This window comes from Bacteroidota bacterium (assembly GCA_016720935.1).
Lineage (GTDB): Bacteria > Bacteroidota > Bacteroidia > AKYH767-A > 2013-40CM-41-45 > JADKJP01.
The window spans coordinates 288,358-456,487 of the sequence record JADKJP010000005.1 but is presented as its reverse complement, the minus strand read 5'-3'; the positions used below and the strand labels follow the sequence as shown (position 1 = coordinate 456,487).

The following is a 168,130-nucleotide window of genomic DNA, read 5'->3' as shown; positions in this document are numbered from 1 at the left end:
TGAAACCAGGCATAATAACGATTACCGTTCTTTGACTACTGTACTTTAATCACCTTCATTAGTTGCTTTTATATCAGAAAATTTGACGTAGATATTTGAGTATAAGAATTAGCTTTGTGCTCTGATAATTCTAACGGTTAATGTTGCATTATCTGGTAATGATTGATATTTCTTGAGCGTTTCTTTGTAGGTGTTAGTGTATAGGTACAATTATCTATCCATTTTACTATGAAAGTTGTACTATCCTTTTTCCCCTTCTGTAATTTCACATTGCCTTGCTCCTTTCGTTCTATAAAAGAAGTTCTGTTTCGGCTATCAATTATTTTAAATGACCCGTTTTTAAATCTATTACACTCTAAATTTTGTCCATACAAATATGAACTTAAAGTCATAATGATAAACAAGAAAAACAATTTAATTTCATTTAAAATATTAATTATGAACTACTCTATACTTTGTTGCGCTATTTTAATATTGGCACCATACTTACTTATTAAATATAAAACTTTACGCCTTAACAATAAGATTAACATTCGTTACAATGTCTCAACTACTAATTATGGGAATTGTGGCTATTCTAGCCATTAATAAGTAGCATTTATCGTTATCTTCTTTTCTGTTTTTACTGAGATTACTACTTCTGTTTTTGTTTCCAATTAACATTATTATTATACTTGGGTTGTGGCTTTACAAAACTTGTAATAACCTTTATTTGCACTCTTCATTGCTTTCCGTACAACTACCAGACTGTAAATCTTCTTACAACCTTTTTCCATCACCCGCTTTTGCATCTTGAATAAATATTTCTTTTTCACTGTTTTACTTTTTGAACATCACCATTTATGAAAGATTGAACATTGTTTAACACTCGCTTCCATTGGGCGGTTTGAGCAGTTCTACCAAAACCGATAATATCAGCCCCTACATTATTTGTAGTTATATTGTGAATAGCAAAAATCAATTACCCTGTTTCAGGATTAAATGTTCCTGAAAATTCAATTGGCCTACCAGCATCCGTGACCATATAAAGTTGCTACTTTAATTGTAAAACTATTTTCAGTTACTTGAACATCTGTAAATCTCACATAATCTTTAAATACTCTCCAAGAATATCAATATCCATATGGTCGCCAACCGCTAATTGATTATTCCATCATTAGGATTTTCCATAGGCTATAATTTGCCCAGGAATTATTCGGATTATGTATTATGCTGCGGGTCTGTAGTGTAAGCAGTTTTTTAGATTATTAAATGCCTCCTTATTACTTTTTGTTTGAAGATTATATGTAGCATCAACAATAGGACCTGAACCATGAAGTAGAAAATTACATTTAGGGCTGTTACACCTTTGCTTTCTACAATTTTTTCTCATCATGTATTGCTCATTCTTTACCTTCTATATCTATACCATCAACAGGTCTATTTCCTGCAAAAGAATAAGGAGTCCAAAAAGGATATTTACTTGTTAGTGGGTCAACGCTTAAAAATCTTCCAAACGTGGGTCATATATTCTAAATTTAAATTCTAAACTATTTCCACTACCTTTTAATTCATCATCCTTTTCTTGCCCGTTAAAGCCGAATCTACGGCCTTTTCCTGCAAGATATGACCTATTATCCATCCCCATCCCAAAGGGATAGTAATCCATACCACCCAAGATCCAGGAATTCAAATGCTTGGCTTGTTTTTTCAATATGTGAATTTAGCATAATTTGCTAAAATTATTGCTTTTCGTACAAGCTATTTTCCAATTTCCGGTAAATTTTCCTGGCTTCATCGTCAAGTTGGCTTTGTGATATTTCTACGTAGCGATAAAACTCTCTGCTACCGGGAGCGTGTCCGGAAATTTTTCTCACCAGGTGTTCGGGCATTCCCAATCTCAGGAAAGTAGAGATTGCCGTCCTTCGCATCATGTGTGAAGTGATGAGATCGCAGAACCGAAACGGAGTTCTTGTTTTTGAATTTCTGAACAACATGATCACTTTACCCTGCCGTTCCCGGGAAACGAGCCGGGGTTCTGTCCAACCGGCCAGCTCACCGAGCAATTTTATTTTCTTGTTCAAACAGGAGTTTGAAATGGGTGGCAATAACTTTGATCCCGAAACCCTATTTCGATTGATGATGTTAATCGCATAGTCTGGAATTAAAATTCGTGTATAGGTATGTGTTTTGCGACTGTTGACACTGATGTATATTGCCTTTCCTTCCGGTTCTATGTTGGCCTTTGTAAGGCCGAGCAGGTCTGATACCCTTAGACCAAGGGTACAACCCAGCACAAAAATGTCTTTTATCATTTTCATTTGGTTTGATAAACTTTCCTCAAACTGTTTGTCGTGAATGAGGAATTGCAATCGCTCCGGACTCAACACCAGAACAGGGAGTTTTTCTTTTCGTACATAAAACGATTTGTGGAATTGACCGATTTGCATTCCACGATCTGTGAGTAAATAGCTGAAAAAAGTGCGGATGTTTTTAAAATGAAAACCGGCGTAATTGTCAAAGGCGGATTTTTGGGAGTAAAGAAATTCCGAGAAGCGCTGATAGAATCTTTTCCAGTACAGTTGTTCCGATTCAATTTCACGGTTGCTCGATTTCCTCACATCCCGTATCCTTAAACCAAATTGAAATTTTTCATTGAATTGCTGAAGGCATTTCAAGGTCATCCTGTAATTCATCACACTTTCGGGCTTTAACCGCAGTCCGTTTTTTTGGTGTCTTCTGCCAGAAGCTGAATCGGAAATGAATTTTTCAAAGAGCGGCAGAAACGGGAACTCTTTTATTTTTTTACTTGCCTTTTTTCTCATCGTCATAGTTTTAATTGTTATCAATTAAGACCACTATGAAAACAAGAAAAGCGATATAATTCTTGACGGAGGTTATGTTTATTTTAAACAGAAGGAATAATGTATCCGAAAACAGTCGTGAATTTTAAAATGAAAAAGAAAACATATATGAAGAAGCAAGCAAAGTTCTGCTCACCATTTTCACGAAAAGAAGCTCAGCCGTACCATAACTCACTTTTTAATTAATTGTGCTGAACCAGTATTTTCTTGCTAACCAATTTTTCTTTGCATTCAACCTGTAGTACGTAGATACCATTATTCAGATCAGAAGTTGGAATAGTTAGTTTTTGCATTTCCTGTAAATTGGAAAAACTCCTAGGGCTCGAAACTTCGCGTCCCATCAGATCCTTTAAATAAATAGTTCCAGCTCCAGAATAGGTTCCCTGAAAATATACGTTGAGACTTGAGTTGACCGGATTTGGAAATGTTGTTATACCATAAAAGGTATCGAAATTGGATACGCCAACAGCATTGTCCATTTTAACAGCCCAAATATCTCCATGTCCCAAGAGTCCTATGACATCCCCATCGACACTGATTGTGCTTCCGGCTACGATTAATCCACCATCTGTCGTAGCAGCGATGCTTTGTGGAAAGTCATTGGAACTACCCCCAAGATTCATCTGCCAGTCGACATGGTTACCGGAAGGATCAAGGACAACAACCCAATAATCTGACAAGCCATAATTCCAGACAACATCACCATTGTTAGAATAGGATTTAACGGCAACCAAATAACCTCCAAACGTTGCTTCGCACACAGACAATGCAATGTCATCACTGGTTCCGCCTAAACAACGTTGCCATTGAAGATTGCCGAGAGCATCAATTTTTATGACCCAGGCATCTTGCATTCCATGATATCCACTCACATCTCCGTCGTTAGATTGTGTAGTGCCCGCAATAATATAACCGCCATCTGATGTACTATTCATACAATAGGCTCCGTCGGCACTCGTGCCGCCATAACATTTTTGCCATTGAATGGTTCCGGAAGAGTCCAATTGCACAACCCAGAGGTCGCTCAAGCCTCCATGATTCCCTGTCACATTTCCATCGGTGGAAGCAGTGCCTCCGGTAATTATACAGCCGCCACCCGGTGTTTCCCTGACAGCATAACCCCAATCTTCATAAGAGCCCCCAAGACATTTTTGCCAGATGATATTTCCGACAGAGTTCAGTTTTACCACCCAGATGTCATGAAACCCAAGTGAACCGGTTACATCTCCATCTGTCGACTGAACAATTCCGACAATGAAATATCCTCCATCCGTTGATTCTCTGACAGAATATCCATCATCCCAGCGTGAACCACCCAAACATTTCTGCCATTGCAGAACTCCGTTCTGGTCGGTTTTCACGAACCAGAGATCAGCGTCCAGTCCATGGTAGCCGGTTACATCACCATCATTTGAAAAAGTTGACCCCCCGAGGATAAAGCCTCCGTCAGAAGTTTGTTGGGATGATTTGCAGACATCCAGGTTTGTTCCGCCATAATGTGCTGACCATAGAGCGTAACCGTTTGCATCAACTTTCATCAAAGCCATGTCATAGTTACCATGATAATTACCGGTTAATCCATTTAGCAGTTGAGAACCTGTACTTGCAGAAATGATATAGCCTCCGTCTGACGTTTGCGAACATGTTGCATCGTCTTCATTCTCTATTCCACCATAACAATACATCCATTGTATTTGTGCATCAGAGTTTATCCAGGAGAAAAAGAAAATGATTAGTAAGAGTTTTTGCATAAGGATGGGTTTATTTAGTAACCTTAAAAACTACATGTAATATAATAATCGAATATAAAAAGAATCGGATATTTGATCAAGCAGGTGGCAAATCATGCCATTTTTAAACCATCATTTAATAACAAGAACGAGTAGAACAGTATTAATTACTTCGCTGAGCAGATTCACCATTGTTTCACCAAAGGAGTCCCACGACAGCCATAACTTATTGATATACAAGAAACAAGATGATTTTTCACACAATCCCACCCTCTCCGCGTTACAGAGTCAGTGTTAGTTTCAGAGCGTGTTTTCAGAAAATTCTGATCATTCGTACGGGAACTGAAACTGACTCTTTTTTTTGTGCAGGTTGGGATGATATGGTCAGATTCGTTTGTTATTGAAAACAATTTACCGGTCTTGAAATTACTCACACCACGATGAATAATAGATTACCGATTTCAGTAGAGTAAAATAAGATTTAGAAACAGCAATTTTTTTTTGTTTACACAGAATTAATTCGGAACCTTCAAATACACCAGATTTTCTTTATTGAAAAAGTAAGAGTTATTCATATTCCCTGCGATGAATTTTTTTAGAGCCGCACTGTTGGAGAATTGTTCATCAATATTATCCGTAATTTCTGAGAGCATGACGCTGTCGGCCCTAACAAGAACTTTATAGAGCATATATTTTTGTTCGCCCTCGGCGGAATCTTTTCTTTGGATGTTCAGAAAATGAAATCCGTTCACAATGGATTCAAAAGCCTGGTAGTGCTCCGTTCCGTTTTCGGATTTTCCAATTTTTTCAATTGCATAATGGGTTTTGTCCAAAGCGGTCACAACAATGGATTCGTCTTCAGTATTCTCTTTTTTCCAGGTGCCGAGAAGTTGCGGATCGGTATTCACATTGGCTTCGTCAATAGGAACTGTTGATTCATAAGGACAGGCAAAAAAAAGAACAGAGCAAAATAGCAATGCGATAGTTCGAAAGATCGATTTGGTTTTCATTTTCAGAATGGATTTCAACGGGTTTGTATTCGAATAGTTTTTTTACACAGGGTGAGTACCCTTCAATTTTTCAGAAAGCTTGCATTGAGAATTGAGTTCTTCAGATATAAACGAAGAGCATACACACCACTCGACAGGAAAGAAATGTCCAATGAATGATTGATTTCATTCGCATACCGGGTGAACACTTTTCTTCCATAACGATCGTAACATTCGAGATACAGGATTTCTTTTGGATTCACTTTAGCTTGAATGTTAAGCAAATTGTTTGCAGGGTTTGGAAATACACAAAATCCACTAATGGACTCATTAAATAAATCCGAAGAAACGGATGCGATCACATTTGGTATTTCAACCGAATTGGAACAGCCGTTGCTATCGGTGATTAGAACAGAATAGTTTCCGCTTTGAGAGGCAATGTAAAAATACTCATTGGCCCCACTAATGATGTTAGTGTTATAATACCATTGGTATCCCACATATCCAGGTGCCGCAAACAAACTATCTCCATGCTGAATAATTGTAATTGCCGGGAAATCCGGAAATACATGGATGTAATCTACAAGCATTGTTGTATTGAACGAAGGGCCATCTCTTGCCAGCAAAGAAACAGAGTAGGTACCGGGCGATGCATAACAAATTCCGGTCGGATTGTTCTCTACACTCGTGGCAGGAGAGCCTCCGGGAAAGGACCATTCATAATAAGTTGCATTCAAAGATTGATTTGTAAAATCAATACAGGTTCCCGGACAAATATCCTGTGAAGCGGTAAGAAAATCGGCAGTCACTTGCCCGAATTCGGTTTTCAAAACCCAATAACGGGCAGGACCAGTTGGAGGAAAATTTTGTGATACATCCCCTCCAACGCCATAAGATTCTCCTGCCAGAATAAATTGCCCGTTTGCAAGCGGCGTAATGTATTGACCGAATTCTCCATAATGGCTTCCTAAGCATTTGCTCCCGAGCAGCGTTCCATCATAGGCAATTCTGCATAACCACATATCCGGGTTGGCAGATGTCAGAGAGTCGTGAAAGCCGTGTACCTGGCCATCGCTTGAACTAACTGATCCGATCACCAGAAAAGTACTATCAGGGAACTCAACAAACTCTTCAAAGAAGTCCATGTCACTACCACCATAACATTTTTGCCAAACCAGATTGCCAATGGAATCTGTCCTGATAAGATAGGCATCATAGTATCCTCCATGATAATCCGGTAAAGCATCAGAAGAAGTTGCACCGGAAGCAAGGATATCTCCATTCGCACAAACTTTTACAAAGCCGAGATTTTCATATGCTGTATCACCATAACATTTGGACCACAATAAATTTCCGTTGATGTCTGTTTTCAGCATCCAGAAATCAGATGCCCCATGATTTCCACTAATATCATAGTCATTGGAATTAGTTGAGCCCACAGAAACGTATCCATTGTTCGTTGTAATTATTTCATAAAGCACATCAGCATTACTTCCACCAAGACATTTCTGCCACTGAATTGTTCCGGACGAGTCTGTTTTGACAATCCAGCCATCATAATTTCCATTGAAGTAGGTGGTGTCGTGATGACCGGTAACATCGTCATCGTTGGAGCTTGTATAACCTGAGAAAATATAACCTCCATCTGTAGTTGTGTCGCAGCTGAGAAAGGTATCGTATTTTTTTCCACCATATGTTTTGGCCCATTGCAGCACAAAGTTGGAGTCAAACTTTAATACCCATGCATCTGTTGAGTTAATCCAGGCGGCTTGTGTGGAATCATAATACATGTGTTGACCGATAACATCACCATCATTTGAAACAGTAAACCCTGCAACAATAAATCCACCCTCCCTGGTTTTTGTTCCGCAGGCAGCTACATCTGCCCGGGAGCCTCCATAACAATGCTGACTTATAAAAGCCCCGGAACTGTCTGTTTTGATCACCCAGAAATCTTCTTCACCGTGATTTCCGAAAACCTGGTTTGCATCCGGACCGTTGGTTGTACCCGGAATTGCATAGCCGAAATCATTCATTTCAATAATTGCATCCAGTCCGTCTCCCAATCCTGAGCCACCATAGCAATGTTCCCAATTAATATTTGGAATCTGGCAAAATGAAACCCGAACAACAAAAAAGAAAAAGAGAAGAAGAAACCGTTTCATGGTAATGAAATTAGAACTCTTCAAAAACAGATATAACAGTATTTAGAATACAGCTGTTACGGCAAAGGTTTAATCAAAATCTCAAAGCAATCCAATCAATTAATATGGACAATGAGAATAATTATTCGACTTTAATTAGTTTTTTCGTCACCGACTTATCTCCGAGATCAACCGAAACAAAATAAACTCCTGCAGGAAGAGAAGAAAGATCAATCGGGCTGAAAGATGAAACAGGACTGGAAAATTTTTGTATGAATTTTATTTCACCTGACAAATCCCTTACGCGAACAGAATACATCGACTTTCCGTTCGGAATAATATTTACCAACTGCTTGCATGGGTTTGGATATACACTCACCGGATCGTATTCCAGAACAGGAGGAAGTCCAAGCCATTGACTTTCGTCAAAACGCACGACACCATGTGTTTCTGTACCACACCAGATAATGCCGCTGTTTTCGATGGCAACCGTGAATACAATGTCATCGGGCATGTTGCTGTTAGTTGTGTTCCAATGGTAATAATAAAATCCCTCTTTTTTCACCAGGCCTTTATCATAAGAGCCCATGTAGAAATTTTGCTGAGAACTTTGCGCGAGGGAATTCAGACTATTCGTTGGAATATTTGAACTGCCGGTATTGTAAGCGATCCAGGTTCCATTGAAGAAAGCAACCAAAGCACCGGCAGGACAGGTCATCCATTTTATTCCACCCGAATCAACCAGCAGTCCGAGGATGGTGTTGTCGGGAAATCCGTTGGCGTAAACACTCCAGTTTGTAAAAGCGGTATCGACCATTCGAACTAAGCCACCATTGATTGTGCCCAACCAGCGGGTTGAATCATTTTCTTCAACAAGCACAGACATGTTGTTAACCGGCAAGCTGGAATTCAGAATGTCAAATATTGTCCAATTGTTTCCATCAAACAGACACAAGCCATTGTCTGTACAAATCCATTTACGGTTTTGGCTATCGATAGTAATACTGCGAATATAATTCGACGCGATTCCTGAATTGCCTGTATTGTAAACCGTCCAGTTGCTTCCGTCAAAAACATTCACACCGCCGTTTTGTGTAGAGATCCATGCATTTCCTTGTTGATCAAAAGCGACATGTTTTACGGAATTGTCTGAAATATTTGAATTGGTCGTAAGATAAACTGACCATGTTGTATCATTGTAAATGGCAAGACCGTATTCTGTACAAAACCATTTTCTGTTTTGTGAATCAATTCCGATATATCGACATTGATTTTCCGGAAGAGGAGAATTGAAACGATCAAAAATTGTGAATCCGCCTTGCGCCGACACTTGTCCTGCAAGCGTTGAAAAAAAGATTACAGCCAGGAGTAGAATTCGTTTCATGTTGATCGGATTTATGACAAATTTAATTATCGACCTTGATTCTGCCATGACCGAAATCAGGGCGATGCAATACACAAGTACAAATGAAAAAGGGAAGATCTCAATGCTTCCCTTTTTCATTTTAATAAATCGTTTTATTGAATAACAACTTTCGAGTCGAATCGATCTGTCGGACTTTCTACATGGAAATGATACAATCCGGTGGAAAGATCAGATGTATTCAGTTCAAAAAGATTTTCTCCTGTGAGAATATCAATATCCATTTGTCGTATTACCCGGCCCATCATATCTGTAATACGGATGTACCCGTTTTCTGAATTGATCGCATTGAATCGTAAGGATACTTTTTCATCCGCTGGATTTGGGAATAGCTCGAAAGCTGTCAACTCGTGTGGTCCTGCAGTACGAATGAGACCTGTTGTAAACACCGATGAAGCGGAATAAACCGATGTGGTTACACCCGTACAGATAGAACGAACCTGCCATTGGTAAGCGGTATTCGCCAGCAGACCTGTGATTTGGGTGGAATGCACACCACCTTGCCCGGAGAATTGTTTCCAGACATAATTTGTCGTACCGTTTTTCGAATAACGAACCATGAAGCTGTCGGCAGTAACCATGCTGGTCCAGTTTAATACTGCACTTGCATTTGTGATGTTGGTAGTGGTCAATCCGTACGGTGTCGCGCAGGCAACAGCTGTGTTCGTCGTTGTGAATGTTGCAGCTGTGCTGTAACCTGTACTTACGCCAAGACAAATTGAACTTACCTGAAATTGATAAGTTGTATTTGCAACAAGGTTTGTCAGAGAAGTTGAGTTACCAAGAGTACCATTCACATTTTTATAGAAATAATTAGTTGTTCCATTGATGGAATAACGGATGCGGAATGTATCAGCGGATACATATTGTGTCCAGCTTACTGTCGCGGAAGTATTTGCAAGGTTGCTTGAGCCTAAACCATAAGGTCTGATGCAAGGCACAGGAGCGGATGTTGTGGTGAATGTGGCCGATGTAGAATATCCGCTGCTTACCCCACTACAAATTGAACTCACCTGGAACTGATAGGTGGTGTTAGGTGACAAACCTGTAAGCGGAGCCGTGTTGCCAAGAGTACCATTTCGATCTTTGTAAATAAAATTCGTTGTGCCATTCACAGAGTAACGGATCCTGAACGTGTCCGCGGCTACATAAGGTGTCCAGCCTACTGTCGCTGAAATATTGGCGATGGCGGAGGATGTAAGTGAGTAAGGTTTGATACAACGAACCGGAGTGGTCAGTGTAGTAAAGGTTGCCGGGTTGCTGTAGCCGCTGCTGACTCCTCTGCAAATCGAGCTGACCTGGTATTGATACTGCGTGCCCGGACTGAGATTGAGTAGTGATGCACTGTGTACACCACCAGATCCGTTTACATCTTTGTATAAATATGCTGTTGATCCAAAAACAGAATAACGGATTCTGAAAGTATCGGCAGTTACGCTCACATCCCAGTTTGCCTGTGCTGAAATATTAGCGATGTTGGTCGTAGTAAGATTGAAAGGTTTGAGGCAATTGTTGGTTCCGGAAGTAACGGTCACTTGTTGCGAGCTCGTTCCGGTACAACCATTGGCTGCTGTATAAGAATAAGTAATGGTATAAGGACCACCCACACCGGCGGTTGCCGGAGTAAATGTTGTTCCACTGATTCCCGAACCACTAAATGTTCCGCCTGTTGGCGAACCGGTGAGAGTAACAGGAGATGCATTTGATGCATACGTGGAATTGAGACCACTGAAAGAAACCGTAGGAACAGTGTTGATGGTTGCAGTCACAGGCAGACGGCTGCTGCGTGAAACAAGATCCGGTAATTTGATCTGCCAGTCATAGCAGCAATAAAACGCGGTATGTCCACCGGAAGAGTTTGTAATAGAAATCACACCGGGGATTGAAAATGGATAACCAATATTTGTGGTCTTGGTGTTGGAATAAAGATTTGCTCCATTGTCCACCTGCAAACGATAGTTATCATCCGGATCAATCGTCCAGTTTAAGGTAACACGGCTGCTTCCTGAAGGAACCGAAGCGCTTACTTGTCGTAATGTATTGGTGTTTTTGTCCAGTAGCTTGAAGGTTTTTGTGCCGGCTAAATTGGAATACACAAGTACGGATTGTAATGTAAGTCGTGTGTACACCGTGAATACTTCGTACTGCAGAGTAATTGCGGTGTTGTAACTTCCTGTTGTAGAAACAGCATTGCTGGCAGGTGTTGAATTTACGGTTGCGCCTGTTGTGGTTACTTCATTTTCCACATAATAAGTTGTTGTGGCGGCAAGATTTGGAATGGTATAAGATGTGCCTGTATTCACCGCGTTTCCGCCGGATGGGACAGTATACCATTTTTGTGATCCTGCTCCGGTTGCAGACATCGTAACTGAACCTGCCCCACATCGGCTCGCACCTGTAACGGTTGGGTTTGCGGGATTGCTTATTACTGAAACAACAAAAGGAGCTGAAGTCGCTGTTCCGCAGGGCGTCGTAACGGTAACAGTATAGGAGCCCGCTAAAGAAGTGGTAATCGTTTGTGTCGTTGCTCCTGTTGACCAGAGGTAAGCTGAGCCTGCAGTAGCGGTAAGCGTAACGACGTCGCCCTGTACAATGGTACCCGGACGATTTGCATAGATATTCGCGACACCGGTACCGGCGGCGTTTTGACGGGTAAGGGTAACCGGAACCGCTGCTACATTATTCCATTCCTTGGTTTCACGAAAATTGTTGTTGGGATCAATTTCAACAACAATCCAATAAGTTCCATTGCAGACATCCGGAGGGATATTGATCCACATACCATCCAGTGTTTTGGAATAAATATCTACATAACCTGCAGAGATACCCTGCAGAGCATTTGAACAACCATAACCTCCTCCACCCAATCCATAATTTGGAAGGTTGCTTGAATTCAACACATTGTTGAGAGAATCCCGGCAATAGTTATTTGCTGCATTGCAATTACTAAGATCGAGTAAGCAGAATGCGAGCTTCGTCCCGGTTCCTACAATTGACCAATGCAACGGGTTGGGGTCATTTGGATTTTCAATTCTAAGAGTGTAAGTACCCCAGGAATCTACGTGCTGGTGACCATGAGAAGGGTGATAAGTCATTGTTCCTGCTTCCCGGTCAGTGGAAGTCATTGTATTTCCGTTTTTGTGATAGGTACGTTGTACGACAACTTGTTTGGGATCCGAACCATCGGAACAAAATCCGGTTCCGGGATAAGTGGTGAAAGTGTCGGTACCGCAAACCCATTTGCTGATCCCGCGTACTTCAATCGGACCATAACCGATATTTGGAGTAGCTCCGGTGAGACGCAGACGGCCATCATCAGAACCCTGATTGGACTGACTTGTTCCGGCGTTTACCTGGGGATATTCGGTGTAACCACCATTGCTGATCGCGTCTTTGGAAAGAGTGATATCCGGAAGCAGATCACAGTTTGTACCTCCACCCGGAGGGCAGGTGCAAGTTGTAGCGTTCGTAGTGGTGCATTGGGATTTGCCTGTGTAAGGCAATACCAGAATACTTCCAATAAGGAGCAGTAGAAATTTCTTCATGTTTTGCAGGAAATGTTAGATAAGTACTAAACTATAAAATATCACTGAATCCTGCAAGTGGTGCGGATTCCGGAAGTGATTTAAAAAAGGGCTTGAAAGGTGGAACTTAATTGAAAAGCTTTGCAAACCGGAAATTGACCGCGTCGAATAAGCCAAGATCGCTCATTTTAAACTCCGGAATCACCAATAAGGCCATAAACGAGAGTGTCATATATGGTGCTCGTAGGGAAGACCCCAATGATTTCACTTTTTTGTCCAATAAGCTATATTGTTTGGAAACACTGATTCCATCTTCAGGAGAAATCAATCCTGCAATCGGGAGGGGAAGCACCAATTCTTCCATATCATCCACCACACACAAGCCACCGCGATTACGGATCAATAAATTTACCGCCCTACACAAATCTTCATCGCTTACTCCCACTGCAATAATGTTGTGCGAATCGTGTGCAACGGAAGAAGCCATTGCTCCTTTTTGCAGACCAAAATTTTTAATCATACCGATTGCCGGCGGTTTATCGGAATAACGATTGATCACGGCGATCTTTAAAATATCATGATCCGGATCAGAGATCAGGAAACCATCATTGGATAGAAAGGGAGACTGAATATGCAAAGTGATAAGTTGACCGTCGAGCGCTTCGATAACATTCACGCTTTTTCCTTCGGTTTTTATTTTAAAATCAGAAACACTTTTTTCGGAGCAAGAAAAGTGATTGATAACCCGGTGTTGATCTTTTTCCAAAACACATTTTCCTTTTTCGGAGACAAGTATACCGTTGATGACTGTTTGCAGTACATTGAAGTCTTTCAAATTGTCTACAACAATAAAGTCCGCCGGATCACCGGCCTGCAAGCAAGCCTACTTCAAGACCATAGTGTTTTACCGGGTTGACTGTCGCTGAGCGGAGCACAGACATGGTATCATAACCGGCTTGTATGGCTCTGCTCACGAGCAGATTGATATGTCCAAGTTCAAGATCATCGGGGTGTTTATCATCGCTGCAGAACATGAGTTCATCCGGGTATTCATCCATCAGTGGAATCAGGGCATTGAAATTTTTAGCGGCCGATCCTTCACGGATCAGAATTTTCATTCCGTGTTGAAGCTTGTCCATTGCTTCCGGTAAGGTGAAACATTCATGATCTGTAGAAATGCCGGCAGCGATATAGCGTGCGGCATCATCACTGCGCAATCCGGGAGCATGTCCGTCGACTTTTCGCTTGTATTTCTGTGCTACTGCGATTTTGTCCATGACGAGAGGATCGCGATGCAAAACACCAGGGTAATTCATCATTTCGGCCAGGTATTTCAAACCATGATCACGAAACAGAACTTCAATATTTTCGGCGGTGATGGTTGCTCCGGCAGTTTCAAACGTTGTGGCGGGAACACAGGAAGGAGCTCCGAAGTAAAATTTCAGGGGAGACTTTTTTGCATTGTCCAGCATGTAAAGTATCCCTTCCATGCCCAACACGTTCGCAATTTCATGCGGATCACTTACGGTCGCGACGGTTCCGTGAGGCAGGGCCATTCTGGAAAATTCATAAGGAGTGAGCATCGAGCTTTCGATATGAATGTGCGAATCGACAAATCCGGGTAAAATGAATATTGATTCATTATTACTTTCTTCCGTGATTTTTTCGATTTTTCCTTCGTGCAGATGTACTGTTCCATGGAAAATACGTTTGCCGACAACGTCAACAATCTGGCCGCTGATTTTTTGGATGGGTTGGGTGGTCATGGTATGCTGCAAGATAAGCATACTCGTTCACTTTGAAAAACCGTAGAGGATTGCCACGAATGCACGAATATCATTCACGAATTCGTGCATTCGTGGCAATGAATATTACACTGAAATAAGTCTAATACACGATTCTTTTGTAATTCAGGTTCAGCTCTCCAAAATTTACAACCAGGGCTAATTTTTTTTGAGAGACTTTGAGGTAATTGATTGCCTGCGCGATAAATTCCTCCGCAATACCTGAAACACCTTTCACTTCCAGGATAATATTATCATAGACGACGAAGTCTGCATAAAATTTGTGAGGAAGAATGAATCCTTTGTAATTGACTTCAAACATTTTTTCACGTCTGAAAGGAATTCCGGCCATCCGAAACTCCAGTTCCAGAGCGTCCTTGTACACGATTTCCAGAAATCCGGAACCGAGATTGTTGTGTACTTCCATACATTTCCCGATGATAGTATAACACTCTTCTTTGTACAATAAATTTTCCATACATTTTTGTTTCCACGAATGCACGAATTTCTTAAAAATATAATTCATGTTTTCGTGGTAACACTAATTCACTAAAATAATCACCTGATTAAAATAGAAAAAAAACAAATGTTGGTTCGTTGCTCAAAAATCCTCTGGTTGAGAAGGTTGAGATGAGGGATTTTAGGCGGAGATTTTTAGTGCCACGAATGCACGAATTTTTTGAAAATATAATTCGTGCATTCGTGGCAAACCTAATTCATTAAAATAGAAAAATGCAGATGTTGGTTCGTTGCTCAAAAATCCTATGGTTGAGAAGCTGAGATGAGGGATTTTAAGAGGAGATTTTTATTGCCACGAATGCACGAATTTTTTGAAATTTAATTCGTGCATTCGTGGCAATCCTGATTCACTAAAATATGCACCAGATAAAAATAGAAATTAACAAATGTTAGTTCTGCACGCTATAATCATCGTGTTCAGGAGCTGGGATTTTAAGAGGAGGTTTTTATTGCCACGAATACACGAATTTTTTGAAAATTTAATTCGTGCATTCGTGGCAACTCTAATTCATTAAAATGGAAAAAAGCAGATGTTGGTTCGTTGCTCAAAAATCCTCTGGTTGAGAGGCTGAGATGAGGGATTTTAGGCGGAGATTTTTAGTGCCACGAATGCACGAATTTTTTGAAATTTAATTCGTGCATTCGTGGCAACTCTGATTCACTAAAATATGCACCAGATAAAAATAGAAATTAACAAATGTTAGTTCTGCACGCTATAATTATCGTGTTCAGGAGCTGGGATTTTAAGCGGAGGTTTTTATTGCCACGAATGCACGAATTTTTTGAAATTTAATTCGTGCATTCGTGGCAAACCTAATTCATTAAAATGGAAAAAAGCAGATGTTGGTTCGTTGCTCAAAAATCCTCTGGTTGAGAGGCTGAAAAGAGGGATTTTAAGAGGAGATTTTTATTGCCACGAATACACGAATTTTTTGAAAATATAATTCGTGCATTCGTGGCAACCCTAATTCATTAAAATAGAAAAATGCAGATGTTGGTTCGTTGCTCAAAAATCCTATGGTTGAGAAGCTGAGATGAGGGATTTTAAGAGGAGGTTTTTATTGCCACGAATGCACGAATTTTTTGAAATTTAATTCGTGCATTCGTGGCAACTCTACAGTCACTCAAAAAAGCGCCGGATAGAATAAAATGAAGCCCTGTTCGTTTTTAGTAGATAAACTTGTTCCGGGCCTTGTCGAATGGTGATAAACGTTGGGTAATTTTGTAATTATGATAAAAAAATCATTTTGTCTGTTTTTATTTATTCTGATTTCCGGTACAGGCAATGCTCAGGAAATGTGGGGTATCAGCAATAGCAATTACAGTGGGAACATGGGAATCTTTCTGAATCCCGCCACCATAGTTGGCGCTCCTTACAAGTATGAATTCAACATCATCGCGGGTGATTTTTTTGCCGAAAATACATACATCTATTTCCCACCCTCCAGTAAAATCATTACTCGGTCATTACTCGGCACCGTTCCTGCTGGAAAAAATTATTTTGATGATTATACCGGCAATCCCGTAAGTGGCTTTGCGCACGCCCTCATCATTGGACCATCCTATATTAAAAATAATGGTTCGGATGCGTGGGGAATCCATACCGCGTTGAGAAATGAACTAAGTGTGCTGAAAGCCCCTGCAGGTTTGAGTAAATTCGTTTACGAGAAGTACAAATATCCTGCGGGCTTTGGACAACGTATCAGCAGCACTCCGTTTTCATTTGCATGGATGAACTGGGCTGAGGCCGGATTTACCTATGGAAAAGTCTATATGGAAACCACGAAGGATTACCTGAAATGGGCCATCACAGGTAATATACTTGTTGGTTTCGACGGTCTTTATCTGGATGCAAGAAATCTCGATTACACTTTTTATGATTCCACACATGCCGTCGTTCATAGCATGGATGCGACACTTGGTCACGCGGTGAATGCCGATGGAAATTCAAGTTTGTTTGCGCTTCGAGGATTGGGCCTGAGTACAACAATGGGTGCAGTGTACATGCACAAAAGAAATCCAGGCGCATTCGATTGCAACAAAACATCTGATCAGTTTAAAAAATACGATTACCGGATCGGACTTTCCTTTCTGGATATTGGCATGATAGATTATTTCCGACAATCGCAAACCCTGACTGTGCAGACAAGCAACAACAGAACCTGGAACGGGATAGATTCGATATCCTTTTCAACCATGTCAGGATTTGATTCTTTAATCAGCAATAAAGTCAATGGAACCGTGAATTCGACAGTATCGGAATCATTTGGAATGTGGCTCCCCTCCGCGGTTAGTTTGCAATTTGATTATTGTATTGTTCCGAAAGTTTACGCGAATGCAAGCTGGGTAAACCGATTGCATTTTGGCCCCAAACAAGTTGCGAGAGGCAACCAGGTGGATCTTTCCATTCGTTATGAACGAAGAAAATTCGAAGCTGCTGCGGATTTTACCATGTTCGAATACAAACAACCCTCCGCTGGAATTGGGCTCCGGTATTCATTTTTCGTGATCGGGACTGATCGCTTATTGCAATGGCTCAGTCTGACCGATGTAAAGAGTTTTGATTTCTTTTTTGGTTTTAAATTCAACACCTGCAACTGGCCTTTTAAAAAGAATGGACCGGATTGTCCGGCCTTCGGACCAATGTAGATTTGAGTCCCTTTTTGCAGTTGTTTTGGATCCATGCCGGTTGATTCCCCGCCTGATTTTATAGAGAAAAAGCGCTTTTTCAGCTGAATTGAATGGTAATCCGAACTGGAAAATTCGATTGACGGATTTTCAATCCAGAATCCTTTGCGATTTTTTATTCAAAAGCCACCATCTTGTGGAAAAACAGTTCCTCGCCCCATTCTTCGGACAGAATGAACTCGCCTGATTTTTAGAGGTTTTAACTTTGACTCTTCACTTAGAATTTATAACTTTGGAAGGCGTATACCCGTATGAAAACTACTGCGGGTTAATTTTCCTAATCATTCATTATCGGCTAAAATCTACACACATCATGTCACAAAGAAAGTATTTGGTTTCTGTCTTTGCGGTCCTCCTATTTGTTTTCGCAAGCAGGCAATCAACTGCACAAATTGATGTCCGCACCATTGACATGAATCAGGTCAATAAGGATAAATCAGATGGTAAGCTCAACGGAACTGAACATTATATAAATTATCAGTCACAACCGCTTCCTCAGTTTTCTTCAACGCCCACAGCAGCAAACAGAAATTCCTCAGGTAATTCCGGGAATCAACAAACCAGTTCTTTAACTTGTGATTGTTGGGCCACAAGAGATGCCAGCTGGCAAATTGCACAGTTTGATGGAAGTGGAGGAAGTGGAGGCCCGGGAGTTGCTCCGGATTACAGGAATGATGACTGGTCTACTGATACTATTTTTCTTCCTTTTCAATTTTGTCTTTATGGTCGTCAGTCTGATACCGCATTCATTAACAACAACGGGAATGTTTCTTTTGGCGAGGCATATTCCACATATAGTCCAACAGGATTTCCTGCAGCAGGATATCCAATGGTTGCGCCCTTTTGGGCCGATGTTGATACAAGAGGTGCGGCCAGTGGCTTGGTGTATTATACGATTACACCAACTCATATGATTGTTCAGTGGGAGAACGTCGGTTATTTTGGTTCTCATACTGATAAATTAAATTCATTTCAATTGATCATCACCAATGGTTCGGATCCTATTTTATCAGCAGGAACCAATGTTAGCTTTTGCTACAAAAACATGGAATGGACAACCGGAGATGCATCCGGTGGAGTCAATGGATACGGCGGGTTTCCGGCCTCTGTTGGAATTAACAAAGGAGATGGTATTGCATACATTCAATATGGACGATTTGATACCGCAGGTACTGTGTTCAATCCACCACCTGACACCAGTGGAATCGGGTCACTCGCAAACCAGTCATTTGCTTTGGATGGTTGTAATATTGGAACAAACATTCCTCCTTTGGCATTTTCTCCAACCCCATTGTGTGACACATTTAAAATTTGTGTCGGAGATACAGCCCAGGTAACAATGTTGTTTTTATCACCTGAAAGCGGACAGATTACTACTCCGACTGTCTCGGGTTTAATGACCGGCTTATCAACCGTCCTGGCAATTCCCGGTAATACTGCCACCATCGTTGCCCAGCTGATAGGATTACCTTCAAATGTTGGAATGAATGTTATTGACATTCGGGGAACAGATAATGGGGTCCCTTCACGGTTTACTATCAAGCACCTGGTGATTCAGGTAGTTCCGGACCCAACAGCAAGTTATACTTATTCACCAGCAAGTCCGGTCACTGCAGGAACAGCAATATCTTTCACGAACACCAGTACCGGTGCTACTACCTACTCCTGGGATTTCGGAGATGGTAGTCCTGTTTCGAATGCCACCAGTCCATTGCATACTTATACTGCCGGAGGTACTTACAATTGTGTACTGACAGTTACAAATGCTGGTGGTTGTACAGAAACATATACTCAACAAATTGTCGTGACTCAATGCGGTACAGCCAGTCTTACAACAACGAATGTTTGTCAGGGCACCGCTGCAACGATCACCTATACTGGTACAGCTGCTCCAGCGAATGCATTCACCTGGAATTTCCATGGAGGAACCGTGGTTTCCGGAACAGGAGCCGGCCCGTATTCTGTGGTTTGGAATACTTCAGGAACTTTTAACGTTGATGTTTCTGTAACACAATCGGGCTGCAGTGCTGCGAATGCCTCACAACCCATCACAATTTTTGCAACACCCAATGCTTCTATTTCCGGTACAGCTGCAGTTTGTACAGGACAGAATAATACGATCAATTTTAACGGAACTGCCGGTGCCGGTGCCGGATATGCCTGGAATTTTTCCGGAGGAACAGGAAGTGGAACCGGATCGGGGCCATATTCGGTTCAGTGGGCGACCGCAGGAAATTACAATGTTCAATTGGTGGTAACTGAAAATGGTTGCCGGGATACAGCAACATTTGCAGTTGCTGTAAATGCAATTCCAACATCACCATTCACTGCTACACCTTCTGTTTGCGCAGGCTCTCCTGTAACTGTTACCTACACAGGCAATGCTCCCGCAACTGCTAATTATACCTGGGGCTTTGATGGCGGTACAGTTGTGTCCGGAAGCGGACAAGGTCCTTATACTTTGGTTTGGAATGCCGCAGGCAGTCATCAACTCTCATTGACAGTGGCTCAAAATGGTTGCACATCACCATCCTCGACAGCTCAGGTTACCATCAATCCAATTCCGAATGCTTCGATCTCTGCTACTTCAGCTGTTTGTATTGGTCAGGCAAACACGATAAACTTCAGCGGGACAGCAGGAGCTACTGCAGCTTATGCATGGAGTTTCGGTACCGGTACTGTTGCATCCGGTTCGGGATCCGGTCCTTATTCTGTGTCATGGAACTCAGCAGGACCTCAGCAATTACAAGTTGTTGTTACTGAAAATGGATGTCGCGATACAGCAACCTATGCTGTACAAGTCAATGCCATTCCTACTTCACCATTTACAATTACACCTGCCGTTTGTGCCGGCTCCCCGGTGAGTGTGAATTACACCGGTAATGCATCAGCTGGTTCTGGTTATGCATGGAATTTTAACGGGGCAACAGTTGCATCGGGTAGCGGTCAAGGACCTTACAGTCTTGTCTGGAATACATCCGGGAACTATTCTGTTTCTTTGACTGTCACACAAAATGGTTGTGTTTCTGCACCCAGCAGTATGCCTGTTACCGTGAATGCAATTCCTGACGCGGCAATAACTGCGACACCTTCTGTTTGTATCGGACAAGCCAACACAATTAATTTTAGTGGAACCGCGCTTCCGGGAGCAGCATATACCTGGAGTTTTGGTAGCGGCACCGTGAATTCAGGAACAGGAGCGGGGCCATATTCTGTGCAATGGGGAACTGCTGGTGTCGAGCAACTAAAAGTTACGGTTTCACAAAATGGATGTAAAGACAGCGCGCAATACAACGTCACTGTATTTGCAATACCAACCTCTTCATTCACACTTCCTGCGAATGCATGTATTGGCGCACCATTTACTGTTTCTTATTCCGGAACAGCATCAGCGGTTTCAAGTTATACCTGGGATTTTGGTAATGCAATTGTGATTTCAGGTGCAGGACAAGGTCCATATACACTCTTGTCAACTCAGGCAGGTAATGCAGCGGTCACACTTACTGTTACACAAAACGGTTGTGTCTCTCCTCCAACAGCCCATGCAATCAATATTGTTGGTTTACCTGTAGCCAAAGCAGGATTAGACAAATCGGCTTGTTCGGGTTCTTCTGTTTCACTGGGAGATACTCCTGCAGCAGGATATTCTTATCAATGGACACCGTCAACAGGACTAACAGATCCAACTGCTGCTAACCCATCCTGTGTTGCAGAAAATATTGGCACCGGCACCAATTCTGCCGCTTATATCGTTTCTGTCACCAATAGCTACGGCTGTGTGAATTCTGATACTGTAGTTGTGCATGCATACGCAATACCTGCTCCGGTTTTCGATCATCAGTCTCCACAGTGTTTGGAAAACAACAGCTTTATTTTCAAAGCGAACGGAAATATTTTTCCCGGTGTGACATATGACTGGAATTTTGGTTCTGCTTCTAATCCGGGTTCAAGTACTCTGCAAAATCCTGACGCGGTAAGCTATTCAACTGTTGGGACTCATGCGATCACATTGAAATCGGAATACAGCGGATGTCCGGGTCCGATTTACAGAGATACAGTTGAGGTGTTGGCAATGCCTGTTGCTGATTTTGTTCCGGAAGTATTGAATGGATGTGAACCACTTGAGGTTCCTTTTATCAATGCGAGCAGCCCTAACAGCGTAGCTTATTCATGGAATTATTTTGACGGACAAACAGACACAGTTCAGACACCGCTGCACACATTTGAACATGCCGGAGTTTATTCTGTATCTCTGATTTCCACCACAGCTGAAGGATGTCGTGCAGACACCGTGTTACCCGATCTTATCACTGTTTATCCTACACCAATTGCTTCTTTCATTCCTGAACCCGGAGTGACAACAATCTGGCAACCGGTAATTTATTTTGATAATAAAACGCTCAATGGTACTCAGTATTCATGGACTTTCGGTGACAGTACTACTTCTGAACTTGTAAACCCATCACATACATATACGGAAGTCGGGGCGTACGAAGTTGTTCTTATGACAGCTACCCAATACGGTTGTCGGGATACTGTTCGAGGAATTGTCAGGATAGAATATGGGTTCAATTTTTATGTACCCACAGCTTTCACACCAAACAACGATGGTGTGAATGATAACTTCCAGGGTTATGGAACCTACATCAAAAATTACGAGATGGGAATTTATAACCGCTGGGGTATATTGGTTTATCATACTACAGATTATTCAAAACCCTGGGATGGTAAGATCAACCAGGAGGTACAATCGGATGTGTATGTATATAAAATCCGTGTGGTTGACCAGAACGACGAACTTCATAATTACATCGGCAAGGTCACTGTCGTGAGGTAATTATATTTATTAATAGCATTAAAAGAGAGGGAGGGTGTTCTACATCCTCCCTCTCTTTTTTATGTCCCCGATGGAAATTTAGAACTGGTTTGTGGAAATTCTTTTTGCAGAGCATCAGCCCTGTAACAACACGAATGTGTTGAGATCAATTTCCTTCAGATTATTTATTCTAAAATTCAATCGTATGAAAAAGAACAGCCTTTTTGCCCTGGCATTTCTTCCAGGTATTGCCGTTGGAGCAGTGATTGTGATGGCGCTAAATGAAACTCCGGATACTAGTTCGCCCCCGGAAAGATCAACGGAAATTGTTCAAAAACCTCAACCGGCAGCAAAACCCCTGTCCCCGGAAACGGTGAATGAAACCCCTGTCCCCAAGGGAAAAGGAGATGATAAGGGATGTGTGTTTAAAACAGTTTTCGGCGAAGAACCTTCAGACAGTAATTTCATTTACAAAACGCCTTTGAAAGTAAAACACTCCATCGAAGATGCACTGAGCTGGATAGCACAAGCGCAATCAGAAAGCGGAGGATGGGGAGCCGGAACCCATGCGAACCAAGGTATCATGGATCCGCATGCTGTTCATTCAGATCCCGCAACAACCTCCATGGTCGCCATGGCTATTCTGCGCAGCGGTAGTTCTCTTTCCGGAGGACCTTATTCATCTCAGCTTCGAAAAGCACTCAACTATCTTCTTAAGCAGGTTGAGGAATCATCGCCGAATTCCCTGAACATTACCTCTGAAACAGGAACACAACCCCAAATTAAATTGGGACAAAATATAGATGTAGTACTTACTTCCCAGTTTCTCACGAATATTTTGGATGAGCTGGACAATGATAAAAACTTGCAAAGCAGGGTCGTTCGTTGTAACCAGGTTTGTATTTCGAAGATCCAAAAAGGTCAAACTGCAAAAGGGAGCTTACAAGGTGCTGGCTGGGCCGGGGTGTTACAAAGCTCATTCGCAACAAATGCATTGGAAACCGCGAAAGACAAAGGACTTGAAGTTGATGAAGCAAAACTTGTAAAAGCAAAAGAGTACCAGAAAAGTAATTTTGATGTCAAGACAAATAATGTAACAACTGAAGATGCCGCAGGAGTAGTATTGTATTCTGTTTCAGGAACAGGTCGCGCGAGCGCTAAAGAGGCCAGAAGAGCTAAGGATATCATTGATAAAGCAAAAAGAGAAAATAAGATCGAGTCCTCTGCACCGGTTTCAACAGAGAATTTGAAAAAAGCGGGAATGAGTGAATCGGAAGCGCTGCGATACGGTGCGGCTTATCAGATTAATGTCGCTGCCAACGAACAAGCGCAACAGGATAACGTGATGAACGGGTTTGGTAGTAATGGTGGCGAAGAATTTCTCAGTTATCTTCAAACCGGAGAAGGCCTGATCATGTCTAAGGATCAGGGATGGAAAAACTGGTACGATAACATCAGCGGGCGTCTGGTAAGGATTCAAAATAATGATGGCAGCTGGAACGGGCATCATTGCATCACAAGCCCGGTATTTTGTACTGCAACGAGCCTGCTTATTCTTGCCGTCAATAATGATGTCGATAAATTGGTAGCTCTTGGGGGTAAATGAAAAGGAGTCATTGGAATTGATGTTAAAAAGGGCACTAATATTTAGTGCCCTTTTCTATTTAAAATCGATTATTGCTTTATTAATTAATTCCATCGGCAATATGGAGATAACAAGGAAGCGATAATCCTGTAGTATTTAAGTGTTTCTCATTGATCCAGCTGGGATTACACGTTAGAAATCACTACCTTCGCGACCTTCTAAATTACAGCCAATGATCTCAGTTTCCAATCTTTCCCTGCGCTATGGAAAGCGTGTTTTATTTGAAGAAGTGAATATTAAGTTCACTCCGGGAAACTGTTACGGCATTATAGGTGCAAATGGAGCAGGAAAATCCACTTTTTTGAAAATTTTGTCTGGAGAAATTGATCCAAGCACAGGACAAGTTCACATGACACCCGGTGAGCGTATGAGTGTGCTTCGTCAAAATCACTTTGAATTCGATGCATACCCTGTTTTGCAGACTGTTATGATGGGGAATAAAACCTTGTGGACAGTAATGCATGAAAAAGATGCCATTTACGCGAAACCTGATTTTAACGACGATGATGGTCACCGTGCAGCGGAACTCGAACATCAGTTTGCCGAGATGAATGGATGGGACGCCGAGAGTGATGCAGCCAGCTTGTTGAGCAGTCTGGGTGTAAAAGAGGAATTTCATCAGGTTCTGATGGGAGACCTCAACGGTAAAGATAAAGTACGAGTTCTCCTTGCTCAGGCCTTGTTTGGAAATCCGGATATTCTCTTGCTTGATGAGCCGACGAATGACCTGGACGTAGATACAATCACCTGGCTTGAAAATTTTCTGGCGGATTTTCAGAATACAGTGATTGTTGTTTCCCACGACAGGCACTTTCTTGACGCGGTGTGTACGCACGTTTCAGATATTGATTTTGGAAAAATTACGACGTACACCGGAAACTACTCTTTCTGGTATGAATCGAGCCAATTGGCTCTTCGTCAGCGTTCCGATCAAAACAAAAAAATTGAAGATAAACGCAAGGAGTTACAGGAGTTTGTCGAACGATTTAGTGCAAATGCTTCTAAGTCGAGACAGGCCACGAGCCGGAAAAAACTTTTGGAAAAACTGGTTGTTGATGATATTCAACCGTCGAACAGGAAATACCCCGGAATTATTTTTCGTGCGGAACGTGATTGCGGCGACCAGATTCTTGCAGTGGAGCATCTTTCGAAACAATCTCCCGAAGGAAACACCTATTTCAGCGACATCACTTTCACTCTTACGAAAGGTGATAAAGTAGCTGTCCTTTCACGGGACCATTCCGCGATTTCGATGTTTTTTGAAATCCTGATGGGTGAAGAAAAACCTGATCAGGGAACTTTTTCCTGGGGAAGCACGATTACACGGGCTTATTTACCTAATGACAATGCAAAATATTTTGGTGACGATTTAAATCTGATCGACTGGTTGCGTCAGTTTTCAAAAGACAAAGACGAAACCTATATCCGCGGATTTTTAGGAAAGATGTTGTTTTCCGGTGAAGAAACATTGAAGAAATCGAATGTTCTTTCAGGAGGAGAAAAGGTACGTTGTATGATTTCAAGAATGATGCAGGTGAATGCGAATTGCCTGATCCTTGATGAACCGACGAACCACCTTGATCTCGAATCAATCACCGCGTTCAACAACGCGCTTAAAGACTGGAAACATATCGCTTTGTTCACCACACATGACCACACTTTCGCGGAATCCGTAGCGAACCGTATTATAGAACTTACACCTTCGGGGATCATTGACAAACGGATGAGTTTTGACGAATACATTTCGGATGAATCTATCCGTGCATTGCGCGAAAAAATGTATCCTGAAACCGTTCCGGTAGGGTGATAATGAGTTCCGGTATTTAAACAATTTTTGAAAAGAGTCCATGCATCCGGACTATATCAGGAAAATAGAACAGGCGAGGCTTCAGCGGAAAGAAAACAAATTGTTTTTCGAAAGGTTGAAGAAGCGAAAACCATCCGATCTGGATCAGGTTACGAATGAATTACACGACAAAGCTTTTGAGCAGATTGATTGTCTGAAGTGCGCAAATTGTTGTCGGACCACAGGTCCCTTGTTAAGAAGCAAAGATATCGATCAGCTTGCCGCCCATTTTAAGATTCGACCAGCCATTTTCACTGAAAAATATTTACGGATCGATGAAGACGGGGATTATGTGTTTAAAGCCATGCCCTGTCCATTTCTTGGAAATGATAATTATTGTTCAGTCTATCATTACCGGCCCGGAGCTTGCAGGGATTATCCGCACACCCAACAAAGGGATATTCGTCAAAAACTAAACATTACACTGGAGAACACCATGATTTGTCCTGCTGTAGCGGAGGTTGTGGAAGGACTTGCGCGGCATTATGAACCGAAATAAGGCCATTCAAATTTTGTCTTTGTATTTCTCCTGATTTTCAATCTGGTTTGTTAAGGAACAAGTGTTGGCCTAAATTTCATTTTTCTTTAAATTTCGCATTCATTATCCGTACAAAAGATTTATTTTTACTCTGTTCTATGAGCCATACAAACCATATCAGCATTCAACCCATTTCAACAGCTATAAAAAATCACATGATCAGATATATTTTGTTTTTCGCTTTTTTATTTACCTGTGTTGATCTGTTCGGAGCAAATGAACCAAATGTTCCGCCAACATTTCTGACCGCAAGCGGAGCGAATTGTAATGAAATAGATTTGTCATGGGTTTCAGGAGACGGTACCAGAAGACTGGTCGTTGCATCTGCTGACAGCCCTGTGAGTGTGTTTCCTACGGATGGTCAATCCTACGGTGCCGCTACGAATTTTGGTTCAGGCTCAAATCTGGGAGGAAACAATTATGTGGTCTACAATAGCAATGGAACAAATGTGACTGTGTCCGGTTTGAATGGAGGAGTTCATTATTATTTTGCTGTATTTGAATTCAACGGCACGGGTGTTGGGACAAATTATCTTACCAGTATTTATGCAAATGCCGATACTTTCGCTACGGGAATCTCTTTGTCTGTGATTATTTCCGATTCCAGTTTTTGTGTGGGTGAATCCGCGAACCTTGAAGCACATGGGGCTCCTCAATACTCATGGTCACCCGGAACAGGACTTTCAAGCACGACTGATTCAGTAATTACAGCAACACCAACACTTACTACTCAATATACAGTTCAGGCATCTGATTTAAGTGGTTGTCAGATTTCCGCACGGTTTACACTCACGGTAAACTCTAACCCAACAGTCAATCTTGGAAATTTCTCGGATGTATGTGTGAATGCATCCCCATTGAATCTAAGCGGAGGTACGCCTTCGGGAGGAACTTACGGTGGTCCGGGTGTAAGTAGTGGGGTCTTTGATCCATTGGTTGCAGGAAGTGGTATACATACGATCACATATTCTTATACAAATGCTCAGGGATGTTCTTCCGCGGATAGTTCTACAATTCGTGTGAATGGTTTACCTGTCGTAAATTTATCTTCCTTTCTCAGTACCTGTGTAAATTCATCACCATTCACTCTGACCGGAGGAACTCCCGGTGGAGGTTTTTACAGTGGCAACGGCGTTTCGGCAGGAACATTTAACCCTTCAACAGCAGGTGTTGGCACACACGCTATAATTTATTCTTATACGAATGTTCAGGGCTGTACGAATTCAGATACATCTTCTATCACAGTAAACGCATTGCCGGTTGTTTCTCTTTCATCCTTTGCATCGGTGTGTATTGATGCGTCTCCATTTGCATTAACCGGAGGCAATCCTACCGGAGGAATTTATAGTGGCGCCGGCGTGTCATCGGGAATATTTAATCCATCAACGGCCGGAGCGGGCAACCAATTGATTACATATTCATACACGGATGGAAATGGTTGTTCGGCATCCGCCTTATCCTCCATTTTTATAAACAGCTTGCCTGTGGTAGACGTGGGACCTTTTGCAGGCGTTTGTATCAATAGTGCAAGTTTTACACTGAGTAGCGGATCACCTTCCGGAGGAGTCTATTCGGGTAGCGGAGTAAGCAATGATACTGTATTTACTGCTGCAGTCGCGGACACAGGTGCTCACGTGATTTCCTATACATATACCGATGGCAATGGTTGTGTGAATATGGATTCTGCACAGATCCGGGTGAATTCATTGCCGATAGTAACTCAGTCAAGTCTTCCAACTGTTTGTGCGAATACAGGCCCGGTTGCATTGAGCGGAGGCAGTCCTTCAGGTGGACATTACAGTGGAACTGCAGTGAGTGGTACAACATTTTATACAGGCATTGCAGGTGCCGGAACGCATACCATTACATATACTTACACGGACGCGAATTCTTGTTCCAATTCAGCGAATGCTTCTATACAGGTTAATCCGATTCCGCAACCCAATCTTGGTCCTGATACCATCGCTTGTGCAGAATCAAATATTGTGCTCACTGCAGGAACAGGTTTTTCAACCTATGTCTGGTCCACAGGGCAAAATACATCTTCGATCAGCATTGACTCAACAAGTCATGGTTTGAATACTTTTCCGGTGATTTTGATAGTTACCAATTCCTTCGCTTGTGCTAACAGGGACACTATCCGTGTAACGTTCACTCCATGTGCCGGAGTTGGGGAAGTACCAGGCTTGGCTTCTGAAATTAGTGTTTACCCAAATCCGTCTGCTTCTTTCTTTAAAATGGAAAGCACGGATATTTTTGAATATCAGATATTAGACGCAAGAGGAAGGTTGATTGAAAGTAATAAATCTTCAGGTTCGCCGGTTTTCTTCGGGCAATCTTATTCAAGCGGAGTCTATTTTGTGAAACTGTTTTTGAAGGACGAAGTTCGAACGATCCGGGTTGTCAAGGAATGAAATAAACTTGCTGAGAGGCAATTCATTCTTTTGAATACAAGGGTTTTCTTTTTTAACAGCAAAGACTTCACTTTTCAGTTAAGAAGTCTGATGTCCTCCTGCTTCAAATTAAGAGGTTTTCCTGTTGGGAAGATTTACTTTCTGAAGTTTCCCAAATTCGCAATAAGATAAAATTGCGCCGTCATACATGATTCTTCTCATACTTTTAAAAAAATGAAATCCTGTTCTTTATGTGAATTCCGGATAAGCGCCATTCAGGTTTTGTCCGGGTTTGGCATTTAAAACACCAGAAGTACTATCCGGGTCAATCATTATTTATCATTAATTTTGGATCACAATTGAAATATAAGATGAGTGTTCGTATAGAGTGTCAGAATTGCCCGAATAAAAAATGTTTTGTTCAGAGTCATTGTACATCAGAGTGGGTTCAGATCATCAATCGTTCCAAGGAGCAATCGGTTTATCAAAAAGGCCAGCAATTGTTCAGGGAAGGAGACAGGGTTTCCGGTGTTTTTTTTATACAGCACGGGAAAGTGAAAGTAGTTACAAATGGCCTGAATGGAAAAGAACAAATCGTAAGACTGGCTTCTGACGCCTATATCATTGGACATTGTGCCGTAGAAGGAGAACGATATCCCATTGGAGCAATTGCATTGGAAGAAAGTACAGTTTGTTTTCTTTCCAATGAACTTCTGAAAAGTGCATATCTGGAAAATCCGGAATTCACATTGGCATTCATGTATTATTATTCCGCTGAGTTGCGCAAGATGGAATCCAGGTTAAAGTATGTTGCGCAAATGAGTATACGTGAAAAGGTGGCGGAGGCTTTGCTTTATATATATGATATTTTTGGTGCAGACGAAACAGATCATACTCTCAATGTAACGATGAGTCGTCAGGAGTTGGCCGATTTGGTAGGTACAAATGCAGAGCAGGTAACCCGACAGCTTTCGCTTTTTCAAAATGAAAATATTATTTCGAAACAAGGAAAGGGTTTGCAAATGTTAAGAGTCGATCTTTTGAGGAAGATGGTTGATTCCTACAAACAAACGGATTGAGACCAATTTCGATGGTTTTTGTTGAAATTCCATTTTTTTAAAAGAATTAACATATTTCCCGATAATAACATTTTGATTTTTTTCGGGTGCTTTAACATTATCTACCCTGTTTTAAGTATAAATTGAGCTAAAAAGCAAGTTGTTAGGAGTTTTTCCTGCGAAAACGCAGGAGTTAGAATGACGATGCACCATATTTTGAGTGATTGCAATCATGTTCAGCATTACATAAAAGCAGGACATTTAAATCGTTTTTAGTTATACATATATATCACACCAATTAAAACACAAATGCGACGATTATGAAATCAAGACGAATTTATTTGTTGCTGGCCGTTTTCGCGCTGTTCTATTCCTGCGAAAAGGATAATTATTTTTTACCGAAGGAAACACCGGTCAATCCGAATGTTCCGATTAGTCTTTCTCAGGATATCCAGCCGATCTTCGATGCAAGCTGTGCGACATCCGGATGCCATGATGGTCAAAATGATGATCCGAATTTGACCAGTGGTAATGCTTATGCCGGATTATTTTCAACAGGAGACATTGATACTGTTAACGCGGAAAACAGCAAGCTCTATAAACGGGTTGCCGGAGTTTCCGGAGCGCTGATGCCACCGGTTTCCAGCGGCGGTCCTTTGTCAAATAATCAGGTAAGCCTGATTCTGAATTGGATTAAACAAGGTGCCAAAGACAACTAAAAAAACTATCTATGAAATCGTATTTGAAAATAATTAAAAAAATTGTTTGCGCCGGGATTGCATTGTTCCCGTTCACCCTTGCAGCTCAGGATGCTGCGTCAACCGAAACTGCGGCGCCTGCTAAGGAGTTGGTAAAATCTACATTTGAAAACGCGGTGCTGATTAATAATCAGACGGTGGAAAATCCCGGAAGGAAATCGCTTGACTTTATGATCCAGCACCGGTTCGGTTTGATCAAAGATGAAAAAGATATTTATGGATTTTTCGCTCCCGCAAATATTCGACTGGGTTTAACTTATGGAATCACCAAACGAATCGCTATTGGTATTGGCGCGACAAAATTGAAAAGATATTATGATCTTCAATGGAAGGCGATATTACTTCAACAAGCGAAAAGCGGAGGTAGTCCGGTGACTATTTCATACTATGGTGATCTTGCACGCAGCGCGAATGACAAGTCAAAATTTTTGAATCAGGACAGTACCTACAAGGGAAGTAACAGGATCAACTATTTTCACGAAATTATGATTGCACGCAAGTTCAATAGCAAACTGTCAATGCAGGTTGCCGCAACGTACACTCATTACAATATTTCAGAAGCAATATACGTAGTTGAAAACGGACAGAGCGTTACCAAAACTTCTCCGAATGATCACCTGGGACTCACGTTTCTTGGAAGATATAAATTCAGCCCACAATCTTCATTTGTTGTTGACTTCGATTACTCACTTACAAAAGACGATGTAATTGATCCGAAACCAAATCTGGGCCTTGGTTTCGAAGTGTCCACCGGAAATCACCAATTCCAGATTTTTGTTTCCACAGCGGATCAGATTTTGACACAGGAAGTGCGTGTGTATAATCAGAATGGTTTCCCCAATGATATTTTATTCGGGTTCAATATTACCCGTCAGTGGGGTTTCTGATTTCTTTCCCCATCCAATTAATTCTCTGGTTCAAAATTACAGATTATGAAAAACGAACAAGAAGATTCCACCCGTAGAAAATTTCTAAAATTCGGATTGCTTGCCGGAGGAGCGACTCTGGCAGGGCTTGGACTTCAACAAAAATTAGCGGGGGATGCGCCTCCGCCAACTGGAAAAAAAGTAAAAGTACTTACAGCAGATGGCAAGCTGGTTGAAGTGGACAGCTCATTGGTTACTCATCATGCCGCTGACACTAATTTATCAGAGAGCCAGATTCGCGAAGGGATTGCCGGAAGAAAATTTGTAATGGTAATTGATCTGGCACGTTGCGCGAATGAAAGAAAATGTGTGGAGGGTTGTCAGAAGATGCACAACACGCTGCCTCCAATTGAATACCTGAAAGTGAAACGTATGCAGGATGCTGATCTCACAGCTCCTTATTGGTTTCCACAGATGTGTTACCACTGCGACAATCCGCCATGTACAAAAGTGTGCCCAGTAGACGCAACATTTAAGCGTTCAGACGGGATTGTTGCTGTTGATAGTGATCGTTGCATTGGCTGTAAGTTTTGTATGGCAGCCTGCCCTTATTCCGCACGATCATTTAATTTCGGAAGACCAGAGCAGGTTGAGTACAATGAAAAGCATCCTTGTAATGAAGGCGAAAGTTGTTGTTCAACAAAATCCTCAACCGTGGGGACTGTTTCCAAATGTGATTTTTGTCCCAGCCATGCTGCCAAAGGAGAATTGCCGGCCTGTGTTTCTGAATGCCCGAATGGTACAATCTTCTTCGGTGATGAACTCGAAGATACTGTGACAAATGGTGAAGAAACATTCCGCCTGAAAGAATTGTTGCGCAGCAGAGCCGGTTACAGGCAGTTCGAAGAACTCGGAACAAAGCCACGAGTATATTATTTACCACCGGTAAAAAGACAGTTCCCATTTGAAGAAGCGAAAGAAAAACACAACACTGAAGAGTAAACATTTATAAACTGATCGTTATGAGTGACCATAATATAAAAGCCGAATCAACCACCTACGAAACCTTTACGCAGGAAGAGTACATGATCATGAAGGACGAATTATTGCGTCCGGTACAGCGTATAGGGAAGTGGGGAAAAATCTGGATTGCTTTTTTAGTAGTAATATGCATGTGTGGATTGTATGCTTATTACATTCAGGAAACAAAAAGTAAATATGTTACAGTCTCCCTTCGTGATTATACCATGTGGGGTGTGTACATTTCAAATTTTGTTTTCTTCGTTGCCTTGAGTTTGATTGGTGTACTTATGTCAGCGGTATTAAAACTGACAAATTTTGAATGGTACAGGCCTTTATCAAGGATCGCAGAAGTGATTGCGGTTGCAGCTATCATGCTTGCAGGTGTCAGTATTGTTGCCGCTATGGGAAAACCGGAGCGCTTACATTATTTATTTTTACACGGTCGCATTCAGTCTCCGATTGTCTGGGACATCATTGTGATCATCACCTACATCGCAACCAGCACGGTGCTTCTGTTTATTCCTTTGATTCCATCCCTGTCTACATGCAAGAATCATTTGCATAACAAACCGAAATGGCAGATGAAGATGTATGAGTGGATGTCTTTTGGTTGGGAAGGAACTGCGGAACAATGGAAAATCCTAAAAAAGAGTATTCGCATTCTGACTATTATAGTAATTCCTTTGGGTGTTTCCATTCATACGGTCACAGCCTGGTTGTTTGCCACAACTCTACGGGCAGAGTGGGACAGTACCAATTTTGGTGCATACTTTGTATCCGGCGCATTCTTGCTTGGTGTTGCGGGAATGATTGTCGCGGTGTTTGCAATACGCAAAGCATATAAGCTGGAGAGTTATCTTACTCCTATGCATTTTGATAAACTGGGGCAGGCATTGGTGTTGATGTCTTTCATTTACATTTATTTTAATATCAATGAATACCTGGTACCGGCTTATAAAATGTCAGGACTGCATGCGAATCACCTACTGGATTTATTTACCGGGGAAGACTCCTCATTGTATTGGACGGTGGTGTTTTTTGGAATGCTGATGCCAGCCATACTTCCATTGTTTAAACGAATGCGCAAACCTTTGCCATTGACCATCATTGCAGTGCTTGTTGTTATAGCAGCCTGGTTCAAACGTTATCTTATTGTTATTCCAGGCCTGGCGCATCCGTATTTGCCAATACAGGATGTGCCTGATTCCTGGAGACATTATACGCCGAGTTTGGTTGAAATGACCATTGTAGCAGCAACATTCGCTGCAATGATGTTAATTGTAACATTATTTTCAAGATTCTTCCCGATCATTTCTGTGTGGGAAGTAGCAGAGGGAAAACTCGAAGGAAAAGATGAAATTATTAACTATAAATAACAAGAGCCATGAACAGAAACCTATTTTATAAAAGCCTGTTGTTTTTCGGTCTGTTGCTTCCGGGATTGTTATTTGCCCAGGAAAAAGAAGCGAAGATAACCCTGAGTTTCGAAAAACCGGATTCAGTAAATATTTGCAAGGCACTTGTTACATCCAACGATACTCCCGTAAAAGAAGTTGAGGTAAAACTATATGTTCAACGGCTTTTCGGGTTGTTGCCAATAGGGGATGCAGTCGCCACAGATGAATCCGGGATTGCGAGCTTCGAATTCCCCAACGATATTCCTGCAGATTTGAACGGAAAACTGACAATAATCGCTAAAATCGAAGATGATGAAAATTATGGCAGCCTGGAAGCAAAAGGGGAGTCGAATTGGGGATCGCCAAGAGCTGAAACCGGAATTATGGAACGATCTTTGTCTGGATCAAGATCAAATGCGCCCTGGATCTTTATCATTGTCTCTAACGTCATCATTATCGGAATTTGGGGTACTTTACTCTACGTAATTTCACAATTATTCAAAATAAGAAAATTAAGCAAGCATTTAGCTAAAAAGTAAAATACGAACACTAACAATTAAACAAATTAGTCATGAATTCAATCACAAAAAGTTTTAAAAGCGTTATGGCAGTACTTGCATTGTCCACAATGCTCGTATCAATTTCCACCCAATCATTCGCTCAGGGAAAACCGAAGGGAAAACCATGGCCTTCACCTGAGAGTGCAGTAAAAATGAAAAATCCGGTTAAATCGGATGAAGCCTCGCTCAAAGAAGGAAAAGATTTGTATGCACAGCATTGCAAATCCTGTCATGGTGCGAAAGGATTGGGTGATGGAACAAAAGCCGAGAAAATCGACATCTCCTGTGGTGATTTTAGCAGCGAAGAAACAGCAAAGGCTACAGATGGTGAATTGTACTGGAAAACCACAGAAGGCCGCAAGCCTATGCCATCATTCAAAGAAAAATTGAGCGATAATGAGCGTTGGGCGATCGTGAATTACATGCGTACATTCACAAAAAAATAAGAATAATTCATTAAGGGAATTATTCCCGTCACGCTTGCTTTTGAAAATACCCGGAACATTCACCCTGAATCTGTTCCGGGTATTTTCTTTGCATCGGGTGGATCTCTTTTTATCATTTGTACTACTTTTGAACTCCCCGCAAAGCAACCACACGGGAAATTATAAAAATGGTAGTTTTTAGCGCCCTTCTATATTATCTTGTTTTAATCCCGATCTCCCTCTTGCCGTTTCCTCTCCTTTATGGATTATCGGATTTTGTGTTTATTATTCTTTATTACATTTTTCCTTACCGGAAAAAGGTCGTGATGCAAAATCTCAGAAATTCTTTTCCTGAAAAAGACGAAAAGGAACTTTTGAGAATCCAAAAGGAATTTTACCATCATTTTTGTGATCTCATTTTCGAGAGCCTTAAAATATTTACTGCGAGCAACGAAGCAATTTTAAATCGCGTCGAACTTGTCAATGCGGATTTATTGGAAGAATATTACAGGAATAAAAAAAGTCTCATCCTTGTGACCGGACATTATGCAAATTGGGAATGGCCTGCTGTGACCTTGCCTTTTCACAGTTCGCATACAGGAACAGGAATCTATAAAAAATTATCCAGCGCCTTTTTTGATCAGCGATTAAGGAATACAAGAGCACGATTTGGCACTAAGCTAATGTCCACCAAGGAGGTTGCAACATTTTTTGAAGAGCACAGGGAGCAACTTTGCACATATGGTTTTATAAATGATCAGAGTCCATCCGATCCCAAAAAAGGTCACTGGATGAAATTTCTGAACCAGGATACATGCATGCTCACAGGTGTTGAGCGATACGCAGTAAAGTATAATTACCCGGTCCTTTATGGAGTCATCACAAAGAAAAAGAGAGGGTATTACCGGATGGAATACAAATTGATCTGCGATGATCCGTCGGGTACAAAGCCTAATGAAATCACCGAAAAATGTTCCTTCCTCAATGAAGAAATTATTCGCAAGGCTCCTGCTTACTGGTTGTGGACACACCGCAGATGGAAGCATAAACGTCCGGAAGGAATGTAATCATCATCTGTACGTAGTTTGAAAATGTTATCTTAGAACTAAAATTGCATTCATGAACAAATTAATCCCGTACCCGGCAATACTTTTTTTGCTTTTTGGTCTACAATTTGATTCGGGTGCTCAATATCAAAATATATTGATCAGCCAGTTTGCGTCGGAGACAACGATTGCAATAGACCCGCAAAACACCAATCATCAGGTTGCCGGAGCGAATCTTACGAATTACTATTACTCGATGGATGGAGGACAAAATTGGTCACAAGGATCTTTGACTTCTACCTGGGGAAATTACGGGGATCCGAATGTAGTCTGTGACGGCGCGGGAAATTTTTATTACTTCCATTTGGCTGATCAACTTGACAGAATAATTTGTCAGAAATCAAATGCATTTCCTCCATCCTGGAATAGCGGTACCTACGCGGGTCAAAACAACCCGCCTTTTTTACAGGATCATGAGTGGGCATACGCGGATTGGTCCAATCATTTTATATATACAACCTGGTCGCAGTACGATAATTACCCTCCGCAATCTTCCGCTGATTCGAGCCATATTCTTTTCTCAGCCTCGTATGATCAGGGCGCAACATGGTCGCCGGCAATCCGTCTCGACGAAAGAGGAGGCGATGAGGAGTATCTTGATGTAATAGAACCCAGACCCGCAACAGATGAACAAGGCAATGTGTATGTCAGCTGGGCGAGTTCACAAGGATTGCTTTTAGATAAATCGACGGATTTTGGTGCATCGTGGAGAACTGCGGATCAAATTATTACTCCGGTCCCCGGAGGAGTGTATTACAGTATTCCGGGTATTAACAGAATTCGTTCAACTCCTTTTATAAGCATAGACAAAAGCAATGGCCCGAATAACGGAACAATCTACGTGAGCTGGTGTGATCAGCGAAACGGATTAAACAATACAGATGTTTGGTTGATTAAATCAACTGACGGCGGAAATACCTGGGGGCCGGAAGTAAGAGTGAATGACGACATCACCTTATCACATCAGTTTTTGAATGCCATGACAGTGGATCAGGTAACCGGCAATATTTACGTTTGTTTCTATGACAGGAGAAACTACACTTCAGACACAACAGATTTCTATCTTGCCTGGTCGAATGATGGAGGAGCGACATTTACCAATGAAAAAATTAATCAGCAATCTTTTGTGGTTGATGCATCTTCTTTCTTTGGTGATTATATTGGAATCGCCGCACATAACAATGTTGTAAGACCTTGCTGGTCGGCATTCGATTTGTTTGGAACCTCCTATGTTTACACAGCGCTTGTTGACGCGACATTGCTCGGTCTTTCAGCTGCTGAGCATCCTTTGAATTCCAACAACATGTCCATTTCACCGTCGATAATAAATTCAGGTGCGGTATTGAGTTTTAATCTAATTCGTGATGCCAATACAAGGGTTTCTATCTATACAATGGAAGGATCGCTGGTGAAAACAATATTTGATGGTAAGGCAATGAAAGGGGAGCATACCTTAGATCAAAATTTCCAGGACATTCCGAATGGAGTCTACATTTGCGAAATGACTACAGGTTCACAACGTGTGACTCAGAAGTTTTTCGTCATGAGGAATTGAAATTCGTAATTCCCTGTCAGATTTATTTTTTCCTTGGGTCCCGAATATTGAATAATTTATCTTTTTCAATAATAGAATTTAACTCCGGGAGACGAACGTTGAGGATTTCATCCATTTTTTTCAATTGCCTGTCTATTTTTTCGGAAAGATCATCATACACCATGAAGTATGAGTTTGTGGGTCTTGCGTCCGCCGAAGCGACAATATCATGTAAGCCGGCTAGTTTATCATTCAGTTTGTTCGGGTAATTAAAGAGATCATAATCAGTTACCGCTTTGGGTTGGGTGAGTTCTTCTTCAATTTTCTTAAGTGAATCAAGCATTGGCCCGGACACCAACTTTAATTTTGAGATCACAGCAGTGTCTTTTGTCGAAGCACTTTGGTCATTCACTTCTTTGACAATCGATCGAATAGTATTAATTGCAGAATTTAATTCAGTTTGTTTGTCACGAATTTTTTTCAGCAAATCAAATTGCAGGTTAAAATCTTCGTCGGTAGTAGAAATTCTTGGATCTTTTAAAATTGTGAACTCAGTGCTGGCAAGCAGGGAATCTTTTTGATACAAACGTGCGGTATATTTTCCCGGTTTTGCAACAGGACCAATGAGAGAACCTGAAAGCAAAGCGTTATTTCCTATTTCAATATTTTTGGCGTCCGGATATCGAAGATCCCATACAAATACGTTCATTCCTTTTTGAGCCGGAAGTAAGCCCGGTCGTTTCATGAGGGAATCCTGATAGAACTCTTTTTGAATCTTGACAGGTTCTCCTTTTTTATCTTTGGTACTCGAGTAAGCAATGATCGTGTCTCCTTTTGAATCAAAAAAGCGAATCACAATTTCGCTATCCGGTTTTTGTTTAAAATAATAACGGAGCAATAATCCATTGGGTGCATTTTCGCCAACCTGCATGGAGGGAGAAAAATAGGAACCTCCTGGTTTACGGTAGCTGTTTCTTGGGCTGAACAGGAACGCGTTTTTATTTTTGGCATCTGCAAGCTGATACAATGGAGTGATGTCATCAAGAATCCAGAACGCCCTTCCGTGAGTAGCGATGACAAGATCTTTTTCCCTTTTCTGAATACGGATATCATGAACAGGAGTCAGTGGTAAGTTTAATTGAAGAGACTGCCAACTTGCTCCTTCATTGAAGGAAATATATAGACCACGTTCTGTTCCTGCATACAGGATTCCTTTTTTATTCGGGTCTTCGCGGATGACTCTGCAATAATCATTCACAGGAATACCGGTTGTAATGAGTGTCCAGGTAGCACCGTAATCCGTCGTTTTAAAAAGATACGGTTTGGTATCGGCTTGTTTGTACTTATTCGCCGCGATATAACATGTCGCGGCATCGAATGACGAGGCTTCGATAATGCTGATTAAAGCGTAGTCATTAAGGATTTTCGGAGTGACGTTTTTCCATGTTTTTCCCTCGTCAACAGATACATTTACGAACCCATCATCACTTCCTGTCCAGAAAACACCTTTCTTAACAGGAGATTCCGCAAACGAAAAAATATTCGCATACGCTTCGGCTCCTGTATTGTCTTTTGTGATTGGACCTCCGCTGGCGTTCATCGTTTCGGGCTTATGTCGGGTGAGATCGGGACTGATGGTTTCCCAGGACATTCCGGCATCTTTTGTACGATGCACAAATTGAGACGTGATGTAAATGGTTTTGTCATCGTGAGGCGAAACGACAATCGGGAAAGTCCAGTTGAACCGGTATTTTCTTTCGTTGGAACCATGTCCATGACTCGGTTCCGGCCATACTGAAATTAATTTATACTGATTATTCTTTTTGTTGTAGGTACTGAAATTTCCATCGTATTCGCCGCCATAGGTAATGTCAGGATTGGTTGGATCAGGAACAATATAACCGGCTTCCCCACCTGCTACCGGATACCAGTCATTGCTGCCGATTGAAAATCCATCCGTTGCGCTTGCAATACGGATGGAGCTGTTGTCTTGTTGAGCCCCATAAACATTGTATGGAAAATCATTATCAAGATTTACATGATAGAATTGACAGGTCGGAATATCCACATCACTATAATGCTGGCCGCCATCAGTGCTCACGTAACCGCCTCCATCATCGCCGATAATCATGTACCTTGGATCTTTGGGATTGATCCAGATATCGTGATGGTCACCATGCATTGACGGCATCTGATTAAATTTCATTCCGCCATCCGTACTTTTCCAAAGTTGAACATTCAAACACCAAAGCGCGTCTGCATTTTTGGGATCCGCGGCAATGGTGCTGAAATACCAGGGGCGTTTTCTTAAATTTCTGTCATCTGTTGTGCGTGTCCAATGCGCGCCGTTATCATCACTTCTAAAAATTCCACCATTTTCATTTTCTATGCTTGCATATACTCTTTCAGATTTCGCCGGCGTTGTACAAATAAAGATTTTACCAAGGAGCCCAACAGGCAATCCTGGAGCGTTACTAATGTTTTTCCAGGAATTCCCTCCGTCATCACTTTTGTATATACCGCTGCCCTTACCACCACTGCTCAATGACCATGGATTTCGACAGGCTTGCCATAAGGAAGCGTAGATTGTTCTCGGATTGGATGGATCAAATGCGAGGCTGATACAACCGGTGCTATCGTTTTTATATAAAATCTTTTCCCATGATTTTCCACCGTCACTACTACGAAAAACACCGCGTTCGGGATTTGTTCCAAATACATTTCCCATGCATGCAGCATAAACCAGATCCGGATTTGTAGGATGTACGAGGATGGAAGCAATTGCAAATGACTTTTCCAGTCCGATGTGTTTCCAGGTACGTCCCGCGTCAATGCTTTTATAAATGCCATCTCCAAAACTGATATTGCCACGCATTTCGGGTTCTCCCATTCCTACATATAGAATATTGGGATCTCCTGGAGCTACACTAATTGCTCCTACAGAGGAGCTGTGGAATGTGGAATCAGAAATGCAGTTCCAGCTTTGTCCGTAATCATCCGATTTCCAAACTCCGCCACCAACAGCTCCAAAATAATACACATTGGGCTGGTCAATGACACCTGATACTGCCAATGAACGTCCGCCTCTCCATGGGCCAATATTTCTCCAATGAAGTCCATTGAAAAGCAGACTGTCAACCTGAGGAGTAGAAGAAGAATTCCCGGATTTGAGTTGTGAAAATGCCGGCCCCCAAAAAGTAGCCAGAAGAAGGAAGAATAAAAAGAATGTCTTTTTCATTTGCCCGATTTTAGTTCAAGGGATCAAATGAAAGAAAATTCCGCTGACGAATTTAGTTATGATGAAGTTAAAATTGCCAGTGCAGAAGGCAATTGGCCCGATAAAAGCCGGGTAAGCAATTAAGCGAGCACCCTGGTTTCGTTTTGCCCAAGTGACTTCATGAATCTGAAGTGGGAATTGATCGCTGAACCCATCGTTGGATAGTCGACGTGTCGTAAACCATGCTCATCACAAACATCTTTTACGATCGCGCGAATAGCCGGGTAATGCACATGGCTGATTTTCGGGAAAAGGTGGTGTTCAATTTGAAAATTCAAACCACCAAGAAGCCAGGAAATAAGTTTGTTATCAGTAGCAAAATCAGCCGTTGTACGAATTTGATGTACTGCCCATTCTTCGTCAATTTTGACGGCAGGCGCATGTGCATCGACGAAAGAAACATCTTCAACTACGTGAGCAAGCTGAAAAACGATAGCCAGTGCAAGTCCCATTGTTCCGTGCATCACGAAGAAGCCGGTTAACCATGGAAGCCAGCCCACCATATAAATCGGCAGGGCGATGTAAAATGCGATGTATAATATTTTACTTACCCAGAAAATAATATGTTCGCGAACGGGAATTTTATGAATTGGAGTAGTGTAAACTTTCTTCGAAAAATACTTCATGTAATCCATGAGCATGATCCAGAGAAAAGAAGACAGGGCATAAATACCCAGGCTGTACCAATGCTGATACCGATGAGCGGGCATCCATTTTTGTGAACTACATTGTCTGATCAAAGGCATTTTAGCAATGTCATCATCCACACCATCCACATTGGTGTATGTATGGTGAATCACGTTATGTTTGATTTTCCAGATAAAAGCATTTCCACCCAGAAAATTCAGGGAGAGCCCCATAATTTCATTGACCCATTTCCGGGAAGAATAACTTCCATGACAGGCATCGTGCATCACATTAAAGCCAATACTGGCAAGTGTTAGTCCCAACACTCCACACAAAAGGAGTGAAGGAATTACGGAAGGTTGTATAAAAAGCAGTGTGTAATAAATTACTACTGCCAGTGGTACCAGAACTAATGTTTTTATGAAAAGATGAATATTACCTGTACGTGCTATATTTTTTGTTTTGAAGTAGGCATCGACCTTGGTTTTGAGAGAATCATAGAAGACGCTGTTTTTGTTGTTGAATGTTACCTTGGCCATTTAGAGATTATATGACCGTAAGATACAAATATTATTTTGCCCTCAAATGAAGATTGAGAAGAATCCGCATTTGAAAATTAATTTCAGGAAATATGTTTGAAAAAAGTAAAATAAACGACCTTTGAAAGATAGATTATTCTGCAATTAATTTGTCAATGAACCGAATAAATGATTCTTTGAACCGAGTATAATCATTGCCGGTTGCAGGTCCGGAAAATCCGGTGTGAATTTTTCTAACATTTCCTTTTTTATCAATAAAAATTGTAGTTGGATAGCCTAGAATGTGATTTAGCATTGGCAGGCTTTTGGCTGCGGATGTTCTGTCATTTGTGCCGGCAAACAAAACCGGATATTCAACTCCCATTTGTTTTTTTAATTTATCAATACTGCGTTTTACCGATGCGGAATCGAGGACTCTTTCAAAATCGAGTGCTATAATTTCAACGCTTTTTGATCTGTATTGTGAATAAAAATCAACCAGAAATTTCGTCTCATCCATACAGTTTGGACACCAGGTTCCAGTGAGTGTTACAATTACAACTTTGTTTTGAAATCGTGAATCACTTATTGAGATAGAGTCGCCATTCTCATCAGGAAATTTAAAATTCAACTTATCATATCCCGGTTTTATAAACGTGAGTGATTCTGCATCGGGAAGTTCCGCACTATCATTACGGAAAGCGCTCCAGGTTTCATGAAAATGGGATCCCGAATAAAAATCGCCGCGCAAGGTTCCATTCTCAAGGATCGTAGCATAAAAGAGAAAAGCATGAGAGCCATCAAAGGCTGACAATGATAGTTTATTTCCAGATACTTCCCCTTCGAGATAACGATAGTCGCCCGTTGTTGTCAGAAAAGTACCGGTAAGAGAATTTTCGTGTTGCTGAAAAATGCCTACAGCCATTTTTGACCCAGGATCTTCATCGTCGAATATAACTTCCCAGCGACCACTAAGATTGGAACGAGGTGGAACAGGGTGCTCAGTGAAACGGTAAGATAAATTTTGTGTGGCATTAAATGACAGGATGTTGTTAGTTTTTCGTGTGTAATTGAAAAAATATCCCCGGAGAGTTTTGTCTGTCATTTTACATCGAAACTCAGAATTGAAAACCGGAAGTTGAATTAAAACGGAGTCGTTGACTACGGTGATGTCTTTGACATGAATTCGTTCTTCACCATTCATAATGTCCAGATTCCGACTGAATGCCTGAAAATTAAAAGGTAAAACTGTAGAGTCGTTTAGCTCAATTTCCCCTCTCCACATTCCGGATAGGATTTGTCCTTTGGTAAATTGACTGCAGAACAATAAAACAATGAGAAGGTATTTATTCATGAAAACAAATTTAAGAAAATAGGGCTGCTGAATTTATTTTTTGAAAATCATAGTTAGAAATTTCCGTTCAATTATCACACGTCCCAATAATACCGGTTAAACTCTTTGTCAAGTGTAAAGCCGGTTCCGGGGTACAAGTTGTTTCCAATTGCATTATCAATCGCAGTTTCAAGAATTAAACCGCAAGCTCCTGTTTCGAGACAAAAGGATTTGCATTTTTCTATCAATTGCACAGAATAACCTAAACCCCGGTGTTCGGAAGAAACGAACAAGTCGTTCAGAAGCCAAAGTCTTTTCATTCGTGTGGAGGAAAAAAGAGGATACAATTGAACGAATCCGATAATTTGGATTGTATCAACTGCAATAAAAATTACAGATTCCTTTTTATTAAATCGATCAGATATAAATTTTTTTGCCCCTTCCGGATCGGAAGTCTTTTTGTAAAAAATACGATATTGATCGAAGAGAAACGCGATTTGATCAATGTCATGAATTGTTGCTTCTCTGATTTCTATCATTGACTCATGGTGATTTGAGTTAAAACTCAAAGATGTGCTAAAATAAGCTATTTCCGGATTCGGGTCGATCGGCAAAAAACAGCATTTCAAACATAATTTTCTACGTTTCGAGCAAATTCCAGAACAGGTTGGGGGGATACATTTCATTTTTGTGGCCATAAAACCACCCCACACAATGAAAACAATTAAGACTGCAATTTTATTCTTTACAATTCTCGCATTTTCCTCTTGCAAAAAGGAATTGAACGGGTCAGGCAATTTTACAACTGTGCAAAGAGAGCTACCTGCTTTTACAAAAGTAGAGCTTGATGAAAATTTCAGAGTGAATCTGGTCCAGGATGGAAATAGTTTTATTGAAATGTATGGCGAGGATAATATTCTTCCGGAAATCGAAACAGAAGTACTGGCTGGCCGCCTGTCTATTCGTTTCAGTGATTACAGACAGCGTTATGATCATAATGGGGTAACGGTTACTGTACATTCGCCACTTTACAATACTGTTGAATTGAGGAGTTCCGGTACAATTGTGAGCAGAGGAACTCTTAATGGAAGTGTGATGAATGTGAGTCTGAGCGGTTCAGGAAAAGTAGATCTTGCTCTGGATACCATGGATGTTCGTACCACAGTTTCCGGTTCCGGAAATATTTTATTGAGTGGTGCTTCAGTTTACGCTGAGCATACCATTTCCGGTTCAGGAGATGTGCGCAGTTATAATTTAAAAAGTAAAAACACAAAAGTGACAGTGTCCGGTTCCGGAGATTGTGAGGTAAGCGCTTTTGATAATCTTGATGTGACAATCAGTGGAAGCGGCAATGTATACTTTACCGGCTCGCCCGGGTTAGTCACACACATCGTCGGCTCAGGTAATGTGATTCATCAATAATTTTTATTTGTGATTCGGGTTTTCATTTTATTCGATTTAGTACACCCATTCAGCCTTTTTTATTCGGCTGAATGGGTTTTTTAACAAAGCTTCTGTTTTTTCATCTTAGTGTTCGTGTTAAATAGTGTGAATTAATAATAGCAACGCTGTTTTTTACTTTTCTTAGTGCGAAGTATAAAACGTTATGAGCCCATTCATCAATTCTTCCGTATTCAAAACTCTTTTGGTTGTCACTTTATTGATACAATTTAATCGAACGAGTGCTCAATTATCAAGCATAACAAAAAACTTTGGAGGTGGAAACAATGATTATGCATACAACAGCACAGTTACAAAAGACGGAGATGTAATCATTGTAGGGTCTACAGAAAGCTTTGGTTCGGGAACCCTAGACACATCGGATAATTATATACTAAAATTGGATCGCAGTGGAAATGTACTGTGGAGCAAGACTGTTGGCTCTGCAAGTCTGGAAGAACTTTATTGGGTTGAGTCAACCGAAGATAGCGCATTTGTGGTTTGTGGGACGATCAGAAAATTGCCCAACTTTCCCAATGAACTCGAAGTTTTCAAGATTGACGATTCCGGAAATGTATTATGGAAAAAAAGATATACCATCACGGGATCTGAAGTCGCGCATTGTATTCGTTCGGTTCCCGGAGGCTTCCTTTTAATTTGTGAAACAGATAACGGGACCGACTATGATTTCGCGGTTATCCGTCTTGATCTTAACGGGGATGTATTATGGAACCATACTTATGGTACCAATGAATTCGACATACCGATACATGCGGAACGAACATCGGATGGGGGTTATCTGATAGGAGGAAATTCACGCGTGGGAAATTATTACAGTTCAGTATATCTTGTAAAAATTGACAGCATTGGAAATTTCTTGTGGTCAAAAAAATACAATACATCTCCTGCGTTTTCGAAATGTTCTTTGAGTCGTGTATTGGAAACTCAGGATCATGGGTTCATAATTGCCGGAGCAACCAATGCTGATAATCTCGTCATCAATGACGCGCTTTTAATTCGTACAGATAGTGTAGGTAACATGAGATGGATTTATACTTATGGTGAGCAAGGGGACGATCACGCTTTTGATATGAAAATTTTGCAAGACGGAACATATTTGTTTTGTGGTAGCACTTCCTCGGTTGACATCACCGGACTCAATGACATGATGCTGATGCAGGTGGACACATCCGGTAATTTAATTGGAAATTGGGCATGGGGAAATGCCGGACAGGAGGAGGATGCCTATTCTTTTGAATTGCTTGAAAATTCCGTGGTAATGCTAAGTGGAATTACGGATTATTCAGTTACCGGTTGGTTTGATATCGCTGTTGAAATATCATCACTGGACCCGGGTGGCAATTGTAATCAACTGAATCCGGTTTTCAGAAGACTGCCAAGCACCATTAATATAATTTCAGGACCAACCGTTGCTGACACTCTGATTATAAATGTTTCATCATTGCCTCTGCCGGAAAACCACGGAAGCGCTGACACCACAATTTGTTCTACACTCATGAATGTTAATGATCTTGATTTTTCTTTGACCGGCAGCGTCTATCCGAATCCGGTTACAAACGCATTGTATTATAATTTTGATAATTCATTTACAAATAATCCTGCACAATTTATCCTGACAGATGTGCATGGGGAGATTGTGCTGGTTCATGATATTACCGGAGTGCCCAATGGGAAAATTCAGCTTAAAGGATTATCTGATGGAATTTATTATGGCAGAATCAACTGTGGCGCTTTATCGTGGCAGGGCAAAATAATAATAATGGATTAAGATCGGGATAAATAAGTTGGGTATATAAATAAAAAAAGATGCCAGTGATTACTGGCATCTTTTTTTTTAAGCAGAAATTAATTTTATTCTCCTGTATCAAATTTAATTCCCTGAGCAAGCGGAAGTTCAGTGCTAAAGTTGATCGTATTCGTTTGTCGGCGCATATATACTTTCCAGGAGTCGGAACCTGATTCACGACCACCACCAGTTTCTTTTTCACCACCGAAAGCGCCACCGATTTCAGCACCGGATGTTCCGATGTTCACATTAGCGATACCGCAGTCGCTACCTTCGTGAGAAAGGAAGCGTTCGGTTTCAAGCATATTTCTTGAGAAGATAGCTGATGATAATCCTTGTGGTACGCCGTTGTGTAATTCAATTGCTTCATCCATGTTTTTGTATTTCATCAAATACAGCAATGGAGCGAATGTTTCGTGGCAAACGATGTCCAGGTTGCCGTTTACTTCAGCGATACAAGGGTTCACGTAGCATCCGCTTTCATAACCGTCACCGGTTACCACGCTTCCGCCAAGGAGAATTTTTCCACCTTGTTTTTTTACATTTTCAATTGCATTCAGGAAATCCTGAACCGCACCTTTGTCGATGAGCGGACCAACCAGTGTTTTTGAATCCAGCGGATGGCCGATCGGAATATGCCCGTAGGCTTTTACCAGTTTTGATTTGAAGGTTTCATAAACAGATTCATGAATGATCAAACGACGTGTTGAAGTACAGCGTTGACCGGCAGTTCCTACTGAGCCAAAAAGAACGGCACGCAAGGCCATGTCAAGATCTGCATTTTCAGTAATGATAATCGCGTTGTTTCCTCCCAGTTCAAGCAAGCTACGACCAAGACGTTCGCCAACGATTGCACCAACTCGCTTTCCTACTCGTGTGGAACCGGTAGCGGAAATAAGTGGCACGCGTTTGTCAGCAAGGAAATTATCTCCCACATATTTTGATCCGCCGGCAACGAGATTGACAACACCTTCAGGAACATTATTCTTTTTTAGAACATCGACAATAATGTTGTGAACCGCGATAGCACAAAGCATTACTTTAGAACTTGGCTTCCATACAACCACATCACCGCAAACCATTGCCAGCATCGCATTCCAGGACCAGACAGCAACAGGGAAGTTGAAGGCTGAAATCACACCGACAATACCAAGCGGATGGTATTGTTCGTACATTCTGTGTTTCGGACGTTCGCTATGCATCGTGAATCCATGGAGCTGTCGGGATAAACCCACAGCAAAATCACAGATGTCAATCATCTCCTGAACTTCTCCTAATCCTTCCTGGTAAATTTTACCCATTTCATAGGAAACGAGCTTACCAAGAGGTTCTTTGTATTGACGCAATTGATCACCGATTTGTCGGACAATTTCACCTCTTTTTGGAGCAGGCATCATCCTCCAGGTTTTGAAAGCGGCTTCAGCAGTTTTGATGATTTTTTCATAATCATCAGCAGTTGCTTGTTTGATTTTACCAATCAAGGCGCCATCAGCAGGTGAATAGGATTCAATAATCTCACCTTTTGTATCAAACCATTGGGTTCCTGTACAGGCACCGGCATTGGTTTCTTTAATCCCCAGAGTTTTCAGGACGTCGGCAATTCCGTATTCATTGGCGACGATAGTATCGGTTTTCATAGATTGAAATTTAGCGGTGCAAAGGTAGCGAAAAGCCTTGAAATTTTATACTTTGCACATCAAGCCCGACCTTGTAAAAGGCAATTAAGTACCCGAATCAGGTGCCAAATCCGAGGAAAACACTCATTTCTTTATTGTTTTTATACTTCCTGGGGAGTGTGCTTTGCATGTGTTTTACAATTTGGTACGTCAATAATCCCGATTCCTATCAATACCTGTCTATCGCAAAGAAATACGCGACACTGAACTGGTCATTAGCTCCCAATGCATATTGGAGTCCGCTATTCAGTTGGTTGCTCGCATTACCCATAAGCATTGGCTTAAATGGAATCATTGCGTTGAAAATTACACAACTTATTATCGGAGGTTTTGCCCTGTATGGATGGTTTTTACTCACACGAAAAACCGGACTGAAAGGAATTCTTCTGCTGTTGGTACAGGCAGGAATAATTCCTTTTGTAATTTCATACGCACAATTAAATCCTACTGCCGACTTACTGTTCCTTACAGTTTTTATTTTTTTAATACTGAATTTGTCTGAAGGCTCGTGGCTTGTAGGTTACGGATCAGCACTTGTCTCCGGTGTTTTCGGAGCCTTCTTGTATTATTCCAAAGCATTTGGCTTTCCATTGTTTATTGCCTTAATGCTGATTTCAGGAATCATCCGTTACTGGTCGACAAAGGATCACATCATCTGGAAAAAGGCCGGCTTGTCTCTAATGATTTTTGCTCTTATCTCCGCACCCTGGATAGTATTGCTCAGTGTGAAATACAACACACTCACCTTAAGTAAATCAACTGCGTTTAATTTTACAAAAGAGGTTGCGCCAATGCCCGGAGAGCAAGTGCAATTGCCGGTATTGACAGGTGGACTGATCGCTCCGCCTGATTCACTTTCCGCGAGCGCATGGGAGGCGCCCGGGGATGTTGTTTCATTGCATCAACTGCATCCATTCGGCAATAAGGAAGATCTGAAGCTGTGGTTTCGTGTATTGAAGAGGAATATTCTCTCCATTTATTACTTTGATTTTCGAAGACAAGCCGGAATTTTCTTTTTAATAATTTTCATCATTTATTTTTTTAAAAAGGGATATAAAAATATTTTAAATAACCGGTTGATACTTTTTCTGTTTCTTTCCATGCTTTGCATTTATGGTGGTTACAGTCTTATTCTAGTTCATACACGTTATATATGGGTGTGTACCTGGATCATGATGTTGATGAGCGCATGGATGGTACAGGAGATGTCAGAAAAAGGTACTCGAAGAATAATTTTTCCGGTTTTGTTCTTCCTCATGCTTCTTGTGGCGATGAAACGCCCGGTCAAAGAAATATTATTCGGAGAGGATAAAGAAGTGTCGGCACTCTGGTTAGGAAAAGCGATTACTCATCCTGCGCAAACGATGGCAATTATGTACAGGGAAGATAACCTGCTCAAATCATTCTGTCAAAAAATGAAAGAGGAGCATTTCCTATCAGGAAATATGGCATCGCTCCGCAATGATTCACCGGAAAGAAACTATTATGCATCCTCGCTTTTTGTCACCTCTTTTTTACCCTTGCATTATTATGGTCAATTGGAGACGCACAAAACAATTGACGAGCAATTTGAAGAACTAAAGAAAAACAATATTCAGTTTTTGTTTTCATGGAAAAACGAAGCGTGGACAGAAGGAGAAAATCAGGGTGTTTATCCTATAATCCACGATGAGAATACCGGAATCAGAATTTATAAGATCGAAACCGATCAATTTATCAATTAATGCTGTTTAAATATAAGTATGATCTCCATGAAAGGGGAATTTGATTTTTGTTAATGATCGTCTTTGTGCAAATGCTTCATGGAGCCTAAGACATAATCAGAAATTTTCGGAAAATTCTGTTTCACGATTTCGTCAACACGGTTTTCATTGGATGGAAACTGAACGACGGCAACATCTCCATATACCTGGTTTCCTTTTTTATCGAAAATAGTGTAATGTACTTTGATTTCCCGCTGGTAAATTTTTAAAGCCAGGTTGATACAATCTTCAAAATGTGTTTTTATATCCACTTCATTCAGAAAAATAAAATAATCGTTATTGTATTTTTTCGCGAGATCAGGAAGCAAAGCAGGATCGCGTACAACGACATTCATGTATTTTTTATCAATGGGCTTATAGCTTTTTGAGTCGCTTTTTCTGAACAATTTCTTTAATAAAAGTGTTGAATCCTTTTGCGGAAATTTAACCGGATAGATGGTGTCCTGTTCGAATGAGAGGCTATGATAGATCAGATCCATGTCTCGCATATCCTGTTCAACAAAATCCTGTTCCGGAAGACGTATATCGTAGACCTCGGTAAATTGTTGATTCAGGGCTTTTACCAAACCTGCCCGGAACCGGGAGCGTACCTGACCTTGGTCCATTTCTGATTCCTCCGCGATATCAAAATCGGCATCGCTTAAATGCATTGCCGGGATATAAGGGATGACTAAAATAGATCCCTGTGGAGGAATGATGGAGTCTGGCGCAGATGCATTTGTGTTTAACCATAATGCAATTGCAAAAAACAAGCAGAATATGCCTTTCGGGAAGGTTTTTTTCATTCGGAACAAATTGGATTGTGCCTCGAAAGTAAAAAGCAAACCGGAATTTATATTCTGGTAGAAGTAATAATATACACAGTCAGGCGTTCGGAACTTAAAACAGATCTTGCTCGTCTCTTTCCGCGAATAAAGAGAGACGAATCGTAAGAGATCTCCGGAATTCAGCCGGATTCTTCTTTTAAAATCAGAATAAAGAATTATACATCATTGAAAGGAGAATTCAATGGCATAGAAACACTTTCGTGAAATTTGTTCAGATTTTCATTCAGGATTCTAGCAATAGCTTTTCCAAATTCATTCGCAGCATCAGGTCCGCTTCCGGTAATAATGTTGTCGACAACCTCAATACCCGAAGGATTATAGATTGCTCCGGATCTCTTCAACTCGGTGAAATAGCTGATGGCGGGAAAGGTAGTTGCTTTTTTACCCGCCAAGATACCAGAATGTGCAAGTACAACACTCCCGGAACAAATTCCACCTACGAGTTTCCCCTCTTCATGGGCTCTTTTCAGGATTAACAGCAATGGCCGGTAATTCCATAAATGTGTTTGTGTTCCGGTGCCTCCAATTACAATTAACGAATCGTAATCTTCGGGATCTATCTCTGATATTTTTATCGTGGCATTGATTTCAGTTCCCTTCATGCCGGTTATTGTTTTTATGACTGTACTGGCAATGTCGGTTTGAATTCCTTCTAAATTTAAAATTTCCATGGGACGAAGAAGCTCTTCATCACGGAATAGTTCTGGGGGGACGATGAATACAACTTTTTTCATGGTTGGGTTTTTAGATAGAGACAACCCATGAATTTAACCCAATTTAGAAGTAAATCCAATGATAATGATCAAGTTTTAAGAGATATTCTGGAAAAGACAAAAAACAGGAAGGCAAGGAAGCGTCTTTTTGTATAAAATCACCGTCATAAAAGCCATTGTACTTGATGGCAAAAAAAGATATTTGTCAAAGGAAAAACGTTAATCATTATTTTCAGTGAGGACCGATTCACTCAATTACTACAATCTGATTTTCAAATTCCACTTTCGCTCCGGCCTCCAGTTTATTTCGTCTTCTCAGCTCTACTACTCCATTTACCTTCACAAGCCCTTCATCGATGAGGGCGTTGGCTTCCGCGCCGCTTGAACACCAACCCATCATTTTTAATAAACGATTGAGGGTAATTGTTGTTCCTTTCATTTTGAATGTTTCCATGTGCCAGGCTTAGGTTTCAAAAGTAGTAACAAATGCATTATTCCGTACCTTCATCGCATGAATATGCCTGACCCTTACGAAAATTTGCGGAAAGAGCTGAATAAAATCGGTAACTGGCCACAGGTTTATATGTTTAAATTTATCGTGCCGGCAGATAACAAGCGAATCGCGCTTGTAGAATCTAAATTTTCCAATGAATCGGTGATAACAAAAAAGGAATCTGCTAACGGAAAATACATCAGTATCACCATAAAGGAGGTTATGCTCTCGGCGGATTCAATTATTGAAAAGTATAAGGAAATGGAAGGAATCGAGGGCCTGATGGCATTTTAAAACCAAGACTCCTGAAACATCCACTTTTCGATTTTCTTGATATTACCCTTTGATTATTTTTCCATCTTCCATTTCGATGGTGCGTTGTGTACGGGCAGCAAATTCATTGTCATGTGTAACAATGAGTAATGTTTGATTGAAAGTAGTTGTGAGCTCCTGAAAAATACTAAAAACGATTTCACTGTTTTTCTTGTCCAGATTTCCTGTTGGCTCGTCTCCCATAATGATCAGGGGGTCATTGATCAAGGCACGAGCGATCGCTACACGTTGTTTTTCTCCACCGGATAATTGATTCGGTCTTTTCAATGCTTCTTTTTCAATTCCCAGAATTTTCAGCTTTTCATAAGCGCGATGCTCGAGCTCTTTGTCGGAATATTTCATGAGCTTTTGTCCCGGCAACATGACATTTCTTAAAACGGAAAATTCATTCAGTAAATAATGGAATTGAAAGACAAAGCCAATCTTTTCATTTCGAATCACCGCCAATTCGGATTCTTTTTTGGGCCGCATGTTTTCCCCGTCAATGAACAGGTTTCCCTCATAATCAGTGTCCATCGTCGAGAGAATGTACAACAAAGTTGATTTTCCACAACCTGATTTTCCAATCACCGAAATAAACTCCCCCTTTTTAATGGCAAATGAAATATTGTTGAGCACTTGAACGGTCGCGGGATCGTGGAAGTATTTGGAAATACCGGAGGCCTCAAGAATTGGCGTGTTCATTTTATTTTCCACGAATAATGATGACAGGATCTATTTTACTGGCTTTTCGTGAGGGAAAGTATCCTGCAAAATAAGTTGTGATGATCGAAAACAAAATGCCGATGAGGTAGAACTTTGGATTGTAATCGACAGGATAAGTTTTAATGGTGGGAAGTGCGGTTGTATTAAAAGGAATCTGATCAATAAGCGCGGATACACCAAAGCCAAACACCAGCCCTAACAATCCGCCAAAAATTCCAATCGTCAAGGCGATGGAGATAAAAATTCTGTTTACGTCTTTTCCTGAAAATCCGGTAGCCTTCAATATCGCGATGGAATCCATTTTTTCATAGATCATCATGTTCAGGATATTGTAGATTCCGAAACCTGCAACTATCAACAAGGTGATCCCTACAGAGTAAGATATGAGAGTACGAACATAGCTGCCTGTTTCGAATTGCGCATTGGCGGTCTGTATGTCCATTGCCTCAACATCGAATAATTGCCGGAATTCTTTTGCAAGCAATGGAGCAGTTTGAATGTCTTTGAGTTTTATTTGAATATCGGTAATGTAATTATTGGATACACCTAATAGTTTTTGTGTGGTAGCAATGGAAGCATAGCTTTGCACTTTATCGATATCCGATAATCCGGATTGATAGTACCCAACTACTTTTAATTGCATGCGTTCTCCCTGACTTGTTGTCACATTGATCATGTCTCCAATGTTTGCAAGCATTTTGTCAGCAGCTCCTTTACCGAGAATAATGCTATTGGGTACATTCTTTAAATCGATGTAATTCCCGCTGGTCACATAATCTTTGAAGGTAAACAAACGGTTTTCCGCTTCCACATCAATTCCGTTTATCACTCCGGTGAGCTCAATTGTAGAAACCGTATAAAAAACCGGTGCTGTAATTTTTGGCGCGATACCGGAAACGCGAGGATCCTTTTTCAACGTACTCATGATGGCAGCGTTGTTCCGGATTTCAAGCATTTCTTTTTTAGGCTTGACTGATCGAACGAAGTTGTAGTGATTTTGGAATTCAGAAGACAGATCCGCGGGTTGATCTTTTGAAGGTAAAATTTCATTGTACAAACGAACATGAGCGGTACGGTTTATCACAAGGCCATCCAGCAGCCGATTTAGTCCCGACATGAAACTCAGCAATCCGATAAACATTGTAATGCTGAACGTTACCCCGATGGCTGCGACCAATGTTTGTTTCCAACGGGCAAGCAGGAGAGAGACAGAGATGTCTTTGATCAGCTTAATATTCATTCCGTTGGTTTTAGCAATTCATCCTCTGCTTTTATTCCTGAAATTATTTCAACCTGCTTATAGTCTTTGGCTCCCGTTTTCACAACAACGGTATCGCCGCTGCTTTTCACAACAAGAGAATCATGCAAAAGAAAATTTCTGGGAATAAGCAGAGTGGTTTCTTTTTGCTGAAGAATAATATTCGCTTCAAATGTAATATTCGGATAAAGTGTCTCCGGTTGATTGCTAAATTCCGCTTCCACAAGAAACGTTTTACTTCGCTCGTTCATGTAAGGAAATATACGTGTAACCCTTGAGTCAAACACTTGACCTTTGTAACTATCCATTGTTACAAGTACTTTGGCTCCCGGTTTTATTTTCAATATATCAAATTCATCGACCTGCATTTCCAAAACAAACTGTTTTTTGTCACCGATGATAGCCAGGGTAGATTGGGGACCAACAATTTCGCCGACTGATTTTGGCAACGAATACACAACTCCGTCGATTTCGCTTTTCAGTGTGAAGTCACTTTCCAGTTGATTTGAAATTTTCAGATTATTTCTCGCCTGTGAAGAATTGAAATCCAATTGTCGTTGCAGATCTTCTAGCTTTACAATGGAGGAATACCATGCAGTTTTGGAGTTTTCGTAAGCAAGTTCTCTTTGTTCAAGTTCAACTTTTGAACCAACCTGTTGTTCCCAGAGTGATTTTTGACGGAAGAATAATACTGAGTCATTCTTCATTTTGTTCCTGGCTAAATCAACAAACAATTTTGCTTCATTTAGTTTTCCTTCATTTGCTTTCAAATCAGAAAAATGTGCCGCTAGTTCCGCATTTTCTTTATTTAACTTTTGAGTTTCACTGGCAATGGAAAGTATCGGAGTTCCTGCTTTTACCAGGTCACCTTCCGAAACAAAAATCTGTTTGATGATTCCATTTACAGGTGCAACAGCATCGTATTGATTTTTACTTTTCAAAATTCCGGAAGCATACACCGATTCTGTTATTGCACCATTCCGGGGGTTAACTTTTTCGGTTTTTTTCCCACATCCAGACAATGCTATCAATAGGATGTATAAGAGGACCTTGTTCATATCTATCAAAGTTAGTACATAAGACAAAATTCAAGGTTTATTTTGATCACAAAAGTAGATGACAATTGTCATTCTTTTCCTTCTGACTCCTCTTTAAACAACAGTATTCAAACAATATCAAATATTTGTAAAATGGTATCAAAGATTCATTGGCTTATCCGGGATTAAACCGAAGGAAAAGGAAATCGGGTAAAACTGTTTTTGACTGCTAAAATGACTGCAACAAAAACAAAATCCTGATTATTCTCAGAAGAACAGTCAGGATTTTGAAATACCGGGTTCGAGGATCAGTTCCGGAATGGTAATTATTTTTTTACAATTCGAATGCTGTTTTCTTTTTCTTCATTTCTGCACAAAAGATAAAGCCCGCTCTGTAATTCTGAGAGGTCGAGAGTAATCAAGTTTTCTCCGGCGTTTACAGGAGTATATTTTCGCAAGACTTCTCTGCCGGAGAGATCAAAAATTTGAATTAATTGTTGCATCTCAACAATTGAACTAAACAGCAGGTTCATTTGAGTGGATACAGGATTCGGATAAGCCGAAGTAACAAGAGAAATCTTTTCTTCTGCGTCTTCTGGTTCCGCCATTCTTGCACTTATCACATATACTGAAACAGGAGAAGAAGTTGAATAGCAGCTTCCGGCATTATAAGCTCTAACAGTATAGGTGCCTGCTGTGTTCACGACTATAGAACGGGAGGTTGCGCCTGTTGACCAAAGATAACCTCCGGCAAGTGTACTTGTGAGTGTAACACTTTGGCCCGATGTAATAACCGTTGACCCGCTTGTGGAAATTACCGGCACAGCAGGAGGAGTACAACCATTTGCAATGATTGCGACAGCATTTGAAGAAGCGGTACAACCGTTCGCTGCAGTGATAGTCACAACATAACTTCCCTGCATGTTTACTGTAATACTGCGAGTGGTTTGTGTGGTCGACCACAGGTATGTATTTGCGGAAGTAGAAGTTAATGCAACACTCGGGTGTGATGCAGAGAGTGTTGCTGAACCATTCAGTGAAATTACTGGTGTGTTTGGCGCTGTTAATAGTGAAATTGTTTTATTCACTGATGTTGCAAAACACGCCGGCCCTCCATACGCCCTCACTGAATATGTACCGGCTCCGGCTACAACGACAGAGCGGGTTGTTGCTCCGTTCGACCAGAGATAACCTGCAGATGCAGAACTGGTAAGCGTGACCGGTTTCCCGGGACAAATGTTTAAAGGGCCGCTTGCAGTTATTGTTGGCACAGGAGGAGTTGCAGTGACACTAACTACAGTGGTGGCTGAATTTTGAGAGCAACCATTTGCTGTTGTCCGCACAGAATAATTACCACTTGCGTTTACTGTGATAGACTGTGTGGTTTGTCCGTTCGACCAAAGATATGTACCTGAACTGCTGCTCGACAAAACAACACTGCCGCCGGTGCAAAATGCAACAGGACCGCTGGCTGAAATTGTAGGAACGGGGCCACTGCTGGTTACGCTCACTGTTACTGCCGGTGATGTAGCACTGTTTCCGCTTGCACCTGTTACTGTGACAGTATAGTTTCCTGAATTTGTAACAACGATGGAGTTGGTGGTTTGTCCTCCCGGACTCCATAAGTAAGCAGCTCCTGCACTTGCAGTGAGAGTTACACTTCCTCCTGAACAAAAACTCAATGGTCCGCTGCTACTGATTGAAGCATTAGCCAGTGAAGTTTTCGGCATGAGTGAATACAGGAACCACTGGTATCCCTGCAAACTGATATTTTGTTTGATTGACGCAGGCTCCAGTTTGAAAAGCGATTCGAATGTTTGATACGGTTGGGTAATGGGATGTGTATCTAACCAGGGGCCCATAAAAGTTGGTTCACTGGAAAAGATGGGCATGATTTGTATTGGCTTGTTCGCGCTTGCAATGTCATAAATCCGGGTTTGAGCGTATTGGTAAACATCAATATCACTTGTACGGTAGGCATGAAGTAAGATTCTGTCGGCTGATGCTACAAGTTTTTGCATTTGCCCTCTTGTGGGCCATCCGAGATAAATCTCATTCAAAAGAGAATGAACATTACTGAGGGAGTCAATTTTTTGAAATTGCTGCAACGCAAATGCAAATGCGCCGGCAGTGTCTACTGTGAATCCATTTGGTGTAAGATAATTCGGACCATAATAAGCTGTGATGCTGGATGTCAGCCAAAATTCAAATTCATAATTGAGTACATCAAATTTTTCGGAAGCGATACTCCTGCCGGTATTATAGGGAATGATATAGTTTTTAAAGAAATTATAAGTTTCACCTGCTGCTCCAACCTGAATTACTCCAGATTGTGTTTTGGCACGTGAAATAAAGGACGCCAGCGCATTTTTTTGGGTATAAGACCAGTTGAGTAAATTGAGATCGTAAATGGTGATGTAATTGATGTTGTTAGAGGAGCAGTAGTAAAGAATTTTGTTTTCCTGTACAGAATCTCCGATCCATGTGTTTACAAAATTGACATACATGCCTCGAACAGGAGGTACTTGTGCGTTAGATGCCTCGGTAAAAAAGAACAGGCATAGGAGTGTCAGGTGTGTGAATCTCTTCATCAAGATATGAGTTTTTGTATGCTGAAGTTTTGTTTCTCCAGCGGATTGTCCTTTCCCCGGAACAATCTTTTGTGATTTGAAAAATCGTGAAGTGAATCTAATATAAAAGGGTAAGAGCTTGCATATTTATTAACAAGCAGTCAGATTCACATACCTTACAGTTTTGCAATGTGATCACTGTTGATGCGCCTTACAGAGGCTGATATTATGTTCAATGGAAATTCGGCTGCACTTATCAACAAAAGCAAATCCTGATTATGTTAAAATCGGAAAACAAATTAGTTTTTGCGGAGTGCAGGGCAAATTGAAAGACCGAATATTCGTCTTATAGAAACTTCCGGGTAAATCTGAAGACAGAAAAAAGAGGAGTCGAAAATTCAATCTATAGCAGATCGTACACTAAAATTAATTTAGTGTTTTTTGTGCTGGAGCTCAATGATCGAGTCAACCTGAGGGAGTAAATCTTCTGAATCAATGTGCGTCGATCCACGATGACACGTAAAGCACATTACTGTTTTTAATGTATCAGTCTGTGTACTGTGATCAGGATTAAAATAGTTTGCATTGAGATAAGCTGTCATTCGCATCATGTTTCGAGCGATTTCTTTTTCAGGTTTTGCGTCACTTGCAAAATCAAGATGACGTCCCTTGCTTGTATCCGGATCCATGGCATGACAGAAACTGCATTTTACACCGAGCGAGGCTTTGAAATGATCCATCACAGAATCCAGTTGTTCTTCAGTAATATTTGCCGGAAGAACTTTCAGGTTACCGGAATCCAATGCTTTTTCAGCAACAGGTGTGAATGCAAAACTGAGACAAAGAGCAGAAATGATAAGTAGGGTAGTAACGAAGGTGCGCATGAGGATTACCGGTTAATTGATTGTAAGTGATTTGCGAAAGGTAAATAGTGAATGGTGTATTTTAAGAAACAAAGTAATCAAAAATTTTTGAATAGATAAATAAGTAGCGAATGGAACGAATTTCCATCACCCATCACCCATCACCCTTCACTAATAAAATCAACTCAGGAAATGTTTCCAGATATCGTTCCCGATTGTGAATACCATCAGTGAAAGTAAAATGATCATGCCGGCAATCTGAGCACGCTCAAGGAATTTGTCACTGAGTTTCCGTCGGGTAACAACTTCAATGGTGAGAAACAATACGTGACCACCATCAAGAGCAGGGATCGGTAGAATATTCATGAAAGCAAGAATCATGGATAACAATCCTGTGATTGCCCAAAAACGTTTCCAGTCCCAAATGCCTCCATAAATGGTAGCAATTCCGATAGGTCCCTGAAGTGAATCACTTGCTTTTTCTTTTCCTGCAAAAATTTGTTTCAGGCCTTTGATATTGGAAGTGATTGCTTCCATCGCATCCGAAGATCCAAAGCCAATCGCGTTCCCCAAAGAGTAGTCGGTTAAAGGATAGGAACCAAAATCACTGTGGTAAGTAATTCCAATCATTCCGGAATCATTTACTACAGGCTGTATCATCAATGTATCCCGGCCACGAAGCACTTTCATGGTGATGGGCTTTGATTTATTTTCATTGATCATTTTACGACAGCTTTCCATCGAGAAAGTCCGCATGCCATTTACTGCGTAAATGTGATCTCCTTTCATCAGTCCGGCAACCTCTGCCGGTTTACCCTGAATAATACTGTCAACAAGCAGGTTTGCCTGAAAAGGAATGATGAAATTTCCTTTGCCCACCTGCATGGTTTGTTTATAGAAATTATCAGGTACACTGATTTCATGTGTTCTGCCGTCGCGTTCTACGGTGAGTTTTGCACCGAAGAGTACCCGGGAAGAAAGTAATTCTTCAAAGCGAACCAGCGGTTTTCCGTCAATAGCCACAATTTTATCACCGGATTGCAAGCCAATTTTCTGTGCCAGATCAAATGCGTAAATTCCGTCATTCACATTGCTGTTGCTGAGATACTGTTTGTCGTATTTCATCAACACCATTGTATAAATCGCGATGCCAAGAATTACATTCATCGTTACACCGGCGATCATCACAATCAATCTCTGCCATGCCGGTTTGGAACGAAATTCCCAGGGTTGAGCGGGAGCTTTCATGGCTTCCTTGTCCATGCTCTCATCGATCATTCCTGAAATTTTCACATAACCACCCAGCGGCAGCCAGCCGATTCCGTATTCTGTTTCGCCTCGGCGGAAGGAAAAGAACTTGAATCCCCAGGCGTCAAAAAACAAATAAAATTTTTCAACGCGGATGCCAAATGCACGGGCTGCAAGAAAGTGTCCGAGTTCATGAAGTGTAACCAGTATTGCAAGGCCCAGAATAAGTTGGGCAGCCATTATTAATCCAGCCATGTGTGTTTCAGTAGAAGATTTGTAGAACGATGATTAATTATCAAACGGTTCCTGGGGTATTAAGATTATTCTTCATTCAGGAAATGGGATAACGGAAGAATTGAAAATTTGTTCCGGAATGGAATGCAAATATACTAAAAATTGGCTCTCGGGATTGGGTTTGGTATGTGTAGATATCGACCGGCAGGGGTTTTCAATTGAATTCCCAAATAATGCAGAAAAAAAGGTTTAAATAGATGAGGCCGGTAGTAATTCCGTTGCAAGTCTGCGGGTTTCAAAATCCGTTTTCACATAATCTTCATAGGTAGGGTGCGACAGGAAAGGTACTTTATTCATACAGCCTTCAATCATATCGCTCATTTCCAGGAAGCCTATCTGGTCTTTGAGAAAAGCGGCAACGGCAATTTCATTCGCCGCGTTGACAATACAAGGCATATTGCCTCCACGTTTCATCGCGTCGATTGCAAGTCCGAGATTGCGAAACGTTTCCACGTCCGGTTTTTCAAACGAAAGTGAAGGATAATTCAGGAAATCGAATCTGGGGAAATCAGCTTTCAGACGTTGTGGGTATGCAAGTGCATACTGAATCGGCAATTTCATATCCGGCAGACCCATTTGTGCTTTCATTGAGCCATCCTGAAACTGAACGATGCTGTGTATGATACTTTGTGGATGAACGATTACATCAATCTGACCCGGACGGAGATTAAACAACCAGCGTGCTTCGATGATTTCAAGACCTTTATTCATTAAAGAAGCGCTGTCAATCGTAATCTTGGCACCCATTTCCCAATTGGGATGTTTCAGAGCCTGTTCTTTTTTTACTGAAGATAAAAAAGCTCTGTCTTTACCACGGAAGGGGCCGCCGGAAGCAGTGAGATAAATTTTTTCAATCGGATTGTGCCATTCTCCGGCAAGACATTGAAAAATTGCCGAATGTTCGGAGTCAACAGGATAAATATTTACAGCTTTCTCTTTGGCCAATGCGGTCACCAATTCTCCGGCGACAACCAGTGTTTCTTTGTTTGCAAGAGCAATGTGTTTTCCGGAACGAATCGCATTTAATGTAGGCTTAAGTCCGGCGTAACCGACCAGAGCTGTGAGTACGATGTCGATATCATCCATCGTCACAATTTCCGCAAGCGCCTCTTCACCGGCGAATACCTTTACCGGAACAGAAGATAAAGCCTGGCGGACCATTTCCAGTTTGTTCACATCGCCAATCACAACCGCGTTGGGTAAATACTGGATAGCCTGTTTGATCAACAGCTCCGCATTGTTATTCGACGTGAGCACTTCAACAACAAAGTGATCGGCTTGCTGACGAATAACATCGAGGGCCTGAGTTCCGATCGATCCGGTTGAACCAAGAATGGCAATATGTTTCTTCTCCTGCATGGAAAGCAAATGTATGAAATCTATTTTGAGAGCAGGGGTATTTAGAGTAAAGAGTGAAGGGTAATGGGTGAAGAGTTTTTGTTTTACGAAGAATAAACCAGCAATTCATCAGCGATTTTCCGGTCATTGGCCAGTCGGGGCACCTTGTTTTGCCCGCCCAGCTTTCCTTGTGCGCGCATGTAATTGATAAATGAATCTTTCTTCAGTAAACGCAATTTCAGAGACTGAAGAATATGTCCCTGGATCAGATCGCGATAATAGATGTTCTGTTTCTGCAAACTTTCATCAATTGCAAGCCGGAATCTTTCCAGGTCATCGGGCATTTTGTGGAACTCGATGAACCATTCGTGGTAAGGCAATCCTTCGGAAGGAGTGATCATCGGAGCTACAGTGAATTCAACAATTTCAGCATGCTGTTGTTCGGCAGCCTGTTTCAGAGCCTTTTCAACTTCTTCCGCGATTACATGCTCTCCAAATGCTGAGATGTAATGTTTAACCCTTCCTGTGACAATGATCTTATAAGGATCCTTTGAGACAAATTTTACGGTATCTCCAAGGCTGTATCCCCACAGTCCTGCATTTGTATTGAGGATGATCGCGTAATTAACGCCCAGTTCAATGTCTTTTAAAGAGATGCGAGTCGGGTTGTTGTGGAAATATTCGCTCACAGGAATGAACTCATAGTAAATGCCGGAATTAACCATCAGCAAAAGTGAGTTGTCATTTTGTGAATCCTGATAAGCAATGAATCCTTCGCTTGCGGGATAGAGCTCAATGGAATCGACCTTTTTTCCGATACTTTGCTCGAGCTTGTTCCGGTAAGGCTCAAAATTTACACCACCATAAACGAAGAGGTTGAAATTCGGGAAGATATCCTTTATCCGCTTTCCTGTTTTTTCATGGAGCTTATCAAAATACATCTGCACCCATGGAGGGATCCCGGAAATAAAGGACATGTTTTCATGCAGTGTTTCATTCGCAATCGTTTCCACTTTTGTTTCCCAATCATCAATACAATTGGTTGCATAAGTAGGCATCTGGTTTCTCCGGAGATAAGCGGGCACATGATGGTTAACAATGCCTGATAGACGACCGACCGGAATACCATTCATCGTTTCAAGCGCAGGTGAACCGGATATAAAAATGAGTTTACCATCGAGAAATTTTGAATTTCCTGTTTCATGGATATAACTCAATAGTGCATTCCTTGTGGAATTGATGTGATTCGGAATAGAAGCTCTGGTAATCGGGATGTATTTAGCACCCGAGGTCGTTCCGGATGTTTTGGAAAGATAAAGTGGTTTTCCCGGCCACATCACATTTTCTTCTCCGGCTTTTATCTTTTCAAAATAGTTTTTTAATCCTTCGTAGTCGCGGACAGGAACCTGTTCACGGAACTGAACATAGGTTTTGACAGATGTCAACCAGTGATCTTTTCCAAAAAGTGTTTCTTTCCCGCTAAAGAGCAGCTGCTGAAAAATCCGTTGCTGGAAAAGCACCGCGTTTCGGCTCCAGTAGCGCGTTTCACGGGCAGTCCATGCGGCAAGCGGGCGGCTTAAAACAGAAAGAAATCCCATAACACAAATAGAAGGGAAAGGTAGGGATTTGAGATGAAATTTATAAAAGTATTTTGAATGTTTTCAAAAACAAGGTTGACATTGATGCTTCAAAAAGAAGGACGTTTGTTTCTGATTCCGGGAGAAACAATCTTTGGTTCAGAAAGCGATATATTTTTTTGGATCCAGAGAAGTTCCATTGAACCAAAGTTCAAAATGCAAATGCGGACCTTCACTCAATTCTCCGGAGTTTCCGATGACGGCAATCACCTCTCCGGCCTTGACGAAGTCGCCGACTTTTTTCAGAAGAGCGGAATTGTGTTTGTAAAACGAAAACAAATTGTTGCTGTGCTGTATACCAATGACCCATCCTGTTTCGGAAGTAAAATTGGCAAGTACAACAGTACCATCCAGAGTGGATTTAATCGGTTCATTCGGATTCGAAACAATATCAATACCGAAATGTTTGTTGACCGGATCAAAACGATTCGTAAGTGTTCCTTTTACAGGAGGAAAAAACAGGAAACTGCTAATGCTGTTCGATAGAGAAGAGTTGTCGTTTACGGCCAGTGAAAATTGGTCCTGAGATTCTATTTCCTGCCTGAGCAGGGAATCTTCCGGTGATTTGCGGAGCTTGTGGATCGTATCGTAATTGCTTACAGTTCCCGAAGCTTGTTGATCGGGGTTGTTCTTCGTGAAATTCCCGTCAATCACTTTTCGGATATTTTCAATATACTGATCACGGGATTCAATTTCCTGTTCCATGGAATCAGTTTTCTGAACCAGATAAAGCACACGACGCTGTGTTTTCAGATCAGCATATCCCGGAATGTATTCCCGGAGACCGGTAAAGGCAATGATGAACGATGTTAGAATCACCAGCAAAATGGCGCCCAATCCGAAGGCGACAAAAACATTCAAAGGCCGCAAACGAAAGGATGCTTTTTCTTCAAAAGTTTCTTCGTTCATTACCACAAGCCGGAAACGGTTCTTCAACCGGCGCAGCCATGTTCGTTTATTTTTGTCTTCTGCCATTTTTTAAAAGGAAGGCAAAGCTATGACAAAATTTGAGTGTTGGGAAATAGATGGGATCCTAAGAAATGAAATTCGAAACCACAATGCCATTAAATTACTTTTGTGCAGGAAGAATGAATCTAATATCAGACTTTATCGTTTGATTTATTCATTCCCGGATATATTGATCGACGAATTTTCAAAAAATCTTGAAAAACACTTTAGCACGTTACGGAATTGATTGGTTTCTGCCGGCTTTGGCGGGGGTCATTATTCTTGCAAAATATTTTCCGCAGGCCGGTGTTCAAACAGGGCATTTTTCTTTGACCGAAATAGCAGGCTATGGAATTACGCTCATTTTTTTCTTCTATGGTTTGCGTCAGGATCCGGTGAATTTTGCAAAAGGTTTAACAAACTGGAAAATGCACTTGCTGATCCAGTCAACTACGTTTTTGTTCTTCCCCTTGATAGCTTTATGCATCCGACCGTTCTTTAATAGTACCGATTCAACAATGTTATGGACGGGAATTTTCTACTTGTGTGTGCTGCCATCGACTGTATCCACTTCGGTTGTCATGGTTTCTATTTCCGGGGGAAATGTTCCGGCAGCAATTTTTAATGCCAGCCTCTCCGGAATTGCAGGCGTTTTCATCACGCCTTTATGGATGAGCTTGATGAGCACAAGCGGGAACACAGTGATGGACCTGAGCGGGATCGTGATCAAACTGATTGTCCAGATTTTGTTACCGGTTATTTTGGGAATGCTCTTACATTCAAGATTTGGCAAATTTGCCGAACAAAATAAAAAGCAACTTCGCCGCTTCGATCAGATTATTATCCTCGCGATTGTTTACACCTCTTTCGCTCATTCTTTTGTCAACCAGGCTTTTTCCGGAATAGGATTCGATCGGATACTTCTACTGGGAATCGGCATGGTCGTCTTGTTTATTGTGGTGTTTGGATTGCTCTACTTGTATGGAAGATTATTGGGATTCAGTGAGGCGGATCGTAAAACCGTAGCATTCTGCGGCTCAAAAAAGTCTCTTGTGCATGGATCGGTTATGGCAAGTGTGTTTTTCCAACATGCCGCAACCGCCGGGGTAATTTTGCTCCCTTTGATGATTTATCATGCATTGCAAATTGTTTTGGCGAGCATGATTGCCGGGAAAATGAAATCAAAAGCAGGGTAAAGCGGCTAAATTTATTTTAGACATCGAAAAATGAAAATTTTTTCGGTTGAATACCGTTTGGGTTGGAATTACACAAAGAAAGAAAAGTCAGGCCTGAATTCGGCGGAAACCAATCCGTAGTAATTTGGAAATTGATTTTTCACATCACATTTCCCGGAATCCCGATTCCCGGAGCAATTTGAGGGGGCCAAAAAATGAAAAAATCCATGAAATTGTCTTATCTTGCGGGCTCAGACGACCAAAATATTTTCGCAGTTTTATTCTATTGATCATCCGATGATTTCCCGCAGTATTTTTCAACGCAGCGGCTGGCCTGCTTGTTTTGTTCTGGCTACCCTGTCCATATTTGGACTTTCGTGCTCCAACACGAAAGATTCCATGTTCACCAGAACATTTCACAATCTGAGTGCCCATTACAATGGGTATTATAATGCGGGTCTGAAACTGGAGGAAGGAACGGATAAACTCGCGCTTTCACACGAAGACAAATACGATCGTATTCTCAAAGTATTTCAGTACGCGAACGCGGAAAAATCCAAAGCCATTTATCCGCTGATGGATGACGCGATGAAACGTACTTCCAACGTGATTGCACGTCACACTATTTTGGATAAAAACGCGAATGAGAAACCGAATTCCGAAAAGTGGATCGATGACAATTGGTTGCTTTACGGGAAATGTTTGTTCTTCAAGCATGAGTATTTTGAAGCCATGGAGGCTTTCAAATATGTGGAGGTCACCTACAAAAAGGAAAGCACCCGTCACCTCGGTTCATTGTGGATTGCGAAAACCTATCTTGAGCTGACACAGTTGAAGGAAGCGGAGGATAAACTTGATTATTTGCGTAATCAGGGTGATTTTCCAAAGAAGAATAAATGGGAGCTGGCGGCTGTGAATGCCGATTTTTTCCTGCAAACAAAGAACTACCCTAAAGCCATCGAGCATTTGACCAAGGCATCAATCCTTGCGCCGAAGAGAGAGGACAGAATTCGCTTTATGTTTATTCTCGCTCAACTTCATCAGCAGCAGGAGGAATACCAGAAAGCCTTTCAATTGTATTCGAAAGTCATCAAAATGAACCCGAAGTATGAAATGGCATTCAATGCCAGGATCAACCGGGCCCGTTGTTATGACGCGAATAGTAAAAATGGGGAAGAAGTAAAAAAGGAACTTGCAAAACTTCAGAAAGATCCGAAGAACAAAGACTTTCTGGATCAGATTTATTATGCCCTCGCCGGACTTGCAAAGAAAGAAGGCAAACCGGATGAGGAGTTTGATAACCTGAACAAGTCAGTTCGTGCCAGCACCAGCAACCAAAATCAAAAAGCCTTATCCTACCTGGAACTGGCTAAAATTTATTTTGCAAAACCGGATTATCGGAATGCCCAGGCTTATTACGATAGTACAGTTACTAATTTATCCAATGACCATCCTGATTATACAGAAGTGCTGAACAGAAGGAACAGCCTGACCAAGCTGGTCAGAAATCTGAATATTATTACAACCGAAGACAGTCTGCAAGGGTTGGCAAAAATGACTCCGGAACAAAGACAGCAATTGGTCGATGCAAAGATTAAGGACGAAGAGGAAGCCAAACAGAAAAAGCAGGAAGAAGAACAGGTAAACCAGATTTTCGACCAGGCAAAGCCGGATCAGGTGAATCAGATGAACAAAGGCACCGGCTCCAACTGGTATTTTTACAATACGCAGGCGATCAGTTTTGGCTTTAATGAATTTACAAAAAAATGGGGCAATCGAAAACTGGAAGATAACTGGAGAAGAAGTAATAAAGAATCCACTTCCAATATCATTGAATCTGAAGGCACAGATACACTTGTGACTTCTGAAAAAGAAATAAAAGATCCGAAGCTTGCTGCTGAAAAGAAAAAACAGGACATGCTGGCCGCGGTTCCGGCAACTCCCGAGGCACTCGATAAGTCTACCAAGAAAATTATTGACGCGTATTATAACGCGGCAATGATTTACCGTGAACAATTGAACGATTACCCGGCTTCTGTTGCAATGTTTGAAGAGCTTTTGCAAAAATATCCCGACAACAAATACATGCTGCAAAGTTATTACCAGCTGTACAGGATCTATGCGCAAATGGGCAACACACAGAAATCAGAATATTATAAAAACATCATTCTGACAAAACACGGAGATACCGAGTATGCGGAAATCATCCGAAATCCGAATTATGCTGAGGAGCGCGCGAACAAAAAATCAAATCTTGAGATTTTTTACGAAGACACATACCGTAAATATCTGAATGGTGAATATGCGGATGTGATCAAACGTAAAGGTGAAGCGGATGTACAATTCCCGCAAAGTATTCTCGCGCCTAAATTTGATTTCCTGAAAACGCTTGCCATCGGTAAAACGCAACCAATTCCTGCATTTGAAGCGTCCCTGAACGATATTGTCCGCACCTATGGAAATGATCCGGTAAAGGATGAAGCACAAAACATTTTGGATTATTTGCACAACAGCGGAGGAAAAGCTCCCGAACCGGAGCCGGCTGTTGCCAATCCGGATTCAGCATCCAACTTAAAACTGTTTTCATACAATCCGGATACTTTACATTATGTAATCATCATTTTCCAGGCTGTAGGCGGACCTGTTGACGGGAATAAGCTGAAAAACAAAATATCGGATTTCAACAGCGCCAACTATAGTCAAAAGGGAATAACGATGATGGACATGATGCTGGATCACCGCAATAAAATTATGATCCTTAAATCTTTTCCGGGCAAGGCCGAAGCATTATCTTACAACAGTCATTTGTATGATAATGATGAAGTGTATGGCAACCTTAATCCCGACAGCTATCAGCAGTATGTAATTTCAGCGAATAATTTTGCTGCACTTATGCGAGAAAAGAATACGAATAAGTATGAGGATTTTTACCGCATGTTTTATCGGTAATTCACGAATAAAATCAGGCCGGTCTTTTTGTAAGTTCAGTTCAAAGGAGCAGATAGAAATTTTTTACAGATTCTCAAGATCTTTATATTCCCAGGTAAGCTTGTGAGTTCGTACATTATGTTGGAACAACAACGCTTTGTTTCCTGAATCTCCTGCGGAAATTCCCGATGCAAGGAAATGTATTCCATCTGAAGTGGTGTATTCAAAAGTTTTCGCGTTGATTCCGATGTCTCCACCAATACAGATTACTTCTATTCCCCGTTGCTTAACGGATAAAAGTTTTGGATAAACATCCGTATAAAAGTTATTTGGATTGATACAATAAAAGCAGGTGCCAAAACCACCATTAGTGACACTTGTAATTGAGTTTTCCAAATCAGGGTTGTTATACATCCAGATTAACTGATGATGTAATAGAATCAGATGCGTAGAATTCTGAATGGTATCAGTGACCGCGTTGATCAGATTTAATTGTGCTCCAACAAAATTGCTCATACTGTCCTGTGTATCCAGAACCAGGAAAGTGATCTTGTTTTTGGTGTAGGTATAAAAAGGAGCTCTTCCTGTGGTTGCTTGTACCACTGACAAATCGGAGTAATCGTGATTTCCAAGTGCCCACAACACATCCGGGTTGCTGAGATCGAAAATGGAATCTGCAAAAGAAATTGTCGCAGAGTCTCTTGCCGTTTCACTTTCCAAATCGCCACCTAACCAGAGCATATCATAGTTTTTGAAATGTATCTTCTCCGCTGTTGCATCCATCGAGGGGCTGCTATCGGTGCGCGTGTGTGAAAGATGCAGGTACCATTTCAGATCAGGATCTTCCGAAGTAAGGTAAGTGTGATCTTTTCGACAGGCTCCCAGGAAAGGAATCAACAGAATAATTAGGGTAAAACGAAAAGGAATTCTACTGATCATTTATAATTAGTTCGTGAACTGTGCCGGGAAAATCTGCGATGTGTATTCTTTGGTGTATTCAAAGTTAGTGAAACGAATTGTGTTTCGCTGATTTCCTTGATTGAGGTCAGAAATGATAAAATTCGTTTTTCAATTTCATGTGAAAAGGCCTCTTTTTTATTAAAATAGTGAAGACCGCGGACAAGATTTAGTGAGTGAATTCCTCCATTTTGTCACATCAGATTTTGTTCTATATTTGTCGTCCTTTTTTCAACCAAGGGATGTTGAAAACAGGGCTATAAGTTTCATTTTTAACAATTTATATTATGTTCAATAAAACCGGAAAAAACACTCTCCCTGCGGTAAAAGGAGGCGAAGGAGCATCATCTTCCATCAACCTGATTGGAGCCGGAACGGTCATTGAAGGCGATATTCGTTCCAATGGCGATATACGAATTGATGGAACGGTTTATGGCCATGTAATATCGAAAGCAAAAGTGGTGATTGGTGCTACAGGTGTGGTAGAAGGAGATGTAAACAGTCAGAATTCCGATGTCTCAGGAACCATCAAAGGGAAAACGGTAGTGTCAGAACTTTTGTTTTTAAAAGCAACATCAAAGGTCATCGGTGACATCGTAACAGGAAAATTAGTTGTTGAAGTGGGTGCTACATTTACCGGGTCATGCAACATGGGCCCTGTAATCAAGGATATCAATAATGCCGACAAACCCAACGAACTCTCCAAAGAAAAATCAGCCTGATTATTCTTACATGCGCTATGCTTCAATGGCCACGCAGATGCTGGTCATTATTGGCCTAGGCGTATGGGGAGGAGTTAAGCTGGATGCCTATTTCGGACTCAAAGTTCCGGTGTGTACTTTGTCTCTTAGTTTGTTATCCGTTGCCGCGGCAATTTATCTCAGTATAAAAGACTTTATCAAGAAGAAATAGACGGTGATCTTTACATTTCAATACCGAGATGTCAGGTCATGTACATAGTTCACATTATTAAACCCCGGAAAGTTTAACCGGGGTTCTTTGTTTGAAGATGAAAAGATACTTACAACAATTCGGATTATTCGCTGCGCTTATTGCCATCACGATGTGGCTAACCGGTACTTTGATTTTTCCTGAACAAGTGAATGGCACAAGTTGGGCGATTTATTTTTATTTCGTTGCAGTGACAGTGTTGTTTCATTTTGGGTTGCTTCGCTCTTCTGAAGGCAGGCCTCAGGTATTTGTGCGATATTATATTGGGACGACCACATTCAAGTTAATGCTGCACCTGGGCATACTTGTTCTTTACACCCTTTTCAATAAGCAGGATGCAATGCGTTTCATTTTTACGTTCATGATTTTTTATTTTTTATTCACCGCATTTGAAGTCATGCTGGTGTGGAGAAAATTCAGAACCCCAGGTTGAGTTTTATTGCCACGAATGCACAAATATTATTCGTGCATTCGTGGCAATAAAAATTAAAAGGGCCGGCCGGGTTTCAGGTCGATCAAATCGGAATTATTGAAGTTGTATAGATCAATATTGATTTTTTATCCACATAAGGTGTTGATAATCAATAACAAACTTTGTAATTTATATACCCCCGTTCGACATTTTCTCATTGCTCTTTCGTAAGTAAATACTACTTTTGCGCTTTCTTTAAAAAACTGTTTCCGAAGTCATGTTGCAACTAATTCATAATCAGGGATTTTTGAGAGCGAAAGCGATATTGGTAGCCTTAATGTTCGTTCTGTTCAGTGGGCTTGCTTTTGCCAATGAAGAAGGTGACAGCTTAAATGCTCAGGCTGAACCGGCTCATTCAGAAGTTGCCACCGAATCCGAACATCATGAACCAGCGGAAAAGAAATTTGACGCCGGTGCCATGATCCTTGAACACATTGGTGATTCTCATGATTGGCATTTATGGGGAAAAGGCCACAGTGCGGTATCTGTTCCACTTCCGGTGATCCTTTACAATAGTGAACGCGGTTTAACGGTTTTTTCATCCGGTCATTTTCATCATGGTGAAATGGCTCACAACGGTTACCGTTTGAATGAAAAAGGTAAGGTTGAAGCGATCAATGAAATGGAAGAAATTTCAGCTGAAAGCACGACTATGAATGAAGCGCTCACAGCCTCAACAATCGATTTTTCAATTACCAAAAATGTAGCAGCGCTTCTTTTTAGCATCATTTTGATTCTTTGGATGTTCATTTCTGTTGCGAAGGCCTATGGTCGTCGTAAAGGAGAGGCTCCAAAAGGACTTCAATCCCTTATCGAACCACTTGTTGTTTTCGTTCGCGATGACATTGCAAAAGCCAGTATTGGTCCCAAGTATGAAAAATTCATGCCTTATCTTCTCACGGTTTTCTTTTTCATCTGGATCAATAACCTGCTTGGTTTGATTCCGATTTTACCGGGAGGGGCCAATGTAACAGGAAATATTGCAGTGACATTAACACTTGCAGTATTGACTTTCCTGATCACGAGTTTCGCTGCAAACAAAAGTTACTGGCGACACGTCTTTGCTATGCCCGGAGTTCCGGTTGGAGTTTTGGTGTTACTGACGCCGATTGAATTGTTGGGAGTTTTCCTTCGTCCATTTGTATTGACAATCCGATTGTTCGCGAACATCACCGCAGGTCACATCATCGCATTGTCTTTCTTCAGTCTCATCTTCATTTTTGGTGAAGCGAGTGCCGGAGCAGGATGGGGAGTATCGGTGCTTTCGGTTGCCTTCGTAATATTCATGACAGTATTGGAATTGCTTGTCGCATTCCTTCAGGCATATGTATTCACTTTCCTCTCCGCGATCTATTTCGGAGCGGCAGTGGAGGAGCATCATCATGATCACGATGGTCATGACGCGCATGTGGAAGAGGCTGCTATCGTATAAATCTGAATTCAGTTTAACCCTTAAATACAATTACTATGTTATCTTCAATTCTTCTTGATGCACAAAACCTCGGAAACCTTGGTCTTGGTGGTGGTGTTGCTGCATTGGGCGCAGGTCTTGCTGCCGTAGGCGCTGGCTTGGGCATTGGTCGTATCGGTGGTTCCGCTCTGGAATCAATCGCTCGTCAGCCTGAAGTTGCCAACGACATTCGTGCAAACATGATCTTGACTGCCGCTCTCGTAGAAGGTGCTGCCTTCTTCGCGATGGTTGTCGGCCTGCTTGTTGTTTTGAAAGTTGCTTAAAACAACACACAAACAGGACGATTGCACGGTTGGTGCCGTCGTCCTGTTTATCTTAAAAAAAACGCTTACAAAAAATAAATAAAGCAAAACAATGGAATTGATCAAACCCGAAATCGGCCTTCTTTTCTGGATGTCCGTATCGTTTCTTACGCTGTTGTTCCTTCTGGGAAAATTTGCATGGCCGGTGATTCTGAAATCACTGAAAGAGCGTGAAGAATCTATTGCTGAAGCGTTGAATTCCGCCAAACGTGCGAAGGAAGAAATGGCCGCACTGGTTGCAGGAAATGAGCGTCTGATCCAGGAAGCCCGGGCAGAACGCGATCAAATGCTGAAAGAAGCCCGTGACGCGAAAGACGCGATCATCGCCGAAGCAAAAACAAAATCCCAGACAGAAGCGAATAAAATTATGGCTGCTGCTCGTGAGACCATCAATACTGAAAAAATGGCCGCGATCACTGAATTGAAAAATCAGGTGGCAATCATGTCTATTGAAATCGCGGAAAAAATTCTGCGTCAGGAATTGAGCAACGATGAAAAGCAAAAGTCGTTGATGCAAAATCTGATGAAAGACATTAATTTAAATTGAATTCACGACAGAAAATTCTGACGAGTTTTTTGTCCACTCATGATCATTTCAAATGTTAGAGACAAAAGTTTCCAAACGATACGCGAAATCCCTGATTGAGCTTGCCCAGGAAAGGGGAATTATCGATGCAGTGCAGGCGGATATGAAATTATTCGCAGGCGTATGTGCCGACAATCGCGATTTGTCATTACTGTTGTCCAATCCGATCATTCATTCCGATAAGAAGATGGAAATTCTTCGCAAGGTATTCGGTGATAAAATGAATGCTTTATCGATTTCTTTTTTTGAAATCGTTGCCAGAAAAGGCCGTGAAGCTTATCTCGAACACATCGCGAAATCATATATTTCTCTCTACAAACTCAAGAAAGGAATCCTCACCGCTGAAATTACTTCGGCTGTAGGACTGGATGAAAACCTGCGTAAAACAGTGTATGCAATGATCAGCAACTCCGGAAAATCAGAAGTGGAGCTGATCGAAAAAATCGACCAGAAACTGATTGGTGGTTTTGTGTTGCGTATTGGTGATAAGCAATACGATGCAAGCATCGCGGCGGATCTTCGAAAACTCGCCAAGGATTTTTCCTCTAATCCATACGTTCGCAAAAATTAATTTTACGGGAAGCGATTCCTGTCAATAACAAATAGTTCATCAAACATTAATCATACTCATACAATGGCAGAAGTAAGACCCGATGAAGTTTCCGCGATTCTGCGTCAGCAGCTTGCCGGCTTCAAAACAGAAAAAGAATTGGAAGAAGTGGGTACTGTACTCCAGGTTGGAGACGGTATCGCACGTATCTACGGACTCACACGGGTTCAGTCCGGTGAATTGATCGAATTCGAAAACGGTCTTCAGGGAATCGTATTGAATCTTGAAGAGGATAACGTCGGAGCAGTATTGCTTGGAGTTTCTTCCAATATCAAAGAAGGAGACGTTGTAAAACGTACCGGCAAAATCGGATCCATTAAAGTTGGTGAAGGAATGTTGGGGCGTGTGGTAGATACTCTCGGTAGCCCAATTGATGGTAAAGGCCCGATTACAGGAGATCTCTACGAGATGCCTTTGGAACGTAAAGCTCCGGGTGTAATTTATCGTCAGCCGGTAAACGAGCCGCTTCAAACCGGTATCAAAGCGATTGACGCGATGATTCCGATTGGACGCGGTCAGCGTGAATTGATTATCGGTGACCGTCAGACCGGAAAAACAGCGGTGGCGATTGATACGATCATCAACCAGAAAGAATTTTACGACAAAGGAGAACCCGTATTTTGTATTTATGTAGCGATTGGTCAGAAAGGATCAACTGTTGCACAGATTTTGAAAACACTGACTGAAGCCGGAGCGATGCCATACACGGTGATCGTCGCATCTTCCGCTTCGGAACCTGCTCCAATGCAGTTCTTCGCCCCAATGGCCGGAGCGGCAATCGGAGAATTTTTCCGTGATACTGGAAAACCCGCGCTGATTGTGTATGATGATTTATCAAAACAGGCTGTTGCTTATCGTGAGGTTTCACTTCTGCTTCGTCGTCCTCCCGGTCGTGAGGCTTATCCGGGTGACGTATTCTATCTGCACTCCCGTTTGCTCGAGCGTGCCGCGAAAGTCATCAACTCAGATGAAATCGCACGCCAGATGAATGATCTTCCGGAATCTATTCGCCATCTGGTAAAAGGCGGAGGATCTCTCACGGCCCTTCCGATTATCGAAACTCAGGCAGGTGACGTATCAGCTTACATTCCAACCAACGTAATTTCCATTACAGACGGACAGATTTTCCTTGAAGCGAACTTGTTCAATGCCGGTGTTCGCCCCGCGATTAACGTGGGTATCTCCGTTTCCCGTGTGGGCGGTAATGCGCAGATCAAGTCGATGAAAAAGGTAGCGGGTACTTTGAAACTTGACCAGGCGCAATATCGTGAGTTGGAAGCCTTCTCAAAATTCGGTTCTGACCTGGATGCTTCTACTAAATCAACACTGGATAAAGGAGCGCGTAACGTTGAAATTCTGAAGCAGGGACAGTATGCTCCGGTTGCTGTTGAGAAACAAATCGCAATAATTTATTGTGGAACGAAAGGAATCCTTCGTGATGTGCCGATCAATAAAGTGAAACAATTCGAAGCGGAATATGTCGCGTTGCTCGAAGCTCAGCACAAAGGAACGCTGGATAGTTTGCGCAGCGGAAAAATTGATGATGCGGTCACTGCCGTACTTGAGAAAGTAGCAGGCGAACTTATTCCAAAATACAAAGCATAATTCATTGTGAACTTTTACGAATTCAATCTGACGAATTCTAAATCTTAACATGGCAAATTTAAAAGAAGTACGAAGCCGGATTGCCTCTGTCATCTCAACTCAGCAGATCACAAAGGCAATGAAAATGGTGAGCGCCGCGAAACTCCGTCGTGCACAGGATGCCATCATTATGATGCGACCCTATGCCTCCAAGTTACGCGACATCATGGAGAATATTTCCGGAACCCTGGAAGGTGGTGTTGGCGGTGATCTCACAAAAGCACGTCCGATTCAAAAAGTTCTTATCGTCGCCGTGAATTCCAACCGCGGATTGTGCGGAGCATTCAATGCGAATGTGATTCGTATGGTGAACAAGTTGATTCGCGAAGATTATGCCGCGATGGCCAAAGAAGGCAATGTGAAAGTTCTGTGCATTGGCAAGAAAGCCAGTGATTTCTTCAATAAGAATAAGAATCTTTATGCTGGAAATCATAACGAATTGTACGCAAAACTCACCTTTGATAATGTATCCACAGTAGCGGAATCCATCATGAAGGAGTTTGCGGCTGGTCATTATGATCGTGTGGATGTTGTTTACAATCAATTCAAAAATGCGGCCGTTCAATATGTTCAGCACGAACAAATGTTGCCGGTAGCACCGCCTGCGAAAAAAGGAAACGAGAAAAACACGGTTCATGATTATATTTTTGAACCCGGTAAAGAAGAATTGGTTCTCGAATTATTACCCAAGTCGGTAAAAATTCAGCTCTTCAAAGCGGTACTGGATTCCCACGCATCAGAGCACGGTGCCAGGATGACTGCCATGAGCAAAGCAACCGATAACGCTGGCGATCTTTTACGTGATTTGCGTTTGTCTTACAACAAGGCACGTCAGGCAGCCATTACAGGGGAAATCCTGGAGATTGTTGCCGGTGCGGAAGCACTCAACGGTTAATCCGGGCTGACAAATATTTTAACAGGGAATCCTTTCACCGGGATTCCCTGTTTTTTTTAGCTCCTCCTGATTTTCCGGCCCCCTTTTAACATTCGATCAGCTAAAGTGCCTACTTACCAATCTGTTCTCATTTTTTTATACATTCGGTCTCATGAATTTCAACCTGAGGGAAATATTAACTGTCACCACAATCCTTTTCGCGGTGATTGACATCATTGGTTCGATTCCGGCATTATTGTCAGTAAAAACGAAAGTGGGTCGAATTCATCCGGAACAGGCGACACTGGTTTCCGCCTTGATTATGGTCGTTTTCCTGTTTGTCGGAGAATCCCTTCTCAATTTTTTAGGGGTGGATGTAAAATCATTTGCAATAGCCGGGTCCCTTGTAATCTTTTTTCTGGCAATAGAAATGATCCTTGGGATTCGTTTGTATAAAGATGAAATTCCGGAAACAGCTTCGATCATTCCGGTGGCTTTTCCATTGATAGCAGGAACAGGCACCATGACCACACTACTTTCACTCAGAGCGGCTTACGACATTTCAACGATCATTATCGGCATTTTTCTAAATCTTATCGTTGTTTATATAGTCCTTCGGAACTTGTTCAGGGTGGAGAAATTTCTGGGTGTAGCCGGGATCAGTATTTTAAGAAAGGTTTTTGGCATTGTTTTGCTTGCGATTTCGATTAAACTTTTCAGGACAAATGTGGGGTTTTAGGCACCCAAAACATTAACATTCCCCTTAAAAAATTAACCCTCAAAGCCTTGCTAATTCGACTGCACAGAGGTAGTCGGAGCAATTGGATTTTAAAAAAAATGTCCTACATTTGAAAGATCAATAAAAATCTAACCAGACCGCTATGAAAAAACTACTACTTCACGCGTTTTGTGCCTTTGTATTCTTGTTTTTCATTCAACTACAAGCAACTGCACAGGGCACTTACAACATCTGCTCGATCACGCAGACTACCGATACGAGCGGTACGTTGTTTGACACCGGTGGACCAACCGGTGGTTACCAGGTAACCGAAGATTGTTCCTTGCTTGTTCAACCTTCTTGTGCCGTAAGCATCACTCTCAACTTTACTTCCTTCGAAACAGAGTCAGGGTTCGACTTTTTTACTGTTTATGATGGAACAACAATCAATGACCCGCAAGTATTATCGGCAGACGGTAATACGGTTCCTGGTCCTGTAACCTGTACTTCCGGTTCCATGTTGATTGTATGGCATTCAGATATTTCTATTACGTTCGCCGGATTTGAATGTAACTGGACATCAGTTATTGCATCCAGTGTAGCGCCTACTGCTGACTTCGTAATCGCAGATCCAAATCCTCCACTGGCAACGGGTGTTCAATTTACTGATTTGAGCGTTGGTTCACCAACTGCATGGCTTTGGGATTTCGGTGATGGAGATACTGCACGTAGTCAGAACCCTGTTCATGCATTTGACAATCCCGGTACATATACTATCACGCTGATTGCATTTACTTGTAATGAATCAGATACTATTACACAAACACTCACCGTTCAGGGTCCTCCTCAAATCCTTGTTACACCTGATTCGCTTGTTGCGAATGCACAGTGCGGAGACATCGTAAATTTCAATCTTGCTATCAGTAACATTGCAGGTGGTGAATTGGTTTACAACCTCAATGGTGCTTCCGGTGCAACGATTCGTGTACTTTCAATGAAATACGGATCCGACTTGTTTGCTGAATATCCACACACAATTGCTGCGATTAATCAATACTTTACAAACTACACTCTGACAGAAACCTCAACTACCGATCCTGGTACATTGAGCGGATTGTTGGTTGGGAAAAATGTTCTGTTGATTCCTGAACAAGAAACAGGTGACCCTAACGTATGGACAAATCTTGGTCCGGTAATTCGCCAGTTTTTGAACAACGGTGGAAGTGTTATCTGGTGCGGATCTTATTCTTCTGAATCAGATTGTATGTTTAACACCGGCGTTTGGACGGGTACTTTCAATCAACAACTTGTTGCACAAACTGTCGATGTAATTAATGCTGCTCACCCTCTTGTTGCCGGACTGGGAGTTCCAAACTTCACTTCTCCGAATGCTACATTTATCAGCGATCTTACAAATCCTGACAAAGAACAAATTGTCGCGTTCAACAACAGTGATGTAGTTGCTACTCGTATTTACGGAAGCGGAAAAGCTATTTTCATTGCATTCGATTATTACAGCACAACCAATGAAAACGCACGCATTCTTGCCAATGCAATTTCATGGGGCGGCGAAAACAATCTTGCATCATGGGTTCAGTTGAGTCAGACAAATGATACAGTTGCTGCCGGTAATACTTCAAACGTAACTGTAACATTCCAAACAACGGGACTTCCTGCTGGGACTTATTATACAAATATTGCTGTTTCCAGCAATGATCCGGTTACACCTATGGTAATCGTTCCATGTACTCTTACTGTGAGCGGTTTGCCAATCGTAGCGCTTTCTGACTCATGTGTAGACTTCGGACAAGTGATGCAGTTTACAAACGTATCACGTACTTTCAACCTGATTAACAATGGTTGCGATACGCTGTTCGTTGGTTCAATTACGTCCAACCAGCCTGAATTTTCAGTGACTTCAAACGTAGCGTATCTCCTTCCCGGAGCATACAGTACCATCACTGTTGATTTCCAATCATCCGCTCTTGGACCATTCAATGCAATCATCAGTATTCCGAATAATGATGTGGATACAACAGTTTGTGTGAGCGCTCTATCAGTTCCTGCTCCGGTCATTGACGCGAATCCTGTATCAGGTGTAGCAGTATCTTCACCTGCCTGTGGAACAACAACCAGCAGCTCATTCTATCTGCTCAATACAGGAGGAAGCGATCTGAACTACAGCATCGCGGGTACTCCGGCCTGGGTAACAACAACCCCAACAGGTTCTGGTACTCTTACTGCAGGAGACTCTGTACTCATCACACTTGATTTCAACACCGGCGTATTGGTTGGCGGAGATTACACTACAAACATTCTCTTCACTTCCAACGATCCTCAAACACCTACATTCAGTGTTCCTTGTACTCTGACAGTTGGAATCAATCCTTGTATTGATTACACATTCACATCGAATACATGTACCGGTTTCACAGATTTCACAAGTACTTCAATCAATATACCGGACACCTACCATTGGGATTTTGGTGACGGCGACACTTCTGATGTTGCAAATCCAACACATGCCTACGCATCCAATGGAACATATACTGTTACTTTGATTGCATGTAATGCCGGTGGTTGTGATACAGCTACGTATTCAGTTCAGGCAATCATCACTGGTCCTGTCGCGAATACCTGCTATCCTGCAACAACAAACTATTGCTGTGGTGTAGGTCTTGTGAATGTAACTCTCGCTCACATCAACAACAATACAAATGATGGTATCGATGGTTATCAGGATTATACTTGTACAGACACAACAACACTTCTTACAAATAACCAATACTGGTTTACAGCTACTACCGGAATCATTTATGTTGAAACCGTAAAAGCCTGGATCGACTGGAACAATGATGGTTCATTCGACCCTGCTACTGAACAAGTGTTTGGTGATTCTGCTGTTCTTACTAACCATGCCGGATTCATTTCCGTGCCCGGAACTGCAACTCTTGGTCAACCACTTCGTTTCCGTGTTGCTTCCGATTATAGCGGTAATGCAAGCCCGACACCATGTCTGGCACTTGACAAAGGTCAGGTTGAAGACTATTCAATATTCCTGACTTTTGACAACAAAGTACCTACTTTAGCTTCTACTGTTGGTTTCAATGTGTATCCAAATCCTTTCAATCGTTCAACGAAGATTGAATACAAATTGAACAGCTCTGCTAAAGTATCTGTGGAGGTGTTTAATGTAATGGGAGAAAAAGTTCAAAGCTATAGCCAGAACGAACTTCAGTCAGCAGGTAAACACAGCTACTCATTCGAAACTGCCAGCAATGGTGTGTACTTCGTAAAACTCACAATTGACGGAGCTTCAGTAGTTGAGAAAATTGTAAAAATGTAATTTCTCATTGACAAGAGGATCATTCTGATTGTCGAAGAATAAAAAGTCCGGATCGTTTTAAACGGTCCGGACTTTTTATTTATCAAAGAATGTATTTTTAATCAGCTGGATTTTTTCAGAGCTCTGTGTGCTTTGATTTTCTTGACAATTTTCTTTTGATAATTTTCAGAGAGGATGCTGATGTTTCCATCAACTTCAAGAACTGCAAGATCAACATTGTTGATGGATGGAATGCCGTGTTCCCGGATCGTAGCCTCCAATTCTTCCATTGATATTCTCTCTTTCTTTAAATTTTCCTGAATGATATTTCCATGGTGAACGAGCATTACGGGATCTCCCTGAATAAATTCATTTACTGATTTACTCCGGTATAACACTTGTTTGAAAATATAATTGGCGCTAAACAAACCAAGCGCGGCGAGTATTCCTCCCCACATGCTGGTGTCAGGCCCAACCATCGCGTTCTGAACAGAGTTGCTGATCAACAAAATAAAAACCAGATCAATGACCGAAAGTTGTGCAAGTTCTTTTTTGCCGAATAATCGAATGGCCAGAACGATGAATACATAAATGCCAATACTTCTAAGCGGAATTTCAATGTAAGGTGACATATCTGTAGTGTTGAGGTGTATTTAAGATTTTAAATTATATCCAAGGTAGGAAATATGTGGCAGATTTGTTTTTGTCAGAGCACAGCGGATCCATTGTATTGGAAGGATAGGTTTTGTGGCAGCATATTCTCTATATATTTGTGTAATGAAATTTGAAAAGCACATTTTTATTTGTACAAATCAACGCGCTGAGGGAACCCGTAAATCGTGCGGAGAAGCCTGCGGAATGGAACTTGTCAAGGCATTTAAAAAAGCGGTCAAGGACAATGGGTTGAAAGGAACAGTAAGGGCTCAGCGTTCCGGTTGTCTGGATGCCTGTGAATTTGGTCCTTCTATGGTTGTTTATCCGGAAGGTGTATTTTATGGAAGTGTACAACTTTCCGATGTTGATGAGATTGTCAGAGAGCATGTCATCAACAACCGGCCTGTTGAACGATTAATCATTGATTTTTCAAAAGCGAATACTGCAGCAGATGAATGAGGAGTTGCCAGAAAAGTATCGTCATGATTTAGCAATTGTTCGAGACACGGCTGAACAAGTGATGAAGGATTTTGGAGTGATGGGTCTTGTAATAAATTTTAGCGGTGATCCGTTCAGAGCATACGAAGAGTTAAAAGAACAGATTTCACCTGTTTTATATGAATTGTTTCAAAATGACCGATCGAGATTTCAGTCACTTTTGTATCGCATTGATATCAGTGAATCCAAATTTCGAAAATTGCTCGGTCAATCAACACAGCATAATTTTTCATTTGACCTTGCTGATATGATTCTTCAGAGAGAGTTTCAAAAGGTTCTAACCCGGCGTTTTTTTTCAAAATAGGAATTCCCGTAAACGCGAAGAAACAATTCAAAACAGAAGACAACAGATCTGTTTCAAAAAAGTTCAGAGGATAAATTAAAATTTTATTAAATCTTTATTCGGAAAACAATTTCTGTAATGGAGGTGTTTACTGTTCTTAATAACCCCAATACTCCTCTAACTCAAAAACTCTACAAAAAATGAAAACCTCCTTTAAACTAATGTTTGTGATAGCCGCAGGATTGCTGTTCTCACAAATATCTAAGGCTCAGACCGCCGAACTTCAGGTCATACATAATTGTGCGGATCCCGCCGCCGATTCGGTTGATATATATGTAAACGGGGCTTTAACACTTGATAATTTTGCATTTCGTACAGCAACTTCATTTTTAACACTTCCTTCCGGTGTAGATATCAATGTTGGTGTTGCACCAAAGAACAGTTCATCAGCGGCAGATACACTTAAGAATTTTATTTTTAATCTGGCAAATGGTCAGCGTTATGTAGCTGTTGCCAGTGGTGTATTGAATACGGCAGGATTCTCTGCGAATCCCAATGGTGTGAATACAGGATTTACAATTTTGGTAAAAGACAATATCCGGAGTGCTTCCGGTTCGGGTTCCGATGTTGATTTCGTGGTCTTGCATGGTGCAACAGATGCGCCCGCCGTGGATGTTATACCGCAGAGTTCTGCTGTGCCATTGGTCAGCAATGCAGCGTATACAGACATTACAGGCTACCTAACAGTACCGGCAAGTACTTATATTTTAAATATTACTCCTGCCGGAAGTAATTCAACGGTCGTTGCTTCTTACAATGTCGATTTATCATCATTGGGCGGTGGAGCAGCGGTGGTTTTTGCCTCTGGATTCCTGGATCCCATGATGAATCAAAATGGACCAGCGTTTGGCTTGTATGCGGCTCTTCCAAATGGAACCGTGGTCGCTTTCCCGGCTGCAACCACAGCACGTTTGCAGGTGATTCACAATGCAGCGGATCCAGCGGCAGCGGTAGTGGATGTTTATCTGAATGGTACATTATTGCTTCCTGATTTTGCATTTCGCACGGCGACACCTTTCATTGATGCACCTGCTGGTACATTGCTGAATATTGGAATTGCTCCAGGCAATAGCACGTCTGTAAGTGATACCCTGAAGAATTTCGAAGTGACATTGCAGGCAGGTCAATCTTATGTAGCCGTTGCGAATGGAAATGTAGGAACAGGATTCGCAGCGAATCCGGATGGTCGTTCAACAGCATTCACGTTGTTGGTTAAAAATACAGTTCGCGAAGCGGGAACATCGGGAAGTAATGTTGATTTCTTTGCACTGCACGGAGCAACAGACGCGCCAACAGTTGACGTTATTCCGCAAAGTTCGGTTACTCCTCTGGTGAATGACGCCGCATATGGCGATATCACTTCTTACCTTAGTGTACCGGCCGCATCCTATATTCTGAATGTTACTCCAGGCAATGACAATTCAACCGTAGTTGCCTCTTATCTTGCTGATCTCTCAACTTTAGGTGGAGGTGCAGCTGTTGTTTTCGCATCCGGTTACCTGGATCCGTTAGCAAATAACAACGGACCGGCTTTCGGCTTATATGCTGCTCTTCCAAATGGAACCGTAGTCGCTTTCCCGGCTGCAACCACAGCACGTTTGCAGGTGATTCACAATGCAGCGGATCCAGCAGCTGCGGTAGTGGACGTTTATCTGAATGGTACATTATTGCTTCCTGATTTTGCATTTCGCTCAGCCACGTCGTTCATTGATGCTCCGGCAGGCACTTTGCTGAATATTGGAATTGCACCGGGCAACAGTACTTCAGTTAGTGATACCCTGAAGAATTTCGAAGTGACATTGCAGGCCGGTCAATCGTATGTCGCAGTTGCGAATGGAAATGTAGGAACAGGATTCGCAGCGAATCCGGATGGTCGTTCAACAGCATTCACGTTGTTGGTGAAAAATACAGTTCGCGAAGCGGGAACATCAGGAAGTAATGTTGATTTCTTTGCATTGCACGGAGCAACAGACGCGCCAACAGTTGACGTTATTCCGCAAAGTTCGGTCACTCCTCTGGTGAATGACGCCGCATATGGCGATATCACTTCTTACCTTAGTGTACCGGCCGCATCCTATATTCTGAATGTTACTCCAGGCAATGACAATTCAACCGTAGTTGCCTCTTATCTTGCTGATCTCTCAACTTTAGGTGGAGGTGCAGCTGTTGTTTTCGCATCCGGTTACCTGGATCCGTCAGCAAATAACAACGGACCGGCTTTCGGCTTATATGCTGCTCTTCCAAATGGAACAGTTGTCGCTTTCCCGGCTGCAACCACAGCACGTTTGCAGGTGATTCACAATGCAGCTGATCCAGCGGCAGCGGTAGTGGACGTTTATCTGAATGGTACATTATTGCTTCCTGATTTTGCATTTCGCACGGCGACACCTTTCATTGACGCTCCTGCTGGTACATTGCTGAATATCGGAGTCGCTCCAGGCAATAGCACTTCTGTAAGTGATACACTGAAAAATTTCGAAGTAACACTTCAGGCAGGTCAATCTTATGTCGCAGTTGCGAATGGAAATGTAGGAACAGGATTCGCTGCCAATCCCGACGGAAGACCAACAGATTTTACATTGTTTGTTAAAGCCGGAGTTCGTGAAGCAGCGGCAGATAATTCAACGGTAGATTTCTTTGCATTGCATGGTGCAAGTGACGCGCCAACCGTAGACGTCATTGCCCGTGGCGTAGCAACGCTGGTCGACGATGCAGCATATGGAGATCTTACAGGTTACATTTCTGTACCACCCTCCATTTATACACTTGATGTTACACCAGGTGCTAACAATTCAGTGATAGTTGCCTCCTATCTTGCTGATCTCTCAACTTTAGGTGGTGGCGCAGCTGTTGTTTTTGCTTCCGGATTCCTTGATCCTACAGCAAATAACAATGGAGAACCATTCGGTTTATTTGCAGCCTTGCCGAATGGAACTGTTGTTCCTTTCACAAACACAACAGGAGTAAATGAAGAGAAAGATGTTATTGGAGGCATGTATCCTAACCCGGCGAGTGAAACGATTAATATTTCTTTGAAAGAAAAATCTTCGAATCCACTCACGATTACAATTTCTGATGCAAGCGGAAGAATTGTTTCCCTTACATCGATGGTAGCACCGGATGGAGAAACTTTAAAAATTAGTCTGGGTGAGCTTGCAGGGGGACTTTATTCCTGTACGGTTACAACTGAGACTGCGTCATCCAGTAGGTCTTTTGTTGTAATTCGTTAAAAACACATACATTATTACGTTCAGAATCCCTGCAGTCTTCTGCAGGGATTTTTTGCTTTTCTAATGGTATGAAATCCTCTGTAATTCTTATTTTTACGAACAATAAGGGTGGAGGATAAACAAATTATCTTTCAGATTGTTAAAGAACCATGGCCCAGTATTCCATAAAAGATATTGAAATGATGACCGGTATAAAGGCTCATACGCTTCGTATTTGGGAGCAACGTTACAATATCCCATTACCAAAACGGACCTCAACCAATATCAGATATTACGATGACGAGGATCTCCGTTTGCTTTTAAATATTTCTCTTCTCAATCTTCACGGCCATAAGATTTCTGAAATTACCAGATTCAGTGATAAAGAAATCCGGGATCTTGCGATCAATTATTCTATTCGATCAGAAAAGCATGAAGTGCATATTCAGTCACTCATGTCTACGATGATCAACCTGGATGAACAGTCATTTGAGAAAATTCTTTCGACAAGTATTTTGCAATATGGATTGCCACGTACAATCATAGAAGTGATATTTCCATTTATGAATATGCTTGGTGTTATGTGGATGACCGGAACCGTGAATCCTGCTTATGAACATTTCATCACAAATCTGGTAAGACAAAAATTGATTGTCGCGATTGATGGCCAAGTCAATACTGTAAGTAATAAAAAGAAAAAATGTCTGTTATTTTTACCGGAAGGAGAGAGTCATGAAATTGGTTTGTTGTTTGCCAATTACATGTTGCGTGCGGCCGGTCATCATACTCTATATCTTGGACAGAATTTACCAATTTCGGATCTGCAACGTGTAAAAGAAAAATACAATCCGGATATTGTTTTTACCTCCCTCACTACCGGATTTCCATTATTGGTAGCGAAAGGCATGATCAGTGAGCTCAATTCCTTTTTCCCTGATTCAACAATACTGCTTACCGGTCGTTATTTCGTTGATAAACTACAGGAACTTGAAGGAAACGTTCATTACATACAATCTATCGAGGACTTGAAAGTCTTTCTTTAAATTTTTATTTGGATATTTTATTTTAATCATTCGACTTTCACTGTCGAATTTATTCTGTAAACCTTTCTGCTATTTCAAATCCGCTTTGTGGTGACTTCCGGATCTCAATGAAGATTTATACAAATGAAATTTATTATTTCCCGGAATTTGAATTAACAACATGCAAAAATTCCCGACGTGTTGCTTCGGATAAAAATTTTCCATGATATGAAGAAGTAATTGTACTGCTATGAATATCCTTTACTCCTCTTGATTGAACACAAAGATGTTCTGCTTCTATGAATACAGCGACATCTTCTGTTTTCAATACATTTTTTAGTTCATTGGCAATTTGAACGGTCAAGCGTTCCTGAACCTGTGGTCTTTTGGAAAAATATTCAACGAGCCGATTGAGTTTTGATAATCCAATAACTTTTCCGCTTGAAATGTATGCAACGTGAGCATTTCCTATGATTGGAACGAAATGATGTTCACAGGTAGATTGAACGCTGATGTTTTTCTCAATCAACATTTGTTTGTACTGGTACTTATTTTCAAAAAGTGTGATAGATGGAAAATTTTTAGGATTCAATCCGCGAAATGTTTCTTGTACGAACATTTTCGCAACCCTTTTAGGGGTTCCTTTCAAACTATCGTCAGTTAAATCCAGCCCCAGGACATTCATTATATCCCTGAATTTCAGAGCTATAATCTCCATTTTCTCCTCATCAGAGAGATTGAAAGCGTCATTTCGCAACGGGGTTTCGGTGCTATTGGATGAATGGTCTTCCCCTAAAAGCTCTTCTATTGAGCTAAAATCTTGATTGTCAATCAAATCTGTTTTAATGCGCATAAGTATGTTTATATATTATACAAATATATTAAACATGATATGTTGCAAAATGTTCAAAAAGCAGGTATTTAGATATTTGTTAATATTTATGTTTAACAAATAGTATAAAATATTAAACAAAAGTCTTGGAATTAACAGATACACTATATACATTTGTATTCACAAAATTCTTACAACGTCCAAACCATTAATCTACAGATCATGAAATCAAACCTGCCATTTAAAGAGCTCGTCTGTGATGAATCAAAACCTTTGCGCGCATTTGCAATGAAACTCACTCAGGATCATGAAGAGGCGAACGATTTGGTACAGGATACTTTGCTCAAAGCGATTGTGAATGAGGAAAAATTTTCAGAAGGAACAAACCTGAAGGGCTGGTTATACACAATCATGAAAAATATTTTCATCAACAAATACCGCCGGGCGATGAAATCAAATATTTTTAATGATGATACAGATAATCAGTATTATATCAACTCATCAAATAATGCGAGCAGAAATGAGGGTGATGGTAATCTGGTAATGAAGGATGTGAACAATGCTCTTTCCGGATTATCAGAAAATTTGCGCACTCCATTTTTACTGAGTTATACTGGGTACAAATACGAAGAAATTTCGCAGAAGCTCCAGATTCCACTGGGCACCGTAAAAGTCAGGATACACAATGCAAGAAAAGAGTTAATGCAAAAGCTTGCTGTATACAGAACTAAATAATCTCCATTTTAATTAAAAAGCGAGGGCCGGTTGAAAAACCGGTCCTTTTTTTATGCAATCAGGCCTCTATTCTTCAACTCAAATACTCTGCGATTGAAGTGCAATCGTGGTAAAATTTATACCTTTATGCCATGAAATTCGGCGTTGTAGTATTTCCAGGCTCAAATTGCGATGAAGACATGGTATATGTCTTACGCAACATCATGCATCAGGAAGTTGTAAAACTCTGGCATAAGGATCATGATTTGCAAAATTGTGATTGCATCATTCTTCCCGGAGGATTTTCATACGGTGACTATCTTCGTTCAGGAGCAATTGCGCGCTTTTCTCCAATCATGAAAGAAGTGATTGAATTCGCGAATAAAGGGGGAGTAGTGATAGGCATTTGTAATGGATTTCAAATACTTTGTGAATCCGGATTATTACCGGGAGCATTACTTCACAATAACCAGCATCAATTTATTTGCAAAAATATTTTCATCAAAGCGGAGCATCAGGATTCATTGCTTACTTCACAAATTCCATCGACAGTTGTCTTGAAAATTCCGATTGCTCATGGAGAAGGAAAGTATTATACAGATGATAGTACTTTAGCATCTATGGAGGAAAATGGACAAATTTTATTCCGTTACTGCGATGAAAATGGAAAGCTTACAGAAGCGTCAAATCCAAACGGCTCTCTTCAGGGTATCGCTGGAATATGCAATGCATCAAAAAATGTATTTGGCATGATGCCACATCCGGAAAGAGCCGCAGATGTGAATCTTGGCAATACAGATGGAAAAATTATTTTTGAATCGATTTTAAATCTGGTAAAAGCATAATTTAATTGAAATAAAAAAAACGGCGCTGGAAATTTCCAGCGCCGTTTTTTATTTCGGTATTATAGATTATTGCTTAATCATTCGGATGATCTTTTCTTCGCCATCCGCTGTACGTAACTGAAGCAGATAAATTCCGTCAGCAAAATCAGTCATGTTAAGATCCACCTGATTGTTTCCGGATTGCGCCTGCACTTGCTGAATTATGAGAGGTCTTCCAGTCAAATCTGTAACAGTAAGAAAAACAGGAGCCATTTTATCCGAAGTGAAAGTGCAGCTGAACTTGTCCGCAGAAGGATTCGGGAATAAATTGAATTCATCAGCACTAACGGTTCCTGAGAGTCTGCAATTGATGGAAACTGTTAACGATCTTGATGTTGCCGATCCACAAGAATTGGAAGCAACGACCCTTACAGTTCCTGAATTACTTCCCCAATTGACGCTAATTGTTCCTGTACCTTGTCCGCTTACAATGCTGGCGCCCGTTGGTACAGTCCAGTTGTAGGTCACTCCGCTTTGTGTTGCACAACTGTATGTCAATCCGGTTTGGCCGGTACAAACAGATGCTGAACCGCTGATGGATGCTGGCCTTGCCGGAACTCCTGTTACAGTGAGACAACGTGCAATGCTACTTCCGCATGCATTGTTGGCAGTGACACAAACTGATCCTGTTACAGGATTTCCAAATCGTACGACAACAGAGTTAGTGCCTTGTCCGGACGTTACTGCCGCCCCTGCAGGAACAGTCCATGTATATGAAGTTGCTCCGCTCACAGCATTAATTGAATATGGAACTGCGGAGAGATTACACAGATTGTTTGCCTGTCCGGTGATTCCGCCCGGTGTAGTTGGTACGGAACGGATAGTGGTTGATCTGTTTGCACTGGTACCGCAAGAGTTGCTGGCATTCACACTGATGGTTCCTGAAGTAAATACAGCAGGAAGTGTGAATTGAATAGTTCGCGTACCCTGGCCACTGATAATCGTTGACCCTGAAGGCACCGACCAGGCATAAGAAGTTGCATTGGTTACGGCAGCGACGGAGTAAGTTTGTGTTGACCCGGCGCATGCACCAACCAGGTTACCGGAAATGGCACCCGGTGTTCCGGGAGTATTTTGTGATGAAATAGATTTGCATGTAGAAGGACTTGTACCACACGCGTTGGACGCAGTCACACAAATGCTACCCGCCGATACTGTATTATTCAACCGGAAAGTGATCGCAGTTGTTCCTTGTCCTGCAGTAATAGTATAACCGGAAGGTAATGTCCAGTTGTAAGAAGTCGCTCCGCTCACAGCAGCGATAGATGCAGTATTCCCGATAGAGGAACGACAGAAGACAGTAGCCGAAGTGATACTTCCTGGAGCCAGAGGCGCGGAGGTACATCCACCACAAGTCTGTACAGTGATTGTTGTATTTGCTGAATTTGTACAGCCGCCATTACTATAAGTATAAGTGATAGTATAAGTACCGACACCAATTGCCGGATTAAATGTATTTCCACTTACACTCGTACCACTGAATGTTCCACCGGCCGGAGTACCACTGAGTGTGACCAATCCGTCTGTGTTGCAAACCGCGGCATATGTTCCTGCATTAACTGTTGGAAGAGCATTGACTGTGATCGTTGTTGAAGCCGCGCTCACACAACCATTCGCATTCGTATAGGAATAATTAATGGTGTAGGTTCCAACACCTGTTGCCGGGTTAAATGAGTTTCCGGTCACACCGGTACCGCTAAATGTACCACCTGCAGGTGATCCTGTCAAACTAACAGTTCCGCTGTTTGTACAAACGGCATTGTATGTTCCTGCGCTAACTGCAGGGGCATCATATACATCAATAATTGTTGTCGCCGAACTGGAACAGGTTCCATTATTATAAGTGTAGGTAATCGTGTATGATCCTGCTCCCACAGAAGGATTAAATGAAGAGCCACTCACACCCGTACCGCTGAATACTCCACCGGCAGGAGAACCTGTCAAAGAAACCAAACCACTATTCGAACATGTAGGAGAATAGGAACCTGCATTCACAGTCGGTCCTGCATTCACTGTGATAGTAGTTGTTGCTGAATTTGTACAGCCTCCGGATGAATAAACATATGTGATTGTATAACTACCAGCACCTATAGCAGGGTTAAACGTATTTCCACTCACACCTGTGCCGCTGAATGTTCCGCCTGCGGGAGTTCCTGATAATGTGATCGCAGAACTATTGGAACAAACAGGAGAATAGGTTCCTGCACTAACTGATGGTATCGGATTAACCGTGATCGAAGTTGTTGCAGAGGCAGAACATCCGTTTGCAGCGGAATAAGAATAGGTAATGTTATAGGTTCCCGGGCCAATAGCCGGATTAAACGATGAACCACTTACACCTGTTCCACTGAATGTACCACCGGAAGGAGTTCCTGAAAGTGCAACAGCGGCAGCATTTGAACAAACAGCGGAATATGTACCGGCATTCACTGTAGGTGCTGCATTCACAGTAATGGAAGTGGATGCACTATTTGAACAACCGTTTGCATTTGTGTATGCATAGCTGATTGAATAAGTTCCTGCTCCCACTGAAGGGTTAAACGAAGAGCCACTTACTCCTGTACCAGAAAATACTCCGCCTGCAGGAGTACCGGAAAGAGAAACAGCAGCAGCATTTGAACAAACAGCACCATAAGTTCCGGCGCTTACTGATGGCAGAGCATTTACGGTGATGTTTGTGCTTGCTGAATTTGAACAGCCGCCGGAACTGTAGGAATAATTTATGGAGTAAGTTCCTGCTCCTACAGACGGGTTGAATGTATTTCCGCTCACACCGGTACCGCTAAATGTTCCGCCTGCAGGTGATCCTGTAAGATTTACCAATGCGCTGTTTGCACAAACAGCAGAATAAGTTCCTGCATTTACTGTTGGCAATGGATTCACAGTAATGGTTGTTGAATTGCTTCCGGTACAACCTGTTCCTACATCTGTATAGCTATAGTTGATGGTGTATGTTCCTGCTCCCACAGCAGGATTGAAAGAATTTCCGCTTACACCAGTACCACTAAAGGTACCACCTGCCGGTGTTCCTGAGAGTGTAACTGCAGCAGCATTTACACAAACCGGAGAATACGTTCCTGCACTTACGGAAAGTCCACCGCCAATCGTAACGGCAGTTACCGGTGAAGTTGCCGGTCCGCAATTGGGTGTTGGATTCGTTGTTGCAGGGAAATTAATTGTCCAGCTATTGATTGTACCGACATCAGCACCGGCTCTGTCATAAACACGGAGGTTCCATGTTCCATTCGGATTCATAGTTCCGTTTCCGATTGAAGCAAAGGATGTTTTTGTGGAGTTGGTACAGGAAGTAATCGCGGAGGCCCAGGGTTTAAATGTCCCTGTAAATGGAGCAGTCCCTGTAGTAACAGTGTTAGCTCCCGCGTCAGAAAATACAGTATTTGTAAAATTATCACCGGAACCTCCGGCCTGATTACTCAAACCGAGGACATCTCCATTGGGAGCTTCTAACATTAAGACCAGATCACCATCGTAGGTGTGAGTGACATTGATACTGATTGTAATTCCTGATGTTGGAAATGTTGTCGGCAATCCACTGACAACGATTCCGCTGACAGCAGGTGCAGTACAAGTGTTATCCGGAATGGATACTACAGAAGATGTACTGTTGCTTTGCGGAGCTGTTGTTGTAGCGGAAAGTGTGAAGGAGTAATTCCCGTTCTGTGTTGCTGAATAAGTTGAAGCATTCGCGCCACCAATAGGAGCTCCGTTCAGATTCCATTGGATTCCGTACCCTGCAGTGTTATTTGCACTGAGCAAAACATTACTACAACCTGAAACAGAACCAGAAGGTGAAACTGTTGGGGTAAGCTGAATCACGTTTACAGTAACCGCGTTGGAGGTAAAGGTTGCAGCACCACATCCACCTGTAGTTGTTACAGTATAGGTACCGGCCTGGTTAGCTGTGTAAGTTGAAGAGGTAGCGCCACCAATTGGTGTGCTGTTCCTGTTCCACTGATATGTTGAACTGGAGGAAGCATTTGCGGTCAAATTTACTGAACTACCACTACAAATGGTTGTGGAACCACCAGCAGTAACAGTTGCAGGTCCGCCTGTTCCTGCCGCACCAATACCAACTGCATACCATGCATTTGTCGTTGCGATAACTTCAGCGGAGCATGCACCATATAAATCTGTTGCAGCCTGGATGGAATATGTTCTGGCATCCGAGTATACGGAAGAAGAAGTGAGATAAACAGTGAGCGTACGGAATGCAATGGCGGCAGCTTTAGAAATTCCGATACCGGTTACTGAATATGCATTGCCAATATCATTAGTTCCACTTCCTCCTACGGAAAGAAGATAAAACCAGTAATTCTGTACACCGCTGTTTGTGTGCACACCGCCATTGTCACCGGTTCCTGTGTACCAGCTTGTACCTAAATAAGTGTCAGGCTGTCCATAAGCATTTGGATTGCTATGAGAACGGAATGCAGCACCAATGTCTTCTCCGATCAGCCAGTCTGCACGAGACGGATCAGCATACCATTCAACTGCCGTACCAAAACAATCACTGAAGGATTCATTCAATGCTCCGGATTCGTAGGAGTAAGTGAGGTTTGCAGTGTAGCTCGTGAGACCATGCGTAATTTCATGCCCGCCAATATCGAGAGAAGTAAGTGGAGTGTACGTTGCATTTCCATCTCCGTATGTCATTCGCGTGCCATCCCAGAAGGCATTCACATAATTGGTGCTGTAGTGAATATAACTCAAAAGTTTAAAACCGGCATTGTTAATACTGTTGCGACCAAATGTTGTATAATAATAATCATAGGTCTTTTCTGTGGCTAAATGAGCATCAGTAGCGTACTGATCTTTGTTGGCATTCACATTATTCCAGGTGGTCGTTGCATTTGTAAAGTCAATTGCGTTGGCATAGTTGGTGCCACGCTGCATGTCGTAAGTTTCCATTCCCTGGCCAGCCCCACGACCCGCTTCGCGCAAACGATAACTTCCGTTGAAGCTGTCGGTCATGATCGTTTGGGTACCTGCATAACCTGTAATTGCAGTAGCACTTGTATTAACTTCCTGAATGCGGTCTTGCGTATCAACAATTTCCCCTGTTACCGCATCGACAAAAACATATGTACGACTCATCGGTTCAGCGGCATATATGTCAAATCGGTAAGACAGATGATAAGCTCTTGATTCGGGTTTGCGGGAATCGTATGCATAACAAAGTTGTCCCTTCGGGAAAAAACTTGCAGCAGGATCATTTTGTTCTTTCTTCAACCACGCTTCTTCGTCTGCTGATTGCCATTTGTATTTTGTGGCTCCGATTTTTGAAAGTGCTTTTCCAAGCGCATCGGTTTCTCCCAACACGGTAGTGGTCGCAACTTTAAGATTTGGAAACAATACGCCATTCATTGACTGGATCTTTCCGTTTTTAGCATGCACCAGCCACATGGTGCCTTCGATAGGAAGTCCATTGAAGGTTTGCTGGTATCGGGAATGCTCAAAACCAATTTGGTCGTTATCTTTTGACAAAAGGGTTAAACCAAAATCAGGGCTCATTCCAAAATTCAAACGCAACCATAAATCAGGATCGCCTGCTGCAGGCAAGGCGTTTTCGCTGAAATTAATAAATGAAGGAATAGTGGAATTTTCCGAAAGAATAATTTCACCGGCACCTTTTACAATTGCATTTGCCTGAATCCCTGATAAACGGGTTTCGGCATACAGATTAATTCCTGTGAAGTTCATCAATGCGATGAGGACTCCAGCGTAGATTTTTTTCATGAGATCGTTTTGATTGATTGACAGAAGTAGTTGAGGAAAGGATAAGCAAATTGAGAAAAATTTTAACACATTTTACCGGGGAATGAAAGCCCCTCTTAACAGGTCAGGAAAATTCATTTTGTCTCCAGAAAATGTGCTGATCAAAGAAGGAAAATATTTCAAATTCCCAGAAAATGGCTTCTGGCAAGGGTTTCGGAAGGTATTAAAATCAAAAAGCCCGGAGGATTTCCCCCGGGCTTTTTTGTATATTTTTTAGATTTAGTTTTTCAGAATGTATTTTAAACTCGATTTTCCGGAGTCTTCAAGGCGAAGGAAGTAGATTCCGGACGGCAGACCTGAAAGATCAAAAGTTTTTTCAGTTCCGGTAATGATATTCTGAATGGTCCCGGTGAAAATCAATTGTCCTGTTGAATTCATTACAGAATATTTCATCAGGTTTGATGCTTCGGAAAATCGAAGCGAAATATTTCCTGTGGTCGGATTCGGATAAATCAACACAGCAGACAAAGAGGAAGGGTCTTGAATGCCAACGGTAACATCTACATAGATACAATCCGATGCGGTGCAATTGGTGGCTGCGGTAACGGTTACACAGTAGCTTCCGGAACTCGTTACGTTTATTGTTTGGGTAGTTTCAGTAGTGGTCCAGGAATAAGAATTAAAGCCAGACCCTGCGTCAAGGATAGTAGAATTGAAGACATGCAATGTGTCTGGACCTAGTGAAACCGTTGGAGGAGTATTGATGATTGCCTGTACCGGAATAAAATTACTCGGACAAACTCCATTCGTGGCTTGCGCATAATAGGTTGTTGTTGTAGTCAGGAATGGTGTGGTAAAGGTAGTGCCCGTGCCCAGTTGTGTACCTCCGCTTGCACTTGCGTACCAGATGATAGTTGCGGAAGAGGATGCCCCAAGAGTAACAGACCCTGCACTGCATCGCGATGCTGAGCTTACAACAGGATCCGGAGTGGTTGAACCTACAGTGGCAATTACGGCCACCCGGTTACTGGTGCAGGTTCCATCGGAGGATTCTGCATAATATGTCGTAGTACTTGAAATACTTGGTGTCGTAAATGTTGATCCCGTTCCAATGGATGTACCACCTGAAGCAACATCATACCAGTTTACTGTGTTTGCTGAGCTGGCACTGAGTTGCACTGTTCCTGCACCGCAACGTGATCCCGGCGTTGTTACCGGTTCAGCAGGTCTTGGAAGAATGGTTGCAGTAGCCGCAACTCGCGTGCTGCCACAGGATCCATTGTTTGCTTCAGCATAATATGTCGTCGTATTGGAAATGGAAGGTGTTGTGAATGAATTTCCTGACCCCACCTGAGTCCCGCCTGTTGAAGCGTCAAACCAAAGAACAGGATCCGTAGCGGTAGCACTAAGGTTTACTGTACCGTTTCCGCAACGTTGGCCCGAAGTTGTTACAGGATTATTTGGAATGGGATTGACAGTAGCAGTAACGGCAACTCTTGAACTGGGACAAGTGCCACCGGCCTGTGCGTAATAGGTGATTGTATTGCTGATGCTCGGTGTGGTATAGCTTGCACCGGTCCCAAGTAGCGTTCCACCTGAAGCAGCATTGTACCAAAAAATACTATCCGGAGATGTTGCGGAAAGGGAAACTGTTCCTGCGCCGCAACGAGATCCATTGGTTACGCCTGGTGCAGAAGAATAAGGCAAAATAGTAATTGATGTCGTAAAGGAATTGTTTGCAGGGTAAACATCATTTGTGACATTCGCTGTACAGACAAAATTCAATATACCTCCTGCTGTCGTGTTAATGGTTGTTGAAAATACAAGTGTATCGTAATCTCCGGGATAAATGGCACCGATATAAGTCTGATTAAGGGTTTGTGTAAGAGCGCCCGTTATTTGTATTGTGACTGAAGGATTGGTTATGGTGTCTCGTCCAAAATTTCTGACCAGTACACTCACCGTGGTGTTTGCACTACCACAGGAACCGGCAGATGGAGAAACTACTCCATAAACAGTACCATAAGTTAGGTAGTTTCCGAGATTACCGCTGCTGTTTAATTTTACAACATAAGCGTCCTCTCCATTAAATGCAAAACTACTGCTGTAGCCGGCCATAATATAACCGCCGTCTGAAGTTTGCATTCCACTGTATCCATGATCATGATTGACACCACCAGGGGTTCGTGACCAGGTAGAATCTCCGCTGGATGTTGTTTTCATCAACCACATATTAGGTTCCAATGGACCGGAGCTTCTGCTGGTTCCGCTTGCGATATATCCGCCATCTGTAGTTGCTTCTACTCTATGGAAATCGTCCTGGTCGTTACCGCCATAAATTTTCGCCCAGATTTGTGTACCACCGGTATCGGTTTTTACCAGGTAACCGTCGTTTCCTCCCAATCCACTTACATCGTCTGTCCCGCCGGCCAGAATAAATGTTCCATCATTGTTCCGGATGATGTGCTCTATATTATCTGTACCTGCAGTTCCCCATCTGTTAGTCCAGACAGTGGCTCCTGATGAATTTGTCCTTACTAAATAAAGATCCAGGCCGGTTACTCCATTTGTACTTTGCCCGCCTATAATAAATCCTCCATCCGGAAGTTCACGAATTGAATTTGCATCATCGTAACCGGAAGCACCAAAACGTTTTGTCCACAAAGTATCCCCGGAAGAATTTGTCCGGATGATGAACGCATCATAATACTGGGCAGGCGCGGAGGTTGTATAGCCGGTAATGGCATAACCACCATCTGAAGTCTGAATGATATCCTGTGCCCTGTCTCTTCCAATTCCTCCCCAGGTTTTTGTCCAGGTAATATTTCCGCTGGCGTCCATTTTAACCCAATAGGCATCGTCCGAACCACTTCCGAAGCTCGTAGAATATCCACAGAAGGCATAACCACCATCAGCTGTAGTGATGACTTTGTAAAATAAATCCTTCCGGCTGGATGTTCCGTTGATTCGTTTTGTCCAGAGTGTATCTCCGCTGGTATTCATCCTTACAACGTAGGCGTCAGTATCGTTAACTGTAGAGTCTGATGTATATCCTGCCAGGATGTATCCGCCTGCAGGAGCTTCTGCTACGGAGCGAAAAACATCTGTACTTTTTTTGGAGAATATTTTCTCCCATGAAATTTGTGCGGAGGATTGCATTGAAATGCACAGTGCAATACATGTTAGGGAAAGAAGCGGGAGTAGTTTTTTCATGAATAGTATTTGTATAAATAAAGCAAACCAATGAACCTGAATGAATCAGATCCATTGGTTTGGAATGAATGGTTATTATTCTAAAATAATCTGGCGTGTCACACTACCGGAGGCAGTATTCAGCCGGAGATAATAAATTCCTTTAGCGGAAGAAGAAAGGTCAATGGACTTGCGGTAATTCATTGAACTGTCATGACGATCGGAAAAAATAATTTTACCGAGAAGATCAGTGATTCGGATTTCAAATTGTCCACCCGGGTTATCCGCGCGGATTTCAAATTTTCCATTGCTCGGATTAGGATATACGAGCAGGGAAATATTTCCGGATATCGCATTCACACCGGTAATGACATTCACGTAAATTGAATCTGATCCCTGACAAGAATGTGCATCCGTTACCACTACGGAATACATGCTTGAAGTAGAAACGTTAATGGTTTGTGTTGTCGCAGTAGTACTCCAGAGATAAGCAGAGTAACCAGAACCGGCATCCAGTGTAATGGTTTGTCCGCTGATGATATTCAGTGTATCCGGCCCAATGTTGATGGAAGGAATGGTCCAGATGTTAGCGGTGACAGGAATCCTGTTGCTGGAGCACGTGCCATTATTTGCTTCAACATAATAGGTTGTTGTGGTATTGAATGTTGATTGGTAGGAAGTACCTGTAGTGACAATAATACCACCGACAGAAGCATCATACCACGTCAATGGATCCGCAGCACTTGCCTGAAGTGTAAGTTGAGCCGGACCGCAATTTGAAGCATCCGTCACAACAGGATCAGCGGGCATTGTGTTTACAACAGCGTTGACAGCGATTGCATTGCTCTCGCAACCTGTAACTCCGGCGACTGCATAATAGGTTGTTGATGCACTGATCGAAGGAGTAGTAAAAGTTAACCCTGTTCCCAGCAAAGTTCCATTCGGCGCGTCATACCATGAAACAGGATCAGATGACGAAGCAGAAAGATCAACGGTACCGGTTCCACAGCGAGAACCATCCGTTACTGTCGGATCGGCAGCCTGGGAAGAAATGATTGCGTCAACCGGAACGCGTGTGCTTGGACAAGATGTTCCAGCCTCCGCATAATAGGTCGTTGTTGTGGAAATCACAGGTGTTGTAAAAGAGGAGCCTGTTCCAAGCAGGGTTCCGCCCGTCGGTGCATCGTACCATGAAATCGGATCTGAAGAAGACGCGCCAAGTGTCACTGTACCCGGACCACAATGGGTTCCTGAAGTTACAGTAGGAGGAGCGGTTACTAAAATTTCAGCAACTACCGGAACTCGTGCACTGTTGCATCCACTATTGGTAGATTGTGCGTAATAGGTTGTTGTTGTGGAAAGAGTCGGTGTTGTGAAATTGATTCCGGAAGCAACCTGTGTTCCACCGGAAGCAGCATCCCACCACGAAACAGGATCGATTGCTGAAGCACTCAGTACAACAGAACCCGGTCCGCAATGCGAAGCATCCACACCTGTAGGTGTGCCTACTGTGGTGATGTTTGCAGTAACAGCAACACGAGGACTCGGACAAGAGCTGACAGCTTCCGCGTAATACGTAGTAGGCTGAGATAAAATTGGAGTTACAAAATTGTAGGTTGTTGCCAAAATTGTTCCACCCGTTGATACAGCATACCATGCTACAGGATCGGAAGAACTTGCAGTAAGGGTTACGGAAGCAGGTCCGCAGGCATTCACATCAGAAACAGTTGGAGACGTAGCACTGTTGACAATGGCTTGTACCGGAGTGGCAGCGCTTGGGCATGTCGTTCCTGCAATAGCATAATACGTTGTGGTTGAATTCAGAAATGGCGTTGTAAAGGAAGAACCGTTGGCAAGCAACAATCCTCCGCTTGCTGCATCGTACCAGGAAATCGGATCGGAAGCTGTCCCGGTTAAATTAACGGTTCCGGGACCGCAACGCGTCACATCGCTTGCTGTTGGGGCGGAGGAAGTGCTATTGATGATTGCCTGAACAGGAATTCTTCCGGAGCATGCGCCAACCTGAAGATAATATGTTGTTGAGGTATTCAGTGATGGTGTTGTATAAGAAGTACCTGTTCCGAGCAATGTTCCTCCCGTAGGTGCATCGTACCATTCAAGGCTCTGAGAAGAGTTGGCCGTAAGTGTTACAGATCCATTTCCACAACGCGTTTTATCAAATGCTGTTGTGTTTCCTGTTCCAATTGTCGCGTCGACAGTCACACGGTTTGTTCCACAATTTTCATAGGGAACAAATACATACCAGTCATAGAAGTAGTAATAGAAATTCGGCCCTCCGCTGGAACCATAAATTTCAAGAGTTCTTGAAACGCTGTAAGGATAAACCACACCGGTATTGTTTCGGAACAATGCACCGCTACCTGAGCCGAGTCCAAGTTGGAAATCATTTCCGGGAGGGATGTCAAAGTCTAGATAAACACGACTTTCGCCGACAGGGATATTTACTGTTTTTGATTGCAATACTGTTCCGCCGGAATTTCTGAATTCAATTGTTCTGTTGCCGGCAGATGTAGCATACACTTTTACGGAGATGAGCCTGAAGTTTACACGGGAATCAAATTTTAAATAACCATTCGATGAGGTGCCACCTCCGCCGATTGTATTGTCAGACGGGGTTACACGGCTGCCTTTTCCTTTAAATGCCTCAACGTAATAGGTGGTAGTGGAACTGAGTGAAGGTGTTGTATAAGAAGACCCCGTTGAAACGAGATTGCCACCTGTAGATGCAGTGTACCAGAATAATGAATCGGCGGAACTGGCGGGTGTTGCACTTAGTTCAACAGTACCTGAGGAACAACTTAATCCGGAAACCGTTGTTGGGTCTGCTGTGTGTGGAAGAACTGTAACCTCCAGATAACTGGTATCATTTGTATAAGAAATATCATTCGTACGATGAATGATATATGCGGTGAGGTAGTATGTACCCGTTGTTGAAAAATTATAGGTTTGATCAAAAGTCAATTGTGTGCTCGTTCCCGGCAACAGAGAAGTGGTAAGGGTATCCTGGAGTGTGGTGATGGTTGTTCCATCGTTGATTTTTACTATTACCGGAACATTCGTTTCATTCGTCGCGCCATAATTCGTCAGGAGCATACTTATTCCAACGTTGTTGCTACGACAGACCTTATCCAGTGGAGCAATGAAATTATCTATCGCTACATCTTTTGAAACTCCCCCGGCCGGTCCAAGTTTGACCAATGCAAAATTCTGTTTGTTACTTGCGTTGCGGAAATATCCGAATTCAGCATATCCACCGTCTGAAGTTTCGATTCCACGATAAGCATGGTCATGGTAAGCACTTCCATAACTATAATTTGTCCATTCTACATTTCCATTAACATCTGTTTTGACCAGATAGTAATTCGGATTGATGAGATTAAAACTCCGGGTGATGCCGGCCATTACATATCCTCCATCAGAAGTGTTTTCAATAGTTTTTCCACCGTCCTTTTTGGTTCCACCATACACTGCAGTCCATAATGTATCTCCGTTCGTATCGGTCCGGATCAGCCAGATGTCTGTATCTCCCAGTCCGTTGGCCAGACTATCAGCATCACCAAATAACAAATATCCTCCGGTTGCAGCGATTTGAACATAGTGCGCTTCCTGTAAGCCACCATTCGCATAGGTTTTTTCCCATTGAACATTTCCATTCGCATCCGTCTTCACCATATAAAAATCTCCGTCGAGATTTCCATAGCTATAGGTTTGGCCACCGATAATAAATCCCCCATCAGCAGTTTGTTGAATGGAATTACCAATTTCATAAGACTGACCACCTATATTTTTTGTCCAAAGGGAATCTCCGTTCGAATCCAGACGAACCAGATAGATATCGTAATATTGAGTTCCTGCAGTGTAGTTAATTCCAACAGCAGCGTAGCCACCATCCGAAGTCTGAACAACTGCTTCCAATTCCTGTAAACCGGAATCTCCCAGCGTTTTTGACCAGGTCTGGATCCCGTTTGCATTGGTTTTAATCAGCCAACCGTCGTTGCCGCCGGAACCGTTTGAACCTGTGAAACCGGCAATGATGAATCCCCCATCTGTCGTTGGTTTCACCATATTCCCGAAGTCATACTGTGTTCCTCCAAAAGACTTATTCCAAAGGGTATTACCATAGGCATCTGTTCTTACCAGCCATACATCAGCCTGTCCGTTACTATAGGTATTGGTCATTCCGGTGAGAATGAATCCGCTGTCTGGCATTTGTTCCATCCAGCGTCCATCTTCATCGTATACACCGCCGTATTCTTTGCTGAATGCAATTTGCGCCTGCCCCGAAAAACTGAGGGTTATCAACAGGGAAAGCAATGAGATTGAGAATAATTGTTTCATATGGTTTGAGAGAAGTAGTTTTTTACAAAAATAGTTGATTATTAAGGTTCTAGTGTGCGAATTATGTAAAAAGAAATTAACAATGGGTTAACGGAGCTTTTTCTTCATTTAATCTCCCAAAGCAGTCATGGACAAGCGTTTCCCTGCAAACGCGGGAAATATTCAAACAGAATTAAGGCATGCTGAAGATTCTGTCATTTTACGACTTTTTCTTACAAAAGTTATGTAAGAATTTAATTTGAGAACCAAATTAACAAAAACAAATCTGGAGTCATTTTGGTTCAAAATCAACCGAAATTTTTACAGGAGTTTAGAGCTCATTTACCTGCCTGTAATTGTTAATTTTCAATTATTTTAAACGCGTTGTTGTTCCCGGCCATGTGTGATTATCTTTGTGTGGATTAAGGCGAATGTTGATGAGAGCACTATTTATTTTTTTCCTGCTTCTTCCCATTATTGTGTTTTCACAAAACCCGGTTCCGAATCCCGGATTTGAATTCTGGTCACAGGGGGAACCTGATGAATGGCGTACAAACAATTCATTACCGACTCAAATTACTATTCAGTCAACAGGTGATGCGAATTCTGGCAATTCCGCGGCGGAGGCAAACGTTATAGATGTTTCCGGAACAAACGTTCCTCCCTTTTTGAGTGCCGAAGGTGCTGATGGGACAGGATTTCCAGTGACCATTGACTATACGACACTGCAATGCTGGTACAAAGCAAATTTGGTTGGAGGAGACGAGCTCATTGTTTCAGTGGTGATGTATGATGATTCTGCAAACGCCATTGGCTCTGCGGATGTTGCCATCACTGTTTCAACAACCGCATATACCCTGCTCTCCTTACCTATCAACTACCCTGTTTTCACGAATGTTTCTTCCTGCATCATTCAGTTTATAGCTGCCGATCCTTCCGGTACTGGTACTGCCCATTTGGGAACTTCTTTTATTATTGATGATGTTGAATTAACCGGGATTAATAGTATCGGATCCGAAAATCAAAATTTATTCCTCAGTGTTTATCCAATTCCTGCAAGCGATTTTTTAACGATTGATTCGGATTTGTTTCAAGAAGGTTCAGTTGAGATTTCTGTACTGGATGTTTTGGGAAAAATTATTGTTCAGGAAGTGGTTCAAATCTCAAAATATAACAACGACAAAGTGAGAGTCAATTTGCCGGAAATGTCTGCCGGATTGTATTTTTTACAACTAAACCTGGGAAAGTTCAGAGCATCGAAAAAGATTTTTGTGTCAGGAATATAATATTAACACTTGCCAAAATGGTTTTTTTCTGAAATCTCTTGAAAGGTATCCCCTTCATTGAAATACAGTTTTACGGTTTCTCCTTTTTTATTTAATTTCGGGAAAAATCTGATTCAAAGCTCTTTATGGGCTAAGAAGTTGATTTTAGCTCTCCGAACACTGCTTTGTAATTGAAGCGTAACAAACTAAAAATCAAAACAATACAAATGAAAAAACTCTACTTTTTACTCTCATTTTCAGTATTCACCCTGGCTGCTTTTGCCCAAAATCCGGTTCCTAATCCTGATTTTGAATCCTGGACCGGTAGCACGCCCAATAGTTGGAGTGTTGTGTCCGCAGCCAATACAGTTACAAAGGCAACACCCGGATATGCATCCGCATCCGCTGCAAAATTAACAGCAGTTGTTACATCAGGGGTTCCGATTCTTTCCTCCGCAAACAATGGATTTTCTGTTTCCCATGGTTACAGCAATCTCGAATTGTGGTACAAAGCATCTTTTGTAGGATCGGATGTATGTAATATTTCTGTTTCATTTCTGGATGGTAGCAACCAGACAATTGGCGCCGGTTCAAAAGCAGTTGGAACAAGTACAAGTACGTTCACTCACGTAATTGTTCCGATAACCATTACAGGCACACCGGTTAAATGCCAGATTATTTTTACAGTGATCAATCCAAATGGTGGTATCGTAATTGTGAATCAGGGATCAACAATCACCATCGATAATGTTCAGCTTACAGGTGTTATCGGAATCGATGAATTGAAAGAAGGATCTGATCTTGTGGTGTATCCAAACCCCGTTCAGAATTTATTGCAAATGCAGGTGACTACAACTCCGGGTGAAAAGATTACCTGGAAGTTAACGGATCTTTCCGGTCGTCTCGTTGCCCAAAAACAATCAGAGAATTATTCAGCAGCTCAATTGAAAGACGAAATGATTCTTCCTGATCTGTCAAAAGGATTGTACATTTTCAGCATGGAATCCGATACCAGAAGAGCAACCAGAAGAGTGGTTGTAGAATAATCAGTCACAAAATAGTAAATAGCGAAGGGTGAAGGTAAAGAGTGGTAATTTTAAAATTACCACTCTTTACTCTTCACCCTTCTTCCTTTACTCTTCACACTTAATGCACTTCCGTCACCTTGTATTCGTCGGCAAGTTTGCGCTGAATATCTCCGGGAACGGGAGCGTATTCCGCGAAATGTCCGGTATAACTTCCACGACCTTGTGTTATGGATCGCAGGGAAGTGGAATATTTATCAAGTTCGGATAATGGTGTACGGGCTTTGATCACCTGGTATTTGCCTTTGGAGTCCATGCCCATGATGATGGAGCGACGGGTTTGAAGATCCGTTACCACATCGCCCATGAGTTCTTCGGGCACCAGAATTTCCACATCATAAATTGGTTCCAGAATTTTAGGATCGGCCTGATGGAATGCTTCTTTGAATGCCATCATTCCGGCGATCTTGAAAGAAATGTCATTGGAATCAACAGGATGCATTTTTCCGTCATAGACAATCACACGAATATCGCGCACATAGGAGCCTGTAAGCGGTCCTTCGTGCATTTTTTCCATGACACCCTTTTGGATAGAAGGAATAAAACGCTGGTCGATAACTCCACCCACAATACAATTGTAGAAAACCAGTTTACCACCCCAGGGAAGTTCGATGATTTCTTTTTCGCGAACATGGTGTTCTGTTGGCTCTGGCATTCCATCATGGAAAGGTTCGATTTTCATATACACCTCACCAAATTGTCCGGCGCCACCACTTTGCTTTTTGTGTCGGTAAGAGGCCATCGCGTGTTTCTGGATCGTCTCACGATAAGGGATTCTTGGTTTACCAAATTCAACTTCGAGATGATAGATCTTTTCAATTCTCCATTTCACTACATTCAAATGCAATTCTCCTTGACCGCCTAAGATGACCTGACGTAATTCACGGGAATATTCAATTGTTACCGTTGGATCTTCCTGATGGATTTCTGCAAGAACACCACCAAGCTTTTCATCGTCGGTTTTGTTTTTTGCAAGAATAGAAACACGCAGTCGTGGTTCAGGGAAATGAATCGGATCAATGATGATATTCTTTCCCGCTGCACACAAAGTATGATTGGTAAATGTATCTTTTAATTTAAGTGTGGTTCCGATATCTCCGGCAGTCAGTTTAGTGATAGGATTTCTGTTTTTGCCATCCATGATGAATAGCTGGTTCAGTCTTTCGGAATGACCGGTGTTTACATTGACCAGATCCATTCCTGTGCTTACTTCACCTGACATTACTTTAAAGAAAGATAATTTTCCCAGATGCGGTTCGATCAAAGTTTTGAAAACAAAAATTACAGGAGGCCCTTTTGGATCACAGGGAAGGTCTTTTCCATCTTCAGTTTTTTCAGGGAAAAGTTCTGTTGCTGAAGGAGCGACATTGTCAATGAATCCCATCAAACGACCGCTTCCCATGTCTTTCTTCGCGCTCAGGCAGAATACAGGATACACATCGTGGTGTAACATTCCCATTTTCAAACCTTGTTTTAATTGATCCTCATCAAGAGTTCCTTTTTCAAAAAACAATTCCATGAGTTTCTCGTCGTTCTCAGCGGCTTTTTCAACGAGAATATTGTGTAATCGGTTAGCTTTTTCTATTTCCTCCGCGGGGATATCCAGCTTTTGTGGCTTGCCACCGGTTGGCGGAAATTTATACATCTTCATCGTTAAAAGATCGATGATGGAATCAAAACTTTCTCCCTGAGTCAACGGATATTGCATGACGGTAATCGCGTTTCCGAAACGAGCACGCGCTTGTTCAAGGGTCAGATCGAAATCCGCTTTTGCATGATCAACATGGTTCACTGCAAAGAGAATAGGCTTCTGAAACTTCTCCACATAATTCCAGATCAGTTCGGTGCCAACTTCAACTCCGTTTTCCGCGTTCAGCATCATTACAGCGGTATCAGCAACGCGCAGAGCGCTGATCACTTCACCAATGAAATCATCAAGTCCGGGAGTGTCAATGATGTTGATTTTATAATCTTTCCACTCGGTATGCATCGTAGTCGCATACACTGAACTGTTGCGTTCGTGTTCTACTTCGTGGTAATCCGAGACCGTATTTTTTTCTTCGACGGTACCACGACGATTGATGAGTCCGGCTTCGAAGAGCATGGCTTCCGCGAGGGTGGTCTTGCCGGATTTCGAAGCCCCGACCAGAACTACATTTTTAATGTGCTTATCATCATAAACTTTCATATGCGTATGTTTTAATGTTAGAAATTATAATTGCAATAAATTATGAATACAGAAGAATGGCGGTCTGTGAAATATCCGGAAATGAAAATGTGCAATGAAAAAAGCAGGATAAAATAATCGCCGTAAGGAATTGCTTTTTAATTATTCAGCAAAGGTGGTTCAGCGCCTGGGCTCATAAAAAATGGATTACCAGTTATTGAATAGCTAAATTTAATGGTTTTCTTTAATAACACACAAAGATTTTTATCATAAAAAAAATGTTAAATCGATGATTTTTCCGGGTAGGTAATTTTTATTCGAATCTTATATTCCTCCCTGTTTTTCAATGGACATAGGTCTGGAAGCCGCATCCGGAGCGGTTTTCCGCAATTCTTTTGCTTTTAAGGCCAAATTAAACGCTGTTGAGATGAAGGTTATAGGGAACGAATCCAACAAATATCACTTACTTGTGTGTACAGGATCGTAAATTTGCCTTCCTGAATTGTAAAACCCGGATGTCAGACACAACACAAACCCCCGCCGCCCCTAACGTAATCCTAGCGATTGGTTCCATGAAGTGCCCGGCTTGCCGGAAAGGGGAAATTTTTAAAAACACAAATCCATACCACCTGAGCCAAATGGGGGATATGCATGAGAAATGTTCTGTGTGTGGTGAGAATTTTCGTCATGAGCCCGGATTTTACTTTGGTGCCGCTTACGTCAGTTATGGCTTAATGGTAGCGTTTCTTGTTGGTATTGGCCTGCTTTATTACCTGGTGTTCCGGGAGATTGGTGACCACATGATGCGATTACTTAGCATAGGTGCTGTATCGGCGGTAATGATCGCTCCTGTTATTTTCAGATATTCCCGTATTATTTATCTTTATATTATCGTGAGATACAAGGGCACAAAAGTGCAGTCAGGCAAATAAAAAAAAGAAATTATTCAGCGCCCGGTCATACCTGACAGGAATTTGATTTGAGGCTTTTATAATTTGCACAAAGATGTCGAAGAAGAAAAAAACAGAAGCTAATCTTGTTGCTTTACGATTGCAACGCAAGTTGGCTATGCAAGAAGGCTTTTACGATGGAAGGTTCAGGGAAAAGACGGTGAAGGATAAAAAAAGGGAAGCCAAACGCCGATGGGCGAGAGATCATTCGAACCGGGAAGAATAACTGTTAATCAGAAGTGATAACCAAATCCTGCTTGTGCAAAGCGGGGAGCCATGTCGATATAACCCGGTGTATAAGCGGAGGATTCATCGGTTTTGATATTGATCCAGTGATTTCTGTCGTAATGCCACATCAGGCTGGCACTGACACCAAATACCCATCCGGATTCACCAATGCGCCAGTTTAAGCCGAAATAAATTCCGGCGGCTTTTGCTATTCCTCCCTTAATTTCACTGATTCCAATACTGTCTTTTGCCATTTCTGTAACGGCTACATCTTCTGATCGCATACCCATCAATGTTACTCCGAGGACCGCTTCATTCTGACTATGATAGGGCATCTGGAACATGGTGTATGGATCAGTACCATTAAAGGAAAGCATGAGTGTGCCTCTCAGCATTTGAGTAGGAGTGATACCAAGTCTAAATTTTGTGCTCTCAGATTTAGCATTCAACTCAGATTCCATATAACTGCCTGCCAACTGTAATCCCAGAACGGCACCTCTCATTCTGATCGCGTCAAAATTTACAGCGACTTCCGGCATCGCAGAATAATAGGGTTTAACAAACCAGCCTCCATTCCCGAAAATATTATCCTTAAGCCACATTTGTGCTTCATAATCCGGATTATTGGCAAGAACCCCATACTTGGCGGTCCAGGTCCAACGGGTCCTTTCTCTCCAGGTCACTTGTGCAAGGGATTGGTATGAAAGCAGACTTAAAAAGCCAAATAGTACAAAGAGCCGGATTCGTGAATTGGTTTTTGGAAAAATATTGGTTGTATGTCGCAGAATTGCAGTCATTCGGTTCTTCAGATTCGTTGGAGGGCCAAATGTACCTAAAAATTAAATTGCAAGAACTCCCGGAATTCAATTCTGTTTTGAGTTTTTCACATAGCACCGGTTCTTAATTTAAACAACGCGAGTTGTGATAACGCCTGTTCAATTGAAGGCAATAAAAAAGCGGCCCACCCCTGAGCCGCTTTGCCTTTGAAAATATGATGTACTGTTTTTTATCTTATCGCAAGACCGAGAATCCAGGAGAAGGCAACTGCCGCGATGAAGAATTTAAGAAGTGATTCTTTGCTGAGCATGATTTAGGATTTTGAAATCTTATTACGGGAACTGTAAGGTTTGGTTACAAATTTACTCGGATGCAAGATCTTAGCCGCCCCCTTTTGACCAAGCTTACAAGAAGCAATCTAGGTTTTTTTATTCATTTTGCAAATTTTATTGTGTTTCCAGTTTCAATATAGCCCGGGAAATTGGAGATAATCTGGAGGATAGAAACAAATTAGGCAAAGCCTTGCCGGAGAATTTTTTAATATTATTTCTGTAACCTGTGGGTTTCTCTGCTAAATGTGTTATTTCAATAACGTAGAATTTGGCTTGTCATTCCATAAAAAATACCGTAATTTGAAGAAGCATTCTATTGCGGAAGCCTGCCTGTACAACAAGGGTACGGTAGGATGATCTTCACGACGGATCGCCAGGATTTTAACAGTTCAGCTTTAATTCAGACACCAAAATCAAGTATGATTAGTTACGACCAGTTCAAGCAACGTCTCGCGACCATTCGTCGTGCGGAGACAAAAGGGGGTGGAGGCAGTTACAGGAACATCCGGATTTCGGGAGAATATATGTTGCTTGACAGAGAAAGTTCAGGTAACCAGGAAAGAATCAGTCTTCGTGAATTGTATGAACTCTACAGACAGAATGAAGCTATTGACACAAAAATCGCGGGAAAATTCATTTCCGGTCGTGTATTTTCTCCTGCTGTCGCAGTATTGATTTCAGCCGGATTATTTGATGCGAAAGGAAAGAAAATAGAGAAAATTGAAAAGGTGGAAACTACGGCAACGGTACCTCCACCACCTATGCCGGTACGTGATGATGATGAATTGGAAGACAGCAACGATGAAGGGCGCTTTTTCCAGGCATTGCGACAGGTGATTGGCAAAGAAGAATTGTATGCAAAATCACTGGGCAAACATTTGCAGGCAGGATTCCTCACACTTCCACGTCAAATTGAATTCGCAGACCTCACTCCCGCATTGAGTGAAATGATGAAACAGATCAATAGTGTATTGATGAAAGATGGCGATGCAGGAAAGGGGACGCTTGTAGCAAGACTGGATGGATTTGTTTACAAACATCCTGTGTTGGGGACGCGCATTGTTGAATTCGACGAGGAACAACATTTTACTCCTGCAAGAAAAGAGACTTTGAAATTGTTGCAAGGACATGTTCAATCTGTTTACATCAAAGACTATCTTGAACTTTGCGATAATCTGGATTATTTCAACCAGTCAGTACTTCCCAAACATCGCGTTCGCCTGACTCTCGAGCAACTGCCAGAATCATTCGCTGCATTTCAAAAACTGCTGGTGGACGAAGGCGTTAAGGAAATGGGATTCGTTGCCCGTAAGGCCGGCTTTTTATTTTTAGGTGGAAGGGTTGCTCAACGCGCCTATTATGACACACTTCGTGACATCGCGCATTTACTACCGAACAATCGCCGTTTGCTTGAGCCCATCCGTATTTCTAAATATGAAATCGAAAAGATCACAGGGAAAAAGATGGAATCATCTTCTATCAACATTCTTGCAGACGCGATTCGAAAGGTACTTGAGGAAAAATACGCGTTCGTAGAGCAACCTGAATTTTAAAGGAATTGCACCAGCATGCTTTTGCCGATGCCTGAAATTATACCGCTGAAATTATCAGACCTATCCCGAAAGGTCTCTCAGGCGATAAAGCAGAATTTTGGTGAAGAATTTTTTTGGGTAGTTGCCGAAATTTCAGGACATAAGTTTTATCCCAACCAGGATCGTCATTATTTCGAATTTGTCGAAAAGCTGGAAGGTTCTTCTATTGAAACGGCCAAGCTGAAAGGGATCGCATGGACTCAGGGTGCACAGGCGATCAGGCTTTTTGAGACTGAAACCGGGCAGACTTTTACCAATGGCCTTCAGATTCTTGCAAAGGTAAAACTGGATTATCACATCATCTTCGGTTTGCAGTTGATTTTGCACGATATCGATCCGTCTTTTACACTTGGCAATCTGGAAAAGCAAAGAAGACAAACACTGCTCAGGCTTGTTCAGGAAAATCCGGATTTTATTCGATTGGAAGATGGAGAATATCTTACTCTTAACAAAGAACTTTCATTTCATTCAGCGATACAGCACATCGCGCTGATTGCATCTCCCAACTCTGAAGGATACACAGATTTTATTCATACACTCAGGAACAATCAGCACGGCTATACATTTGATGTAGATAATTTTTACAGCTCGGTTCAGGGTGCTGAAGCGGAAAGAGAATTAATACAAACACTGATTTCTATATTTAATACCCAAAAAGCCTATGACGCGGTTGTGCTGATTCGGGGAGGTGGCGCAAAAACTGATTTCCTTGTTTTTGATACTTACAATCTTAGCAGAGCTGTTGCCAAATTTCCGATTCCTGTCATCACAGGTCTCGGGCATCATAAAGATGTGAGTATTGTTGACCTCATGGCGCATACCAATACGAAAACCCCTACCAAGTCGGCAGAATTTATCATCTCCCACAACCGCAGGTTTGAAGAAGGAATTCTGGATTTCAGACAGAGAATCATTTTTAAATCACAGCAATTGATAGCTGCTCGTCAGCAAATGGTGAGCGCGTTGAATTCAAAACTCAGTGATCGGGCAAAAAATCTTCTCTCTGTACACAAAGAGCAATTGCATTTATACAGGCAAACGGTTGTAGACGAGACCAAAAATATTTTGTATTCAAAACACAGGGACCTGGATCAGGAACTGAATCGTTTTAGCACCCGCCCCTGGATGATTGCCTCTAACTGCAAAAACGACCTGACACACATGAGTGAACGATTGCAAAGTTTCACTGGTCGGTTTTTAGAACAACAGGCAAATGAAATAGAACATTATGTTTCACTGATCCGCATATTAAGTCCATCCAGTATCTTGCAACGCGGATTTGCTATCGTTAAATCTGAAGGGAGAATAGTGAAAGACGCCGGCACAATTCATCCGGGGAGTGAAATTACAGTGACCATGGCGGATGCAGAAATGCTTTCCACAGTAACCAAAAAATCAAAACCGAATGGAGACCCCTTTAACATATGAGTCGGCATACAGTGAGCTCAGGAAAATTGCTTCGGAAATAGAAGAAGAATCAGTGAGTGTGGATGCCTTAGCAGAAAAAGTCAAACGTGCATCAGAACTTATTCAATTCTGTCAGTCAAGATTGCGGGCTACCGAACAAGAGGTGAACAAAATCCTGAAACAAATGGAAATGAAAAAAGGAGCCGGAGAGTAGATCCATGGAAGGGAAGTACAAATTGAACCGGTTTTTTTGCCGACAAAATTAAAGGGTTCACCTATTTTTCTTTGAATCCGGGATGGATATCATTTGGATAATGCAAATTCTGTGTAATTTGTACCATCCTTTTAAGTTTGAGGAAAGGAATTAGAAATACACAATTAATACTGCGATTCAATGAACAATTCGGGGGGGTCAGAATTTGTACGTACAGTTATCGGTATAGCCATTTTTTTACTGGTGCTGTTTAACGTACTGGTTTTGCTTGGATAATTCGTCCGCAACAACCAACAATTTTACGATACATGGGTTTTTTCAGGAATCCATCCGGGGTCACTTACCCCTTATTTCACCGGTAAAACAATTGCTTTTCAATCCTGGTCCCTGTACCAATTTACACTTCTTGTGAGAATCATGATGGTCGCAAGGATGATGAACAATCCGATACTTCCCAGTAACAAAGCGTAATCTTCCAGCTGCAGGAGTGAAAAGAAAAATCCGTACAACAACATGAGCAGGACGGAAAAAATTCCTGTGAGTTTGTTGTTTTTGAAAATATGTTTTGCGTAGAAGGTGATTAGGGAAAGAATCAGCAAACAGGAGAGGAGGTAGGCCAGGTTGAAAGACAAGTGTTCCGAAATCGACAGCAATAAAACATAGAATAGACACACTGCAAACCCTACCAGTAAATATTGTATCGGATGAATCCTTCGTTTGTTGATGACTTCTACGAAGAAGAAGGTCAGGAAAGTGATGATCACAAACATGAGGCAGTATTTAACAGACCGCATTGTTTTCAGGTATTCGTCAACGGGCAAGAGTAATCGCACACCAAAAGAACCGGAATCATTTTGTCCTGAAATTGTATAGTTATCATCCTGCATTTCGGATAAATTGCCGATGAAATTCCCTGTTCCCTGCTGAGGATAATTTCTGTTGAGTTGAAGCACTTTCCACTGCGCATTAAATCCATTGTTACGTACAGAATGAGTATCCGGAAGGAAAGACCCTTCAAAACTCGGATTGCCCCAATTGGAATTAATCGCAACAGTTGTCACTTTACCAAATGGCAGAAATGAAAGCCCTGAGCTGCCATTCAGGTTTACCTTGAAATCAAAATCAAATGCTTTCAAAGAGGAGAGAGGATAATGGAAACTAAGTCCGGATGAAAATAAATCGTGGGTAGGAATGCCCGGACCAAAAGTGAAAGTTGAATCGTTGAGGCGACAAACAATGTCATCATTTATACCTCTTAAGTCTGAAATACCAACGGAAATAAAAGCTTCATCAAGCAAGCAATTGGCTTCAGTCAGTCCGGCAGCTTTGATGTCCGGAATTCCAAACTTTCCCTTTACTTCCAATTGGGTATTGTATAAAACCACTACATAAATTCCCCGATGACGTTGTTCGGGATTCACATCTCCGGAAACACTCAGTTCATCGGGCAGAAAATGAGCATACCGTTTTTCACGTACTATAGTTCCCTTTTCATCCTTTACATCTACCAGGTAAGGAATGCTTAAAACAGGTCCGCCCAGTGTTTGCCGGTTTCCCCATTTAGAACTCACTTCCTGAATCGCCTCATTTCTCACATCCTGCCGTTCCCGGATAAGAGAAGTCAGCATCGAAGTCGGAATCAGCAGGATCAATATCAGAACCCCGATCGATAATAATTTGAGGGTAATGGATCTTTTGATCCATTCATTGATGCGGTCAAAAAGTGAGTTTTTTTCCATGATAGCAGAATTAACTGACGAATTCGGATATTATTTTAACATTTAGGATAATTTAACCTTCCCTTTTGCTCTCATGAGAGGTACTCAGCTTTGCCTGATTGACAAGGATTTGAAAGGTTGAAGTAATTATTAATTATCATATTTTTGAAATCATTTCCACTAATAGTAAATGACAATATAAAGCTCGTGTTTTTAGTAATTGATATTAAACGGGGGCACAAAATTATATAAAGAAATTCCCTTCGCTGTAAACCAAACAGGCATAAGCGACGTGTTACTAAGAAAGACCAAAACCAGGACTCCATGAAAAAAGTATTACTTCTTCTCTTCTTTGCCTTTTTTGCATTAGGCTCGAAATCTCAAAACTGTAATTTCTTTTATACGCAAGTGCCGGGAGCAACTGCAACGCAGTTTAACCCTTACACTACATTTCCAATGCCTCAGTTTACTCTTTTGTGGGATTTTGGGGATGGAACAACTTCTACTGATCCGGCACCCCTTCATATATACAATGGTACCGGACCGTTTAATGCTTGTTTATATGTTTCTGATTCAAGTGGGATTGTTTGCAGTTCATGCACCACTGTTGTGATGAACAATAGTTCTTGTCTAATTTCATATGTAGTGGATTCAACCACGAACCAGGTGACATTTGTAACAAACACACAAGGATCTAATATTTCAACCTGGGATTTTGGTGATGGTAGTCCAACTGCAACAGGTTCAACAGTGACGCACACTTATGGTTCCACTGGATTGTTCACCGTTTGTGTTTCAGAAAATGATTCTGCAACGGGAACCTTGCTCTGCAGTTATTGTTTGCAGATTACGATTAATCCGACTTCCAGTCCTTGCAGTTTCACCTCCACTGCAAATTCCCCGGGGCAACCGAACCTTGTTACATTTTTGGCTTCAGCATCCAGTGCGGTTTCATACAGCTGGGATTACGGAGATGGTATCATAGGTACGGGCGGACCTTCCAATACACATACTTATGCTCAAGCGGGAATGTATCAGGTTTGTCTGACAACAGTTGATTTTTTAGGAACCACTTGTTCTTATTGCTCTTTCGTCAATATCATTCCAAATACAAATAACTGTTTTTGGACCGCGACTCCCGGAACATCACTCTCTGTTCAATTTAACGGACTCCCGGCTTATCCGGGATCTGCAGTTACCTGGGATTTTGGAGATGGAACTGTAGCGGCCGGTAATCCTGTTTGGCATACATATTCACTTCCCGGAACATACACAGTTTGTATGTCAGAATTGAATTCAACCGGAAATCCAATTTGTTCCTATTGTGATGTAGTGACCGTAAGCGGAAACGGCAGTTGCGCCTATACATATTCGATTGATTCGGTAAATGCATTCAATTTAACCTTCAGCGCAGTACCGGGTAACGCATCATCAAGCATTGAATGGGATTTTGGAGATAACACTACCGGTTTCGGTAACAATGCTGTTCATGTTTACTTAACTGCAGGAGTCTACAATGTTTGTATGACCGAAAGAGATTCCGCGAACAATATCGTTTGTCAATATTGCAATCAAATTTCTGTTACCGGAGCAATCGGAAACAACTGTACATTCTTATATACACCTGATCCGATGAATCAGGGTATGATTAATTTCATTGCCAATCCGGGATCTCCGGCAAGTCTTATAACATGGTCATTTGGGGACGGCTCTGCCGGATCCGGTACTAACCCTTCACACACTTATGTTACTCCCGGCGCATATACCGTTTGTATGAATGAAGTAGACGCTTTCGGAACGGTACTTTGCACGTATTGCCAGGTGATTCCGGTAACAGGAGGAGCAACGTGTTCTTTCAGTGCAATAGTGGATTCTCTGCAGTCGAACCTTGCGTATTTTAATTTCAATACCAACTCTTCCAATAGCCTTGTCAACTGGGACTTCGGCGATGGCAGTGCAGGAATGGGTGCAAGTACATCACATATTTATCCTTTACCGGGAGTTTATAATGTATGTGTAACTGAGATCAATCAGTCTACCGGTGTTACACTGTGTTATACCTGCCAGGTTCTTTCAATCAATTTTGTTCCTTCTTGTTCATTCACAGCGATTCCTGATCCGGCAAATCCAAATGCACTTACTTTAACAGCGAACGTCGGTGCAGGCAACATAGCTTCATGGGATTTTGGCGATGGTTCAGTGGGAACAGGTTCTCCGATCCAGCATGTGTATGCTCAGCCCGGAATATATCATATCTGTTTGTATGAAGTAGATACATTGCCATTGACTACGCTTTGTATTTCCTGCATGGACATTACAGTTGGCAATGTATTCCCTACCTGCAATGCTAATTTTGTGACCACTGCACTCGGACTGACCGGCTATTTCATTGATCTTTCTGTTGGAACAAGTCCTTCAACGTCCTACACATGGTCATTTGGAGATGGTACATCTTCATCCAGCCGATTCCCTCAACATGTCTATGCTGCTCCGGGAACATACAATGTATGTCTTGATATTGCCGACAATTCCTGCACGGATCAATTCTGTTCAACAATTGTTGTAGACACCGCGATTTCTACACCGGGTGCTTGTCAGGCGTATTTTGTTTCGCTTCAACTCGCACCGTATCAGGTTGCCATTGTGAATCTGAGTAATGGACTGAATCTGAATTTTGCATGGGACTTTGGCGATGGTACCACTTCGAACTTACCATACCCGTCACATTTCTACAATTCTTTCGGAACCTACAATGTATGTCTGACAGTATCTGACAACAGTGGTTGTACCAGTACTTATTGCGATACACTTTCAGTAGATTCTCTTGGTAACATCTTCCGTGGCATGAATGGATTTACGGTGAATGTACTTTCTCCGGCTCAGCTTACAGGAGTATCCGAATCACCTGAATCTACTCCATTCGTTGCTTACCCGAACCCTGTGCTTGAAGAATTGACCATTGCTTTACCGGCAACTGTTACCGGAAATATAAGTTACCGCATCTTTACAGTTCAGGGTGCTGAAGTGAGCCACGGCAATCTCACAAAAGGAATCGCGAAACTTTCCGCGAACATGTGGGAAGCCGGAATTTACCTCCTTGAAGTAACAACCGAGGCCGGTTACAAGAGCTATCGCCAGATCATCAAGCAATAAAGCAAACCGACGATTTTCACATCAGGATGAGGGAGAAGTCCCTCATCCTTTTCCCTTTCTCCATGAAGCCGTCTCCCGAATTATTGGAACGTTGCTGTACAGATGACAGGAAAGCGCATTACGAACTTTATACAGTTTGTTTTAGTTTTCTGATGTCGGTATGCAGACGGTATTATGTGAATAAGGAAGACATGCAATCGGCCCTGAACCAGGTCTATGTGAAAATGATCCGAAACATGCGCAGCTACATCAAGAAACAGGACACAGTACCTTTCGAATTGTGGATGCGAAAAATTGCGATTAACCATGTTGTGGATGAATTCAGGAAAAATAAAAAATTCCGGGAGCAAATAGACCTCCGTGACATTCATGAAAGCGAAGAGCTTCATCCATCAACACAGCCCCATCTTGAAGCGGAACAACTGGAACAAATTCGTGATGCGATCGGGCAGTTGTCAGAAATGAACCGGGCTGTATTTAACTTGTTTGTTGTCGACGGTTACGGTCATGATGAGATCGCGGAGATGCTAAAAATTTCGACAGGAACATCAAAGGCACATTTGCACAGGGCAAAAAAAAGACTGAGAGAACTGCTGGAGAATGAAAAGAAAAAAAATCAGTTCATCGATAATACCATATTCCAATGAAAGAGGAGCATGATGAAAACATGTTCGGCCCGGAGGATTCCTGGCCCGGAGCAAAGCAGGAGCTTGATCGTCATTTCAGAACAAAGCGATTCGTTTTTTGGATGACATCACTTTCCATTGCCGGAATTCTTATTCTCGGCACATGGTTCTTGAGCAGGAACAACAATACTTCACAGACTGTTGAAAAATCAACATCCACAGAATCCGCTCAACCTACCGTTTCCTCCCGAACACAAACAGAAATTACGTCTGATGTCGACGTCGCACCAAGAGTTCAGACTTCCGGTACTTCCGAAGATTCAAAAACAGCTAATCATTCTTCATCTCCTTCTTCAAATAATTTTTCTCAAACAAATAGCAATGGATCTAATTCAGTAAAAAATCACGAATCTCCGGTTCAACAAAAATCGAAATTGCAGTCAGAAGAAGGTCCGGTTACTCTTGTTTCCTCTGAACTGAAGGCACAGCCAGTCATTCATTCAACAGAAAGTAAGTTCAATGCCGGTGAGCCCCAAGAAATCACAACCGATATTTCCGTATCTGAAAACTCAAAAACTTCATTGCTGGGTCAGGATCCCGGAAACATGATGACTTTTCAGGAACAGGCAAAAACTTCTCCTCTTGCATTGATTGTACCACTTGCCGGTAAACCTTTGGTAACAAATGCTACCAGTTTAATGATTGTATCCAATCAGGGATCCATTCTCCCTGAACCAAAATCATCCACACATGTGGAATGGTCGGCGAACATTTATGGTGGTGCGCATTATTTGTGGAAAGACATCCACAATGCTCCGGTGAAATGGATGAACAGAAGAAACGAAGAAGAAAAAAACATTGTTCTTCCTTCGATGGGCGCTTCACTGGCCGCTGCTATCAAATCATTTTCATTTTCAATTGGTGTTGAATATTCAACTTGGGGTGAAAAAGCGGATTATTCTCCCCGGAGCTGGCAGGAAGAAATTCAGCAGCGAGGCAACTGGCAAACCTATTTGTATTCTGCCGTCGATACTGATACAGCTTATTTTTCCGGTAACCAGTATTTTCTCCAAAATACTGTTCAAAGGATGGACAGTAATTACATCACAATTGTAGATACTCTGTATGGAGAGAAATACGATGCAAGCATTGTCGCCGCGAATGGCATTAACCGGTATTGGTATGTTGAAGTTCCTGTTGAATTAAGCTATAAGCATTCATTTGGGAAATTGGGACTTGGTGCTTCTGCAGGCATTTCGCCGGCATGGCTGGTTTCTAAAAAAGGAAATTATCTGAAGCAGAATATGGAAGGTGTTGAAACTATTCAGTCTGCCGGAGCCACGAATGCGATGATCGTGAATGGTCGCCTTAGTCTTGATGTTTATTATGCCATTCTTCCACGGTTGAATATTGTCCTAAGACCTCAGGTGAAAGGAAATTTGCAATCGGTGTTCTCCTCTGATTCGGGTTTTGAACAAAAGTATAAGGGTGCCGGAATTTTATTCGGCATCAATTATAAGTTGAATTAAGTTGAATTAAGTTGATTGTTTGTTGATTAATTTCCCCCTAGTGCGTAAAGGCCGGACCCCCATATCCGGCTTTTGCTTTTTACCAGGGTGGAGTTGCTTACGTATTCCAATGATTCTCTTGTAAAAAACACACAAGTGTATGGACTGAACCCAGCTTCTGCTTTCATTTGACTGCTTTTTAATAAATTCGTCAGACACGATTTGCCATGAAAAAAATTCTGCTTTTTTGTTTTGCACTTCTCGTTCAATCAGCATTTGCTCAAACGAACGAAACCTTCCATGATTTCAATGCCGTAACCATCCGCGGGGATTCAATTTCATTATCCGATTTTGCCGGTAAAAAATTATTGGTGGTGAATACAGCATCCTATTGCGGCTTTACTCCACAGTATGCCGACCTCGAAGCGTTATACCAACAATATGGTGGTCCGACTTTCGAAATTATTGGTTTCCCGTGTAATGATTTCGGTGGACAAGAGCCCGGCACAAATGGTTCAATTGATACGTTTTGTACCGGAAACTATAACATCAGTTTTCAAATGATGTCACGCATATCTATTGCCGCGCCTGACACTGCTGAAGTTTATAAGTGGTTACAAAATGCTTCCCGCAATGGTATTGCTGATGCGCCTGTAGCATGGAATTTTAATAAATACCTGATTGATGAAGCCGGCCATTGGATCGCATACTATCCTTCTGCGGTGAACCCTTTGGATCCGTTGATTGTGAATTGGGTTTTGTCTCCCAACACAACCAATGTGGACAAAGCAGAAAATAATCAATCTCTAAAATTGGTATCCAATCCTGTAAAAGGGAGAGCTGAAATTGAATTTCTCTCTGGTTCAGAAACCAATATTTCTATCGAGCTATTCAGTATTGACGGAGTCAGTGTTTTTTCTTTACCTGTACAAAAAATTCAGAAGCAGCAACACCTGATTATTCCCGTGGATCAGCTGCCTGACGGGATTTACTTTTTGAAAGTAAAGAATTCAGAACGTGTACAACAAATCCTCCGACTTGTTGTTGTGAATAATTGATAATAGCCGCTTTTAAAAATATATCTTTCGGGTGATCGCGTTTTGACTATTGCTGACAGTGATGTAATAAATCCCGGAATTGAGGGCGCTTCCATCCAGTTGCAATAAACTCATTCCTTTGCTCGACGCATGTGATCCGCTATAGATTATTTTACCGTTTGCGTCGTTCAGCTGATAAGTAACAATTTCATCCCTTCCATTATTTATGTAAATACGAAGTGATTGTTCTTTGGAGTCCGAAACGATATTCGCGACTTCAAAATTGTTTTTACCGGATTGAAAAGGGACCAGTTCCGAGTATTCAAAATGACCGTCGTAATCTGTTTGTTTTAACCTGTAGTAGGAAACACCTGAAAACGCATGTTCATCAGTATACCTGTACGTTATTGTTTGTGTTGAATTTCCTGCTCCTTTTACACGGACGGCTTCTTCGAAATTCATACCATCATGACTTCGTTCCAGGGTGAAATAATCATTGTTAGTTTCCGTAGCTGTTACCCATTCCAATCCGCAACCTTTTTCAACGGGATGGGCAGTGAATGATAATAATTCTATCGGCAAAGGTGATCCGATAGTGATTGGAATAGTTGTTATTTGTCCATCCGGATTCGTGATGGTGATCGTATATGTTCCCCAGGGTACTCCGGTTGTATTAATATCGATGGAAATCTGTGTGGGACTTGTGAACGTGACACTATTCACTACAATTCCTCCTGTTGCGCTTGCGGTCAGATGATTTAAAAATCCGGGACCACTTGCATCCGCGCCCGGATCAAAGAATCCTGTGTTATTAGGTGTTGAAGTTGCCGTGACTGAGAGAGCTATCGCAGAGGCATTTCCTACGACAGGAAGAGGAGTGAGTGAAGCTGTTGGAGGAGGCGCAGGAGCTATAAGTTGCACTACACGCATTCCCCAGGAATTTGTCGCGTCACAATATTCCTGGAAAGTCCACATGGTCATGTTATCGTTAGGATCCACTACCGTTTGAGAGTAATCACCCCAACGTTGTCCATCGACAGCCTGTACATTATATGCTGTACTGCTTGCTGTCGCAAGTTGATAGGTTTGTAAAGTGCCTGCGACATCCGAAGAATATCGGCCGGCAATGGCTACATCTGCACGAGCGGCAGCACCGGCCGTACTGCTGCCAAGAACCATGTGTCCCTGGCCACTAACAGCAATTGAACTGTTCCAGAAACCCCGTGGATTTGATGCGGCATTGTCGAATAAAGTTCCGGATTGTAACAATACAGGTGTTGCAGTATTCAAACTTCCGATTTGATACCATCGTGAAGCGTTCCTGTCCATGGTACCTGAGGCGACACCGCTACTGTTGACTTTTGAATTGTGGGATGTGACAAGCGTTGTGACTCCGGTGATTTTATTTTTCATCACATGCGCCGCGAATAAACGATCGTCCAACCCATCCAGTCTCCTGTTTGCTGCTGCACCTTGATGCAGCTGTCGTACGGGAGCATTATTGGCAGGGATAGTAATTGCAGTGAGGTTCGTAAGCGTTGGAGTGCCTCCGGGAGTATTCACTCTGATAATATTTATTTTTCCATAAACACCGGCATCTGTTCCGATAAAATAACCTTCAGTTGCAGCCGGATCATCGTTATCTACTCCCTGGGGAACATAAATTCCGGAAGCTATTCCTCCGGCAGTACGGAATGCTGTTGCGGCAATCGGCCCGGCGCCTAAAACTGAATTTTTATTCACTACGAAAACGGGGCAGCCATCGAAAGTAGATGGATTAAAACGCACTCCGCCTATGTACAGGGCATTCTTATCTAACCCGAAAGTTGGGTAATCCAGAAACTTGCCATTGTCTCCCGCCGGAGCAACCAGATTAAATTGAAAATAGAAGAATGTAAATGAGGATGAACCTGTAATTGTAGGACCATCACTCACAGCAATGACCACTCTGTTGTTTGTACTGGCCACATTGATTGCGACAACGAACCAGCGTTGAGACAATCGGTCATAACGCACATGTGGATCACTAACCGTTGAAGCGTTTCGCACAGTGCTGAAGAATGCATCCATGGTCATATTCAATCCGCCGAGTACACCTGATTTACTGTACACACGGATACGACCATTCGCTACAGTCAGAATTTGTGTCGGGCCTACCGCTCCATTACAATCCGGTGGTATGTAGCCGGAAACATTGGATGCTGCGGCAAGAAAACTCGTTCCAATTGTTTGTGTGGCGGTGATGCTGTTACCATTACCAACACCATTTCTTTCCTGAGATTGATTGATAGATGAATAAGAGGAAACGAGTGGTGATTCCGGATTATCCTGTTTTCGAATCTCAGTTTCATGTTCCCGCATTTTCTTTAAGCGGATGACCTGATCAGGATTTTCAGTTGACATCAACTGTTCAACTGTTTGACGTACGCCCATTGCACCTGTCCAAAGCCCCCCTTGCACAATACTTTGTGCATGCAATGGTTGCCATACATTACAGATTACAAAAACAAACAAGGAAAAAATCGCCTTTGAAAAAAATTGGCAATGCACATTTTCCAGCCTGTCAGCTTTGCTTTTTTGTTCTGGTCCGATAAACATAATCTACTGTTTTTAAACGTATTAGATATCAAAGGGGATTTACGGGGGAGAATGGACATTCGTGTAAAATCCCTATAGTTCAATACGATCAGGCAGGATTTTTTGATTGGAGAAAAGAGCAGGAATCCTTACAAAAGGATCTTGAAAAAATGGAAGAGTTGATGCTTTCTTACAATTTTGGATTTCTTTTTTTAGCACCTCGAACTGGCTCCGCTGACCAGGGATCTTCCGGCCATGAATGTTTTTGATAACGAACACGAAGTTCTTTTCGTACCTCGGGATAAATATTTTTCCAAAAACTTCTCAGGTCAGAAGTAACCTGAACAGGACGGTATCCGGGCGACAAAAGGTGAAGAAGGACGGGTGTTTTTCCATTGTTGATGGCGGGGGTGTCTGCCAATCCAAAAACTTCCTGCAAGCGAACTGCCAGAATCGGAGAAGAGCCGTCAGCCTGATAGATAAGAGGAACGAGAGAACCACTTGGAACCGGAATTTTTTCCGGGACAAGTTTGTCTAAAAGTTGTTGCTCCGTATAAGGGATAAGGGAAGAAAGAATTTCAAAAAGATTGAGTTTTTTAAAGTCTTCTTTCTTTCGTATTTTCTGAAGAAATGGAGCTGCCCATTTTTCAGGTGATGCAACCAGACTTTCATTTCGAAGATCAGGCAAGTCAATTTCAGGATGCCATAATTTTAGCGAAGAAACACGTGATATTAATTGTTCAACTTTGTCGTTTAGATCAAAAAGCTGAATACCCTCTTTTCGGATGAGTTCGCAAAGAACGTTGACAATTTTCTCTTCGTCCGGATTTGGCAAAGGCCTGGAGGTGATCAACAGATTTCCGGCCCTCCACTCTTTGCGAGCGACAATCATTCCATTCCTGTCGTCCCAGGAAATAGTTTCACTTCCGCTGCCGGATGCAATTAATTCCGTTGGGTCGAACGGTGCTGCAAGGAATATTTTTCCTTCCCTTGATCCAGCATCCAATTGGGCAACAGCAATCCATTCCTCATGGAGTAAGGGATCATGTGGCTGAAGTCTTGCCACCTTTCCGTTGGCCATTCTGTATCTTCCCTGTTCTCCATCCTGTTTCGCGATTCTTTCGGGATATGCAGCTGCAATTAAGCGGCCTGCTGTTTCGTGCGAAATAGCTAATGAATTGGGTTTGACATTCAACTGAGTTCTCCACTGTTTTGAAACACGTTCTATTCTCTCAAGAAGATTTCTGTCTGCATTTGTTTTCTCTTTATTTCTCCAGTGTCTCAATGCATCCAATCGTAAATTGATATCAGCTCCAACCTCCCTTCCCATTGGATCTCTTTCCTCAAGAATTGCGGCAACATCAGCTGCTATTGCAGAAACATCATGCTCTTTCCCATACAAGAGAAGGTGGGCGATGCGGGGATGAGTAGGAAATTCAAGCAATTGCTTTCCCTGTCGGGTAATTTTTCCTTCTTTCAAAGCATCCAGTTCTTCCAGCAATTGAATTGCCTGTGACAAGGATGCGGAGGGTGGAGGAGTGATCCATGATAATCGCGATGTATCCAGGTGTCCCCAGTTAGCAAGTTCGAGTACCAATTGTGATAATTCTGCTTCCAGTATTTCAGGTTTCCGGTGTGGGATCAGATGCTGGTGCGTTCGTTCTGGCCATAGTCGATAGCAGATACCCGGCCCCAATCGCCCCGCTCTTCCTGCCCGCTGATCAGCCGTATCCTGAGTCACACGAATTGTTTCCAGATGAGTGAGGCCGCTGCGAATATTAAATTTAGGAACTCTTGAATATCCGGAGTCCACAACAATTTTAATTCCTTCAATAGTCAGACTGGTTTCAGCGATTGATGTTGACAATACAATTTTTCGTCGACCTGATGGATCAGGAAGTAATGCGGCCAATTGTGCTTCGTGAGGCAAATCACCATAGAGCGCATGAATAGCAATTGGAATCGAAGTCTGTTCGATGATTTCCTGGCAACGACGAATATCCCCACTCCCTGGAAGAAAAGCGAGGATGTCACCCTCTTCTTCTTTTACCGCTTTTAAAATTACTCTCGAAGTATTCTGCGCGATAGTTTGCGAATCGTCAAAATCAAAATACGTGTATTCAATCGGGAATTGCCGGCCTTCACTGGTTATGACCGGAGCGCTGCCAAGTATATCCGAAATCATAGCTCCATCCAGGGTTGCTGACATCACCAATATCCTCAGGTCCGGGCGAAGGATTTCCTGAGCCTCGCGACACAGCGCCAGAGATAAATCCGCATGTAGACTACGTTCATGAAATTCATCAAAGATGATCAGACCATAATCTTCCAGCGAATTATCCTGTTGCAACATTCTGGTCAGGATGCCTTCGGTGACAACTTCAATTCGTGTGTTTTTACCCACTTTGGATTCAAAGCGAATTCTGTAACCTGATGTTTGTCCTGGAATCTCGCTCAGCTGTTCCGCCAATCTCCAGCTCACCGCGCGAGCTGCCAGACGCCGGGGCTCAAGCATCAGGATTTTTTTTCCGCTTAGAACGGGTAAATCCAGCAATGCCAGTGGCAGGACGGTGCTTTTTCCGGCTCCGGGAGGTGCCTGAAGGATGACAGTATTGCCGGTGGATAAGGCCCGCCTGACAGACGGAATCACTGCGTTTATAGGAAAATCGTCCTGCATGTAGGTTTGTAAATGTAATGAAATTGCCCAGGAAGAAAATGATCGGGAGATTCAGAAAAAAATTTCTGTACCGGGAAATCCGGCAAGAGAATACAGATGGAAATTGATTTCTACAATTGAAAAAATTAATTCAGAAATTTATTTATTGAACAGATAATTTCCGAACATCTTCAAGATGATCCGGAAGAAAATTTTCACACCAGTTGTAAAGATCCAATCGGTTGTGAAACTTCATTTTTTTGTAAATATTCTTTCGGTGTGACTTGAATGTTTCCAGCGTGATGCCATAAATAAATGCGATGTGACTTTGCTGATAACCTCTGTAAATAAAACACAAGAGTTGTTTTTCTCTCTGTGTCAGTTTATTAAACAATTCTGAATGGTATTGTTCAAGTGTACAATCTTTGCGGATTTCGGTTCCTTCTTTTATTATCGTATTTCGTCCCGGTACTGGTGAAACGATGAAAACTTCCTTTCGAATCTCAAGTCTGAGACGATAATTGGAAATTTGCCCGGAGAAGATCAATTCCCGACCGAGTTTACTCATGGCTAAAAAGGATTCCATGTTCTTTTCGTTCCTTGTTTTATTTGTTTGCAAAAGAATTTTTGAATATGGATAATAATTCCCGTCTGTCCGCTCCTTTGATCGAACTTCCAGAATTAGTGAATCGAAATTGGTAATATCAGGGGCCATGAAAAGGATGATTTTTCAAATTTATTAATTGGAAATGATATTTAAGGGATTAAATTATTCAATAAACTACAATCTGAAATTTTGAAGTGTATAATTCAAATTCGAAATTGAAAATGGAGCAAAGCTTGAAAAAACCAGACAAGTTTGAATCCATGTCTGTGAAGATGTAAAAAATCCGGATAATAGACAAGTAAAATTTTATTTTGAAATCAAAAAATGGAAAGTCGCTTTTGCCTGATAAATCTTGAATGAATTCTTTTTGTAACGTCAGTATCAAGGAATTTCGACCTGCAGAGTACATCCTGGGCTTGTCTTGCAGTATCGGATTGTTGGGCAAAGATTAAAATGTGTTAAATCTGTCTGTGCATCAAACCAACCCTGGTTTAATTCCGTTATTGTGATATAATTCAAAAAATGAAAAACATTAAATTCATCTTATTCACTCCTTGCTTTCTGATCGCAATGAGTGGATGCAGCCAAAACAAAATGGATCCCTATAACAAATTAAGTCCGCAAGAAGAACGTGTAATCCTTAGAAAAGCAACAGATCCTCCTTTTACCGGCGAATATTACCAAAAAAAGGACCAAGGAATTTATATCTGTCGTCGGTGTAATGCCCCCTTGTACCGTTCGGATGATAAATTCGATTCGCATTGCGGATGGCCCAGCTTTGATGATGAAATAAAAGGAGCTGTGAAACGGATTACTGACGCTGACGGACAAAGAACCGAAATTCTTTGTAACAATTGCGGCGGACATCTTGGGCACGTTTTCCTTGGTGAAGGATTTACAACCAAAGATACCAGACATTGTGTGAATACAAGTTCAATTCGTTTTATTCCGGCGGATTCAGTAGCCTCTGCTCCGCCAGTGATTCACCAGAAATAAAGTAAAAATAACGGGTTCAATTAAAACAATCCGGTCCGTTGAATTATTTCAATGGACCGGATTGTTTTTCAATAAGGGTTGCGAGATTTAAGTTCCTAATTCGAGGACAAATAATTTTTCTATAAACGCAAAGACCTCAAGTTTAAGCTTTCTGATACTGACAGTAATTTCATCCGCGTCATTTTTTAACTTTTTGTGTTCTTCACGAATCAATTGTTCATCCTGAGAAAAAAGCGATTCGTCAAGTTTTGAAAGTTGTGATTCCAGATCGTAAAGTGCCAGCATCATTTTACTCAGTTTCACGGTGCGGTAATTTTTTACTTTCTTTTCTAATTCCAGTAATGCATTTACCTTTTCGGATTGATTGATGCGAAGAAGATGCCGGTTCATCAGTTTTATCAGAAAGGAAATTTCAGTTTTGTAAAACTCGACTTCATCCAGCCAACAAATCACATCACTATGCAATTCTGAAATTCCGGTTTGAAGAAGAAAGTCATTTTTCGGAGGAGCAAGCAGTGTAGTCATGGTCAAACGAATTTAATTTCTTATAAATCTCGATAGAATAAAATACACTTCCAATGACCCTTATCAGGATGGATTCAAATCATTTCGGCGCCATTATATAAATTGCAAAGAGGAGGTCAATTTTAACGAAATCTGATATTTAACAGACCCCGGAAGGTCTGTTGAATCAAATCATTCTATTAACAAGTACGGAATCAGGAGTATTTATAAGATTTTGAAGATTTACAAGCCACTTCATAATTTCCATCATAAATTTTTCATCTCTTTTTTGTCCGAAAAATTATCTTTGTTTGCAGTATCGACAGGGATTCTCGTACATTGAATTTCACATTCTTCGTACTTTTGTCGTAATCGAAATGTTTTATACAGTAAAAATCATTTGAATGAAGAAGCTTTTTGCCCTTTTTATAATCCTACTGATTCGCATCCCCTCACTGTTTGCACAGCAACCCGATGCGGAAGGCAGCCTGGTGAAATGGATGACATGGAATGAAGCTTTTGAAAAAATGCAAACGGCTCCCCGTCCTATACTGATGGACTTTTATACCGATTGGTGCGGGTGGTGTAAGGTGATGATGAAAAACACTTATGCAAACCCGGGTCTTGCACAGTACATTAACACCTATTTTTACCCTGTAAAATTCAATGCGGAAGGAAAAGACACTGTTGAATATCTCGGAAAAAAGTATGGTCCTACTTCCAAAGAACCCCGAACACCACACGAACTGGCCGTGCAATTGTTGCAAGGTAAATTAATGTACCCAACAACCTTGTTTTTGTCAGGGTATGATAAAGATAAAAACGAGTTTCGTCTGAATATGTTGGCAAGCGGTTATCTCGATCAGCAGAAAATTGAACCGATACTTGTTTACGTTGTAGAAAACGTGTACCGAAATTCCTCTCTTGATGAATTTCGGGATCAATATCAGAAAGCGTTTTATGATTCTGTTTTTACAAAAAGACCTGATTCAGTGCGGTGGGAATCTGCGCGATCAGCCTTTGGAGCTGAATTGCCGAGGAAGAAAAAAACGCTTGTTTACGTGAATACGGATTGGTGCAATGCCTGTAAAGTAATGAAGCGAACATCCTTTAATGATTCTTTATATACGGATTATGTAAAGGAGAAATTTGATCTTGTTGATTTTAACGCGGACATGACCGATTCGATTCCGTATAAAGGAAAACTTCTTGGAAATTCCCGCAACGCACAGGCGCCATTCCATCAATTGGCATTATTGCTCAGCCGTAACGGGTTTGCTCTTCCATCATTGGTAGTCCTGGATGAATACATGGATGTAATCGATGCAATTCCCAGCTATGTACCTCCAACTTTCATGAATGATATTCTGCATTTTTACGGGGACGGTATAAACAAAACCAAAACCTGGCAGAAATACATGGATGAAAAGGAGCACAAATAAATTCTATTCCGAACTCTGTTTTAGAATTAAGATTTCTCAGGGTTTTATGGAGAGTAGCAAATTATCATTACCGGATTAAATGGGATCAGAAACAAAAAAATAAAGGGAGGATTTCTCCTCCCTTCTCTCTTTTACACTAGCAAGAGTTTGAAAATGGTTCAGAGTAAAAAGGGGGCTTAACATGACCTACTGCGAAAGGTCACTGTAAAACTGCACTGATTCACTTGGGTATGCAAGCACAACCTTGAATTCGGCGGTTTATGGGAGAATCCGGCAGTTCTGGAAAGAATTCGGTGAATTGTTCGATCCTAAATACTATTAACCCTTTTTGTTCGGGTTTAAATCGGGTTTATAAAATATTAATAGGGGCATAACTGAATCGAATACAGGTAATTTCATTTTTTTATCAGAAATAGGGATGGATTTGGGATTTATCTTCGAATATTGCGATATTCGGGGTGAAGTGAAAAGGAGTGGCTTTTCACGTGATTGATAGAAATTTATGGAGGATATCACTGCGCAATTTCAACTTTCCTTCAGCCAGGATTTGGTGTTGCGGTATTTTCATGGATTTCGTCCCGGAATCCTCCTTCAATCAGCCGTTGCTCCGGAAAATTTAATCTTCTGGGCGCTTCTGCCAATTGTTATTTCTTTCTCCTTTATCATGTTTGTTATTTACAGGATGAGAAGGGAATCGCAAATCCGACAGAAGGAAGCGGAATACAAACAGCAAGCCGCTGAAATTGAAATGAAAGCTTTGAGAGCTCAGATGAACCCGCATTTTATTTTCAATGCACTCAATTCTATTTATGTTTTTATTCAGGAAAAAAAAGACGCTCAAGCTTCTGAATATCTTTTGAAATTTTCCAAATTGATCCGGCTTGTGTTGGAAAATTCCATGCACAGGGAAGTTTCCATGAGCGATGACCTCGAAGCACTGGAGTTGTATATGCAACTGGAGCAATTGCGAATTGCAAAGGGTTTTGATTACAACATAGAGATTCAGGATGGATTGAATACTGAAGAAATTTATATCCCGCCATTGATTCTTCAACCATTTGTAGAAAACTCAATTTGGCATGGATTAAACAAAAAACCTGAAAGGGGTTTGATTTCAATTCATGTGAAAAAGAAGGAAAATCATCTTCATATTGTTGTTGAAGACAACGGAATAGAAGGCAATGTTGAAATGAAAGAAGATCCCGCCCGAGCAAAAAAGAAATCCCTGGGTATGGCCCTTACTCGTGACCGGCTAAATTTACTCAACACCGGAGAAGTGAATAAAGCAGAATTGATCGTCAAGGATCTGCGTTCTGCCAAAGGAGAGTACCAGGGTAAACATGTAGAATTAATACTTCCCCTTGAATCCGATTAAAGATATGTATCAGTTTGTAATTGTCGATGATGAAGTGCCACAACAGGAAACGCTTTCGCGTATCCTTGCCGACAACTTTCCTAAATACAAATTAAGTAAGGTATGTTCATCGGTAGAAGAAGGCGTGGACTTTCTTTCCAAAAACAAGCCGGACCTGGTTTTTCTGGATGTGATGATGCCACCATCCAACGGGTTTGAAATGTTGAAAGAACTGAACGATTTCGATTTTGAGATCATCTTCACAACTTCTTACGACGACTTTGCTGTGCGCGCTTTTAAAGTTGCAGCTGTTGATTATTTGTTGAAACCCTTCGGCCCCGATGATGTTGCTCTCGCGCTTAAAAAATTTGAAGAGCGTTTTGCAATGAAACATCCGATGTATAATATTTCACAATTGTTACAAAATATCAACGCGCAGACTTCAGCCGATATAAAAATTGCATTACCGGTTATGACAGGCCTTGTTTTCGCGAAAGTAAATGATATTGTACGCTGTGAATCCGATAATACCTATACTACTTTTTATTTCTCAAACTCGACTCAATTAGTGGTTGCACGAACAATCAAGGAGTGTGAAGAACTCCTGTTGACCTATGATTTCTGCAGGATTCATAATTCTCATTTGATCAATCTTAAGTACATCCGGGAATATGTACGAGGAGAAGGCGGACAGGTGCACATGTCGGACGGTACTATCGTTGAAGTTTCCAGAAGAAGGAAGGATGAATTCCTTGCCGCACTGAAACGAATCAAGTAGTTTACCGAATTCTCCCGAAATCAACCGAATTCTTTTCATAACCGCCGAATTCAGTATCTCGCTTGTGCGTGTATCTTTTCGTATCTAAATTTGGCTGAGGATCCACTATGTATGATCAGGATTCCTGTTTGAAAAAAATATGTATGAAAAAAATACTATCCGGTAGCCTGGTTATTTTGATTTTTCATTTGTTCCAAATCAATTCAGGATGTGCTGAAAATGCATTTCCGATTCCAGACAGCAATGCTTTGTCTTCACTTTTAGCTGATGCACCATCCTTGGGTGATTGTAAGACTTACAGTTCTGACTCCTTGGGTATTCATCATCGGATTTGTTATGACAGTGTGTGTATTTTGATTCGTAATTTCATTGAAACATTTAATGATGACGCAAAAAACAATGGTTTAGGAGGATATATTAATGGTTCCAATCTGAAAACACCTCCACATTCTCCTGAAAATTACAAAGGGTGGTTATTTTATAACGGTTGTTACAGTACCACATTTAAAAAGGAATTCTTTCTTGCCTATTTGTATGACTCGATTTCTTCCCCCGACTCGGTGCCTTGTACCATCATTGATGAATACTCCTACCATCATTCCTCGAGTCCATTCCTGTTTCCGGATTCAACGGCGACTCTCGAGGGAATTTCCAGCTTCCTGAGCAATATGCCAAAGCCCGAAGGACCAATGAATTCAGTAATTTCCGGCAAAGATCTCGACACCGCCTGCCAGATTTTTTCGAATTATTTTGTTGCATCGGGATCTCCCACAAACGAAAGTCATTGCGGATTCTTTCTTGGAAAAGAAATTAATGAAATTCTTAATCAGAATAACTGTGTTGGTTTACGTTTTTTCTTTGGTTATGAACCTGAGCGAAAATCAAACAAGATTAGAATAATTCTTATTGGAGTAGATAAAAATGGAGAAAATATTCTGTTGAACAATCAAGGCAAGGAAGCTGTTTTTTATGAAAATGAATGGCCGCCAAGCAAAGAATAATTATTTTAAATCTTCGTGAATACCTGGTAAATACAGGAAAATCAAAATTAGAATTTTGGTTTATTCAATCAGGTTTGTTTATCTTCATTAAATTGTAATGGAAATATGATTGACCAGGAACTCCGAACATTATTATCTACAATATCTACTTACCTTACATTACTTCCTGTACTTATGGGAGTTTTACTTTTCAAGTATACAGATAAAGGAGACCGATTGATCCTCATCTATTTGTTTGCAGGATTTCTGATTGATTTTTCTGTAATGACATTGAAAGATACTCACCGGCAGACTGCCTGGATCATCTTTAATTCATATTCCTTGCTTGAGCCCTTTTTTCTAATAGTTTATTTTTATCTCATTGCTCCCAAGCCATGGATAAAGAAAATGTGTTATTGGTTTTTGTGGGGACTTGTGCCACTTTGGTTATTTTTTCATGTAGAAATTCTCAGTGATGTCACCGTAGTCGGAAAATTGAGTGGGGGTTTTGCAGCAGGTTATCAGGTGATTTTCGCCTTTTTATCTGCCTACACATTGCTGCTCTTTACCCAGGAAAGAGAAGATATGATTCGCGCACCTAAATTCTGGTTTGTAGTCAGCATATTTTTATGCTGCTTTTGTACTTTTTTTCTCAGTAGTTTTCTTGAATCAGAATACCGGAAAAAGATCTGGATTGTATATACATTTATAAATATGTTGAGTTATCTGATTAGCGCTTATGGTTTCTCTTTGACCAGGCACAGAGCCAATCAGGCAATGCAGGCTGTCTGACATTGATGACAGCAGGATTTTTAGTGATCCTGTTTAACCGGCTTTACGACATACCGGTTGACAGATTTTTTATAAGTTAAATTCCTTATTTCCTGCCTGATTTCTGAGATTCGATTAAAATCGGAATGTATTTGAGAAGCAATTCGTATTTTTGCCATCTTAATCAGAATAAGAAGGAAATCTATGAAATCTGCTACTATCCAGACTGCCAAAGGAACCATGAAGGTTGAGTTTTATGAAAAGGACGCGCCCAATACTGTAAAAAACTTCTGTGACCTTGCACAAAAAGGCTTTTACAACGGTCTTACATTCCACCGTGTGATCCCAAATTTTGTTATTCAGGGTGGATGCCCCAATGGTATCGGAAATGGCGGACCTGGTTATAAAATAAAATGCGAATTGGATGGCGGCAACCAATATCATGATCGCGGTGTACTTTCCATGGCACATGCAGGTCGTGATACAGGAGGTTCGCAGTTTTTTATCTGTCACAGCCGCGCGAATACTGCGCATCTTGATCGTAACCATACCTGCTTCGGAAAAGTTGTGGAAGGACTGGATGTGATCGATCAGATTCGTCAGGGTGATGTGATTGAAAAAATTGACATCCACGAATCAGAAGCCTAAAATTTACGGCTTTTACGTAATAAGACTATTTATCTGAATTTTACCATCTTCGTTTCTCTTACGAAAACGAACACTGAATCCTATTCCATGAAATTTATTGCATCAATAGTTGTATGCGTATTGCTTCTTAATCCCTCAGCAACATTTGCCCAGGCATTATCAGTAAACACAACTCAATTAAATTTTGGTACAGCGTATGAAAATGCGCCGGATAGTCTGCCCCTGACAATTCAGAATCTTCTGAACAGAAGAGTAATTGTTACCGGATTGCGTTTTTATACAACGTATGGAGCTCCCGCGTTTTCATCCCGTTCAAACATTTTCTCCATTGCCGCGAATTCTTCTACTATCATCTGGATAAAGTTCTCGCCGATACACAATATTTTTCATAATTCTGAATTGGTTATTCAAAATGATGGTCTGCGCGGAGATGTATCTGTTGATCTCATCGGACAAGGAAGTTATTCCAATACTTATTATAGTTCGACGGAGAATCAGGAAGAGCAAAGTCTGAAATCGGCAATTCATACCCTGACCGGAATTGGATACGTTGCACTGGGATATAATACCGCGAGAGACAAAATGTTCATGCTTATTGATAACCAGGCCGTGAATGGACAAGGAGCTTCACAGAATACACTTGAAAGCATTTACACTGGCCAGCTTGCAGTTGGTTATACTGACAGGAATGATTGTCAGACACGTTTCAATTTTAATACTGAGCATACCTGGCCACAATCATTGTTCAGCAGCAATGACCCGATGGTTTCAGATTTACACCATTTGTTTCCAACGGATGACAATTCAAATGGCGAGAGAGGAAATAACCCTTTTGGTGTGGTGAACAACCCCAGCTGGTCAGTTGGAGGTTCAAAAAGTGATAATTCATTATTCGAACCAAGAGATGTACAAAAAGGTATTACCGCACGTGCGATGATTTATTTTCTCCTTCGTTATCAAAATTACAGCAACTTTTTTACCAGCCAGGAGAATGTACTGCGAACATGGCATCACAATTTCCCGCCTGATCAGGTGGAGAAAAAAAGAAACAACGATATTCAGGTCTGGCAACACAACAGAAATCCTTTTGTAGATTATCCACAATTCATTGACAGAATTACTTCCCTGTCTTCTAACTCTGTTGCACCGGTTGTGAAAACCATAGATCTTCCGGAAGACACAATTTTATTCGGTTATATTCCGGCAGGAAGTCCTACCATTTTTCATTATGTCATCGTAAATAATGGCAACACAGATATAAGCTTCAATAATTTTGCTTTGGATCTTCCTGCCGAACTGAGTTTTCTATCCGGCGGAACAAACACGTCTATTGCTCCGGGCGATGCTCTGGGGATTGATATTGCCTGTCAGCCCACAACAACAAATTCAATCCGGGGGCATTTAACTTATACAACAGATGCAGTCGGTCATAGCACCGTAACTGTTCCGATTTTTGCAAATGACTCTGTGTTTACCGTAGTAGACGAGATCGACCCCTTACATGTGGAGTTGTATCCCAACCCGGTTCAGGATTTAATACACATACGATTCTTTGACGGAGCAGGCGTTTACAGGATTCGTTTGTTTGACTTTATTGGCAGAGAGTTGATTACTCCGGTTCAAACATCGGCATTGACCAGTGAAATTGATGTACACGAAATAGCTCCGGGGAATTATTTTCTCCACATTGAGAATACTTCCACTGGTCGTTTTGTACACAGGAGTCTTCTGAAATACTGATTTTTCATGAAATGAATTTTAAAAGTAATATCTGGATAATTCCATTTTTTATTTTGAGTCATTCCTTCGCGCAGTCCGGTTCATATACCGGAGAATATTATCTAACCGGTGTTATGGAAACCGCCTCCGGATTTCGATTAAACACGGATTCCAGTTTCGACTTTTTTTACAGCTACGGAGCTCTTGACAGAAGCGGGAAAAGTTCCTGGAGTGTTCAGGATTCCTTTATAGTGTTGAAAAGCGAGGGTCCGACTCCGGATGGGTTTGTCCTGAAAAATAGTCGCAAGGTAAAAAGCGACGTATTGAGCATCATTATCGACGATCCAAATCCGTTCTTTAAAAAATATGTACACGGCTTTGTCAGCGGAAAGGAACGAGAAGAAGAACAGCAATCAGATCACGATGGTATTTTGCGCTTTCAGGCCGGTGCTTATGATAGTTTGTTAATGATGATGGAGTTCAGCAGTGAGAAAGTATTTCGCTTCCCTCTTGTCGGGAAGGAGGAGAATGAGTTTACTTTTACATTTAATCCTACTATTCTCGAAGTGTTTTTTCGAAATCACAGATTGAAAATTGATTCGGCCGGACTTCGTGGAAAACATCCTTTGCTCGGAGAAAAGGATTATTTTTTTGAAAAAGCGCAGTAATTGATTGAGCGAGGTTTCAATTGTTCTATTGGTATTTCTTTCACAGAGTTTTAAAATTGTACTTATGAAAACAATCGCAATTGTGTCTGGCAGCATTCGTACCGGACGTTTGAGTCATCGTGTCGCTGTTTATTTTGAAAAATATATTCGGGAAAAACAATTAGCGGACGTAATCATGCTTGATTTGAAGGAGCTGAATATTTCTTTATCAGAGGAGCGACTAAAATATCTCTCCAATCCGTCTCCCCAAATCCTTCAATTTGCTGAAGGAATAAAAAAGGCAGATGGAGTGATTATCGTCAGTCCTGAATACAACAGTGGTTATCCGGCCAGTATTAAAAACGCGATTGATCTGTTGTATGAAGAATGGTACCGAAAACCCATTGGTCTTGTTTCCGTCTCTGATGGTAATTTCGGAGGCATGCATGCGCTCCTGATGTTGCAATCTGTTTTCCTGAAAGTGCGCGCTCTGTTAATTCCGGCAACTTTTCCTGTGCCTCTGGCAGGTAAAAATTTTGATGAAAACGGGGCCGCAATCGAAAAGGAAAAAACAGATAAGCGTGCTGAAAAATTTCTGGAAGAAATGATGAAAAGTATTGGATGAAGAATAGCGGAATTCTTTAAACCATAATTTCAGAAGGCAAATATTTATTTTCTCTTTCTGTAGTTGATGACCGCCCGGATTTCTGTGAATGAAAAGGAATCGCCAAGTGCATTTTTCAAAATAGTAAGCTGAGAATCGCCATATTCATCAATGGCTTTCAGAATCGGAGGAATTTTTTCTTTGGATACAAATTTTAAAACATTGATTTCTCCGGTAAGGATAAAATGCGTGAGATGTCCGATAATTGTTCCATTGGACAGATTTCTCTTGCTCGCGATTTGATCGATATTCAATCCCTGTTGATAGAGTTCAAGACTTGCTCTTTTTGTGTCAGTAGTTTTTGATGTTTTTTCTTTTGCCGGTTTCCATTGGACTTGCTTTTCACTCATTCTGGATTCCAGATTATTTCGGAAACAATAGTCTTTGATTTTATCCAGAAACGATTTTCCGTATTTCATAATTTTCACCTGCCCGAATCCGGTAATGCCGGGCAATTGATCTTTGTGTAATGGTAGATACGTTGCCAATTCTACCAGTGTACTGTCGTTGAAGATAATGTAAGGAGGAACATTTTCATCGGTAGCGATTCGCAGACGAAGTTGTCTCAACTCTTCCATTAATGGCTTTTCCATGTTTTCAGGAAGAGAATTCACAGGTCTGCTTTCCTGACGGGATGCTTTTTCTTCTTTGTCGGATTTGAATACATGAAGCATTACTTTTTTTCCTTCAAATAAAACTTCATGAGCAAATTCCGTGAGTTGAAGCACAGAGAATTCATTGTTACTTTGACGAAGGTATCCTTGTTCCAACAGGTCTTTGATATATGCCCTCCATTGATCACGTGTAAATTCATTTCCCTTACCAAAGGTTGGTAGATAACGATGTTCCTCCCATATTTTTTCCGATTGAGAGCCTTTCAGAAAATCGATTACATAGCCTATGCCAAAGCGTTCTTTCAGACGTGAAACTGCTGACAATGCTTTTTGCGCGATGATGGTTCCGTCAAAGAGCTCAACAGCGTTGGATCTAAGACAAACATCACAGTTTCCGCAAGGTCCTTTGAAAGGTTCATCAAAATAATTCAGGATGGTTTCGCGTCTGCATCTTCTCGATTCCGCATAGTCGGCCATTTTCTCCAACTTGCGAATCATGATTTTACTTTGTTCAGCGTTCCCTTCAATAGTCGCGAAACTCTTTAGTGTGATGACATCGCCTGCACTGTAAAAAAGGATTGCTTCGCTCGGTAATCCATCACGACCTGCGCGACCGGTTTCCTGGTAATAGCTTTCGATGTTCTTTGGTAAATTTACGTGTAGGATATAACGCACATTGGATTTGTCGATTCCCATTCCAAAAGCAATTGTTGCCACCATGATTCTGATTTCATCGCGCTTGAATTGTTCCTGTCTGTTCTTTCTCGTTTCGTTATCCAGTCCTGCATGATAAGCGGTGGCAGCAAAACCCTCCTCCTGGAGTTGATCAGCAAGATCTTCGGTGTTTTTTCTGGACAAACAATAAATAATACCTGAATCCTCACGGTGTTCATTTAAAAACTCAATGATTCTTGCTACATGATTCCGTTTCTTTTCAACGGTGTATCTGATATTTGCACGATTAAAACTCGAAATAAAAATATCCGGTTTGTGAAGCTGAAGTTTTTCGACGATATCATTGCGCGTGAGTACATCGGCAGTTGCAGTGAGTGCAATTATAGGAACGTTTGGAAATCGTTCTTTTATTTTGGAAAGTGTCAGGTAATCCGGGCGAAAATCATGACCCCAATGTGAAATGCAATGCGCTTCATCAATGGCGAAAAGTGAAACCGGAATTCGTTCCAGTATTGGCAAAAAAGAAGCAATACGTTCCGGAGCAAGATAGATGAGTTTCAGTTTTCCTGAATTCAGTGAGTTTAATATTTCATCCTGTTCTCCGGAAGATTGTGTGGAATTGAAAAAAGCAGCTTCAATACCGTTGAGTCGTAAGGCGTCAACCTGGTCTTTCATCAACGCGATGAGAGGTGAAATAACAACAGTCACTCCATCCATCATTAATGCCGGAACCTGGAAACACACCGATTTCCCTCCGCCTGTGGGCATCAATGCCAACACATCGTGTTTTTGCATCACGGAATGGATAATCGCTTCCTGATTCAAACGGAAATTTGAAAATCCAAAAAATGATTTTAATACTGAGGCGGCGGTTTTCATGTTTTACTGAGGCGCAAAGATAGCCGAACAACCGATGCCTGCTTCATGCGGTGAAAATATTCCCTTTTGAAATACTTATCAAAAGCAGAAAAACAGAAGGACTCAGGTTTGCAAATAATTATTTTTGAAAATAATATTCAGGTTTATCGATAACTCCCCAATACCGAAGCAATTTGCAGTTGAGTTCCGATTCACGATAATTGGTCATGCGTACCCAGGCCATTACTGTACAATCATTTTGTAATTCTGTCATTTTTTCAGTGGAAACAGAAAGGTCACGTAAACGCAAACGTTCATATTTATTGTCCTTGTAAAGGGAAGTGTCGGACACGATGAAATAAGCAGAGAAAATAATTAACCATGATAAAAAAATATTTTGTCCGGTTGACCGGAGGTGCTGATACAATATAAATGAAGAAGCCCCTGCAAGATACAGCAGACAAATGAGCACAGGAACAAAAGTATCGACGCGAAGTATTGTAGGCCGATAAATCCGGTATCCTCCCAGCGGAAGAAGGAAAAGATAAATCAGGGAAAATAAAAGAACGAATTTCCCAGTTCGAAAAATCCGGGATTGGTCCGGTGATACAGTTGCATATCGAAACAGGAAGAAATTCAGTAAGATGAAAAGGATCAATGCCGGTAATGCGGGATTTCCCGTAAAAAATTCCGGGAGAACACCTGCCATTCTGTTATACCTTTCTGTCACAGTAAGTAGTGCATTAAAATTTTCGGAATTATTTCTGCCAATGTATAACGAGTACAAGCTAAGCAGAAACAAAACCGGGAAAAGAATTTGAACGGATTTTGGAATGATCTTCAATAACGATTTAAACTTTTCATTGACATTTTCACCGGTGATGGATCTCCGGTTGATATAAACCAATTGCAGAATGAAAAGTGGACAAGCAATGACAGAAACGCCTGTATTTAAAGGGCCACTCAATGTGATATACACAGGGAGAATGAAAAGAACGATTTTCCTGAAAGGACTTGCATTTTCCCATCCTCCGGACTTCTCTATAAAATATATGGAATGAAAAAAGTACAAGAGTACAGATAATGGCAGAGCATAAAAAAATGCGTAGGTGATGGACCTGTCAATAATTCCAATATACTGATTGAATTCGGATGTTTGAAAAAGTATTGCAATAAATATGGCCGGAAATAAAAATGATCGGGTGTAAAATTTTCGTGTATTTCCTGCAATGGAAGCCAACAGATAAATTATAAAGGCTTCCATCAGCATTTTGGCAAAGGCAACTGATGCGTAAATGCTATCAATTTTATTTGTGAAATTTTGCATAAAAAATGGAACACTCCTGAAATAGCCGTACATCGTCCAGTGAGCGAAAGAGCGGTTGGGTGCGGCATATTTTTCATTGTGCAGCAGTACATTCAACCCCAGAGGGTCTTTCATTACTTTTTTATAGCTTTCAGATGGTACTACTATGCTTGCCAGATCACCATCAAGGCTGATCCGGGCTTGTTGTATAAACGAAAGAGCAAGCTTTGAAAGGATAAGGACTCCAAGGACTATATTGATAATTTTCTTTTGCATCGGAAAAATAGTCCAACAATATAGGAACTCAGCTTGAATATTTTTTAGTACTGCCCTTAAATAATTCTAAAATGAAACGACCCGTATGCAACGGGTCGTTTCCTGGAATTATAAACCGGCGAGGCTTTTGTTTTTCGGGATCTTTACTTCGTAAGAAAACTTTAGTTTTTTACTTTCATTTGCTTTTAGTGATATATCCCAGGTCATGATTCCGGTTTCTGAATTTAATTCTGAGCCGTCTCCGTCCAGTAAGGCGATTTTAATATCAGGATCTGAACTGACTGGAATCTGATCGGTGATATCCAGTTTTACCGGGAACGATTTTGTGTTGCGGACAACAATTTCATAAGTTACGGCAATGGATTTTTCATCAATAATTACACGTTCTTTTGTTTTGTCTTTTAATTTTTTACGACTGAGAAGAATTCCGCGATCTCTTCCTAGGCTAAGTGTCAATGTATCGACAGAAGCTTCTGGATTCAATACAGAAGTGCCGAGATAATTTCCATCAAAATAAATCCTTGAATTTCCCGGGAGAAGATTCATTTCGTTCCAATTGTTCAGGTCTGCAAGGAGGTAGGGATTCAGATCGAGTTTTGGGACAGCGGAATATTTGTATTTTGATTTCAGCGATTTGTTTTGGATGGCCACCACATGAATGTTTGGATCATTTGGAATAGAATATTTTAGTTTGATGTCATATTCCGTCTGGATCATTTTTTCGTTTTCCGTTGTGAAGTCGGCCAGGGTTGGAGCATCAGAGACTGCATCAAGCAGGGCTTTTGATTCATCTTTTGATAAAAGTGCAGCGCCAGCTTGTGTTTCTTCACGTGCTGCTTTTGGATATTTGTTCCTGATGTTTTGGACAAAGCTCAGATAAAATGGAGTCAGTTCCGGTTTGACGGTACTTTGAGAAGGATTTCCGGTGCTGAGCGTAAGTGAAACATTTTTCCAATCCATCCCTGTTTGCTGTCTGAGTTCAGCCTTGTATGACAAATCAATTGTTCCATTTGTGTTTGCACGCAAATCATACGATGGTAACCATGCAGCTTGTTGAACGAAAAAAGAAACGGAGACATTCGCTGTAGCAGGAACCTCGCTGTATGCGGTAACAACGATAGTTTGTGTTGCTTCCTGAGCAACCGGTTCGCCACTGATATTGATTTTGTTCAGTTCAGCGATCCTGTTCTCAAGCATTTCTTTTGTTGCATTTTTGTAATACAATTTTTTTCGAAGAGTGGTACTTTCAGAACTGATGTTGATGAGTCGCTGACGAAGAAAATTGATTCCGTCTTTAAACATATCGAGTGTGTCGCGTAATGACTCTCCTTTGATCAGGCGATTATTCAGGAGAATATTTTTCTCAGTTACCAGACCCTGCAATTGTTCATTCATTTCATCAATTTCAAAATTCAAAAGAACAAGAGAGTCATTCGCTACTTTTAACGCTTTATCATAAGGTTTGATGGTCTCGACCTTCTTCGCTTCATTATATTTTGTTTCAAATTTTACATCCATGATTACAATGTTTCCTTTTGCGGACGCCTGAAGTGATTTCTGATCGAGAAAAGGGGAAACGCCTTCAAAAACAAACTGATTGATCCCTGGTAAAGCTGAAAAATCGGAGGAACAGGTGAGTTGCGCTCCGCTTAAATAAACAGTGGCTCTGTCAACGGATGCTTTTGTTGTTTTAATGTTGTCGGCAAATGTTCTGGTGCTGAGTAAGATCAGGATGAGGGCAATGCGAAGAATCTGGAAGTTTTTCATGGTGTGAATTTTCAGACTAGATGCAATGAAATTCACATTCCACACGGAGTCGAAAAAAAACACGAAAAAATTTTGTGTGGCTAAAAAGAAAAAGCTTCGGAATTATTTTGCCGAGGGCTTTCTTTTATGTCTGAAGTTTTTTTTGCTTTTGCCACCGAAGCCGCTTTTGCCTCCACCAGTTGGACGATGAAAAGATTTGTGTCTCATGGATGGATTCCATTCGGGTGCCGGTCCAAGTTCTTCAGGCATGGGGTACTTTGGAACTTCTTTTTCGATAAGTTCTTCGATCAAAGCGAATTTACGTTGATCTCTTTCATTGATAAAAGTGATTGCTTCGCCTGTAGATTCTGCCCGGGCTGTTCTCCCAACACGGTGGACATAATCTTCAGCATCTCCGGGAACATCATAATTTAATACGAGCCCGATATTGTCGATATCAATACCACGGGACAAGATATCTGTAGCGACAAGAATTTTTGTATTGCGGCTTCGGAAACCAAGCAATACATTTTCTCTTTCATCCTGCGTCAGGTCGCTGTGAATCGCTTTTGCAGGAAGTTTTTTCTGTTGTAATTCTCTTTCCAACGCTTTAACACCTGATTTTGTAGAGGCAAAAATGAGAACGCTGGGAAGATTTTTTTCAGAAAGAATTTTCAGCAGCAGTGGTGTTTTCTGACTGTCGTGTGTAAGATACGCGCCCTGTAAAATTCCCGCGGCCGGTTTACTGATCGCGATATTTATTTCGAATGGATCGTGTAAAATTCTTTTCGCCAGTTCACGCATCTTTGGCGGCATGGTAGCGCTGAAAAAGAGATTTTGTCTTTTGGCCGGAATATGACGGATGATTTTCAAAATGTCATCATAAAAACCCATGTCGAGCATCTTGTCAGCTTCATCGAGTACCAGACAGTCGAGCTGATCGAATTTTACATAGCCAAGATTGAGGTGGCTCATCAAACGACCGGGAGTTGCGATGATGACAGACGCCCCTTCTGTAAGTGCTTTTCTTTCACGATCGAAAGTCATCCCGTCGCTCCCTCCATAGACAGCGATCGAACTGGCATGTGTAAAATATGCGAAGCCCTGAAAGGCATTGTCGATTTGCAAGGCCAGCTCTCGGGTTGGAGAAATGATCAATGCGGAAGTATGCGCGATAGAATTTTGAGAAATTTTGTGAAGGAGCGGAAGTAAGTAAGCTGCCGTTTTACCGGTTCCTGTTTGCGCGCAGGCTATTACATCCTTGCCTTGCAGGATAACGGGTAATACTTGTTCCTGGATAGGAGTGGGTTTTGAAAATCCCATGGAGTCCAATCCGTCCAACAAAGAATCACATAAACCAAAATCAGAGAAAGTCACTTTAGATCAGATAAGCAGAGAAAATTGTTCAAATAATGGATGAAACTGAACCAATGCTAAAGCACCTCAATACTAATCGTTCAGTTGTTTTTTTGCCAAAATCCAATTTTGGAGGTATTCTTATTTTCTCAATTATTTTCAAAGATACGAAAAGGAATTCAAGCAGTTTGAGACCCGGTTATGGGGAAACCTCATCGCCATTTTTAGGCCAAATTCTCATTAATATGAAACAGATCCAGACATAATCCACAATCAAAAATCCAGCATCAAAACCCAAATTATACACTCAAAAGCCTTGTGAAAGGGCCATAATAATTGTCATTTACCAGAAAATACTAAATTTAATTATCACTTAACATGACAGGACCACATCGTTGTGGCTTCAACTTAATCTATTGTAATTCAGAAATATAGACGAAAGAAATTAAAGGAATCAAGGCGTTTTTATTGAAATACAGGACCCAATCCTTGGTTTTTTTACCATTCCCAGACATACCTTCACATAAAATACAGCATATAAAGTCCTCAATGAACTATATTTACGCAGATTTTTAGCATTCCTGTATACCCGGTTTCAGGGTATAAGAAGGGTATTATAAAAACGGATGAGAAGGATTAACTATTTAGCGGGACTCATTTTAACACTTTGCCTTTTTGGGCTTGAATCGGTGTTGGGACAAACCGTGCTTTTGGACGACTTCAACAGGACGACCAGTACCACAGTTGGCAATGGCTGGGGTGAAACGGAAACTGTGGCAACGACGGGTGCCGCAATTGCAGCAAACACATATTTGTCTTTAGGTTCTACCACAGCCGGTCGAGATTATATCTGGCGCGATGTTTCAACCAATTACAATACTGTTTTCAATACCAACACCAGTGTAATGACCTGGATGTTCAACATGCGTCAATCGCGTCTTGATCCTTCCGGTTTTGATGCCAGCAATTATGGAGTGGCATTTGTGCTTGGTTGCAATTCTTCAAATTTTCTTACCGGCAGTGGTTATGCTGTTGTACTTGGAAATTCAGGAACAACAGACAACATCCGTTTGGTGCGTTTTGCAGCGGGTATGTCACCGCTTGCAAACATCACTCAGATTCTTGCGCCACCAACGGATTTCGGTAGTGAATATCACGCGATAAAAGTGACATACAATCCGGTTGGAAATTCCTGGAGTTTATATGTTTCAAACAATGGTACCACAGGACCTTTTATAGATCCGAATACGGTGATATGGGGAGCTGCAACAACAGGATCTGATGGTACTTATACAGGTACCGATCTGATGTTCCTGGGATGTTTGTGGAATCATGCTACAGGTGGAACGGAAGCCGGATACTTTGATAACATTTATATTCCCAATGCATGTACTGTAAACCCTGAGCCGAGCGGACAAGCAAGCGCGCCAACCGTTACAGGTATAGGAGCGAATTCCATGACTTTGAACTGGACGCGCGGAAATGGAACAGAGTGTATAGTCATCATGCATCAGAATGGTGCTGTTACGACAACACCTGCGGATGGAAGCGCATATATTGCGAGTGCAACTTTTGGTTCCGGTACCATGATGGCGACCAATGAATATGTCGTGTACATGGGAAGCGGTACATCATGCACAGTAAACGGACTCAATCCAAATACATCTTATAGTTTCAGTGTTTTTGAATTCAATGGTACCGGATGTACAACGAATTTTCTACTCACTACTCCGGCAAATAATTCAGCTACGACGATAGGTTGTGTGCTGGCTTCAGAGCCGACTGTTCAAAGCTCAGGGCTTACAACTTCCTCCGCTCTTTCAAATTCAATACAGCTTAGCTGGACAAGAGGTAATGGTGCTTTTTGTGTGCTTGTATGCAAAGGTATTAGTGCAGTAACCACTCCGCCTGTTGATGGAATTGTTTATACCGCGAATGCCGCTTATGGTTTGGGTTCTTCCACTGCTCCCGGTGAATATGTTGTTTATCTCGGCACCGGAAATTCCACAACGGTAACAGGTCTGCTTCCGGGCTTCACCTATTACTTTGCCGTTTTTGAAATGAACGGTTCAGGATGCAATTCAAATTACCTGAGCACGCCAATGCCAACTGCATCTGCATCGACAGTTTCAGTACCATCCTACAACAACTACTTTGGTAATCTACACGCACATTCTGATTATTCCGATGGCGATGTCGATAATCTCTGCAATGGAGCAAACAGTCCTACCTGTTGTTTTACGGATGCGAGCACTGCATTGTATTTTGATTACATGGGAATCTCTGACCACAATCACAACGAAGGTCCGGTGATGACACCGGCGAAATATGCCAGTGGATTAGCGGAAGCGAATGCATACATGGTTTCCAATCCCTCCTTTGTAGCTTTTTATGGAATGGAATGGGGAACGATTTCAACCGGCGGACATTTGAATGTATATGGTATCAATCAATTGCTCGGTTGGAATACCGGCAATTACAATGTCTATGTTGCAAAAGGAGATTACAATACTGTATTTAATACCGTTGCGGCTACTCCAAATGCATTCGCCACTTTGTGTCATCCGAATGCTACTGATTTTGGAAATATCAAAAACAGTCCATACAACGCGACCTACGACAATGCGATTGTAGGAGTAGCCGTAAAAAATGGCCCTGCATTTTCAACGAATACAAGTTATACAGATCCTGCAGCTTCAAATACAGTGTCTTATTTCAAAGACATGCTTGCGAAAGGGTATCACCTCGGACCACTTGCGGATATGGATAATCACTATTCCGCGACCATGGGAAAATCCAACCAGGGGCGTACAGTGATTCTCGCTCCGGCACGTACAAAAGCGGCCATGTTGGATGGAATTCTCAATATGCGTTTTTATGCAACTGAAGATTATAATTTTCAGGTTGGATTTAACGCGAACGGAAACCTCCCGATGGGAAGTATTGTGGTGCAAACAGTGAACCCTACTTTCACGGTTACTACTTCTGATCCGGACGCGGAGGCAACGACACAAATTCGTTTGTGGTATGGAGTTCCCGGAAGCAATCTGACGCCGACGGTTCTTGCTTCAAATACAAATTCCAGTTCACTCACGTTCACGCATTCATTCGCTACCGGAACGTATTACTATTATGCAGAGATCACTCAAGCGGATGGTAATGTAGCCTGGACTTCCCCGATCTGGTATACAAAAATTACGTCTCCGCTTCCGATCGAATTGCTCAGCTTCACCGGGAAAAATACCTGGAAAGGAAATGTGCTCGACTGGAAAACAGCTTCTGAGATCAACAACTCCTATTTTACATTGGAAAGAAGTTACGATACAAAAAGTTTCGAAGAAATCGCGAAGATTGACGGTGCAGGTAACAGTTCAGAAACTCACGATTACACTTATCTTGATCGTACTGCAAAAACAGGTTTAGTTTATTACCGGCTTAAGCAAACAGATTTTGACGGAACATTTACCTATTCCAACACCATTGCTCTTCGTAGTTCGGATTCGAAAGGTTTGTTTACTGTTTATCCGAATCCGAATGAAGGAACCTTTACGCTCACTTTCACGGGGAATGATGACAGTACGTATTGTTTGCAGATTTTCAACGCACTTGGGGCCTGTGTTTTCACCACTGCTGTAAGCGCCACGACGTCTTCTACTTTTTATGTTCCCGAATTGAGTGCCGGAGTTTACACGGTACATCTGAGCGATGGACAGGATAGTTTTATCCAGCGAATGATGATACAACAGCATTAAGCCTGTTGTGAATTCAGTATTCAATTTTTGATTTCAGGAAAACAGAAAGATTTTTCTTTAAGCGGAAACAAATTTTAATCCGAGTATGGATGCGATGAGAGTGGACAGAAAAAATACTCTCCAGAAATCTGCCGGCTCTTTAAAAAGAAAAATTCCCACCAGTACGGTACCTACCGCTCCAATTCCTGTCCATACCGCGTAAGCGGTGCCAATGGGTAAAGTTTGAGTTGCTCTGTAAAGCAGATACATGCTTGTGCTCAAACACAGGAAGAATCCCAGCCACCACCACATTGCCTCTGATCCGGCAGCGGATTTCGCTTTTCCAAGACAGGTTGCAAACCCGACTTCAAACAGTCCGGCAATTATCAGGAGGATCCAGTTCATTCGGAGGTATTTTTTTTGATTCAAATGTGAATATACAATTCTCCTGCGGAATAGGGAATGCTTCCGGTTAAAAACAAACCAATTGGAAGGTGGTAGGCTTGGAATGATTTACAAGAATCCTTTCCCCTAAAATGGTGTGATATTCATCCACTGTGGAAGGCATTTCAGATTGGAATATGGTAGGCCTGTTAATACACCTTCCTAACATTTGTGATTTGATTCAATAATTCGCAAAGAATGAGAATAGAAATCCGGCAAAGTGAGAGCTTAATTAATTGGCAGGGCTCAAGACTATCTTTAAGAAAATGCCTGATACATACATTGCTTGGGAGTGTTGTGTCTTGCCTGTGCGCGTGGCCATTCCGCCGCGGAAATGGCGACACTTCGACAACATTACTTTTAAAAAAGACCTGGCAGAATGTGCCATCGCAAAAATCTGCCCTCAACATTCCCCGAGCGGGTCAAAGGATACTTGAAGATTCTTAGCAGCAGGCATCCGGCGGAGCGAACGGATACATAACTCATTACATATGAAACCTCAAAGCCCTTTAATCTTTTCTGCAGTCTCAAATACCAACAAACGCCAATCAATTAAATCAAACATCAATCCGAACCTTACAAAATCTACCTGACAATTGCAGCTGGTTTTTTGACGGATGGAGTGGAATAAGTTATCTATTCTGCGTTTTGATAAATTATGCCTTTTACCAATTTCATCATGCTTGAATCCGGAGCAAAACTCTTTGATACATTGAATTTCAATCATGCTAAGTTCGCTCAATGAACTAATGATATTTGATTTTATTCTTTTAAGAATTTTATTTGTCACTAAATAATTCCTACGAATTTCTGACGGTTTCTGTTCGTACGCCCATAACAATATATTTTCCATTGAACTATTTGGCGGACAAATGGCGTTTACCCCGGCTTTAAGTAAATGGGTAAGTTCAAATTCGCTATGATCAAAGTTAATAACAAGAATTGAGATTTCCGGAAAAGATCGTTTGACTAATTTGATTTTTGGAATTGAATCGAATCCGAGTGATTGGTAATTAATTATTAATGCATCAATTTTTTCAAGTCGAACTTTTTCAAACAACTCTTGAAAATCTGAAATCAGGATTGATTTCTTTACCAGTTTATTGAAATGATTGAAGAAGAAAGAGGCTAGAAAAATTGTTGAAGCTGACTTATCAAAGTAGCCTACAGAAAAAGGCGTATACATGCTAAAGGTTGTTGAATTGAAAAATTAACACACAAAGGAATACAATTCTAAGGAATATTTGGATAATTTCCTACAAGTGGTGATGAGTTACCGTAATTAGCGGTAACTCATCACCCTTTTTTTTGAAAGATACAACGTACGTTCGCACCCATTATTCATGGATTTTTCATATTTCCATTTTTATGCGCTTAAGTAGAATGATTCTAATTAATAATTCCAAATACCAATTATTATGAAAATAATTATTCAATGGATGCTTGTTCTATTGTTTCTAGTCCACTCATCAAATGTGGCTCACGCTCAACAAAGCTCATTCCCTATTTTAGCAATGGATGTTCGAGTTACCCCGATAGATAACGATACAGCTTCGAATGGTTTACCCGATATTTCTGATACAACCATTTTTAGTGGAGTGATGAATGTTCAACTTTTTGATACCACCGGCATTGATAGACTAGAAGTTAAACTTGGAAGCACTCCAGGAGGCGGAGATCTATTGACACAGAACTTTGTATTCGATGTTTCGGGAGCTCTTGGAAATGGGACTTCTTACTATAGGAGTGGGTTTGAAATTTCTCTTGGGCTTGGAGACTTTGCCGGACTTTTAAATTATTCGGCAGAAATTAAAATTAAGAAAACGGACGGGTCTTACACAAGTTCAGTTCTATTCACTCGATAATTTTCAAATCAAAAACCTCAAAGACATGTTCCGCTCCTCAGCAATTCAAAATATACAACTCGGTTTGTTCTTAATTTTAGCTACTGTCACAAGTTTCTGTTATGCCGGAAATTATACGTGGAATGGCAATACTTCTACTGCATGGACAACTTCGTCAAATTGGACTCCGTCAGGTGTCCCAGGGTCTACGGATACCGTTACAATAGTTACCGGATCGCGGAATGTCTATTTAGCGGCAAACACTTCGGTTAAGCAACTTACAATGACTTCCGGAACCATAGACCTTCAAACCTATACTTTATCCGTTTCTGCAACAGGTATGTTTACGAGTGGTCAAATTAATAACGGCACATTAAGTTTGTATGGTACATCTACAATTACCTTTAAAGGGACCACTTTTGGAGCAGTAGTAAGCGCAACTGGAAACAGTATATTGTTAAATGGCTCGACCTTTAATGACAGCTTGAGTGTTGTGAAGAAAGGAACTGCCGGCGACAATGGAAAAGGAGGAAACACTTTCAATGGAGCTGTTTCAATTATTGACAGCGCATCTGGTAATTTGGTGCTATCGGATTCTTTTCCGGATGTTTTTAATTCCAGGACATGGGTAACTAACCGGAGTACAGGTAAAATTTATATTGCACACCGAGGAACAAGTAATCAATTTAATGGCGATGTCACTTTTGCTGGAAAGAATATCTGGTCAAATTATTATGGAACTGCATCATATAATGGGAATATTACTTTTGATACACCAAACGGAGAAGTGTACTTTGGTTATTCTACTGGTAATTGTTCACTTAGCAGTGGTAAAAATTTATTTATCGGAACAAATGGATTTAGTGCGGGCTTTCTATACCTAAGGAATTTTGTACAATCGGATTCAACGATTTCAGTCAGTTTAACTCTTACAGGTACAGCAAAAATTGCATTTGAAAGTGGAACTTCTATCAAAGCTAACGTAGCGGCTTCTGCGCCGTTTATTTATTTAGAAGGGACACGATTCTTAGGTACATGTTCAATAACAACAACCGGATCAAGTAATATCACTTCCCTAGGCGGTTCATATTTTGCAAAAGCAACAACCATTTTTCATAATCCGTCTGCTGCATGCACATTCACAAGTGGGAGTACCTCTGTTGACACATTTGCATCGCCTGTAATTCTTAAAAATGGCATCGGAACTATGAGTATAAATAATTCCCTATTCCTTGATAGTGTTAGCTTTAAAAACTTAAATTCAGTCACAGGTTCTGATCGCTATTACGTTGCAAATACCGGAAATGCAAGAATGAAAGGGAAAGTTGTTTTTGACAATGCCTTAGCTGGAATGAATTTTGGCAATTCCGGAGGAACAACTACCCTGGATTCAACAGCAACAACAAGCGTGGTTTCAGGGTTTACAGGTAATTTAACATTAAAGAATTTTATTCAAAGAGGAAGCAATGCAGTGTTCATTACAATGAATAATAATTCTACTAAAATAATATTAAACTCAGGCACTTCATTTGATGGAAGTTTTACCTATTATGGTCAATACATACAGTTAAACGGAGCTACTTTTAATTCCACGACGAATATTACAAGGTATGGAACCTCCAATGATATCAGTAACGGAGGAAATGTATTCAACGGAACAACCATTTTAAAAGACTCCAGCAGTCACAGCAATAATTTCTACCTGGCGTATGTGAACCCGGATGATTACAATGCCGATGTGTCTTTTATTCAAAAAGGATCGGGAGTAAATATTTATCCAGCTTATACAGCGAATTCAACTTTTGCTGAAGATATTTTCAATGAAAGCTCAAACTCCATTTACTTTGGAAATAATGGTGGCTGCGCAGTGATTGATGGAACCGCTTTGCAGGAAATAAATTCTACAAGTGTGTTGGAATTTAAAAAAGTAAAAGTCAATAAGCTCTCCGGAAAATGGTCTTTGAAAGCTCCATTGAATATTTCCGATTCTTTATTCTTAACGAATGGAATCGTCTTAGCCGATTCGACCAATAAATTTGTTTTAGGATCATCTTCCAACTGCAACGGAGGAAGTGATAGTTCGTTTGTAGAGGGGCCATTTTCCAAAACAGGCTCTTCAAGTTTTTCATTCCCCGTTGGAAAAGATAATTTCATTCGTCCTATTGCACTCGATTCCATTTCTTCATCAAGCACATTCACGGCACAATATTTTCATTCTTCTCCAGTTGTCAAATATGGTGCTTCAACCAAAGATTCAACACTTGGATACATTTCCGAATGTGAATACTGGACCTTAAATCAATCCGGAACATCATCTTGTTATGTTGATGTTTATTGGGATATCACAAAAACAAGTTGCGGAATTAGCGCTAGTGCAAATTTAAAAGTGGCCCGATGGAATGGAAGTAGCTGGAAAGACGAAGGAAACAGCTCGTATTCAGGAGATTCAATTAACGGACATCTTCGTTCAAGATACCAAAGTTCTGTCGGTAGTTTTTCAATTGGAAATTCCGTTAACTCTGGGCTTCCTCCAAGCGGTATCATCGCGAACTTCCCAAGGGCAATGTTTTTGGATAAAGTTTTTTCTGTTTTCAGAAATAGTTCCAATCAACCAGCAGTCGATGTTAGCTATGGTTTTTTGGGAACCGGAACAATTAACACTTCCACTAATTTGTATCCAAAAGAGCAAGCAATATTAGAATATTGCCAGGCCAATCACGTCACCCATTTGGTTATGTACAACCTTGGGGTTCTATTTGATAATTCTCAAATTCATTATCCAAATACTTCACTAAATCCTGATGTTGTAGTAGATAATTTATGCAGATTTATGAATGTCGCTAAGAATGATTATTGCATTGAGACTTTTGGAGCCGCTGTTAGCAACACTACAGAATTTAATGGTATTATGAATTATAATAATTCTCTTACACTCAGTTCACTAGAACGTGCATTAATCAATGACACTATACTGATCAATGCAATTGAAGATTCAACAATCTTAGCATCTGATAGCTTGTTTGATATTACTCAGTTATTGCGTTTGTCAATCAACATTTCTCGTTTTAACATCGGGCCATGTGCTGATTTTGATATTTTCACCACAGAGTATGAGTATTGGAACCTCGAAGGTGACTTTCAGTATTACAAGGATTTTGTAGACATCCTTTCGGCTGCGCATGTTAAAATTGAAGCTTACACATCTCGGCTTTATAACTATGCTGATCCCTCAACTGATCCAAATTGTATTCTTGATTACAACGATGGTAATAATGCAGGTTACACTGATCCTTGCACATCTACAACATTAAATAGGAAAGTTGATCAAATACTTGCGGTAAATTATTCTTGTTATAATGCAACAGTAACAAAACCTTTCGACAATGGAGTGGAAATACTTAATAATTATTTTAATAAAGTAAGCACCCAAGATTGGACAGTTTTTCATCCTTTGCATAGCGCAGAAGGTGGAGGATTGGGTGGTGTAAATTATCAAGGACTTTGGATGTCGAATCCATATGTGAGTGGAGTGACCACTGGTACTACACCAGGAATTGCTAGAAATATTTTTACGGTTGAGAAATTGTATTATGATGACTGGAGAACAAACTCTCATGTGGCGACAAATATAAATAATGCTGCTGAGAACATAATTCATCCTGGCTCACACTATTGGTTTACATCAAGCATTTTAACAAAGTACTTTAATAATCCTGCAATTATTTATCGTATTGATCAAACACCTTGTGTTGCAAGTGGCAATTTAGCAACTGTAAAATTCAAATACTGTGGTCCAGTTGAATCAAATATTGACTATACTTTTGATTTTGTGCATTCGGACGGGATTACAGCAGTTACAGGTATTAGTATTTCATCCACAGGAAATTCACTCACAGATATTTCATTGAATGATTATAGCACCAATCCGTCTCCGAATGCCGTGGACGATCTTATCATTTCGTCTGTTCCTTATTTGAGTGGAGATTATTATATAGCAAAAATGCATCTGAATTATTATAATCATGATCGAAGTATTCAATGCGGCAGTTACACATATGAACAAAAGGTTTATGTTTCAGATGTGCCACAAATTATTTGGAGCGGATCAAATGGTCAAATAGTGTGCGAGGAAGATCCTATCGTTCTTTATGCAAGTGTAAACGTGACTAGTCCTCAAACCATTACTTGGTACCGACGCCCCCATGCTGGAGGATCAGGAACAGCTTTTTCTCACGGCAATCAACAATATCTGGTATTGAATTATGCCGATAATGCTAGTATGATCGGAAACTGGGATATTTACTATGTAATTTCAGATCCGAGTGCAAACTCACATTGCAGTTCATTGACCAGTGATCCGGTAAATATTATTATCTCTGCTAATACGATTGTAAATATTACTTCAAATTGCGTGAGCGATCCTGGCAACCAAAATGTAATATTAAGCACAGATGCAACCGGTCCATCGCTTAGTTATTTATGGAGTGATGGGTCCACAAGTCAGTCCATGATCGCATATTACACAGATAGATATTCGGTTACTGTTACAAATTCTGCCGGTTGTTCTAGAGAAGCGTCTATCAATATCCCAGGAATTCCAACTTTCGATCCTGTGCCTGCTCCCGTAGCTTGTAATTATACTATAACTGAATCAGGATATGGTAGTACTCATAATGGAAATTTTAATTGGTATAAATTTAATCCTGCGACACATGCTTGGACACATTTAACGGGTAATAATTCATCTATTTCAGTTGGTCCTGGTTATTATTCATGTGTGATTACGATTGGAAGTTTGTGCCGTGCTAATCAAATAGCCGTTGGACCTACCATCACAAATTCTGTAGTTACCATGCCGAGTTGCAACCCGCATGCGGATGGTCAAATTGCATTAACTCCTGGTCCGGGCACAACGCCATCTTATAGCTGGAGTACTACTCCCACTCAAACGACCGCAACAGCTACTAGCTTAAGTTCCGGTGTCTATACAGTGACTTTATCAGATGGAACTTGTACTTCAACCGTTTCATTTACTTTAACCAATACTGTTACAGTTACTGTCGCAACTTCAGCAAGTCAAAATGTTTCTTGTAATTCTGGAGTAAATGGAAGCGCAACGATAAATGCTTCTGGTGGAGCGAGTCCGTATTCGTATTCATGGAGTCCTAGTGGAGGAACAGCGGCTACGACTTCTGGTTTAGTTGCAGGCACTTATACTTGTACTGTTACTGATGTGAATGGATGCGTTGGAACCACTACCGTCACAATATCTCAACCGGCGGCATTATCATTAAGTATGTCACACAATGACTGTACTTGCAATGGTCAGTCGAATGGTGATGCACAATTGAGCGTCAGTGGAGGAATGTCGCCTTACTCATACAATTGGTCACCTGTTACCGGAACAACAAATTCAATTTCTGGATTAACAGCAGGAACTTATTCCTGTACTGTCACAGATCAAAATAGTTGTACCTCAACGAGTTCGGTAGTGATTGCTTCCCCCTCCGCCCTCTCCCTATCCATGTCCACTCCCGATCCTGTTTGTGTGAGTGGAACAGATGGAACGCTTACTCTTTCGGTTTCTGGTGGAACTCCTTCTTACAACTATTCTTGGAGTCCTTCCGGCGGAACATCAAGTACAGCATCCGGTCTTGCTGCCGGAACCTATACCTGTACCGTTACGGATAATCATAGCTGCACAAGTACATCTTCTTCAACGATATCCTTAAATCAGTTTTGTTGCGGCTCAGCTTCAAGCCAGATGCTTAGCTCTGCAGGAGTCCTGACATCGGGAGTCTACTCTTCTCCAACAAATCAAAGTCTGAGTTTCAATGCTGTTATTTCAAGCGGAACAGTAGAATTTTCCGGACTTGACATTCTGATTGCAGAAGCTGTTTCAATCACAGTTCAGGCTGGATGCACACTTAAAGTCACGAACAATTCAATATTGCATGCTTGCGGAAATATGTGGGCTGGAATTATTGTTGAATCCGGTGGTACTTTGATAATAGAAGATGGCTCCACCATTGAAGACGCTGAATTCGGTGCAACTTTATTGAGCGGTGCAAACCTTTCTACCAACGATGCTGAATTTAACAGAGATTATGTCGGCATTTATGTTCCGGAAGCAGTGAGTGGAATGAATTCTGTCAACATGCTGTTAAATAAAACCCGATTCAGCTGTTCTTCAGCTTTGACTGGTAAATATACAAGCCAAGCAACAGATCCTGCCACGCGCTCTCTTTCTGGAATTTTTGTTAACGATCTTGCTTTGCTTGATCTGCAAGGTACTGTTGGCGGCACTCTAGCAGACCAAATTTATTTCAGCAATTTAAATTTTGGAATACTGGCCCACAACAGTAATTTGAATCTTGAAAATGAAATTCGTTTTGAAAATATCAAAAACTTTGATAATAGCTATAAGACATTAATCATTGATCGCTATTCACTCGGATCTTCAATTTATTCAGAAAGTACTACCGGTGCTGAACTTTTAGTAGTACTAAACAATCCATATTTCTTAAGTGATATGAATGGTATTTCCACATTTCGTGTAAACGCACAAATTGAAGGAAATACTTTTGGTAGTGTTTCAGCTAGTTTTAGAAGCGGAATTAGAATCACAAATTCAACGAATTTAAATGTGCAAATTCTCAATAACAACATAAAGGCTAGATACATTGGTATTGATCTTAATTTGAATGACCAAGCGCAAAAATTATATGTGTATGGGAACAATATCAATATGACAAATGGAAATAATCAATCTATCGGAATTAATGCGATGGATGGAGGGCTAGCAAGTAATTATTCAACCATTTCGCACAACATTATAAATATGGGCTCAAGTCCATTTAATTCAAGAGGTATTGTTGTGAACAATTGCAATTCATATAAAGTTGCATCCAATGACATTTACTTACCTGCTTCAATTTTATCAACCAGCGACGGGATTCTTCTTTCTGGATGCTCAAATTTGACTCTAACCTGCAATTATGTTCAAGGCACAAACAGTTCTTTGAGCCACTCATCTCAATATGGTATTCACACATCTTTTAGCCAAGGAGCAGATTATTTTTATAAATGTAATACTGTTGGCCACACATATGATGGTTTTTATTTTGAAGGGCCCAACTTAGGAATGTGGGAAAGTAATTCGATGTTTACTGACGCGTTCGGCCTACATATAACAGGAACTGGTTTAATTGGTAATCAAATTCACGAAGGTAATTTGTGGAGAGGTGCATACGGTATATTGGGAGCAAAAAATGAGAACATTCAAGGTATTGGTAACAATCAATTCATTGTGGATCCGACTTACCAATATCATTTACCAAATACTTTTGATCCCCCAGGAATGTTCACTAGTTTATCTGGGATTGATGCAAGTTGTAGTTCATCGGATATTGATTTTCCAGAATATTGTATGGACCCGGTAATTATTTCTAATCCAAATGGTAGAATTTCATCAAGTGATATTATGGTTGCATTAGATAGCATTCATAGTTCGGCGAATGACTCGCAAATGGTTTGGTATTCAAGAAAAAAGTTAATGCAAAAGATATTATTTGATACAACATTAACGTCTGAAGATTCTTCAATAGCTTCCTTTTTTAATAACAATAAATTTAATTTGCTTTCACAGCTTAGTTATATAAATATATTGAAGGATAGCTTAACCTGGATAGATTCTATTTCAACTTTGGCAAATTCTGTGAAAATAGATAGTATCAAATTTATGTTTGATGAAATTTCTTATTTTGATAGTTTGATTGTGAATGATTCCACATTAGATCTCGAAACAATTGGTGATTTATATCTTCAAAAGGATTCGGTTTCAAGGTTATTAATTGAGCAAGCTAATAAGGATCGAGAAGAGTTAGCAATTATGACATCCATTTTAAATTCCAGAGTAAGTGAGCTTTTGGACATTAATGATACTTTATCTTCAATGGATAAATTTGTTCAGAACGAAATCGATGTAAACCATCTTTACCTTTCAAATGTTTCGCTCAATGAATGGGATAACATCTATTCTGATTCCGTTAGTATTTATAATATCGCAAGCAAGTGCCCTTTAAGTGAAGGTCCATCAGTTTATGGAGCAAGAAGTATCTTTCATTTTATAAATGATGATGAAATTTATAATGATGATTTGATATGTGGTTCTCCTGATACATGTTCTATACTTGATCGGCCAGGTTTAGTCTCCGGTGATCCAAATTTTGGAGTATGCGAACAAACGTATCAATATTCTATTCCTTCAATGAGCGGCGCAACTTTTGGTTACAGGTGGGAAATTCCTTCAGGTGCTAGTTTTGTTGGTGATTCAACTACAAACACTATACTCGTATCATTTCCCGTTGATATACAGAGCGGCCTAATTTGTGTTCATGGTGTAAATGCTTGTGGAGATGGTCTTGATCGTTGTATGGCAGTATTTGGCGCACCAAAACCAGTGGAGGATATTTCTGGTAATTCAAGTGTTTGTGAAAATGATGTCGAAGTTTATACGTGGAATTCAGTACCTGGTAGTACGGAGTATAATATTATTTTACCTGATGGAGCCACTTGTTTAACAAGCAACCCAACTATCACAAACAGTGTTGTGGTGGAATTCGGATCAGCAGGTGGTGCAATTAGCATTATAGCTTCGAATAATTGCGGTAATTCAGACACAACTTCATTGGCTGTAGAAATAAGTTGTCGAACCAGCAATCAAAATTTATATAATGTAAGTCAAGAAAATTTACCTCGGATTTTTCCAAATCCAACCTATGGAACAACCACTCTTGTTTACAGTATATCAAATGATCGAGGCTATTTGCAGATCGTAGATCTATTTGGGGAAGTAATTAAATTGATTGAACTTGATGGAACTGCTTCTAGTTTGAAGTTCGATATATCTGAACTTGCACCACAAGTGGTGGGCTATAGATTAATTGATGGTGATAGAATTGTAAATTGTGGCAAAATTGTCATTATTAGGTAAATACAGCTAATTTGAATTTTTTGCTTGGATAATTTTGCACTACATTTGTATAGTGGAATTAAAAATTCAAAAACTTCTTTTATTAGGATTATTCCTTCCAGTATTCTTGTTTTCACAAGGGATAAGTAACCTTTGGCTAATGGGATATGATTATCCAAGTGGTCCACCTTGGGGAGGGATCAAAATGGATTTTGCTGGTGGTGTTTTGAATTTAAGTCAAGATAATAGGAATATAAATCTTAATTGTACTAATGGAATGATTTCTGATTCAGCTGGGAACATGCTTTTCATTTCTAATGGTGTGTATATTGCTAATTCGAATAATGATACATTACAAAATGGCGGAGGATTAAACCCAGCACCATTTACAGATAATAATTCATTTTTAGGTTTGCCAATTCCTCAAGCAAATTTGGTTATTCCGATTCCTAATCATTCGAATCTATATTATTTATTTCATGAAACATGTGATGATTATGGGTATAGTTATTCATCCTTTTTCTTGTATTATTCTGTCATAGATATGACATTAGATGGTGGAAGAGGAGCAGTAATTTCGAAAAATAATATTCTTCTAAATGATAGTTTGGTTGAGGGGCGCTTAACAGCTTGTAAACATGCAAATGGTCGAGATTGGTGGATGATAGTTCATCGTAGTAATAATTCAAATCAATACATTAAGTACTTGATAACTCCATATGGAATTGAAGGTCCTTGGACACAAAATATTGGAGCTGCAAGAGAAGCAAATTTTGGTCAATGTGTTTTTTCTCCAGATGGCAATTTTTATGCCTACTATGAGCCCTCGAATGACTTGGACATTTACCAATTTGACCGTTGCACTGGAGATTTTAGTAACCTAACTCATATTTCAATTAATGACAGTGCTTATGTTACTGGAGCTGCATTTTCACCAAACTCTAGAGTGCTTTACCTTTCTTCAGTAAGATATGTTTATCAAATAGATTTAACGGCACCAAATATATCTTCGACTTTATCTACGGTTGCTATTTATGATAATTATTATTCACCACAACATCCATTTGCTTCAACATTCTACCTTTCTCAATTAGCTCCAGATGGGAAAATATATATTAATTGTGGAAACAGTACTGTTGATATTCATGTTATAAATAATCCGAATGTTCTTGGGTTGGGTTGTGATGTTTGTCAGCATTGTGTTCACTTACAATTTTATAATGCATACACTATTCCTAACTATCCTAATTATTTCCTTGGAGCAGAATCTGGAAGTGTGTGTGATAGCTTAACAACAAGTCTTATAGATTTAGATCTGAAAATTAATTTTCAATTCAATCCAAATCCAATTACCGATGGTCACTTCACAATTACATATCCGACAATGAAATCGATTGGAGAACTTGAAATTATTAATCTTGAAGGAAAGGAAATAATAAAATACTCTTTGCCGGAGTGGAGTAGTATTCAGCATTTGGTTTTACCTCAACTACCATCCGGGATATACATGGCAAAGATGAGTAGTGGGAGTGGAACTGGAAGTGTGAAATTTATGGTTAAATAATTTTAAATTTATAAATTTAATTCCTTATGCTTTTTCTTTTTTAAATCCCTTGAACCCTTTAATTCATTATTTCTTTTCATCTCAACACTGCTTTCCTGAAATAACTCTGATGAAATTCCAAGTCTTGAGAATCGAAATATTTTTCCGTTGAAAACAATGCCTGTAACCCTTCCACTTCTTTGGTAGGTTTCAATTTTAGACTCATTCAACTTGGAGAAGAATTCCTTGATGGACACTGATCTTTGATAATTCGATCGTAATACTTTCAACAGTGACTCTTTATCCGTTGCTCTTGCTACCCTCATTTTGTATTGATATTCCTTTTCGGTAATTGAGTTTTTCCTTCCCTTTCCCCTTTGAACCAAGGAGTGTTTAAGTTCTGGGTATTTCTCAATTTGATATTCTTGGATACCTTTTGACAATTTACTCAAATTTGTTTTTGAGAGACGAAGTGACTTCCCAGTTTTGTTTTCTACACCGGAAGCACAAATGTGAACATGGTAATGGTCTTTGTCAAAGTGAGGGACTGCGATATACAGACCGTTTGGATTACGCAATCGAAGGTATTCCCGAGTCGTATCTTCAAGCATAGAAAGCGAAATATTTTTCGAATCATCCCTATGCCAAGATAGAATTACCCGCTGGGACAAGTCTTTAACGAAAGCCTGTGCGTCAGCGGACTTGGCCCGTTATAAAGACTAAGACCTTAGAAATATAGCGATTTTATTCCCATCTTGAACAAGTCTTAAATGAAGGCCCACGCGTTAGCTTAATGGTCTATAATAACCAGACCTTAGAAATCTAATATTTCTTCCATTCTTTTTTCTTTGCAACGAAGTAAAAAGGCAATTTTAAAATATTAATGCTGACAGTACTTAATGTCTGAATCAGATAATTAAAATAATTTGTGAAGTTCCAGAACTTCAACGTCTACAGGTCCTTGAATACCGGAATAATCCTGTGCACTGCTAAATCGATATTCATGAGGATAGGTCACAAGACCAGCTTCTACCGGGTTGTAATGAATGTATTGAATTTTACTCAATGTAAATTTCGGCTCAAAAACTTCTTCAGCGTGACTCCCGTTTTGCCAAATTTGATATTTGGTATTTAATTTATTTTTTTGGCCGTGATAATTAAATTTTTCGAGTAGGAATTCGCGCCTGCTTTCTCTTCCGGTAAGGATCATTGAAATAAGTTTTCCGGTTGTATATTTTTTAAAATCGCGAACGATGTCGCTCAGTTTCCCTTCTTCAGCCCTGCATAATAAATGAATGTGATTTGTCATGATCACATAGGAGAATATTTTTAGTGATTTCTTCCGAATGCAATAGTTTAAACTTTCACAAAGTAAATATTTGTATTCCGGCCTTGTGAAAAGATCAATCCGGTCAACAACGGTGAATTTACAAAATACGCCGCATCCTTTTTGTGAATTCTATACGCATATCCCATTTCACAAAAATTTTATTTTTCATTGAATAAATAAAACCAAATAAGCTGGTTCTTATAGTATGTATTTTTAATTCGGAGCTTAAAGTTTCTTGTGCTACTGAAAATCTTAACTACCATAAAAATTCAACCTAATGTTATAAGCAGGTTGCTGCTGAATTGAATAAAATGATTATATTTCTAAGGTCTAAGGCTTAATATCGGTCCAAGTCCTCCAACGCACAGGCTTTCGTTAAAGACTTGGCCCAGCGGGAGTAGCTCTGTAATGCAGAAACATGGTTGTTGACAATCGGACTCAAGTCTCAGTTTTTGGAAAATCCTCACCCCGAAACCACCACACCAGTGATAGAAAGGCTATTTTTCTCCAAATAACCCACCATTTTTACTTTTCCATACCTGGACTGAGGTCTTGAAAACCTTCATGCTTAAAGGCTTCAGAGATATTTCATTTATAAGGTAGATTTTATAAATTTGTCAAAGGATCTATGTAATGCGGCTAGACTCATAGGTTTTTCCTTTATCCGGAATGAAAAAAATTATCATTGTCTCAGTACTGGGATCACTATTGTTTTTGCTGACTCTTGCTTCTGAGAGTCAGGATCCGGCACATCCATTTCATACGCCTACTGAATTATTTATTCTAAGAAATCTTAGTACTTCGAGAACACCTATTGGTCCGGGAGAATGGTTTCTGTCTTCCTATAGTTGCCGGGGCTGTCATGGTCATGATACAACAGCCCAGGCTAACATCGACGAAAACGGGAATGATGTGAATCTTGTTTCACACTGGGAAAGCAGTATGATGGCGCTGGCCGCGAAGGATCCATTGTGGCGCGCGAAAGTCAGCCAGGAGATCCTGATAAACCCGCCGCATGAAGGACACCTTCAGGACAAATGTACTTCCTGTCATGCTCCTGCAGGCAGGTACAATCACTTCTTTCATGGTAATCAGTATTACAGGCTGAGTGATCTGGTGAACGATACTCTTGGATTAGACGGAGTGAATTGTGTGAGTTGTCATGCGATTGATTCCACTACAGGCACTACTTTTTCCGGTAACACACTATACGATACAACGCGTCACATTTACGGTCCGTTTACTTTGCCGGAAGTTGGTCCGATGCAACTTTATGAAGGCTATACGCCGACGTATAGCACGCACATGGATCAGTCTCGTTTGTGTTCTTCCTGCCATACATTGATTACACAAACAGTTGATCTAAGCGGAAATCTTACCGGAGGAGAATTCGTTGAACAAGCTACTTACCACGAGTATTTGAATTCAAGTTTCCCTGCCAATAATATCAAATGCCAGACTTGTCATATGCCGCAGTTGAGTGATCCGGTGGTCATCGCGAACGGGTTCATTGCACTTCAGCCTCGTTTTCCTTTCAATCAGCATGTTTTTGCGGGTGCAAATTATTTTATGTTGAACCTGATCAAGAATAATAAAAACAGTCTGGGTGTGAATGTGGAGGATGGGCGATTTGATTCAACGATTCAGGCCACCACAGCGAATCTCATGTTGAGTTCGGTGGATATGTCTGTCACATTCGACAGTGCGGTGAGTGATACCGGATTTTTCAGAGTACGACTTCAAAACAAGGCAGGCCACAAATTTCCATCAGGATATCCCGCACGACGCGCGGTTTTGCAGTTTGTTATTCTTGATGCTATTGGGGATACCGTGTTCAAGTCTGGAATTTTTGATTCAAATGCAAGAGTTGTAGGCGAAAATCCGGCTTTTGAAACTCATCACGATTTCATTTCCCAATCGGATATTCCGCAGATCTATGAACTGGTCATGGGAGATGTAAACAATAATTTTACTTCTGTTCTTGAACGTGCAGCTGTTTTGTTGAAAGACAATCGTCTGCCGCCATTGGGATTTACCACGAATCATTTCGCGTACGATACTGTTCAGATTTCCGCGGATGCTTTAGCGGATCCGGATTTCAATAAAGTTGGTATCACAGAAGGAACAGGTGCCGATGAAGTACATTACCATGTACCCATGCCAAATGTAAATGGTCCGGTGAGGGTTTATGCAAGATTGTTCTACCAGCCTGTACCTCCAAAATGGCTGGATGAAATGTTCCAGCTTTCAAGTGCTGAGATTGACACCTTCCGGACAATGTACAATGCCGCGGATAAGGTTCCATTGAAAATTCTGGAAGACAGCTTGTCTCTGAACATTACCGGAGTAAAACAAATATCCACAGTACAAGAAGCCCTGGTGTTCCCAACCATTACAACAAATGGCAGAGTGACAGCAAGAGTTGGAAAAGGAACACAAATCCTTCACATAGAAATGTTCGATATGAACGGAAGACAAATTCTGGAATTGAATCCTGTTGGAGGCAAAGAAGAAATCACGTTCAATTTTACCGGAACAGCGGGAACTTATTTTGTACGGGTTCGGTCAACAGCGGGTGAATGGACAAGAAAAATTTTGAAAAGAAATTAAATAAAAACAAATAGCATCTAAACCAGTCTAATCAAAAACCATGAAACACTCTACTCTTAAAGGTGTGTTGCTGATGGGGATGTCGCTCTTCATGTGCGGAATATTTTCCGCAAATGCTCAGCTTGCATTCACGGATGCCAATACCAGTCTCAATCTTGGCGGCATGTACAGCGGTTGTGCTGTAACCGTTACGGATGTAAATTTTGACGGGATGGATGACATCCTCCGGATGGATCAGGGCCACCGTCTCTATCTTGATTTACAGAATCGCGATGGAAGCTACACAACACAATTTTTATATGACATCGGTACTTCCAGCGCCTGGGCGATGACCTGCGCGGATGTAGATCAGAACGGATGGAAAGATGCGGTGATGGATGGTGATGGCGGAATTATTTTTGTAAAATTATTCGGCGCCGGAAGTACTGTTACCGTGACTACATCTACACTTCAGAACTCCGGATTCTTTTTGCAAAATGCAACGTTCGCGGATTTCAATAACGATGGATGGATCGATTTGTTCTGTTGTGATGATAATGCGGCTGCCCACATGTACCTCAATGATGGTACAGGTAATCTGAACATTTCTACAATGGTAAATTTTGCCGTTAATCCCGGTGTGAATTACAACGGTGATCCGGCAGATTCAGGAAACTATGGAAGCGCCTGGATTGATTTTGATAATGATGGCGACCTTGATTTGTATGTCGCGCATTGTCGTCAGAGCACATCAAGCCCTACAGATCTTCGCCGTATCAACAGAATGTTTGTAAACGATGGAAATAATAATTTCACCGAGCAGGCCAATGCTTACGGAATTGATATCGGCTGGCAAACATGGACTTCCAGTTTCGGTGACCTCGACAATGATGGGGATCTTGATCTGGTACTTACCAATCACGATCACACCAGCCAGATTTTTCAAAATGACGGTACCGGTCATTACACTGAATTGTTGTCAACAGGATTTCATACCAACGCGATTACACCTATCGAATCAGTCGTTGAAGATTTCGATAACGATGGCTTTGCGGATATCCTTGTAACAGGATCCGAGTGGATGTATTGGAAAAATAATGGTGACATGACATTCACCCAACTGAACGGATTGTTTGCCAATAACGGTATGCTTTCTTTCGCTACCGGTGATTTGAACCACGACGGGTTCATTGATGTTTATGCTTCTTATGGTGACATCTATACAAGTCCTTCCAGTTTTCAGGATGTCGCTTACCTGAACAACAAAAACACCAATCACTTCATCACTTTTGATCTGGTAGGAACAGCAAGTAATAAAGGTGCTATTGGTGGTCGTGCTACTATTTACGGACCATGGGGAGCACAAGTACGTGAGGTACGTGCTGGAGAAAGTTATGGAACTTGTAATTCATCACAATTGCATTTCGGATTGGGAAATAATCTGGAAGTGGACTCAGCGGTTATCTGGTTCCCTTCTGGAAATATTACACGTTTGTATAATTTGAATGCCAACCAGTTTGTGAATGTTGTAGAGAACAATTGTTCTGTCGCAGGAAATGTGATCTCCGGACCAAGTATTATTTGTGTTGGACAAACAATTACGCTGACTGCCGCAACCGGATTTTCATCTTACCTGTGGTCTACAGGCGAAACAACACAATCTATCCAGGTATCCAGCTCCGGTTCATACAATGTGCTGGTATCTGACGGTGGAACCTGTACTGACCTTTCACCAACTCTTAGCATTTCACAGAATCCCGATGAAACACCAAGTATTTCAACATCAGGAGACGTAAGTTTCTGTAATGGTGGATCTGTAACACTGACAAGTTCAGTTGCTGTTGCTTATGTTTGGTCGGATGGAAACACAACTCAATCTATCGATGTTACCACACCGGGTTCCTATACAGTTACCATCACCGGTGCCTGCGGACAATTTACTTCTGATCCGGTTACCGTTAGTATCCTGAGTTCTCCTGATCCGATTGTCAGTGGAGCCAGCGCAGTAGGACCAACTTCTGTTGTACTCAGTGCAACAGGAAATGATCTTTACTGGTATGATTCTCAAACAGGCGGAACATTGCTTGGTCAGGGTGCAACATTTACCACTCCGGTTTTATCGACTCCAACAACGTATTGGGTTGAAAACAGGACATCGTATCCGGGACCTTTGAGAAATACCGGAATGACTTATCACGCAGGAACATTGTTCAGTGGTCCTACAACCAACGGTACGATTGAATTTACGGTGAACAGTGCTTGTACTTTGAAGTCAGTAAAAGTTTATACTGATTCAGCAGGACTTCGTGAAGTTCAACTTACCGATGCATCAGGAACGGTGCTTCAGTATGCATCAGTAAACATTCCTGTAGATTCTTCCAGAGTGAATTTGAATTTCGCCCTCACTCCGGGTACGTACCGTCTCACCACCAATGCTTCCGTAAACCAAACTACCTTTAATCATAATTCACCACGTTTGCAGCGAAGCTCAAATGGTGTTGTTTATCCATATGTAACTCCTAACAATACAGTTGTTATCACAGGTTCCAATCAGGGCGCGAATTACTACTATTATTTCTACGATTGGGAAGTTGAAGAACAAGGTGCTGTATGTACCAGTGATCGTGTACCTGTTATCGCTGACATTCTCAATGGTATTGACGAAGCAGGATTGCAATCCGGTATTTCAATTTATCCAAATCCGGCAAGCGGCATCGTTAATGTAAATCTTGATGCAGCCACACCGGTGCATCTGAGCATTTATGATGCATCCATTCGTCTGGTTCGTGAGGTACGTTTTAACGCGATGAGCAATCAATTCAATGTTGAAGATCTTGCAGCAGGCGTGTATCAGGTTAAAATTAACAAAGGAGAAAACACCTATAATTATAAATTGGTAGTGCGTTAATCGAGGATAAAATTTTTTAAAGAGGGGAGGTCATCTTTGTATGGTCTCCCCTTTTAATTTTAGATTTTAGATTTTAGATTGATGATTTTAGATTGATGAGCTGAAATGGAGAATTTAGCCCGATTCCGTAGCGGAATTTTATTTTTTTAGCTGATGAAAATTCGCGGTTAGGTTGGTTCCTGTTTTCATGAATTTCATGGTCCAGAAAATCATATTCAATAAGATTCCCAGTAGTAAAGTCATGCCCCAGGTTTGGGGATGAGAAAGCGGATTGGCAATTCGCTCTCCAATATCATACAACAATGGACTTGGCTCACTGATGATATCCCAGCTGTTCCAGCGCTGGTAACGGCCAAGGTAAACGCCAAAACTTCCAAGGAATAAAAGTACAGTTGAAATCGTTCCGACCAGGAACGGATGTAACTTGCGAAGCAACAGATTTTCTATTTCAAACAAACTGATAAATCCGAATGCAAGTCCGGTCCATGCATAGGAAAGTATAACGATGAGGTCATACCATAGAGGAACCGGATTTCGTGCTTTCAGGTGAAAGAGATCTGTGAGTATGTAAGGAGAATTTGGAAAGAAAAGCAACCATGTTCCCAGGAGCAGACACAGAGCGAAGATTCCCTTGGGTTGATTTTTCCATCCTGCAAGAATGGTCCCGACACACCATGGTATAAATGCGAGAAAGAGATTCCAGTTCAGGAAGAGATAGGTAGCTGTTCCTGTGAAATAATATCGAACGGCCGACAGCGCGAAACAAAACAAGGACATACTGAATAAAAACAAGGCGGTACGAAAGCGTAAAGTGAGGAATGATTGAGTGGTCATGGCATGCGTATTTCAGCCATAACGTGAGCAAAGAAAGGAAATTGAATTTTTAAGAAATTATAACACGGGACTTTGCCTAATTACGCTGATGTTTTAAAAACTCGGCAATCCGTTTTTGCGCGTTTCGGCGGATACTCATGTAGAAGAGATTGAAATCCGCGATGTGGTAATTTTTCAGATTGTACAGACGGCTGCCGGTAAAATGTGGTCTTGAAATACGCAAAACACCATCTTTTATATCCACCTGTGCATCACAAACTTTTTCAACGATGCGATCGAAATTTTTAAGAATTGTTCCGGGATTTAATTCCCTGGGAATATTTATTGTATCCGTTTTCCAGCTGAGTGGATTTGTGCATACCGCCGGATGAAGCGGTTGAACATATCCTTCCGGATAAAAATCCCGCGCGTAGGTACGCCAGGAAGTATAGCATCCGGTTTCAGTGGAGTCGTCGCAGGGTTTTAGTTTTGTAAAAACAGAATCATAAACCGGCATTCCAACCAGGTAAGCTGCGACCAGTTGTCGGGACAATTCCTTTCCGTCAAAATATTCTTTCAGCAAACGGATCGCGTGAGTAGTGCCCTGACTATGCGATGCAATAATAATTGGTCGTCCCTGATTGTAATTTTTCAAATAATATTCAAAAGCACTTTTTACATCGGTGTAAGCGAGATCAAATGCTTCATTGGCTACGGATACCTGATTCGTAAAATAGGATGAAATGTTTGCTTGTCTGTATCGCGGAGCAAATACACGCGCAGAGCTGTTGAAAGTACTCGCCTGGTAAAGGATGGTTGTTTGATCAGTTCGTTTATTGATTTCCGGATCATCAATGTTCGCATTCCAGTCTTTGGAATGATCGGTAGTTCGGGTGTAAGTCGTTGGGTGGATAAAGAAAACATCGGCCTTCGCTTCAGATTGCATGTTTTTTTCACTACTGTGACTCGGAA

Annotated in this window: 112 protein-coding genes and 2 pseudogenes (1 of these 114 cut by a window edge); 65 read left to right on the top strand and 49 right to left on the bottom strand. The window is 41.3% G+C overall.

Going from position 1 to position 168,130, the window contains the following annotated elements; all coding sequences use genetic code 11:
- Nucleotides 1–1,480 precede the first annotated feature (1,480 nt).
- The 9 genes and pseudogenes from IPP86_08285 to IPP86_08245 all read right to left on the bottom strand — a co-directional run bounded on the left by IPP86_08285 (nucleotide 1,481) and on the right by IPP86_08245 (nucleotide 14,915).
- Entirely contained in the window at nucleotides 1,481–1,693 is a 213-nt protein-coding gene (locus tag IPP86_08285; protein ID MBL0138513.1) for a hypothetical protein, read from the bottom strand.
- A gap of 28 nt (nucleotides 1,694–1,721) precedes the next feature.
- Entirely contained in the window at nucleotides 1,722–2,804 is a 1,083-nt protein-coding gene (locus IPP86_08280) for a tyrosine-type recombinase/integrase (GenBank protein MBL0138512.1), read from the bottom strand.
- A 221-nt stretch (nucleotides 2,805–3,025) separates the two neighbouring features.
- On the bottom strand, nucleotides 3,026–4,594 hold the full coding sequence (locus IPP86_08275) for a T9SS type A sorting domain-containing protein (protein ID MBL0138511.1): 1,569 nt from the start codon (nucleotides 4,592–4,594) through the stop codon (nucleotides 3,026–3,028).
- Nucleotides 4,595–5,088: 494 nt separating this feature from the next.
- Complete coding sequence (locus tag IPP86_08270; GenBank protein MBL0138510.1) at nucleotides 5,089–5,583, bottom strand: hypothetical protein; 495 nt, start codon at nucleotides 5,581–5,583, stop codon at nucleotides 5,089–5,091.
- 62 nt (nucleotides 5,584–5,645) lie between these two features.
- The gene (locus IPP86_08265; protein ID MBL0138509.1) at nucleotides 5,646–7,727 is read right to left on the bottom strand and encodes a PKD domain-containing protein; all 2,082 of its coding nucleotides are present in this window, start codon (nucleotides 7,725–7,727) and stop codon (nucleotides 5,646–5,648) included.
- 121 nt (nucleotides 7,728–7,848) lie between these two features.
- The gene (locus tag IPP86_08260; GenBank protein MBL0138508.1) at nucleotides 7,849–9,090 is read right to left on the bottom strand and encodes a T9SS type A sorting domain-containing protein; all 1,242 of its coding nucleotides are present in this window, start codon (nucleotides 9,088–9,090) and stop codon (nucleotides 7,849–7,851) included.
- A 134-nt stretch (nucleotides 9,091–9,224) separates the two neighbouring features.
- Entirely contained in the window at nucleotides 9,225–12,674 is a 3,450-nt protein-coding gene (locus IPP86_08255; protein MBL0138507.1) for a fibronectin type III domain-containing protein, read from the bottom strand.
- Nucleotides 12,675–12,780: 106 nt separating this feature from the next.
- Nucleotides 12,781–14,419, bottom strand: a pseudogene (gene ade / locus IPP86_08250) (adenine deaminase).
- A 121-nt stretch (nucleotides 14,420–14,540) separates the two neighbouring features.
- Nucleotides 14,541–14,915 (bottom strand): GxxExxY protein, encoded by a 375-nt coding sequence (locus IPP86_08245; GenBank protein ID MBL0138506.1) that lies wholly within the window; start codon nucleotides 14,913–14,915, stop codon nucleotides 14,541–14,543.
- 1,271 nt (nucleotides 14,916–16,186) lie between these two features.
- Here IPP86_08245 and IPP86_08240 point away from each other — a divergent pair.
- The 15 genes from IPP86_08240 (at nucleotide 16,187) to IPP86_08170 (ending at nucleotide 37,630) form a co-directional block, all read left to right on the top strand.
- Nucleotides 16,187–17,605: a hypothetical protein gene (locus IPP86_08240; GenBank protein ID MBL0138505.1), complete on the top strand. Its 1,419-nt coding sequence runs from the start codon at nucleotides 16,187–16,189 to the stop codon at nucleotides 17,603–17,605.
- 352 nt (nucleotides 17,606–17,957) lie between these two features.
- Nucleotides 17,958–22,481 carry a PKD domain-containing protein gene (locus tag IPP86_08235; GenBank protein ID MBL0138504.1) on the top strand — a complete coding sequence of 1,508 codons (4,524 nt, stop codon included), beginning with the start codon at nucleotides 17,958–17,960 and terminating at the stop codon, nucleotides 22,479–22,481.
- Between the two features lie 184 nt (nucleotides 22,482–22,665).
- Nucleotides 22,666–24,066, top strand: coding sequence for a hypothetical protein (locus IPP86_08230; GenBank protein ID MBL0138503.1), 1,401 nt, complete (start codon nucleotides 22,666–22,668; stop codon nucleotides 24,064–24,066).
- Between the two features lie 211 nt (nucleotides 24,067–24,277).
- Nucleotides 24,278–25,912 (top strand): ATP-binding cassette domain-containing protein, encoded by a 1,635-nt coding sequence (locus tag IPP86_08225; GenBank protein MBL0138502.1) that lies wholly within the window; start codon nucleotides 24,278–24,280, stop codon nucleotides 25,910–25,912.
- A gap of 40 nt (nucleotides 25,913–25,952) precedes the next feature.
- A complete protein-coding gene (locus IPP86_08220) occupies nucleotides 25,953–26,450 on the top strand; it encodes a YkgJ family cysteine cluster protein (GenBank protein MBL0138501.1) in 498 nt (165 codons plus the stop codon).
- Between the two features lie 194 nt (nucleotides 26,451–26,644).
- A complete protein-coding gene (locus IPP86_08215) occupies nucleotides 26,645–28,903 on the top strand; it encodes a T9SS type A sorting domain-containing protein (GenBank protein ID MBL0138500.1) in 2,259 nt (752 codons plus the stop codon).
- A 350-nt stretch (nucleotides 28,904–29,253) separates the two neighbouring features.
- Entirely contained in the window at nucleotides 29,254–29,961 is a 708-nt protein-coding gene (locus IPP86_08210; GenBank protein ID MBL0138499.1) for a Crp/Fnr family transcriptional regulator, read from the top strand.
- Nucleotides 29,962–30,260: 299 nt separating this feature from the next.
- Complete coding sequence (locus IPP86_08205) at nucleotides 30,261–30,659, top strand: hypothetical protein (protein MBL0138498.1); 399 nt, start codon at nucleotides 30,261–30,263, stop codon at nucleotides 30,657–30,659.
- An 11-nt stretch (nucleotides 30,660–30,670) separates the two neighbouring features.
- Nucleotides 30,671–31,585, top strand: coding sequence for a hypothetical protein (locus IPP86_08200; protein ID MBL0138497.1), 915 nt, complete (start codon nucleotides 30,671–30,673; stop codon nucleotides 31,583–31,585).
- Between the two features lie 45 nt (nucleotides 31,586–31,630).
- The gene (locus IPP86_08195) at nucleotides 31,631–32,566 is read left to right on the top strand and encodes a 4Fe-4S dicluster domain-containing protein (protein MBL0138496.1); all 936 of its coding nucleotides are present in this window, start codon (nucleotides 31,631–31,633) and stop codon (nucleotides 32,564–32,566) included.
- Nucleotides 32,567–32,649: 83 nt separating this feature from the next.
- Complete coding sequence (nrfD, locus tag IPP86_08190; protein MBL0138495.1) at nucleotides 32,650–33,963, top strand: polysulfide reductase NrfD; 1,314 nt, start codon at nucleotides 32,650–32,652, stop codon at nucleotides 33,961–33,963.
- A gap of 8 nt (nucleotides 33,964–33,971) precedes the next feature.
- Nucleotides 33,972–34,523, top strand: coding sequence for a hypothetical protein (locus tag IPP86_08185; protein ID MBL0138494.1), 552 nt, complete (start codon nucleotides 33,972–33,974; stop codon nucleotides 34,521–34,523).
- Between the two features lie 32 nt (nucleotides 34,524–34,555).
- Entirely contained in the window at nucleotides 34,556–34,990 is a 435-nt protein-coding gene (locus IPP86_08180; protein MBL0138493.1) for a cytochrome c, read from the top strand.
- A 167-nt stretch (nucleotides 34,991–35,157) separates the two neighbouring features.
- Nucleotides 35,158–36,036 (top strand): lipid A biosynthesis acyltransferase, encoded by an 879-nt coding sequence (locus tag IPP86_08175; GenBank protein MBL0138492.1) that lies wholly within the window; start codon nucleotides 35,158–35,160, stop codon nucleotides 36,034–36,036.
- 52 nt (nucleotides 36,037–36,088) lie between these two features.
- Nucleotides 36,089–37,630: a T9SS type A sorting domain-containing protein gene (locus tag IPP86_08170; protein MBL0138491.1), complete on the top strand. Its 1,542-nt coding sequence runs from the start codon at nucleotides 36,089–36,091 to the stop codon at nucleotides 37,628–37,630.
- Between the two features lie 22 nt (nucleotides 37,631–37,652).
- On the opposite strand, the gene IPP86_08165 is transcribed toward IPP86_08170, so the two are convergent.
- From IPP86_08165 to IPP86_08150, 4 genes are all read right to left on the bottom strand, one after another.
- The gene (locus IPP86_08165; GenBank protein ID MBL0138490.1) at nucleotides 37,653–40,847 is read right to left on the bottom strand and encodes a glycosyl hydrolase; all 3,195 of its coding nucleotides are present in this window, start codon (nucleotides 40,845–40,847) and stop codon (nucleotides 37,653–37,655) included.
- A 119-nt stretch (nucleotides 40,848–40,966) separates the two neighbouring features.
- Nucleotides 40,967–42,052, bottom strand: a complete 1,086-nt coding sequence (locus IPP86_08160; GenBank protein ID MBL0138489.1) for an acyl-CoA desaturase — start codon at nucleotides 42,050–42,052, stop codon at nucleotides 40,967–40,969.
- Between the two features lie 133 nt (nucleotides 42,053–42,185).
- Complete coding sequence (locus IPP86_08155; GenBank protein MBL0138488.1) at nucleotides 42,186–43,385, bottom strand: TlpA family protein disulfide reductase; 1,200 nt, start codon at nucleotides 43,383–43,385, stop codon at nucleotides 42,186–42,188.
- A 74-nt stretch (nucleotides 43,386–43,459) separates the two neighbouring features.
- Nucleotides 43,460–43,903 (bottom strand): GNAT family N-acetyltransferase, encoded by a 444-nt coding sequence (locus tag IPP86_08150; protein MBL0138487.1) that lies wholly within the window; start codon nucleotides 43,901–43,903, stop codon nucleotides 43,460–43,462.
- A gap of 175 nt (nucleotides 43,904–44,078) precedes the next feature.
- Here IPP86_08150 and IPP86_08145 point away from each other — a divergent pair, with 175 nt between their 5' ends.
- Both IPP86_08145 and IPP86_08140 read left to right on the top strand, forming a co-directional pair.
- A complete protein-coding gene (locus tag IPP86_08145; protein MBL0138486.1) occupies nucleotides 44,079–44,786 on the top strand; it encodes a DUF2807 domain-containing protein in 708 nt (235 codons plus the stop codon).
- Between the two features lie 184 nt (nucleotides 44,787–44,970).
- Nucleotides 44,971–46,593: a T9SS type A sorting domain-containing protein gene (locus tag IPP86_08140; GenBank protein MBL0138485.1), complete on the top strand. Its 1,623-nt coding sequence runs from the start codon at nucleotides 44,971–44,973 to the stop codon at nucleotides 46,591–46,593.
- 83 nt (nucleotides 46,594–46,676) lie between these two features.
- On the opposite strand, the gene IPP86_08135 is transcribed toward IPP86_08140, so the two are convergent.
- Nucleotides 46,677–48,248: an aldehyde dehydrogenase family protein gene (locus tag IPP86_08135; protein ID MBL0138484.1), complete on the bottom strand. Its 1,572-nt coding sequence runs from the start codon at nucleotides 48,246–48,248 to the stop codon at nucleotides 46,677–46,679.
- Nucleotides 48,249–48,349: 101 nt separating this feature from the next.
- Here IPP86_08135 and IPP86_08130 point away from each other — a divergent pair, with 101 nt between their 5' ends.
- Nucleotides 48,350–50,011: a hypothetical protein gene (locus IPP86_08130; GenBank protein ID MBL0138483.1), complete on the top strand. Its 1,662-nt coding sequence runs from the start codon at nucleotides 48,350–48,352 to the stop codon at nucleotides 50,009–50,011.
- 50 nt (nucleotides 50,012–50,061) lie between these two features.
- Here the strand turns inward: IPP86_08130 and IPP86_08125 are convergent, their stop codons facing one another.
- The 3 genes from IPP86_08125 to IPP86_08115 all read right to left on the bottom strand — a co-directional run bounded on the left by IPP86_08125 (nucleotide 50,062) and on the right by IPP86_08115 (nucleotide 52,044).
- Nucleotides 50,062–50,835 carry a hypothetical protein gene (locus tag IPP86_08125; GenBank protein ID MBL0138482.1) on the bottom strand — a complete coding sequence of 258 codons (774 nt, stop codon included), beginning with the start codon at nucleotides 50,833–50,835 and terminating at the stop codon, nucleotides 50,062–50,064.
- Nucleotides 50,836–51,032: 197 nt separating this feature from the next.
- A complete protein-coding gene (locus IPP86_08120) occupies nucleotides 51,033–51,611 on the bottom strand; it encodes a DJ-1/PfpI family protein (GenBank protein ID MBL0138481.1) in 579 nt (192 codons plus the stop codon).
- Nucleotides 51,612–51,837: 226 nt separating this feature from the next.
- Nucleotides 51,838–52,044, bottom strand: a complete 207-nt coding sequence (locus IPP86_08115; GenBank protein MBL0138480.1) for an RNA-binding S4 domain-containing protein — start codon at nucleotides 52,042–52,044, stop codon at nucleotides 51,838–51,840.
- Nucleotides 52,045–52,128: 84 nt separating this feature from the next.
- Between IPP86_08115 and IPP86_08110 the strand changes: the two genes are divergently transcribed.
- Nucleotides 52,129–52,377, top strand: a complete 249-nt coding sequence (locus IPP86_08110; protein ID MBL0138479.1) for a DUF493 family protein — start codon at nucleotides 52,129–52,131, stop codon at nucleotides 52,375–52,377.
- A 42-nt stretch (nucleotides 52,378–52,419) separates the two neighbouring features.
- Here the strand turns inward: IPP86_08110 and IPP86_08105 are convergent, their stop codons facing one another.
- The 9 genes from IPP86_08105 to IPP86_08065 form a co-directional block, all read right to left on the bottom strand.
- A complete protein-coding gene (locus tag IPP86_08105) occupies nucleotides 52,420–53,100 on the bottom strand; it encodes an ABC transporter ATP-binding protein (protein MBL0138478.1) in 681 nt (226 codons plus the stop codon).
- Between the two features lies 1 nt (nucleotide 53,101).
- A complete protein-coding gene (locus tag IPP86_08100; GenBank protein ID MBL0138477.1) occupies nucleotides 53,102–54,361 on the bottom strand; it encodes an ABC transporter permease in 1,260 nt (419 codons plus the stop codon).
- Nucleotides 54,358–55,437 (bottom strand): efflux RND transporter periplasmic adaptor subunit, encoded by a 1,080-nt coding sequence (locus IPP86_08095; GenBank protein ID MBL0138476.1) that lies wholly within the window; start codon nucleotides 55,435–55,437, stop codon nucleotides 54,358–54,360. The genes IPP86_08100 and IPP86_08095 overlap by 4 nt, the downstream gene beginning before the upstream one ends.
- Before the next feature lie 305 nt (nucleotides 55,438–55,742).
- Complete coding sequence (locus IPP86_08090; protein MBL0138475.1) at nucleotides 55,743–58,007, bottom strand: T9SS type A sorting domain-containing protein; 2,265 nt, start codon at nucleotides 58,005–58,007, stop codon at nucleotides 55,743–55,745.
- A gap of 410 nt (nucleotides 58,008–58,417) precedes the next feature.
- Nucleotides 58,418–58,870: a c-type cytochrome gene (locus IPP86_08085; protein MBL0138474.1), complete on the bottom strand. Its 453-nt coding sequence runs from the start codon at nucleotides 58,868–58,870 to the stop codon at nucleotides 58,418–58,420.
- A gap of 159 nt (nucleotides 58,871–59,029) precedes the next feature.
- Nucleotides 59,030–60,352, bottom strand: a complete 1,323-nt coding sequence (rseP, locus tag IPP86_08080) for an RIP metalloprotease RseP (protein ID MBL0138473.1) — start codon at nucleotides 60,350–60,352, stop codon at nucleotides 59,030–59,032.
- A 228-nt stretch (nucleotides 60,353–60,580) separates the two neighbouring features.
- Complete coding sequence (locus IPP86_08075; protein ID MBL0138472.1) at nucleotides 60,581–61,750, bottom strand: 1-deoxy-D-xylulose-5-phosphate reductoisomerase; 1,170 nt, start codon at nucleotides 61,748–61,750, stop codon at nucleotides 60,581–60,583.
- An 83-nt stretch (nucleotides 61,751–61,833) separates the two neighbouring features.
- Nucleotides 61,834–63,327: a GH3 auxin-responsive promoter family protein gene (locus tag IPP86_08070; protein MBL0138471.1), complete on the bottom strand. Its 1,494-nt coding sequence runs from the start codon at nucleotides 63,325–63,327 to the stop codon at nucleotides 61,834–61,836.
- Between the two features lie 138 nt (nucleotides 63,328–63,465).
- Complete coding sequence (locus IPP86_08065) at nucleotides 63,466–64,341, bottom strand: M23 family metallopeptidase (protein ID MBL0138470.1); 876 nt, start codon at nucleotides 64,339–64,341, stop codon at nucleotides 63,466–63,468.
- Nucleotides 64,342–64,529: 188 nt separating this feature from the next.
- Here IPP86_08065 and IPP86_08060 point away from each other — a divergent pair, with 188 nt between their 5' ends.
- Both IPP86_08060 and IPP86_08055 read left to right on the top strand, forming a co-directional pair.
- Nucleotides 64,530–65,510, top strand: a complete 981-nt coding sequence (locus tag IPP86_08060) for a bile acid:sodium symporter (GenBank protein ID MBL0138469.1) — start codon at nucleotides 64,530–64,532, stop codon at nucleotides 65,508–65,510.
- 222 nt (nucleotides 65,511–65,732) lie between these two features.
- The gene (locus IPP86_08055) at nucleotides 65,733–68,438 is read left to right on the top strand and encodes a tetratricopeptide repeat protein (GenBank protein ID MBL0138468.1); all 2,706 of its coding nucleotides are present in this window, start codon (nucleotides 65,733–65,735) and stop codon (nucleotides 68,436–68,438) included.
- A 63-nt stretch (nucleotides 68,439–68,501) separates the two neighbouring features.
- On the opposite strand, the gene IPP86_08050 is transcribed toward IPP86_08055, so the two are convergent.
- A complete protein-coding gene (locus IPP86_08050; protein ID MBL0138467.1) occupies nucleotides 68,502–69,356 on the bottom strand; it encodes a hypothetical protein in 855 nt (284 codons plus the stop codon).
- Nucleotides 69,357–69,661: 305 nt separating this feature from the next.
- Here IPP86_08050 and IPP86_08045 point away from each other — a divergent pair, with 305 nt between their 5' ends.
- From IPP86_08045 to IPP86_07995, 11 genes are all read left to right on the top strand, one after another.
- Nucleotides 69,662–70,096: a polymer-forming cytoskeletal protein gene (locus IPP86_08045; GenBank protein ID MBL0138466.1), complete on the top strand. Its 435-nt coding sequence runs from the start codon at nucleotides 69,662–69,664 to the stop codon at nucleotides 70,094–70,096.
- Nucleotides 70,053–70,286, top strand: a complete 234-nt coding sequence (locus IPP86_08040; protein MBL0138465.1) for an AtpZ/AtpI family protein — start codon at nucleotides 70,053–70,055, stop codon at nucleotides 70,284–70,286. Before IPP86_08045 ends, IPP86_08040 begins: the two co-directional genes overlap by 44 nt.
- A gap of 97 nt (nucleotides 70,287–70,383) precedes the next feature.
- Entirely contained in the window at nucleotides 70,384–70,758 is a 375-nt protein-coding gene (locus IPP86_08035; protein ID MBL0138464.1) for a hypothetical protein, read from the top strand.
- Nucleotides 70,759–71,014: 256 nt separating this feature from the next.
- Nucleotides 71,015–72,229, top strand: coding sequence for a F0F1 ATP synthase subunit A (atpB, locus tag IPP86_08030; GenBank protein ID MBL0138463.1), 1,215 nt, complete (start codon nucleotides 71,015–71,017; stop codon nucleotides 72,227–72,229).
- A gap of 35 nt (nucleotides 72,230–72,264) precedes the next feature.
- Entirely contained in the window at nucleotides 72,265–72,531 is a 267-nt protein-coding gene (atpE, locus tag IPP86_08025; protein ID MBL0138462.1) for an ATP synthase F0 subunit C, read from the top strand.
- 91 nt (nucleotides 72,532–72,622) lie between these two features.
- Nucleotides 72,623–73,117: a F0F1 ATP synthase subunit B gene (locus IPP86_08020; GenBank protein ID MBL0138461.1), complete on the top strand. Its 495-nt coding sequence runs from the start codon at nucleotides 72,623–72,625 to the stop codon at nucleotides 73,115–73,117.
- Nucleotides 73,118–73,169: 52 nt separating this feature from the next.
- Complete coding sequence (gene atpH, locus IPP86_08015; GenBank protein ID MBL0138460.1) at nucleotides 73,170–73,727, top strand: ATP synthase F1 subunit delta; 558 nt, start codon at nucleotides 73,170–73,172, stop codon at nucleotides 73,725–73,727.
- 63 nt (nucleotides 73,728–73,790) lie between these two features.
- The gene (locus IPP86_08010; GenBank protein MBL0138459.1) at nucleotides 73,791–75,371 is read left to right on the top strand and encodes a F0F1 ATP synthase subunit alpha; all 1,581 of its coding nucleotides are present in this window, start codon (nucleotides 73,791–73,793) and stop codon (nucleotides 75,369–75,371) included.
- Nucleotides 75,372–75,420: 49 nt separating this feature from the next.
- On the top strand, nucleotides 75,421–76,305 hold the full coding sequence (atpG, locus tag IPP86_08005; protein MBL0138458.1) for an ATP synthase F1 subunit gamma: 885 nt from the start codon (nucleotides 75,421–75,423) through the stop codon (nucleotides 76,303–76,305).
- Nucleotides 76,306–76,456: 151 nt separating this feature from the next.
- The gene (locus IPP86_08000; GenBank protein MBL0138457.1) at nucleotides 76,457–77,023 is read left to right on the top strand and encodes a MarC family protein; all 567 of its coding nucleotides are present in this window, start codon (nucleotides 76,457–76,459) and stop codon (nucleotides 77,021–77,023) included.
- Nucleotides 77,024–77,165: 142 nt separating this feature from the next.
- On the top strand, nucleotides 77,166–80,348 hold the full coding sequence (locus tag IPP86_07995; GenBank protein MBL0138456.1) for a PKD domain-containing protein: 3,183 nt from the start codon (nucleotides 77,166–77,168) through the stop codon (nucleotides 80,346–80,348).
- A 101-nt stretch (nucleotides 80,349–80,449) separates the two neighbouring features.
- On the opposite strand, the gene IPP86_07990 is transcribed toward IPP86_07995, so the two are convergent.
- Complete coding sequence (locus IPP86_07990) at nucleotides 80,450–80,959, bottom strand: DUF421 domain-containing protein (GenBank protein ID MBL0138455.1); 510 nt, start codon at nucleotides 80,957–80,959, stop codon at nucleotides 80,450–80,452.
- 145 nt (nucleotides 80,960–81,104) lie between these two features.
- Between IPP86_07990 and IPP86_07985 the strand changes: the two genes are divergently transcribed.
- From IPP86_07985 to IPP86_07970, 4 genes are all read left to right on the top strand, one after another.
- Nucleotides 81,105–81,440: a (2Fe-2S) ferredoxin domain-containing protein gene (locus IPP86_07985; protein MBL0138454.1), complete on the top strand. Its 336-nt coding sequence runs from the start codon at nucleotides 81,105–81,107 to the stop codon at nucleotides 81,438–81,440.
- Entirely contained in the window at nucleotides 81,433–81,783 is a 351-nt protein-coding gene (locus tag IPP86_07980; GenBank protein ID MBL0138453.1) for a hypothetical protein, read from the top strand. Before IPP86_07985 ends, IPP86_07980 begins: the two co-directional genes overlap by 8 nt.
- A gap of 179 nt (nucleotides 81,784–81,962) precedes the next feature.
- The gene (locus tag IPP86_07975; protein ID MBL0138452.1) at nucleotides 81,963–85,052 is read left to right on the top strand and encodes a DUF4397 domain-containing protein; all 3,090 of its coding nucleotides are present in this window, start codon (nucleotides 81,963–81,965) and stop codon (nucleotides 85,050–85,052) included.
- A gap of 149 nt (nucleotides 85,053–85,201) precedes the next feature.
- Nucleotides 85,202–86,074 carry a MerR family transcriptional regulator gene (locus IPP86_07970; GenBank protein ID MBL0138451.1) on the top strand — a complete coding sequence of 291 codons (873 nt, stop codon included), beginning with the start codon at nucleotides 85,202–85,204 and terminating at the stop codon, nucleotides 86,072–86,074.
- A 133-nt stretch (nucleotides 86,075–86,207) separates the two neighbouring features.
- On the opposite strand, the gene folE is transcribed toward IPP86_07970, so the two are convergent.
- Nucleotides 86,208–86,906 (bottom strand): GTP cyclohydrolase I FolE, encoded by a 699-nt coding sequence (gene folE / locus IPP86_07965; GenBank protein MBL0138450.1) that lies wholly within the window; start codon nucleotides 86,904–86,906, stop codon nucleotides 86,208–86,210.
- 201 nt (nucleotides 86,907–87,107) lie between these two features.
- On the opposite strand from folE, the gene IPP86_07960 reads away from it, so the two are divergent.
- Nucleotides 87,108–87,620 carry an RNA polymerase sigma factor gene (locus tag IPP86_07960; protein ID MBL0138449.1) on the top strand — a complete coding sequence of 171 codons (513 nt, stop codon included), beginning with the start codon at nucleotides 87,108–87,110 and terminating at the stop codon, nucleotides 87,618–87,620.
- 131 nt (nucleotides 87,621–87,751) lie between these two features.
- Complete coding sequence (purQ, locus tag IPP86_07955) at nucleotides 87,752–88,444, top strand: phosphoribosylformylglycinamidine synthase subunit PurQ (GenBank protein MBL0138448.1); 693 nt, start codon at nucleotides 87,752–87,754, stop codon at nucleotides 88,442–88,444.
- A gap of 66 nt (nucleotides 88,445–88,510) precedes the next feature.
- On the opposite strand, the gene IPP86_07950 is transcribed toward purQ, so the two are convergent.
- The 3 genes from IPP86_07950 to IPP86_07940 form a co-directional block, all read right to left on the bottom strand.
- On the bottom strand, nucleotides 88,511–94,240 hold the full coding sequence (locus IPP86_07950; GenBank protein MBL0138447.1) for a M4 family metallopeptidase: 5,730 nt from the start codon (nucleotides 94,238–94,240) through the stop codon (nucleotides 88,511–88,513).
- A 258-nt stretch (nucleotides 94,241–94,498) separates the two neighbouring features.
- Entirely contained in the window at nucleotides 94,499–97,432 is a 2,934-nt protein-coding gene (locus tag IPP86_07945; GenBank protein ID MBL0138446.1) for a T9SS type A sorting domain-containing protein, read from the bottom strand.
- A gap of 75 nt (nucleotides 97,433–97,507) precedes the next feature.
- Nucleotides 97,508–101,770, bottom strand: coding sequence for a T9SS type A sorting domain-containing protein (locus tag IPP86_07940; protein ID MBL0138445.1), 4,263 nt, complete (start codon nucleotides 101,768–101,770; stop codon nucleotides 97,508–97,510).
- A gap of 416 nt (nucleotides 101,771–102,186) precedes the next feature.
- Here IPP86_07940 and IPP86_07935 point away from each other — a divergent pair, with 416 nt between their 5' ends.
- Together IPP86_07935 and IPP86_07930 are read left to right on the top strand one after the other, a co-directional pair.
- Nucleotides 102,187–103,035, top strand: a complete 849-nt coding sequence (locus IPP86_07935; GenBank protein MBL0138444.1) for a T9SS type A sorting domain-containing protein — start codon at nucleotides 102,187–102,189, stop codon at nucleotides 103,033–103,035.
- A 206-nt stretch (nucleotides 103,036–103,241) separates the two neighbouring features.
- Nucleotides 103,242–104,060, top strand: a complete 819-nt coding sequence (locus tag IPP86_07930) for a T9SS type A sorting domain-containing protein (protein ID MBL0138443.1) — start codon at nucleotides 103,242–103,244, stop codon at nucleotides 104,058–104,060.
- 100 nt (nucleotides 104,061–104,160) lie between these two features.
- Here IPP86_07930 and IPP86_07925 read toward each other — a convergent pair whose 3' ends face one another.
- Complete coding sequence (locus IPP86_07925) at nucleotides 104,161–106,287, bottom strand: elongation factor G (protein ID MBL0138442.1); 2,127 nt, start codon at nucleotides 106,285–106,287, stop codon at nucleotides 104,161–104,163.
- 626 nt (nucleotides 106,288–106,913) lie between these two features.
- On the opposite strand from IPP86_07925, the gene IPP86_07920 reads away from it, so the two are divergent.
- Both IPP86_07920 and IPP86_07915 read left to right on the top strand, forming a co-directional pair.
- Entirely contained in the window at nucleotides 106,914–107,198 is a 285-nt protein-coding gene (locus tag IPP86_07920) for a DUF983 domain-containing protein (protein ID MBL0138441.1), read from the top strand.
- Nucleotides 107,199–107,271: 73 nt separating this feature from the next.
- The gene (locus IPP86_07915; protein MBL0138440.1) at nucleotides 107,272–107,442 is read left to right on the top strand and encodes a hypothetical protein; all 171 of its coding nucleotides are present in this window, start codon (nucleotides 107,272–107,274) and stop codon (nucleotides 107,440–107,442) included.
- A gap of 7 nt (nucleotides 107,443–107,449) precedes the next feature.
- Here the strand turns inward: IPP86_07915 and IPP86_07910 are convergent, their stop codons facing one another.
- Nucleotides 107,450–108,241: a hypothetical protein gene (locus IPP86_07910; protein ID MBL0138439.1), complete on the bottom strand. Its 792-nt coding sequence runs from the start codon at nucleotides 108,239–108,241 to the stop codon at nucleotides 107,450–107,452.
- A gap of 665 nt (nucleotides 108,242–108,906) precedes the next feature.
- Between IPP86_07910 and IPP86_07905 the strand changes: the two genes are divergently transcribed.
- The 3 genes from IPP86_07905 to xseB are packed head-to-tail and all read left to right on the top strand — an operon-like array spanning nucleotide 108,907 to nucleotide 111,766.
- Nucleotides 108,907–110,106 carry a hypothetical protein gene (locus tag IPP86_07905; protein ID MBL0138438.1) on the top strand — a complete coding sequence of 400 codons (1,200 nt, stop codon included), beginning with the start codon at nucleotides 108,907–108,909 and terminating at the stop codon, nucleotides 110,104–110,106.
- 15 nt (nucleotides 110,107–110,121) lie between these two features.
- Nucleotides 110,122–111,573, top strand: a complete 1,452-nt coding sequence (gene xseA, locus IPP86_07900) for an exodeoxyribonuclease VII large subunit (GenBank protein ID MBL0138437.1) — start codon at nucleotides 110,122–110,124, stop codon at nucleotides 111,571–111,573.
- Nucleotides 111,551–111,766: an exodeoxyribonuclease VII small subunit gene (gene xseB / locus IPP86_07895; GenBank protein MBL0138436.1), complete on the top strand. Its 216-nt coding sequence runs from the start codon at nucleotides 111,551–111,553 to the stop codon at nucleotides 111,764–111,766. Before xseA ends, xseB begins: the two co-directional genes overlap by 23 nt.
- Nucleotides 111,767–112,140: 374 nt before the next feature.
- Here xseB and creD read toward each other — a convergent pair whose 3' ends face one another.
- Nucleotides 112,141–113,505 (bottom strand): cell envelope integrity protein CreD, encoded by a 1,365-nt coding sequence (gene creD, locus IPP86_07890; GenBank protein MBL0138435.1) that lies wholly within the window; start codon nucleotides 113,503–113,505, stop codon nucleotides 112,141–112,143.
- Nucleotides 113,506–113,808: 303 nt separating this feature from the next.
- Between creD and IPP86_07885 the strand changes: the two genes are divergently transcribed.
- From IPP86_07885 to IPP86_07870, 4 genes are all read left to right on the top strand, one after another.
- Nucleotides 113,809–116,637, top strand: coding sequence for a PKD domain-containing protein (locus IPP86_07885; GenBank protein MBL0138434.1), 2,829 nt, complete (start codon nucleotides 113,809–113,811; stop codon nucleotides 116,635–116,637).
- Between the two features lie 26 nt (nucleotides 116,638–116,663).
- A complete protein-coding gene (locus IPP86_07880; GenBank protein ID MBL0138433.1) occupies nucleotides 116,664–117,284 on the top strand; it encodes a sigma-70 family RNA polymerase sigma factor in 621 nt (206 codons plus the stop codon).
- Nucleotides 117,281–118,792, top strand: coding sequence for a hypothetical protein (locus tag IPP86_07875; protein ID MBL0138432.1), 1,512 nt, complete (start codon nucleotides 117,281–117,283; stop codon nucleotides 118,790–118,792). The genes IPP86_07880 and IPP86_07875 overlap by 4 nt, the downstream gene beginning before the upstream one ends.
- A gap of 206 nt (nucleotides 118,793–118,998) precedes the next feature.
- Nucleotides 118,999–119,829 carry a T9SS type A sorting domain-containing protein gene (locus IPP86_07870; GenBank protein ID MBL0138431.1) on the top strand — a complete coding sequence of 277 codons (831 nt, stop codon included), beginning with the start codon at nucleotides 118,999–119,001 and terminating at the stop codon, nucleotides 119,827–119,829.
- Nucleotides 119,830–119,841: 12 nt separating this feature from the next.
- On the opposite strand, the gene IPP86_07865 is transcribed toward IPP86_07870, so the two are convergent.
- The 3 genes from IPP86_07865 to IPP86_07855 all read right to left on the bottom strand — a co-directional run bounded on the left by IPP86_07865 (nucleotide 119,842) and on the right by IPP86_07855 (nucleotide 125,756).
- Nucleotides 119,842–122,406, bottom strand: coding sequence for a T9SS type A sorting domain-containing protein (locus IPP86_07865; GenBank protein MBL0138430.1), 2,565 nt, complete (start codon nucleotides 122,404–122,406; stop codon nucleotides 119,842–119,844).
- 169 nt (nucleotides 122,407–122,575) lie between these two features.
- Complete coding sequence (hrpB, locus tag IPP86_07860; protein MBL0138429.1) at nucleotides 122,576–125,062, bottom strand: ATP-dependent helicase HrpB; 2,487 nt, start codon at nucleotides 125,060–125,062, stop codon at nucleotides 122,576–122,578.
- A gap of 142 nt (nucleotides 125,063–125,204) precedes the next feature.
- On the bottom strand, nucleotides 125,205–125,756 hold the full coding sequence (locus IPP86_07855; protein MBL0138428.1) for a helix-turn-helix transcriptional regulator: 552 nt from the start codon (nucleotides 125,754–125,756) through the stop codon (nucleotides 125,205–125,207).
- Nucleotides 125,757–126,170: 414 nt separating this feature from the next.
- On the opposite strand from IPP86_07855, the gene IPP86_07850 reads away from it, so the two are divergent.
- On the top strand, nucleotides 126,171–126,644 hold the full coding sequence (locus IPP86_07850) for a methionine-R-sulfoxide reductase (protein ID MBL0138427.1): 474 nt from the start codon (nucleotides 126,171–126,173) through the stop codon (nucleotides 126,642–126,644).
- An 87-nt stretch (nucleotides 126,645–126,731) separates the two neighbouring features.
- On the opposite strand, the gene IPP86_07845 is transcribed toward IPP86_07850, so the two are convergent.
- Nucleotides 126,732–127,169, bottom strand: a complete 438-nt coding sequence (locus IPP86_07845; GenBank protein ID MBL0138426.1) for a hypothetical protein — start codon at nucleotides 127,167–127,169, stop codon at nucleotides 126,732–126,734.
- Between the two features lie 383 nt (nucleotides 127,170–127,552).
- On the opposite strand from IPP86_07845, the gene IPP86_07840 reads away from it, so the two are divergent.
- From IPP86_07840 to IPP86_07800, 9 genes are all read left to right on the top strand, one after another.
- Nucleotides 127,553–128,590: a DUF255 domain-containing protein gene (locus tag IPP86_07840; GenBank protein MBL0138425.1), complete on the top strand. Its 1,038-nt coding sequence runs from the start codon at nucleotides 127,553–127,555 to the stop codon at nucleotides 128,588–128,590.
- Between the two features lie 502 nt (nucleotides 128,591–129,092).
- Nucleotides 129,093–129,965 (top strand): histidine kinase, encoded by an 873-nt coding sequence (locus tag IPP86_07835; GenBank protein ID MBL0138424.1) that lies wholly within the window; start codon nucleotides 129,093–129,095, stop codon nucleotides 129,963–129,965.
- Nucleotides 129,966–129,969: 4 nt separating this feature from the next.
- Complete coding sequence (locus tag IPP86_07830; protein MBL0138423.1) at nucleotides 129,970–130,722, top strand: response regulator transcription factor; 753 nt, start codon at nucleotides 129,970–129,972, stop codon at nucleotides 130,720–130,722.
- Between the two features lie 143 nt (nucleotides 130,723–130,865).
- A complete protein-coding gene (locus IPP86_07825; protein ID MBL0138422.1) occupies nucleotides 130,866–131,723 on the top strand; it encodes a hypothetical protein in 858 nt (285 codons plus the stop codon).
- 105 nt (nucleotides 131,724–131,828) lie between these two features.
- Nucleotides 131,829–132,494, top strand: a complete 666-nt coding sequence (locus IPP86_07820) for a hypothetical protein (GenBank protein MBL0138421.1) — start codon at nucleotides 131,829–131,831, stop codon at nucleotides 132,492–132,494.
- A gap of 183 nt (nucleotides 132,495–132,677) precedes the next feature.
- Nucleotides 132,678–133,121, top strand: a complete 444-nt coding sequence (locus IPP86_07815) for a peptidylprolyl isomerase (GenBank protein ID MBL0138420.1) — start codon at nucleotides 132,678–132,680, stop codon at nucleotides 133,119–133,121.
- A gap of 87 nt (nucleotides 133,122–133,208) precedes the next feature.
- On the top strand, nucleotides 133,209–134,861 hold the full coding sequence (locus IPP86_07810) for an endonuclease (protein ID MBL0138419.1): 1,653 nt from the start codon (nucleotides 133,209–133,211) through the stop codon (nucleotides 134,859–134,861).
- An 11-nt stretch (nucleotides 134,862–134,872) separates the two neighbouring features.
- A complete protein-coding gene (locus IPP86_07805; GenBank protein MBL0138418.1) occupies nucleotides 134,873–135,508 on the top strand; it encodes a hypothetical protein in 636 nt (211 codons plus the stop codon).
- A 64-nt stretch (nucleotides 135,509–135,572) separates the two neighbouring features.
- On the top strand, nucleotides 135,573–136,112 hold the full coding sequence (locus IPP86_07800; protein ID MBL0138417.1) for an NAD(P)H-dependent oxidoreductase: 540 nt from the start codon (nucleotides 135,573–135,575) through the stop codon (nucleotides 136,110–136,112).
- Nucleotides 136,113–136,156: 44 nt separating this feature from the next.
- Here IPP86_07800 and recQ read toward each other — a convergent pair whose 3' ends face one another.
- The 4 genes from recQ to IPP86_07780 form a co-directional block, all read right to left on the bottom strand.
- A complete protein-coding gene (gene recQ, locus IPP86_07795) occupies nucleotides 136,157–138,319 on the bottom strand; it encodes a DNA helicase RecQ (protein ID MBL0138416.1) in 2,163 nt (720 codons plus the stop codon).
- Nucleotides 138,320–138,437: 118 nt separating this feature from the next.
- Nucleotides 138,438–139,880 (bottom strand): hypothetical protein, encoded by a 1,443-nt coding sequence (locus tag IPP86_07790; GenBank protein ID MBL0138415.1) that lies wholly within the window; start codon nucleotides 139,878–139,880, stop codon nucleotides 138,438–138,440.
- 108 nt (nucleotides 139,881–139,988) lie between these two features.
- Entirely contained in the window at nucleotides 139,989–141,647 is a 1,659-nt protein-coding gene (locus IPP86_07785) for a DUF4139 domain-containing protein (protein MBL0138414.1), read from the bottom strand.
- A 102-nt stretch (nucleotides 141,648–141,749) separates the two neighbouring features.
- Nucleotides 141,750–143,003, bottom strand: a complete 1,254-nt coding sequence (locus tag IPP86_07780; GenBank protein ID MBL0138413.1) for a DEAD/DEAH box helicase — start codon at nucleotides 143,001–143,003, stop codon at nucleotides 141,750–141,752.
- A 605-nt stretch (nucleotides 143,004–143,608) separates the two neighbouring features.
- Between IPP86_07780 and IPP86_07775 the strand changes: the two genes are divergently transcribed.
- The gene (locus IPP86_07775) at nucleotides 143,609–146,734 is read left to right on the top strand and encodes a T9SS type A sorting domain-containing protein (protein ID MBL0138412.1); all 3,126 of its coding nucleotides are present in this window, start codon (nucleotides 143,609–143,611) and stop codon (nucleotides 146,732–146,734) included.
- 57 nt (nucleotides 146,735–146,791) lie between these two features.
- Here IPP86_07775 and IPP86_07770 read toward each other — a convergent pair whose 3' ends face one another.
- Nucleotides 146,792–147,118, bottom strand: coding sequence for a multidrug efflux SMR transporter (locus IPP86_07770; protein MBL0138411.1), 327 nt, complete (start codon nucleotides 147,116–147,118; stop codon nucleotides 146,792–146,794).
- A gap of 538 nt (nucleotides 147,119–147,656) precedes the next feature.
- Nucleotides 147,657–148,343: a response regulator transcription factor gene (locus tag IPP86_07765; protein ID MBL0138410.1), complete on the bottom strand. Its 687-nt coding sequence runs from the start codon at nucleotides 148,341–148,343 to the stop codon at nucleotides 147,657–147,659.
- Between the two features lie 232 nt (nucleotides 148,344–148,575).
- On the opposite strand from IPP86_07765, the gene IPP86_07760 reads away from it, so the two are divergent.
- Genes IPP86_07760 through IPP86_07750 form a run of 3 tightly spaced genes read left to right on the top strand, consistent with a single transcriptional unit; the run spans nucleotide 148,576 to nucleotide 159,539 of the window.
- On the top strand, nucleotides 148,576–149,022 hold the full coding sequence (locus IPP86_07760) for a hypothetical protein (protein MBL0138409.1): 447 nt from the start codon (nucleotides 148,576–148,578) through the stop codon (nucleotides 149,020–149,022).
- 25 nt (nucleotides 149,023–149,047) lie between these two features.
- A complete protein-coding gene (locus IPP86_07755; GenBank protein ID MBL0138408.1) occupies nucleotides 149,048–157,996 on the top strand; it encodes a hypothetical protein in 8,949 nt (2,982 codons plus the stop codon).
- Nucleotides 157,997–158,048: 52 nt separating this feature from the next.
- Complete coding sequence (locus IPP86_07750; protein ID MBL0138407.1) at nucleotides 158,049–159,539, top strand: T9SS type A sorting domain-containing protein; 1,491 nt, start codon at nucleotides 158,049–158,051, stop codon at nucleotides 159,537–159,539.
- Between the two features lie 8 nt (nucleotides 159,540–159,547).
- Here the strand turns inward: IPP86_07750 and IPP86_07745 are convergent, their stop codons facing one another.
- Both IPP86_07745 and IPP86_07740 read right to left on the bottom strand, forming a co-directional pair.
- Nucleotides 159,548–160,189 (bottom strand): relaxase/mobilization nuclease domain-containing protein, encoded by a 642-nt coding sequence (locus IPP86_07745; protein MBL0138406.1) that lies wholly within the window; start codon nucleotides 160,187–160,189, stop codon nucleotides 159,548–159,550.
- A 245-nt stretch (nucleotides 160,190–160,434) separates the two neighbouring features.
- Nucleotides 160,435–160,941, bottom strand: a pseudogene (locus IPP86_07740) (transposase).
- Between the two features lie 576 nt (nucleotides 160,942–161,517).
- Between IPP86_07740 and IPP86_07735 the strand changes: the two are divergent.
- Nucleotides 161,518–163,458: a T9SS type A sorting domain-containing protein gene (locus IPP86_07735; GenBank protein ID MBL0138405.1), complete on the top strand. Its 1,941-nt coding sequence runs from the start codon at nucleotides 161,518–161,520 to the stop codon at nucleotides 163,456–163,458.
- A gap of 40 nt (nucleotides 163,459–163,498) precedes the next feature.
- Nucleotides 163,499–166,345, top strand: a complete 2,847-nt coding sequence (locus IPP86_07730) for a VCBS repeat-containing protein (protein MBL0138404.1) — start codon at nucleotides 163,499–163,501, stop codon at nucleotides 166,343–166,345.
- 138 nt (nucleotides 166,346–166,483) lie between these two features.
- Here the strand turns inward: IPP86_07730 and IPP86_07725 are convergent, their stop codons facing one another.
- Together IPP86_07725 and IPP86_07720 are read right to left on the bottom strand one after the other, a co-directional pair.
- Nucleotides 166,484–167,179 (bottom strand): DUF1361 domain-containing protein, encoded by a 696-nt coding sequence (locus IPP86_07725; protein MBL0138403.1) that lies wholly within the window; start codon nucleotides 167,177–167,179, stop codon nucleotides 166,484–166,486.
- 76 nt (nucleotides 167,180–167,255) lie between these two features.
- Nucleotides 167,256–168,130: the 3' portion of a DUF3089 domain-containing protein gene (locus tag IPP86_07720; protein MBL0138402.1), read on the bottom strand. Its footprint extends 79 nt past the window's final position; 875 of the gene's 954 nt are visible here — the last part of the coding sequence; its start codon lies off the right edge, out of view; the stop codon is at nucleotides 167,256–167,258.

What these genes read in the sequence shown, in the direction of transcription:
- IPP86_08280 (MBL0138512.1), bottom strand. Translation starts at nt 2,804, where the DNA reads ATGAGAAAAAAGGCAAGTAAAAAAATAAAAGAGTTCCCGTTTCTGCCG.
- IPP86_08275 (MBL0138511.1), bottom strand. Translation starts at nt 4,594, where the DNA reads ATGCAAAAACTCTTACTAATCATTTTCTTTTTCTCCTGGATAAACTCT.
- IPP86_08270 (MBL0138510.1), bottom strand. Translation starts at nt 5,583, where the DNA reads ATGAAAACCAAATCGATCTTTCGAACTATCGCATTGCTATTTTGCTCT.
- IPP86_08265 (MBL0138509.1), bottom strand. Translation starts at nt 7,727, where the DNA reads ATGAAACGGTTTCTTCTTCTCTTTTTCTTTTTTGTTGTTCGGGTTTCA.
- IPP86_08260 (MBL0138508.1), bottom strand. Translation starts at nt 9,090, where the DNA reads ATGAAACGAATTCTACTCCTGGCTGTAATCTTTTTTTCAACGCTTGCA.
- IPP86_08255 (MBL0138507.1), bottom strand. Translation starts at nt 12,674, where the DNA reads ATGAAGAAATTTCTACTGCTCCTTATTGGAAGTATTCTGGTATTGCCT.
- IPP86_08245 (MBL0138506.1), bottom strand. Translation starts at nt 14,915, where the DNA reads ATGGAAAATTTATTGTACAAAGAAGAGTGTTATACTATCATCGGGAAA.
- IPP86_08240 (MBL0138505.1), top strand. Translation starts at nt 16,187, where the DNA reads ATGATAAAAAAATCATTTTGTCTGTTTTTATTTATTCTGATTTCCGGT.
- IPP86_08235 (MBL0138504.1), top strand. Translation starts at nt 17,958, where the DNA reads ATGTCACAAAGAAAGTATTTGGTTTCTGTCTTTGCGGTCCTCCTATTT.
- IPP86_08230 (MBL0138503.1), top strand. Translation starts at nt 22,666, where the DNA reads ATGAAAAAGAACAGCCTTTTTGCCCTGGCATTTCTTCCAGGTATTGCC.
- IPP86_08225 (MBL0138502.1), top strand. Translation starts at nt 24,278, where the DNA reads ATGATCTCAGTTTCCAATCTTTCCCTGCGCTATGGAAAGCGTGTTTTA.
- IPP86_08220 (MBL0138501.1), top strand. Translation starts at nt 25,953, where the DNA reads ATGCATCCGGACTATATCAGGAAAATAGAACAGGCGAGGCTTCAGCGG.
- IPP86_08215 (MBL0138500.1), top strand. Translation starts at nt 26,645, where the DNA reads ATGATCAGATATATTTTGTTTTTCGCTTTTTTATTTACCTGTGTTGAT.
- IPP86_08210 (MBL0138499.1), top strand. Translation starts at nt 29,254, where the DNA reads ATGAGTGTTCGTATAGAGTGTCAGAATTGCCCGAATAAAAAATGTTTT.
- IPP86_08205 (MBL0138498.1), top strand. Translation starts at nt 30,261, where the DNA reads ATGAAATCAAGACGAATTTATTTGTTGCTGGCCGTTTTCGCGCTGTTC.
- IPP86_08200 (MBL0138497.1), top strand. Translation starts at nt 30,671, where the DNA reads ATGAAATCGTATTTGAAAATAATTAAAAAAATTGTTTGCGCCGGGATT.
- IPP86_08195 (MBL0138496.1), top strand. Translation starts at nt 31,631, where the DNA reads ATGAAAAACGAACAAGAAGATTCCACCCGTAGAAAATTTCTAAAATTC.
- nrfD (MBL0138495.1), top strand. Translation starts at nt 32,650, where the DNA reads ATGATCATGAAGGACGAATTATTGCGTCCGGTACAGCGTATAGGGAAG.
- IPP86_08185 (MBL0138494.1), top strand. Translation starts at nt 33,972, where the DNA reads ATGAACAGAAACCTATTTTATAAAAGCCTGTTGTTTTTCGGTCTGTTG.
- IPP86_08180 (MBL0138493.1), top strand. Translation starts at nt 34,556, where the DNA reads ATGAATTCAATCACAAAAAGTTTTAAAAGCGTTATGGCAGTACTTGCA.
- IPP86_08175 (MBL0138492.1), top strand. Translation starts at nt 35,158, where the DNA reads ATGGTAGTTTTTAGCGCCCTTCTATATTATCTTGTTTTAATCCCGATC.
- IPP86_08170 (MBL0138491.1), top strand. Translation starts at nt 36,089, where the DNA reads ATGAACAAATTAATCCCGTACCCGGCAATACTTTTTTTGCTTTTTGGT.
- IPP86_08165 (MBL0138490.1), bottom strand. Translation starts at nt 40,847, where the DNA reads ATGAAAAAGACATTCTTTTTATTCTTCCTTCTTCTGGCTACTTTTTGG.
- IPP86_08160 (MBL0138489.1), bottom strand. Translation starts at nt 42,052, where the DNA reads ATGGCCAAGGTAACATTCAACAACAAAAACAGCGTCTTCTATGATTCT.
- IPP86_08155 (MBL0138488.1), bottom strand. Translation starts at nt 43,385, where the DNA reads ATGAATAAATACCTTCTCATTGTTTTATTGTTCTGCAGTCAATTTACC.
- IPP86_08150 (MBL0138487.1), bottom strand. Translation starts at nt 43,903, where the DNA reads ATGATAGAAATCAGAGAAGCAACAATTCATGACATTGATCAAATCGCG.
- IPP86_08145 (MBL0138486.1), top strand. Translation starts at nt 44,079, where the DNA reads ATGAAAACAATTAAGACTGCAATTTTATTCTTTACAATTCTCGCATTT.
- IPP86_08140 (MBL0138485.1), top strand. Translation starts at nt 44,971, where the DNA reads ATGAGCCCATTCATCAATTCTTCCGTATTCAAAACTCTTTTGGTTGTC.
- IPP86_08135 (MBL0138484.1), bottom strand. Translation starts at nt 48,248, where the DNA reads ATGAAAACCGATACTATCGTCGCCAATGAATACGGAATTGCCGACGTC.
- IPP86_08125 (MBL0138482.1), bottom strand. Translation starts at nt 50,835, where the DNA reads ATGAAAAAAACCTTCCCGAAAGGCATATTCTGCTTGTTTTTTGCAATT.
- IPP86_08120 (MBL0138481.1), bottom strand. Translation starts at nt 51,611, where the DNA reads ATGAAAAAAGTTGTATTCATCGTCCCCCCAGAACTATTCCGTGATGAA.
- IPP86_08115 (MBL0138480.1), bottom strand. Translation starts at nt 52,044, where the DNA reads ATGGAAACATTCAAAATGAAAGGAACAACAATTACCCTCAATCGTTTA.
- IPP86_08105 (MBL0138478.1), bottom strand. Translation starts at nt 53,100, where the DNA reads ATGAACACGCCAATTCTTGAGGCCTCCGGTATTTCCAAATACTTCCAC.
- IPP86_08100 (MBL0138477.1), bottom strand. Translation starts at nt 54,361, where the DNA reads ATGAATATTAAGCTGATCAAAGACATCTCTGTCTCTCTCCTGCTTGCC.
- IPP86_08095 (MBL0138476.1), bottom strand. Translation starts at nt 55,437, where the DNA reads ATGAACAAGGTCCTCTTATACATCCTATTGATAGCATTGTCTGGATGT.
- IPP86_08090 (MBL0138475.1), bottom strand. Translation starts at nt 58,007, where the DNA reads ATGAAGAGATTCACACACCTGACACTCCTATGCCTGTTCTTTTTTACC.
- IPP86_08085 (MBL0138474.1), bottom strand. Translation starts at nt 58,870, where the DNA reads ATGCGCACCTTCGTTACTACCCTACTTATCATTTCTGCTCTTTGTCTC.
- rseP (MBL0138473.1), bottom strand. Translation starts at nt 60,352, where the DNA reads ATGGCTGGATTAATAATGGCTGCCCAACTTATTCTGGGCCTTGCAATA.
- IPP86_08075 (MBL0138472.1), bottom strand. Translation starts at nt 61,750, where the DNA reads ATGCAGGAGAAGAAACATATTGCCATTCTTGGTTCAACCGGATCGATC.
- IPP86_08070 (MBL0138471.1), bottom strand. Translation starts at nt 63,327, where the DNA reads ATGGGATTTCTTTCTGTTTTAAGCCGCCCGCTTGCCGCATGGACTGCC.
- IPP86_08065 (MBL0138470.1), bottom strand. Translation starts at nt 64,341, where the DNA reads ATGGCAGAAGACAAAAATAAACGAACATGGCTGCGCCGGTTGAAGAAC.
- IPP86_08050 (MBL0138467.1), bottom strand. Translation starts at nt 69,356, where the DNA reads ATGATCAGTAGAATTCCTTTTCGTTTTACCCTAATTATTCTGTTGATT.
- IPP86_08045 (MBL0138466.1), top strand. Translation starts at nt 69,662, where the DNA reads ATGTTCAATAAAACCGGAAAAAACACTCTCCCTGCGGTAAAAGGAGGC.
- IPP86_08040 (MBL0138465.1), top strand. Translation starts at nt 70,053, where the DNA reads ATGCCGACAAACCCAACGAACTCTCCAAAGAAAAATCAGCCTGATTAT.
- IPP86_08035 (MBL0138464.1), top strand. Translation starts at nt 70,384, where the DNA reads ATGAAAAGATACTTACAACAATTCGGATTATTCGCTGCGCTTATTGCC.
- atpB (MBL0138463.1), top strand. Translation starts at nt 71,015, where the DNA reads ATGTTGCAACTAATTCATAATCAGGGATTTTTGAGAGCGAAAGCGATA.
- atpE (MBL0138462.1), top strand. Translation starts at nt 72,265, where the DNA reads ATGTTATCTTCAATTCTTCTTGATGCACAAAACCTCGGAAACCTTGGT.
- IPP86_08020 (MBL0138461.1), top strand. Translation starts at nt 72,623, where the DNA reads ATGGAATTGATCAAACCCGAAATCGGCCTTCTTTTCTGGATGTCCGTA.
- atpH (MBL0138460.1), top strand. Translation starts at nt 73,170, where the DNA reads ATGTTAGAGACAAAAGTTTCCAAACGATACGCGAAATCCCTGATTGAG.
- IPP86_08010 (MBL0138459.1), top strand. Translation starts at nt 73,791, where the DNA reads ATGGCAGAAGTAAGACCCGATGAAGTTTCCGCGATTCTGCGTCAGCAG.
- atpG (MBL0138458.1), top strand. Translation starts at nt 75,421, where the DNA reads ATGGCAAATTTAAAAGAAGTACGAAGCCGGATTGCCTCTGTCATCTCA.
- IPP86_08000 (MBL0138457.1), top strand. Translation starts at nt 76,457, where the DNA reads ATGAATTTCAACCTGAGGGAAATATTAACTGTCACCACAATCCTTTTC.
- IPP86_07995 (MBL0138456.1), top strand. Translation starts at nt 77,166, where the DNA reads ATGAAAAAACTACTACTTCACGCGTTTTGTGCCTTTGTATTCTTGTTT.
- IPP86_07990 (MBL0138455.1), bottom strand. Translation starts at nt 80,959, where the DNA reads ATGTCACCTTACATTGAAATTCCGCTTAGAAGTATTGGCATTTATGTA.
- IPP86_07985 (MBL0138454.1), top strand. Translation starts at nt 81,105, where the DNA reads ATGAAATTTGAAAAGCACATTTTTATTTGTACAAATCAACGCGCTGAG.
- IPP86_07980 (MBL0138453.1), top strand. Translation starts at nt 81,433, where the DNA reads ATGAATGAGGAGTTGCCAGAAAAGTATCGTCATGATTTAGCAATTGTT.
- IPP86_07975 (MBL0138452.1), top strand. Translation starts at nt 81,963, where the DNA reads ATGAAAACCTCCTTTAAACTAATGTTTGTGATAGCCGCAGGATTGCTG.
- IPP86_07970 (MBL0138451.1), top strand. Translation starts at nt 85,202, where the DNA reads ATGGCCCAGTATTCCATAAAAGATATTGAAATGATGACCGGTATAAAG.
- folE (MBL0138450.1), bottom strand. Translation starts at nt 86,906, where the DNA reads ATGCGCATTAAAACAGATTTGATTGACAATCAAGATTTTAGCTCAATA.
- IPP86_07960 (MBL0138449.1), top strand. Translation starts at nt 87,108, where the DNA reads ATGAAATCAAACCTGCCATTTAAAGAGCTCGTCTGTGATGAATCAAAA.
- purQ (MBL0138448.1), top strand. Translation starts at nt 87,752, where the DNA reads ATGAAATTCGGCGTTGTAGTATTTCCAGGCTCAAATTGCGATGAAGAC.
- IPP86_07950 (MBL0138447.1), bottom strand. Translation starts at nt 94,240, where the DNA reads ATGAAAAAAATCTACGCTGGAGTCCTCATCGCATTGATGAACTTCACA.
- IPP86_07945 (MBL0138446.1), bottom strand. Translation starts at nt 97,432, where the DNA reads ATGAAAAAACTACTCCCGCTTCTTTCCCTAACATGTATTGCACTGTGC.
- IPP86_07940 (MBL0138445.1), bottom strand. Translation starts at nt 101,770, where the DNA reads ATGAAACAATTATTCTCAATCTCATTGCTTTCCCTGTTGATAACCCTC.
- IPP86_07935 (MBL0138444.1), top strand. Translation starts at nt 102,187, where the DNA reads ATGAGAGCACTATTTATTTTTTTCCTGCTTCTTCCCATTATTGTGTTT.
- IPP86_07930 (MBL0138443.1), top strand. Translation starts at nt 103,242, where the DNA reads ATGAAAAAACTCTACTTTTTACTCTCATTTTCAGTATTCACCCTGGCT.
- IPP86_07925 (MBL0138442.1), bottom strand. Translation starts at nt 106,287, where the DNA reads ATGAAAGTTTATGATGATAAGCACATTAAAAATGTAGTTCTGGTCGGG.
- IPP86_07920 (MBL0138441.1), top strand. Translation starts at nt 106,914, where the DNA reads ATGCATGAGAAATGTTCTGTGTGTGGTGAGAATTTTCGTCATGAGCCC.
- IPP86_07915 (MBL0138440.1), top strand. Translation starts at nt 107,272, where the DNA reads ATGTCGAAGAAGAAAAAAACAGAAGCTAATCTTGTTGCTTTACGATTG.
- IPP86_07910 (MBL0138439.1), bottom strand. Translation starts at nt 108,241, where the DNA reads ATGACTGCAATTCTGCGACATACAACCAATATTTTTCCAAAAACCAAT.
- IPP86_07905 (MBL0138438.1), top strand. Translation starts at nt 108,907, where the DNA reads ATGATCTTCACGACGGATCGCCAGGATTTTAACAGTTCAGCTTTAATT.
- xseA (MBL0138437.1), top strand. Translation starts at nt 110,122, where the DNA reads ATGCTTTTGCCGATGCCTGAAATTATACCGCTGAAATTATCAGACCTA.
- xseB (MBL0138436.1), top strand. Translation starts at nt 111,551, where the DNA reads ATGGAGACCCCTTTAACATATGAGTCGGCATACAGTGAGCTCAGGAAA.
- creD (MBL0138435.1), bottom strand. Translation starts at nt 113,505, where the DNA reads ATGGAAAAAAACTCACTTTTTGACCGCATCAATGAATGGATCAAAAGA.
- IPP86_07885 (MBL0138434.1), top strand. Translation starts at nt 113,809, where the DNA reads ATGAAAAAAGTATTACTTCTTCTCTTCTTTGCCTTTTTTGCATTAGGC.
- IPP86_07880 (MBL0138433.1), top strand. Translation starts at nt 116,664, where the DNA reads ATGAGGGAGAAGTCCCTCATCCTTTTCCCTTTCTCCATGAAGCCGTCT.
- IPP86_07875 (MBL0138432.1), top strand. Translation starts at nt 117,281, where the DNA reads ATGAAAGAGGAGCATGATGAAAACATGTTCGGCCCGGAGGATTCCTGG.
- IPP86_07870 (MBL0138431.1), top strand. Translation starts at nt 118,999, where the DNA reads ATGAAAAAAATTCTGCTTTTTTGTTTTGCACTTCTCGTTCAATCAGCA.
- IPP86_07865 (MBL0138430.1), bottom strand. Translation starts at nt 122,406, where the DNA reads ATGTTTATCGGACCAGAACAAAAAAGCAAAGCTGACAGGCTGGAAAAT.
- hrpB (MBL0138429.1), bottom strand. Translation starts at nt 125,062, where the DNA reads ATGCAGGACGATTTTCCTATAAACGCAGTGATTCCGTCTGTCAGGCGG.
- IPP86_07855 (MBL0138428.1), bottom strand. Translation starts at nt 125,756, where the DNA reads ATGGCCCCTGATATTACCAATTTCGATTCACTAATTCTGGAAGTTCGA.
- IPP86_07850 (MBL0138427.1), top strand. Translation starts at nt 126,171, where the DNA reads ATGAAAAACATTAAATTCATCTTATTCACTCCTTGCTTTCTGATCGCA.
- IPP86_07845 (MBL0138426.1), bottom strand. Translation starts at nt 127,169, where the DNA reads ATGACTACACTGCTTGCTCCTCCGAAAAATGACTTTCTTCTTCAAACC.
- IPP86_07840 (MBL0138425.1), top strand. Translation starts at nt 127,553, where the DNA reads ATGAAGAAGCTTTTTGCCCTTTTTATAATCCTACTGATTCGCATCCCC.
- IPP86_07835 (MBL0138424.1), top strand. Translation starts at nt 129,093, where the DNA reads ATGGAGGATATCACTGCGCAATTTCAACTTTCCTTCAGCCAGGATTTG.
- IPP86_07830 (MBL0138423.1), top strand. Translation starts at nt 129,970, where the DNA reads ATGTATCAGTTTGTAATTGTCGATGATGAAGTGCCACAACAGGAAACG.
- IPP86_07825 (MBL0138422.1), top strand. Translation starts at nt 130,866, where the DNA reads ATGAAAAAAATACTATCCGGTAGCCTGGTTATTTTGATTTTTCATTTG.
- IPP86_07820 (MBL0138421.1), top strand. Translation starts at nt 131,829, where the DNA reads ATGATTGACCAGGAACTCCGAACATTATTATCTACAATATCTACTTAC.
- IPP86_07815 (MBL0138420.1), top strand. Translation starts at nt 132,678, where the DNA reads ATGAAATCTGCTACTATCCAGACTGCCAAAGGAACCATGAAGGTTGAG.
- IPP86_07810 (MBL0138419.1), top strand. Translation starts at nt 133,209, where the DNA reads ATGAAATTTATTGCATCAATAGTTGTATGCGTATTGCTTCTTAATCCC.
- IPP86_07805 (MBL0138418.1), top strand. Translation starts at nt 134,873, where the DNA reads ATGAATTTTAAAAGTAATATCTGGATAATTCCATTTTTTATTTTGAGT.
- IPP86_07800 (MBL0138417.1), top strand. Translation starts at nt 135,573, where the DNA reads ATGAAAACAATCGCAATTGTGTCTGGCAGCATTCGTACCGGACGTTTG.
- recQ (MBL0138416.1), bottom strand. Translation starts at nt 138,319, where the DNA reads ATGAAAACCGCCGCCTCAGTATTAAAATCATTTTTTGGATTTTCAAAT.
- IPP86_07790 (MBL0138415.1), bottom strand. Translation starts at nt 139,880, where the DNA reads ATGCAAAAGAAAATTATCAATATAGTCCTTGGAGTCCTTATCCTTTCA.
- IPP86_07785 (MBL0138414.1), bottom strand. Translation starts at nt 141,647, where the DNA reads ATGAAAAACTTCCAGATTCTTCGCATTGCCCTCATCCTGATCTTACTC.
- IPP86_07775 (MBL0138412.1), top strand. Translation starts at nt 143,609, where the DNA reads ATGAGAAGGATTAACTATTTAGCGGGACTCATTTTAACACTTTGCCTT.
- IPP86_07770 (MBL0138411.1), bottom strand. Translation starts at nt 147,118, where the DNA reads ATGAACTGGATCCTCCTGATAATTGCCGGACTGTTTGAAGTCGGGTTT.
- IPP86_07765 (MBL0138410.1), bottom strand. Translation starts at nt 148,343, where the DNA reads ATGTATACGCCTTTTTCTGTAGGCTACTTTGATAAGTCAGCTTCAACA.
- IPP86_07760 (MBL0138409.1), top strand. Translation starts at nt 148,576, where the DNA reads ATGAAAATAATTATTCAATGGATGCTTGTTCTATTGTTTCTAGTCCAC.
- IPP86_07755 (MBL0138408.1), top strand. Translation starts at nt 149,048, where the DNA reads ATGTTCCGCTCCTCAGCAATTCAAAATATACAACTCGGTTTGTTCTTA.
- IPP86_07735 (MBL0138405.1), top strand. Translation starts at nt 161,518, where the DNA reads ATGAAAAAAATTATCATTGTCTCAGTACTGGGATCACTATTGTTTTTG.
- IPP86_07730 (MBL0138404.1), top strand. Translation starts at nt 163,499, where the DNA reads ATGAAACACTCTACTCTTAAAGGTGTGTTGCTGATGGGGATGTCGCTC.
- IPP86_07725 (MBL0138403.1), bottom strand. Translation starts at nt 167,179, where the DNA reads ATGACCACTCAATCATTCCTCACTTTACGCTTTCGTACCGCCTTGTTT.